The sequence below is a fragment of the Pedobacter sp. R20-19 genome (assembly GCF_000708265.2).
Classification (GTDB): Bacteria; Bacteroidota; Bacteroidia; order Sphingobacteriales; family Sphingobacteriaceae; genus Pedobacter.
Map to the genome: position 1 here is coordinate 346,030 of NZ_JCKI01000001.1, position 230,686 is coordinate 576,715.

The 230,686-nt window shown below is 36.6% G+C and carries 197 protein-coding genes, 1 tRNA gene and 1 riboswitch (2 of these 199 running past the window's edge); of the genes, 99 read left to right on the forward strand and 99 right to left on the reverse strand.

What is annotated here, in order from left to right; genetic code table 11:
* Positions 1-1,916: the 5' portion of a M14 metallopeptidase family protein gene (locus AN34_RS01535; RefSeq protein WP_029281568.1), read on the reverse strand. 778 nt of this gene lie to the left of the window's left edge; the window shows 1,916 of its 2,694 coding nt (coding positions 1-1,916); the start codon lies at positions 1,914-1,916; the stop codon falls past the left edge of the window.
* Positions 1,917-2,123: 207 nt separating this feature from the next.
* Positions 2,124-2,330, forward strand: a riboswitch (cobalamin riboswitch).
* 198 nt (positions 2,331-2,528) lie between these two features.
* Between AN34_RS01535 and metE the strand changes: the two genes are divergently transcribed.
* Complete coding sequence (gene metE / locus AN34_RS01540; protein WP_029281570.1) at positions 2,529-4,862, forward strand: 5-methyltetrahydropteroyltriglutamate--homocysteine S-methyltransferase; 2,334 nt, start codon at positions 2,529-2,531, stop codon at positions 4,860-4,862.
* A 95-nt stretch (positions 4,863-4,957) separates the two neighbouring features.
* Positions 4,958-5,344, forward strand: coding sequence for an acyl-CoA thioesterase (locus tag AN34_RS01545; RefSeq protein WP_029281572.1), 387 nt, complete (start codon positions 4,958-4,960; stop codon positions 5,342-5,344).
* Between the two features lie 98 nt (positions 5,345-5,442).
* Here the strand turns inward: AN34_RS01545 and AN34_RS01550 are convergent, their stop codons facing one another.
* Genes AN34_RS01550 through AN34_RS01560 form a run of 3 tightly spaced genes read right to left on the reverse strand, consistent with a single transcriptional unit; the run spans position 5,443 to position 7,414 of the window.
* Entirely contained in the window at positions 5,443-6,252 is an 810-nt protein-coding gene (locus AN34_RS01550) for a phosphatidate cytidylyltransferase (RefSeq protein WP_029281573.1), read from the reverse strand.
* A gap of 48 nt (positions 6,253-6,300) precedes the next feature.
* Positions 6,301-6,507: a putative signal transducing protein gene (locus AN34_RS01555; RefSeq protein WP_029281574.1), complete on the reverse strand. Its 207-nt coding sequence runs from the start codon at positions 6,505-6,507 to the stop codon at positions 6,301-6,303.
* A complete protein-coding gene (locus AN34_RS01560) occupies positions 6,488-7,414 on the reverse strand; it encodes a CPBP family intramembrane glutamic endopeptidase (RefSeq protein WP_029281575.1) in 927 nt (308 codons plus the stop codon). The genes AN34_RS01555 and AN34_RS01560 overlap by 20 nt, the downstream gene beginning before the upstream one ends.
* A gap of 43 nt (positions 7,415-7,457) precedes the next feature.
* Here AN34_RS01560 and dusB point away from each other — a divergent pair, with 43 nt between their 5' ends.
* Positions 7,458-8,465 carry a tRNA dihydrouridine synthase DusB gene (gene dusB / locus AN34_RS01565; RefSeq protein WP_029281576.1) on the forward strand — a complete coding sequence of 336 codons (1,008 nt, stop codon included), beginning with the start codon at positions 7,458-7,460 and terminating at the stop codon, positions 8,463-8,465.
* Positions 8,466-8,498: 33 nt separating this feature from the next.
* Positions 8,499-8,885 carry a Co2+/Mg2+ efflux protein ApaG gene (gene apaG, locus AN34_RS01570; protein ID WP_029281577.1) on the forward strand — a complete coding sequence of 129 codons (387 nt, stop codon included), beginning with the start codon at positions 8,499-8,501 and terminating at the stop codon, positions 8,883-8,885.
* Between the two features lie 115 nt (positions 8,886-9,000).
* On the opposite strand, the gene AN34_RS01575 is transcribed toward apaG, so the two are convergent.
* Positions 9,001-9,696: a zinc metallopeptidase gene (locus AN34_RS01575; RefSeq protein WP_029281579.1), complete on the reverse strand. Its 696-nt coding sequence runs from the start codon at positions 9,694-9,696 to the stop codon at positions 9,001-9,003.
* A 527-nt stretch (positions 9,697-10,223) separates the two neighbouring features.
* Positions 10,224-11,063: a formyltetrahydrofolate deformylase gene (gene purU, locus AN34_RS01580; RefSeq protein WP_029281581.1), complete on the reverse strand. Its 840-nt coding sequence runs from the start codon at positions 11,061-11,063 to the stop codon at positions 10,224-10,226.
* A 359-nt stretch (positions 11,064-11,422) separates the two neighbouring features.
* Between purU and AN34_RS01585 the strand changes: the two genes are divergently transcribed.
* Complete coding sequence (locus tag AN34_RS01585; protein WP_029281583.1) at positions 11,423-12,793, forward strand: DNA recombination protein RmuC; 1,371 nt, start codon at positions 11,423-11,425, stop codon at positions 12,791-12,793.
* Between the two features lie 61 nt (positions 12,794-12,854).
* Here the strand turns inward: AN34_RS01585 and AN34_RS01590 are convergent, their stop codons facing one another.
* The 4 genes from AN34_RS01590 to nadA all read right to left on the reverse strand — a co-directional run bounded on the left by AN34_RS01590 (position 12,855) and on the right by nadA (position 17,110).
* On the reverse strand, positions 12,855-13,535 hold the full coding sequence (locus AN34_RS01590; RefSeq protein WP_029281586.1) for a GNAT family N-acetyltransferase: 681 nt from the start codon (positions 13,533-13,535) through the stop codon (positions 12,855-12,857).
* 96 nt (positions 13,536-13,631) lie between these two features.
* Positions 13,632-14,672, reverse strand: a complete 1,041-nt coding sequence (gene thiL, locus AN34_RS01595) for a thiamine-phosphate kinase (protein ID WP_029281588.1) — start codon at positions 14,670-14,672, stop codon at positions 13,632-13,634.
* 74 nt (positions 14,673-14,746) lie between these two features.
* Positions 14,747-15,991: a dicarboxylate/amino acid:cation symporter gene (locus AN34_RS01600; RefSeq protein WP_029281590.1), complete on the reverse strand. Its 1,245-nt coding sequence runs from the start codon at positions 15,989-15,991 to the stop codon at positions 14,747-14,749.
* Between the two features lie 78 nt (positions 15,992-16,069).
* Positions 16,070-17,110: a quinolinate synthase NadA gene (gene nadA / locus AN34_RS01605; RefSeq protein ID WP_369818076.1), complete on the reverse strand. Its 1,041-nt coding sequence runs from the start codon at positions 17,108-17,110 to the stop codon at positions 16,070-16,072.
* 406 nt (positions 17,111-17,516) lie between these two features.
* On the opposite strand from nadA, the gene nadB reads away from it, so the two are divergent.
* Positions 17,517-19,103, forward strand: coding sequence for an L-aspartate oxidase (nadB, locus tag AN34_RS01610; RefSeq protein WP_029281596.1), 1,587 nt, complete (start codon positions 17,517-17,519; stop codon positions 19,101-19,103).
* A 131-nt stretch (positions 19,104-19,234) separates the two neighbouring features.
* Positions 19,235-19,750, forward strand: a complete 516-nt coding sequence (locus tag AN34_RS01615) for a gamma carbonic anhydrase family protein (RefSeq protein WP_029281599.1) — start codon at positions 19,235-19,237, stop codon at positions 19,748-19,750.
* Here the strand turns inward: AN34_RS01615 and AN34_RS01620 are convergent, their stop codons facing one another.
* From AN34_RS01620 to AN34_RS01630, 3 genes are all read right to left on the reverse strand, one after another.
* Positions 19,751-21,394, reverse strand: coding sequence for an Ig-like domain-containing protein (locus AN34_RS01620; RefSeq protein WP_029281602.1), 1,644 nt, complete (start codon positions 21,392-21,394; stop codon positions 19,751-19,753).
* A 121-nt stretch (positions 21,395-21,515) separates the two neighbouring features.
* A complete protein-coding gene (gene mnmG / locus AN34_RS01625; RefSeq protein ID WP_029281604.1) occupies positions 21,516-23,378 on the reverse strand; it encodes a tRNA uridine-5-carboxymethylaminomethyl(34) synthesis enzyme MnmG in 1,863 nt (620 codons plus the stop codon).
* 137 nt (positions 23,379-23,515) lie between these two features.
* Positions 23,516-25,378: an ABC-F family ATP-binding cassette domain-containing protein gene (locus AN34_RS01630; protein WP_029281606.1), complete on the reverse strand. Its 1,863-nt coding sequence runs from the start codon at positions 25,376-25,378 to the stop codon at positions 23,516-23,518.
* Positions 25,379-25,851: 473 nt separating this feature from the next.
* Here AN34_RS01630 and AN34_RS01635 point away from each other — a divergent pair, with 473 nt between their 5' ends.
* Positions 25,852-27,039, forward strand: a complete 1,188-nt coding sequence (locus tag AN34_RS01635; RefSeq protein ID WP_029281608.1) for a low specificity L-threonine aldolase — start codon at positions 25,852-25,854, stop codon at positions 27,037-27,039.
* Here the strand turns inward: AN34_RS01635 and ybeY are convergent, their stop codons facing one another.
* The 4 genes from ybeY to AN34_RS01655 form a co-directional block, all read right to left on the reverse strand.
* The gene (gene ybeY / locus AN34_RS01640) at positions 27,040-27,480 is read right to left on the reverse strand and encodes an rRNA maturation RNase YbeY (RefSeq protein WP_029281609.1); all 441 of its coding nucleotides are present in this window, start codon (positions 27,478-27,480) and stop codon (positions 27,040-27,042) included.
* Between the two features lie 67 nt (positions 27,481-27,547).
* Positions 27,548-27,940 carry a type II toxin-antitoxin system VapC family toxin gene (locus AN34_RS01645; RefSeq protein WP_029281611.1) on the reverse strand — a complete coding sequence of 131 codons (393 nt, stop codon included), beginning with the start codon at positions 27,938-27,940 and terminating at the stop codon, positions 27,548-27,550.
* Complete coding sequence (locus AN34_RS01650) at positions 27,931-28,143, reverse strand: hypothetical protein (protein ID WP_029281613.1); 213 nt, start codon at positions 28,141-28,143, stop codon at positions 27,931-27,933. The genes AN34_RS01645 and AN34_RS01650 overlap by 10 nt, the downstream gene beginning before the upstream one ends.
* A 44-nt stretch (positions 28,144-28,187) precedes the next feature.
* Complete coding sequence (locus AN34_RS01655; protein ID WP_029281615.1) at positions 28,188-31,502, reverse strand: DUF4175 family protein; 3,315 nt, start codon at positions 31,500-31,502, stop codon at positions 28,188-28,190.
* Between the two features lie 164 nt (positions 31,503-31,666).
* Here AN34_RS01655 and AN34_RS01660 point away from each other — a divergent pair, with 164 nt between their 5' ends.
* Complete coding sequence (locus AN34_RS01660) at positions 31,667-33,169, forward strand: family 16 glycosylhydrolase (protein WP_029281617.1); 1,503 nt, start codon at positions 31,667-31,669, stop codon at positions 33,167-33,169.
* 41 nt (positions 33,170-33,210) lie between these two features.
* Positions 33,211-35,583, forward strand: a complete 2,373-nt coding sequence (locus AN34_RS01665; protein WP_029281619.1) for a phosphocholine-specific phospholipase C — start codon at positions 33,211-33,213, stop codon at positions 35,581-35,583.
* A gap of 149 nt (positions 35,584-35,732) precedes the next feature.
* On the opposite strand, the gene AN34_RS01670 is transcribed toward AN34_RS01665, so the two are convergent.
* Both AN34_RS01670 and AN34_RS01675 read right to left on the reverse strand, forming a co-directional pair.
* Entirely contained in the window at positions 35,733-36,302 is a 570-nt protein-coding gene (locus AN34_RS01670) for a DUF2911 domain-containing protein (protein WP_029281621.1), read from the reverse strand.
* A gap of 46 nt (positions 36,303-36,348) precedes the next feature.
* Positions 36,349-36,534, reverse strand: a complete 186-nt coding sequence (locus AN34_RS01675; RefSeq protein ID WP_029281623.1) for a hypothetical protein — start codon at positions 36,532-36,534, stop codon at positions 36,349-36,351.
* 345 nt (positions 36,535-36,879) lie between these two features.
* Between AN34_RS01675 and AN34_RS01680 the strand changes: the two genes are divergently transcribed.
* The 5 genes from AN34_RS01680 (at position 36,880) to AN34_RS01700 (ending at position 44,424) form a co-directional block, all read left to right on the forward strand.
* The gene (locus tag AN34_RS01680; protein WP_029281625.1) at positions 36,880-37,506 is read left to right on the forward strand and encodes a TetR/AcrR family transcriptional regulator; all 627 of its coding nucleotides are present in this window, start codon (positions 36,880-36,882) and stop codon (positions 37,504-37,506) included.
* A complete protein-coding gene (locus AN34_RS01685; protein WP_029281627.1) occupies positions 37,503-38,822 on the forward strand; it encodes a TolC family protein in 1,320 nt (439 codons plus the stop codon). Before AN34_RS01680 ends, AN34_RS01685 begins: the two co-directional genes overlap by 4 nt.
* An 8-nt stretch (positions 38,823-38,830) precedes the next feature.
* Positions 38,831-39,868, forward strand: a complete 1,038-nt coding sequence (locus AN34_RS01690) for an HlyD family secretion protein (protein ID WP_029281629.1) — start codon at positions 38,831-38,833, stop codon at positions 39,866-39,868.
* Positions 39,869-39,875: 7 nt separating this feature from the next.
* Positions 39,876-41,423 (forward strand): DHA2 family efflux MFS transporter permease subunit, encoded by a 1,548-nt coding sequence (locus AN34_RS01695; protein ID WP_029281631.1) that lies wholly within the window; start codon positions 39,876-39,878, stop codon positions 41,421-41,423.
* 415 nt (positions 41,424-41,838) lie between these two features.
* Complete coding sequence (locus tag AN34_RS01700; RefSeq protein WP_029281633.1) at positions 41,839-44,424, forward strand: phosphoenolpyruvate carboxylase; 2,586 nt, start codon at positions 41,839-41,841, stop codon at positions 44,422-44,424.
* A gap of 205 nt (positions 44,425-44,629) precedes the next feature.
* On the opposite strand, the gene AN34_RS01705 is transcribed toward AN34_RS01700, so the two are convergent.
* The 5 genes from AN34_RS01705 to AN34_RS01725 all read right to left on the reverse strand — a co-directional run bounded on the left by AN34_RS01705 (position 44,630) and on the right by AN34_RS01725 (position 49,880).
* On the reverse strand, positions 44,630-44,878 hold the full coding sequence (locus AN34_RS01705) for a hypothetical protein (RefSeq protein WP_029281635.1): 249 nt from the start codon (positions 44,876-44,878) through the stop codon (positions 44,630-44,632).
* On the reverse strand, positions 44,878-45,186 hold the full coding sequence (locus AN34_RS01710) for a co-chaperone YbbN (protein WP_010599335.1): 309 nt from the start codon (positions 45,184-45,186) through the stop codon (positions 44,878-44,880). The genes AN34_RS01705 and AN34_RS01710 overlap by 1 nt, the downstream gene beginning before the upstream one ends.
* Positions 45,187-45,199: 13 nt before the next feature.
* The gene (locus AN34_RS01715) at positions 45,200-45,832 is read right to left on the reverse strand and encodes a peroxiredoxin (RefSeq protein ID WP_029281637.1); all 633 of its coding nucleotides are present in this window, start codon (positions 45,830-45,832) and stop codon (positions 45,200-45,202) included.
* Between the two features lie 280 nt (positions 45,833-46,112).
* Positions 46,113-48,497: a prolyl oligopeptidase family serine peptidase gene (locus AN34_RS01720; protein ID WP_029281639.1), complete on the reverse strand. Its 2,385-nt coding sequence runs from the start codon at positions 48,495-48,497 to the stop codon at positions 46,113-46,115.
* 198 nt (positions 48,498-48,695) lie between these two features.
* Positions 48,696-49,880, reverse strand: coding sequence for a hypothetical protein (locus AN34_RS01725; RefSeq protein WP_029281641.1), 1,185 nt, complete (start codon positions 49,878-49,880; stop codon positions 48,696-48,698).
* A gap of 113 nt (positions 49,881-49,993) precedes the next feature.
* On the opposite strand from AN34_RS01725, the gene AN34_RS01730 reads away from it, so the two are divergent.
* Entirely contained in the window at positions 49,994-50,539 is a 546-nt protein-coding gene (locus AN34_RS01730; protein WP_029281643.1) for a YfiT family bacillithiol transferase, read from the forward strand.
* A gap of 149 nt (positions 50,540-50,688) precedes the next feature.
* Here AN34_RS01730 and AN34_RS01735 read toward each other — a convergent pair whose 3' ends face one another.
* From AN34_RS01735 to AN34_RS01770, 8 genes are all read right to left on the reverse strand, one after another.
* Complete coding sequence (locus AN34_RS01735; RefSeq protein ID WP_029281646.1) at positions 50,689-51,408, reverse strand: heavy-metal-associated domain-containing protein; 720 nt, start codon at positions 51,406-51,408, stop codon at positions 50,689-50,691.
* 266 nt (positions 51,409-51,674) lie between these two features.
* Positions 51,675-52,499, reverse strand: a complete 825-nt coding sequence (gene ygiD, locus AN34_RS01740; RefSeq protein ID WP_029281648.1) for a 4,5-DOPA dioxygenase extradiol — start codon at positions 52,497-52,499, stop codon at positions 51,675-51,677.
* A 107-nt stretch (positions 52,500-52,606) separates the two neighbouring features.
* On the reverse strand, positions 52,607-53,179 hold the full coding sequence (locus AN34_RS01745) for a YceI family protein (RefSeq protein ID WP_029281650.1): 573 nt from the start codon (positions 53,177-53,179) through the stop codon (positions 52,607-52,609).
* 142 nt (positions 53,180-53,321) lie between these two features.
* Positions 53,322-53,882, reverse strand: a complete 561-nt coding sequence (locus tag AN34_RS01750; protein WP_029281652.1) for an AraC family transcriptional regulator — start codon at positions 53,880-53,882, stop codon at positions 53,322-53,324.
* Positions 53,882-54,385, reverse strand: coding sequence for a DUF3347 domain-containing protein (locus AN34_RS01755; RefSeq protein ID WP_029281654.1), 504 nt, complete (start codon positions 54,383-54,385; stop codon positions 53,882-53,884). Before AN34_RS01755 ends, AN34_RS01750 begins: the two co-directional genes overlap by 1 nt.
* A 71-nt stretch (positions 54,386-54,456) precedes the next feature.
* Positions 54,457-55,269, reverse strand: coding sequence for a hypothetical protein (locus AN34_RS01760; RefSeq protein ID WP_029281656.1), 813 nt, complete (start codon positions 55,267-55,269; stop codon positions 54,457-54,459).
* The gene (locus tag AN34_RS01765) at positions 55,270-55,806 is read right to left on the reverse strand and encodes a heavy-metal-associated domain-containing protein (RefSeq protein ID WP_051666154.1); all 537 of its coding nucleotides are present in this window, start codon (positions 55,804-55,806) and stop codon (positions 55,270-55,272) included.
* 85 nt (positions 55,807-55,891) lie between these two features.
* Positions 55,892-56,296 carry a hypothetical protein gene (locus AN34_RS01770; RefSeq protein WP_029281660.1) on the reverse strand — a complete coding sequence of 135 codons (405 nt, stop codon included), beginning with the start codon at positions 56,294-56,296 and terminating at the stop codon, positions 55,892-55,894.
* 94 nt (positions 56,297-56,390) lie between these two features.
* On the opposite strand from AN34_RS01770, the gene AN34_RS01775 reads away from it, so the two are divergent.
* A complete protein-coding gene (locus AN34_RS01775) occupies positions 56,391-57,083 on the forward strand; it encodes a peptidylprolyl isomerase (RefSeq protein ID WP_029281662.1) in 693 nt (230 codons plus the stop codon).
* 4 nt (positions 57,084-57,087) lie between these two features.
* Here AN34_RS01775 and AN34_RS01780 read toward each other — a convergent pair whose 3' ends face one another.
* Positions 57,088-57,378, reverse strand: a complete 291-nt coding sequence (locus AN34_RS01780) for a type II toxin-antitoxin system RelE/ParE family toxin (RefSeq protein ID WP_029281665.1) — start codon at positions 57,376-57,378, stop codon at positions 57,088-57,090.
* Positions 57,375-57,602: a hypothetical protein gene (locus AN34_RS01785; protein WP_029281667.1), complete on the reverse strand. Its 228-nt coding sequence runs from the start codon at positions 57,600-57,602 to the stop codon at positions 57,375-57,377. The genes AN34_RS01780 and AN34_RS01785 overlap by 4 nt, the downstream gene beginning before the upstream one ends.
* Positions 57,603-57,690: 88 nt before the next feature.
* On the opposite strand from AN34_RS01785, the gene AN34_RS01790 reads away from it, so the two are divergent.
* On the forward strand, positions 57,691-58,458 hold the full coding sequence (locus AN34_RS01790) for an exodeoxyribonuclease III (protein ID WP_029281669.1): 768 nt from the start codon (positions 57,691-57,693) through the stop codon (positions 58,456-58,458).
* 49 nt (positions 58,459-58,507) lie between these two features.
* On the opposite strand, the gene AN34_RS21545 is transcribed toward AN34_RS01790, so the two are convergent.
* The 10 genes from AN34_RS21545 to AN34_RS01835 form a co-directional block, all read right to left on the reverse strand.
* Positions 58,508-58,666, reverse strand: coding sequence for a hypothetical protein (locus AN34_RS21545; RefSeq protein WP_157263157.1), 159 nt, complete (start codon positions 58,664-58,666; stop codon positions 58,508-58,510).
* An 11-nt stretch (positions 58,667-58,677) separates the two neighbouring features.
* A complete protein-coding gene (locus tag AN34_RS01795) occupies positions 58,678-59,238 on the reverse strand; it encodes a 5-formyltetrahydrofolate cyclo-ligase (protein WP_029281671.1) in 561 nt (186 codons plus the stop codon).
* Between the two features lie 116 nt (positions 59,239-59,354).
* On the reverse strand, positions 59,355-59,915 hold the full coding sequence (efp, locus tag AN34_RS01800; RefSeq protein WP_029281673.1) for an elongation factor P: 561 nt from the start codon (positions 59,913-59,915) through the stop codon (positions 59,355-59,357).
* A gap of 119 nt (positions 59,916-60,034) precedes the next feature.
* Positions 60,035-60,595 (reverse strand): elongation factor P, encoded by a 561-nt coding sequence (gene efp, locus AN34_RS01805; RefSeq protein ID WP_029281675.1) that lies wholly within the window; start codon positions 60,593-60,595, stop codon positions 60,035-60,037.
* A 429-nt stretch (positions 60,596-61,024) separates the two neighbouring features.
* The gene (locus AN34_RS01810; RefSeq protein WP_029281677.1) at positions 61,025-61,639 is read right to left on the reverse strand and encodes an ABC transporter ATP-binding protein; all 615 of its coding nucleotides are present in this window, start codon (positions 61,637-61,639) and stop codon (positions 61,025-61,027) included.
* Entirely contained in the window at positions 61,639-62,118 is a 480-nt protein-coding gene (locus AN34_RS01815) for a GNAT family N-acetyltransferase (protein WP_029281680.1), read from the reverse strand. Before AN34_RS01815 ends, AN34_RS01810 begins: the two co-directional genes overlap by 1 nt.
* 131 nt (positions 62,119-62,249) lie before the next feature.
* Positions 62,250-63,035 (reverse strand): acyl-ACP--UDP-N-acetylglucosamine O-acyltransferase, encoded by a 786-nt coding sequence (gene lpxA / locus AN34_RS01820; protein ID WP_010599175.1) that lies wholly within the window; start codon positions 63,033-63,035, stop codon positions 62,250-62,252.
* Positions 63,032-64,447 (reverse strand): bifunctional UDP-3-O-[3-hydroxymyristoyl] N-acetylglucosamine deacetylase/3-hydroxyacyl-ACP dehydratase, encoded by a 1,416-nt coding sequence (locus AN34_RS01825; protein ID WP_029281682.1) that lies wholly within the window; start codon positions 64,445-64,447, stop codon positions 63,032-63,034. Before AN34_RS01825 ends, lpxA begins: the two co-directional genes overlap by 4 nt.
* A complete protein-coding gene (gene lpxD / locus AN34_RS01830) occupies positions 64,437-65,513 on the reverse strand; it encodes a UDP-3-O-(3-hydroxymyristoyl)glucosamine N-acyltransferase (RefSeq protein WP_029281684.1) in 1,077 nt (358 codons plus the stop codon). Before lpxD ends, AN34_RS01825 begins: the two co-directional genes overlap by 11 nt.
* 122 nt (positions 65,514-65,635) lie before the next feature.
* The gene (locus AN34_RS01835) at positions 65,636-66,859 is read right to left on the reverse strand and encodes an HD domain-containing protein (protein ID WP_029281686.1); all 1,224 of its coding nucleotides are present in this window, start codon (positions 66,857-66,859) and stop codon (positions 65,636-65,638) included.
* Positions 66,860-66,970: 111 nt separating this feature from the next.
* Between AN34_RS01835 and AN34_RS01840 the strand changes: the two genes are divergently transcribed.
* The 4 genes from AN34_RS01840 to AN34_RS01855 all read left to right on the forward strand — a co-directional run bounded on the left by AN34_RS01840 (position 66,971) and on the right by AN34_RS01855 (position 71,310).
* Positions 66,971-68,524: a PglZ domain-containing protein gene (locus tag AN34_RS01840; protein WP_029281688.1), complete on the forward strand. Its 1,554-nt coding sequence runs from the start codon at positions 66,971-66,973 to the stop codon at positions 68,522-68,524.
* Positions 68,525-68,758: 234 nt separating this feature from the next.
* Positions 68,759-69,175, forward strand: coding sequence for a tRNA (adenosine(37)-N6)-threonylcarbamoyltransferase complex ATPase subunit type 1 TsaE (tsaE, locus tag AN34_RS01845; RefSeq protein WP_036676332.1), 417 nt, complete (start codon positions 68,759-68,761; stop codon positions 69,173-69,175).
* Positions 69,176-69,247: 72 nt separating this feature from the next.
* Entirely contained in the window at positions 69,248-70,474 is a 1,227-nt protein-coding gene (locus tag AN34_RS01850) for an alanine dehydrogenase (RefSeq protein WP_029281693.1), read from the forward strand.
* Between the two features lie 152 nt (positions 70,475-70,626).
* Entirely contained in the window at positions 70,627-71,310 is a 684-nt protein-coding gene (locus AN34_RS01855; RefSeq protein WP_029281695.1) for a M15 family metallopeptidase, read from the forward strand.
* Positions 71,311-71,386: 76 nt separating this feature from the next.
* Here AN34_RS01855 and AN34_RS01860 read toward each other — a convergent pair whose 3' ends face one another.
* The 3 genes from AN34_RS01860 to AN34_RS01870 are packed head-to-tail and all read right to left on the reverse strand — an operon-like array spanning position 71,387 to position 74,349.
* Positions 71,387-71,887, reverse strand: a complete 501-nt coding sequence (locus AN34_RS01860) for a histidine phosphatase family protein (RefSeq protein WP_029281697.1) — start codon at positions 71,885-71,887, stop codon at positions 71,387-71,389.
* Positions 71,888-71,913: 26 nt separating this feature from the next.
* Complete coding sequence (locus AN34_RS01865; protein WP_029281700.1) at positions 71,914-72,963, reverse strand: aminotransferase class I/II-fold pyridoxal phosphate-dependent enzyme; 1,050 nt, start codon at positions 72,961-72,963, stop codon at positions 71,914-71,916.
* A 54-nt stretch (positions 72,964-73,017) separates the two neighbouring features.
* Positions 73,018-74,349, reverse strand: coding sequence for a D-alanyl-D-alanine carboxypeptidase (locus AN34_RS01870; protein ID WP_231625468.1), 1,332 nt, complete (start codon positions 74,347-74,349; stop codon positions 73,018-73,020).
* 47 nt (positions 74,350-74,396) lie between these two features.
* Between AN34_RS01870 and AN34_RS01875 the strand changes: the two genes are divergently transcribed.
* The 6 genes from AN34_RS01875 (at position 74,397) to AN34_RS01900 (ending at position 81,189) form a co-directional block, all read left to right on the forward strand.
* On the forward strand, positions 74,397-75,644 hold the full coding sequence (locus AN34_RS01875; RefSeq protein WP_029281704.1) for an aspartyl protease family protein: 1,248 nt from the start codon (positions 74,397-74,399) through the stop codon (positions 75,642-75,644).
* An 86-nt stretch (positions 75,645-75,730) separates the two neighbouring features.
* Positions 75,731-78,247 (forward strand): zinc-dependent metalloprotease, encoded by a 2,517-nt coding sequence (locus tag AN34_RS01880; protein ID WP_029281706.1) that lies wholly within the window; start codon positions 75,731-75,733, stop codon positions 78,245-78,247.
* Between the two features lie 197 nt (positions 78,248-78,444).
* Positions 78,445-79,311 (forward strand): phosphodiester glycosidase family protein, encoded by an 867-nt coding sequence (locus tag AN34_RS01885; RefSeq protein ID WP_029281708.1) that lies wholly within the window; start codon positions 78,445-78,447, stop codon positions 79,309-79,311.
* A gap of 14 nt (positions 79,312-79,325) precedes the next feature.
* Entirely contained in the window at positions 79,326-80,252 is a 927-nt protein-coding gene (locus AN34_RS01890) for a hypothetical protein (protein WP_029281711.1), read from the forward strand.
* A gap of 104 nt (positions 80,253-80,356) precedes the next feature.
* Positions 80,357-80,548 (forward strand): cold-shock protein, encoded by a 192-nt coding sequence (locus tag AN34_RS01895; RefSeq protein ID WP_025141747.1) that lies wholly within the window; start codon positions 80,357-80,359, stop codon positions 80,546-80,548.
* A 113-nt stretch (positions 80,549-80,661) separates the two neighbouring features.
* Positions 80,662-81,189, forward strand: a complete 528-nt coding sequence (locus AN34_RS01900) for an alpha/beta hydrolase (RefSeq protein WP_029281713.1) — start codon at positions 80,662-80,664, stop codon at positions 81,187-81,189.
* Between the two features lie 66 nt (positions 81,190-81,255).
* On the opposite strand, the gene AN34_RS01905 is transcribed toward AN34_RS01900, so the two are convergent.
* From AN34_RS01905 to AN34_RS01920, 4 genes are all read right to left on the reverse strand, one after another.
* Positions 81,256-81,738: a hypothetical protein gene (locus AN34_RS01905; RefSeq protein WP_029281715.1), complete on the reverse strand. Its 483-nt coding sequence runs from the start codon at positions 81,736-81,738 to the stop codon at positions 81,256-81,258.
* Positions 81,735-82,316, reverse strand: coding sequence for an RNA polymerase sigma factor (locus AN34_RS01910; protein ID WP_029281717.1), 582 nt, complete (start codon positions 82,314-82,316; stop codon positions 81,735-81,737). Before AN34_RS01910 ends, AN34_RS01905 begins: the two co-directional genes overlap by 4 nt.
* Positions 82,317-82,505: 189 nt before the next feature.
* A complete protein-coding gene (locus AN34_RS01915) occupies positions 82,506-82,826 on the reverse strand; it encodes a multidrug efflux SMR transporter (protein WP_029281719.1) in 321 nt (106 codons plus the stop codon).
* A 68-nt stretch (positions 82,827-82,894) separates the two neighbouring features.
* Positions 82,895-83,458: a Crp/Fnr family transcriptional regulator gene (locus tag AN34_RS01920; RefSeq protein WP_029281722.1), complete on the reverse strand. Its 564-nt coding sequence runs from the start codon at positions 83,456-83,458 to the stop codon at positions 82,895-82,897.
* A 123-nt stretch (positions 83,459-83,581) separates the two neighbouring features.
* Between AN34_RS01920 and AN34_RS01925 the strand changes: the two genes are divergently transcribed.
* On the forward strand, positions 83,582-83,947 hold the full coding sequence (locus tag AN34_RS01925) for a DUF6249 domain-containing protein (protein ID WP_029281724.1): 366 nt from the start codon (positions 83,582-83,584) through the stop codon (positions 83,945-83,947).
* Between the two features lie 49 nt (positions 83,948-83,996).
* On the opposite strand, the gene AN34_RS01930 is transcribed toward AN34_RS01925, so the two are convergent.
* From AN34_RS01930 to AN34_RS01940, 3 genes are read right to left on the reverse strand one after another with little or no spacing between them, the layout of a single operon-like run.
* Positions 83,997-84,419: a hotdog fold thioesterase gene (locus AN34_RS01930; protein WP_029281726.1), complete on the reverse strand. Its 423-nt coding sequence runs from the start codon at positions 84,417-84,419 to the stop codon at positions 83,997-83,999.
* The gene (locus AN34_RS01935) at positions 84,409-84,918 is read right to left on the reverse strand and encodes a DinB family protein (protein ID WP_029281728.1); all 510 of its coding nucleotides are present in this window, start codon (positions 84,916-84,918) and stop codon (positions 84,409-84,411) included. The genes AN34_RS01930 and AN34_RS01935 overlap by 11 nt, the downstream gene beginning before the upstream one ends.
* Complete coding sequence (locus AN34_RS01940; protein WP_029281730.1) at positions 84,899-86,104, reverse strand: HAMP domain-containing sensor histidine kinase; 1,206 nt, start codon at positions 86,102-86,104, stop codon at positions 84,899-84,901. Before AN34_RS01940 ends, AN34_RS01935 begins: the two co-directional genes overlap by 20 nt.
* A gap of 215 nt (positions 86,105-86,319) precedes the next feature.
* On the opposite strand from AN34_RS01940, the gene gltX reads away from it, so the two are divergent.
* From gltX to AN34_RS01980, 8 genes are all read left to right on the forward strand, one after another.
* A complete protein-coding gene (gltX, locus tag AN34_RS01945; RefSeq protein ID WP_029281733.1) occupies positions 86,320-87,828 on the forward strand; it encodes a glutamate--tRNA ligase in 1,509 nt (502 codons plus the stop codon).
* Between the two features lie 152 nt (positions 87,829-87,980).
* Positions 87,981-88,823: a neutral zinc metallopeptidase gene (locus tag AN34_RS01950; protein ID WP_029281735.1), complete on the forward strand. Its 843-nt coding sequence runs from the start codon at positions 87,981-87,983 to the stop codon at positions 88,821-88,823.
* A gap of 104 nt (positions 88,824-88,927) precedes the next feature.
* Positions 88,928-90,061, forward strand: a complete 1,134-nt coding sequence (locus tag AN34_RS01955) for a cell wall metabolism sensor histidine kinase WalK (RefSeq protein ID WP_029281737.1) — start codon at positions 88,928-88,930, stop codon at positions 90,059-90,061.
* An 18-nt stretch (positions 90,062-90,079) separates the two neighbouring features.
* Entirely contained in the window at positions 90,080-93,667 is a 3,588-nt protein-coding gene (locus tag AN34_RS01960) for a response regulator (protein WP_029281740.1), read from the forward strand.
* Between the two features lie 14 nt (positions 93,668-93,681).
* Positions 93,682-94,053 carry a response regulator gene (locus AN34_RS01965; protein ID WP_029281742.1) on the forward strand — a complete coding sequence of 124 codons (372 nt, stop codon included), beginning with the start codon at positions 93,682-93,684 and terminating at the stop codon, positions 94,051-94,053.
* A gap of 37 nt (positions 94,054-94,090) precedes the next feature.
* On the forward strand, positions 94,091-94,873 hold the full coding sequence (locus AN34_RS01970; RefSeq protein ID WP_051666203.1) for a protein-glutamate O-methyltransferase CheR: 783 nt from the start codon (positions 94,091-94,093) through the stop codon (positions 94,871-94,873).
* A complete protein-coding gene (locus AN34_RS01975) occupies positions 94,858-95,445 on the forward strand; it encodes a chemotaxis protein CheB (protein ID WP_029281747.1) in 588 nt (195 codons plus the stop codon). The genes AN34_RS01970 and AN34_RS01975 overlap by 16 nt, the downstream gene beginning before the upstream one ends.
* Before the next feature lie 29 nt (positions 95,446-95,474).
* Positions 95,475-95,840: a response regulator gene (locus AN34_RS01980; RefSeq protein ID WP_029281748.1), complete on the forward strand. Its 366-nt coding sequence runs from the start codon at positions 95,475-95,477 to the stop codon at positions 95,838-95,840.
* On the opposite strand, the gene AN34_RS01985 is transcribed toward AN34_RS01980, so the two are convergent.
* The 4 genes from AN34_RS01985 to AN34_RS02000 all read right to left on the reverse strand — a co-directional run bounded on the left by AN34_RS01985 (position 95,841) and on the right by AN34_RS02000 (position 101,079).
* On the reverse strand, positions 95,841-96,797 hold the full coding sequence (locus AN34_RS01985; protein ID WP_029281750.1) for a DUF3137 domain-containing protein: 957 nt from the start codon (positions 96,795-96,797) through the stop codon (positions 95,841-95,843).
* A complete protein-coding gene (locus tag AN34_RS01990) occupies positions 96,797-97,351 on the reverse strand; it encodes a LemA family protein (RefSeq protein ID WP_029281752.1) in 555 nt (184 codons plus the stop codon). The genes AN34_RS01985 and AN34_RS01990 overlap by 1 nt, the downstream gene beginning before the upstream one ends.
* Before the next feature lie 55 nt (positions 97,352-97,406).
* Positions 97,407-99,227 carry a hypothetical protein gene (locus AN34_RS01995; RefSeq protein ID WP_029281754.1) on the reverse strand — a complete coding sequence of 607 codons (1,821 nt, stop codon included), beginning with the start codon at positions 99,225-99,227 and terminating at the stop codon, positions 97,407-97,409.
* A 64-nt stretch (positions 99,228-99,291) separates the two neighbouring features.
* Positions 99,292-101,079, reverse strand: a complete 1,788-nt coding sequence (locus AN34_RS02000) for a hypothetical protein (protein WP_029281755.1) — start codon at positions 101,077-101,079, stop codon at positions 99,292-99,294.
* A 241-nt stretch (positions 101,080-101,320) separates the two neighbouring features.
* Between AN34_RS02000 and AN34_RS02005 the strand changes: the two genes are divergently transcribed.
* Together AN34_RS02005 and AN34_RS02010 are read left to right on the forward strand one after the other, a co-directional pair.
* The gene (locus AN34_RS02005) at positions 101,321-101,962 is read left to right on the forward strand and encodes a DUF47 domain-containing protein (RefSeq protein WP_029281757.1); all 642 of its coding nucleotides are present in this window, start codon (positions 101,321-101,323) and stop codon (positions 101,960-101,962) included.
* Between the two features lie 12 nt (positions 101,963-101,974).
* Positions 101,975-102,985 (forward strand): inorganic phosphate transporter, encoded by a 1,011-nt coding sequence (locus AN34_RS02010; protein ID WP_029281759.1) that lies wholly within the window; start codon positions 101,975-101,977, stop codon positions 102,983-102,985.
* Positions 102,986-103,251: 266 nt separating this feature from the next.
* Here the strand turns inward: AN34_RS02010 and AN34_RS02015 are convergent, their stop codons facing one another.
* From AN34_RS02015 to AN34_RS02025, 3 genes are all read right to left on the reverse strand, one after another.
* Positions 103,252-103,866 (reverse strand): FMN-binding negative transcriptional regulator, encoded by a 615-nt coding sequence (locus AN34_RS02015; protein ID WP_029281761.1) that lies wholly within the window; start codon positions 103,864-103,866, stop codon positions 103,252-103,254.
* A 114-nt stretch (positions 103,867-103,980) separates the two neighbouring features.
* Positions 103,981-105,285, reverse strand: coding sequence for a carboxypeptidase-like regulatory domain-containing protein (locus AN34_RS02020; RefSeq protein WP_029281763.1), 1,305 nt, complete (start codon positions 105,283-105,285; stop codon positions 103,981-103,983).
* Complete coding sequence (locus AN34_RS02025) at positions 105,278-105,856, reverse strand: RNA polymerase sigma factor (protein WP_029281765.1); 579 nt, start codon at positions 105,854-105,856, stop codon at positions 105,278-105,280. Before AN34_RS02025 ends, AN34_RS02020 begins: the two co-directional genes overlap by 8 nt.
* A 219-nt stretch (positions 105,857-106,075) precedes the next feature.
* Here AN34_RS02025 and AN34_RS02030 point away from each other — a divergent pair, with 219 nt between their 5' ends.
* The 7 genes from AN34_RS02030 to AN34_RS02060 all read left to right on the forward strand — a co-directional run bounded on the left by AN34_RS02030 (position 106,076) and on the right by AN34_RS02060 (position 118,169).
* A complete protein-coding gene (locus AN34_RS02030) occupies positions 106,076-106,831 on the forward strand; it encodes a DUF4197 domain-containing protein (RefSeq protein WP_029281767.1) in 756 nt (251 codons plus the stop codon).
* Between the two features lie 169 nt (positions 106,832-107,000).
* Positions 107,001-107,936 (forward strand): PD40 domain-containing protein, encoded by a 936-nt coding sequence (locus tag AN34_RS02035; RefSeq protein ID WP_029281769.1) that lies wholly within the window; start codon positions 107,001-107,003, stop codon positions 107,934-107,936.
* Positions 107,937-108,203: 267 nt separating this feature from the next.
* Entirely contained in the window at positions 108,204-108,494 is a 291-nt protein-coding gene (groES, locus tag AN34_RS02040) for a co-chaperone GroES (protein WP_029281770.1), read from the forward strand.
* Positions 108,495-108,617: 123 nt separating this feature from the next.
* A complete protein-coding gene (gene groL / locus AN34_RS02045) occupies positions 108,618-110,252 on the forward strand; it encodes a chaperonin GroEL (RefSeq protein WP_029281772.1) in 1,635 nt (544 codons plus the stop codon).
* A 378-nt stretch (positions 110,253-110,630) separates the two neighbouring features.
* Complete coding sequence (locus AN34_RS02050) at positions 110,631-116,468, forward strand: PKD domain-containing protein (protein ID WP_051666156.1); 5,838 nt, start codon at positions 110,631-110,633, stop codon at positions 116,466-116,468.
* Positions 116,468-117,487 carry a PorP/SprF family type IX secretion system membrane protein gene (locus AN34_RS02055; protein WP_231625469.1) on the forward strand — a complete coding sequence of 340 codons (1,020 nt, stop codon included), beginning with the start codon at positions 116,468-116,470 and terminating at the stop codon, positions 117,485-117,487. Before AN34_RS02050 ends, AN34_RS02055 begins: the two co-directional genes overlap by 1 nt.
* Positions 117,488-117,509: 22 nt before the next feature.
* Positions 117,510-118,169: an MgtC/SapB family protein gene (locus AN34_RS02060; protein WP_051666159.1), complete on the forward strand. Its 660-nt coding sequence runs from the start codon at positions 117,510-117,512 to the stop codon at positions 118,167-118,169.
* Between the two features lie 84 nt (positions 118,170-118,253).
* Here AN34_RS02060 and AN34_RS02065 read toward each other — a convergent pair whose 3' ends face one another.
* Positions 118,254-119,255, reverse strand: coding sequence for an energy transducer TonB (locus tag AN34_RS02065; protein WP_029281780.1), 1,002 nt, complete (start codon positions 119,253-119,255; stop codon positions 118,254-118,256).
* A 115-nt stretch (positions 119,256-119,370) separates the two neighbouring features.
* On the opposite strand from AN34_RS02065, the gene AN34_RS02070 reads away from it, so the two are divergent.
* Entirely contained in the window at positions 119,371-120,798 is a 1,428-nt protein-coding gene (locus AN34_RS02070; protein WP_029281782.1) for an L-serine ammonia-lyase, read from the forward strand.
* A 196-nt stretch (positions 120,799-120,994) separates the two neighbouring features.
* On the opposite strand, the gene AN34_RS02075 is transcribed toward AN34_RS02070, so the two are convergent.
* The 15 genes from AN34_RS02075 to AN34_RS02145 all read right to left on the reverse strand — a co-directional run bounded on the left by AN34_RS02075 (position 120,995) and on the right by AN34_RS02145 (position 134,796).
* Positions 120,995-122,230 carry a DEAD/DEAH box helicase gene (locus tag AN34_RS02075; RefSeq protein WP_029281785.1) on the reverse strand — a complete coding sequence of 412 codons (1,236 nt, stop codon included), beginning with the start codon at positions 122,228-122,230 and terminating at the stop codon, positions 120,995-120,997.
* A gap of 289 nt (positions 122,231-122,519) precedes the next feature.
* Positions 122,520-122,858, reverse strand: a complete 339-nt coding sequence (locus AN34_RS02080; protein WP_029281786.1) for a hypothetical protein — start codon at positions 122,856-122,858, stop codon at positions 122,520-122,522.
* Between the two features lie 2 nt (positions 122,859-122,860).
* Complete coding sequence (locus tag AN34_RS02085; protein ID WP_029281788.1) at positions 122,861-123,424, reverse strand: RNA polymerase sigma factor; 564 nt, start codon at positions 123,422-123,424, stop codon at positions 122,861-122,863.
* 138 nt (positions 123,425-123,562) lie between these two features.
* A complete protein-coding gene (gene secG / locus AN34_RS02090; protein ID WP_029281790.1) occupies positions 123,563-123,913 on the reverse strand; it encodes a preprotein translocase subunit SecG in 351 nt (116 codons plus the stop codon).
* Between the two features lie 15 nt (positions 123,914-123,928).
* Positions 123,929-124,945, reverse strand: a complete 1,017-nt coding sequence (locus tag AN34_RS02095; protein ID WP_029281792.1) for a hypothetical protein — start codon at positions 124,943-124,945, stop codon at positions 123,929-123,931.
* A 76-nt stretch (positions 124,946-125,021) separates the two neighbouring features.
* On the reverse strand, positions 125,022-125,528 hold the full coding sequence (locus AN34_RS02100) for an LptE family protein (RefSeq protein ID WP_029281794.1): 507 nt from the start codon (positions 125,526-125,528) through the stop codon (positions 125,022-125,024).
* A gap of 59 nt (positions 125,529-125,587) precedes the next feature.
* The gene (locus AN34_RS02105) at positions 125,588-126,829 is read right to left on the reverse strand and encodes a sigma-54-dependent Fis family transcriptional regulator (protein WP_029281796.1); all 1,242 of its coding nucleotides are present in this window, start codon (positions 126,827-126,829) and stop codon (positions 125,588-125,590) included.
* Positions 126,830-126,994: 165 nt separating this feature from the next.
* Positions 126,995-128,410 carry a tRNA (N6-isopentenyl adenosine(37)-C2)-methylthiotransferase MiaB gene (gene miaB / locus AN34_RS02110; protein ID WP_029281798.1) on the reverse strand — a complete coding sequence of 472 codons (1,416 nt, stop codon included), beginning with the start codon at positions 128,408-128,410 and terminating at the stop codon, positions 126,995-126,997.
* A 129-nt stretch (positions 128,411-128,539) separates the two neighbouring features.
* Positions 128,540-129,565, reverse strand: a complete 1,026-nt coding sequence (locus tag AN34_RS02115) for a cell wall metabolism sensor histidine kinase WalK (protein WP_029281800.1) — start codon at positions 129,563-129,565, stop codon at positions 128,540-128,542.
* Positions 129,566-129,598: 33 nt separating this feature from the next.
* Positions 129,599-130,363, reverse strand: a complete 765-nt coding sequence (locus AN34_RS02120; protein ID WP_029281803.1) for a TIGR03915 family putative DNA repair protein — start codon at positions 130,361-130,363, stop codon at positions 129,599-129,601.
* A 15-nt stretch (positions 130,364-130,378) separates the two neighbouring features.
* A complete protein-coding gene (locus AN34_RS02125) occupies positions 130,379-131,635 on the reverse strand; it encodes a putative DNA modification/repair radical SAM protein (RefSeq protein ID WP_029281805.1) in 1,257 nt (418 codons plus the stop codon).
* 102 nt (positions 131,636-131,737) lie between these two features.
* Positions 131,738-132,382, reverse strand: a complete 645-nt coding sequence (locus tag AN34_RS02130) for an HD domain-containing protein (protein ID WP_029281807.1) — start codon at positions 132,380-132,382, stop codon at positions 131,738-131,740.
* Positions 132,383-132,455: 73 nt separating this feature from the next.
* Positions 132,456-132,737: a helix-turn-helix domain-containing protein gene (locus AN34_RS02135; protein WP_029281809.1), complete on the reverse strand. Its 282-nt coding sequence runs from the start codon at positions 132,735-132,737 to the stop codon at positions 132,456-132,458.
* A 325-nt stretch (positions 132,738-133,062) separates the two neighbouring features.
* A complete protein-coding gene (locus tag AN34_RS02140; protein WP_029281811.1) occupies positions 133,063-133,557 on the reverse strand; it encodes a hypothetical protein in 495 nt (164 codons plus the stop codon).
* A 48-nt stretch (positions 133,558-133,605) separates the two neighbouring features.
* Entirely contained in the window at positions 133,606-134,796 is a 1,191-nt protein-coding gene (locus AN34_RS02145) for a class I SAM-dependent RNA methyltransferase (protein WP_036676449.1), read from the reverse strand.
* A gap of 71 nt (positions 134,797-134,867) precedes the next feature.
* Between AN34_RS02145 and AN34_RS02150 the strand changes: the two genes are divergently transcribed.
* The 3 genes from AN34_RS02150 (at position 134,868) to AN34_RS02160 (ending at position 138,156) form a co-directional block, all read left to right on the forward strand.
* Positions 134,868-135,236: a DUF3127 domain-containing protein gene (locus AN34_RS02150; RefSeq protein WP_029281815.1), complete on the forward strand. Its 369-nt coding sequence runs from the start codon at positions 134,868-134,870 to the stop codon at positions 135,234-135,236.
* 221 nt (positions 135,237-135,457) lie between these two features.
* The gene (locus tag AN34_RS02155; protein WP_029281817.1) at positions 135,458-137,290 is read left to right on the forward strand and encodes a sensor histidine kinase KdpD; all 1,833 of its coding nucleotides are present in this window, start codon (positions 135,458-135,460) and stop codon (positions 137,288-137,290) included.
* A 170-nt stretch (positions 137,291-137,460) separates the two neighbouring features.
* Positions 137,461-138,156: a response regulator transcription factor gene (locus AN34_RS02160; RefSeq protein ID WP_029281818.1), complete on the forward strand. Its 696-nt coding sequence runs from the start codon at positions 137,461-137,463 to the stop codon at positions 138,154-138,156.
* Between the two features lie 187 nt (positions 138,157-138,343).
* On the opposite strand, the gene AN34_RS02165 is transcribed toward AN34_RS02160, so the two are convergent.
* Entirely contained in the window at positions 138,344-139,192 is an 849-nt protein-coding gene (locus AN34_RS02165; protein ID WP_029281821.1) for a menaquinone biosynthesis family protein, read from the reverse strand.
* Between the two features lie 41 nt (positions 139,193-139,233).
* Positions 139,234-139,857: a futalosine hydrolase gene (gene mqnB / locus AN34_RS02170; RefSeq protein WP_029281823.1), complete on the reverse strand. Its 624-nt coding sequence runs from the start codon at positions 139,855-139,857 to the stop codon at positions 139,234-139,236.
* 101 nt (positions 139,858-139,958) lie between these two features.
* Between mqnB and AN34_RS02175 the strand changes: the two genes are divergently transcribed.
* The 4 genes from AN34_RS02175 (at position 139,959) to AN34_RS02190 (ending at position 145,788) form a co-directional block, all read left to right on the forward strand.
* Positions 139,959-140,369 (forward strand): 6-carboxytetrahydropterin synthase, encoded by a 411-nt coding sequence (locus AN34_RS02175; RefSeq protein WP_029281824.1) that lies wholly within the window; start codon positions 139,959-139,961, stop codon positions 140,367-140,369.
* Positions 140,370-140,381: 12 nt separating this feature from the next.
* On the forward strand, positions 140,382-141,017 hold the full coding sequence (gene folE, locus AN34_RS02180) for a GTP cyclohydrolase I FolE (RefSeq protein WP_029281826.1): 636 nt from the start codon (positions 140,382-140,384) through the stop codon (positions 141,015-141,017).
* Between the two features lie 75 nt (positions 141,018-141,092).
* Complete coding sequence (fabD, locus tag AN34_RS02185; protein WP_029281828.1) at positions 141,093-141,971, forward strand: ACP S-malonyltransferase; 879 nt, start codon at positions 141,093-141,095, stop codon at positions 141,969-141,971.
* Positions 141,972-142,059: 88 nt separating this feature from the next.
* The gene (locus tag AN34_RS02190) at positions 142,060-145,788 is read left to right on the forward strand and encodes an ATP-binding protein (protein ID WP_029281830.1); all 3,729 of its coding nucleotides are present in this window, start codon (positions 142,060-142,062) and stop codon (positions 145,786-145,788) included.
* A 7-nt stretch (positions 145,789-145,795) separates the two neighbouring features.
* Here the strand turns inward: AN34_RS02190 and AN34_RS02195 are convergent, their stop codons facing one another.
* A complete protein-coding gene (locus AN34_RS02195) occupies positions 145,796-146,698 on the reverse strand; it encodes a hypothetical protein (RefSeq protein WP_029281832.1) in 903 nt (300 codons plus the stop codon).
* A gap of 198 nt (positions 146,699-146,896) precedes the next feature.
* Here AN34_RS02195 and AN34_RS02200 point away from each other — a divergent pair, with 198 nt between their 5' ends.
* The 6 genes from AN34_RS02200 to AN34_RS02225 all read left to right on the forward strand — a co-directional run bounded on the left by AN34_RS02200 (position 146,897) and on the right by AN34_RS02225 (position 156,306).
* Positions 146,897-148,441 carry a glycoside hydrolase family 10 protein gene (locus AN34_RS02200; protein ID WP_029281834.1) on the forward strand — a complete coding sequence of 515 codons (1,545 nt, stop codon included), beginning with the start codon at positions 146,897-146,899 and terminating at the stop codon, positions 148,439-148,441.
* A gap of 232 nt (positions 148,442-148,673) precedes the next feature.
* A complete protein-coding gene (locus tag AN34_RS02205) occupies positions 148,674-149,789 on the forward strand; it encodes an endo-1,4-beta-xylanase (protein WP_029281837.1) in 1,116 nt (371 codons plus the stop codon).
* Positions 149,790-149,793: 4 nt separating this feature from the next.
* Complete coding sequence (locus AN34_RS02210; protein ID WP_036676338.1) at positions 149,794-152,661, forward strand: glycosyl hydrolase 115 family protein; 2,868 nt, start codon at positions 149,794-149,796, stop codon at positions 152,659-152,661.
* 25 nt (positions 152,662-152,686) lie between these two features.
* A complete protein-coding gene (locus tag AN34_RS02215) occupies positions 152,687-153,790 on the forward strand; it encodes a glycoside hydrolase family 43 protein (protein WP_029281849.1) in 1,104 nt (367 codons plus the stop codon).
* A 260-nt stretch (positions 153,791-154,050) separates the two neighbouring features.
* Complete coding sequence (locus AN34_RS02220; protein ID WP_029281851.1) at positions 154,051-155,211, forward strand: acyltransferase family protein; 1,161 nt, start codon at positions 154,051-154,053, stop codon at positions 155,209-155,211.
* A 72-nt stretch (positions 155,212-155,283) separates the two neighbouring features.
* On the forward strand, positions 155,284-156,306 hold the full coding sequence (locus tag AN34_RS02225; RefSeq protein ID WP_029281853.1) for a LacI family DNA-binding transcriptional regulator: 1,023 nt from the start codon (positions 155,284-155,286) through the stop codon (positions 156,304-156,306).
* Between the two features lie 5 nt (positions 156,307-156,311).
* Here the strand turns inward: AN34_RS02225 and uxuA are convergent, their stop codons facing one another.
* Positions 156,312-157,478, reverse strand: a complete 1,167-nt coding sequence (gene uxuA / locus AN34_RS02230) for a mannonate dehydratase (protein ID WP_029281855.1) — start codon at positions 157,476-157,478, stop codon at positions 156,312-156,314.
* Positions 157,479-157,887: 409 nt separating this feature from the next.
* Positions 157,888-159,813, reverse strand: coding sequence for a glucosamine-6-phosphate deaminase (gene nagB / locus AN34_RS02235; RefSeq protein WP_029281857.1), 1,926 nt, complete (start codon positions 159,811-159,813; stop codon positions 157,888-157,890).
* A 155-nt stretch (positions 159,814-159,968) separates the two neighbouring features.
* Between nagB and AN34_RS02240 the strand changes: the two genes are divergently transcribed.
* From AN34_RS02240 to AN34_RS02250, 3 genes are all read left to right on the forward strand, one after another.
* Positions 159,969-161,165 carry an anhydro-N-acetylmuramic acid kinase gene (locus tag AN34_RS02240; protein WP_029281859.1) on the forward strand — a complete coding sequence of 399 codons (1,197 nt, stop codon included), beginning with the start codon at positions 159,969-159,971 and terminating at the stop codon, positions 161,163-161,165.
* Positions 161,166-161,752: 587 nt separating this feature from the next.
* Positions 161,753-164,902 (forward strand): SusC/RagA family TonB-linked outer membrane protein, encoded by a 3,150-nt coding sequence (locus tag AN34_RS02245; RefSeq protein WP_029281861.1) that lies wholly within the window; start codon positions 161,753-161,755, stop codon positions 164,900-164,902.
* Positions 164,903-164,920: 18 nt separating this feature from the next.
* Positions 164,921-166,216 carry a RagB/SusD family nutrient uptake outer membrane protein gene (locus AN34_RS02250; protein ID WP_029281863.1) on the forward strand — a complete coding sequence of 432 codons (1,296 nt, stop codon included), beginning with the start codon at positions 164,921-164,923 and terminating at the stop codon, positions 166,214-166,216.
* A gap of 37 nt (positions 166,217-166,253) precedes the next feature.
* Here AN34_RS02250 and AN34_RS02255 read toward each other — a convergent pair whose 3' ends face one another.
* The gene (locus tag AN34_RS02255; RefSeq protein ID WP_029281865.1) at positions 166,254-167,000 is read right to left on the reverse strand and encodes a DeoR/GlpR family DNA-binding transcription regulator; all 747 of its coding nucleotides are present in this window, start codon (positions 166,998-167,000) and stop codon (positions 166,254-166,256) included.
* A gap of 236 nt (positions 167,001-167,236) precedes the next feature.
* Here AN34_RS02255 and AN34_RS02260 point away from each other — a divergent pair, with 236 nt between their 5' ends.
* From AN34_RS02260 to AN34_RS02270, 3 genes are read left to right on the forward strand one after another with little or no spacing between them, the layout of a single operon-like run.
* Positions 167,237-170,317, forward strand: coding sequence for a SusC/RagA family TonB-linked outer membrane protein (locus AN34_RS02260; RefSeq protein WP_029281867.1), 3,081 nt, complete (start codon positions 167,237-167,239; stop codon positions 170,315-170,317).
* Positions 170,318-170,328: 11 nt separating this feature from the next.
* The gene (locus AN34_RS02265) at positions 170,329-171,879 is read left to right on the forward strand and encodes a SusD/RagB family nutrient-binding outer membrane lipoprotein (RefSeq protein ID WP_029281869.1); all 1,551 of its coding nucleotides are present in this window, start codon (positions 170,329-170,331) and stop codon (positions 171,877-171,879) included.
* A 12-nt stretch (positions 171,880-171,891) separates the two neighbouring features.
* Entirely contained in the window at positions 171,892-172,677 is a 786-nt protein-coding gene (locus AN34_RS02270) for a DUF4397 domain-containing protein (protein WP_029281871.1), read from the forward strand.
* 84 nt (positions 172,678-172,761) lie between these two features.
* On the opposite strand, the gene AN34_RS02275 is transcribed toward AN34_RS02270, so the two are convergent.
* Positions 172,762-173,364: a porin family protein gene (locus tag AN34_RS02275; RefSeq protein WP_029281873.1), complete on the reverse strand. Its 603-nt coding sequence runs from the start codon at positions 173,362-173,364 to the stop codon at positions 172,762-172,764.
* A 158-nt stretch (positions 173,365-173,522) separates the two neighbouring features.
* Between AN34_RS02275 and AN34_RS02280 the strand changes: the two genes are divergently transcribed.
* The 5 genes from AN34_RS02280 (at position 173,523) to AN34_RS02300 (ending at position 182,049) form a co-directional block, all read left to right on the forward strand.
* Positions 173,523-173,738, forward strand: a complete 216-nt coding sequence (locus tag AN34_RS02280; protein ID WP_029281875.1) for a hypothetical protein — start codon at positions 173,523-173,525, stop codon at positions 173,736-173,738.
* Positions 173,739-173,952: 214 nt separating this feature from the next.
* A complete protein-coding gene (locus tag AN34_RS02285; protein ID WP_029281877.1) occupies positions 173,953-175,644 on the forward strand; it encodes a S41 family peptidase in 1,692 nt (563 codons plus the stop codon).
* 22 nt (positions 175,645-175,666) lie between these two features.
* A complete protein-coding gene (locus AN34_RS02290; protein ID WP_029281879.1) occupies positions 175,667-176,995 on the forward strand; it encodes an alpha-L-fucosidase in 1,329 nt (442 codons plus the stop codon).
* A 113-nt stretch (positions 176,996-177,108) separates the two neighbouring features.
* The gene (locus AN34_RS02295) at positions 177,109-179,367 is read left to right on the forward strand and encodes a GH92 family glycosyl hydrolase (protein WP_036676343.1); all 2,259 of its coding nucleotides are present in this window, start codon (positions 177,109-177,111) and stop codon (positions 179,365-179,367) included.
* Between the two features lie 75 nt (positions 179,368-179,442).
* Positions 179,443-182,049, forward strand: coding sequence for a glycoside hydrolase family 2 TIM barrel-domain containing protein (locus tag AN34_RS02300; RefSeq protein ID WP_029281883.1), 2,607 nt, complete (start codon positions 179,443-179,445; stop codon positions 182,047-182,049).
* A gap of 323 nt (positions 182,050-182,372) precedes the next feature.
* On the opposite strand, the gene AN34_RS02305 is transcribed toward AN34_RS02300, so the two are convergent.
* The 3 genes from AN34_RS02305 to AN34_RS02315 all read right to left on the reverse strand — a co-directional run bounded on the left by AN34_RS02305 (position 182,373) and on the right by AN34_RS02315 (position 186,318).
* A complete protein-coding gene (locus AN34_RS02305; RefSeq protein WP_029281885.1) occupies positions 182,373-182,690 on the reverse strand; it encodes a 2Fe-2S iron-sulfur cluster-binding protein in 318 nt (105 codons plus the stop codon).
* Between the two features lie 68 nt (positions 182,691-182,758).
* Positions 182,759-183,769 carry an NAD(P)/FAD-dependent oxidoreductase gene (locus AN34_RS02310; protein WP_029281887.1) on the reverse strand — a complete coding sequence of 337 codons (1,011 nt, stop codon included), beginning with the start codon at positions 183,767-183,769 and terminating at the stop codon, positions 182,759-182,761.
* A gap of 422 nt (positions 183,770-184,191) precedes the next feature.
* A complete protein-coding gene (locus AN34_RS02315; RefSeq protein ID WP_029281889.1) occupies positions 184,192-186,318 on the reverse strand; it encodes a prolyl oligopeptidase family protein in 2,127 nt (708 codons plus the stop codon).
* Positions 186,319-186,466: 148 nt separating this feature from the next.
* Between AN34_RS02315 and AN34_RS02320 the strand changes: the two genes are divergently transcribed.
* From AN34_RS02320 to AN34_RS02370, 11 genes are all read left to right on the forward strand, one after another.
* A complete protein-coding gene (locus AN34_RS02320) occupies positions 186,467-187,216 on the forward strand; it encodes a UDP-2,3-diacylglucosamine diphosphatase (protein WP_029281891.1) in 750 nt (249 codons plus the stop codon).
* 133 nt (positions 187,217-187,349) lie between these two features.
* Entirely contained in the window at positions 187,350-188,423 is a 1,074-nt protein-coding gene (gene prfA, locus AN34_RS02325) for a peptide chain release factor 1 (RefSeq protein WP_029281893.1), read from the forward strand.
* Between the two features lie 105 nt (positions 188,424-188,528).
* Positions 188,529-188,602: transfer RNA gene (locus AN34_RS02330), tRNA-Asp, on the forward strand.
* 249 nt (positions 188,603-188,851) lie between these two features.
* Entirely contained in the window at positions 188,852-190,060 is a 1,209-nt protein-coding gene (locus AN34_RS02335; protein WP_029281895.1) for a site-specific integrase, read from the forward strand.
* Between the two features lie 343 nt (positions 190,061-190,403).
* Positions 190,404-192,044, forward strand: a complete 1,641-nt coding sequence (locus tag AN34_RS02340) for a hypothetical protein (protein WP_029281897.1) — start codon at positions 190,404-190,406, stop codon at positions 192,042-192,044.
* Between the two features lies 1 nt (position 192,045).
* A complete protein-coding gene (locus AN34_RS02345) occupies positions 192,046-194,655 on the forward strand; it encodes an AAA-like domain-containing protein (RefSeq protein WP_029281899.1) in 2,610 nt (869 codons plus the stop codon).
* Positions 194,656-194,976: 321 nt separating this feature from the next.
* Positions 194,977-195,726 (forward strand): hypothetical protein, encoded by a 750-nt coding sequence (locus AN34_RS02350; RefSeq protein ID WP_029281901.1) that lies wholly within the window; start codon positions 194,977-194,979, stop codon positions 195,724-195,726.
* Between the two features lie 103 nt (positions 195,727-195,829).
* The gene (locus AN34_RS02355) at positions 195,830-196,108 is read left to right on the forward strand and encodes a helix-turn-helix domain-containing protein (RefSeq protein ID WP_029281903.1); all 279 of its coding nucleotides are present in this window, start codon (positions 195,830-195,832) and stop codon (positions 196,106-196,108) included.
* A 438-nt stretch (positions 196,109-196,546) separates the two neighbouring features.
* A complete protein-coding gene (mobC, locus tag AN34_RS02360; protein WP_197285468.1) occupies positions 196,547-196,906 on the forward strand; it encodes a plasmid mobilization relaxosome protein MobC in 360 nt (119 codons plus the stop codon).
* Positions 196,903-197,847 carry a relaxase/mobilization nuclease domain-containing protein gene (locus tag AN34_RS02365; RefSeq protein WP_029281907.1) on the forward strand — a complete coding sequence of 315 codons (945 nt, stop codon included), beginning with the start codon at positions 196,903-196,905 and terminating at the stop codon, positions 197,845-197,847. Before mobC ends, AN34_RS02365 begins: the two co-directional genes overlap by 4 nt.
* Before the next feature lie 21 nt (positions 197,848-197,868).
* A complete protein-coding gene (locus AN34_RS02370; RefSeq protein WP_029281909.1) occupies positions 197,869-198,477 on the forward strand; it encodes a hypothetical protein in 609 nt (202 codons plus the stop codon).
* 128 nt (positions 198,478-198,605) lie between these two features.
* On the opposite strand, the gene AN34_RS02375 is transcribed toward AN34_RS02370, so the two are convergent.
* Together AN34_RS02375 and AN34_RS02380 are read right to left on the reverse strand one after the other, a co-directional pair.
* Complete coding sequence (locus tag AN34_RS02375) at positions 198,606-199,802, reverse strand: hypothetical protein (protein WP_157263159.1); 1,197 nt, start codon at positions 199,800-199,802, stop codon at positions 198,606-198,608.
* 88 nt (positions 199,803-199,890) lie between these two features.
* A complete protein-coding gene (locus tag AN34_RS02380; protein ID WP_029281913.1) occupies positions 199,891-200,772 on the reverse strand; it encodes a HEPN domain-containing protein in 882 nt (293 codons plus the stop codon).
* Between the two features lie 123 nt (positions 200,773-200,895).
* Here AN34_RS02380 and AN34_RS02385 point away from each other — a divergent pair, with 123 nt between their 5' ends.
* From AN34_RS02385 to AN34_RS02415, 7 genes are all read left to right on the forward strand, one after another.
* Entirely contained in the window at positions 200,896-201,306 is a 411-nt protein-coding gene (locus AN34_RS02385; protein WP_029281914.1) for a helix-turn-helix domain-containing protein, read from the forward strand.
* Between the two features lie 331 nt (positions 201,307-201,637).
* Positions 201,638-202,732 (forward strand): hypothetical protein, encoded by a 1,095-nt coding sequence (locus tag AN34_RS02390; protein ID WP_029281916.1) that lies wholly within the window; start codon positions 201,638-201,640, stop codon positions 202,730-202,732.
* A gap of 2 nt (positions 202,733-202,734) precedes the next feature.
* Positions 202,735-204,255 (forward strand): hypothetical protein, encoded by a 1,521-nt coding sequence (locus AN34_RS02395; RefSeq protein ID WP_029281919.1) that lies wholly within the window; start codon positions 202,735-202,737, stop codon positions 204,253-204,255.
* A 1-nt stretch (position 204,256) separates the two neighbouring features.
* On the forward strand, positions 204,257-205,939 hold the full coding sequence (locus tag AN34_RS02400) for a hypothetical protein (protein ID WP_036676346.1): 1,683 nt from the start codon (positions 204,257-204,259) through the stop codon (positions 205,937-205,939).
* Positions 205,927-206,970 carry a DNA adenine methylase gene (locus AN34_RS02405; protein ID WP_029281923.1) on the forward strand — a complete coding sequence of 348 codons (1,044 nt, stop codon included), beginning with the start codon at positions 205,927-205,929 and terminating at the stop codon, positions 206,968-206,970. Before AN34_RS02400 ends, AN34_RS02405 begins: the two co-directional genes overlap by 13 nt.
* 210 nt (positions 206,971-207,180) lie before the next feature.
* Positions 207,181-207,486, forward strand: a complete 306-nt coding sequence (locus AN34_RS02410; RefSeq protein WP_029281925.1) for a hypothetical protein — start codon at positions 207,181-207,183, stop codon at positions 207,484-207,486.
* Between the two features lie 34 nt (positions 207,487-207,520).
* Positions 207,521-207,796: a hypothetical protein gene (locus AN34_RS02415; RefSeq protein ID WP_036676348.1), complete on the forward strand. Its 276-nt coding sequence runs from the start codon at positions 207,521-207,523 to the stop codon at positions 207,794-207,796.
* Between the two features lie 74 nt (positions 207,797-207,870).
* On the opposite strand, the gene AN34_RS02420 is transcribed toward AN34_RS02415, so the two are convergent.
* A complete protein-coding gene (locus AN34_RS02420) occupies positions 207,871-209,541 on the reverse strand; it encodes an SIR2 family protein (RefSeq protein ID WP_029281929.1) in 1,671 nt (556 codons plus the stop codon).
* Between the two features lie 675 nt (positions 209,542-210,216).
* Here AN34_RS02420 and AN34_RS02425 point away from each other — a divergent pair.
* The 3 genes from AN34_RS02425 to AN34_RS02435 are packed head-to-tail and all read left to right on the forward strand — an operon-like array spanning position 210,217 to position 216,118.
* Positions 210,217-211,779, forward strand: coding sequence for a type I restriction-modification system subunit M (locus AN34_RS02425; RefSeq protein WP_029281931.1), 1,563 nt, complete (start codon positions 210,217-210,219; stop codon positions 211,777-211,779).
* Positions 211,776-212,945 (forward strand): restriction endonuclease subunit S, encoded by a 1,170-nt coding sequence (locus tag AN34_RS02430; protein WP_029281933.1) that lies wholly within the window; start codon positions 211,776-211,778, stop codon positions 212,943-212,945. The genes AN34_RS02425 and AN34_RS02430 overlap by 4 nt, the downstream gene beginning before the upstream one ends.
* A 14-nt stretch (positions 212,946-212,959) precedes the next feature.
* Positions 212,960-216,118 carry a type I restriction endonuclease subunit R gene (locus AN34_RS02435; RefSeq protein ID WP_036676351.1) on the forward strand — a complete coding sequence of 1,053 codons (3,159 nt, stop codon included), beginning with the start codon at positions 212,960-212,962 and terminating at the stop codon, positions 216,116-216,118.
* Between the two features lie 121 nt (positions 216,119-216,239).
* On the opposite strand, the gene AN34_RS02440 is transcribed toward AN34_RS02435, so the two are convergent.
* From AN34_RS02440 to AN34_RS02450, 3 genes are all read right to left on the reverse strand, one after another.
* Positions 216,240-216,626, reverse strand: coding sequence for a hypothetical protein (locus tag AN34_RS02440; RefSeq protein ID WP_029281937.1), 387 nt, complete (start codon positions 216,624-216,626; stop codon positions 216,240-216,242).
* Between the two features lie 475 nt (positions 216,627-217,101).
* On the reverse strand, positions 217,102-218,223 hold the full coding sequence (locus AN34_RS02445) for a TlpA disulfide reductase family protein (protein ID WP_029281939.1): 1,122 nt from the start codon (positions 218,221-218,223) through the stop codon (positions 217,102-217,104).
* Between the two features lie 404 nt (positions 218,224-218,627).
* Positions 218,628-219,512: a LysR family transcriptional regulator gene (locus tag AN34_RS02450; RefSeq protein ID WP_029281941.1), complete on the reverse strand. Its 885-nt coding sequence runs from the start codon at positions 219,510-219,512 to the stop codon at positions 218,628-218,630.
* A gap of 92 nt (positions 219,513-219,604) precedes the next feature.
* On the opposite strand from AN34_RS02450, the gene AN34_RS02455 reads away from it, so the two are divergent.
* Both AN34_RS02455 and AN34_RS02460 read left to right on the forward strand, forming a co-directional pair.
* Complete coding sequence (locus tag AN34_RS02455; RefSeq protein WP_029281943.1) at positions 219,605-220,234, forward strand: NAD(P)H-dependent oxidoreductase; 630 nt, start codon at positions 219,605-219,607, stop codon at positions 220,232-220,234.
* On the forward strand, positions 220,206-220,490 hold the full coding sequence (locus AN34_RS02460; RefSeq protein WP_029281945.1) for a putative quinol monooxygenase: 285 nt from the start codon (positions 220,206-220,208) through the stop codon (positions 220,488-220,490). The genes AN34_RS02455 and AN34_RS02460 overlap by 29 nt, the downstream gene beginning before the upstream one ends.
* Before the next feature lie 3 nt (positions 220,491-220,493).
* Here AN34_RS02460 and AN34_RS02465 read toward each other — a convergent pair whose 3' ends face one another.
* The 4 genes from AN34_RS02465 to AN34_RS02480 all read right to left on the reverse strand — a co-directional run bounded on the left by AN34_RS02465 (position 220,494) and on the right by AN34_RS02480 (position 224,521).
* Positions 220,494-220,925 (reverse strand): CAP domain-containing protein, encoded by a 432-nt coding sequence (locus AN34_RS02465; RefSeq protein WP_197285469.1) that lies wholly within the window; start codon positions 220,923-220,925, stop codon positions 220,494-220,496.
* Between the two features lie 161 nt (positions 220,926-221,086).
* Complete coding sequence (locus AN34_RS02470; protein ID WP_029281949.1) at positions 221,087-221,914, reverse strand: glycoside hydrolase; 828 nt, start codon at positions 221,912-221,914, stop codon at positions 221,087-221,089.
* Between the two features lie 555 nt (positions 221,915-222,469).
* Positions 222,470-223,609: a hypothetical protein gene (locus tag AN34_RS02475; RefSeq protein ID WP_029281951.1), complete on the reverse strand. Its 1,140-nt coding sequence runs from the start codon at positions 223,607-223,609 to the stop codon at positions 222,470-222,472.
* A gap of 18 nt (positions 223,610-223,627) precedes the next feature.
* Positions 223,628-224,521, reverse strand: a complete 894-nt coding sequence (locus tag AN34_RS02480; RefSeq protein ID WP_029281953.1) for a TssN family type VI secretion system protein — start codon at positions 224,519-224,521, stop codon at positions 223,628-223,630.
* A gap of 115 nt (positions 224,522-224,636) precedes the next feature.
* Here AN34_RS02480 and AN34_RS02485 point away from each other — a divergent pair, with 115 nt between their 5' ends.
* Entirely contained in the window at positions 224,637-225,575 is a 939-nt protein-coding gene (locus AN34_RS02485) for a type VI secretion system baseplate subunit TssG (protein ID WP_029281956.1), read from the forward strand.
* Positions 225,576-225,596: 21 nt separating this feature from the next.
* Here AN34_RS02485 and AN34_RS02490 read toward each other — a convergent pair whose 3' ends face one another.
* Both AN34_RS02490 and AN34_RS02495 read right to left on the reverse strand, forming a co-directional pair.
* The gene (locus AN34_RS02490) at positions 225,597-227,462 is read right to left on the reverse strand and encodes a type VI secretion system baseplate subunit TssF (RefSeq protein WP_029281958.1); all 1,866 of its coding nucleotides are present in this window, start codon (positions 227,460-227,462) and stop codon (positions 225,597-225,599) included.
* A 27-nt stretch (positions 227,463-227,489) separates the two neighbouring features.
* On the reverse strand, positions 227,490-227,924 hold the full coding sequence (locus AN34_RS02495) for a GPW/gp25 family protein (protein ID WP_029281960.1): 435 nt from the start codon (positions 227,922-227,924) through the stop codon (positions 227,490-227,492).
* 177 nt (positions 227,925-228,101) lie between these two features.
* On the opposite strand from AN34_RS02495, the gene tssO reads away from it, so the two are divergent.
* The 4 genes in view from tssO to tssR are tightly spaced (at most 38 nt apart) and all read left to right on the forward strand, a layout consistent with a single transcriptional unit that may run on beyond the window.
* Positions 228,102-228,623, forward strand: coding sequence for a type VI secretion system TssO (gene tssO / locus AN34_RS02500; RefSeq protein WP_029281962.1), 522 nt, complete (start codon positions 228,102-228,104; stop codon positions 228,621-228,623).
* 9 nt (positions 228,624-228,632) lie between these two features.
* Positions 228,633-229,118 carry a type VI secretion system transmembrane protein TssO gene (locus AN34_RS02505; protein ID WP_029281964.1) on the forward strand — a complete coding sequence of 162 codons (486 nt, stop codon included), beginning with the start codon at positions 228,633-228,635 and terminating at the stop codon, positions 229,116-229,118.
* A 34-nt stretch (positions 229,119-229,152) separates the two neighbouring features.
* Positions 229,153-230,136: a PKD domain-containing protein gene (locus AN34_RS02510; protein WP_051666167.1), complete on the forward strand. Its 984-nt coding sequence runs from the start codon at positions 229,153-229,155 to the stop codon at positions 230,134-230,136.
* A 38-nt stretch (positions 230,137-230,174) separates the two neighbouring features.
* Positions 230,175-230,686: the 5' end (the start) of a type VI secretion system protein TssR domain-containing protein gene (gene tssR, locus AN34_RS02515; RefSeq protein ID WP_029281969.1), read on the forward strand. 1,864 nt of this gene lie beyond the right edge of the window; 512 of the gene's 2,376 nt are visible here — the first part of the coding sequence; its start codon is at positions 230,175-230,177; its stop codon lies off the right edge, out of view.

Genomic DNA, 230,686 nt, shown 5'->3' on the forward strand with positions numbered 1-230,686 from the left:
TTCGTTTTATCTTTTGGAATGGTCGCAGATTTTAGTTTCACATTCGCCTTTTCCAAAACAGATTTTCCAGCAGAAGAAACATAAAAATCTCCGTTTTCCTTTGAGCGGTAAACCTCTATTTTATTTTTCAATAGATCATTAACAGCGGTATAAGAATCATTTTGTGCAGCACTTAATATATAACTTTTCCCAGTAAGCTTATTTTCAGGAACCAGTAGCTTACCATATGGATTTTTTTCAAAAGGACCGTTAAAGTCGTTCTGAATGCGATCGAATTTTACGTTCATTAAATAAGCCAATGTCCATCCGGCAGCATCATAGGGTGGTATAGGGGCACCACCTTCATATTTGAAATCATTCGGGTGATCTTGTGGCTCAAACATATCTAAAACATGTGGCCTAAAAGCCTGGTCAGTTTTAACAACATAACTCCCAGCAGGGTATTTTTTCCCGGCAACAGTAAATGAAGCCGTTGCCTTTTGTACGATAATCCCAGTTCTAATCAGCGCATTTAGAAATTTGATCGCCGTATTAAAATCAGCCTGATCAGCAGATAGGATATAACCTCTTGCATCTCTGTTTGCCGGTGCCTTCATCACGGTATCAAAATATTTTACATTCATCATTTGTCTGGAGCCGAAATCATAATCACCGCCATCTGCAGCATTCGATCCACCTTTTTTTGCTGCCGTATTAATGGCTTCAATTTTCTTTGGAGAAAAAGACCAGGTATCCTTCTTACCTTTTTCAATTGAATTTCTGCCCATTTGATAAATATTAAAAAGCAATTCGTCTGCATGTCGCTGCGCATAATTTAATACAGCGTAGTTCAGAGAAACAGAATAGTCAATTGAGTTTTTAAAATACCATTTCCGGGGCGTAACAGGGTTAGGTGAATCACTGTTTGGCAATAACCGGGAAGGCACTAATGGGATTTCTGATGGTGTTGGGCTACCAACAATCTCAGTTAGTAAACCAACCATGTTATGAAAATAAGTGGTTGTTCTTAATCCTCCGTTGTACCAGGTTGAAAATACTGAACCTCCACGTTGTGTATAACCAGGCTTTCCTTCTACATTTAATCTGGTATGCATGGCTGCCCCCACCGCATCTAAACTGGTTAAGAGCGTGGCATCGAAAACATAATTGAAAGGGTCGCGATAGGGTGGCCCAGCTACAACAGTTCCGGCAGGGCCAGCCTGATGATGGTTATACATAATCTGCGGAATCCATTCTACAAAAAGCTGTCTTCCAATATTTTGGCTTTCCTTTAAATTCAGCATAAAGAAATCCCGGTTATTATCGTGCCCTGCATATTTTTCATAAAGAACTGGCAGGCCAGATAATGCTCTCTTTGTCGAATCCTTTTCACGCATATACCAGTTACTCACTAATTCCTGTCCGTCAGGATTGGCATGAGTAAATAAAATAATTACATTTTCCAGAATTTTGATAGTTTCAGGATCTGTTTTTGAAGCAAATTCATAAGCAGTTTGAATCAGCTGATGCGCACCAACTGTTTCAGTTGCGTGTAAACCACCATCAATCCAAACCACTGCTTTTCCTTCCTGAGAAAGGGTTTTTGCTTGTTGAGGAGTAACTTCTGCATGGGCAAGCTGTTGCGAAATTTCTTTATAACGCTCTAGCTTTTGAAGGTTTTCTGGCGAAGATACAATCAGCATATACTGGCTTCTTCCTTCCTCTGTTTTACCGATATCAACCAGTTTCACACGTTTGGATGTTTCGGCTAATTTTTTAAAATAAGCTTCGGTTTGTGTATAGGTAGCAAGCTGATAATTATCGCCAATATCAAAACCAAAATGTGATTTAGGGGATGGTATTTCTTGTGCATTAACCACAGCAGAAGTGATCATTAAAAAAGCAAAAGAAAACTTCTTTAAGTAGTTTTTTATCATAGTCGGGATTGTTTTTGGATAATCAAATATAATAGAGAAAAGAGTGAGAAAACTGCTTGATGTAAATTTGTTACACGACAGCAATCGCCAAATATTTGCCTAGTTTATTAATATTTTTTTAATGAAAACAGAACAAAATTTGCCAACAGCTACAATTACTGCTTGGTAATCGATACATTTGCTTTTGATGTAAGTTCTTAACTTTATTTTTCATCAACCAATATAGGTTTTACTTAGCTGTAAATTAAAAGGGAATCGTGTGCAAATCACGAGCTGTCGCGCAACTGTAAATTCTGTCTTTTTAAATTAAAGACAACGGTTTTATCAATAAGGCCACTGTTCTGTTTTTTCAGGATGGGAAGGCGATAAAATCGGGAATAAGTCAGGAGACCTGCCATATATCGAATTGACGGTGCTTTCGCGTAAAAAAGCAACAGGTCAGGTCTGATAGGTTCACAATAAAATTAACCATTTTATTAAATTCGCTTTAAGCTTATGGCTGATGAGTGGCTTTTGTATGCCCCTGCCTTTCCTTTTCATTTTTTACAGAAATCATTATAGAATATTGCTTAAGGGCTTTTAAACGATTTATTTACTTAATCTTTAAAAGAAATGCTAACGCAAAATCTTGGCTATCCGCGAATAGGTAGTCACCGGGAATTAAAGAAAATCTGCGAAAATTACTGGGCAGATAAAACAGGCTACAAAAATGTACTTCAGGTGGGAAAAAACATTCGCCACGAAAACTGGAAACTTCAGCAGGAAACCGGAATCGACCTTATTCCATCAAATGATTTCTCTTTCTATGACCATGTTCTGGATCATTCCTTAACTTTTGGTGCAATCCCTAAAAGGTATAATGAAGTGATTCTGAAAAAAGGAAATTCAGAACTTGATTTATACTTTGCTATGGCAAGAGGTTATCAGAAAGATGGACTGGACGTTGTTGCTATGGAAATGACCAAATGGTTCGATACCAATTACCATTATATTGTTCCTGAATTTCAAAAAGACCAGCCTTTCAAACTTTTCTCTACTAAAATAATAGATGAGTTTTATGAAGCTAAACAATTGGGCATTACTACAAAGCCAGTTTTAATTGGTCCAATAACTTACCTTTTACTTGGGAAAGAAAAGGAGAGTGGTTTCGAAAAAATCGATCTAATCAAAAATCTGCTTCCTGTTTATCTGGAAATTTTAACTCGTTTAGATGCTTTAGGCGTTGAATATGTACAATTTGATGAACCATTTCTGACTTTAGATTTATCAGAAAAAGAACAAAAAGCTTATGAATATGCCTATAAGGAAATTCGTAAAGCCTTTCCAAGAATCAAATTGGTTCTTGCAACCTACTTTGAAGGTCTTGGTAATAACCTGACATTAACCACATCACTTCCGGTAAATGTTTTACACATTGATTTGGTAAGGGCTGAAAATCAGTTAGCTGATGTATTGGCTCAGCTTAAAGAAAATACCATACTTTCTTTAGGTATTGTAGACGGCAGAAACATCTGGAAAATTGATTTCGAACATGCTATTGCTACGATTAATCAAGCTGTAGAAAAGTTAAGTATAGACTGGATTTGGATTGCACCATCTTGCTCTTTAATCCATTCGCCTGTTAACTTAGAAAACGAAACCAATGAAGAAAATCTGACTGCTGAGGTAAAACAATGGCTTGCCTTTGCAAAACAGAAAATAGCTGAGATTGTTACCCTCAAAAGACTAATTACTAATGAAGGCCCTGCATCTACCCTCCAAAAACTAGAGGAAAACAAGAAGGCTTTAAGCAACAGGAAAACATCAAAGTCAATTCACAATATCGTAGTAAAAGAACGCGTTGCCAATTTAAAGGCCGAAGATTCTGAACGTAAAAGTCCCTTCTCTCTGAGAAAAATTAAACAGCAACAACTTAATCTACCAAAGTATTCCACTACAACAATTGGTTCATTTCCACAAACAGCAGAAGTAAGAAGCTGGAGGGCTAAGTTCAAAAATGGAATTTTTACGGAAGATGAATACAATACACTTATTGCCGAAGAGACAGCCAAAGCTGTAAAATGGCAGGAGGAAATAGACCTTGATGTTCTGGTGCACGGTGAATTTGAACGCAATGATATGGTTGAATATTTTGGCGAGCAGCTGGAAGGTTTTGCCTTCTCTAAGAATGGTTGGGTACAAAGCTATGGCTCCCGTTGCGTAAAACCACCTATCATTTATGGTGATATTTCACGCCCGCAGCCTATGACAGTAAAATGGACATCTTATGCGCAATCTTTAACATCTAAATACATGAAAGGGATGTTAACCGGACCAGTAACTATTTTACAATGGTCGTTTGTGCGTAATGATCAGCCACGATCAGAAACTTGTACACAAATTGCATTGGCCATCAGGGATGAGGTTGTCGACCTGGAAAATGCAGGAATTAAAATTATTCAGATTGATGAGCCTGCTATTAGAGAAGGTTTACCTTTAAGGAAGAAAGACTGGCAGACTTATTTGAACTGGGCTGTAAATGCTTTCAAAATTTCTGCAAGTGGGGTTGAAGATGAAACACAAATTCATACGCACATGTGCTACTCTGAATTTAATGACATTATTCAAAACATTGCGGATATGGATGCTGACGTAATTACTATTGAAACATCGAGATCTCAAATGGAGCTTTTGGATGCTTTTGCAGACTTCAAATATCCAAATGAGATTGGTCCTGGGGTATATGATATTCACTCACCACGTGTGCCTAAAAGGGAAGAAATGGTTTATTTACTTAAAAAAGCGAAGGCTGTTATTCCTGAAGATCAAATTTGGGTAAATCCAGATTGTGGATTAAAAACCCGTGGATGGGATGAAACCAAAAAAGCCCTGATCGAAATGGTGGAAGCGGCAAAAGAAATGCGTAAAAATGAAGCTGTTTTAACCCAGGAGGCGCAAATTAATTAATATTTTTGCCACGGATCCACAGTTAGCATTCATCTTATAGAAATAAGTTTCGTGTTATGCTATGTTTCCGTGGCTACATTTATATAAATTTTGGTATGACCCTCGAAGAAAGAATTAAAAACTCAACAACAAGCATTTTTAAAGCCGTATTTCCAAATACTACAAACCATTATGATACCCTTTTTGGAGGTACTGCCATGCATTTGATGGATGAAGTAGCCTTTATTACGGCTACACGCTTTAGCAGGCAAATTATGGTTACCGTAAGTAGTGACAGAATCGACTTTAAGAAACCTATTCCGGCAGGAACCATTATTGAGTTGGTAGGGAAAGTAAATCATGTTGGTAATACCAGTTTAAAGGTGAATGTAGAAATCTACATTGAGCAAATGTATGCCAGTGGAAGAGAGCTTGCCGTACACGGCGATTTTACTTTTGTGGCTATTGATGAGAATAAAAAACCAGTTCAGGTTATTAAATAAAGCTTAGTTTACCACCTAAGAAAGGTAAGTTTCATATAAGTGCTAAAGTAAAATCTATGCTATAAAAACTACAACCTTATATTTTCTCCTTAAATGATTTAATACAAAATCAGATACAAATAAGCATAAACCACTGGTGCAGCTAATAACAATCCATCAAAACGATCTAACAAACCACCATGACCTGGCAACAATCCACCACTATCTTTGGTGTCCAGACTACGTTTTAACATGGATTCTACCAAATCTCCAAGCGTACCAAAGCTGGCTATTAATATGGCCATTCCAGCCCAAACCCATGATGGATTTTCAAGAAATAAAAACGACAATCCGTATGCTACTAAAACGCTGGTAAACATCCCACCAAAAAAACCTTCCCAGCTTTTCTTTGGAGAATGACGCTCAAATAATTTGCGCTTACCATATTTTACACCGAAAAGATAGGCACCTGTATCATTGGCCCAAAGCATCAGTAAAAAAGCCAGCGGAAAATGAAAATTGTATTCACTCCAGTTTTTTAAAAACCCTAAAGCGTGGAAAAAACAAAAAGGAATGGTTACATATACAAACCCTACAAAAGTGTAAGAGATGTTGGCAAAAGGAATTTTATTCTTTTTATAAAGTTCTGAGATAAAAACAGAAAAAATTAGCGGAATACAGAGTAAAAGGTATTTAACATCATATTTAAGATAGTGCAAACCTGCTGCCATCAAAAATATTAATGCCCCGGCAATAAGGCCAATATTACGGTGTGGACGGATACCTGAATTTTTGATGAGCTTATAAAATTCAAAAAGCGATAAAATACTTAATACTAAATAAAAAACAGTAAAAGTATAACTCCCTAAAAAGATAGAGCCTAACATTACTATGGTAAAAAAGAAAGCTGTTATTGCCCTTGTTTTCATGCGGAAAAATTAATTTGGATAATGAAAAATGTGGATGTGATTAAGCTATTATTCAATTTCATTCTGAACAAGGTATTCAATCGCCTTATTAAAATCACCTTTGCTTACCAATACATGGATTTCACCTAAATGATAGGCAGATAATTGCTTATTTATGGTAACTGCCGGAATACCAGCCTCAGTTAATCCTTGCTTCAATACCTCTGCTGCAAATGCATCGGAAGTTGTATAAACCTTAATCCAGTTTTCGCTCACGTTCTGCTTTGTTTTTAAAAAAGTTAAACAAAGCTATGGTAATTATCGCACTAATTAAATAACCATACCAAGGAAATCCAATAGGTTCATCTGCTTTATCTAATGGCATATTGTGTTTTTGCATATAAAATGCCGCGCACACGGCATAAGCATTATTAATAAAATGTGCTAATATGGCATACCAGAGGCTTCCACTAAAATAATATAAATAACCAAATCCTGCACCCAAAAGCATCCGAGGGATAAACCCATAAAACTGAAGATGTATCGCACTGAAAATGATCGCAGAAAGCCATATCGCTACATGCGGATTATTAAAAGCCCTGTTTAACGATCTTTGTACGCCTCCTCGAAACATAAGTTCTTCTCCAACGGCAGGCAACACTGCAATCATCACCAGATTAACCAAGAAATCAAAATTATTGCGCATGGTTAGCAGTTTGATGGTGGTTTCCATTGCAGCATCTTCTTTCTCCTTCATCCAATGTTCAATTCCTTTTAAAAATTCTGGCAAGATCATCTTTTGGTTCCAGATTGCAGTCCATTCCATCAGTGGCATACTGGCGATCATAATTAGGAAAACCAAAGTAATTAAAGGAAATTTCGGTTTACCAAATCCATAAAATGTAGTCACCTTTTGTTTCTCAGTTAAAGCCAAAGCAATTCCCGGCACAATGAAGGTTCCGATTGAAGAAAAGATTTGCATGACTTTTAACCCATTAATATATGGTGGTTCACCTGCTAAAAGTCCAGCTACATTACTCATCAAATTTGTACCATACATTAAAAATGCAATCACTAATCCAATTAATGCAAAAACCAGTCCGCCCGCAATTCCGTAAAATAGAAGTAAAAGTAATTGTAAAAAGGGATTGATTTCTTCCTTATTAGGTGTTACAAAATTCATTATTTGTACTTTTGTATGTATTATTAATCGTTGAAGATAGAAAATGTCTGTTAAGATAGGAAATATAGATTTAGGTGAATTCCCATTATTGCTTGCCCCGATGGAGGACGTGAGTGATCCACCATTTCGTTATGTATGTAAAAAAAATGGTGCGGATTTAATGTATACTGAATTTATTTCTTCCGAAGGCTTAATTCGTGATGCTGCAAAAAGCAGGCAGAAATTAGACATTTTTGAGTATGAAAGGCCCATAGGGATCCAGATTTTCGGAGGTGACATTGACCATATGCGTGAAGCTTCGGAAATTGCATCAGCTGCAGGGCCAGATCTGGTTGATATTAATTATGGATGCCCGGTTAAAAATGTGGTTTGCAAAGGTGCAGGTTCCAGTTTGCTTCGAGATATTGATAAAATGGTTAAAATGACAGAAGCTGTTGTTAAAGCTTCACATTTACCGGTTACCGTAAAAACGCGCTTAGGCTGGGATGATGACAGTAAAAATGTTTATGAGGTAGCAGAGCGACTTCAGGACGTTGGTATTCAAGCTTTAACCATTCATGGCAGAACAAGGGCCCAACTCTATAAGGGAGAGGCAGATTGGTCATTGATCAGGGAAATTAAGCGTAATCCAAGAATTAAAATTCCTATTTTTGGTAACGGCGATGTAGATAGTCCTGAAAAGGCTGCTAACTGGCGCATGGAATATGAAGTAGATGGCATCATGATCGGCAGAGCTGCTATTGGTTACCCATGGATTTTTAGAGAGGTTAAACATTTTTTTAACACCGGAACACATTTACCAGGACCAACCATTGAGGAGCGCATAGAGGTTTGCAGAACTCACTTGGATAAATCCCTGGAATGGAAAGGTCCTAAAACAGGAATTTTTGAAATGCGCAGGCATTATGCCAATTATTTTAAAGGCTTGCCAGATTTTAAACCTTACCGCATGCGTTTGGTGGCAGAGCCCGATATCAACAACATTTACAGTATTTTAGAAGAAGTGGCAGAAAAATTTGCCAGCTATGACGCAACCAAAGTACTGGCTTGATTTTTGAAAAGTATTTTATACAGCAATATTATCATGGTTACAGCAATTACAGATGGAGTTAAAGTTTCAGTAGAAACAATTTATCAACCAGAATACTCAAATCCGGCGAACGAACATTTTATGTTTGCTTACCGCATAGAGATTGCAAATCTTTCTGATTATGCTGTTCAATTACTTCGCCGACAATGGTTTATTTTTGATTCCAATAGTAGCCGTAGAAAGGTTGAAGGGGAAGGGGTTGTTGGCTTGCAGCCAATAATTCAACCAGGTGAAACGCACGTATATGTTTCAGGATGTAATTTAAAAACTGAAATGGGTAGCATGAAAGGTACCTATTTAATGAAGCGTGATGTAGATGGTTCAGAATTTGAAGTTGATATTCCCGAATTTCAATTGGTTGCGCCTTATAAATTGAATTAATCTTTTCAATTATAAATAATTCTTATATCAGATAGTGATTGTATAAATCATCTATCCCTTAAATAAAAATGGCCAGGATAAATCCTAGCCATTTAATGTTTATAATAAAGTTAATCTAATCTCTACTTCTTCCAAATAACATAGATGCGTAATAGAGCAGATTTGCCAGCGCACCAATTGCTGCTACAACATAAGTCATAGCTGCCCACCAAAGCGCATCTTTAGCTTGCCTGTTTTCTTCTGCTGTTTGCATCACACCTTGATTATTTTTTAACCAAGCCAGCGCCCGGTTACTGGCATCAAACTCTACTGGTAGGGTTATGATACTAAATACTGTAACTAAAGCCAGGCCTAAAACACCAATGGCCAAAACAATTGGTGTAACATTAACAACCAATAGCATAACACCAATTAATAAAACCCATTGCAACAAATTAGACGAAATACTAACCAAAGGTACCATAGTACTTCTTAAGTTAAGCCATGAATATGATTTTGCATGCTGCACTGCATGTCCGCATTCATGTGCTGCTACTGCTGCAGCGGCAACACTTCGGCTATAATATACGTCTGTACTTAAATTTACTGTTCTATCTGATGGATTATAGTGATCCGTTAATTGTCCTTCGGTACTCATCACCTTCACATCGTAAATTCCATTATCATGCAGCATCCTTTCTGCTACCTCCTTGCCCGATAAACCAGAGCTAATTTGCATTTCGGCATATTGAGAAAATTTATTTCTAAATCGCCATTGTACAAACATGCTCAGCAATAATACCGGGATGATTAATATTAAATAAACTCCCATTTTCTTATGTATGTTTTTCGTTTAGCTTATATCAAAAAGCGTTCCCCATTTATTTAAAGGAATAAATACTAATGAGATAGCAGTACGGTAAAATCTTATTTTAATGCAATATGAAGCGCATTTTGGAGGTTTGAAGAGAATGATGTTAAACAGAACATGATGGATATATATTGCTTTAATTTATCCATTATTAGATTTATAAATCGAATAACTTCTTTTAAAATGAAGGCTTTCTGTCTAGCTAGCATATAAAAATGTGCTTTATTTTATCGAATGAGGCACTTTAGTCGTATTGCATTATAAATTTTATTTGCTTCAAAAACCTGGAAGTGATGTGAAAATGCCACTGAAACAGCTTATTGTAAAATGATAGAAATTCTAATGAAATGAAATTGATGACAAATGTCTAATTAATTGTAAAGTATATCATGTTTTAGCCTATCGGCTAATGAAAATTGGTGTATCAAAAATTGAACATTAAAATAAGGTGAAGCACTGATATCAGCTAATTAAAAGGGCCTTTAAATCTATTTAAAAACAATTGTTTTATTTCCACTCACAAAAACTCTATCCTCAAAGATTAACTCTAAGGCATCAAGAAGAACTTTTTTCTCGATTTCTTTGCCTGCACGAACCATTTCCTTTACGCCGAAATTATGATCTATATGGGTAGTATGTTGTGTGATAATCGGTCCTTCATCAAGGTTATTGGTCACAAAATGAGCTGTTGCACCGATAATTTTTACACCGCGTTCAAAAGCCCTCCTGTATGGATTTGCACCAATAAATGCTGGTAAAAATGAATGATGAATATTAATAATTTTTCCTGCATAATCCTTTACAAAATCAGCAGAAAGTATACGCATAAATTTTGCCAGCACTAAATAATCAATATCAAATTGATTGATTATTTCCTTGATCTCTGATTCAAATTGTTCTTTTTCTTTATGCTCATGGGAGACATGAAAATAAGGAATACCTAACTTTTCGGTGAAATTTCTGAGTGTTTCATAATTACCAATTACGCATTGAACATTTGCACCGAGGGTTTTAAATTGGTTTTTTATTAGAATTTCAGATAGGCAATGATATTCTTTAGTCACTAAAACAGCAACTTTTTTTTCCTGCTCCGTAATTAAATTTACATCAGCTGCATTCGGAAGGTTTTCAAGCAGCTTCACTCTTAACTTTTCGGTTTCCTCAAAATCACCCATACAGGCAATACGCGTAAAAAAAGTTTTGTTTTCTTCATCAACAAATTCACGCATGGCGACAATATTAAGTTGGTATGATGCCAATATGCGGGTAATATTGGTCACTAACCCTACTTGATCGGGACAAGATATGAGAATTGTTAATTTTTTCATGTGTAATATTTAAAGCTCAATGATAAGAAATTTGGTTACAGATTCACAGATTTAAATCTAAATTTTATTAAGTTAAAACTTCAGTTACATATATTTAAAGCTTAGAAAAAGCATCTTAAGAAAGTTTGGTTCTCTTAAACATATGACTTAAATCTTATATTTTAAAAAGATATCATTAAAATAATCTGCAAATTAAGAAGTGTCATTATTGAACGTAGGAAGCCCTGCTAAATAGATTGCCTTCATCCGATGAAAATTGGCTTCACAATGACGATTTCGTACGAAGTATCTAAACATTCTAGCGAAATATTTTGGTAAATCTGTTTTTAATATCGATTTTTACTAAAATTTTTATCATTATGGAATACGCTGCCATTGCACTTCTTATCATTATTTTAATCGTTTTAATTGCCCTATTCTTAAAAAAACCACAATCATCTGTACCGTTAATTTCTATTGAAGATTATGATAAAATAAAGTCTGAAAATGAGGTTTTAAAAATCACATTAGCTAAAGTTGAGGAACGGGTTTCCAACATCAGTTCGGAAAAGGAACGCATCACTGATTTTTTGAAACAGGAACAACAACGACTGATTGATGAATTGCAAAGTGAACGCGATCGATTAGCTGATGCCAATAGGGAGCTAGAAAGTACCCGATCATTTTATATGGCAGAAAAAGAAAAATTAGCAGAACAAAAAGTGAGTTATGAACAATCTCAGCAAAAATTAAATAAAGATTTCGAGCTGATTGCCAATAAAATTCTGGAAGAGAAATCGAGCAGGTTTGTTGAGCAAAATAAAACCAATTTAGATTTAATTCTCAATCCGTTAAAAGAAAATATCAAAGCTTTTGAAGATAAAGTTGAAAAGGTTTATAAAGCTGAATCTGACGAACGAAATATCCTGAAAGGTGTAATATCTGAATTGCAAATTCAAAGTAAGCTGATTCAGGAGGATGCCAATAATTTAACCAAAGCACTTAAAGGCGATAATAAAAAGCAAGGTAACTGGGGTGAAGTTATTTTGGAAAAGGTATTGGAAAGATCTGGTTTAGTACGAGATCAGGAATATCGCATCCAGGCTTCGCATCTATCTGCCGAAGGTGGTCGTTACCAACCCGATGTAGTGATTGATCTTCCAGATGATAAACATCTTATAATTGATGCTAAGGTGAGTTTAGTAGCTTATGAGCGTTCCGTATCAGCAGAGACAGATGAGGCCCGTGAAGGCTATGTAAAAGCGCATTTGGTTTCAATTAAGAATCACATTCAGGAATTATCTTCTAAAAATTATCAGGATTTATATAAAATCAATTCTCCAGACTTTGTACTACTCTTTGTTCCTATTGAATCATCTTTCAGTATTGCCGTTCAAAAAGATGCTGAACTATTTAATTTTGCATGGGACAGACGGGTGGTTATTGTAAGTCCATCTACACTATTGGCTACCTTACGCACCATTGCCAGCATCTGGAAACAGGAAAGACAGAATCGAAATGTAATGGAGATTGCCCGTTTAAGCGGCACCATGTATGATAAGTTTGTTGGTTTTGTGAATGATTTGGAAAACATTGGAAAACACATCAAAAATGGCCAGGATGCTTATGATAAGGCAATCAATAAACTTTCTGATGGTTCAGGAAATTTAGTGAATACTTCAGAAAAAATAAAAAAATTGGGTGCCAAAGCAACAAAGCAGATTGATATGAAGTATTTGGATCAGGAGTAAAATTTTTTCGGTTGGTAAGATACCAACCGATAGAAAAATATTTAAATGAAAAAGTTTAATTCTATATCTTCACTAAATTCCAAAAACTTATTTTTCTGCGGGTTTCAAACCCCAGTTTCTCATATAATTTAATGGCTCCGATATTGGTTTCAGCAACATGTAAATAAGGAACTTTTCCTTCTGAGAAGATATGATTTGCAGTAAATGCAATAAGTTGTTTAGCATAGCCTTTTCCGGTAAAATCATGATGGGTAACTACCGCACTTATTTCACTATAAGTATTCATTTTCATCCTTTCACCTGTAACCGCAACCAATTTATTATTTTTATAAATGCCATAATAATTGCCTAGTAATGGTGTTTTTACTTTGAAATAACCAGGCTGTACTAAATTCACCAGTTCTATTAAATCAGCTTTTTTATCTGTATTAAGTTGTACAATTTCTTCAGTTATTTCTGTTTGAATTTTATCTGGTAAAACCATTTGGTTGCAAATCAACTCTTTATTTAATCTCAAACCTTCAGTTAAAACTGGTTTTTCGCCAACAATATAAAAGTCTGCCGTTTCATTTGCATATTGATCTGTACCATCAGATATGTTTTCTCTATTTATTAAACCTCCAAAAGGACAATAATCTGGATGATAAAACTTTATATTTCCGTATTCGAGCGCAAATTTTTGGTGTGTTTCGGTCAATGAAAACCAAACTGGATTATCCAATTTCTCTTCTTCTCTAATCATTCGGCTTATAACGTCTAGTAGCTATTTAAAAAATATCTTAGTCATTCGATGACTATGCTAAAAGTAAGGAGCTCCTCCTCAATGGTAAAAGACTATTTACTTATTAAAAGCATTCCAACCTTGTGCTTTCAACTCATGCACATTATTTGATTTTGAAACCATTTTGCAACCAGAATTTTTATCAGTTACGTGACCAATCACCGTGATATCTACATCATGCTTTAATTTTTTATAATCTTCCTGACTAATGGTAAATAGCAATTCATAATCTTCGCCACCACTTAAAGCACAAACCGTTGGATCAATTCCCAACTCACGGGCGGTTTCATAAGTCATCGGATCTAAAGGAATTTTATCTTCGTAAATGGTAATGCCTTTATCACTTTCTGTAGCCAGGTGCAAAATTTCTGAAGCTAAGCCATCAGAAACATCGATCATTGAAGTGGGTTTTATATCCATATCTTCCAATAATGCTACAATATCCATCCGGGCTTCAGGTTTCAATTGCCGCTCAATAATATAATCCTTTCCTTCTAAATCTGGTTGAATTTGTGGGTTTTCCAGGTAAATCAATTTTTCCCTTTCAAGAATTTGAAGACCAACATAAGCGCCACCCAAATCGCCTGAAACACAAAGCAAATCATTTTCCTGTGCACCATTTCTGTAAGTCACTTTATCCGCATCAGCATAGCCAATACTCGTAATGCTAATCACCAGGCCTTGCTTACTGGCAGAAGTGTCTCCACCAATTAAATCAATATTAAACTTATTGCAGGCAAGCTCAATTCCTTTATAAATTTCTTCTACGGCTTCCAATGGAAATTTACTGGATAAGCCCAGTGAAACTGTAATCTGACTGGCTTTTCCATTCATAGCATAAATATCACTCAGGTTTACCTGAACAGCTTTATAGCCTAAATGCATCAAAGGCACATAAGCCAAATCAAAATGGATTCCTTCTAAAAGTAAATCAGTAGAAACTAGAGTTTGTTTTCCCTTTGCATCTAAAACGGCAGCATCATCACCAACACCTTTTACTGAAAAATCATTTCTGATTTTAAAATTTGTAGTCAGGTGTTTGATCAAACCAAATTCACCTAATTCATTAATATCTGTACGCTCTTTATTTTCAAACATAAATTATATTTTAATTATCGTCCTGCTGAACTTGTTTCAGCATCTTAATTATGATACAAGCACCTGAAAACAGTTCAGGATGTCGAATCGATTTTATTTATTTCCATCCAATTCTTTCCTTCTGTAAATCTGGCAATTAACATAGCTGCAACATTATCGCCGGTAGCATTTAATAATGTAGCCATCGGATCTACCAAAGTACCAATAATCATGGCTGGTGGAAGTGCTTCAGGTGGCAATTGATAAGCAGAAATCATTAATAACTCACCAATATAGCCTCCATTTGGAATCCCACCTTCTACAATACTGACTAAAACGGTAATACCCAAGGCTAAAATTATCGTATCAACATGAACTAAATCTTTACCAAAAATAGCAAAAACAACCGCTATTTTTATAATTGAACTGATGCTTGAACCATCCTTATGCAAGGTTGAACCGAGTGGAATCGTCACATTGGCAATATAAGCCGGAACGCCGATTCTTATTGTGCCCTCTAGATTTGCCGGAATAGTGGCAATGCTGCTGCAGGTACCAATTGAGGTTAGTGAAGGCACAATATTATTTTTCCAGAATATTTTTATGGCTTTAAAACCCCCGGCTATAAAAGCATATAGAGTAAAAAATACAATGAAATAAAATGCACCTACACCATAATATAAACCTAAAGCCTTTGCATAAGTTCCAAAAAGTTGAGGTCCAAAAACACCAACCTGATAAGCAAAATAGGCTCCTAAACCAATTGGACCTAATTTCATAATCAGGATAATCAATTTCTTCATCACTTCATTCCCTGAAACCAGGAAATTTTTAAATCCCTCGCCCTCTTTACCAGAATATAAGGTAGAAAAGCCCACCAATACAGAAAATATGATCATTGCAAGCATGTTCTTTCTGCTTCCAATTTCAAAAAATTCTCCAACGGTTAACAATTGAGTCATTTGTTCTCCAAAGGATTGAATCTTCTCTGTTTCAGTAGGTAGTGGATTATTTCCTAAGGCCTGATGAATGGGAAAAAGCCGTGTTGCTATCAGAGTTACTACTGCAGAAATCAATATGGTTGAAAGAAAAACCAGCACCATAATGGTTAATAACTTACCCAGTTTCTTTGTACGATCAATATTGGCAATGGCTGATGAAACGGCAAAAAATACCAATGGAATAACTGCAGTAAACAATAAGTTTAAAAATATATCACCAATTGGTTTAATACTTTCAACTTGTTTCCCAAAAATTAAGCCTACAATGCTCCCTGCAGTTATCCCTGCTAAAAGCCATAAAAGGTCAGCGTAATTTTTAAGAATGTTTTTTACTTTCATTTTTACCTTTACGTCATTGCGAGGTACGAAGCAATCTATTAATTGAGATTGCTTCGTACCTCGCAATGACGATTTTTTTTACAATCCCAACTCTGCAGAAATATCCAACATTCTTTGAATCGGTTTACGCGCTTTTTCTATAATATGCTCTGGAACAGTCACTTCAGGCGAAGCATTTTTTAAACATAAGTACAGTTTCTCCAAAGTATTTCTTTTCATGTATGGGCAATCATTACAAGCACAACTATTATTAGGTGGTGCCGGAATAAATGTTTTATACGGACAAGCTTTTTCCATTTGGTGAATAATGCCGCTTTCTGTAGCTACAATAAATTCAGTTGCCGGATTAGCAATGGCATATTTTAAAAGTCCGGTTGTAGAACCAATATAATCTGCCATTCTTAAAACAGGCTCTTCACACTCTGGATGGGCAATAAACTTTGCATTCGGATGGCGTTCTTTTAATTTGGTTATTTTTTCCTGAGAAAATATTTCATGCACCATACAAGCACCATTCCAAAGCACTAAATCCCTCCCTGTTTTTTTAGCTACATAAGCACCTAAATTTCTGTCCGGCCCGAAAATTATTTTCTGATCTTTAGGTAAACTTTCTACAATCTGAACGGCATTTGTAGAGGTACAAACAATATCACTTAGTGCCTTTAACTCTGCTGTGCAATTCACATAGGTTATCACTAAATGATCAGGATATTTCTCCTTAAATTTTTTGAATAAATGGGGAGGGCAGCTGTCGGCCAGTGAGCAACCTGCTTTAACATCAGGTAGTAAAACCTTTTTTGAGGGAGATAATATTTTGGCAGTTTCGGCCATAAAATGTACTCCAGCAAATACAATCACTTCTGCATCTGTTTTTGCAGCTTCCTGAGATAAACCCAAACTATCGCCAATATAATCTGCAATATCCTGTATATCAGGTTCTTGATAATAATGTGCTAATATAATTGCATTTTTCTCTTTCTTCAATTCTTCAATTTCAGCAAAAAGATCTAGCGTAGGATCAATTTCTTCTTCTACAAAACCTTTTTTGTTGATTTCTTCTAAGACATCTATGCTCATTTTTAAATTTTCCTTTTTTGAATTTTGACGTTGGTCAAAGATAAAGCTTTCCACGTCTCAATAATTAATAAGTTATTTTAAATAAATAAATCTTGTTTGTTTATTAGTGTGTTAGTATTGTTGGCAAGTTTAGAAAATTCATTCGTTAATGTAAGTTGTTAATCGTTTACTAACATTTAGATTACTTTTTTGTAATATGATAAGATTGATTTTCAGCACTATCGAAAAATGCGTTAAATGTTATCAATATTGGAATGTTAATTGTTTATAAGTGTGAAAAAGTTAATTACTTCTGTAAATGTGCTTAAAAATTGGGCAAAAGATTGTGGCAAATTGTCTTTTTAGAGTAGCTTTAAACATTCAAATTTATTTGTTAGCATTATTTATACATAAAGCTAACAGTTGTTCTATAGTTATCAACACAGTTGATAAAGTAAATGTTTTATAAATGAGAAAAGTAGATTTTCTGGTAATTGGTTCAGGTATAGCGGGTTTAAGTTTTGCACTTAAAGCTGCAAAATTTGGTAAGGTTTTAATCATAACTAAATCAAATGAGGATGAATCCAATACTAAATACGCTCAGGGTGGGGTAGCTGTAGTGGTAGATAAAGGTGATTCTTTTGACAAACATATCCAGGATACACTCATTGCTGGTGATGGTTTATGTGATGAAAAAATTGTGGAAATCGTTGTAAAAGAGGGGCCTCAGCGCATTCAGGAGATTATTGACTATGGGATAAATTTCGATAAAGACAACTCTGGTTTTTACGATTTAGCTAAAGAGGGTGGTCACTCCGAACACCGTGTTTTGCACTATAAAGATATCACCGGATATGAGATTGAGCGTGTGTTACTAAATGAAATACATGACAATTCCAATATAGAGATATTAACACATTACTTTGCATTGGAGTTAATTACTCAGCATCACTTAGGTGAGTTTGTGGATAAACGTACTGAAGATATTAACTGTTATGGCGTATATGCCTTTAACACAGAGCTTAACGATGTGGAAAAGATTGTGGCAAACGTTACGGTAATGGCATCTGGTGGTGCTGGTCATGTATATTCAGCAACCACTAATCCAGTAATTGCAACGGGTGATGGGATGGCGATGGTTTACCGGGCAAAAGGAAAAGTGAGGAATATGGAATTTATTCAGTTCCATCCAACCGCTTTATACCATCCTGGAGAGTATCCTTCATTTTTAATTTCTGAAGCAGTTCGTGGTTTTGGTGGTGTATTGCGACGTAAAAATGGTGAAGAATTTATGCATGAATATGACGAACGTAAATCATTAGCACCTCGTGATATTGTAGCCAGGGCAGTAGATAATGAAATGAAAAAATCTGGAGATGATTTTGTTTATTTAGACATTACCATGCGTAATAAGGCTGATATTTTAAAGCATTTTCCTAATATATATGCCAAGTGTTTATCTATTGGAATAGATATGACTAAAGATTATATCCCAGTTACACCAGCTTCTCATTATATGTGCGGTGGTATTTTGGTTGATGAATACGGACGCTCATCCATTAAAAATCTTTATGCCTGTGGTGAGTGTTCTTCTACTGGTTTACATGGTGCCAATAGGTTAGCATCTAACTCTTTATTAGAAGCTACAGTATTTGCACACCGCATTTTCCAGGATGCAATAGAGAATTTTAAAAATAACGTTATTCCCGAGCATATTCCAGAATGGGATTCAAAAGGTGTTACGCAAATTAATGAAGATATCCTGGTGACCCATAACCTTAGAGAGTTGCAGAAAATTATGGGTGATTATGTTGGTATTGTCCGTTCTGATTTTCGTCTAGAACGAGCACACCGTCGTTTATTCTTAATATATCAGGAAACTGAAGAATTTTATAAAAGAAATAAAGTTTCTGTTAAACTGTGTGAATTAAGAAATGTAATTCAAACCGCTTATATCGTTATTAAATCAGCTATGCAGCGAAAGGAGAGTAGGGGATTGCATTTTACCACCGATTATCCGAACCATGCTGATGAATTAGTGGATACTGTGTTTTAGTTTGTTAGCTTCTGCTTTTTTAGTTGTTTGCAAGCATAAAAGTCAATATATTTTATTGCACAAATGAAAAGCTTTAGGCTATTATTATAATTACCAAAAAACTAAACATCAAACTAACTAAAAATTAAACTATGCCTTTAATTCTTCCAGTAAAAGATAAATATCCGGTAATAGGACAAGATAATTTCATAGCAGAGAATGCAACCATTGTAGGTGATGTTGTGATTGGAGATCATTGTTCAGTATGGTTTAATGCCGTCATTAGAGGCGATGTAAATGCCATTACCATAGGCAATGAATCAAACATTCAGGACGGTGCTGTTATTCATGCTACTTTTTTAAAAGCTTCTACACATATTGGTAACCGCGTTTCTGTGGGACACAATGCCATTGTACATGGTTGTACTATTCAGGATCATGTATTAATAGGCATGGGGGCTATTGTAATGGATTATGCTATAGTAGAATCATATTGCATTATAGCGGCTGGTTCAGTGGTTTTAGAAAATACCATTTGTGAAGGTGGTTATCTCTATGCAGGAACACCTGTTAAAAAGATAAAGCCCATTACCGAAGAGCAAAGGGCTTTACTAAATAAATTACCTGATAACTATATCATGTATTCGAGTTGGTTTACCAATCCATAGCTATTCTTTAGGAGGGGGTGGGATGGTTAAGTTATCTACCCTTTCCCAATTTGCCCTGAGTGATTTTTCATCAGGGGAATACCAGATTTTTTCTGGTTGTGTACCAGCTTTTATATTTCCAGTATCCCAGATGCCGTTTTTATTCTCATCATAAACTACCCGGATAAAGTATTTTCCAGCCGGATAATTGGCAAAGTTAACGGTACTATTTTTTGAGACGATATAAGCCTTAATTATATTTTTCTTTTCATCAATAAATTCTACAATATAACTTTTTGTGGTATCAGGTACTGTAATATTTAAGGCTAAAGTTCCATAACTATCAATGGTTTCTAATTTGAAACTTTTATTGATTTCCTTATTCTTAGCATTAAATATAGCTGTAAAGGCACCAGGTGCAAACTTTATATCATAGGTTCGTTTGTTGCGCCAACTGTATTTGATATAGTATTTTAAAAAGTCTACACTATCTTTAATCAGTTCAAAATTTGTTCTTTTAACTGAATCCTCTAATAAGGTGATTTTAGAAGGATCTGCGCTATTAACAGGGAAATTAAATGTTAATGTATATCGTTGATAGGGATTAAGCTTTCCAGAAGTAATGTTATCTGTTATGGTTAAATCCCTAGTGTAATTATCTTTCTTTCCACGGTTAAAATTAACCATTTGAAGCACTTTTCCCTGATCTTGAATAGCCAGTTTAACAGAATCAAAGCTTAGATCTGTAAGCCAGATTTTAGCAGTATCATTCATTTTGCTGAACAATATTTTCTTTCCTACATCAACTGCAGTTGGTTCCATTACCGTTATTTTTGGAGCCTTTAACTGTTGATTAAAGATTAAGGATATACTTCCATCATTATTTAATTTTCTATCTAAAATTCTAAATTCAGGTGCAAGTTCCTTAAATACCTGGAGATTTACATTTTCTATATTTTTATCAATAACCAGTGGTTCTTTGATATAACCCACTTCATCAGAAAGTTGTTGATATATTTTATCCCCTCCACCTTCACTTTCTTTTAATGCATATACTTTATAAGTGCCTTTACGTAAGTTGTTCAATTTATAATTTCCGGAGCTATCCGTAAGTGTATAAATGGATGCTCTTTTTTTTCCAAATAAGGTATCTCGTTCAACAGGTAAAATAAAAACTACTGCATCTTTTTCTAAAACTCCTGTTAAGGCATTACTTACTTTGCCACTTAATGATAATGAATCTATTTCTGAACCGGTTGAAAAAACATAAGATAGATTTTTGATAATATTATTTTCATTGATATCCGCTACTGACTTTCCAAAATTTAAGGTATAAGTGGTATTTTTCTCTAATGAGTCCTGTAGCTCAACTTCGAGAATTCTTTTTCTTGCTTTTAAGATAGGTGGACGTTCCTGATCAGGAGAAATAGAAAATTCTTTAAACTCATTATTTAATTTAATAAATTCATCAAATTCAATTACAATTTTTTTAGCATTAAAATTTCTGGTCAAATCTTTAGGCGTCATGTTTAGAACCTTGGGAGGTTTCGTATCTTTTGGACCACCTTGTGGAGTTTGCATACTTGCACAGCCAAATAATAACAGCATGACCACTATAAGTATTATGTTTTTAATGTTCAAATATTGATCTTTTATATTTGGCATGTTTTAAGCGATATAACGTATTTAATGTTGTTTTTGAATATTATGATTAAAAATTCTTTTTAATTGCTTATATCCTTTAATTTTAAGTCAATTTTATTTTATTTAAAACGCTGATTATCAACTATTTATTAATATAAACCATTAAAACTGAGATATCTGAAGGTGAAACACCAGAAATTCGGGATGCCTGACCTAAAGTACGCGGTTTGATCTTAAATAATTTTTCGCGAGCTTCTTTTGAAATGGAAACTATTTTATTATAGTCGAAATCAGGTTTGATTTCTTTGTCTTCCATCTTCAACATTTTGGCTACTATTTCATTTTCTTTTTCAAAATAACTTTCATATTTAATTTTAATCTCAGCTTGTTCAATTGTTTCATTATCTAAATCCTTCGTATTTTCTGCAAGTGGTTTACTTACTTTTATTAAATCTTGTAAACCTACATGAGGCCTGCCAACCAAACTGTGAATTTTTACATTTTGGTTAAGCGAGCTAGATCCCAGACTTTCAAGCATTGGATTAGCATCAACCATTTCTATACCCTGGCTCTTTGTAAATTTTACTAATGCATCTGCAGCAGCAACTTTCTGATTAACTTTTTCAAAACGCTCATCGGAAATTAGTCCCAATTGATGGCCAATAGGAGAGAGGCGAATATCAGCATTATCTTGTCTTAGCAATAAACGATGTTCAGCTCTTGAAGTAAACATTCGATATGGTTCTTCTGTTCCTTTAGTAACCAAATCATCAATTAAAACACCAATATAACTATCCGATCTTTTCATGATCAATTCATGCTTATCATTAATTTTTTGATGTGCATTAATCCCGGCCATGAAACCCTGACATGCTGCTTCTTCATAACCAGTAGTTCCATTTATCTGTCCGGCTAGAAATAAGTTACCAATTAGCTTTGTTTCTAAAGTTAAAGACAATTGAGTAGGTGGGAAAAAATCATATTCAATGGCATAACCTGGTCTGAACATTTTAGCATTTTCAAAGCCAGGGATTAATCTAAGTGCTCGTTGTTGCACATCTTCAGGCAATGAAGTTGAAAAACCATTTACATAAATTTCACAGGTATTCCATCCCTCTGGCTCTACAAATATTTGGTGTCTGTCACGTTCAGCAAAGCGATTAATTTTATCTTCAATAGATGGACAATATCTCGGACCTAAGCCTTTAATTCTACCAGTAAACATGGGTGATCTTTCGAAACCTTCTTTTAAGGTTTCATGAACTTCACTATTAGTATAAGTGATCCAGCAGCATCTTTGATCTTTCGAAACTTCAGTGTCTGTGAAAGAAAATTTTCCTGGATTTTCATCGCCCCATTGTTCTTCCATTTTGGAATAATCCAGACTTCTTCCATCAACACGGGGTGGGGTACCAGTTTTCATTCTTCCAGCCTCCATACCTATTTCTACCAATTGCTCAGTGATTCCAGTTGATGCTCTTTCTGCTGTTCTACCTCCTCCAAATTTTTTCTCTCCGATGTGCATTACGCCATTAAGAAAAGTACCATTAGTTAATACAACAGCTTTACTTTCTATTTCAATACCTAATGAAGTTTTTATGCCATACACTGTATTATCATTAACCAAAAGACCCACCACATTATCTTGCCACATATCAACGTTTGGCGTTCTTTCTAATGCTAGTCTCCATTCCTCTGCAAAGCGCATTCTATCAATTTGCGCTCTTGGACTCCACATTGCAGGGCCTTTAGATTTATTTAGCATTCTAAATTGAATAGTAGATTTATCAGATATAATTCCTGAATATCCACCCATAGCATCTACCTCACGAACAATCTGTCCCTTTGCTACACCACCCATTGCAGGGTTACAACTCATCTGGGCAATAGTACCCATATTCATTGTAATTAATAAAACAGATGATCCTAAATTAGCAGCAGCGGCAGCGGCTTCACAGCCAGCATGTCCTGCTCCAACAACAATCAAATCGTATTTTGAAAACATTTTATTTGTATTTCTATAATTGTTCCACGTGAAACAATTTAATTTTAAACTTTAATAGGTGAATGAATATCCTATTAATAATATTGAATGTTCCACGTGAAACATTCTAGGTTGTATTTCAATGATAGCCATATAGTCTATTCTGAAAGTTCTAACCAACGCATGGTATAATCATCCAATAATAGTTTTAATTTTTCAATCTCCTCAGAGATTTCGTGAATCTTATTATAATCAGTTGCTTCTATCTTTAATAATTTATCAGTTAACTCTGCTATTTTATTCTCTGTGTTAGCCATTCCTTTTTCACTCTCATCAAGCTCTTTTTGCTCTTTAAAACTAAGCTTCTTTGAAGTTTTGATTGGAATCTGTTCTACGGCTGGAGCAATTGTTTTCTTCTGTTCTAATTTGACTTTTGGTTGATCTAAGCTTAAGCGGTATTCAGAATAATTACCATTATAAATCTTAACCACACCTTCACCTTCCATGATAAATAACTGGTCACTCATTTTATCTAGCAGATATCGATCATGAGAAACTAACATTAAGATGCCTGGAAAATTCTCTAAAAATTCTTCTAATACATTTAAGGTATCAATATCTAAATCATTTGTCGGCTCATCCAGAATTAAAAAGTTAGGATTTTGCATCAACACTTTCATAAGGTTTAAACGTTTCTTTTCACCTCCGCTTAACTTCTCTACCATGCCATGTTGTTTTTTTGGCGGGAAGAGGAAAAGCGTTAATAGGGCAGAAGCAGTGATGACAGAACCATCAGCCATCTTAATATATTCGGCATCGGATTTAACAATATCAATTACCCTTTCTTTTGGGTCGAAGGTTAAACCACCTTGTTTATAATAACCGAAAACTGTGGTTTCGCCAGTATCAACATTTCCAGCATCAGGGGTTAATTGACTGGTAATTATGTTTAGCAGGGTAGATTTTCCTGTTCCATTTTTACCGGCAAGACCAATTCTATCTCCTTTTTTAAAGGTATAACTAAAATCATTAATGATAGGTCTTCCATCAAATGATTTAGCGATATGATCTACCTCAATAATTTTCCCTCCTTGGCGAGACATCTTCATTTGCAAGTTAATACTCTGATTATCAGACTTTTTCTTCGATTTTTCTTCTAAATCGTAAAAAGCATTGATTCTGGCATTAGATTTCGTTCCACGAGCTTGTGGCATGCGTCTCATCCACTCCAATTCTTTCTTTAATAGCTGTTGGTTCTTGTGTAAAACAGTCGCGTCTAAAGCTTCTCTTTCAGATTTCTTCTCTAAAAAGTAAGCATAGTTTCCATTATAATTGAAAATCTTACCTCTATCCAGTTCAACAATTGTATTGCAAACATTATCTAGAAAGTATCGATCATGCGTTACTAATAAAATTGTTTTCTGCCCGGTTGTTAAAAGTTTCTCTAGCCATTCAATAGTATCAATATCCAAATGGTTGGTGGGCTCATCTAAAACTAATATCTCAGGATCCTCAATTAACAATTTAGCTAAAGCCAAACGTTTCTTCTGTCCGCCAGAAAGCGTCGCAATTTTCTGTTGCAAATGAGTGATTCCCATTCTGTTTAAAATGGTTTTGATCTCATGCTCATATTCCCAGGCATTGTGTTCACTGAGTTCTTCGTATAAGCGGTTCAGTGTCTTTTCATCAGGATTCGGATTTTCAATTAATTCTTCATATTCTTTGATCAACTGTTGTTGCTTATTTTCTAAGGAAAAAATATGATCACTGATGGAATAACCTTCTGTAAACTGAGGCTCCTGATCTAGGAAGCCAATTTTAACAGCTTTATTTTTTACTATTTTACCTTCGAGCGGAGGAAACCTTTCTGCTAGTAATTTTAAAAGTGTACTCTTACCAGCACCATTAATTCCAACCAACGCTACACGCTGGCCAGAGTTAATACCCAAGGTTAAATTTTTAAATAGCCATTCATCATGATAACCATGACCTAAGCCTTCTGCCGCAATTAGTGTGCTCAATTTTTTTGTATTTCGGATTTATAAAGGAAAATTAGTGCAAAAGTAAGGATAAAATAATTGGTAGGGTATAAAGATGTTTCAAAGTAGCTATGTATCAGTTAAAAATGGCAGAATATTGATATGTTGTTAAGCAGAGATCAGTAGATAATAAAATCTTATGAACGAAAACAGCGGCTGGACTCGCTCCGCCGCTGCTTCTATCATTAACTAAAACTAAACTATATTTTTATGATGAATGAACCGTATTTTCAAATCATCAGGATGTTTTTCTATCAATAAGACTAACGCATGCCCGAAAAGTTGCAGGCATAAATGCGCTATTATACCAGTATATATTAATCATCGACGAACGCCATTAAGTAATAGACGAACAGGTAAGAAAGAACGGGATTGACTTAATTGATTATTATAGAAGTTAACTATTGGATTTTAAAAAGAAAAAGCAGAAATTGATAAATTCCAATCAAAATGATATGTCTGAATTTAAGCGACGCGATTTCCTAAAGTTATCTACGCTGTCTACATTGCCATTGATTGCATCATCAATGTCTTTAGATGCATTCAGTAGAGAAACCAGTCAGGCTTCAAAAGATAGTGAAGCAGTATATTTCATCAATGATGGAATTTTTTATCGCCCTGAAGACTTTATACAAAAGCTTCAGGAAATAAATAAACTAAACGCGATAGAAAGAGATAGTTACGGAGAGGGTGCTACTTTAGAAAAGTTATTAAATAAGTTTAAAGATATAACCGGGAAAGAGTCGGCTGTTTATCTTCCAACTGGAACAATGGCCAATCAATTGGCTATAAGTGTTTTATGTGGACGCAATACGAAAGCTTTTGTTCAGGAAACAAGCCATGTTTATCGTGATGAAGCAGATGCTGCACAAACATTGTATAATAAAAGATTAATTCCGCTTGCTCCTGGCAAAACCTATTTTACTTTAGATGAATTGAAGGAATCAGTTAATTATCATAAAGAAAACGAAGCTTTTGTTGGTGCTGTTGGAGCGGTTTCAATAGAAACACCAGTAAGAAGAACATTTAATCAAGCTTTTCCTTTGAGTGAAATAAAGAGGATTTCAGCATGGTGTAAGGAGCAAGGCTATAAGATGCATTTAGATGGTGCCCGCTTGCATATGGCTACGGCTTTCGCCCATTCCACCGTTAAAGAATACGCTTCTTATTTTGATACGGTTTATATGTGCTTATATAAATATCTGGGCGCTACAGGTGGCGCCGTTTTATGTGGCGATAAAGCGGTTATTGATCAAATGTATCATCTGATTAAAATACATGGAGGAGGTATTTTTACCAATTGGCCAAGTGCAGCAATGGCATTACATCATTTAAACAGTATTGATGAAGTCATGAATAATGTAATGACTAAAGCAAGTGATTTTATGCTACAGATGAAGCAACTGAATGGGTTAACATTTATTCCGTTTGAAAATGGTACGAACCAGTTTAATGTTGCGGTAGATAAAGCCATTGATGCTCAAAAACTTAATGCTAGATTAAGAGCTGAACACAACATTATTTTCGGTCAGCCTCATGAGGATAGCTTTGTGAAGGTAAAAATGAACCCAACATTGTTGCGAAGAGATAATAAGAAGATTTTCGATGCATTTAAAGAAGCCTTGGCTTTCGCGAAAATTTAATTATAGTATAATTCCAGATTCGCTTCTGTAACTAAGGTATTCATCTTCTTTTTGTGTCATCAAGGTTTTAGCAACTTTACTTTTATCTTTGTAACCCAATAAATGCAATGTTCCGTGAATCATGATGCGGCATACCTCATCAAAATCATTTGTTTTAAAGGTTTTTGCATTTTCTTTAACCCGTTCTATGCTGATAAAAATGTCACTTACAATCTGTTTTTCTTCCTCCGAGTTATCAAAGGTGATAATATCTGTATAGGTATCGTGATTAAGATATTGCTGATTAATACCCAGCAAGTATTCATCGCTACAAAAAATGAAGTTGAGTTCTTGCAATTTAAAACCTTCCTTTTCAATAGTGGCTTTAATCCATTTTTTGATCTTCAGTTTTTGTGGTAAATTATAATGAATGGATTCTGTAAAGAATGATATTGCAGGCATTTTGAATTATTTAAGACTGCAAATTTAAGAAAATATTGTAGGAGTGAGGGGATGAAGAGTATTCTATTTAAAGTTCAAAAGGATTTGCAAATTTTAATCCTTTAATTCTATTAAAATCTTTAGCATTTCTACTCAGTAGCGTAAAGTTATTTACCATTGCTGTGGCGGCAATGATTGCATCAGGTAGTTTTATGGTATATTCTTTACGGATTTCTATCGTCTTACCTTTGACGTCATTATATAATTCATAAACAAAAGAGTCATTTATAAAATTATTTAAAACTAAAATATCGTTTTCTGTTGCAGATTTCCAGCAACGAAGTTCTATTTCTGTAATTGCAGAAATAGCTGGTCTTGAAATTGATAAAATTTCATCAATAAATTTTTCAGCAGGAAGCGATAATTGTTGTTGCAGATAATAAATAACAGTATTGGTGTCCCAAAGAAAATTTACTCCCATTCGTTTCGTAAATTATTTAACTGGTTATCAACCTCATCTTTACTTTGAGGAACCATACTACCTTTATATTTTTTTACTAAATCTTCGGAAGACAAATTTTCCTGCTGATTATCTCTTCGTAAACGGATAACCTTAAGTAGCTCTAAATCTTTTAATAAATTTAAAGCATTATCATCTAGAATATCTAAAGTTACTGTTCTCATTTAACAAATATAATAAAAAATAAGCTGTGAATTTGTGGCCAAATCTATTGTACCATATTCAATGATTTTAAATATTCAGTAATTTTATTTTTATAGTAGTAGTTCAAGCTTGGTGGCAGTTTTTGCAACATATCGCTTCCGTTTTGTTGTTGCTTTTTATATTGATCGAGCATTTTCTGGTAGGAAGGTGGAAACTCTTTTGCAGCTTTGCTTTCGCGTTTGGAATCCTCTTCCTGATCGCGTTCTGCTTTTTCTGCATTTAATAGCTTGGTTAACAGTTCTTTCTGCCTGTTCAGGGTTTCCTGTTGAAGGCGTTTATTAACCAGATCGCTTTCCGTTTGTTTCATTTCCTTAATGGCTTCATTAAGATTACCCATTTTACCAGAACCATCCTTATTTTCTTCGCGATTAATCTTTTCCAGTGCCTGGCGAATCATCTGTTGTTGTTGGGCCATTTTTCCAAATTCCTGGCTCATCTGTCCTTTGCCAACTGTGCCCTGGTTTCCGCCAGCCTTTTGCATCTGTTCCTTAGCTTTCTGCATGCTTTTGTTTAATTGTTCCTGCATCTGCGAAAGCTGTTTCATCCCTTGCTTTTGCTTTTTACCACTTCCACCTTTTGAATTTTTCTGCATATTCTGCAACTGATTCAAAGCTTCGCTCAACATCAAACTTAAATTATTGATAGAAGTCATGGTAAATTGCTGGTAACGGTTCGCTTCAGGTGTACTTCGTTCGCCCAAGCGCTCTAAACTTTTATCAAGGTTAAAATTAATCTTATTCATTTCCTCATTCACTGTCGATTCAATTTGAGGAACACGTTTGCTTAAGGCATATAAGCTATCTGCGATGGTTTTGAGATTGTCTTTGATGTTCCGTTGTTTCTGAACATTGGTGATGTAAGCTGGATCTGCCGCCGTCATTTTCTTCAACGTGAGCATTACCTTTTCCTGCTCGAAGGAGGTATTCAATAAATTTTCTAGTAATCGGCGTAACTCTTTAGCATTCAGGTTATTTTCTTGTTCTTCTCCCTGCTGCTGCATGTCGTTCATTTTTTTGGAAAGTTTTTCCATTTGCTCGCTGGCTTTTTGTTGCTTCTGACTGGCACTTTTTGAGTCTTTCTTTTCTAAAGCATCCTTGCTGTCCTGCTGTTCTTTTTGAATCTCCTGTACATCTTTCTCCGGGTTTTCGAAGGGATTTGGCTTTTCTAAACTTTGATTTTTTTCTTCCAGTTTTTTTAAGTCATCCTTTAAGTCCTTCATTTCCTTATTTAAGGCTTCCTGTTTTTGTTTCAGCGATTCCTGATCCTGTTTTTTATCTGCAGTTTGCTTCGCTAAGTCTTTTTGTTCTTTGGCCAGCTCATTTAAACGATCAATATCATTTTGAAGATTCTGTTCAAATTCCAGTTGTTTGTAGAGCTCCAGGATTCTATCCAATTCATTTTTGATGGTTTTATTGTCCAGCTGCATTTTCGAAAGTTCGTTTTGCGTTTGGTCTTTATTTTTCTCATTCATCAGGTTTTGCAGTTTCTGCAAAAGTTCTTTGGTTTTATCATCAAGCACATTATCAAATAAGTCTTTTATTTGTTTCTGCTTTTCCAGTAATTCTTCAGTTTGCTTTTGATCTTCCTGTTGCTGAATGTTTTGATCATTCTGGGCTTTAATCTCTTTTACGGCTTCATCCAGTTGTTTCTGTTTATCCAGTAAAGCTTCAATTTGCTTTTTATCTTCAAAGGAAATCTGTTTTTTATCAATCAGGCTTTCAGCAACCTTTTTACTCTCTTTTTCAATAGTGTTGGCTAAACGAATGGCCGATTGCATTTTTTGTTTCAAGGCATTGTTACTTGCATTAACCTGCTCTGCTGTTTCACCTTTTGTGGCTTGCTTGAAGGTTTTGATTTCAGAACGGGTTGTTTTTGCACCATTCACGCCATCATTATCAGCAACTTCAAAATAATATTCAATTTGTTGCCCTGGCTTGGCAGCAACTACTTTTAGATCCCAGAAATAGAAAAATGTATTTTCAGTGGTGTTCGCTTTTATCGCAATATTTTTGATTACTGTACTAATTATTTTATTGTTTTCTTTGATGTTGTATTTAAAACTTAAACGGCTAAATCCGTAATCATCAGTAACTTGACCGCTGAAATATAAAGCTTTATTACTGACCGAATCTGGTTTCTCTTCTACCTGAATAGCAGGTAATTGATCTTTCACTACAGTAATCTGATGAGAAAGTGAATCTTTTAAGGTAACAAATTCATTTGTTGGTGTGATGCTGTATCTGGCGTTATTTTTAAGGGTTGTTTGATAAATGGACAGGTTATTTTCAACTTTCAAAACATGCTCTGTATCATTCAATTTAAAGATCAGTGAATTGCTTTGTCCGGTTTTAAAGGCCCATGTTACACGCGTGCCTTCGGGAAGAAGTAAGTCGCCGACATTGGAGACCATCTCTGTTTTTTTGCCCAAATAGGAAGGGAAATTTAAAGTGGCTGTAGCATTTAGTAATTCGGGGCGGGGTTTCACGGTAATGGCAAATGCGGAGGAACTAAAACCACCACCCTTAAAAATTAGTTTTTTATCACTTTGTATATTTTTGATATTGTATTTGAATCTGGTGATATTGTCTTTTTCCAATTTATAAGTATTCTTGCCATCTTCCACATATACTTCGGCGGGCAACTCATCACCATCCAATTTTAAATCAATGGTCATGTCATCGCCCTGGGTAACGGTTAAATTACGGTTTAGAATGGTAAAGGTGAAGGGCGCTTTCGGAGCAATATATTCATCATATTTAAAAAAACTATTCGTGCCTTCACGGAGAATTGCAGGTGCAATAAGTCCAATCAGCAAAATGATTAATAAGGGAATGAAGAGGTATTTCAGGTATTTACGATTGTCATTTATTCTAACGGCAGTATAGAAAGGAACAGGTTTTAATTCCATAATTTTTTGATCTATACTGGCCATGATCAATCGATTATCTGGCAATTGCTCAGAGAGTTTATGAAGTTGTAAAGTGTTTAAAAGTTTATCGCTGATGTCATGAAAATGATCACCAATAATAATAGATGCTTCATCAAAAGAAAGATGCTTACCCAATTTAAGCATAGAAAGGATCGGTTTGATGATTAAAGAACCAATCAAAATCATACCGATGAACACGTATGCAAAAAACAAGAAAGTTTTAAAACCTGCAGAAGGATGGAGGTAATACAAACTCAAAAATAGCAGCAAATACAAGCCTAAAAGGATTGCCGTGGTATAGATGCTTCCCCGTAAAATCTTATTTAGGTAAAATTTATGGATAAACTCCTCTATCTTCTTCAGTAAATCGTTGTAGTTATTGCTCACCATATCAACGTAAATGTAAAAATTGTTCCCATCAATTTAATATAAACTTGCAAGGTTTTTAGCTCGTTACAGGTTTTGCCTACGATAGTTAATATAAAGGTTACATAGATTTTAAATGAGTGTAGAGGTAAAAATCTACTTTTGGATTTTGTATATTAAGCCTGGATATGAAGCGAATCATTATTTCAACAGTTATGGTATTGGTATTTACCACATCGTTTGCCCAAAAGTTTAACTGGAATAAAAACCAGGTCATCGCCCATCGTGGGGCCTGGAAGAAGAATAATTTTCCTCAAAATTCAATCGCCTCTTTAAATGAAGCCATTAAACTGGGTTGTTATGGTTCTGAATTTGATGTATGGATGACAGCGGATCATATTCTCGTGATTAATCATGATCCGGAGTTTCAAGGTCTCACGATTGAAAAGGTTAAATATGAGGAACTGCTCACCAAAGCTATGAGCAATGGTGAGAAAATCCCAACATTAGAAGATTACCTGAAAGCAGGGATGAAACAACGCAGAACGAAACTAATCCTCGAAATCAAACCTTCTTTAATTAGCAAAGACCGTGGTATCGATGTAACCAATAAATGTGTTGAAATGGTTAAAAAAGTTGGTGCTGTAGCATGGACTGAATACATCAGCTTTGATTACGATTATTGCAAACGTATTTTAGAACTAGTGCCAAATGCGAAGGTGGCCTACCTGAAAGGGGATGTCAGCGCAGCACAAATGAAAGCAGACCATTTAACTGGTGTAGATTATTATTACAGCATTTACCAGAAAGAGGGATGGATTGAAAATGCCCATCAGCTAGGCTTAACCGTAAATGCATGGACAGTAAATACGGCGCCTGAAATCCAATGGTTACTGGCCCATCAGGTTGATTATATTACCACAAACGAACCTGAATTAACTTTTGAGGAATTGAAGAAAACACCTTCTGCTTTAGGATGGACATTGAAATGGGCAGATGAATTTTACGAAACAGGTCTTCCGCTAAGTAAAAACTGGTCGTACGATGTAGGCGGAAAAGGCTGGGGTAATAATGAATTGCAGTACTATACCGAAGCCGACTCAACAAACGCACAGGTAAAGAAGGGAAACCTGAATATTACCGCTGTTAAAGCCGATAAAGAGGGCAATCACTATACTTCGGCAAGGCTGGTGAGTAAAAATAAATTCGATTTTAAATACGGAAGGGTAGAAGTAAGGGCAATGTTACCTAAGGGAAGAGGCTTATGGCCGGCAATCTGGGCATTGCCTACCGACTGGAAATACGGTGACTGGCCTAAAAGCGGTGAAATTGATATCATGGAACATGTAGGTTATGAACCTGATAGTATATATGGGACCGTTCATACAGCGAAATTTAACCATACGATTCATACGCAAGTGGGGAAGGGTGTTAAAATCAATCCTTATGATACTTATCATGTTTATGCTATTGAATGGTATAAAGACCGCATAGATTTTTTTGTGGATGACCAAAAATACCTGACCTTCAAAAACACAGGGAAGGGTGCGCCGGAATGGCCGTTTGATCAGAATTTTCACCTTATTTTAAATATGGCTATTGGTGGTAACTGGGGCGGTAAAAATGGTGTTGATGATTCAATTTTCCCGGCAACAATGAAAGTGGATTATGTAAGGGTTTACCAGAAATAATGTTAAGCCATCAACTGTAAACTGAACATGTGAACTAAATTATGGATTCACGGAGAGAATTTCTTAAAAAAGCTGCACTATTTGCAGGTGCAACAGGTGCAGCCCATACCTTCCCGGCAACGGTGCTAAAAGCGATGGCGATAGATCCAGAACTAGGCACTACTTTTCAGGATGCAGAGCACATCGTATTTCTGATGCAGGAAAACCGATCTTTCGACCACATGTTTGGCAAAATGAAGGGCGTACGGGGCTTCAATGACCCACATCCGCATATTCAGCCAGATGGGAATAAAGTTTGGCTTCAGAAGGATGGGCAAGGTTATACTTATGCACCTTTTCATGTTGATATTAACAAGACCAAAATTACCTGGCAGGGCGGATTACCGCATTCCTGGAATGATCAGGTTGCTGCCAGAAACGGTGGAAGATACGATAAATGGGTACCAGTAAAATCAGCCATGTCTTTAGCTTATTACGATCGGAATGATATTCCTTTTTATTACGCCCTGGCAGATGCTTTTACCATTTGTGACCAGCATTTTTGCTCATCATTAACCGGAACCACACCAAACAGGCTCTTCTTTTTCACCGGAACGGTGCGTGGGGAGAAAAGTGCAAATGAAATTGCAGTAGTCAATAACGACCAGGCCGAATCACAGAACAACGTTTTTGTAGACTGGCCTACCTTTCAGGAGACTCTGGAAGATAACGGCATTGATTGGCGTATTTACCAGAATGAATTGTGGACATCAAAATTGCCTGAAGGTGAAATTGATGACTGGTTGGGGAATTATGGTGATAATCCGGTTGAGTATGTTTCCCGTCACCAGGTTAAACTTTCTGCATATTTCAGAAAGAACGGGGATCATACCGTTAAGCCTCCTTTAAGTGCTAAAGAAGTTCAGGCAAAATATGATCAGTTATCCCAAAGGGAAAAGAACTTGATTGATAAGGCTTTTCAGACCAATATCAGTCAGAAAGATTATTTAGATCTGGCACCTTTTACCTTTACTAATGACGAGGGAAAATCAGAAACCATTAATATCCCAAAAGGAGATATTTTTCATCAGTTCAGACAAGATGTAGATCAGGGAAAATTACCTACAGTATCCTGGCTCGTGGCACCACAACGTTTTTCTGACCATACCAGTTCGCCGCTTTATGGAACCTGGTATGTGAGTGAAGCCCTGAATATTCTGACTAAAAATCCGGAAGTATGGAAGAAAACCATCTTCATTTTAACTTATGATGAAAATGATGGCTATTTTGATCATCAGCCGCCATTTGTGGTACCAAATCCAAATGATGCGTCTTCAGGAAAGGCATCTGCCGGAATCAATTATGCTACTGATTTTGAAGCAAGAAAGGGGAGTCCGATTGGTTTGGGCTATAGGGTACCCCTGGTGGTTGCATCGCCCTGGAGCAAGGGAGGTTTCGTAAATTCACAGGTATTTGATCATACATCATCATTGATGTTTATGGAGAAATGGCTGAGCAAGAAAACAGGGAAGAAGATTAAGAGCAATAACATCAGTGATTGGAGAAGAAATATTTGTGGTGATTTAATATCTGCTTTCAGGCCTTTCCATGGAGAAGAAATTAAAAAGCCGGAGCCTTTAAATCGCGAAAGCGTAGTCACCAATATCAATAATGCTAAGAACAAGCCACCTCAGGCTGGGCCGAGCGCATTAAATAAGATTGAGGTTGATAAAATAAATAGGTTTGAAGCATTCTCTCCTCAAACATCTGTACATGCTCCAAAACAGGAAAACGGAACTAAACCTGCCTGCGCATTACCCTATCAATTAATGGTTGATGCTCATGTTGTAAATAATGAAGTATACATTACTTTCCAATCTGAAAAAACACTTTTCGGAAGCGAAATTGAAACGGTAGGAGCTCCCTTCGCCATGAATACCAACTCAAAATTTAAAGGAGTTGTTGGGAAAACCTGGGCATATGCGGTAAAACCAGGCGATGCGCTTACGGAAAAGATTGGTATAGATGATTTTGATAATGAAATCTATGATTTCAGGATTACAGGACCAAATGGCTTTTACAGGCATTTTACAGGCAATAAAAAAAATCCGCAATTGTTGATACAGGCAAAGCCGGAACAAGTTGGTTTAGTGCGTAAGAAGCTTAGTGGAAATTTAATATTCTCCATTGAAAATAAGGGTACAGCTGCCATTACTATTCAAATTATTGACCATAAATATGGAGCAGCACCACGAAATCTGCAGTCAAAGCCTAAATCAATCAATAGCGTGGTACTGAGTTTATCTAAAAATGCAAATTGGTACGATTTCAGCATCATCCAAACAGGGAATGGAATATTTGAACACCGTTATGCGGGCAAAATAGAAACCGGAGCAGTAACCACAACTGATCCTTTTATGGGGAATGTAGTGTAGGAGTAATCGTTATAGGATGCTTCATACAAGACGAAGGGCCTTAGAACCCCTATCCGCCTATCTTCACCTTTCCCCTGAAAGGGAAAGGGCTAAGAAAAAGAGCGTAAAAAATCGCTAATTTGTTCTCCCAGCAAGGCAGTTCTTGCTAATTAAAAAGTAATTGGTAGTTCAACCTGTGTTCTATCCCAGGCAGCAACTAATGTAGCACCTTGTTGAAGTGGATTAAAAGTTAAGGAGAAATATTCGATTGGCTTGTTTAAGGTTTTAATTGGAACATCAATACGAACGATATCCATAGATTGATTATAGGTAAAAGCACCCCACTTATCGACTTGTTTATTGATGATGATGGTCCATTTATCTTTATTCGGTATAGCAAATAAACTATAAGTACCAGCCTTAATTTTTTTACCACCAACAGTTACTTTCTTAAAGAAATGAATTTCTGTACTTTCATTTGCGCCAAAACGCCAAACTTTACCATATTGCTCTAACACGCCAAAAATATCACGACCTTTTTTCTGCGGACGTGAATAAATTATTTTAATAACGGGTTTTAAGTTTTCTCCTTCTTTAGCTTTCGGCGTATTGATGGGAAAATAAAGAATATCTGCCGGACTTGGATCGGCGATAGGAAATTTTACCTCTTCAGGTAAATTTTCCTGAGCTTTTGCACTAAAGCACAACAAAGCGAAAACAATAACAAAAATATTTCTCATTTGCTTTGAGTTCATTTTAATTCAAAAGGGTGATGAAGATTTAGTATTAGTATTTTCTTCCTTTAACAATGGCATTTAAAAATAATCCGGCTGTTAATAAACCTAAAACGCCACCTAATAACGCGAAGATGTAATTTTGAGTAATGATCGCGCCAGTTAAAACTCCGAAGATTAAACCTAGTGCGTAATATAACCAGTTGAAATTATTGCTGCTGTTTTCTTGTAAGCTCATGTTTTAAATATTTGGAGGCAAAGTTAGTATTTATTTTAAATTATAATTTGTGATTAGCTTTCAATTTTTTAATAAAGGATTCAAATTTTCATTCGAAGGCAACATATATGAAACATTTTAAATTGATGTATACCCAATTTAATTATGGAAGCTAAAATTTAAGGCGTTTGTATAAAGCACTAACAATTTTATATACCATCAGGTTCTATCTTGAACAATAAATTTCTCAATGAATACAATACCCTTTTAACATTAAAATAAGTTTTTATCAGACTAATGTAAAAGAAGTACAAAAACATTTGCATATTAATCAAACGATTGATTAATTTTGCGGCAGAATAAGAAATGAAAGCAGAAAAAATAGATAAAAAACAGGCCATTCTGGATGCCGCTGAAAAGCTGTTTTGCGAAACAGGTTATGAGGGTACTTCCACCCGCCAGATTTCAAAGGAATCGGGTGCCAATATGGCGATGATTAATTATTATTTCGGTTCTAAAGAGGGTGTTTTTATTGAGATTATGAATGGCAGAATAGCCAGTTTTGGATCTCAGTTAAAAATCATTAACGAAGATAAAATATCATCACTTGAAAAGTTGCATAAAATAATTGAGGGTTATGTAAACAGGATTTTAAGTAATCCTGCCTTTCATAAAATGATGCACAGAGAATTGTCACTAACGCAGCGACCTGAAATGTATGATAAAATTAAAGATGCCATGAGCCAGAATATGCAAATCATGGATCGCATTATCGCCGATGGAATCGAAGATGGTAGTTTTAATCAGGTTGATGCAAGAATGGTTATAGCAACCATTATGGGTACGATTACAAACATTGTGATATCTCCACATAAAGTTATGCCATGCTCCACCTTTGATTTAAATAATCCGAAGGATAAAAAAAATATTAAAGAACGTACCATCACTTACTTACAAGATCTCTTAACCGTTTATTTAACAACAAAAAAATGATACCCAAATCCCTTAAATTACTGCTTGCGGCATCATTAATTCCAGTGGCTTTATTTGCACAAAGTACAAAGGAATTAAACATCAATCAGGCAATTGAACTTGGCATAGCCAATAGTAAAAACTTAAAATTATCTCAAAATAAAATAGATCAGGCTGTAGCACAGCTTGAAGTGGTTAAAGATAACGCGCTACCATCGGCAAATGTGAACTTCATCTATAATCACGCCGAAATTCCTACTACAACTTTTACCTTGCCTGGTGGTGGGTCTTCTTTGCACTTACCTAGCAGAGCTGATGCCTTTGTTGGAACTGCAGCCGTACAGGAATTGGTATATGGTGGGGGTAAGCTTAAATACGCAAAAGAATCAACAAAATTACTGGCTGATGTAGCCCGCTTAGATGCCGATAAAAATAAGGAGGAAATTACTTATGCGGTAATCAATACCTATTATGCATTATACAAAGTAGCACAAAGTAAAAAAGTTATTGATCAGAATTTAGAGTCGATTGCGGCGCAAATTAAACAAGCACAACGTTTTTTTGAGCAAGGTATCGTAACTAAAAATGATGTACTGCGTTTCCAGTTGCAACAGGCTAACGTAACCCTTAACCAAATGGATATAGAAAGCAATCGCAAAATCATCAATTATAACCTGGATATTCTTCTTGGTTTACCTGAAGATACTCAAATTAATATTGCAGATCCGAGCTTAGGCTTGAAATCTGTTGGTTCTTTAAATGAATATATTGCTCAGGCAATGACAAATCGCCAGGAGTTAAAACAACTTGATGTGCAAAACAAGGTTGCTGACTATAATATCAAAACGGTTAAAGCCAATACTTTACCTACGGTAGCGGTTGGAGCAAACTTATATTATATTAATCCAAGTGGTAGTTTTATTCCTCCGGTTAACCAATATTTAATGCCGGTAACTGTTGGTGCTACTGTTTCATGGAATATTGGCAGCCTTTGGACAAATAAAAATAAAGTGAGTGAGGCTAAAATTGAACAAAGTGCCATTACTGTTCAAAAGGACATTCTAACAGATCAGGTTAAAACAGATATTAATAAAAACTTTCAAACTTATCAGGTTGCTGTAAATAAAATTCAGGTTTTGGAAACTTCCATCGCTCAGGCTACAGAAAACGACAAGTTACTGGCATCAAAATATAAAAACAATGTAGCCTCTGTTACGGATAGGATTGATGCGGAAACACTTTTATATCAGGCAAAGATCAATTTAGAAATCGCTAAAGCTGATGCAGGTTTGGCTTACTACACATTATTAAAATCAACTGGAAAAATAACGCAATAAATACAGCAATGACAACTGAAAAGAAAAAAAAGAATATAGTAGTACCGATCATTTTAGGGGTTTTACTAGTAATAGGTATCATTTTTGGTATCGTAGAATGGAATTATTATAGCAAACACGTAGATACGGATGATGCGCAGATTGATGGTGATATCAGCCCGGTTGTTGCTCGGGTAGGTGGTTATGTGAAGGATATTAATTTCGAAGAAAATACACATGTAACCGAAGGACAGGTTTTAGTAAAGCTTGATGATAACGATTATAAAGTAAAGTTAGAGCAGGCACAATCTGGTCAAAAAGGTGCAAGTGCGGGCGTTGGTGTTGCACAATCTCAAATTGTCGCTACTCAGGCTAATACTAGTACGGCAAAGGCCAATGTAGCGGCTGCAAGAGTAAAATTGAACCTGGCGAATAAAGATTATGCCCGTTATGCAAACTTAATCAAAGATGGTTCGATCACGCAACAAGCATTTGATCAGGCAAAGGCATCTAAAGAGTCAGCAGAAGCTGCTTTTCAGGCTGCTCAAGATCAATATAATGCTGCGGTTAAACAAGTAGGTACAACTCAATCTCAATTGGCGGTAAGTAGCAATGTAATTAATCAGCGTCAAAGTGATATCGATTTTGCTAAACTACAATTATCATATACTGATATTAAAGCACCTGCAACAGGTATTGTTTCTAAAAAGAATGTTCAAAAAGGACAACTGGTTCAGGCCGGTCAGTCGTTATTTTCTATTGTAAATGATGGCAGTATTTACGTAACAGCTAACTTTAAAGAAACGCAGTTAGAAAAAATCAAATCAGGTTCTAAAGTAGAAATTGAAGTGGATGCTTATCCTGATGAAAAAATTCAGGGTGAAGTATATAATTTCTCACCGATAACTGGTGCCAAAGGTTCATTATTACCTCCAGATAACGCTACAGGTAACTTTGTAAAGGTTGTTCAACGTATTCCTGTAAAAATTAAAATTCATCCATCAAAAGAAATGTTGGCAAAGTTACGCCCCGGAATGAGCGTTAAGGCTTCAGTTTCTACTAAATAAATTTAAAATGGCCGAAGTAGGTTTAAAAAAATGGATTATTACGTTTACGGTAATCACGGCTTCTTTACTGGAGTTGATTGATACGACCATTGTAAACGTAGCAATCCCTCAAATACAGGGAAACCTAGGCGCTACCCTAGAGGATATCGCGTGGTTATCTACTGGTTACGCCGTTGCGAATGTGATCATCCTGCCCATGTCAGGTTGGTTGGGTAGTCGTTTCGGGCGTAAAAATTATTTCTTAACCTCTATTATCGTTTTTACATTGGTTTCATTTTTATGTGGTAATGCCACTTCTTTAAATGAACTGATTCTGTTTAGGATCTTACAAGGCGTAGCTGGTGGTGGATTGATTTCTACAGCACAAGCCATTCTAATTGAAACCTGGCCACGTGAAGATGTGGGTATCGCTACAGCTTTATTTGGTTTAGGTGCCGTTGTTGGGCCTACTGTTGGTCCTACTATTGGTGGTTATATTTTAGAAGTAGCCGATTGGCCATGGATTTTCTATGTAAATATTCCCGTCGGGATACTCGCGGCCTACTGTACCTATACCTTTATTCGAGAGACGCCAAAAGATGGAAAAGGAAAGCCTGTGGATTGGTGGGGAATTGCTTTATTGGCCATAGCTGTGGGTAGTTTACAAACCGTTTTAGAAAAAGGAGAAAGCGAAGACTGGTTTTCAACGCCATATATTACTGCATTAGCTGTAATATCTGTTTTTGGGTTGCTGCTTTTCATCTGGAGGGAAACTGCTACTGAATTTCCTATTGTAAATCTTCGGATTATGAAAAAAAGAAGCTTTTCTATCGGAATGTTTACTTCTTTTATTTTAGGATTCGGACTTTATGGTTCAGTATTCGTTTTTCCTGTATTTGCACAGAATTTGTTGGGATTTACGCCATTACAAACTGGTAAGCTATTTATTGCCGGGGGTATTTGTACCATTGCCATGATGCCATTTATTGGTATTATGCTTAAAAAGGGAGTTCCGGCACAGTTTATGGCTACGGGAGGAATGTTTCTATTCTTTGTTTTTTGTTGGATGTTAAGTAATTCAACATTGGCTTCCGGAACAGGTGATTTCTTTTGGCCATTGGTGATTAGGGGTTTTGGTATGGCTTTATTGTTCGTGCCTTTAACTACGCTGGCGATGCAAGATTTATCCGGTGCGGAGATTGGTCAGGGTTCGGGCTTAAATAACATGAGCAGACAGTTAGGGGGGTCATTTGGAATTGCAGCATTAACAACGTTAATTCACGTTCGTGCTGGTTTTCATAGAAATAACCTGCTAACCAACATCAATGAATATAACCCGGCTTTTACGCAAAAGTTAAATGCTTTAACCAGTGGTTTTATGGCTAAAGGGACTTCCTTTATAGATGCAAAATTGATGGCGATGAAAGCAATTGAAGGTACTGTAATTAAACAAACCATGTTGCTTACCTATAGTGATGCTTATTGGGTTGCGGGATTGATTATGTTATTTTCTATTCCACTTTTATATCTGCAGAAATTTAAGAAAAACGCAAATATTGTTACAGATGCGCACTAAACAGCCTTTTTTTATAAAGACAGCTACCACGATTAAGTGGTGTGCCAAACTTAGTGAAAGAGGAATTTAGCTGGGTGTCGCATTCATAATATCAACTGCGGTATAGCAATTTAGCGAAGCTATCCATCATAGAAATTCATATACTTCTACTTAAAGTCTCCCTTTTTGGGGGGATTTAGGTAGGGCTAAACAAAAACAGCCGGTGTATTTTGTACATCGGCTGTTTTAACCCAAAAAATTAACAATCAATGCAATGCCCTTAAACATTGCAAATATTCTTACTTCGCTAGCTAGTAACCAAATAAGATTTTAAAATTAAAATTTATTCTACAATTTTCCAAATTGTAAGCGCTAGAATTTTAATACCTTATGCATTTTTTGTAGTATTACCCTATACAAAACTATTGCTTAAGCTATGCCAAAACTCCGTTTGACTACACAGCGAGAATCTATCTTTAACAACGAGGTTATCTCAAAATTTGAGCTCTTCAACAGTCTTTTCTTAACCCTTCCATTTTATAAAATAAAAGATACAGGAACGTTATTGCCCTTGTTTTTTAAAAGTTGCGAAGAAGGAATATCCAATGGTCAGAAGCCAGCTCAGGTAATTGAAGAGTTTTTTGCCAAGTATACTCATTATACTGATCGTAAAGATATTATTGATTTACTGTTCCGTTTCATCCAATATATTGAGCGGCAGGTGGTACTTTTTGATGCTGTTGAAGATGCCTCATTTACAAAACTAAATACAACTGATGAGCAAAGTACACTTGCTTTTATCTTAAAAAAGAATGCTGATAACAAGCCCATGCTTTCTAAAATTGAGAAGCTGATTGATGAGTTATCATTGCGTTTAGTTTTAACGGCACATCCAACTCAGTTTTATCCAGGAAACGTTTTAGCAATCATTACAGATTTAACTCACGCCATTCGCGAGAATAATATCACCTCAATGAATTCGCTTCTACAGCAGCTTGGTAAAACGCCATTTTTTAATAAGAAATCGCCAACGCCTGTAGATGAGGCTTTAAATTTAGCCTGGTTTTTAGAAAACACCTTTTACTTTGCTGCGGCAAATATTCAGGCAGAGATTGATCAGAATCTGGATGAATATAACCTCGAAACCAAAAAGATTTTAGAATTGGGTTTTTGGCCTGGAGGCGATCGGGATGGTAATCCGAACATCCATGCAGATACCACATTAGAGGTGTCTAAAATGTTGCGTCAGATTTTATTCCGCTGTTATTACCGAGATTTCCGGGTAATCAAGCGCCGGATTACCTTTAGGGGTGTTGAAGAAAATATCGCTATTCTGCATGATGTACTTTATAAAAATGCCTTCGATCAGGCCTGTGAATTACATGATATTTCTGACGAATTGAGAGATAACCTGAATAAAATTAAAGAGACACTGCTTAAAGAGCATGAGGGTTTATTTGTTGAACTGGTTAATGATTTAATCAGGAAGATTGATTTATATGGCAATTACTTCGCATCATTGGATATCCGCCAGGACAGCCGTGTGTTAAGAAGTGTTCATGCATACTGCCGTCAAAACAAACCCATTTCTTCGTTATACCCTGAAAATTATGATCAGCTTTCTGAAGCAGAAAAACTTAAACTGATTTCGTTTAAAGAAGCTACACCAGTTTATGCCACTGATGGAGATGACCTGATTAAAGATACCATTCAAACCATAAGAGAAATCAAAGGCATTCAAAAACGCAATGGCGAAAAAGCCTGTCACCGATTTATTATCAGTAATTGTCAACAAGCTAGTGATATTCTTCAACTGATTGAACTATTCCTTTGGAATGGTTGGAGCAAAGATGCATTAACCATAGATTTCGTGCCACTTTTTGAAACGGTAACAGATTTAAAAGGTGCTGCTGATATTATGGATACTTTATATAGCAACCCTTCTTACAAGGCACATTTAGCAAGCAGAGGTAATAAACAAGACATTATGCTTGGCTATTCGGACAGTACAAAAGATGGAGGATATTTAATGGCCAATTGGTCTATTTTTAATGGTAAAACTTCATTAACCGCCGTTGCTAAAAAGCACAATATCCAGCTGGCGTTTTTTGATGGACGTGGTGGACCTCCTGCTCGTGGCGGCGGTAAAACACATCGTTTCTATGCTTCAATGGGGAAAGAAATTGCCAATAAAAATATGCAATTAACCGTTCAGGGACAAACCATCAGTTCGCAGTATGGCTCTGTGGAAAGTGCTGAGTTTAACATTGAACAGTTAATCAATGCCGGAATTTCATCTGGTTTAAAAGAGAAGCATAATGTACTTTTAGATCCTGAAAATAAAGCATTGCTTGATGAAATGGCTGATGATGCTTACAAAGCTTTTGTTGATTTGCGTGAACATCCATTGTTCGTTAGCTACCTTGAAAAATTATCACCACTTAAATTATTGTCTCAGGCAAATATTAGTAGCCGACCGGTGAAAAGAAATGGTGGCGGTGAAATGAAGCTGGAAGACTTAAGAGCAATCAGTTTCGTAACGGCCTGGAGCATGTTAAAGCAAAATGTTCCAGGTTTCTATGGAATGGGAACGGCGTTAAGTAATCAGGAGAAAGCCGGGAACTGGGATAAAGTTATTAGGGCCTATGAAGATTCTGACTATTTAAAAACGATTGTTGATAATTGTATGATGAGCATGAGTAAGTCAGACTTCGCTATAACGGCTCATTTAGCCACAGACAAAGAGTTTGGTGCTTTCTGGACACAATTACATGAAGAGTTTGAATTAACTAAAGAGATGCTCTTAAAGCTTTCCGGACAGGAAACACTAATGGCAAATTATCCGGTAGATAAGAGATCAATTGCTACACGCGAACGTATTATTTTACCATTGGTTTTAATTCAACATTTTGCGCTGGAAAAACTGCAGCATGATCATAATGAAAGTGATCAAACGGCTTTAGAAAAGTTGGCGGTGAGAACAGTATTTGGTATCGTAAATGCCGGAAGGAACTTGGCTTAAAGGTTAATTAGTCAAAAGAATGATCGTCATTGCTAGGCACGAAGCAATCTTAATTCGATATGTTGCGAATGTAGTGGGATTGCTTCGTTTCTCGCAATAACGTTATACCTAAAAAATAAACCCTTGCAGATTTTATCTACAAGGGTTTATTCTTTTAAGTCTGCAAACCTGTAAGGTTTTTAAAATCTTACAGGTTTAAGTTAGACTATCGATCAATTGATCCCATTACTTTCTGTCCAAAAGCATTTAATGCATCTTTCTCAGCTGCACCATCGCTTACCATTTGGTGTACCTCTAAAGCACCACAAATATTGGTAATCATCTCACCTGCAACATCAACTTCATGCTCACTAACGCCCCTGAATTCACAGAAAGCCTCTAACACCTCTAAAGTAGTTTCCAATTGAGCAGGCGTAGTGTTTTGAAACAATTGTCTTATAACCGGAATCTTCATTATTTTATTTTATTAAAAAGTTCAATCAAACCTTCAGCTTTATTGGTCTGCACCTGATCAACCAAATTTCCACCTTCAAAAGCTGCGAAAGTTGGTAAATTATCAACATTTGCAAATTTACGTGAGTTCGGAAGTTTTTCGGCATCCACAATTAAGAAAGCTACGTCTTCATTTTCTGCAGCCAGCTTTTTAAATTTCGGTTTCATGATTCTACAGTTACCACACCATGATGCAGCATACTGAACCATTACTTTTGAGTTGTCTGCTAAATATTGTTGAAGATTATCCTCAGTTAATTCTAAAAACATAATGTTTATTTAATTAGTTAGCGGCTAAATATTCAGCAACGCCATCTCTGTTTGCGTTCATTGCTTCTTTTCCTTCTTCCCAGTTTGCAGGGCAAACCTCGCCATGTTTCTGAACGTGAGTATAAGCATCAATTAAACGTAAATATTCTTTAACATTTCTACCCAATGGCATATCGTTTACACTTTCGTGGAAAACTTTACCAGTTTCGTCAATTAAGTATGTGGCTCTGAAAGTAACGTTTGAACCAGAGAAAGATTCATTTCCCTCTTCGTCGTAGTTAACTTCTTGATCTAAAATATCTAAAATTCCAGATAATTGTCTGTGGGTATCAGCTAAAATCGGGTAAGTAACACCTTCAATACCACCATTGTCTTTTGGCGTATTTAACCAGGCAAAGTGAACTTCGTTTGTATCACAAGATGCGCCGATTACGATGGTATTTCTTTGTTCAAATTCAGGTAAAGCCGCTTGGAAAGCATGTAATTCTGTAGGGCAAACAAATGTAAAATCTTTTGGATACCAGAATAATAATACTTTGCTATTTTTATTTACAGCTTCTTCAAATACATTGATTTTCAAGTCATCACCCATGTCTGACATTGCATCAATACTAACACTTGGGAATTTTTTACCTACTATTGCCATAATATTTTGTCTTTAATTTTGTGCCACAAAGGTAAGGCTAAAAGAGGAGTCAATCAACCCCGAACTACTAATAGTTAATTGTATTTATTGATAACGATATAGATGAAAGCTATATTGTTTGTATGAAGTATAGTGGAGTTCTATTTCTTTCCTTTGCTGTCATGCTGAGGTACGAAGCATCTATTTCATCGGTTGCAGATGCGTCGTACCTCAGCATGACAGTAAATTCAGGGTTGCTGCAAATAAAACCCTTCCTGGTTTTAATAGAAATGATTTTTATCTACTTCTTCAACGTATTTTCATACAGTTTAAATATCCTCTTATACTCATCCGTCCAACTGCTCGGCTCTACAAAACCATGGTCTTCAACCGGATAAACTGCCAGCTCCCAATTGTCTTTTCCAAGTTCAATAAAACGTTGTGTTAAACGAACAATATCCTGGAAATGAACATTCACATCCACCATTCCATGTGCCATAAGTAAATTTCCTTTTAATTTGTCAGCAAAATAAATCGGCGAACTTCTTTTATAGGCAATTGGATCATTGAATGGTTCATTTAGAATGTTTGAGGTATATCCATGATTATAATGTGCCCAATCGGTAACTGAACGTAAGGCAGCACCGCTGGTAAAAACATCAGCTTCATTAAACATTGCCATTAAAGTAATAAAGCCGCCGTAAGATCCACCATATAAACCTACATGTTTAGGATTTACGCCATATTTCTCGACCAGAAATTTTACTCCATCAGCTTGATCAGTTAAGTCTTTACCACCCATGTGGCGATAAATACCGGTGCGGTGATCGCGACCATAACCAGAACTTCCGGTATAATCAATGTCAATTACGGTGTAACCATTATCGGCCAGTAAATTATTAAACATAAACTCCCGGAAGTACGTGCTCCAGCCAAAGTGAACATTTTGCAAATAACCAGCACCATGTACAAAAACTACTGCAGGATGATTAGGATGTGGCTTTTCAGATTTATAAACCCTGGCATAAACATCAGCACCATAACGGTTTTTAAAACTCACCAGATCTGGTTCACGCCATGGGTAAGACTTAAATTCAGCTGATGTAGATTCAGTAACTTTTGTAGCTTTTGCACCAACTTGATTGGGTTGAATATATAACTCACCAGGTTTGTTCATGTACGAATAATTGATGGCCACATATTTTTCATCAGGTGAAAGGATAATTTCATTTAAGCCTTTCATCATTGTGATTTGAATAGGCTGACCGCCACTAACGCTGATCTTAAAGAAATTTGTAATGCCGGGATGTTCCTTATTGGCTTTAAAATAAAAGGTTTTTTTATCTTTAGAAAGCTGTACAGACTGAACCTCCCATTTGCCTGATGTAAGCTGCTTTTTCTCACCAGTTGAAACATTGGTTACATAAAGGTGTGAATAACCTGTTGCTTCACTTTGGTAATAGAAGTGATTATTATCTACCCAGCCTGTGTTTCCCTGATAAAACCCGCTAATGCCAGGTCCACCAATCCAAGCCTCATCACGCTGACGATCAATTAAAGAAAACTGACCTGTAGAAGCGTCTAATTTTAAAATCCAGCGGTCTTTGTTATCTTGCGATGTGGCGATAACAATTCCTGAAGTTCCGGTTTCATTCCATAACGGACCAAAAAAATTAACCGGCCGATCTACATTTTTCTTTTTCAGGGTATCAAGCGCTTTCGGATAATCTTTTAAATAATCAGGCAGATCCTTTATCCCTGGAATGGTTGATGGCTGAAACGCGTATACAGAATCTCTTTGCCTGTCATAAATAAAACCACGAGATACATTTTCATTTTCACCAACCTTCGTTCTTCCTGGAATATCTTCAGTATATCCTGATGCAGTAACGTAATTAGGGATGATGGTGTTATGGTTATTTTGTGCAGGCGTGGTGAGTTTGTAAGTAACATAACGGCCGTCAGGGCTGATCACGACTTCATTCAGAAATTGATCTTCAGTATATAATTCTTTTAATGATTTTGTATCGGCAGGAGGAGAGCCAAAACGACCTCTGCCTGAGCGGTTGCTACCCTTTGTTTCTGAATTTCTTTTTTTGATGATATCAAACAATGTTGTTTGTTCTGCTTTCAGCCATTGATCTTGTTCCGTTCCCGGCTGCGATTTTGCTTTTCCAGCTTTTTTACCTTTAACAAAATTAGTGAGCTGTTTGGTTTCCGCAGACTTTAAATCAACTTCAAAAAGATTATCTCCTAATTGATAAACAACATTTCCATTAACCAGGAAAATCGGATTACTTTCACGCTCTAAAGTATTCGTCAGGCGGGTTTCTTTATTGGATTTAGTTTGTAGAAGGTAAATGTCTCCACTTTTCTCCACTAAACCAAGTGAGCGATTTTGATTATAAACATAGTTTAAACTTAACAGTTTTTCATCTTCTTTATCGGCAGATTTAATAGGTTTAGGAGATGAAGTGGTAACTTTGTAAAGTTCTTCTTTAACCTTATTTTCAGGGTTCCAGTTAAAGTAAAGTGTTTTACTATCGGCTGTCCAGCGGAAATTAGTTGGCGAAGTTCCCATCCATTTAGGGTCTCGCATAATTTTTTCGACTGTTAAGGGGGCAATTTGTTGTGCAAAAGTATATTCGCCCGTACAGAGCAAAAGGAAAAATAAATATTTTTTCATGAATTTGGATTGGATGCTGCAATTTAGATATTGCATAAGCCAATTCATCAAGGAAATGGAAATGTTACAACTAAATTTAACCATAGATTTAGGTTACATTGATTTAGCTGGTAGTATATTCTCCAGATTAATTTGCTAAATGCTCAATGTCCATAAACAAATAATCTGCGTATCTGCGGCAAAGTTCTTCAAAGGTAATTATCTGATTACCCTTCCCATTTTATCCACATTAACCTGATCAAAAGGTTTTAAATATTCATTAATAATTACCGAAAATTCTCTTCGGTTTAATACTTTTTTCAAATCATATTTAGATGAAAATTTATAGCTGCTATTCCATTTTTTTTGCAGTTCCATTTTGGTGGCGTCAACAGCTTTATTGCCAACATATGAAACCAGTAAGATGGTATTTTCTAAATTAACTGGCACATCTTTGTGGTCGTCGAACCAGATTTGAGCTTTATAATAGTAATCTTTTATCGGCTGTTTAATTTCTTCATTAGTAACTTCCTTTTCCGGGTTAAAGAAAGCCTTTTCATTTTTAATCTCTGCTTTTAAGATTCCGGTGATCCCAATTTTCTGGATGGCAAGCCAGTTCGAATCTGTGACTTTCACATCGAGAAAAGGGATCAAAGGAAGTTTATAGGTTAAGAGTTCTCCTTGAATCGTTTTTAAGTTAGATAAGCTGGTTTTCGTTTTAAAAAAGGCTGCATAGGCTGCGGTAGCTCCGGCTGCCTGACCAATCTCTATGCTATTGGAGTTAACGTATAATAAATTTTCCTGATCAGGAATCAACAAGTGATATAAAGATAAAAAGTTTGGAGTACCAGTAATACCGGAAATGGTTGTGCGATATAGGTTTTCGGTATAATTTAAAGCGCTCAGGTGCACTGGTTTTAAACTGGCAATATTTAATTTAGAAAGAAGCTGATCATTGTTGTCTGCCACAACCAGGACTTTAGCTTTTATGCTTTTACTTTTACTGATTTTGGCCTCCCATCCACTACCAGAACGTTCAATAGCGACAATAGGTGTGTCATTAATAATTTTAAACAATTTAATGCTGTCTACTTTATCTTTTCTTGTATTTTTCTTTTTTGTTTGGGTTGATTTTTCTTCTAAATCTTTGATATATGCAATTCCCCTCAGCTTTACATTTTCATAAATTTTATAGACTTCTGCTGATTTCGTCTCTTTAATTTTATCCAGACTAAAAGGATTGCCTTGAGTTAAAATGACCACACTGGCGCCAGAGCGTGAAACCTGTAGACCTGAAGAATAGGCGGCATCAGCATTTCCTAATATTAATACATCCGTTTTAATAGTTTGTGCGAAAATGAGTGTAGGAATCAAACAAGCGAAAACAAAAAATAACTTCTTCATCTGTGGATTTTAAATTCATTGCAATATGCTTTAAAAGCATGAATTTTTTATGATCAAGCGTATTCATTTTAATTAAATGGCAAAATGCAACGTAAAAAACATATTTTGGTGCTATGGATTTAGAACAACTAAAGTACCCGATTGGACTATTTATCATGCCTGAAGTTTTCGATAAATACCAGACAGATGTCTGGATCGCAGAAATTGAAGCGCTTCCGGCTCAAATTAAACTAGCCACAGCACATTTAAGTGAAGAAGAATTGAACCAAAGTTATCGTCCGGGCGGCTGGACATTGCGACAGGTTGTACATCATCTTCCGGATAGTCATATGAATGCATATATTCGTTTCAAGCAGGCTCTTACTGAAGATGTGCCTATCATCAGGCCTTATTATGAGGAAAGGTGGGCAGAAACAGAAGAGGCAAAAAATGGTGATATTAACATGTCAATCGCCTTATTAACGGCATTACATCAACGGCTGGTGTCTTTTTTAAAGACTTTAAAACTAGATGATTATCAAAGAAAATACATACATCCTGCGCAAGGAAAAGAATTAAGTCTGGCAAATATGTTGGGGATGTATGCCTGGCATGGAAAGCATCACCTGGCTCATATTGAGCATACGATGAAAGGTAATTTGAACACAGCTATACAATAAGATAATCTTATATGCCTTACATGGTTAAATCAAATGTAGTTAGCTTATTTCACTTTAAAATTCGAGTATAACAAGTTTGTAATTTTACGATGTAAGGTACATAAGCGCAATAAAGCTGAAATAGTAATAAATAATCATTTAATATTTAATTACATCAATATCAACATCATTGCGCTCATGCCTATCATTATGGCATCTTCAACAATCGTTACCGTACTCATGGGTAAATTAAAAACAGCGCCAAGGCAGGCACATTGAATCTTTTTCTTGTTGATTACGCTTTCTAAAACACCCAAAATACTTACAGTCATTACAATTAGTGTAACCCAGTTTACAATAACAGGGGATAAGTTCAGTGCGAAACTTAAGCCTAATCCCAATTCAATAAAAGCATAAATGTATCCCCAAGGACTAAATTTTTTTGCTACGATATCATACATGGCATAACTTTCAGCAAAAGCTTTTAGGTTCAGCATTTTGAAAAACGAAAAGGTGAGGAAGAAGCCTGCCATGAAAACCCGCATAAATACCATAATATCTATCGGGCTATTCTGTAATGAAACGATCAAGGAAATAGCTGTAACATAGCCAAAAATTAATAAAATGGGTTTGTAGGTCGCTGCCCAGGATTTCGTTTCTTCAACCACTTCATTAGGTGTTGCATCAGAAATTTGATATTTACTTTCCTGACCGCCCAAAGCTTGTTGTAAAGCATCTAAACTAATGTGTTTATCCATGCTAATTGTTGCTGAGCTGGCCTCTTTAGAAACTTCAACCGAAGAAACATCAGGTAAAATTAAAAGGTTATTTTTTACTTTATTTTCGCAACCACTACAGGTCATGCCTGTGAGTTGATAGGTATGTGTCATGATAAAATGTTTATGCAAATTTACCTATCGTACAGGTGATAACCGTTACAGAATAATCATAAAGTTTTATAAAATTTTAGGTTATGGTTATCTGGAGAAGAATGGTAGATTGGAGTTGGAAATTTTAAGTTTCTTTTCATCATTAACGGTTATTGGATTTTGACCATTAAGAAGGTTAAGATTGAAATTGATTTATACCGAAAACAGTCTTCTGTTTATTTGTTTACCCTAAACCCTAAACCCTAAACCCTAAACCCTAAACCCTGTTACCCCACTAAAACAGAAGTCATGGTCAGCGAACCGCCAACTGCTTTGTCATTAAAGAAAGAAATCTCTTCCCGATCGTTTTTTAAGCCTAAAGTGTAGATCAATGGTAGATAATGTTCCGGTGTTGGAATAGCCAGCATCGCATCCGACCCAAGATTACGATAATTAATTAATGGCTGATGATCGCCATTTGCAATGAGATTTTTGAACTTATCATTCATTTCATTTGCCCAATCGTATCCGCCACCATTAATCATTTCCCAGCTTATCATTCGGAGATTATGTACCATGTTTCCGCTGCCGATAACTAAAACACCTTTTTTTCGAAGTGCATAAATCTCTTTCGCAATTTCATAATGATCTGCCGGTGATTTGGTATAGTCAATACTCAACTGAAGAACAGGAATATTTGCATCAGGATACATGTGCCTTACAATAGTCCAGGTACCGTGGTCTAATCCCCAGTCGTGATCCATACCCACAGACACTGATTGAATCAGGGTAGAAATCTCTTTGGCCAGTTTCGTATCGCCGGGAGCCGGATATTGAACGTCAAAAAGCGCTTGTGGAAAGCCACCAAAATCATGAATGGTTGAAGGGAAATCCATCGCTGTAACGAAAGTTCCATGGGTATACCAGTGTGCCGAAACAACCAGAACAGCTTTAGGTACTGGGATTTTTTTGGACAGATCTGCCCAACTCTCACTAAATTCATTATGCTCAATGCCATTCATAGGTGACCCATGACCGATAAAGATCGTAGGCATAAGATCCGTCTGAGGCAAGCGTTGAGTAAAATTTCTAAATTGAGATAAAGTGGACATAGCACGTATTTTTAAAACGTCATTTCGACTGAAGTGGAGAAATCTTTGAAACTAATTGAAAGATTTCTCGATTTTTCTGGACTTCAATTGAAATGACGGTCTAATTATTATTTTGCCTGAACGAATTCTAAGTTCAATTTAATGGTTACATCTTTAGCAACACCAGCACCGGTTGGATCATATTTAATGTTATAATCTAAACGGTTGATTGTGGTGGTAGCGCCAAAACCAGCTTTGGTATTCCCTTGCTGATCTTTTGCAGTTCCGCCGTATACCACCGCAAATTTTACATCCTTGGTTACATCACGAATGGTTAATTTACCGCTTAATTCATAATTGTTACCGCTTAATTTTTTGAAAGATGTGCTTTCAAATTTCATTGTTGGAAATTTCTCAGCATTAAAAAAGTCATCTGTTTTTAAATGGCCATCACGCATATCAACACCAGTGGTAATACTATTTACATCAACTGTAAAAGAGATTTTAGCATCAGTTAAATCTGGTTTAGCCGCGGTAACTGTACCATCAAATTTCTTAAATGATCCATCAACGAATGAAATGCCCATGTGTTTAACGGAAAAGTTAACAAATGAGTGCATTGGATCTATTTTCCAGCTGGTTTGTGCAAATGAAGAGATGCTAATAGAAGCCGCTACTAAGAATAAGAATAATTTTTTCATGTCTTGTTTTTCTTACAAATGTATGCTTACATCTTAAGCGATAGTGTTGATGTATGATAAGAAAAATTAAACTACCTGTAATTCGCTCTGCTGTAATAACTTAGGTTTTAGATGTCATCAAATCAAATTCATTAGGTAGGAATTATATTTTATCCAATGTCTTCCGCAGATCAGTTGTAAGGGTTTTATATACTGTGGGCGTTAATGACGTAACTTTTTTAAATTGAGCAGAAAGATGAGCCACACTACTATAATTTAATTGATAGGCAATTTCACCTAATGTTAACTCGCCATAGGTAAGCATTTCTTTAGCTTTCTCAATTTTCTGAGCGATAAAATATTTCTCTATAGTTTGATTTTCAACCTCAGAAAATATTACACTAAGTTGGGGGTATTCAATGTGGATCTGCTCACTCAAATGCGTTGACAAGTTAATTTTAAGCGGCTCTTTTGAATAGTGAATCAGATTAATGATGCAGGTTTTGATCTGTTCAGCAAGTTGAGTTTTTTTATCTACCAATAATTCAAAGCCAAAATGGCTTAAACTTTCCGCAATTTTAAGTTCATCGCTTGCCGGGGTGTTTTCTGCCAATACAACTTTACCTAATTCAACCGAAACAGGGTTAAGGCCAAGCTTTTCAAGCTCAGCCTTAACCACCATTTTACAACGGTCGCATACCATATTTTTGATATGCAAAATCATTATTTGGATTTTATGGTTTCAGAAATGTCTCCACAATCAAACATCATACTACCATAATATGGATTCTCAATGTTCTCTTTTTCGTTTAACCAACTGGCTTTTGCCATTGGGCAATGCTGTATGTAAACCGTAGCATTATTAAAATTCACTGTTCTAATCGTTTTGATCATTGCAGATGAGATGCTTTCAAAAGATTTTCTTTGTGCTTTAATGTCTTTTGCAACCGCTAACTCGCTCGCTTTTGCCTTGATCATTTTAGCTTGTTCCATCCATAGGGTATGTTGCGCTGAAGGTAAATTTTGATGCGGAATGGCATCAACTTTAGCTGATAAAACTTTGGCTTTTTCTGTTGCCATGTCTTTTTTATCTGTTGCTAAAGCATTCTTTAAATCGTAATAAGCTGTTAGCAATTGGTTAAAAGCTACATCTGTTTTGCTTTGTGCAAAGGTTAGTTTAGTTGTTGCTATGGCAATGATGGCCATTAGGATTATAGTTTTTTTCATTGTGATTTATATTATGTAGTGATAATGAATTTTATGCAAGTGCTAAACACCGTCAAGATTCATTGTGAATTTTATTTTAAAACGTTAAAAAAGTTAAACTCTGCCCTTAACAGATACATGTTTTTGGTATAACGGTCAGTCATGTTTCCAACGGCCTGAAAGCGATAGCCGAAATCTATCCTGGTTGTACTATTTAAAATTACCTGAATGGCGGGAGCCAGATCCAGATAACTTTGACCTGTACCTGGATCAGTTTTACCTAGCACTTCAAAATATACATTAAAATTGGGTTCTTTGTAATTTTTATAAACCATTGGTAAAACTAAATAGCCAGATGATAAACTGTATGAAAGCATATTATTTGGTCTCGGCATTCCTAAAATTTGTCTCTCGTTATCTTTAAAAGCATGAGCATAACCTAATGTTGCAGATAGGGCTAATTTGTGTAACAACTGGGTAAACACGAAACCACCCTGGGCACCACTGTTATCGCCCTCTAAATTAATATCTCTGGTGTAGGTTGGCCGTTTACTGGTGCTGATTCTTCCGAAGGCTGCAGCCCTGAAATGACTATGTGCTTCATCAATAGAAAGAAAGCGGTACTTCGCATATAAACTGCCGCCTTCTAAACGATATTTTCCATCCATATCAGAAAGAAAAGCCTGCGCATGTGCCATCAGGTTTTTATTAAAACCAAACATTACTTCTGGAATTGTCCTACTCACAAAACCTGGATTATTAAACATACCCTCGTTGGTTAAACGAACACCAATAGATTTGGTAGGCATATTACTTGCAGGCTCTGTGAACACATATAATTCCTGACTAAAAGCAAATTGCATCGTGCTGATGATAACCAGCACGATAATAATCAGTCGTCTCATTTAGGAAAGAATAAGGTGATAAACACGCGTTTTCTTTCCATTTACAATAGCTGTTCCACTTGCATAAGCATCAGATGATACTGCATTGGCTTGCTTTTTAAATGCAGAACCAGAAATAAAATTCTTATCTACAATTGATGCCTTTACCGTTCCATTTAGGGTTTTGCTTTTTGCATTTACGAAACGATAAACATTTCCGTCTACAATGGCCTGACCTTTATCGTCTATCTTAACTTGGTTAAAGGTGAAATCTGCAGTTAAACCACCTACAGAAAAGCCAGCATCCTGCACTTTTTTACGTACCATATCCAGGCTAATGTCAGCACCTTTTTTAAAAGTAAGTACAAAGATGTTTTTGTTTAAATCAGGCTTCACGGATGTGATAAAGCTTAAGGTTTCAAGTGATTTTTGTGTTGCATTTGAACACATAGAACAGGTTAAACCAGTAACTTGTAAATCTGCAGTTGATATTTGTTGAGCCGAAACTTTAACGGCAAAAAGAAGCATAATAATGCTAAATAATTTTATTGTTTTCATGATTTTTTGAATTAGAAATTAAAGAAAATATCACATTTAGCCTTTCGAAATGCTATTGCTAACATTGAGAGACTAACGATTAATCCTAATTTCTAAAAATGCAATTGAAAACATGCAAGGCTACCCGGGTGGACAGTGGGGGTGCTTTGTTGCTGATTTTGCTTAAAAAAGCTGGGGTAAGGTTAGATAAAAATTCTAAAACTGGTGGATGAAGAAATAGTTGAATAGCAAATAATTTTGGCATTTGTATTTGCGCCTCCGTTTGATGACTATCCTTAACTTTTACAGTTACCTGTGTGTTTTTGCAGCAACCATCATCTTTTTTCTTTTCAGCAGGGATATCCTTACAGAATTTACAAGAAATCTCATTGCTGAACAGTTTTACGTTCTCTAATTTACCACCGCAGAAATGCAAGCTTAAAGCCAAACCCATAACACTAACCGCATAGAATACGGCCAAAGAAAGTGCTATTTTTTGTTTTAACTTCATTAATACAAAGATATGTTAAAAAAAACTGAATAATAAACTCCATTATTTATTGAATTTCATTTTTTAACTTAATTTAGCCTCAAACACCACTCAAATGAAGAAATTTTTATTGTTCATCTGCACGTTTTCAATGCTTTCTGCTTTTGCAGCAAAACCCAAAAATCAATACGTCCGAATCAAAACTGAGTTTGGGGAATGTATCATTAAACTTTATAATGAAACACCATTGCACCGGGATAATTTTTTAAAACTTATAAAAAAGGATTATTATAATGGAACCTTATTTCATAGAGTAATTAAAGATTTTATGATTCAGGGGGGTGACCCTGATTCCAGAAATGCCAAACCCGATTCCTTATTAGGTGATGGTGGACCAAAGTATACTATTCCCGCAGAATTTAGAGATAGTTTGTTTCATAAAAAGGGCGTATTGGCTGCAGCCCGAGAAGGAGATATTGTTAATCCATCTAAGGCATCCAGCGGAAGTCAGTTTTATTTGGTGCAGGGGAAAGTTTTTACAGATGAGCAGTTAAATGCTTTAGAAGAAAAGCGCTTGAAATTCAAAATTCCTGAATGGCAAAGACAGGTTTACAAAACCGTTGGGGGTGTACCACATTTAGACCGTAATTACACCGTTTATGGTGAAATTGTAATGGGTTTAGAGCTGGTAGATAAAATTGCTACGATGAAAACAGATAAAAACGACCGGCCTAAACAAGACGTAAAAATGGAGATTACCGTTTTGAAAAGAAGAGAGGCAAGGAGGCTGGAAAAGAGGTTACCCTAAAAGGTTAGTAAAGAATGAATGGTTCTTGACGATTATCCCAAAAAAATAAAAGATGTATTTGATTGTCTTGAATTTCGTAGAAGATAGATGTTTGGTTTGTAATCCTTCCTTTTCTAAATCGATTGGAAGAAATAGCTTCGAAAATTTCAGGCTGAAATTTTATGATAGATATAGCCTTATTCGTTTGCTTTAAAAATTTTCTGGCTGATTTTTCTCCAAATTGATTTAAAATAAACCAAAAAAGTGCATCGAATGTTTCTTTTGCCTCATCACTCCAAAAAACGGGTAAACTCATAAATACTTACTGTATAATTTCATTACCTCATCATGTGGAGTTAGCTTACCTTCTTCTGCTTGTTTTAAACCTCTTTGAATTCCCTCTTGAACATGCTTAGGCAAATCTTCTAAAACAACTTTTTCGTTGCTGTTTAAAAGGATATCTAATTCAGAGAGCAGATTTTCATCGTTGATCTCGAAGACTTTTTTAGCGATTTCAATTTTTAATTCTTCAATGCTCATAAACAAATTTAACGAAAGCGAATCTCAATTGCTAAGCATTTACTTAATTAATTTATAAATTTACGGCTACGACAATTGAATCTAGTGAATGAAAATCATCTCTTATAACGTTAATGGTATTCGTGCGGCGAGCACCAAAAATTTTTTCGGCTGGTTGCAGGCCAGCAATGCAGACATGGTTTGTTTACAAGAAGTAAAGGCTTTGCCCGAACAAATTACCGAAATTATTGCTTTAGTGGAGCAGCTAGGCTATCACCATTATTGGTTTCCGGCACAAAAAAAGGGTTACAGCGGTGTAGCCATTCTTACTAAAATTAAACCAAATCATGTTGTGTTTGGTTGTGGAGAAGAATGGATTGATCAGGAAGGCAGAATTTTACGTGCTGATTTTGACGATTTTTCATTAATGAGTTTATATATGCCTTCAGGTTCGAGCGGAGATGAAAGGCAGGTTAAAAAGTACGCTTTCATGAAGTTTTTCGATAGTTATATTGAGAACCTTCGAAACGAAATATCCCATCTCATTGTAAGTGGTGATTACAACATTTGCCATACTGCGATTGATATTCATAACCCAAAATCGAATGCCAATTCTTCAGGATTTTTACCAGAGGAACGCGAATGGATGCAGCTGTTTTTAGATAACGGTTTTATTGATGCTTTTCGCTATTTTAATAAAGACCCACATCATTACACCTGGTGGAGTTATAGGGCTGGTTCAAGAGGAAAAAACCTGGGTTGGCGAATTGATTATCACCTCGTAACCAAACCAATGGAAAGCAGATTACGTAATGTAAGAATTTTACCAGATGCCATTCACTCTGATCATTGTCCGGTTTTGCTAGAAATAGAGTGAAAGTAGTAAGAGAAGGTTAATTGCGTAATTATTGGTAGTTTGTGTAGACTTAAAGATGATCTGCTTCGTACTTTTCGCCTGCTTTTAACATCAGTTCAATTTGCTTTAAATCATCTGCTGTTAATTCTTCTTTTTCCTGCAGTTCAAATACCGCAATCATGTTGTCTTCGTATTGTTTTTCGGTTTTGATCACGATTTCCTGTGGCATGATGATTCAGCTTAAAATTTGATTGTATCAGTTGGTGTAATGCAAAAATCTAAACGGATGTCATGTTCATTTACATCATCGATTTTATCAATTGCAGGTAACAAAGATAAGCCTATTTTTTGAGCATTTATATTTTCGAGAAAACGATCATAAAAGCCTTTGCCATAACCTACACGATAGCCATTTTTATCAAAAGCTAAAAGCGGAATTATAACCAGGTCTATTTCACCACTATAAATGGTTCCCTTTTGCGGTTCGAAAATATTATAAAGATTTTTTTGTAAATCATGTACACCTAAATATTCGTGATTGGTCATTAAAGCCGTTTCAAAATCAGCTTTTGGTACAATGATTTTAATTTGTGGATGGTGCTCCGTTATCCATTTAATTAACGAAAAAGTATTTGGTTCTTTTTTTTCTATTATGGGTAGAAAGATATGGAGTGTTTTAATGTTGCTAAAATCGCGGGAAGTAAATTGATTATGTAAACCTTCGCTTAGCGTTTCATATTCTTTATCGCTAATTGCTAATCTATTTTTTAAAGCTTTTTTTCTGATTTCGGCTTTTAGCATAATAACAAAGTTAAAGATTATAACCCAAACCCGTAAGGTTTTTAAAAGCACTACAGGTTCAAATAAAAAAGCCCCCGAAGTATTTACTTCAGAGGCTTTCCGTTATTAATTAAATATTATTTTACACGTTCAACATATTCTCCAGTGCGAGTATCAATTTTAATTTTATCGCCTTGGTTAACAAACATTGGTACTTTAACTTCAACACCATTTTCAAGTGTTGCTGCTTTTAACGCGTTTGTAGAAGTATCACCTTTTACGGCTGGTTCTGAATAGGTAATTTCAAATTCGGCGAAATTTGGCAACTGACCCATAATCGCTTCATCACTTTCCATTGAAACGATTACACTCATACCTTCTTTTAAAAATTTGATTGCTGAACCAAACAAAGATTTTTCTACATTATACTGTTCATAGGTATTATTATCCATTACCACCAAATAATCACCATCTTCATATAGGTATTGATAATCACTGGTTTCTACACGGCAAATTTCTACAGCCTCATCTGTATTCATACGAGCCTCTACAATTCTACCTGATTTAATGTTACGAAATTTACCGGTGTAAAATGCACCACCTTTACCTGGTGTACGGTGATTCCATTCGTCAACAGTAACCAATTCACCGTTTACACGAAGGATGTTACCATTTTTAATTTCTGATGCTTTAGCCATATTGTTTGATCCTTAATTGGATTTATATTTCAGTTTTTTGTGATCGCAAAGGTAAAATTATTTTATTTAAAACCTATAAAGCTTTAAGGGATAAGGCTTAGGGTTGGGTAACATTAAAACTATTTTACCCGTTCCATATAGTCGCCACTTTTGGTATCAATTTTCACTTTATCTCCCTGATTAATAAATAAAGGTACCCTGATTTCAGCTCCTGTTTCTAGTGTTGCATATTTTTGTGCACTGGTAGAAGTATCACCCTTTACGGCTGGCTCGGTATAGGTAATTTCGAGCTCTACGCTATTTGGAAGCTGTGCTACAATCGGTTCATCACTTTCAAACGCGATGGTAACATTCATGCCCTCTTTTAAAAACTTAATTGAACTGCCAAAAAGTAGCTTAGGAATATTGTATTGTTCGAATGTGTTATTATCCATCACAACCAGATAGTCACCATCTTCATACAAATATTGATAGTCGTTTGTTTCTACACGGCAAATGGTTACTTCTTCATCTGTACGGAAACGATATTCAACAATTTTACCCGTTTTAACGTTTCTCATTCTTGCCTGATAAAACGCACGTAAATTTCCTGGCGTACGATGAATATATTCTTCTACACTAACCAACTCCCCGTTAAAACGTAAAACGTTTCCGCTTTTTACTTCTGATGCTTTAGCCATTTGATATTAAAATATTTTAAGAACATCAAAGTTAAAAAATGGTTTCTGATTTAGAAAGCAAAAATAGTGGTTCAATGGTTCAATTGTCATTCTTTTATTAGGCTGAGATTACAGTCTTTCATTAGCTTTTTTAAGTTAAAAATCATCATATAAAAGAAATGCCTTTGGGAACCACTCCAAAGGCATAATCAACCTAAACCTCAAACTAAACTATGAAAAACTCTTTGCCTTTAATGGCTATATTTGTATTCTGTAAAACAGAAATTATGATCATTTCCTGAAAGAGAATAGTTAATGATTTGTTTCTCTTTTTGGTGGTGCAAAGGTACTAACTATTTATTAATTACAAAATATTTTATTAAAAATAATTTTATAATACAAATAAATGACAAAATGGGTATAATGCAGAGGGATGTTAACTAAATTATACTACTTATAATCAGCGATTTGGATCTCCATATTGCAAAACTCATATTCTCGAGATTGATTGGAACCAATGATAGTCAACCTATCTTTAGTGAAGTTTTTAATTAACTCCCTATACCAATCTTCACCTTGAACATCTAAATTACTGGTTGGTTCATCTAAAAATAGGATAGGAGAATCAGAACAACAAGCCAAGGCTAGCTTGGTTCTTTGCTTCATTCCTGAAGAAAAATATTTAATTTCTTTGTTAGCAGATTTTTCCAGGCCAAGGATGGATATGAGGGTTTTGCGATCAATGCCTGGTGCAAAACTTTTAAACTTAAAATGAAAATCAATAATTTCAGTTAAGGTAAAAGTCTCTACCAATTCTAAATAAGGTGCAGCTAAACTGATCTGCTGGTAAATATTTTCAACAGGGATGTCTTTTTTTTCCGAAAAAGATATTTCACCTTCTGATGGAGACAAACTTCCGGTTAGTACACTTAGCAAGGTAGATTTACCTGAACCATTTGGACCTAGAATGGCATAACTGTTTCCTGACGTAAATTCCGCAGTTAAATTCCTGAAAATCCATTCCTTATTAAACCTTCTGCCAACATTGTTTAATGTGATCTTCATTAAGCGTTGTGCGTTGGATTAGTGTTGAATAGTTTTGCCATGCAAACACTGTTATCTACACCAATGTACTGGCCATAATTTGGCGTAATCTGATAACCAACTTTTTGGTAGAGTGCAATTGCTTCAGGTTGCATTTTGCCAGTTTCCAGCACGCACTCACCATATCCAAGTTCCAACGCCCATTCTTCCAGCACTTTAAGCATTTTAGCAGCTATACCTTGATTTCTATAATCAGAATGAACAAACATGCGTTTAATTTCTACAGCAATATCTGAGAATGGTTTTATGGCGCCGCAGCCTACAGGAATTTCATTTTGGTAAGCGACAACTACTTCTTTAATCGCATCAATTTTATTAAACTGAGAATAAAAAGCATGATCATCACCATCTCTAACGGCCAAATCTTTATCTAGTAAAGTAACCAACTGCCTGAAATCGGCATTTTCTGAATTGGTTTTGATTAACGTTAAATTATTCATACTCTTAATGTATTCACCACCTTAGCAACTTTAGATTAAAAAAGATAGAAATAGTTCAGGGTTAATGTAAATATTAGTCTTATTTAAGAAATTCTAAAACGACTATTGATGGAATAAATTTAGCCTAAAGCCTAGCTCCCCATTCCAAAACCCTTCATCACGCCACGGTTAGAATTACGGATGAAATCTACAATCTCATCACGAATCTCTGTAGGCTTAAATTCAGCCTCAATCATGTCCAGGGCTTTGGTTACATTATTATGCTTTACAAAAAGCACACGGTAAATTTCCTGAATTTCGTCAATCTGTTCATTGGTAAAACCTCTTCGGCGTAAACCTACAGAATTAATTCCGGCATAAGAAAGGGGCTCACGGGCAGCCTTAACATATGGAGGCACGTCTTTACGAACCAATGATCCACCAGTTACAAACGCATAGGAACCTACTTTGACAAATTGATGAATAGCTACTAAGCCGGCCAAAACAACATTATTTCCGATGGTGATGTGTCCTGCTAAGGTCGTACTGTTTGAAAAAATACAGTTATTACCCACTTCACAATCGTGCGCAATATGAGAATAGGCCTGAATTAAGCAATTACTACCGATAACGGTTTTCCATTTATCTTTTGTGCCACGATTAATGGTCACACATTCACGAATGGTAGTATTATCACCAATTTCTGCTGTGGTTACTTCTCCGGCAAATTTTAAATCCTGAGGTTCTCCGGAAATTACTGCTCCGGGAAAAATGCGGCAGTTTTTACCAATTCTGGCACCATCCATGATGGTTACATTTGAACCAATCCATGTTCCTTCGCCAATTACAACATCCTTATGTATCACTACAAAGGGTTCAATCACTACGTTTTCGGCAATTTTTGCCTGCGGGTGTATGTATGCTAAAGGTTGTATCATGATTCGGCTGGTTCTGCTTGTTTAACTTTTGAAATTTGTGCCATCATCTCGGCTTCGACAACAATTTTCTCGCCTACCATGCCCACGCCTTTCATTTGAGCAATACCTCTTCTGATCGGTTCAAGCAAGTCGCAACGGAAAACAATTGTATCGCCGGGAAGAACCTGAGCCCTAAAGCGAACGTTATCTATTTTTAAAAAATAAGTAAGATAATTTCTTGGATCTGGTACGGTACTTAACACCAGGATACCACCTACCTGAGCCATGGCTTCAATTTGAATTACACCCGGAAAAACTGGTGCACCAGGAAAGTGACCTTTGAAAAACTCCTCATTCATGGTTACGTTTTTAACGCCAACCACATGATTTTTAGAAAGTTCTAAAATTTTATCTACAAATAAAAATGGCTGACGGTGAGGCAAAATGTCCATCACTTGGTTGATGTCATATAATGGTTTTGCACTTGGATCGTACACCTTTTGAATTTTTTTGTTTTTCTCTTTTTTAATAGCGGCTTTAATTTTCTTTGCAAAGGCAACGTTTGCAGCATGACCCGGGCGGGCTGCCATGATATGGCCTTTTAAATGCATGCCTACCAGAGCTAAATCGCCAATCATATCTAATAATTTATGGCGGGCAGGCTCATTTTGGTAGCGTAATTCCATGTTATTTAAAATTCCCTGTGGAGCCACATCAATATCTGCACGGTTAAAGAGTTTGGCCAGATGGCTTAATTCATCTTTTGTTACCTCTTTATCTACTATGACTATGGCATTATTTAAATCACCGCCTTTAATTAAATTGTGCGATAATTGATATTCTAATTCATGTAAAAAACAGAAAGTACGGCAGGAAGCAATTTCCTTTTTAAACTCTGCAATGGTATTAATTCCGGCATGTTGACTGCCCAAAACTGGTGAATTATAGTCGATCATACAGGTAAAACGGTAATCATCCAGCGGCATGGCCACAATTTCTACCTTTCTATCTTCTTCTGTATAAGTGATGTTATGGGGAATAGTGAAATATTCACGATCTGCATTTTGCTCAACCGTTCCAACTTGTTCCAGTATATCAATAAACTGAATCGAGCTACCATCCATGATAGGTGTTTCAGGACCATCTAGTTTGATCAGGATGTTGTCTAAATCCATACCAACCAATGATGCCATCACGTGTTCTACAGTACTTACGCTGGCCCCATTCTGTGTAATGGTCGTTCCTCGGGAAGTGTCTGTTACATTATCTGCATCCGCATCAATAATAGGATGACCATCTAAATCAATACGTTGAAATTTAAACCCATGATTTTCAGGTGCGGGGCAAAATGTTAAAGTCACATTAGCACCTGTGTGTAAACCAACACCAGATGCAGATACTTCTTGTTTAATCGTTTTTTGTCTAACGTTCATTGTGTATTGTATTCTTTTCCAGTTCAGCCGTAAGCCTTTTCAATTCTACTTCGAGTATATTTATTCTTTTTTCAACATCTGGCAGGTGTTTAAAAATTACAGATGCCCGCATCCAGTTCCGTAAAGGTTGCGCAGGGCTACCATGCCATTGTTTATTTTCTTCTGTGATGTTAAAGTTAATTCCGGCTTGTGCACCAATTTGAGTGCCTTTTGCTAAAGTTAGATGACCAGCAATGCCTACCTGTCCGCCTACCACACTATTTGGGCCAACTTTCGTGCTGCCAGATATCCCTGATTGGGCTGCTAAAACGGTGTTTTCACCAATTTCAACATTGTGCGCAATTTGGATAAGGTTATCAATTTTTGCACCTTTTTTAATGATCGTAGAACCCATTGTTGCACGGTCTACCGTAGTATTTGCGCCAATTTCCACATCATCTTCAATAATAACATTCCCTATTTGAGGAATCTTATTGTATGTTCCATCTTTTTGTGGGGCAAAGCCAAAGCCATCACTACCAATTACGGTATTGGCATGAATGGTTACCCTGCTTCCAATCAAAGCATTATGATAGATTTTAACACCGGGGAAAAAAATGCTGTTCTCGCCAATCTTAGTATTGGCGCCTACAAAGGTTTGGGCATTGAGCCTGCAACCATTGCCAATCACTACATTTTCAGCAACATAGGCAAAGGCATCAATAAATACATTTGATCCTATCTTTGCCGTTGGATGAACGAAGGCTAGTTTATCTATTCCAGATAAAGCAGCTTGTGCATTCATGGCTTCATTATATTTATCCAATAAAATGGTAAATGAACTATATGGATTATCCACACGGATCAATGTACTGGTGAAAGGTTGGTTTGGTATAAAGTCTTTTGAAACGATTACCACTGATGCCTGCGTGGAATACAAAAAGTTCTCGTATTTGGGGTTAGAAAGAAAAGACAATGAGCCTTCTTTCCCGTCTTCTATTTTAGAAAGTTCAGTAATGGCTACATCTGGGTTGCCATCAATGGAACCTTCTAAAAACTCGCTTATCTGCTTTGCAGTAAATTGCATCGTACAAAGGTATATGTTAAATTGATATGAACAAAAAAACCTGTAAGGGTTAAGCCGTGTATATTTTACACAATAGTAAGACTTAAAACGGCAGTAAAAGTCAAATATTTTGTTAATTAATCTTAAATCCCTCGTGGGTAGCAGAGAACGTACTTCTCGACGGTTTTTTGTAGCGACTCCAGGTTTGATAAATCTGATGCCTTTGCAATATCAACAATATCGTTATTTTTCATTAAAATTTTGATATTTCCAACACCCGCATTATAGGCCCGGTTTTGGATGGCACTGGTAAAAACAAAGTATCGTGCCTCCTCAGGGGTTATCCCTAAAAAGTGTACGGCTGCGTCTTTTAAAGATGCAACCCGATCTGCATCTGCCATTGCATTACCCATTTCAACTTTATAAAGGTTTCTGGAAGTAAGCATTTGGCAAAGGGTAGACAATATTTTATCTGGATGTTTTACCCAAACTTTTACAGCAGCATAAATATCCTGATCATCCAGATTGGTAAAATGCTCCAGATTGATGTGGTTAGAAAAGAAATTACGTTCGTTTATGTTTTGCTTTAAAAAGTGATTTAATGATGGTGATGCAAAAAGGTTTTCGCCAGCTGCAGAAAGTTCTTTTGCCCTTTCCAGCAATTTTACCAGAATCATTTCGCCAGAAATTACTGTTTTATGCAAGTAAACCTGCCAATACATTAACCGCCGGGCAATCAGGAATTTTTCTATAGAGTAAATCCCTTTTTCTTCAATCACCAGGTTATCATCAAAGATATTGAACATTTTAATGATGCGGTCAAAACTAATCACACCTTCGCTTACGCCTGTAAAAAAGCTGTCACGGTTTAAATAGTCCATTCTATCTAAATCCAGTTGACCAGAAATCAATTGATAAAGAAACTTTTTAGGATAGGTTCCGTTAAAAACCTCAATGGCGTGTGTTAACTTTCCATTAAAATGATGATTCAGATCGTCCATCAACTTCGCTGATATATCTTCATGCCTGATGCCCGTAACCAATGAATGTTCTAAAGCATGAGAAAAAGGACCATGACCAATATCGTGTAGTAAAATAGCCAAAGTTGCGGCTTCCTCTTCACCTTCCGTAATTACATGTCCTTTGCTTCTTAAAACTTCAATAGCCAGCGCCATTAAATGCATGGCACCTAAGGCATGATGAAAACGGGTATGTAAAGCACCCGGATAAACCAGATGGGTCATGCCAAGTTGCTTAATGTAGCGTAACCGCTGGAAATAGGGATGCGAAATGACATCGTAAACCAATTCAGATGGAATACTAATGAAGCCGTAAACGGGATCATTTATGATTTTCTTTTTATTCAATCGTTAAAAATAGTTAAATAGATAGATACGGTACAAAAATTGCTATTTTTATTTATAGTTTGATTTACCCGCCAAAATTAAAAGGCAATAGATATTTATTTTTACAAAAACATGCAAGAAACTAAAATATTGTGGGCCGATGATGAAATCGACTTACTAAAACCCCATATATTATTATTGAACGATAAAGGTTATAATGTAACCACATTTACCAATGGAAATGATGCTTTAGAAGCTTTTGGAAAAGTACATTTCGATCTTGTTTTTCTAGATGAAAATATGCCGGGCATGAGCGGAATAGAGACGCTTTCGGCGATTAAGAATTTAAATCCTGATGTTCCGGTGGTATTAATTACCAAAAGTGAAGAAGAAAACCTGATGGAAGATGCCATTGGGAGTAAAATTGATGACTATCTGATTAAACCTGTTAATCCAAAACAGGTGTTATTAACCATTAAAAAGCTGATTGATAACAAACGCCTGGTGAGTGAAAAAACATCCATGGCTTATCAGCAGGATTTTCGTCGTTTAGGCATGACCCTGGGTGATCGTTTAAATTACGAAGAATGGATTGATGTTTACAAGAAAATTGTTTTCTGGGAATTGGAACTGGAAAAATTAGATGACCCACAAATGCATGAGATCTTAACCATGCAAAAACAGGAAGCCAATACACAGTTTACAAAGTTTATTGAGGAAAACTACCTGGACTGGATTAAAAATAAAGATTCTGCCCCTCTATTATCCAATGAGCTACTTAAGAAGAAAGCTTTTCCACATATTAATGATACCACGCCAGTATTTTTCATTTTAATTGATAACCTGCGTTATGATCAGTGGAAAATTATCAATCCGTTAATTTCCGAATATTTCCGAATAGATGAGGAAGATATGTATACCAGTATTCTTCCAACAGCAACGCAATATGCAAGGAATGCGATATTCTCTGGTTTAATGCCTTTGGAAATGGAAAAGCGCTTCCCTCAATTGTGGCAGAATGATGATGATGAAGGTGGAAAAAACATGCATGAAGAGGCTTTCTTAGCAGATAATATTAAACGTAACCTTCGCAAGGATTGTAAGTTTAGCTATAATAAAATTTTAACTTTTGAGCAGGGTAAGGATCTGGTTGATCAAACCAATAACTTATTACAAAATGATTTCAATGCCATTGTTTTCAATTTTGTGGATATGCTGAGCCATGCCCGTACAGATATGCAAATGATTCGTGAACTGGCTAATGACGATGCAGCTTATCGATCACTAACATTATCTTGGTTTGAACACTCACCACTTTGGGATTTACTGAAAAAAATATCTCAAAAACAGGTTAAGGTGGTTATTACAACGGATCATGGAACGATTAGGGTGAAAAAGCCAGTTAAAGTGATTGGAGATCGTGCTACCAATACTAATTTGAGGTATAAGCAAGGACGGAATTTAAACTTCAATGCGAAAGAGGTTTTTTTAATTAAAAACCCTCATGATGCCCTATTGCCAAAAATCAATATCAGCAGCAGTTATATTTTTGCTCGCGAAGACAGTTACTTTGTTTACCCGAATAACTACAATCAGTTTGTAAATTATTATAATGAAACCTTCCAGCATGGTGGAATTTCTTTAGAAGAAATGATCATTCCGGTAGTAACGTATTCACCGAGGTAAAAGGATTTATTTCACGTCATTTCGAGCGAAGCCGAGAAATCCCTGAACTTAATAATCAAGTTCCAAAGATTTCTCCATTACGCTCCGCTTCAGTCGAAAAGACGAGTATTCTTTGAATCTGTCCTGGTAATATTATGGTACAAACATTTAGATACTGAAACAAGTTCAGCATGAGAATGACTAAAAGGCAAAAGCGATGCAATTATGTATTACTTTTGCCTTTATTTATTTAAGATGGAAATAGCCGTTAACAATTTATCAGATTTACCAGCTGTAGCAGCACAGCTTTTGGCTTTTGCAGGCGAAGACAGAATTTTCATTTTTGATGGTGATATGGGGGCAGGTAAAACCACATTTATCAAAATTTTTTGTCAGGTTTTAGGGGTACATGATGTTGTATCGAGTCCAACTTATTCTATCGTAAATGAATATGATAGTGCTAATGGACCTGTGTACCACTTCGACTTTTACCGCATTAAGGATATTCAGGAAGCATTTGATTTAGGCTATGAAGAATATTTTTATGGTGGTGGAATTTGTTTGATTGAATGGCCGGAAAGGGTAACCGAATTATTGCCTGATCATTTTATTAAAACAGCAATTACTATTGTGGATGAAAACCGGAGGGTGTTCAATTTCAGTAAGGTATAACATTTGATCTGAATTAATTACCAGAATTTCCGTACCTTGAACAACCTTAAACAGAAACATTTTTAAAGCAGCATGGCTACAGGAATACGCGAAGGAATGGCCGATATCGCTCGTCAGGGTTTATTGCAAACACAAGAAGCGACACTAGAAACCAGAAACAGGAAGAACAGCCTGAACATTGGAATACCCAAAGAAATCTCATTTCAGGAAAATAGAATTGCCTTAACGCCACTATCCGTTGCCTTATTGGTTAATAATGGTCATCAGGTTATTTTAGAAAGTGGTGCGGGTATTGCTGCTAATTTTTCTGACTCTGAATATGCCGAACAAGGTGCTAAGATTGCTTACGATAAAAAGGAAGTTTTTGATTCTGATATTATTGTGAAAATTGCACCGCCCATGCTGGAGGAAATTGCAATGATGCACAAAGGGCAAACATTAATTTCTTCACTTCAAACGGGCACGTTAAAGCAAGATTATTTAAAGGCGTTAATGCATAAGAAAATAAATGCTTTGTGCTTTGAAAACCTGCGTGATGAAGGAAATGTACTCAGTGTAGTTCGGGCCATGAGCGAAATTGTAGGTTCTACTTCCATTTTAATTGCTGCAGAGTATTTAAGTAATGTAACCGGAGGAAAGGGTTTAATGCTGGGCGGCTTTACAGGAGTTCCGCCTACCGAAATCGTAATTTTAGGTGCCGGAACCGTTGGAGAATATGCGGCCAGAACAGCATTGGCTCTTGGAGCTGAAGTAAAGGTTTTTGATAGCTCTATTTACCGTTTGCGGCGATTGCAAAATAATTTGGGAAGCCGGGTTTTTACCTCTGTAATGCAGCCCATTGTGCTTAATAAAGCTATTGTAACCTGCGATGTGGTGATTGGCGCCATTCGGGCTAGCCATGGGCGTAGTCCTTGTATTGTAATGGAAGAAACTGTAGCCAGAATGAAACCCCACTCTGTTATTATAGATATTAGCATAGATCAGGGAGGATGTTTTGAAACTTCTGAAGTAACCAATCATACCAATCCAACTTTTAGAAAACATGGTGTAATTCATTATTGCGTACCCAATATCGCATCAAGAGTTCCACGAACGGCCTCTTATGCCCTCACCAATATTTTTGCACCAATTTTATTGGATATTGGTGAATTTGGTGGCTTAATGAATATGGTATGGAATAATCCAGGTATTCGTGAATCGCTTTACATGTATCAGGGAAATTGTACCAATAAAGATCTGGCGGATATGTTCAACCTTCCTTTTAAAGATCTTGAACTTTTAGTGGTTTCGAATCAGTAAAACAACCTTTCTAGTCATTGCGAGGTACAAAGCAATCTATTTAGAAAGGAACCGATAGAAATAAGAAAATAAATAAGAGTAGAGTTGTCAACTTTAATAGCAATATGGTTAGAAAGTTGACAACTCTTTGCCATTGATTTAAACCAGTCTTTATGAAAATCAAATTCTTAATATTTTTTCTTCTTATTTCTTTTTCTGACTTTGCGCAAAAAAAGGCAGTATCTGCAAAGAAACTGGTGGTTGTAAATTCTTATAACCAATACCTGGCGTCAGTAAAAACCAATCCTAATTATGAATTGGTTGAAATCAAAAAGGCCATTCCAAACATTACGCTGGATATTCGTTATGCAACGAAGAATAACTTTATGAAGCAGGTGATGTACAAGCAAGCTAGGGCATTTGCCCGTAAACCTGTTGTTGCTTCATTGAAGAAAATTCAAATGGAATTAAATAAGAAAGGCTATGGATTAAAAATTTTTGATGGCTATCGGCCTTATATTGTCACTGTAGCGTTTTATAAAAAAGCAAATGATAAAAACTTCGTAGCCAATCCTGCTAAAGGTTCCAAACATAACCGGGGTTGTGCGGTCGACCTTACATTGATCAACTTAAAAACAGGTAAAGAGCTTGTGATGCCAACCTCTTATGACAGTTTTTCTGCAGCCGCTGCGGCAAATTATGAACCCGTTACGGCAGAGGTGAGAAAGAACCGTAAATTCCTGATGACTATCATGAAAAAATATGGCTTAAATGTACTGGAAAACGAATGGTGGCACTATGACTTTGCAGGCTGGCAAAACTATCCGATCATGGATATTCCTTTTGAAAAACTTTAAGTTTGTTGAATAGTCATTGGTCATTAGTTCATTTGTTTGGGTGTTTAAAACTCCATTCCCAGCTCTCAACTCCATACTACAAATGATGTGGCCTTCCAAACTGATCCATCTTCACTTTAGCCTTGTCATCCTTTATTATTAAGCGAAAAATATAATCGTAATCATCTTCAGTGAACATTTCCTTTGGTCTTTTGCCACCAAAAGCTTCAATAATTTCTAGAACCGTATTGGAATGGCCAGCCACTATAACCGTTTTGCCCACATAGTTTTTCTTAACGGAATCAACCAATGATTTAGGATCATTATAATTAATCACTTTGGGGATGATGAGTGAATCTAAAGTTTGATGTGTTCTTTTGTAAGGTGTAGAAAAGGCCACATCAAACTTTGTTTTTTTAAGAAAAGTGGCCAGATCACCAGCCCTGATTTTGCCTTCATCTGATAGGTTAGGATCCTTATCTTCAGGATTTGTTTTATCTTTTTCAGCATGTCGCACAACCCATACTTCAGTAGTTTGTGCGAAGTTAACTTTAGAAAATATTAAACATAAGAAGAAAAATAGGAAGAGTTTTTTCATTTTATAAAGATTGAAAAATTTATCAGTTAAGAAAATTTTTTTATGGTATTCACCAGATGGTCTATATCTGAAGATTGGTGCCAGCTACATAATATGACCCGATTGATAGGCATGCTATTTTGGTTAGGGTAAGGAAAGGAGGATATTAAAATTTGATGATTCAAAAGGTGCTGATCAATTTCCTGGAGATGTGTTAAAAATGCCGGGAAGCCAGGTTCAAAATTCCACTGGTGATTGAGGTGGTTTGTGAATCGATTAATATTATCCTGAAGTTTAGCCCACTCGCTTTGGTAAATGGGTTGCGCATGAATGAAAGCAAACATACCTGCGGCAGTTGGGGGTGAGGCTCCAACAAATATATTGGTTCTTTTTAACTCTGAAATAATTTTTGCAGTACCCAACACTAATCCGGCATCTACACCCAAAGCTTTAGCCATTGAAGCAACAACAACGCTACTGATGTTTTTCTTTTTTGGTAAGGCAGATAGCGCACTTAAACCCTGATGATTTATCCCAATGCCATGAGAATCATCAATAATTAAAATGATATTATTCTCCTGGTCAATATGATTTAGAAAGTTAAAATCATAAATTTCCGGAATCAGGTTATTCATCGCATTACTAATTAACACCCAGTTTTTTTCAGCTGAAGTATTGATGAACTGAAGGGTTTCTCTGCTCCAGTTGGTGAAAGTACCGTAAGCTTCGGGTTGTTCATTTATCCAAAGGGAAGGATGTGTATTTGGGGCATAAATTACCTGGCCAAAGGCAGAAAGTTTTTTAACGGTTAATTGAGCGGCTAAGTAACCACTTGAAGTGATCAATGCGTCCTGAGCCATGTAACGCTCTGCAGCAACTTTTTCAGCCTCCTGATAGATGCCCAATTGAATATTATTGCTGCGGCTGGTGCCATTATTTAAACCAAATCTTTTCAGTCCTTCAAGATATAAATCGCTAAAAGCCTGATGTTGTGGAATCCCCAGATAGGCTGTTCCGCCGAAGTACAAATATTTCTCACCACAGATCGTCATTTCGTTCGAAAAGGCTTGATTGAGCATTCTTAATTTCTGGTTCATGACCTGATATTGATTTCGTTAAGGCGCATCATTTGAGACATCATAATTAATATGCTAAAACTCATCATGAATATAGGTCATTATCCTCACCATTTCAGCCCTCACTTCAGCTGTTGGCCTAACGAAATTATTGTTCATGAATGAATAAATATAAGTTTTGCCTTTTTTGGTTAATACATATCCACTTTGATTATGTACACCGCCTAATGATCCGGTTTTGCCATAAATAAACGGTTGATCGGTTTTTGGATATGCACTTTTCAAGGTGCCGGATTTACCACCAGCAGGGAGCATATTAAAAAGCTTCTCCCGGTTATTCACCAGTTTATAGATCGAGTCTAGCAGGTAAACGTTATCACGGGGTGTAAACAAGTTTTGGCGGGACAAACCAGAACCATCCGCCCACTGTACTTTATCTGGCAAAAAGGATAAGTATTTTTTGGTCACATACTGAATAGCCTTGGTCGTGCTAAGTGTATCTCCGATCTGATTAGAACAAAGCAATAGCAGGTGTTCAGCTATAAAATTATCGCTAGGTAACATCATGTGTTTCAATACTGAATCCCTTGCTGCACCAAGTAGTGTTTGCGCATCAGCAGGAATTTTCATTTTCATCACCCCAACTGGTTTATGCAAAGTATCAGCCAATACCTCAACGGTGGTTTGTATACTGGTTTTATAAGGGTTTTGTTGGTTATAGCCAGGTTTTATAGCTACAGCCGGATAACTGAAATGGTTCACTAAAAAATCTCTGGTTACCTGAAAATTTCCACTGGTTTTTGTAGAATCAACTTCAAAACAGGACGCAAAAACTTTAGGCACGATATTGATTTTGTTTGAATTGATATAGGTTGAGGTAACCATATTATCCATGATGGGCATTTCGGTAATCTCTGGCTGATAATAATAATCGTAATCATCCCAACTCCAGCCATTGCCAAAAAAAGATCCTGAATATCTGCCCGGAGCAAAAAAGAGCTTTTTGTTACTCTGCTGAAGAAAATGATATGCGGATTGATCCTTTATCGCAAATTGTAAAAATGAGGGGTCTCCCGTTCCCCAGAAAATCAGGGAATCGTTTCGTTCCACATACTTTAAGGCAGGCATCCGTTCAGGCAACATTTGTAAGCTCGCATAAAAAGTGTAAAGTTTGGTGTTGGATGCGGGTGTGAAATATTTATCAGCATCTTTCTGAAAGATCATTTTTTTGTCTTCCATATTGTACAAAGCAAAACCCACCTCATATTGCTTAATTACCTCAGAATTTTTAAATGTTTTAGCTACTTTTTTTGCAATCATCTGGTCTGTAGAACAGCCAATTAAGCCTGATGTGATAAAAATTATAACTACTAAAGATAAATAATGGACTTTGGGAATAAACATCATGCTGGATTAGAGTGACAATTGCCAACTAATTTATTAAATTTAATTTAATGTTAACCAAATATGCCATTGTAACCTTTTCAGGATGTCGCAAACTAATCATTTGCCTGATCTGCCTTTTGGCTTTTATTAAGGGTTACGGGCAGGAATTTGCATTTCCAAAGCATAAATTAAAGCAATCCGTTTCGTTTAAGTGCATTAAAAATCTCATTATTATTCCATTGATGGTGAATGGAAAAGGGCCTTATGATTTTGTTCTGGATACAGGGGTTGGGCCTTTAATTATCACAGAACCAGCTATTATTGATTCGCTTGACTTTAGTGCCATGCGTAAGATCAAGTTATCCGGCCTTGGTGTAGAAAGTGTTGATGCTTATGTTTCGCAAAACGTATCTGCCCAATTAGGGAAAGCAAAAATTAAATACATTCCAACCGCTGTTTTAAAAGAAGATTTATTTAATTTATCAGGCCATTTAGGAATTAAAATTTATGGCTTGATCGGCTTTGACTTCTTCAATAGCTTTATTGTAGACGTTCGGTATAGCCATAACAAACTTATTTTTTATGATACAAAGAGTAGAGTAAAATACCGTGGATCAAAAATTCCAATCCTGATTGAAAAACAAAAGCCATACATTGAAGCACAAGTGTTGATTGATGATACCGTAAAGGTAAAGACCAGGTTGATTATTGATACCGGTGCAAGCCATGCTTTATCTATGGAAATGTTAGATAAAGGTGCTTTCCCTGCACCATCTAAAAAGGTAAAAGCAAATTTAGGGATGAGTTTAAGTGGAGAAATCAAAGGTTATGTTGGTCGCATTTCGAAGTTTTATATCGGCAATTATACATTTGATCAGGTTGTTGCGGGTTTTCCGGATTTTGAATACATATCAAAAAGAATTGACCTGAGTAAACGGAATGGAAATTTAGGCGGTGAGATTCTGCGGAAATTTGATATCCAATTCAATTATCAGCAAGGTTTTATATCTGTGAAGCCAAATTCCAATCGAAAAAAGCCGTTTCAACACGATATGGTAGGCATGGTCGTTTACCTGGAGCAGAATGAATTTAAAAGGGTATTAATTGGCGAAGTGGATGAAGGCTCACCCGCCGAAAGGGCTGGCTTTATGCCTCATGATGAAATTATAGGGATAGATTTTAAACCCATCGAATTCTATACTTTAAATGACATTAATGAACTTTTTAAATCATTGCCAGGCAGAAGACTCCTTTTCGAAATCTATCGTGATAACCATACTTTATTCAAATTTGTTCAACTGGAAAAAAGAATCTGATTTGACCCGTAATTTTCTAGTTACACGTTGGATTATGCTGTAACAAGCCTCTAACTTCGGGCTCTATTATATCATATCACACATCAATGAAAAAACAACTTAGCGTACTTGCTTTTGCGGGTATGGTTGCACTTGGTTTGGCAGGATCAAATTCAGTATACGCACAAAAGAAAAACAAAAAAGGCACCACTAGCCCTGCCGTTCCGGCAACAGCTACTTCGGCAGCAATACCAAAAAAAGATGGCATCAAACCATTTGCTGAAATTATTACGGCTAAAGCCATAACCACCAATGGTTTATTTAAAACATACAAGGTTGAGGATAAGTGGTATTTTGAAATTCCTGATAGTTTAATTAACCGGGAAATGCTGGTGGTTACCCGTTTGGCAAAGTCACCAGTAGGTGTAAAAGTTGGCAATCAGCAATATGGCGGGGAAGAATTAAACGAACAGGTTTGGAAATGGGAGCGTAAAGGCAAACAGGTTTATATCCGTGTGCCAAGCTATGCTACAAAAGCAGATCCAAATAGTGATATGTATGAGTCGGTTAAAAATTCAAACCTGGATCAGATTTTGGCTGGATTTGAAATTAAAGCCTTAAATAAGGATACTACAGGTGTGGTAATTGATGTGACCGATTTTTATAATGGTGATATTATGGCGATTGGTGCTACAGACCAAATCCGTAAGGCATATAAAGTTATTGCATATGATGCAACCCGTTCTTACATTGATACCGTTAAAACTTTTCCGATTAATATTGAAGTTAAAACGGCTAAAACTTATAAGGCTGCAGAATCACCAACAGATAACAGTAATGGTGCGGTAACATTTGAATTTAATACTTCGATGTTATTATTGCCTAAAACTCCCGTAAAAGCCAGAATTATGGATAGCCGTGTGGGTTACTTTGGGCAATCACAGCTTGATTACGGAACTGATGCACAGAAGGCAGAGCGAACAGCTTATATTCACCGCTGGAATTTAGTTCCAAAAGATACTGCTGCGTACATGAGGGGCGAGTTGGTTGAGCCGGTAAAACCGATTATTATTTACATTGACCCTGCTACACCAAAAAAATGGGTACCCTACTTAATTCAAGGCATTAATGACTGGCAGGCCGGCTTTGAAGCTGCGGGCTTCAAAAATGCGATTATTGGTAAGCAAGCGCCAACCCCACAAGAAGATCCGCAGTTTAGCGTAGAAGATTCACGGTATTCTGTTGTACGTTATTTCGCATCTGATATTGCAAATGCTTATGGGCCTCATGTGAGCGATCCGAGAACCGGGCAGATTTTGGAAACCCACATTGGTTGGTATCATAATGTGATGAACCTGTTGCGCAACTGGTATTTTGTACAAACTGCAGCAATAAACCCTGATGTACGTAAGGCCAAGTTTTCTGATGCACAAATGGGCGAATTGATTCGTTTTGTATCATCGCACGAAATTGGTCATACCTTAGGTTTGCCACATAATTTTGGATCGAGTTATGCTTATCCGGTAGATTCATTGCGATCAAAAACCTTTACAGATAAACATGGAACCGCACCTTCAATTATGGATTATGCCCGTTTCAACTATATTGCCCAACCGGGTGATGGCGTAACAAAATTACACCCACAAATTGGTGAGTATGACAAGTGGGCCATTAAATGGGGGTATTCATGGATTCCAGGAAATAAAACAGCCGAGCAGGAAAAGGAAATTTTAAACCAATGGGTGTTAAAAAATGCAGGCAATCCATTATACTTTTACGGCCGCCAGGGAACAAGCTTAGATCCGCGTTTACAAAGCGAAGATCTGGGCGATAATGCCATGAAAGCCAGTACTTATGGTATTGCCAACCTGAAACGTATTTTGCCAAATGTAGAAAAATGGACTTACCAGAAAGGAAAGGATTACAGCGATTTAAAAGAAATCTACAATGAAATTATTGGTCAGTTTAATCGCTACATGGGGCATGTAACAACAAATGTTGGTGGCTTAAGTGAAAACTTTAAAACGTATGATCAATCAGGTCCTGTTTATGCCTATCTGCCAAAAGCAAAGCAAAAAGAAGCGGTTACTTTTTTCAATCAGCAATTGTTTACTACCCCTTTATGGCTAATCAGCAATGAACAATTAAATAAATTTGATAATGGCGTATTGTTAAACCGCATTAAAGCGGTTCAGACTAATACCTTAGGAAATCTTTTATCTGCGCCACGCCTGGCCCGTTTGCTGGATAATGAAACAAAAAACGGACCTGCGAAGGCCTACACTATGCCACAATTATTTACCGATTTAAGAACTTCTGTATTTGCCACAGGCAGAGCCGATGCATTTAAACGGAATTTGCAGCGTGCATATGTAGATCAATTGGAAAACCTGATGACCAAAGAAGCTGAGCTTCCGGTAGGATTACCAGTTGATTATGCTGCGGGATATGGCTTAACACCAGTTAATGTAGGTTTATCTGATATCAGGCCATTGGTTAGGGCAGAACTGAAATTATTATTAGCCACTACAAAAGCCAGATCAGCTGCAGGTGATGCGATATCAAAAGCACATTATGAAGATTTGAATATCAGAATCAAAGATATTTTAGATCCAAAAAAATAAATGATTGAATTATTGAATTGGGATGTTACTTTGCCAATCATTCTATAATTCACTAATTCAGTCATTCCATCATTCAGAAAGCGGAGTCAATCACTAAGTTGGTTACTCCGTTTTTTAGGTTAATAAGTTATTATAGAATTATTAATGCCTTAATCTGAGTTTTAACACAATTCATACTTTTACGAAAATTGAATCGTATGTTGAAAAAATCATCCCTTGCCATCGTTTTATTGCTTTTTGGATTATATAGTATAGCTCAGGAAACAGATTCACTAACAGTAGTTAAAACCAAATGGCAGAAAACCAGGATTGCCAGACAAGTAAAATTATTCAGGCATCATTTTAACCATCAAAATCTTTTCGGATCAAATGAAAATATTTCTTTTGTCGAGATCAAGAATTCAGGCAGAAAAATAGTTTTTGCATTAGGTGCTGAGGAGAAAGAATTAATTACCACCAGCGATTTTGGTGTAAGAGACACCGCAATAGTTGCCATAAACGGTAATTTTTTTGATGTGAAAGATGGTGGGTCGGTTGATTATGTTCGCCTTAATGGGAAGATTATTAACACCAACAGGTTAGATAAGAAGGGTAACCGGGCAAAGCATCAACAAGCAGGTGTGGTAATTGATCATGGAATACTGGCCATTAAAAAGTGGGATGGTTCTGAAGATTGGGAAACAAAATTAACAGCGCAAAATGTTTTGCTAAATGGTCCGTTATTAAGGTATAATAACCAAAATGAAGTGTTGGACACCACTTCTTTCACTCGCCTTCGCCATCCGAGAACCTGCCTGGGAATTAAACCAAATGGCCGTGTAATTTTGTTAACAGTTGATGGTAGAAATGAAAATTCGGCAGGTATGAGTTTAATGGAGTTAACAAGTTTTATGAAATGGCTGGGTTGCACCGATGCTATTAATTTTGATGGTGGCGGCTCCACGACCCTATGGGTTGATGGAATGCCAGATTATGGTGTGGTTAACTATCCATCAGATAATAAAAAATGGGACCATGAAGGGCAGCGTAAAGTAGCTAATGTGGTGTTGGTTAAAAAGAAATAATTATTTTAGCGCCAATGATTCAAAATATTCTAAAACTCTTTTTCATCGTATTGATCTTATCCGCATGCAATTCGCGGTCTAAAAAAAATGATGCGACTTTAAGAGACTTCAGTTTTGCGCCTGTGAAAGGAATCCGGTTTGAAGAAGTAAAACGTCGATTTAGCGATAACCTGTCTTTCAATAAAGAAGGTTTTATGCAGGAACCCTCATGGATTATTGAGGTGGCGGCAGAAGATACCATGATGGCCTGGAGTCCACAGAAGCAAAAAATGCAGAAATTTTATCTACAATATGATCATGGTAACGTTTATAATTTTGCTGAAGAGTTTTTTAAGGTGAAACACATCAGTAAAGATAGCCTGGTTTTCCAACGCATTCAGGTAGATGGGCGGGTAATTGCCGATGATATCCGTTCGGATGTAAACATGACATTTTATGCGCAGACCTACATCAAAAATAAATTGAAAACAACAGCATCAGCCTTGCGGAAACCATCAAAAGCCGACACCTTGTTTATTAAAAAACGATCAGACGAGGTTAATCGTACGGGTACAGCAGCCTTTGCTGCCAGGGTGCCTGTTCAGTTTATACCGAAGAGCAAGATTGTGAAAGTTGAAAAGTTTAGTACGGTAGATAAACTACAGAAAAGAACAGCGGCTTACGATTATATGTTCCCTCAATATCGAATCGAAATTCAACGCGCTTATAAGGATTTTGCCTATGAATGTTTGGCTGTTGTAGACTACACCGGAACAATGAGAATTGTTAATGTAAATGGTGTTTTGCCTGATGCAGTAGAAGGGAAAAAAAGAATGATGCAGGGCGTAGCAGATATTTATATTAGAAACCTTTTTAATGTTATTCCTGGAACTACCCTTGGAATTCCACATAATAGTGAAATTACGGTTATGATTGTGGGTAAGGCAATTAAAAAGCCTTAGTAATCTGGTGTTTACAAAATTTTAACGTTAAAAAAATGTTAAAATTTATTTTGATTTTAAAAATTAAAACTTACCTTGCAGACTTAATTTTAATATTTAATACAATGCAAGAAGGCACAGTAAAATTCTTCAATGTAACTAAAGGTTTTGGCTTTATCGTACCTGCTAACGGCGATAGCGAAATTTTTGTTCATTCAACAGGTCTTATCGACGAAATCCGTGAAAACGACAAAGTACAGTACGAAGTTGCTAACGGTAAAAAAGGCTTAAATGCCGTTAATGTGAAAGTAATTTAATTTATTATCATATTTACAAAAAAGCCTCGATCTCAGTCGAGGCTTTTTTTTGTTCCAAACCATTTTAATAAAAGCACTTCGTTTAAAAGAAGGGCCTATAACTGCTATTTTATATGACGAATTACTTTATTATTCCTGGTTTGGGCAATTCAGGCCCTGATCATTGGCAAACACACTTCGAAAACTCAGGCAAAAATTTCATTAGAATTGAGCAGACGGATTGGGAAACACCCACATCAAGTGATTGGATTACAAACATAGAGGAAGCATTATCTGGGTATGATTTATCTACAGTTGTTTTAATTGGCCATAGCCTTGGCTGTACAGCCATTGCCAATTGGGCCAAACACTATCAAAAGAAAATTAAAGGCGCTCTATTAGTAGCGCCAAGTGATTTGGAAGCACCGAAATATACCTTCGATACTATTGGCTTTGACCATGTAACGTTGGATAAAATTAATTTTAAAACCATCGTAGTCGCCAGTACAAATGATGAATGGGTAAGCATAGAAAGGGCTGCATTTTTTGCTGAAAAATGGGGTAGCGAATTTATTAATATTGGTAATGTAGGGCATATTAATGCTGATGCCGGTTTTGGTACTTGGCCAAAAGGACTGGAAATTTTAAAAACTCTAGGTTAAATTTATCTTGCTGAGCTCCAGCAGATTTCGGGCATCATTTTGATCTGCTGGAGCTATTAAGCTTTCTTACTTTTGACTTGTTTTTTTCCTTAACAACTGATCAAGGAAAATTAGTCCAATAACCAGATCCGCAAATAAGAAGCTATAAACCATGGTAGGTGTGATGTATTTATCTAAATTGAAGCTGAAATTAATTTTCTGATCAAAACTAGGCATGGTTAGATTTGAGTTATAAAGTACGTAGCCAAATAATATTAGTACAGAGAGTACGAAAAAGCTACCAATACTATAAATAATCCTTTTATCAACCTTTGTTTTCATCGCTATTGGCTCAGGTTCAAACGCAATGTTTTCCATCACATTTCTGGTGAAAGACATGGAGGGTTCTTCGAGTTCTATTTTATCAAAAGTGAGGTTAAAGCGTACCAATTCTTCATACTGATTTTTAACTTCAGCATCAGTATCTATTTTTTCCTTGATGGCACTTGCTTGAGTTTCATCTAAATTTCCATCAATGTAATCCCAAAGTTGTTGTTCTATTGTATTCATAATAGTTCCTTTACTTCATCCTTTAACAAATATTGTAATTTTTCCTTTAACCGCTGTCTGGCCCGGTGCAGCTTTACTTTTATGGTATTTGAAGCCATACCTAAGGTTATACCAATTTCTTCCAGACTTTGTTCGCCCTGGTAAAATAGAGTTATAATTGCTGCATCGTCTGTAGCCAATTGTGTAATCGCCTGGTTTAAGAATTTATAACTATCTATTTTCTCATATCCATTAGCCATAAACCCAGAAGTATGATTTTCCAGTTGGATAAATGTTTGATCATCACTTATTGATAAGGTATCCAACTGTTTTTTTCTTAAAAAGGTCATGGCTGTAGTATAAGTAATGGTATATAGCCAAGTACTAAATTTTGAGGTCTGCTTAAAAGTGCCAAGTGCTTTATAGGCTTTAATGAAACAATCTTGTGCAATCTCTTCTGAATCTTCTCTATTTTTTGCGAAACGGAGGGCAAGTGTAAATACAAATCGCTGATGGCGTTTAACCAACAAGGAGTATTGATCGGTTTGCCCGTTCAATATCTTTTCGATCAGCATTAAGTCTGTAATTTCCTGCGTCATTCTTTTGGTAAGACTACCATAATGATGATGAGGTTACAGAGGATTTTTATATTTACACGTCGCCGACTTCTGGCTTCGCGATGATATGCTTAGCTAATCTGCGGAGTCTCCGAAATCAGCGGGATAATTTCAAACGTTTTCTCCAGCAGATTTGGTAGAAAAGGTTCGCAGATTTAAAATGAGATGAAGTTAATGGGCCGCAAAAAACTTTAACCCGGCAATAGAGCCAATTAAAGTACAAATAAAAAATATTCGCCAGAATGTCGCCGGTTCATTAAAATAGATAATCCCTACGATTACCGTTCCAACGGCACCAATACCCGTCCATACGGCATAAGCTGTACCCATTGGAAGCATTAGAGTTGCCTTATTCAGCAAAAGAAAGCTCAGGCCAATGCAGATTATAAATGCTGCGGTCCACTTTATATTCGTAAAATTATTAGATAGCTGTAGGCAAGTGGTAAAGCCAACTTCGAAAAGTCCGGCTACAATTAAAATGATCCAGTTCATGTAAAATGTGTTTTAACAAAGGTACCAGCCACATTTTAAGCATCCTTTTACATTTGTTAAAAAACGAATTATTTTCCTGCTCTTATTCTACTCAATGTAACTTGAGTAACACCTAAATAAGAAGCGATATGCTTTAAGGCAACGCGTTTAAGTAGTGCTGGTGATTGTTTTACAAAATCCTGATAACGCTCTGCTGCACCTTTAAAAGATCGGTCTATTAACCGTCTTTCTGTAGCAATCAATTCCTGTTCGGCTATTTTTCTGCCCCAGTTTGCTATTTCTGTGTTACCGTTATAGAGACTAAATAAATCAGCTAGTTTAATTTGAATCAATCTGCAATCTTCCAATAATTCGATGTTTTCGTAACCCGGTTTATTGTTAATGTAACTATTAAAAGAAAAGAGCACATTGCCGCTTTCGCCAAACCAGAAAGTGATTTGCTGGTTTTCGCCGTCTGAATAAGCCCTGGCGATGCCACTTTGCAGCACATAAAAATGTGGCTCTACCCGGTCAGCACGAATTAATATCGTTCCTTTTGGGTAATTAACATCTTGAGCATGTTTCGCAAACTCATGTAGGGAATCATCACTTAATGAATTAAAAATTTCTATATTTTTTAGTTGCTGATACAAGATTTATAAAGCTATTATTTTTTTATGCAATGGTGTAACCTGATTTAAAAGTGTGTTGTCATATAATACAGAACACGGTTCAAAATAAAAGAAACTTAATTAACATATAAAAAAAATATTATTATGGAAGCAGTATTAGTCCCAATGTCAATATTCCTAGGCACATTCGCAATGGTTTTTGGAATCCGCTATTTATCAAATAAAGAAAAAATGGCTATGATCGAACGTGGCATTCATCCTGGTGTTTCAAAATCTGCACCAAAGCCTTACCTAAGTTTAAAGTTCGGTTTATTAATGGTTGGTTTAGGAATCGGACTTTTAGTAGCACTATTTACGGTAAAAGGTGTTTTTGGTCCGGATATGACCCATGCTGAAGAAGGCCAGGCAGTTGCCATTTACTTTGGCTTTTTAGGTATTTTTGGAGGCCTTGGATTAATCACATCCTTCATTATTGAAAAGAAAGCAATAGATCACCAGCCTGTTAAATAAGCTGTTTAAACAAAAAGTTTTTGGAATGTAAAATGCAATCCGAAAACTTTTATTGTGGTTTATTAATAATCGCAACCGTTAAGCGGCTGATGCAATTCATTTTACCTCGATCATCATAAAGTTTGATATCCCAGATGTGGGTTTTAGCCCCACGATGAATAATTTTGCATATCCCGGTTACCAATCCACTTTTTACAGGCCTAAGGTGATTTGCATTTACTTCCAATCCCACTGCTACATGTTTTTCCGGGTCGATACACATATAGGAAGCAATGCTCCCTAAAGTTTCTGCTAAAACCACAGAGGCACCACCATGTAAAATACCGGCTGGTTGGTGAGTGCGTTCATCAACAGGCATGGTGCCGATGATGAAATCTGCACCAATTTCTGTAAATTTAATGTCGAGCAAGCCGCCAATGTGATTTTTAGGGCGATTGTTCAAATCCTCCACTGTAAATTCTTTAAACCACATAATAACGTTCTTTTAGGATTTCAACATGGTGTATAATATGTCCGCCTGTAACAAACAATATCGATTTTACATTAATTTCCCTGCCTGATGCCAACCCTGACCGATGAAGTTTTTCATCATTTAAATTTCGAAACAAGTAAAGATTTGCTTTTCGGAGTACAGCAAACTCTTCAATAAGATCTTCATAATTGCGCTCATTAAAGCGGGCATTAGCAACATAGTCATTTTCATCAAACCCTGGCAAAGGCTGCTTTTCATTTCGGGCGAAACAGGTAATGCGGAAAGCAAAAATACGTTCGCAATCGATGATATGGCCAAGCATTTCTTTCAATGTCCACTTATTTTCAGCATAAGCATAGTTTTCTTTTTCCTTATTTCTTCTAAATAAATCCGGAATGCTAATCGCCTGTTCTTCTAACAGTTGAAAAATATCCTGGTTAACTTTGTTAATGTAAGCTTCGGCCCAGATCGGGTATTCATTAGGCTGTGGTCGGTTCATATCTTAAGCTGCTTTTTAATATTATTCTAAAAGTTGTCCCTTTACCCACTTCAGAGTCTTTTACGAAGATTTCTCCGCTGTGGTAATTTTCCACAATTCTTTTGGTTAACGAAAGACCTAATCCCCAGCCACGCTTTCTGGTGGTGTAGCCAGGTTGGAACACGGCATCAAATTTAGATCGAGGAATACCTTTTCCAGTATCAGTCACATCGATAAAAACCTGTTCTTTAGCTAAATTTTCAATGATGTTGATGGAGATAGATCCTTCATTTTCAATTGCATTCGCTGCATTTTTAAGTAGGTTTTCAATCACCCAGTCAAATAAGGGAATATTTAACAAGGCCCGAACCTGTTCATCTCCTGAAATACTAAATTTAACCTTATCTGATGTTCTTACTTTAAAGTACCTGATAAAATCACTTACTACAATATATACCGTATGATCTTCCAGAATGGGTTTAGAGCCAATCTTAGAAAAACGGTCGGCAATAATTTCCAGGCGCTTAATATCATTTTCCATTTCGGCAATTAATGGATCTTCCTCGGCATCAAATTTAGATTTCATGAGTTCGGTCCATGCCATTAGGGATGATATGGGGGTGCCTAACTGGTGTGCGGTCTCTTTGGCCAGTCCTACCCAAACATGATCTTGTTCATCCCTTCTTGCTGAGCTAAATGCCGCATAAGCAGTAAGCAGGAACAGGAAAATAACCGCCATTTGAATATAAGGGAAATAGCGGAGCTGTGTTAATATGAACGAGTCTTTATAATAAGCCTGATAACTACTGCCTAGAATATTCATGTTTAAAGGCCTGTGTTGGCGACTCATTTGCCTTAACTGATGAACGAAATACAAACTATCATAAGCAAGTGTAGTATCCGTTGCATAATTCGTTTTGGTAGAATCTAAACCAAAATAAGTAGTGATGTTTTGAGAAGAGTCTACCACGATAACAGGTGTTTTGGTGTTTTTTCTAACACTCTCCACCACCTCACGAAAGTTATCATTATCCATTAACAACATGGATCTTTCCTGAACCTTTACCCAAAGTTGAAATTGATTGGCCTCCTCACGTTCCATTTTTTTTACAAAAGAATCGGTGTAAAACACTGATGCAATGCCAATTAGGATTGCGAATATGAGAAGGAAAAACTTCCAGCGGCGTTTCTTTTGATAAGGGTTCATGCTTTGGGTAGCCAAATTACAATAACAAAACGAAAAAAACAGAAAACCATTATGCTTTTTCATAAATGTAAAGGCAATTATGATAGATTCATCACAGATGAAATCATATAAAATGGATGAAAAACATATCTTTGCATCGAGCATAGTGTATATGCGCTTAGAGTAAGGAGTGCACCATGCTCTAAGCGCATATACACTATGCTCGATGCTTAATTATGGATAAGAAAGTTAGAGTAAGATTTGCCCCAAGTCCAACAGGTGGCCTGCATTTAGGCGGTGTTCGCACGGCTTTATTCAATTATTTGTTTGCCAGAAAAAACAATGGAACTTTTGTACTGCGTGTGGAAGATACCGATCAAAATCGTTTTGTAGAAGGTGCAGAAGAATATATTGTAAACTGTTTAAACTGGTGTGGCATTACACCAGATGAAAGCCCTGCAAATCCAGGTAATTACGGCCCATATCGCCAGAGCGAACGTAAACCAAGCTATAGAAAATTTGCAGAACAATTAATTAGTGATGGTTATGCCTATTATGCCTTTGATACTCCTGAAGAGTTGGATGCAAAACGGAAAGACACTCCTAATTTTCAGTATGGTCAGTCTACAAGGATGGAAATGCGCAACTCTTTAACATTAACCATTAGTGAAGTAGAAGATTTGTTGGCAGCAAAAACACCACATGTAATTCGCATCAAAGTACCTGAAAATGAAATTGTGCATTTTAACGATTTAATTCGTGGTGATGTTAGTTTCGAAACTTCATTGGTTGATGACAAGGTTTTGTTAAAAGCAGATGGCATGCCTACCTATCATTTAGCCGTTGTGGTTGATGATAAGGCCATGGAAATTACTCATGCTTTCCGAGGAGAAGAATGGTTACCTTCAGCGCCAACACATATTTTATTGTGGAAATATTTGGGATGGGAGAGTGATATGCCCGCCTGGGCACATTTACCTTTGATTCTAAAACCCGATGGTCATGGTAAACTCAGCAAACGCGATGGAGATCGTTTAGGTTTTCCGGTGTATGCCATGAACTGGACGGATCCTAAAACTGGAGACACTACTAATGGATTTAAAGAAATGGGATTTCTTCCTGAAGCTTTCGTAAACATGCTGGCCTTGTTAGGATGGAATGACGGAACTGATCAGGAATTATTTTCATTAAAAGAATTGGAAGAAAAATTCTCTATCGATAGAATCAGTAAAGCCGGGGCAAAGTTCGATTTTGAAAAATCCAAATGGTATAATCATGAGTGGATTAAAACACAAAGTGCTGAACTTTTATCGCCAGGCGTAAGAGCTGAATTGCAAAAAGCTGGCATTGAAGTGAGTGATGATAAATTCTTAAATACCATAATCGACTTGATAAAAGACCGTTGCAATTTGCTGCCAGATTTTGTAGCACAAAGCGGATATTTTTTTACAAATCCGAAAGAATATGATGTAGCATCTGTTAAACCAAAATGGACGCCAGAAAAAGCTGAATTTTTTAATACATTTTCTGAAACTTTTTCCCTTAATGATGCCGTTTCAGCAGAAGAGTCTTTCAAAGCTTTGGCGGCAGAAAAGGGATTTAAGCCCGGCGAATTGATGTTGCCTTTCCGGATTATGTTGGTAGGTGGAAAATTTGGGCCGGGTGTTTTTGATATTGCTGTTTTATTGGGTGTGGAAGAAACAAAAAACAGAATTTCAAAAGCAATTGAAGTTTTTAATCATTAATTTTTGATGTGAATGTTAGCAGAGCCATACTCATTCAGTGTGGCTCTTTTTGTATCTAATTTGTTAGCCAAAGATTTTGCCTAAAAAATTTTCTACTTTAGCGTAACAAATATGTGAATACAAGGTTATTCATATAAATAAAAAATAAAATTATGCAGTGGTTTGGTAAAGGCAGTAACAATGTTGAAGATGGAAGAAGTGGGGGTGGAGGTAAAACTATTCTCGGTGGAGGAATAGGTATTGTAATCGTTGTACTCGGTTTAATATTTGGAAAAGACCTTTCAGGCGTTGTGAGTCAGATTCCTGCATCTGCAGGAACAGAGGAAGTAAAGCAAGGCGTACCGGCAGATGATGCACAAGGAAAATTTGTATCTGGTGTTCTGGAATCTACCGAACAAGTTTGGGATAAACAGTTTCAGGAAATGGGTAAGCAATATGAATATCCAAAATTAAGACTGTTTAGAGAAGGTGTTCAAACAGCTTGTGGAAATGCAAGTGCAGATGTAGGTCCGTTTTACTGCCCGGGAGATCATAAAGTTTATATCGATTTATCATTTTATGATGATTTAAAAAACCGTTTTGGTGCTGCTGGTGATTTTGCTCAGGCATATGTGATTGCACATGAAGTAGGTCATCACGTTCAGAACCTATTAGGGATTTCTGAAAAACTAGATCAGGCTCGTGGCAATGTAAGTGAGAAAGAATATAACAGGTTATCTGTAAAATTGGAATTGCAGGCTGATTTTTTTGCCGGTCTTTGGGCACACAACGCTCAGAATTTGAAAGATTTTAAACTGGAAGAAGGAGACATCGAGGAAGCTTTAACTGCAGCAAACGCTATTGGCGATGATAAATTACAAAAGCAGGCCACAGGAGATGTGCAGCCTGATTCCTTTACACACGGTACTTCGGCACAACGCATGTTCTGGTTTAAAAAGGGTTTTGAAACAGGCGATATTAAACAAGGTGATACCTTTAATTCAAGTAATTTATAAATAAGTAAAACATTTCTTGGTGAATGATTGTTCGTATACATTTTAAGATCTTTTGTATCTGAACCAAACATAATTATTTCATGCTTTCATTTGTATAATATAAAATGATCCTTATCGTTGATGACAGGCCTGAAAACCTGATTTCGTTACAAAAAGTACTCCAGGCACATAATTTTGAGGTTGATACCGCATCATCAGGTGAAGATGCACTAAAAAAAGTTTTAAAAAATAACTACGTCCTGATTATTCTGGATGTGCAGATGCCTGATATGGATGGTTTTGAGGTTGCAGAAGCCATTTCTGGTTTCAGCAAAGCAAAAGACACGGCCATTATTTTCCTTTCAGCTGTTAATACCGAACTTAAATTTATTACAAAAGGCTATCTGAGCGGCGGATTAGATTATATCACTAAACCTGTTGATATTAATGTACTGCTACTTAAAATCAAAACATTTTATCGCATTTATGAGCAAAGCAGAAAGCTCAATGAGGTGCAGGAAAAACTTCTTGAAGAAATCGAATTTCGTAAGCAGGCAGAAAACAAAAAAGACGAATTTATCAGTATTGCCAGCCATGAGCTTAAAACACCTTTAACCAGTGTAAAAGGATACATTCAGCTGCTGCAGCGTAGCTTAAATAAGGATGATAAAACCATGGCGCAAAGCCATCTGGCAAAAGCTAGTGTTCAGCTGGAGAAATTAAATGAGTTGATCGTTGATTTACTTGATATATCGAAGATTGAAAGTGGTAAAATGAAGTTTAACATGCAGCATTTTTGTGCTGATAATATGGTGAGTAATGCCATAGAAATGCTGCAGCAATCAAACCCAGGTTTCACAATAAACAAACTTGGGAAAACCAATGAAGATGTTTACGGAGATGAAATGCGGCTGGAGCAAGTTGTAATTAATTTCATAACCAATGCCATTAAATATGCCCCGGGAACCAATCAGGTAAATGTTACCATTAATATCAAAGATGGTAGTCTTTATCTGGCCGTAAAAGATTTCGGAATAGGGATTTCTAAAGAACAGCAGGCCAAGATTTTCGACAAATTTTATCGGGTAGAAGAACATAGCAACCGCTTTAATGGCTTAGGTATTGGCTTGTATATTTGTTCAGAAATTATTAGCAGGCATGGCGGCAAAATTGGCGTGAACAGCGTGCCGGATGAAGGTTCTGAATTTTATTTTATCATCCCCATTACTGAAGAAACCGCGAGTAACAATCAAATCTAAGATCTCTAAAATATATTAATGAAAACCACCCTGAAAAATAATCTACGTTTAGGCTTAGGCTTGTCGCTTATTATTCTTTTTATCAGTTCACTCGCTTCATATGTGAGCATTCGTAACCTCATCAGGAGCACTGAACTAGTGAAACATAGTGATCAGGTTATCTTAAACCTGGAAGGCGTTATCTCTACCCTTAAAGATGCTGAAACCGGGCAAAGGGGTTACCTGCTCACTGGTAACAAATTATTTCTGGAGCCTTATAATGGTTCTCGTGACCTTGCCGCTAGAACCCTCGATACTATTGCCGGTGCTACTAAAGATAATCCTGCACAGCAGAAAACCATTGCAGAACTTAGAGAAATACTCATTAAACGTTTAAATATTATTACCTCCACAATAGAAATTAAATCTCTTGGTGGTAAAATAGATCCTACGGTTCTTCTTCAGGGCAAAACCTATATGGATCAAGCCCGTTCTGCTGTAAATAGAATGGTTAGAGAAGAAAGAAGGTTGTTGAATGAACGTACTGAAGAGCTTAATAAGTTAACTTCCTATACACCTGTGTTAATTATGGTCGCTGCTTTTCTGGCCATATTAATTACTTTATTCTTTTACAGAAAAGTATCAGTTGATTTTGATGAGCGTGTTAAGCTTCAGCAAGAAATTGAAGACAAGAAAAATGAAATGGAAAGGCGTATTATCGCCATTAAAGAGATTGCACATCAAATCTCTGGAGGTAATTATGGCGTTTTACTAGACGCTCAATCCAGTGATGACATTGGTGAACTTTCCGGATCATTAAATGCAATGTCTTCATCACTAAAAAAATCTTTTGATACGCTCGCAGAAAACGAATGGCTACAAACCGGAGTGGCCAATCTAAATGTAAAAATGGTTGGTGAGAAAGATGTTTTTCACCTGGCAGATGATATTATTGAGTTTTTGGTTACCTATACTAAAAGTCAGATTGGAGCTGTTTATTTATTTAAAGATGATGGATATTTACATTTAAAGGGTAAATATGCGCTGGAAGGACAAAATCTTTTACCTGTTATTGAATTAGGGCAAGGCTTAATTGGACAGGCTGTAAAATCTGGCAAGTCCATTATTATAGATGATGTTCCACAAAGCGAGTTAACCATCACCCATGCAACAGGAAATATAAAACCAGCACAGTTGATTGTATTACCAATTATCCGAAACGGAATTTCCATTGGAGGTTTGGAACTGGGCACAGTTAAGCCCCTTTCGGATCTACAGCTGCATTTCTTAAATCTGATTTTATCAGACATTGGATCTGCATTATTAGGTGCACAAAATAGGCAAAAGCTACAACAATTATTAGAAGAAACCCAAGCACAATCTGAAGAATTACAGGTACAGCACAATGAGTTGGAAGGCATGAATGCTGAACTTGAGGCCCAGGCACAAAAGCTGCAGGCCTCTGAAGAAGAGTTGCGGGTGCAACAGGAAGAGTTATTACAAAGCAATCAGGAACTTGAGGAGCGAAGCAGTTTACTTGAAGAGAAAAATGAGCTGATTGAGGTTAGAAATGCAGAGATACAGCAAAAAGCTGAGGCACTGGAATTAAGTACCAGGTATAAATCGGAATTTTTAGCGAACATGTCACATGAGCTGCGTACACCATTAAACTCCATATTGTTGTTGTCGAGGTTAATGGCAGAAAATGAAGAGATGGATAAGGAGCACCAGGAATATGCTGAGGTAATTCAGAGTTCAGGACAAGGCTTATTAAGTTTGATTGATGAAATTCTGGATTTATCTAAAATTGAGGCTGGTAAAATGGAGCTTGACCGGACCAATGTTAAAGTGAGCGATGTTGCGTTGAATATGCGTTCATTATTTAATCCATTGGCAAAAGAAAAATCTCTTGAGTTGATCATTAGCAGTGCAGAAGATGTTCCTGAATATTTTCATACAGATAAAATGCGCCTGGAGCAGATTATTAAAAATTTACTATCAAACGCAATTAAATTTACATCTGCTGGTTCTGTCAAATTTAACATCACGAAGAATGAAAAACTAAATGCCCTCATTTTTGAAGTAACCGATACAGGTGTAGGGATTCCGCAAGATAAACAGGCCATGGTTTTTGAGGCTTTTCAACAAGCTGATGGATCTACCCGCCGCAAATTTGGCGGAACAGGTTTAGGCTTATCCATCAGCAGAGAACTTGCGAAACTTTTAGGCGGCTTTATTGATTTAAAAAGTAAAGAGAATGAAGGCAGCGTATTTACCCTAACATTGCCGATAGATAAAAATAAAGGCTTTGAAGGTGCTGTTCAGCCTGTTGAAAAAACCTATATTCCGCCAGTAGAGGCACCTGTTGCAAAAGTAAATTACTTAACGGTAAATAACATTCCTCAGGAAATTGAAGATGACCGGGATAGTATTGTGGTGGGTGATAAAGTGATTTTGATTGTAGAGGATGATACGCCTTTTGCTAAAATGCTGCTGGATTTTACCCGAAAAAGAAATTATAAGGGTCTGGTTGCGGTACGTGGAGACGTAGGTATTGAGATGGCTAAGGCCTACAAGCCTATTGCCATATTGCTTGATATTCAGTTGCCTGTAAAAGATGGCTGGCAGGTGATGGAAGAATTAAAATCTGACCCGGAAACGCGACCGATTCCTGTTCACATTATGTCATCCTTACAGGTAAAAAAAGAAAGCTTGTTAAAAGGTGCAGTAGATTTTATCAACAAGCCATTTGCCTTTGAGCACATGCAGGAAATCTTTTCAAAACTGGAGCATGCACTGAGTCGCCACCCTAAAAAAGTTTTAATTGTGGAGGAAAATGAACAACATGCTAAAGCGCTGAGCTATTTCTTAAGTAATTTCAATATTCAAACTGAGATTGTTAATCAGGTAGGAGAAAGTGTTTCTGCCTTGCATAAACCAGATGTAAACTGTGTTATTCTGGATATGGGTATCCCGGATAAACATGCTTATGAAACACTCGAAGTGGTAAAGAAAACACCCGGTTTAGAAAACCTTCCGATTATTATTTTTACTGGTAAGAATTTATCAAAGGGTGAAGAAAACAGGATTAAGCAGTATGCAGATTCCATTGTGGTTAAAACTGCACATTCTTACCAGAGAATATTGGATGAAGCGGGTTTATTCCTTCATTTGATAGAAGAAAAAAACAAGGAACAACGAAAAGTACCTCAAAAATTTTCTGAACTACAGGATGTATTGAAAGGGAAAACAGTTCTGGTAGCGGATGATGATGTTAGAAATATTTTCTCTCTAACTAAAATTTTAGAGCAACATCAAATGAATGTAGTGGCCGCAATAGATGGTAAGGAAGCCCTGAAGTTATTAGATGAAAACTCAAATATTGATGTAGTTTTAATGGACATGATGATGCCTGAACTGGATGGTTATGAAACCACTTCAGCAATTAGACAAAATCAGAAATATAGAAATCTGCCTATTTTAGCCGTAACTGCAAAAGCCATGATGGGTGATCGCGAAAAGTGCATTGCCGCTGGTGCTTCAGATTACATTAGCAAACCTGTAGATATGGATCAACTGGTTTCACTTTTACGCGTATGGTTATACGAAAATCATTATAAATCTTAGTACGTTTACCTCATATGCCTCGAAAAGTAATCCTGATAATTGATGATGACAACCGAAACATTTTCGCCCTAAAAGCTGTTTTAAAGGCCAAAGGATATGAATGCTTATCGGCAATTAGCGCAAAAGATGGTTTTTCCATCATAGAAGAAAAAGAAAGTATTTCTGTTGTTTTAATGGATATGATGATGCCGGATATGGATGGTTATCAAGCCATGGCTACGATGAAAAAATCGCCAAAAATGCAAAATATCCCAGTACTGGCAGTTACTGCACAGGCCATGGTGGGCGATAAAGAACGTTGTTTAAGCGCGGGTGCTGCTGGGTATGTTTCCAAGCCGATTGATGTAGATGAATTATTAGAACAGATTGAAGAAGTAACGAAATAAAGTGATAATCGACGCGATAGATAATGAGCAGGTAGAAATGCTGCTGAATGATGTATTAGAAGCTCATGGATATGATTTCCTGGAATATTCTCATGCATCAATCAAAAGGCGGATTACCCGCTTGTATTCGCTGGATAGCTTTGTAAGTTTTGCAGAATTCAGGTATGCAGTAAAAACAGATAAACAATATTTTAAAAGATTTTTAGAGGAAATTACCGTAAATGTTACTGAAATGTTTCGTGATCCTACTTTCTATAAATCACTTAGAAATGATGTATTGCCGGTTTTAGGTACTTACCCCTTTATCCGGATTTGGGTAGCTGGCTGTTCAACCGGAGAAGAAGCCTATTCTTTAGCTATTTTATTAAGAGAACTTAATCTGCTTAATAAATCACTGATTTATGCCACTGATATTAATCCATCAGTCTTGGAGAAGGCAAAAAAGGGAATGTTCCCATTAAATTATCTGAAAGGGTATTCTGAAAACTATGTCCAATCTGGTGGATTGAAAGATTTCTCCTCCTATTATACTGCGAATTATTCACTCGTGAAATTCGACGAATCTTTAAGTAGTAAAATGATTTTTTCTACACATAATCTCGTTTCAGATCATTCATTCAATGAGTTTCAGCTTATTTTATGTAGAAATGTATTAATCTATTTTGATAAGGATTTACAACACAAGGTTTTTCATTTGTTTGATAATAGCCTCGAAAAATTAGGTTACCTGGCTTTAGGAAGTAAAGAAAGTCTAGATTTTTGGGCGAACGCAAAAGACTATAAGCGCATAAAAAATGAAAAAATATGGCGGAAACTTTAGCTCAGGGCAAATGTAGCGCCTTGGTTATTGGAGGCTCTGCAGGGAGTTTAGATGTACTGCTTGAAATTTTTCCAAGCCTGAGTATAAACATTAACTTTCCCATTATTTTAGTTACCCATCGTAAGGCCGGTAACGATTCTCTCCTCACGGAGTTATTGAAAAACCGAACCAGCTTAATGGTAAAAGAAGCCGAAGAAAAGGAAAAACTATTGCCTGGTTATGTTTATATCGCTCCTGCTGATTATCATTTGCTGGTAGAGCATAATCATACCATTTCACTTGATTATTCAGAAAAGGTAAACTATTCCCGTCCATCAATCGACGTGACTTTTCAGTCTGCGGCAGAGGTTTTTAAAAATGAAGTGGTGTGCATTTTATTGTCAGGATCCAACTCAGATGGGGTTGAAGGTTTGAAAACAGTAAACAAGTACGGTGGCCTTGTACTTATACAGAATCCTGAAACAGCAAGTATGGCCTACATGCCGCAGCAGGCTGTAAATGAGGTAAAACCCCACCTAATTTTAGATAGCTTTAAAATGGCAGGCTATATTAACGGATTAATTCATAAATAGTAATTAAATTTGCTTCAGGAAAAAGACTTATGGCTGATACGAAAAAAGTATTTGTTTTTGATGATAACAGGGATATACTGGATCTGTGTACATTCATTTTGGAAGATGCAGGATATGAAATCAAAACATCTGAAAGTGCGAATGACATTGAGAGACAAGTATCGGCTTTTATGCCAGATCTTATTTTTATGGATAACTGGCTGCCAGATTTAGGCGGCATACAGGCAACAAGAGCTATTAAAAGCAATCCAGATTTAAAACACATTCCTGTAATTTACTTTTCTGCCAATAATGATATTTCTTCACTTGCAGATGAAGCTGGTGCGGATAGCTATTTATCAAAACCTTTTGATATAGCAGCATTGGAAGACATTGTTAAAAAGCACTTAAGCTAATTATTCCTTTCCCCAAATTCTGGTATTTAAATCAAGCTCCTTCACAATATCATACATAAAACGAATGGTGTTGATGTCTATATTGAGCGTAGTAGGATTAAGTAAGGATTCGAAAATCGGGGCTTCAAAGCAATTTCTATCTAAAGGAAAAGCAATGTACATTCTTGATGCTATAAAAGATAAGGAGATGGTTGCTTCTGAATTGGCATTCAGGTACAATATCCGCTCCATCATAGAAGGCGTTAAGATGTATCGTGATTCTATCTGATTATTCCCATAAGTAACAAAGGCTCGACTAAAATCAGGATTTTCCAACTGTATCACATCCCGATCACTAAAAGAAAAAACATTTTTGGAGAACCAGGAGCCAATAGCATTTCCAAGGTCTTTGGGCTTTACAATAGTAACGCTGCTTAAGTGTTTATTAAAGTCGGCTACGAAAATAATGCCTTTAAAAATATCACTCCAGCTGGTTTCGGTTCCTTTATCAGTTTGCCTTTCTGTCATATGTTCTGCATGAACTTCTGCAAAGTAAAAACTTGTTTTATCTGCTTTGCCACTAACCAAGTCTTCTGTTTTATACCGATCAATAGATTTATTAAAAAGCTGAGTATATCTAAATTCATCAGATGAGATACCTTCTTTTGGGTTTATGGTTAAACTTGGATCTAAAAATTTTAAAGCTTCGCCAATAATATTTTGTTTATAAGCTTGTTTATAGGCTTTTAATGCATCATTAATCCGATATAGGATAATGCAGCCATACACCACCGGAACCAGGCCTGCAAGCACAGCCCAGAAAAGCAATCCAAATAAAAGACCAATGATAGCAATTCCAATCCCTATTCCAATAAAAGTAAAGCCCTTGGTTTGCTCGGTAGCCACCTTCTTTCGCTCTACTTCCATAGTGGCTATTGTGTTTTGCAAAGCCACATTATCGTTTAAATAATTTTGCATTAACGATTAAAAAGGTCTTTAGCGCTGATGTTTTTTCGTTCCTCTTCAGTAGTGGTTAATACGGTAACCGGATAGAAGTTAAACAAGCCTGCAAATAAATTTCCAGGAAACATCATAATTGAATTGTTATAATCGGTAACAGCAGCATTATACGTTCTTCTGGCTGCGGCAATTTGTTCTTCACTTTCTGTCCAGGTGCTTTGAAGGTTAATAAAGTTTGTATTCGCCTTTAAATCAGGATAATTTTCTACATTAACCATTAAGCCTTTCATACTGCTGCTTAATTCTGCATCTATAGAAGCTTTCTCGGCTACTGGAATATTGCCTGAAGTGGCTTTTGATCTTAATTCAACAATCTTACTCAAAGTATCCTGCTCGTAAGTAGTATATTGTTTTACCACTTCAACCAGATTTGGGATCAAATCGAAACGTTTTTTCAGCATCACATCAATAGCAGAAAAAGCATTGGTTACCTGGTTTTTCTTTCCAATGATATTGTTATAAAAGAAAAAGCCAAAAAGTAAGAGCACTAAGAGAATAATTACAAGGATCATGATTATCGTTTTTAGATTAGATTTTAAATATAATAAAAGGTTACAGAATTTAAAGCTATCTACTTTCATTCAACTTTCGCAACTTTTCTCTTTGCTGTCTGCGTTTTAATCGGTTTCGCTTTCTAATTTCATGGTTTGCACGCATTTCCTTAAAATTTGCAATGTGCTGCTTAATTTCATTCTGCTTCTCCTCCGTAATCCCGATACTGTTTTTAATGCCTGTATATAAACTTCGCCAAATCAAGCTGAAAAAAGATGAACTATCCGGTTTCTTATAATTTACGTCAGATGAAATAAACTGATTATGCCGGTTTGGGTTTTCTGAGTTGATAATAAGCGCATTGGCAAGAATAGAAATCAATCCCCGGGTTACTAAATGATCTTTGGATGGATCATTACGCATCAGCGCGACAGACAAATCATAATAATAAAAATCTACCTTTCCTTGTGCACCCGTGTTATCCGCTTTAAAATCAAATTGTAACTTATCTACAATGCCTCTGTTTATTCTAACCAGGCCTAAAGGTTTTGTAATCTGATTTAAGATTCGGGCATTAAAATTATGCAGTATGCCTTTATATTCGAAATATCCTTTAGGAGCGTTCAAATCAAATTTAAAGTTTAAATCCAAACTGGCCTGCCCTAATAGATAGGTATTAAGACTCACTTCCATTTTGGGGTTTATGGCCTTAATTTTAGGTAAGTTGGTTACATTTTTAAATATCCCTGATGTATTTTCAAAGGAGATTCTGCCACGCTGCTTACTCTCATCATTGTAAATGGTATAGCTGATATTAACATCTTTAAGTTTAATTTTCTGGATCAACACAGGAGGAGCAAATTTCTGCAGAAGCTGATGTGGAAACCGGCCTTTTTTAATTTCGCCTTCCAGTTTTTGAGTACTGCCATCGTTAAAAACGGATACGAAGCCATTAGTAATACCCATCTCTTTTGCCCGCAACTCCTGCTTACTAATATAAACAGGTAAATCAATGCCATTCATTAATATATCACTCATCTGGATATGAAACCGATCTGTGGAATGCCCCGCAATTTTAGCAAATTTCATTTCATCGTAGCGTGGCTCCAGTTCAAACTTATTTACCCTTAGCTTTCCTGTAGATGCCCTGAAATCAAGCTTATTTAGCTTTATATTATACAGTTTATTTGGCGTGGTATATTGATAATCATTCAGGTTGATGATCACATCTTTCAATAAATAAAATCTTGTTGGGTCTTCGGCAGAAGTAGAATCAACCAATAAATCTGTTAAGGTAATATTAAGGTCATCTATGGCAAAAACATTTAATTGATTAACATTTTTGTTGATGTATTTGAAGCTGGCATCCTGAAAGCGAATGGCATTGATGCGAAATTCTTCCAGGTTTTTAGAAATAAACGAATAGGGTGACTTAATAGGGCGAGGTGGTCTGTTCTCATTAAAATCAAACTGTCTGTTCATCATCAATACCTCTGGCTTATCAAAAATGACCTCTTCAATCTGAAGTTTTTTTTGTCTGTAAAGTGTTATTGGATGAAAATGTTTTACTACGAGTTTTTTTAAAATTACCGTGTAAAGATTGTTCGGGGCTCTTTTTAAACGAATTAATTCTTTAAACCTAACGGTATCTGCAGTGATTTTAACATTCTGCAAAGTTGCGCTTCCTGTTAGTACATTAGTAGAAACATTAGAGAAACTAATGGTATATAAACTATCTGTTGATTTATAGAGCAATGTTTTGATCTGCTCGGTTAGCAAGGGGCGAGATTTAACATTTAAAAACCAGGCTGTGGCAGCTAAAAGACCAAAAGCGATGAGTATTGTCGCTGCGGTCCATTTTATAAGTTTATATTGATGTCTCTTTGTTTCTGGCATTTAAAGAATGGACTGGATTTAACAGCAATATACGTTTATAAACGTATTTCTTAAATGCCCACCCTTAATTTTTCTCTCGTTTCGCTTTTCTGGCTTCGCGTCTGTCAGCCCTTTTCTGCTTCCTGATTTTTTTAGCGATTTCTTTTTGCTGTTTTACCGGATTTTTCTCAGGCACTATACCCACACCAACAATATCCTTTATCCCTACGAAAACGGTTTTCCACATCAGGTTAAAAAAGGAGCCAGAATTTAATCTCGTACTGCTCATAATTGCCCTGCGTGGTGCTTCTCCTTTGCTTGGATTAGCATCCTTAATTAAAATGGCATTGGCTAAAAGGGATAAGAAACCCTTCTCTTTTGTGCCTTCGCCATCAATATTGTCAGATAATAACTTTACTTTCAAATTGCTGTAAAGCATATCCATCGAGCCTGAAGCGGTACGAAGATTTCCATTGGCTTTAAAATTCAGTTGTTGAATATTTCCGCTTTCTATTTCCACGAGTCCTAAAGCTATCGCTAAAGGATTCAGATTTTTCATGTTAAATGCATTTAGGTTTCCGCTATAACTAAATGAACCATTTCTATCGGTGAGGTTAAAATTTATTTTAATGTTCATTTTTCCGCTACCCATTAATAATGTATTAAGATTAGCCAGGGCATGGTTATTTTTGGTCAACCTTAAACTATCGTTGGTTACATTTATAATAGTGCCCTTAAGGGATTTAAAATTTACTGAGCCCGTTTTCTTACTCGCCGGGTTATACTCTGAATATTTAACATCAACCTGATTAAGTTTTACCGTATCAATGATGATTGGCGTGTTTAACTTTTTAAGTGCAAGGTGAGGATAATTTTGCCCCTTATCTAGCCCCGGGGGTGGGGGAGATTCCCGACTCATAAAAACCTCTACCTGAGCCGGACCAATGGTGACCGCCCTGGCATGAATTTTTTCATCGGTATTGAAGCCAGCGAAATCCATTCCCTCAAATTCAATATCATTAAAATTCAGGTTATAACGATCTTTCTGGACATTGTATTTTCGAGAAAAAGCAAGTTCATCGTACAAAGGAATAAGCTTTAAACCTTTAATGGATACCTTTTTTGATGACGTTGATCCTTTTATCGTGTCAACCTTCATACTATACATTTTATCTTTGGTGGCCGATTTGTAACCGGCAATCTCAAATGAAATATCTTTTGTATAATAAAATCTCGAAGTATCATTTCCTGAAAGAGAATCCAGCAGGAAATCTTTTACATTAATATCCAGGTGTTTAATCACATTTCGGGTTTTCTTTGGCGCACCAGTTTTAACATAGGTAAAATCGGCATCTATAATTTTGATGGCATGAACCCTGGCCGATTTAAAAGTTTTAGAAATTTGCTCATAAAGCGATTTTTCTTCTCTGCTGTCTTTAATAGGCTTCGGTACCTGATTAAAGGCTACATTAATAGAAGGTCGATCAAGTATAATGGCATTGATATCTAAACGTTTTTTAAAGTATGCCGTTAATATGCTGGCTCTTGTAATCTGTAATTTTTTGAGCTTAATGTCAAAAACATGAGCCGGGGCAAGGCTTTTCTTTTTTAAACTATCATAAACTGATGGGTTGGCTTTTAGTGTTACCTCTCTTAATGCTAAACTTCCAGTGATGACATTTAAGTTAATACTTTTAAAATCTATGGTGTAAAGGTGGCTAGAGCCATTGTATACGCCCTCTTTAATTTTCTCACTCAGTATGGGTTTCCACCTTGCGCTTAGAAACATGGCGCCAAATGAAAGGACTAAAATTAAAACACCGAAAATACTTCCGATCCAAATCCAAAGCTTATTTCTGTTTTGAGCTGTCATGATTATGGCTTATCGCTGTTAAACAATTCTATGTTGGAAAGGTTTTTTTCCGATTAGTCTCACCATTAATAATCCTGTGTGATTATATACTAGTTAGAAAGAAAGCTTGATTAAATTAATTATGCAGTAAGCTCAGAATAACAGAAACTTAGCTTATTTCAATCTAGTCCTTAATAATAATATGTAAATTAACATTAACTTAACATTGGGCTTGTAGATTTGTGCCATATTAAGAATTAACATGAACAATATTTTTAAGTTCTTTACCCCTCAAGATAGAAAATTCCATCCTCTTTTTGAGCAAGCTGGCAGTAACGCTTTAAAAATTGCAGAATCTCTTTTAGAGATGGTTAGCACGGCTGATGCTGAAAGCAGAAAAACTATTTTTAAAGAAATTGAACGCCTGGAGCATGTAGGTGATGATATTACGCACTCCATCTTCCTGGAATTAAGCAGAAACTTTATTACGCCATTTGATCGTGAAGATATCCACCAGTTGGCGACAGCTGTTGATGATGTTGCAGATTATATTTATGGCACTGCAAATCGTATGCAGATGTACAATATGAATACCATTAATGAACCAATTGTTAAGATTGCTGAACTTTTGGTAGAAATGTGTACCGACATTGATAAGGCGATTAAAGAATTACGCAGCTTTAAAAATATTCGCGTAATTGCAGATGCCTGTATCCGTATTAACAGTGGTGAAAACCAGGCCGACTATGTGTTTACGTTAGCGGTTGCGCGTTTGTTTGAATATGAAACCAATGCAATTGAATTAATTAAACAAAAAGAGGTTTTACAAACGATAGAAAAAGCGACAGATAAGTGTGAAGATGTAGCGAATGTGCTTGAAACTATCCTGGTTAAAAACGCTTAATAAAAAACAAACATGGTAACTACCTTATTGGTTGTTGTTGTAATTCTGGCCATTGCTTTCGATTACATTAACGGCTTTCACGATGCCGCTAATTCGATTGCAACGGTTGTTTCTACAAAAGTTCTTACGCCTTTTCAGGCGGTTTTGTGGGCTGCACTTTTTAATTTCGCCGCTTACTTTTATTTTACCGATCATAAGGTGGCCAATACGGTTGCTAAAACGGTAATCGAAAATTATATTACTTTAGAAGTTATTCTGGCAGGTCTTGTTGCCGCAATTATCTGGAACCTTTTAACCTGGTGGTATGGTATTCCATCCAGTTCATCACATACGCTTATTGGTGGTTTCGCTGGTGCAGGTATGACACATGCTTTACTTACAGGCGCTAGTCCGCTAGATGCGGTAAATATGAGCTATGTTGTAAAAATTGTTTCATTTATTGTATTGGCACCGATTATCGGTATGGTGATTTCAGTAGTCATCACCTTAATTATTATCAACATTTGTCGTTATGCAAAACCCTCTACTGCAGAAAAATGGTTTAAGCGGTTACAATTACTTTCATCTGCAGCTTTAAGTTTCTTCCACGGTGGTAACGATGCACAGAAAGTAATGGGGATTATTGCCACTGCTTTAATTGCATCAAAGGTAATTCCTGATTTTGAAGCATTACCAACATGGGTTCCGATTGCCTGTTATTCGGCAATATCTTTGGGAACAATGAGTGGTGGCTGGAAAATTGTGAAAACAATGGGTTCTAAAATCACGAAAGTAACAGCGCTTGAAGGTGTTGCTGCTGAAACGGCAGGTGCGGTAACCTTAGGGATTACAGAACATTTCGCGATTCCGGTTTCTACTACACATACGATAACAGGTTCAATTGTAGGTGTAGGTTTGGTGAAAAGTGTATCCGCAGTACGTTGGGGTGTAACCATTAACCTGATTTGGGCTTGGGTATTAACCATTCCGGTATCAGCAACACTGGCAGCGATTATTTATGCTGGTATTTATTACTTCAAATAATTGATCATATTTTAAAAATATAGAAAGACCAAAGCTTTAGCTCTGGTCTTTTTTTATGATCAAAGTGGTCGTTTGTAACCGCAAAGGTTGCTAAGTTTTTCGCAGAGAGCGGAAAGCGCATGTAGGATTAAAAATAAAGTCGGAATAGCATACACGCTAAATTTCTCCCCCGCTGATTGCACAAATTTTCGCAGCGATTTTAGAAAATCATTGTAATGCAGCCAAAACTATTAAACACATGGGATTAATTGTGACACTATAAATGCCTAGAGAATTTTTCTCATTTCCTTTGCCACTTCATGAGATAGTGCATCACCACTGTTTTCCAAATTGGATATAATATTTTCTTTGTTTTTAACGGAGTGATTCTGGCTTAATTTGAATACATGGTCAATCTGAGTAACTAATATTTCAAATCCTGTAATTGCTTTTAAATTTTTCTGAAGATAATCCTCGTTCATTTTATGAAACGCGGCAGGACTTTTCTCCGGATCTTCATACTGATCGGTTAACCGTTTAATTGTATGATAAGTATCATTAGGATTTAAGAGTTTGATGGTTCCTTTTACCTGAACGGTTTTATAATTCCATGTTGAAACGGATTGAGGATTTTCATATACCGCCGCACTGATGTAAGCATGGGAACCAGTAAACATTACGAGTACATTTGGATGCTTTTCAAAAGCCCTACAATGATCAGTTTTGTTCATAACGTGGCCAAATAGTTGGATAGAATCTTGATTAATGACCAACGTAATAGGAACTTGGGTGGCAACAGGGAATTCTCCATCAAAACCAATTAAAGTAACAAAGGAATTTTGATTCATAAAATCAAGAACCTCATTCTGATTTTCAGTTATAAAAGCAGCAGATTTATACATGGCAATTTACTTATGGAAGGATTATAAATGCGAAGGTTATTAAGTTTTTCGCAGTGTAAATTAAAGTTTTTCCCGAAGGGATTTGCGATTAAATCATTAACACCAATGAAATGATTAAAACTTTACACTCATTTCCACCAGATCAGTCCCTTGTTTTGGTAGTACCCAATCCGGACCAGTTTCGATCAGTCGTTTGGCTTCCGCATCAGCCTTTTTATTTAATGATTTTACAATCTTAATATTGGTTGGCCTCCCGTTCTTTTTAACTTTAAAACTTAAAATGACAAATTGGGCAGGTCCTTTAGCGTTATAAAGCTTATTGCCATTTTCTAAATACCGGGTATAATCAACAGTAGAAACCGGAATAGGTTTATTGATTTCTCCAATAGCCTTTCCATCAAGATTTTGCTGAGCTCGCAGTACGATTTTAGGAGCAGGTATATTTTCTTTTTTTCTACCATTTGATCCGGTAATTAAGGCGATCTCATTAATTGATTTGTTTCCGCTTAAAGCTTCACGAATCATATTAGGATCCTGAGTGCCTGAAACAGGAGTTTCTTTGTAGCCTAAGGCATTAATCACTAATTCTTTATCTTTAGCATTGCTATCTGCAGGTAAAGCAAAATAACCATTGGCATTGGTTGCTGTAATTTTATCTGAGCCAGCAATTTTTACGACTGCTCCTTGAACGGGTAGTCCATTTCTTTGGTCGACGACATTGCCACTAAAAATAATTTTGTCAGCCGCAACAGATGGTGCAGCAGATGCCATCGCAGTACTTTGCGGCTCGGGCATGGTTTCCATTTGGCGTGCAGCAGAGAGCGGCGCCTGTTTAGTTTTACTAAGCCTTTCATATTGACCGGCTAACTGCGATGTAGAAGCAGCCCTTTCTGCAGCCTTAACGATTGGAGCAGATTTTATGTTTTTGGCTAAATCTCCTGTTTTAGCTTTAGCAATCGCCTGATCAATTAAAGTTGATTTAGTTTGGTTAGCAGATTTTGATGCCGTATCTTTTGATTTTGAAGTTTCAGCAATTGAAGTGTTGGTGTCTAAATTTACAATAACACCATTTGCCCTCCGGGCGGCAGTTTCAGCATTTCTACGGTTAGTTTCACGCATAAAGAAAAGAATGCTTACCGCAATAAAAGCAACAGTGGCCGTAGCCGCAATACTCAATCTTTGCGTAGTAACCCCCCAAAGCTTGCGTTTAACTGGTTTTTGCGAAACGCGATCATGAAGTTGTTTTTGTAGAATAGAAAGTGTTTGTTTACGTTTTGGTGATTGCTTCAAACCTTCTAGTGCATCAGCTACAAAAGGATCTTCCAAAGCCTGCCTTTCTACAAAGTGCATAGCTTTAGCATCAAGTTTACCATCCAGGTAATCCTCCAGCACATCAATATCTAACCAATCGTTATTCACCACTATTTTTTTCTATACAAATCTTCAGATTGCGCTTACCATTTTGAATATAACTTTTTACCTTCAGCATATCATAGCCTGTAATATCGGCCACCTCTTTATAGCATTTCTCTTGTAAATAAAATAAATCTACACTTTTTCGCTGTTCTTCGGGCAAGGTTTCCATGCACTTTTCCATAATGGTAAGCTGCGTTTCTTTTGTGTTGTCGATATCTAGATGCACCAATTCGCTATTTTCCACAAAAGTATCATCAATAGAAACGTTATTTTGCTTCGCAGATTTCCGTAAGGCCATTAAACAATGGTTTCGGGTTAAAACATGAAGCCAGCTTTTGAAGTTCTGCACCTCATGCACTTTCAGCTTGGTTACTAATTCTTCAAAGATTTGCATCACCGCATCTTTGCTTTGCTCTTCATCTTTAAAATAATTTAAGCAAACCCCAAAAACCAAATGCATGTATTTATTATAAAGCGTACCCAATGCATCTAAATTGCCAGTGTTTTTATACTCGGCAATTAATTTAGCATCGTCTTGCTGCTGGTTTCCAGCTGTGTTTTTTATAAACTTCAAAAAATTGGGTCGCTATATCAAATAATCTTTCAAGTATAAAAAATATTTTTGAGTGATATGGAATAAACTCTTGATTTAAGGAATTGCCTAAGCTTTTTAAAAACCTTCTTGCGATTAAAATTTAACATTTATCAGGCCGTCAAAGTGTTATCTTTGAAAAACAAATTCAAAATTTAGTTTATGGCAGTGCTTTTGCTCATGAAGGATTAAACACACAAAATGAAAAAAATTATTTTATCTGCATCCCTTGCATTTATTTTATTGACTAACCTGAAAGCAGGTGCTCAAATTAAGTTGAGCGACATCTTTAAAAAGGTTACCGAAAAACAAAGCACTACTTCTACAACCGGAACGCCCAGTAGTCTGGAGATTGGCCAGGGAATTAAGGAAGCCTTACAACTTGGTGTTTCAGCTGGCGCAGATCGGTTATCGGCAAAGGATGGATTTCTTGGTAATTTAGCTGTTAAAATTTTAATGCCTCCTGAAGCTCAGAAAGTAGAAAAAACGTTGCGTAGCCTTGGTTTAAACAGTCTTTGTGATAATGTGATTGTGAGCTTAAACCGTGCTGCTGAAGATGCCGCCAAAGAAGCGAAGCCTATTTTTATTTCTGCAATTAAGCAAATGACCTTAGCTGATGCCAGCAATATTTTGCTAGGAAATAATGACGCTGCAACTTCTTATTTTAAACGTGTAACTACTGCGCAATTGCTTCAGAAATTTAGTCCTATCGTAAGTAACAGTTTGAGTAAAGTAAATGCCAGTAAATACTATTCAGATTTGACTACACAATATAATCGCTTGCCATTGGTTAAACCGGTGAGTACAGATTTAACTGGTTATGTTACACAAAAAGCAATAGATGGTTTGTTTATAGAGGTAGCAAAAGAAGAACTTAAAATCAGAGGAAATATTAATTCACGTAGTACAACATTACTTCAAAAAGTATTTGGTTACGCAGATAAGAAAAAAGGTTAAAATGAGCCCCCTGGTCTGGTGGCTCACCAAGCGGTTTGGGTTTTGTATTTCTTAATGGCTGGTGAGCCATCAGCCATAGAGTTGTCTTATTAAAATCATAAAGGTTAGAAGATTAATGTTTCGAAAGGGCATGGATCTTTTTTGCTTAAAACAATTTGTAAAATTGTAAATGATTAAATTCAATTTGCATCTGGCTATGGTAGTTGTTCCTAGCCTAATATTATTTTCGGCTTGTAATTCTGGCAATAATGATCAATCGAAATCCACTGCGGTTTTAGATACTGTTTCTTTAAGTAATAAGCGTTTTGCATTGGCCTATCAGGATGGCGACAAAATTGTAGCCACGAGTATTGATACCATGAAGCAAATTTCATTCGGTGGTGCAAATCATCCGGCAATTTCTCCTGATGGTAATAAACTTGCCTACACGGTGAAAGATAGTGTTGGGAATAATAGTATCTGGGTGGCGGATATGGAAAGTAAAAGCCAGTTGCATTTACAGGTTAACAGCAAAAATTATGATGATGCGGTGTGGTCACCAAATGGCGGAACCATTGCCTTTAATTTCTTGAATGATCAGAAAATATGGAAAGTGGGTATCATCAAAGCTGATAATACAGGTTTTTTAGTGCTTGATAGCAAATCAGCAATTGCTGTTTCTTCACCTGTTTGGAAAACTGAAACTGAGCTGATGGCACATGACCTGAAGAATATCTACACTTTTAATCTTAATGGAAAACTGATGGAGACAAATTCCATTGCGGATCTGTTAGGTGCAGCATACCATATTTCTGCAAGCGATCGGTTCTTTTATGCCCAAAATGGAAAAATACTCGTTTTTAATTCCAAATATGGGAAAGCCATAACTGAATTAAATGATATGGCCAACGCCGTTTTTACTTTAGATTTAAATAGCCGAAAGATTAAAAGAATTTCTCCAGAGGGCATGAACACATCAGCTGTTTTCGTTACTGCTGATGATAGGATATTCTATAGCGGAGCTGAAAATCCCTATACACAAAGCAAAATTTATGTTTCAGATTTAGAGGGCAATGTTAAATTGTTAGTGAACAAGGGCATGAATCCTACTGCCACACTGAAATAGTTTTATCATGATTCACTTAAAGATATTCTTATTTGAGATCAGGTAAAACCATTTAGCCATTTTGATGAAAAATAATCAATGCGTTATACTTATCCTCAATCAAAAGGAAACATCTTAGCCTTTCTGCCAAGCTGACACCTTATATTCTCCGTTCGTTTATATTTTGACAGTACAGGTGTAAATTTGTCCCCCAAAACCTCTTGGCATAAAAAGTGTACTTGCATCTGCAGATAAAAAACTCAAATCAAAATAAAAATAATAAAAGTTATGGCGTTAAACCTAAAACCAATTGCTGGCAGTTCGAACAGAGTAATTGTTGAACCAGCTGCGGCGGAAGAAAAAACTGCATCGGGTTTGTATATCCCTGATACTGCTAAAGAGAAACCATCTAAAGGTACTGTTGTTTCTGTTTCTGAAGAAGATGCTGACGGTAAAAAAGCGAGCGTAAAAGTTGGCGATGTTGTAATTTATGGTAAATATGGTGGTACTGAATTTCCATATGAAGGTAAAGACTACCTTATTATGCGTGAAACAGATATTTACGCAGTTGTTGGATAAGTAATGATTGAATAGTTGAATCTCGATTGAATGAGTTCAGCATAAATCAAAGAAGTAATTATAAAACAGGAAGGATAAACATTTAAATCATTCCTTCATACAATCATTCAAAATTTTAAAGAAATGTCAAAACAAGTAAAATATAACGTGGAAGCACGTGACGCCCTGAAACGTGGTGTTGATATCTTAGCGAATGCAGTAAAAGTAACTTTAGGCCCTAAGGGACGTAATGTAATCATTGATAAAAAATTCGGTTCTCCTGCAATTACCAAAGATGGTGTTACCGTTGCAAAAGAGATCGAATTGAAAGATGCGGTTGAAAACATGGGCGCACAAATGGTTAAAGAAGTGGCATCTAAAACAGCTGATATTGCTGGTGATGGTACAACTACTGCAACTGTATTGGCTCAGGCAATTATTACAACTGGTATTAAAAACGTTGCTGCAGGTGCAAATCCAATGGATTTAAAACGCGGTATTGATAAAGCTGTTGCAGCTGTTGTAGCTAACTTAAAAGAGCAATCTCAAACTGTTGGTGAAGACAATAATAAAATTAAACAAGTTGCATCTATTTCTGCAAACAACGACGAGGTGATCGGCGCTTTAATTGCTGAAGCCATGAGTAAAGTGGGTAAAGATGGTGTAATTACTGTTGAAGAAGCTAAAGGTACTGAAACTGAAGTAAAAACAGTAGAAGGTATGCAGTTTGACAGAGGTTACTTATCTCCTTACTTTGTTACCAACGCAGATAAAATGGAAGCTGAATTAGATAGCCCATACATTTTAATCTACGACAAAAAAATCAGCAATATGAAAGAATTGTTGCCTGTTTTAGAAAAAACTGTTCAAACAGGTAAACCATTAGTAATCATTTCTGAAGATTTAGATGGCGAAGCTTTAGCTACATTAGTAGTGAATAAAATTCGTGGTTCATTGAAAGTAGTTGCTGTAAAAGCACCAGGTTTCGGCGACAGAAGAAAAGCAATGTTAGAAGATATAGCAATTTTGACTGGCGGTATTGTAGTATCAGAAGAAAGAGGTTATAAATTAGAAAATGCTGATTTAACTTATTTAGGTTCTGCTGAGAAAGTTGTGGTTGATAAAGACAATACAACTGTGATCAACGGTGCTGGTAATTCAGAAGATATCAAATCTCGCGTAAGTCAAATTAAATCGCAGATTGAAACCACTACATCTGATTACGATAAAGAAAAATTACAAGAGCGTTTAGCTAAATTGGCTGGCGGTGTTGCAGTTCTTTATGTAGGTGCAGCAAGCGAAGTTGAAATGAAAGAGAAAAAAGACCGTGTTGATGATGCTTTACATGCTACTCGTGCAGCAGTAGAAGAAGGTATTGTTGCTGGTGGTGGTGTAGCTTTTATCCGTGCGGTAGCTTCATTAGCTGATTTAAAAGGGGTTAATGAAGATGAAAACACAGGTATTCAGATCATCCGTCGTGCGATTGAAGAGCCTTTACGTCAAATTTGCGAAAATGCAGGTATTGAGGGTTCTATCGTCGTTCAGAAAGTTAAAGAAGGTACAGCTGATTATGGTTATAATGCACGTACTAACGTTTACGAAAATTTAATTGGTGCAGGTGTAATCGATCCAACTAAAGTAAGCCGTGTAGCCTTAGAAAATGCAGCATCTATTGCGGCAATGTTATTAACTACAGAAGTTGTTTTAGCAGACGAGCCTGAAGAAGGTGGTGCTCCAATGCCGCCTATGGGTGGTGGTGGTATGGGTGGTATGATGTAATATCACTTATAGCAAAATCATTTCGTGTAAAATTATGCCCGGAAGCTTTATAGCTTCCGGGTTTTTTTATGTCTTATTAACTATTTAAATGCGGTTTAAGTGTGATTTGTGGTTATTCATTTTGTTCGTATCATGTAAAAAATTGTAATTTATAAGTATAAATAGCGTATTTTACAGTCGTATTTTTGAAAATTATCTATTTAATATTGAATAGGTTTATCAAGTAATACAAATTGCCTGCTTTTTTTGAATAAACATAATTAATCACGCCCCCTACATGTTGAGATTATGAAGACCTGTTTGAAACGGAAATGGCCGATTTCTGCCCTATTCTTGGGTTTGTTTTTGATAACGTCGGTCTGTTTCTCACAGATTAATATGGGTACCATTAATACAGGTCCGTTTACACCCGGAAGTACAATAGCGGTTCCATTCGGTATTGCCAACGGCTGTACTGAACAGGGGAATACCTTTCAACTTTATTTATCTGATCAAAATGGTGATTTCAGTGCTGAAAGGTTAATCGGGACTTATACAGGCTTTTATAGTACCTATGTAAACGGGATTATCCCAACTACAGGAATTGTTCCCGGGGCGGGGTATAAAGTTAGGGTAAAAACCACACAACCCGTTTCGGTTAGCGCTGCATCTGCTGCCTTTGAAATTAAAGCCGGGCCATCGGTACAAGCCAGGTTGGTTGCATCTTATCTTAATCCTTCCAATAATGAAACCTTTGGCACCTGTACAAGCAGGCCTAATAACTCATTTATTATTAGCAATGAATCTACTGCAGCGGCAGCAGTTACCGCATCCATTAAAAATGAATCAGGCGGAAGTACTTCAACCCTTACTTTTTCAACGCCTAACCAAAGCTTCACGGCCGATCAAACGCACTATACCATTGTGGCTACAGCTACAATGCCTGATGGAACTGTAGGAACCAAAGCTTATTTGCTGGTGAATAACAGAACCATTACAGCATTTGGCACATCAGGGAATAACATTGTATGCTTGCCACTTGGGGCATTGGAGTTCAATGTCGATTATACCTCTCCTGCAGGTATCCAGAATAACTTTCCAGGTAACCGTTATACCATTAGCTGGGGAGATGGAAGCCAAACGGTCTATACCCTCTGTGATATCATTAATAATTTAGGAAAAGTAACACACCCCTACACCAGATCATCATGCGGTAGCAATTCGGTAACCAGCGCAGGTACCATTTACAATGCATTTCCTGTTACTATAAATGTATCAAATGATTTTTGTGGTACCGTTGGAACACCGGTTTCTTCATCGGCAAAAGTAGTGGTTAAACCTATGAATGCGTTTACCTTTCAAACACCATCCTGTACCAATACAGATGTTACATTTTACAACACATCCATTTTAGGCGAAAACCCGGATACCAATACACCAGCCTGTGCACCAAATAATGTTACTTACAACTGGTTTGTTGATGGGGTAATTGAACAAGCTAACAAGCCACGTTCATACAATCTCGTCACCAAATTTTTAACACATGGCGTGCATACCATTCGCCTGGAATCGAATAGTTCAGGTGCCTGTAACGCCGATCCTGTAGAGATGCAGATTTGTATTCAGGACCCGCCAAAACCTGAGTTTTCGTTACCACAAACCACCATTTGCGCAGGCGCTACATTAACCCCTACCGATTTATCTGTACTGGATAATATCTGTGAAGCAGCCAATACTTATTCATGGAGTGTTTCTCCAGCTGTAACATATTCAAATGGAACCAGTGCATCAAGTAAGGAGCCTACTTTTGTTTTTACCAACCCTGGTATTTACACCATCATTTTAAACATTTCTACTCCTTCATGTGGTTTGGTTGCTTCAGCACCGCAAACTGTTATTGTTAACGAGTTACCAACAGCCTCACTTTCTCCAGATATTACCCTTTGTAATCTAACAACGTATGATTTTAATAATACTACCACAGGGCCAACCCGTACACTAATTTCAGGAACTTATCAGGATCTCGCAGATACTTATAGCTGGACAGTTATACCTACCGGATCTGGAACATATAGCTTTACCAATGGAACAACAGCAAATTCCAAATACCCTTCCATAAAATTTGATAGTTATGATGAGTACAATATTACTGTTACCCACAAGAATAACTGCGGAACAGTATCAAAAACACAAAAACTAACCTTTAGTACTGCACCGGTAATTAATGCAGGTGCAGATCAAAGTTTATGTTTTATGGGCACCAGTTTTAATTTGGCTGGAACCATTACGGGTACCGTAAGTACCCAGACATGGATAGGTGGTTTAGGCACATTTACACCAAGCCGAAATGACTTAAATGCAGTTTATACCCCAACGGCAGGAGAGAAAGCCAATGGCACCGTAAACTTAATCTTAAGAGCAACGACTACACTGGCACCACCTTGTAACCAGATAGATGATGAAATCATATTAACCATAAAACCTGATATTAGCGTAACAAGTGCAGCAAGGAAATCTATCTGTACAGGAAATAATGTTGATTACACCCCAACAGGATTAGTTAGTGGTACAACCTTTAACTGGACTGCTACCGGGTCTGCTAACGTAACCGGAGTTACGGCATCCGGAACAGGTATGATCAATGATGTACTGGTGAATAATGATCCAGTTTCTAATGGAACAGTAACTTATACCATTACACCCCAAAAGGATGGTTGTGATGGCGCTCCTTTTAATTTTGTGGTTACCGTTACACCAAACCCTGATGTGGTTGCTACAGCTGCAAATCAAATCATTTGTAGTAGTACCTCGTCTGCTATTACCTTAACTTCAGCATTAACCAATGTTAATTATACTTATACCAGCACGGCAACAGGTACCATTACAGGAAACAGCAATCGCACAGTTGCCACTGCAGCCAATCAAATTAATGATGTTTTAATTAATACCGGAACAACTTCTGGAACTGTAACCTATACCATTGTTCCGGTTTCTGCGGGTGGTTGTACAGGAGCATCAACATCCATTACCATTACTGTTTTACCAAATGCGACTTTAGCCAGTGCCGGACCTGATGAATCTATTTGTAATGCTTCAACCTATACTTTAAAAGGAAACATTCCGGTAGTTGGATCAGGGAAATGGACAGTAGTTTCTGCACCAACTCCCATTACCTTTGATGACGATACCAAAAACAACGCAGTGATATCTGATTTAGTTGGCGGAAACAGTTATGCCTTACGCTGGACCATCAGTGATCAGAATTGCAGCAATAGCAGCGATGACGTTGTGATCACTGTAAATCTTCCAAGTATTGGTGGCACAACCGGTAATGACTTAACATTGTGTGCCGGAACGAATAATGGCGCCATTACTTTAACAGGTCAGGTTGGCGATATTTTAAGATGGGAAATGTCTATAGATGATGGCTTAACTTGGGCTGGTTTGAGTTCTAGGTCAAACCCATATGTTTTTTCAAATCTTACAGTAACCACCAAATTCAGGGCTATTGTGCAGAGTTTTCCTTGTTCAGAAGCCCAATCAACTGTAACTACCATTACCATTAATCCAGCCACGGTAGTTTCAAATGCCGGGCCAAACCAAAATTTATGCAGTGGCAATACGGTTAACCTAAGTGGAAATAATCCTGCTCCCAACACTGGTTTATGGACTTTAGTTTCCGGGCAAAGTGATGTGATTATTGCAGACCCAACTTTGTTTAATACCACTGTAACAGGATTAGTGCCGGGACAAACTTATCGCTTCAGATGGACAATTAGTGGATTTCAAGGTTGTCCGCCATCCGCATCAGAGATGACCGTTACTTATTTTCTACCTGTAACCAATAATGTGTCCACATCAGCCATACCAGTTTGCTTTGGCCAGAGTACAACGATTACAGGTAGTGTGCCTACAGGTGGAAATGGTACCTATAATTATCAGTGGCAAAGCAGTACTGACGGGAATGTATGGTCTAATATTCCCAACGCTACAAATAAAGATTTAACATTAAATGTTACGGCATCTGCCTTTTACAGAAGATTGGTTAATAGTAATGTTTGTACATCAGAAAGCAACAGCGTTGAGGTTATTGTTTTACCTGCGTTAACCAATAATACCATTACAGCAGATCAAACCATTTGTATAGGTTCTGCAGCAGCTCCGTTAACAGGTTCTGCGCCGGGTGGCGGAAATGGGATTTATGCTTACCAATGGCAAACCAGTTTAAATGGAACCACCTGGACAGATGTACCAGGCGCAACTGACATCAATTACGTGCCTCCTATACCTACTGCAACCATTTATTACAGGCGATCAGTGGCCAGCGGTTCATGTGCTGCAACCATCAGTAATCAAATTAAAATCACGGTAAATCTACCAGCTAAGGCAGAATATACTTATAGCATCGATAAAGGCTGTGTTCCTTTTAACTTAAGAACAGCCAACATCACGGCGGTTGCTTATCCGGATCGGAATGCTACCTATACCTGGTTTGCCAATAATGTGCAGATTGGTACGGGTATAAATTTTCCGGGTTACACCATTCCCGGTGAAAATCAATCTGTAATTATTAAATTAATTGTCACCAGTAGTTTAGGTTGTAATAGTGATGAGTTTTCTCACACCTTTTCAACCCAGCAAGATGTTACAGCAGCTTATACGCAAAGTACTTTAGAAGGTTGTGGACCTCTTAACGTGCGGTTTACCAATACTTCAAATTCATTAACTGCAGCAACTTTTAAATGGGATTTCGGTAACGGAACCACTTCTAATCTGGCTCAACCAGCAGATGTAGTTTATCCTGCAAATTTAAATGGTAGGGATATCACTTATACGGTAACATTGGAAGCAACCACACCTTGTGGCGTGAGCAGACAAACCTCTACAGTTTTAGTTAAAGCAGCTCCAATATCAGTCTTTTCTCCCGATAAAACAGCTGGGTGTTCACCGTTTACGGTCACTTTCAGTAATACTTCATTAGGAAACAACAGTACCTATACCTATGATTTTGGTGATGGAACAACGCTTACAAAAACAGATAGGAGTAATGTATCACATACCTACAATACCCTGGTGGTAACCAACTATGTGGTGAAAATGACTGCTACCAATGAATGTGGTATGAATGAATCTTCCTATAACATTAATGTAGCGCCAAATGATATTACAGCAGAACTGGTGGTTAATAGTAATCAGCTGCGAGGCTGTGCGCCTTTAAAAGTAGATTTCTTCAATAATACCAAAGGTGCCAAGACCTTTGTTTATGACTTTGGTGATGGAAGTACGGTGGTGAGAAATGTTGCGCCTGAAGTCGTTTCCCATACCTTTACCAAAGCGGGAAAATATACAGTTACACTTTATGCCTCAAATGATTGTTCAAGTGCTTTAACGGTTGAAGAAATAGAGGTTTTAGCCCAGCCTGAGTTGAGTTTTACAGCTGATAAAACCAGCGGGTGCGATGGGCTAATCGTAAACTTTAAAAATAATAGTAAAAATGCCATCGGCTACCTTTGGGATTTTGGCGATGGAACAACATCAACCGCTTTTGAGCCTACCCACACTTTTACTGGTGCAGGCAAAAATTTTATTGTAAGCTTAACCGCCACCAATACGTTGGGCTGTACCAATACCATCACACTTAATTCGCCAATTAGTGTGGTACCACCTCCGATAGCCAGTTTTGCGGTTACACCAGGTAATGAAATCTCCATCCCTAATTATTCCTTTAGCTTTAAAGATATCAGTACTGGGTCTGCGAGCTGGGAATGGACATTTGGAGATGGCGCTGTTTCAACCCTCCAAAACCCAAATCATACTTACGGAAATGAGGGTACCTATACCGTTACCTTAAAAGTGCTTAATAAAGAGGGCTGTAGTTCTACTACCTTTCAAACGGTTAGGATTATTGGTGTACCGGGATATTTGAATGTGCCTAATTCGTTTATGCCGGCAAGTGCTAAAAATGAAATCAGGGTTTTTAAAGCAAAGGGCCGGGGCATTCAAGAATGGACAATGTCTGTGTTTAATAAATGGGGACAGCTTTTATGGGAAAGCTCGAAACTGGATGATGGCGCACCGTTGGAAGGATGGGACGGAACATATAATGGAAAAGAACAGCCTCAGGGTGTTTATTACTGGAAGATAGCGGTTAAATTTATAAATGGTAGTGAATGGAAAGGAATGACATATGATTCATCACCTCCAAGAAAAACGGGTGTAATATATTTAATAAGATAATGATGAGGAGGATGATATTATGGGTGATGGTTTGGGCGCTGCCACAAATTTCAATGGGGCAGGATCACATTTACTCGCAGTTTTACAATGCACCAATCTACTTAAATCCGGCACTTACCGGTCAGTTTGAAGGTGATGTGAGGTTTAATGCGCTTTATAGAAACCAATGGACAGGTTTGGCCAGCGATTTTTCTTACATGAGTGCGTCGGCAGATTTAAATTTGCACCAGATTAATAGTGGTATTGGGCTTATTTTTAACAGAAGTAGCGAAGGAACAGCTTATCTGGTTAAAAATAATGTTGCAGCTAGTTATTCGTATATTATTGGTGGTGACGATTTTACTCTTTCATTTGGGCTACAGGCCGGTGTAACCAATCAAAAATTAAACTGGGATAAACTGGTTTTTGGTGATCAGATTGATATTAATTCAGGTTATATCCCCGGAAGTGTTTCTGGTGCAGAAAGACCGGCTATTGATAGCCGCTATTATCTGGATGCCAATGCAGGTACCAATTTAGTGTATGGTAAGTTTATGGTTGGTGTAGCTGCACATCATTTAAATCGACCTGACGAATCACTCTCAGGTTTTCAGGCAAAATTACCCATGCGCATTTCTGCTAATTTAAGTTATAAACTCAGCCTCATTCCTGATCAGTATGATAGGGATGGAAGCTACCTGATCCCATCGGTGGTGGTTTATAGACAAGGAAATGTGAACTCTTTCAGCATTGGTACACAATACAAATATGCGGGCGTAAATGCTGGTATCTGGTACAGGAATGATGGAAATTCAAATGGAAATGACGCCATTGTTTTTTCAGTCATTTTCGATATTTTTAACAGAAGAACCAATGGCGAAAAGTTTAGGTTAGGAATCAGTCACGATGCAACTACTTCTAAAATCAATTATTCCAATACCGGCGGAACATCTGAAATAGGTGTGGGATATGAAAAATATTTTCCAAATAGTTCTAGTGGTGGCCGTGCCAATGGCTTAAGATGTTATGATTTTTATTAATTTGCTTTCATAATTTAGGGCAATGAATGAAATTTTAGATAACAGCCATTTTATTACGCAAAGTGAGATTAATAAATTTCTGCTGGCCACATTGCTTTGCGGTTTAATTGGTGCGGAACGTGAATATAGAAGCAAATCCGCAGGTTTAAAAACCATGATGATGATTGGTTTGGGTGCTACATTATTTACTATTTTATCTATTAAAATTGGGCCTGCCAGTCAGGATCGCATTGCATCTAATATTGTAACGGGTATTGGTTTTCTAGGTGCAGGCGTAATTTTTAAAGAAGAAAACAGGGTTAAAGGTTTAACAACGGCCTGTATCATTTGGATTGTTGCCGCTATTGGCATGGCTGTTGGTTCCGGATATTACGAGCAGGCCATTGGTGTTACTGGTGTAGTTCTTTTAGCCTTAATTATTTTTCCTTTTGTAGAAGAAGTAGGTGACCGTCGTTTCACGAAGAGGGTCTATCGCATTGTGAAAAAACAGCATGCTCAAGGAGATTTAGAAAGCTACGAAGAGGTTTTTAAAGAAAATAAACTAAAGCCACAACGTGGCAAACATCAATTGGCTAATAATATCATTACTGGCAATTGGACTGCCACCGGCACACCTCAAAACCACCAGAAGTTTGTAGAGCAGATGTTAAAGGATAAGGAAATTTTGGAGTTTGATTATTAGTTAATAGGAGCATTTGATTACTGATAATTAATTCTATTTATCTTTTCGTCTTTCCCGATTGCTTATGAAAAGTTAAATGTCGGCCTAAAAATCAAAATTAAAACTTTGATTATATTTTACCCTAACCGGAATGCCTCTTTCTCTTCCAGGTTCCCATTTGAAAGCGTATCTTAAAACTCTTTTAGCTTCCTCATCTAATAGTGGATCTATAGATTTTTCAACCTTAATATCTACAACCTTTCCTGTACTATCTACAACAAAACTCGTTTTGACAGTTCCCCTAATCCGATTTTTAAGTGCTTCGGCAGGATATTTTGTCGTTGATGCAATAAAACGATTCCATGCATTTATTCCACCTTTATACTCAGGTGGTTGCATGGAGGCTGTATATTTATAAGTTACACCATTCTTGATACTCTCACCTGAAACTAATTTATTCGCTTCATAATTTTCTTTGAAAGTATAATTTGCTTTAGTATCATAACCAGTCCATAAACCTATTTTCATTCCATCTAGATAATCTCCTTCTTCAACCTTTTCGAATTCTTTGTATTTAATTACTTCCTTAAAATGTCCTTTCCCATTTTCAATATTTACTTTTCCAGAAGAATCAGCATCAAATATTAATTTAGAGTTCGTGTTTAAGATAAAGTTTGTCAGAGAAGAATTGGTTCCTATCATTTGGTTTATAGATGGGTTAGTTGGAACATATTCTATCTGTCTTTTTATTTTCCCATTTGGATGATAATACGTAGAAGTACCAAATGGAATCCCATTTTGATAAGAAGTTGTTTCAGACCTTTTACCTAATGAATCGTAACCAATAACAATACCATCATAAACTAATTTTGGATCAAAAGAAGTCAAATAACCTAGTGTTTTTCTTTTGTCATTATTATAAAATTCAAAAAGTTTGAAGCGAGTATCACCAGAATCCGGCTCTTCAATAATTCTTATGAAATCAGCTTTAGCCTTTGTTTCAACCTGGTCCCCATTGTTTTTAAGGAAATAAATATTTTGAGACTTCTGGGCATGTGCCGATGCAACAATTAATAAGCTAAACAATATTAAAAAGCGTAATTTCATAGATCAAAGTTAATAAGATTAAGAAATAAAATATAGAGGTTAGTTTAGATTAATGACTTTTATTTCATCGCAGTTTTAACAAAACAATCATAGCTTTGTATAACTAACTTTTTTCATGATAAAAGAGCAAATCTCCGTTTTCGATATTTTTAAGATAGGCATTGGTCCGTCAAGTTCACATACACTTGGGCCATGGCGTGCTGCGCAACAATTTACAGCATCGCTAAACCAACAAGATCTAATCGATCGTGTGGAGACGATTAAAATACTCCTTTATGGGTCACTGGCTAAAACAGGTAAAGGCCATGGAACGGATGTGGCAATCTTACTCGGATTATCAGGTGCTGATCCAGTTACTTTTGACGTTGATGCGGTTACACCAACATTTGAAGCCATTCAAAAAGATAAAAAGCTTAAGCTTGCCGGAGATTTAGAAATTGATTTCGACTATGAAAATGATCTGCTTTTTCTTTTTGCAGAAAGTCTTCCCTTTCACCCTAATGCAGTTACCTTTCAGGCATTTTTATCAACTGGAAAAGCTTTTTCCGAGACTTATTATTCTATTGGTGGCGGTTTTGTAGTTAAGGAAGGCGAAGATAATAGTCAGAAAGCACAGGTTGATTTACCCTTTCCAATAGAAAAAGCTAAGGAACTTTTACACTGGTGTTTATCTACCGGGTTAAAAGTAAGTGAAATTGTGCTGGAAAATGAACTTGCCTGGAGACCTGAAGCTGAAACCAAAATGCGGATTCTTCAACACTTCGCTGTGATGAGAGATTGCATTTACCGGGGTTGCCATACTACAGGATTTTTACCTGGAGGGTTGGATGTTGCCCGCAGGGCATTCCCGCTAAATAAGCGGCTGATTGGTAAAAGCGAGTATCAGGACTATACCTCATGGGTAGAAGCGATTAGAAAGGGTGGGAACGGCTTTAATTATATTTTAGATTGGGTAAGTTGTTTTGCATTGGCCGTAAATGAAGAAAACGCCTCTTTCGGGCGTGTGGTAACGGCACCTACAAATGGGGCTGCAGGTGTAATTCCTGCTGTACTTCAATATTTTATTACCTTTTGCGATGGTTATGCAGAAGATAAGATTATTCAGTTTATTGCCTGTGCATCAGAAATAGGCAGTATTTTTAAAAAAGGCGCCACCATTTCAGCAGCAATGGGTGGCTGTCAGGCCGAAATTGGAGTTTCGTCTGCTATGGCTGCCGCGGCATTAACAGAGTGTTTAGGTGGCTCTCAGCGTCAGGTTCTAATGGCCGCAGAAATAGCCATGGAGCATCACTTAGGTTTAACCTGCGATCCTATTGGTGGCTTGGTTCAAATTCCATGTATTGAAAGAAACACCATGGGCGCTATCAAAGCAATTACCGCAAGTCAGCTGGCTTTGCAAAGTAATCCTGATAAGGCAAAAGTTAGTTTGGATGCTGTGGTAAATACCATGTGGGAAACCGCTTTGGATATGAATGCAAAGTATAAAGAAACATCAGACGGAGGGTTAGCAACAAATATTCCCATCAGCTTACCGGAATGTTAGTTTTTAGTCTGAAGTCTGGAATCGATGGTTGAAAGATATAAGGCTTATTTTTCTCTGTGTTGATCTATTCTGTGTGCACTTTGGTTTTAATTTCGTAAGCACTTTCCGTTCTTTGCGAATAAACTTAGTGACCTTTGCGGTTACCATCTTCATCACAAAAAACGCCAATAGAATATCTATCAGCGTTTAATCTTATTTAAGCTTGTGCATCAGGCTTAGGTTTCTTTTTATGCCATACCTTTTTCTTTGCATTGTTATTTCTGGCATGTTGCGGTTTCTTCTCCTCTACGTGCGTAATTTCCATTGCAGCAATATGCTCTGGTAGGGGCATTCTTGGAACTGCTTTTTCAATCAGTTTTTCAATGTTGTCGAACTTGCGCTTATCACGGCCGTTTACCAGTGTTATTGCTGTACCTTTAGTTGCGGCCCTGGCTGTTCTACCGATTCTGTGTACATAATCTGCCGGATCACCAGGGACATCATAATTGATCACCAAATCTACACCCTCCACATCAATTCCACGAGACAAAACATCCGTGCCGATAATGATCGGAAGCCTTCTGTTTTTAAAGGCTAATAAAATATCCTCACGCTCTTTCTGGCCTAAATCAGAATGAAACGCTTCTGCTTTAATGCTTAAGCTTTTGAATGTTTTATATAAGGCTTTAACCTTCTCTTTGGTAGATGCAAAAATAATGGCACTCTTGTATTTTCCGTCTTTGAAAAGATCAGTTAATAAAGCCTGCTTCTGCTGATCGTGAATATTATAGGCCTGCTGGTCAATTCCCTCTGCAGGTTTTGCAATAGAAATGGTAATTTGCTGAGGTTCATTCAGGATACTTCCCGCCATCTTCCTGATCTTCGGCGCCATGGTAGCCGAAAATAAAAGGGTTTGTCTTTTCTTAGGCAGGTAACTTACAATGCGCATAATATCATCATAAAAACCCATGTCTAACATTCGATCTGCCTCATCTAATATTAAATGCTGCAAATGTTCAAGTTTCAAAATACCTGAAGATAAATGAGCCATTAAGCGCCCAGGTGTTGCAATAATGATATCTACACCTTCCACCATAGAACGCTTTTGCTGCTCATATGCAATGCCATCGCCACCACCGTATACGGCTAGTGAGCTAATATTGGTGAAATAAGCCAAAGCCTCAACCTGCAAATCAATTTGTTGTGCAAGCTCGCGGGTAGGGGCTAAAATTAAGGTATTATTATGTCTGTTAGCAGCACGGCTAATTTTATCCATCACTGGCAATAAATAACTGGCTGTTTTTCCAGTTCCGGTTTGGGCACAGGCAATCAGATCATGATTATCTAAAATTACCGGAATAGCTTGCTCTTGTATTGGTGTGGCGCTTTTATACCCCATCGCCATTAGACCCTCATATAAATCAGGGCCAAAGTTAAAATCGTTAAAATTCAATCTGTTGTATTTATTTCTTTTAACAAAAGTACCTCAAATAAAGGCGAATAGCAAACCAGATTTAATATCAGATGAGATTGGGTTTCTAAAACAACTATCGCGATTTCATTTTGATGGCCAAGCCTGTGCTGTACATATGTTTTGAAGAGGATTAGAGATCCCGACTAACCTTGAAATCCTAACTAATGGAAAAATTAAGCTAGATAAATATTTTGAAGGATGTTAAAGGAGGATTAGAAATCCTCAGGAAAGACAGCCGGGATTGGAGATCCCGACTAGCGATTTTTTCTTATTCTTTGTTTCTGTTTCTCCAGCTGCTACACCTGTTTTTATATTCCTCTTTAAATTGGGCCCGTTCTTCTTCATTCATACTCTGCCATTTTGAACGCATTTTAACTGCTTTTTCACGGAAACCACCGCCTCCCTTATTAAAATTACCAAAAAGCAATCTGCACAAGACTAAAAGGCCTAAGGCTTGCCAGAAATTTAACCGGCCAGTATGTGCAACTTCTGGTAAAATCCAGTTCCATAATGACATAATTGTAAAGCCCAATAGGGTTGCAATGAGTGCAACAACAGGTAAAAAGAAAATAAATTTCGTGGCTTTACTGAATTTTCTATTTCTCATCGTTAATAGTTTATAAATTCCTGATATAAATTTTGTAAACGGCCCCGTAAATGTTTTACAGCATAGCCTTTTCTGGATATAAGTGTTTTAATGTTTTCTCCACTTTCATCGGCCAGTTCTCGAAAACTACGTTCTTCCAGTTCATTCTGAACAAATACATACCGCTGGTTTTTAGGTAGCTCATCGAGTGCGATGAATAATTGATCCCAAAAAAGTTTTTTTAATCCTTCTTCTTCAGGCGAGTAAGATTCTGCAAGCAAAATCTCTCTGATGTTAAAACCACCATCTTCGCTTTCAACAATAAAGTCATCAAGCGACTCTTCTTTTTGTTTGCGATATCGATCGGTAATCTTATTTCTGGCCACACGGTAAAGCCAGCCACTAATCTGTTCAATTGCACCAACCTCAGGCTGGTTACTAAGCTGATACCAAACATCCTGCAAAATATCTTCAGCATCTTCATCTGTATTTACCCTTCCACGGATAAAGCTGAACAGGCGTTTGCCATAATAAGCTACTGTAGAAATAATATTTTGAGGTTCGTTATTCGGCACTACCAATTGCATTATAAACCAGTAAACGGATGAGATTCAGAATTACTTTAAATTTATTTAGTTTTTAGCTTAAGTGATGCATCAAAACAGGCTAAACAAAAAAAGCTTTCCTTTTTGAGGAAAGCTTTAGCAGACAACATAAAGTCTGGTTTATTTTTTGGTCGTATCTGCAGGTTTTGCAGGCGCGGTATTGTTAAGGTTTCCACCAATAGGAGATGGAGTAGGTGTTTTATCTAAACGTTCCTGAATTGCTGAATTTCCTACAGCAGTAGCACCACCACCACTTTTTGCGATAGTGGTTATCGCTAATGTTAAAACTACGATGGCTGCCAACAAAACCCATGATCCTTTTTCAAGAACATCGCCAGTACGTTGTACACCAAACATATTGCTTGTGCCACCACCAGTTGCTAAACCACCACCCTTAGGATTTTGTATCAAAACAAATAAACCTAGCGCTACACACACAATAATTAATAAAATGATTAAAAAGGTTACCATGGTAAATATTATATTTTAAAATTTCTTTTCTATAGATTGGATAAGGTCGGCAAAGTAACCACTTTTTTCTGGATATTTCAAACTTAATTTTTTATAAGTATCTATGGCTTTGTGGTAAAGCATTTGTTCGATGTAAATTTTAGCTAAAGTTTCTGAAACCAGGTCGTAATGATCTTCAGCGCTCTTCTTTGCCTTATTTTCATTATCAATCTGCTCTGGCTTTGGCGGTTTTATGGTAGGGTCTTCTTTTAAGAAACGCTCTATAATTTCAGCACCTTTTGCATCTTTTATATCAGCAGACGGATATTCAGCCAAATGATCTGCAACTTCGAATGGTGTTTGAATGTGGAAAATATGTTCAACATATTGTTGTTGAAACTCTGCAGAATCTTTTTGTTGAACAGTTTGTTTAACAACGGCAGGTTTTGGCTGAACATATGGTTGAAAAATTTGTTCATGCTCTTTACGGGTTTTAGAAAGCCACCATAAAAAAGTATAGGGCAATTGATCATCATCGTATTTAGAAACGAAATTGACTTCATGACTATCTGGAACAACCGTTTCTATTTCCGGAGCAGACTGAACAACATCTGTACTTAATTTTTGTTCAAAAGCAAAGAAGTCAGTAGTTGCAATGTTTTCAATAAACAATTCATCCTCAACTGGCCAATCCGAAAGATTTGCAGAGGTTTCTGCCTCTGCTATTTCATCATTTTCGTTTGAAATTTCTGCAATGGTTTCATTTGCCTGTTCAGCACCGGGTTGTGGTATTGTTGTCTCTTCTTCTGGTTGTATTTCTTCGTTTAAGTTTTCATCCTGAACTGAAACTATATTTAAAACATGAAATAGTGCATTTCCATGGCTGTATAAAGCCGCCTTTGGAATGAAAGATGGATCAGCCTTTGCCAAAAGCAAATGAATCGGCTGTGCATATGGAAATTGTACCGCCAATTCCTGAAGCATGGGTATATGCTCCGGGCCAACCTTTCCGGGTTGAGCAAGTAAATTTACCAATAGCTGCTGATGATCCATTATAAGGGTTTGTCGCTAAGTTAAAAAATGTAAGCGGTTTTTAGAAAGTTTTATGCGTGAACAGATTTAAATCGAATTACCATTGTGCAAATGCACGGTTAAAAATATCCTCTGTTAGCTGTTTATTAATATTCTCTATCGCTGCTGGTAATGCAGCTTGAATGGAGGCTCCGTTAAGCGGGAAATCAAAGTATTTGGTAAAACTTTCTTCAAAGCTTTCCTTTTCTTTTCCGGCAGTATTATTGGTGTATTTAACTGCTACTGTAATGGTTAGCCTGTTTGCGCCTGCCGTAGGCGTTGAACTGGATTGCAATGCGACTGGTTTGATGTCATACCCAGTAATTCTACCTTCAAATACAGCGTCTCCTTCAGTTGTGGATATACTTAAACTGGTTTGATTACGGATTCTCGTCTTTAATGCCTCCGTAAATTGATTACTTAGTGTAGGTACGACCAAAGGCGCATTATTTTCAAAAACCTTCACTACAACAGTTTTTAAACCTACTGTAGATGCCCCATTGAATTTGTAAGCACATGCCGAAAGTACGGCAATTAAAAGAAGTGCAAATATTTTAATTTTCATTTAAGTTGGAATGATTTAATGCTTGCGGTTAATGTCTGACTAATTCAGGGTTTGATGACTTATAAACTCAGTTCTTTGATTTTTCGGTAAAGTGTCCGTTCTGAAATACCCAATTCCTGGGCAGCAAATTTCCGTTTACCTTTATGCTTTTTCAATGCCTTTTTAATCAGATCAGATTCTTTATCGATTAATGACAGTGATTCTTCAATCTCTTCTGCATCATGGGCATAGTAATCTGCATTATTGGCATTACTGCCATTGCTTGCATTAGGCTGCTGAATAGTAAAAGTATGTTCGTGTCCTCCTGGTAATTCTACATCTCTGTATAATTGATTGATATATTGAGGGTTATCTGCCAGAACACTGGCCGTATTACCTCCATGCTGTATAATTTCGGCAACCAGTTTTTTCAATTCTACCATGTCCTTTTTCATATCAAATAAAACCTTATAAAGAATATCTCTTTCTGTAAAGTCTTCCTTTGATTGAGAATTTATGGCCATTGGCAAATTGCTGCCAGACTCATTCGGAATGTAATTCAGGATAGCGGGACCAGTAACATTTCTATCCTTTTCCAGTACACAGATCTGTTCGGCAATATTTTTAAGCTGGCGAACATTACCCGGCCAGCTGTAATTGGTTAAAATCTGTATGGCATCAGGCTCCAGGTGAAGCGATGGACTACGATATTTATCACTAAAATCTGCTGAGAATTTTCTGAAAAGTAAATAAATGTCTTCTTTTCGTTCTTGTAAAGCAGGAATTCGTAATGGAACAGTGTTTAGCCTGTAATATAAATCTTCCCGAAACTTCCCGTTTTTTACCCGATTATAAACATCAACATTTGTTGCCGCAATGATACGAACATCTGTCTTTTGAACTTTAGATGAACCCACACGTAAATATTCGCCACTTTCCAATATCCGAAGCAAACGTGCCTGGGTTCCAAGCGGTAATTCAGCTACTTCATCCAAAAAGATGGTTCCGCCATTAGCCACTTCAAAATAACCTTTTCTAGCCTCATGTGCACCCGTAAATGAACCTTTTTCATGTCCAAAAAGTTCAGAATCAATGGTTCCTTCAGGAATAGCACCGCAGTTTACCGCAATAAATGATCCGTGCTTACGTGCACTCATCTGATGGATAATCTGTGAAAAAACCTCCTTACCACTTCCGCTTTCACCGGTAATTAAAACCGACATGTCTGTTGGTGCAACCTGGCTGGCAATATCTATGGCACGATTAAGTAGAGGCGAATTGCCAATAATCCCGAATCGTTGTTTAATATTTTGTGTATCCATTCTTTAATGGTTGAAAGTTAAAGGTCAAAAGTTGAAGGTCATGCTTTCTAACATGTTTCTTATGATTTAATCTTTAACTTTTATTGTAATATGTGTGATCAGCTTCGACGTATTGGGATTTGGCATTCAGCCATATAACCTGCAACCGATAACTTATAACTATTATTAAACTATTTTTCCAATCAAGGTAGCTGATGTACATTTCTCAATAAATACATTCGCATATTCACCTGGTTTTACACCTTCAATTGCCGGAAAAATTGCCATTGCGCCACTATCGCCACGCCCGCAATAATCCTGATCAGATTTTTTTGAAGTGCCTTCAATTAAAACCCGAACGGTTTTTCCTACCCATTCTTGTAAACGCATTAAAGAATGTGCTTGTTGCTTCGCCAGAATTTCTGCTAATCGGCGTTTTTTAACTTCTTCAGGAATGTCATCTGCCAGTTTTCTCGCAGCAAGTGTTCCTGGTCTTTCAGAATAAGTAAAATTATAAGCAAAATCATACTCCACGTAATCCATGATGCTTAGCGTTTCCTGGTGTTCTTCTTCCGTTTCGGTACAGAAGCCGGCAATAATATCTGTAGAAATTGCACAACCTGGAATAATTCTTCTAATGGCATCAATACGATTAATGTACCACTCCCGGGTGTAGGTTCGGTTCATTAATTCTAAAATGCGGCTATTACCAGATTGAACTGGTAAATGGATATAGTTACAGATATTATCGTATTTGGCAATGGTTTCTAAAACCTCATCGGTGATGTCTTTAGGGTGAGAGGTAGAAAAACGTACCCTTAAATCAGGATGAACTAAGGCTGTTTGTGCTAAAAGCTGTGCAAAATTCACCGTTTCTATTCCATCTTCTGAGGTCCAGGTGTAAGAGTCAACGTTTTGTCCTAAAAGTGTAACCTCCCGATAGCCTGATTCGAACAATGATTGGGCCTCCTGAATAATGGAATGCGCATCCCGGCTCCGCTCACGCCCACGTGTAAAAGGTACTACGCAGAAAGAGCACATATTGTTACAGCCTCGTGTAATAGAGATAAAAGCGGTAATTCCGTTACTATTTAAACGAACAGGACTAATATCTGCATAAGTTTCCTCACGAGACAATAATACATTTACAGCCTTGTGGCCACTTTCTACCTGTTCAATCAGGTTTGGCAAATCTCTATAGGCATCAGGGCCTACCACCACATCTACTAATTTTTCTTCTTCCAGAAATTTAGATTTAAGGCGTTCGGCCATACAACCTAAAACGCCTACAATTAATTTAGGATTGCGACGTTTTTCTACTCCGAATTGCGATAGCCGATTTCGTACCCTGGTTTCTGCATTTTCACGGATAGAACAAGTGTTGATGAAAATCACATCTGCCTGATGATAATCTCCGGTGGTCTCAAATCCTGTTTCTGAAAGAATAGAAGCAACAATTTCACTATCGGCAAAATTCATGGCGCAACCATAACTTTCAATATATAATTTACGTGCGTCGGCTTTAACTGGTGTATCTAAAATTAGGGCTTCACCTTGTCTGGCCTCATCATGCGTTTTATCCTGTACTTGTAAATCAATCATTCTTTAAAAAGATTTTGGGATTGCAAAAATACACAAAATAAATTAAAAGTGACAAATTGGCACGTTTTGTTACAACCTTAGGATTATAATCTGGTGATATTTGCCACGAAGATTAGGAAATGAATGAATTTAGCTGACTTTTTGAAGCGTAAATGCGAAAGTAGTTCCTATTCCGGGAGTGCTTCTCACAGAGATTGTTTGTTGATGGGCTTCCAGAATGTGCTTAACTATGGCTAGCCCTAAACCGGTTCCACCAACTTCTCTTGCACGGTGGGTATCAATCCGATAAAAACGTTCGAAAAGTCTTGCAAGATGTTTTTCCTCAATGCCCATACCATTATCAGTCACTTCAATTAGAAACTGATCGTGAAGTTCAAAGATCTTAATTGCCGTTTCACCGTTTTCAATTCCGTATTTAATGCTGTTTACAATCAGGTTAATTAATACCTGACGGATTTTTTCCCGATCTGCATTAACAAAAGTAACTGCGGTATATTTATCTTTAAAAAAAAGCTTGATGTGTTTAGATTTTGCCCTGTCATCCAGGTTTTCCATTACCTCTTTGGCCAGTGTTACAAAGTCAAATTTTTGATAATTAATCGGCGATTCTCCAGTTTCCAATTTAGCAATGGCATCCAGGTCATTAATCAGATAACTAAGCCTTTCTACATTATTTTCTGCTTTTTTAAGGAATTTCATGGCCATTTCAGGATCATCAGTAATGCAATCCTGAAGCGTTTCTATATAACCTTGAATAGCAAAAAGGGGCGTTTTAAATTCGTGCGAAACATTTGATAAAAATTCCCGGCGAAACTGCTCTTGTTTTTTTAATAAATCAATCTCTTTTTTCTTAGCGCCTGCCCATTCCTTAACTTCATGTTCCACATCGTTTATAGGGTCTGAACTTACATATTCGCCCAGTGCATCTTTTAAGTCTTTTCCGAGTTTTAAATTATGGATCAGTTTATAAATGAGCTTTATTTTGTTATAGATGTATTTTTCTAACAGGTAATAAAAAACAAGAAAGCTACTGAGAAATGAAACACCAAAAGAAATTCCGAAGAAATACCAGCTGCGTTCAAAATAAAAATTGACCATGCCAATGGAAAGCGCAACAGCAAGTGCTGTAATTAAAACCAGTACACTTAATTTCATGGTGCAATTTAGTGGTTTTATATTAAATGGATGTTAAGCCAGTTGCTTTTCAGTCAAATACTTCCAATATCTTTTTGGTACATGTTGCAGATGAAGTTTGGTGTTTTTTCTGGCTACAATATTGGCGCTTTTAAAATAATCCTTCCACAACATAGCATAAAGTTCTTCTTTTTCATCCATTAGGGCCGGGGAAGGATTCGAGCTTTTTGCACCATCAGAAAAATCGATGGTTACTTCTTCCACAGCATTTAAATCGTAATAAAGGCCATACTTGCGTTTCAAATCATAAATAATCCATTGCTGATCTGCATAACGGTTTTTAAAATGATTTGAAATTAATGGCAACACATTAAATTCAGGATCTATTGACGTATAAAATAGGCCATCGCCGGTTTTTTGAAACCTGATGAATGCTTCCATCCGGTGTTTTTCCCTTTCCACACTTTTGGCATATTTGGATAAGGCAATCACATGATCGTTGCCATAGTTAGCGGCAGCGCCTATTTCACTTTTAAAAATATAAATAGCAAATTGAAAGAGATGATTGTAAGCTTCAGGAATTTCAGATAAATAGCTGCAATAGAAAGTTCTTTGCCAATCTTTCTTCAGTTTTTTTTGAAGACCTTTCCACACGCGATCTGCTTTCTCTTCATTGGTGATCACCTCAAAAGATTCCGTAAAGGCATCGGGTTGAAAAATACCAGTCAATTGTAAGTGAGTACGTCCGGGCTTTCGCTCAAACCATTCGAAAACTGCAGTTAACAAACCCGTAAGTGAGCCATCAAAAGTATAAATCATAACCTGTTTAATAACCTAAAATAAAATGAGCTGGTTATTGTCCGTTTTTAAATATTTACTTTGACTATCGGCCATAATAAAAGCCTTAATCTGTGTGCCTTGATAGTCTTTTATCTGATAGGGACTATCTGCACACGTGATAAAATGCTTAGCTCTGTTATACGCTACACCAATTTTCTTTAGTTGGTCAATTCTTAATCTTCCAAATTTTCTGGCCTGAACAATCTTTTTTGCGGACATTACACCAATACCTGGAATCCGGAGAATCATTTTATAATCTGCCTTATTAATATCTACCGGGAAATGCTGCATATTTCTAATGGCCCAGCTCAGCTTTGGGTCAATATCTACATCCAGATTCGGATTGGCATCATTTAAAATTTCCTGAACTTTAAAACCATAAAACCGCATTAACCAATCGGTTTGATATAATCTGTTTTCTCTAAGTAAAGGAGGTTGAGTGCCTAAAATTGGCATTCTGCTATCATTGCTAATGGGTACATAGCCAGAATAATAAACCCTTTTCAAAGAGAAATTTTTGTAAAAAGCATTAGCGGTGTACATAATGTCTTTATCACTTTCAGGGGTAGCACCAATCACCATTTGCGTGCTTTGACCTGCCGGAACAAATTTTGGTACGTGCTTGATTAACTTTTTATCTTCAGCAAACTGAACAATGTTTTGCTGAACAAATCCCAGAGGTTTAATTACATCGGCATGGCTTTTTTCTGGTGCCAAAAGCTTTAGTCCTGCTTCGGTAGGCATTTCTAGATTGATACTCATGCGATCGGCATATAAACCGGCTTCCTTAATCAATTCATCACTGGCACCCGGAATGGTTTTTAAATGAATATAGCCGTTGTAACGTTGCTCTAATCGAAGTTTTTTGCAAACCAGCAGTAACCGTTCCATGGTAAAATCTGCATTTTTAAAAATGCCCGAACTTAAAAATAAGCCTTCAATATAATTCCTTCGATAAAAGTTCATGGTTAAATCCACCACCTCATCTACGGTAAAAGCAGCACGCTTAATATCGTTGCTCTTTCTCGAAACACAAAATAAACAATCATAAATACAGTGATTGGTTAAAAGAATTTTTAAAAGAGAAACGCAACGCCCATCTTCAGTATAGGTATGGCAGATGCCAGAGGTATGGCTATCACCTATACCTTTGTTATCATTTTTACGAGTGCCGCCGCTTGATGAACATGAAACATCATATTTCGCAGCATCGGCAAGGATATTTAACTTTTCACGAATTCGGTCAGACATAGCGATTGATTTACTAACAAATATAGCTATAAAGCTAAAATTATTAGTAATCAAGCCCGTAAAACTTACTCTGATACGGAATAAAGATTATTAAAGCCTGGATTAGTTACCTTCCCATTCGCTGTAAAATTGATCCAGGTAATCTACCATGACCTGATGTCTTTTTGCTGCGATCTTTTTTCCAGCTGATGTGTTCATCATATCTTTTAAAAGCAAAAGCTTTTCATAAAAATGATTGATTGTTGGCGCCGTAGTATTTTTATAACTTTCTTTCGAAAGATGTTCTTCTGGTTTTATTGCAGGATCGTATAGCACCCTGTTTTTAAAACCACCATAAGTAAAAGCACGTGCAATACCAATGGCTCCAATGGCGTCTAAACGATCGGCATCTTGCACGATCTGCATTTCTTTTGAAGTAAAACTGTTTTCATCAAAACTGTTTTTAAAAGACATGTGCTGGATAATCATTTTTACATGATTCACTATTTCTTCCTCTACTGCTATAGACTGTAAAAAGGATTGTGCCATTTTAGGGCCTAAAGTTTCATCACCATTGTTGAATTTAGGATCAGCAATATCATGCAAAAGTGCTGCCAGCGCAATCACCAGTTCATTTCCTTTTTCCTCCTGATTAATGTTCAACGCGGTTTTAAAAACACGCTCTATATGAAACCAATCGTGGCCGGCTTCTGCATTTTCTAAGGTTTGTTTAACAAACGAAATTGTTTTTTGAATGGGATCCTGCATCATTAAAATTTACAACAAAGATATTGCAAAATAGATGCATAAAATAAGAATGATATCAACAGCGGTAAGTTAATTAACTTGCCGCCGCTGCTCTATGCTCATCATCAGCAATAATTTTGATTAAATCATTAGGGTTTAACGTGAGTAAATGCGTAACCTCTACTTCTAAAATTTCTGAAACCTGGAATAACCGATCAATTGTTAATTTGCTATAACCTAGCTCAATCTTACTGTAGGCATTTTGTGAAATTTTTAATTTTGCCGCTAAATAATCTTGAGTATAATCTCTGTATTCTCTAATTTTTCTAATATTCCCGGCAACGTTTTTGGTTTTTAAAGCTAATACATCTTCCATAAAAAGGATTGTTTTTTAATTTTTTCAATATATACGAGCCTTTTATCCATGCAGTTTTTCCAAATTATAATTTTTAGCACTATAAGGAATTACGCGGAGGGGTAAATGAACAGTATAATATAAACAGATCCGGGGGGTAAAAGTTTAAGATATTCCGTTTATCTACTTTTACTCAGTAAATTACATTTATTGGTTGGTGAAATTAAACAGCATTTTTCGAGCGATAAGAATCAAATTGTTGGGGTATTGCCATAAAGTATGATCGCTTAATTACTAATATTTTACTATTCAACTAAGTTATCATTTGCTAAAAAGTTAACAGGCTTTAATATAGCCCCCATTCATCTTCATGGTCATCTTTTTCGAAATTTTTTACCCAGTCTATAAATAGCAGGCGAAATTTCTCGATTTCATCCAGAACAATATTTTTATAATCAGCATTACAAATGCCAAATAGATCTGCGGCTTTAATCTGGGTTTCGAGCTCCCTGCAATTTGTACGGATAATCGATGCATTTTCCATTCTTAACAGATATAAATCTGCACCCTCTGCGCCAATAATTTTTGGACAAAGCATCATTGCATTTTGCATAATTAAGCCTGAAGTCATTTCTGCCATCTCACCCTTTAAGGTTTCACAGAAAACCGCAGCGTATTTATAAATTGCCCTGGCCTGGTTGTATAAAAGCTTTGCCCGGTTAACTTTTAGTCTTACCTTTTCAGCATCGTATGGTGATAGATTTTCTTCATCCTCATCGTTTCTGCCGAACCGGCTAAAATGTTCCCATTCAGGCATGTGGTTCATGTCATCAAATTCCATATTTTATTTATTTTACGTATGGTACGTAGAGAGCGTACACATTTAAATTTACGAAGTAACTTCTTGTTCGGTTTGCGGAGCCCGGCGTGAGCCATCATATAATTCGTATTCAAGCAAACGGCAATCCAGCTTGCCATTATAAAATTCCAATTTCTTGGAAGCCTTTAAACCTATTTTTTTAGCAAGATCGGGATTGCCGGTAAAAATATATCCTGAATAACCTTTGCAATGGGTTTTCATATAATCGCCCATGCGTTTGTAAGTAAGTTCTAATTTACTGTGAACACCTAAACGCTCGCCATATTCCGGGTTAAAAACAACAGTTCCTTTTCCGTCTTCAGGCACGGGAGTAAGTTCGAAATCACATACCTCAAACTCAATTAAAGTATCAACCCCAGCGGTTTTTGCGTTTCTGCGGGTAACCTCTACGGCATCTTCAGAAAGATCGGAAGCAATAATTTTCAGATCTGTATTTTTAATTACCTGGTCTTTTAAAATTCTTCGTTCTGCAAAAAAGGCTTCTTCTTCATAACCTAAGATATGCATAAAACCATAATTCATTCGGTATAAACCAGGCGCACGATTGGTCGCAATCAATGCGGCTTCAATAGCCAGCGTTCCAGAACCACACATTGGGTTAATAAAAGGTGATTTCCGGTCCCACTTGGTTGCATAAATCACACCTGAAGCCAAGGCTTCTAGCATAGGTGCTTTTCCTGGAATTTTTCGGTAACCATGTTTTGCCAGTGTTTCACCAGAGGTATCCATAAATACATCTGCATCTGCGTCTTTCCAGTATAAATGGACTACAGCCTTATTTGCATCCGAACCAGAGTTAGGGCGGATACCTTTTTTCTCTTTCATTCGATCTACAATCGCATCTTTTACCTTTAGGTTGGCAAATAGTGGTGTAGTAATGTTAGGATTATCTACATTAGAAGTCACTGAAAAATATCCGGAAAAATCAATTAATTCTTCCCATTCAATAGCTGCTATTTCATTGTATAGATCATCAGGAGTGATGGCCTTAAAACTTTTAATTGAGTATAAAATCTGACTGGCGCAACGCAGGTTTAAATTTAGCTTAATACACTCTGTAAGGGTGATATTGAGCTCAACGCCGGTTTGAAAAACCCTTTCTATGGTATAGCCTAAGGCTGTAACTTCATCTTGTAAATAAGGAGAAAGACGTTTATTGCAGGTGATAATTACCCTGCTTTTATTGTGGAAAACTTGCATCATAATATATGCGAAGTTATCAATAAAATTATAGAGATTTGGCTTTTATACGTACATTATTAGTATTAGTTATGGAAATTAAAGGAAAAGTACACGAAGTAGGTGCAACGCAGCAAGTGAGTGAAACGTTTAAAAAACGTGATTTAATAGTAGAATACGCAGAAAATCCAACATACCCAGAATATATTCGTTTTGAGGCTTTACAAGATAAAACTGCATTATTAGATACATTTAAAGCGGGTGATGAGGTTGAGGTTTTCTTTAATTTACGTGGTCGCCCATGGACAGACAAAACAGGTAAAACATCTTATTTCAATAGTCTGGTAATCTGGAGAATCAATGCTGTTGCAGCAGGTGCTCCATCAGCAGCGGCCCCAGCTTATGCAGCTCCGGTTGATGTGAGCAATGCGCCAGGAGAAGATGATGATTTGCCTTTCTAAATAAAGAATCTTTTTTAAGCAAACAATTTTGAACCATGCCGGGGCTTTTGCTCCGGCATTTTTTTTGAGAATTATTTTCTTAAATCTTCATTTTCAACGCCGTAGCCCTTGTTAAAATATGTTAAAAACAATCTTCTCATTTCACTAATCACTATTTTTGGTATCTGATTAATTAAAAATCCCTTTCTGTTACCTCTTTTAATTAATGCAATACCAGGTTAATGAAAAAAAGAAGCTTTTGGTTTATAACTGTTTTAATGACTGTGGCGCTACTAGGCGTTTTCGTGATGCAGTTATATTACATCAGGGAAGCTTACTATTTGAAATCTCAGCTTTTTGATGAACAGGTAAATCAGACTTTAGCCAATGTGGTTAAAAAAGTAGAACGCTTAAATGTAGCCGATCACCTCAATAAAAAAGATGCTGAAAATAAATTGAGGCGTTTACAGGATTCCAGACAAAGAGCGCTTGATATTAAAGATTTAAGGCAGCAATATGCGCAGGAATCTGAACTGAGGCAGGCTGAGCGGGAGATCCAGATTGAAAATTACCTGAACCAGCAGGATAGCATAATCAGGGCTTCGTATCGTGGGCCAAAGCTGATTTCTGAAAAAGAATTTAAATCACTTTCGGCACCAAAGGCTTCTATTACGGGTACCCGTTTGGATGTAGAAGTTGATGCGTTGGTCGACTTAAATAGCTTAAATCTGAAGGGTTACAGCATGAGAACGAAACTGATTTCTCCTGATTCAAAAACTTTTAATTTCAGAACGCCTCAAAACCTACCAGATACCATCAGGTATTTAGTGGCCGATCCAATGACGGGAAATCCTTTACTGGTTGGATTACCTAAAATTTCTGATGATCTGGAGAAAAAATTTAAACGGCAGGATGAAATTGCCAAAAAAAGGCTTGAACTCAAAATCGCATCTCTTGGAAAAGATACCTTCTCTTATACCCGTTTAAGTATGGTAGAAGATGTTTCTAAAGAGTTACAGGAAGTAAATGTTCCTTTATATCAACGGATTAATTTTGATGTACTCGGTGCCCTTCTGAAAGAAGAATTACTCACCCATAACATTAATCAGAAACCTTCTTTTAAAATTTCACTGGCGAAAAAAGATTCGGTTTTATACATGGAAGCCTCTAATATTAAAAAAGAATTTCTACCGGAGAATACGTACAAAATTCCACTTTTTGGTAATGATTTATTTCGTGATCCCGGAACTTTAATTGTAAGTTTCCCAAATAAAAATTCTGCCATTGTATCCAATCTAAGTGCAACCCTTGCTTCATCTGTTGGTTTACTGCTGGTGTTGGTCTTCATCTTTTCTTATACCCTTTATGCTATTCTAAAGCAGAAGAAAATATCAGAAATGAAAACCGATTTTATCAATAACATGACCCATGAGTTTAAAACACCGGTGGCCACCATTATGATTGCCAGTGAAGCACTTAAAGATCCGGAAGTTACCGAAGATAAAAGCAGGCTAAGCAGGCTTGCCAATATTATTTATGATGAAAATGTTCGTTTAGGAAGTCATATAGAACGGGTTTTAAGTATCGCCAGACTGGAAAAAGGAGAGCTTAAAATGGAAAACACTGAGGTGGATATGAATGACCTGATCATTATTGTTTTAGACAGCATGGAACTGCAGTTACAGAAACGTAATGCCATCATTAACCTTCATACCGATGCTACAAATGCAGTTATTTATGGCGATGAGCTTCACCTCTCCAACGTACTTTATAACCTGATTGATAATGCAAATAAGTATAGTGCAGAAGTGCCTGAAATTACAATTTCTACCAGAAATACCAATAAACACCTGATTATCGAAATCTCTGATCGGGGAATTGGGATGACAAAGGAACAATCAAAAAGAATTTTTGACCAGTTTTACCGTGTTCCTACCGGAAATTTGCATGATGTAAAAGGTTTCGGCCTGGGCCTAAATTATGTTCAGGATATTATAAAAAAGTTAAACGGCACTATAAAAGTAAATAGCGAAAAAGATAAAGGAACAACTTTTGAAATATCTTTACATTTATAAATCAAGTAAATATCGGCAAATAAGTATGATTGGTCGATACATTGGTTTTTTACAAGGAGATTTTACCTAACATCGTGGTATTAATCATCTGCAATAATTAAACCACCATGCATATTCAGAATCAAACATTTGGTGTAGCCAATGCTACATATGTGAATAAAATTAAGAAAATGAAAAAAATACTTCTGGTTGAGGACGATCCAAATTTAGGTTTATTGCTACAAGATTATTTGCAGTTAAAAGGTAAGTTTGATGTGGTGCTATGCAATGATGGAGAAGAAGGTTTAAAGGCCTTTAATAAACAAAATTTTGATCTTTGTATTTTTGATGTGATGATGCCTAAAAAGGATGGATTCACACTGGGTAAGGATGTTAGGAAAGTAAATGCACAGGTTCCTATTATATTTGCCACTGCGAAAACCATGCTTGAAGATAAATCTGCTGCGTATGATTTAGGAGGTGATGATTACATTACCAAGCCCTTTCGTATTGAAGAACTTTTGCTTAGAATTAATGCGATGTTTAAACGTGTGGCAAGCAAAGGTGATCAAGCTGAAGAAGCCCCGGAAACGCAATTTGCGATAGGCGAATATAATTTTGATTATACCACTCAGATTATCACCCATCATGATCAGCAACAAAAGCTTTCAACAAAAGAAGCAGAATTGTTGCGCTTGTTATGCTTAAAGAAAAATACAGTTTTAACCAGAGAAGAAGCCCTTTTAAGTATCTGGCATGATGATAATTATTTCAACGGACGAAGCATGGATGTATTTTTAAGTAAACTACGAAAATACTTAAGAGGAGATTCGAATGTAGAGATTATTAACGTTCACGGTAAGGGATACAAGTTGTTGGTAAGTTAAGTATAGTGTTCAAATGTTGTAAAGTTGATATGTTTTGGGCGACGAAATCAACCTCCTAGCATTTAGCCTTCCGGATTTCAATCTCTTTAAACATAGCATTTATTGGCGTTCAAACGTGAAGATGTTGTAAAGTTGAAGTGTTTTAGGTAACGAAATCAATTTTCCAACATTTAAACTTTCAATCCTTTTAAATGTACAGATGCTCTTGAATAGCAGGAATAATATTCCTTTCCTGAGCAAGATTAAATAATGTGTCTACCGCTTTTCGGCCTTCTTCGCCCAGGTTAATGCTGTACTTATTTACGTAAAGTTCAATGTGTTTATACATTACAGCTTCATCCATAGCCTGTGCATGTTCACGAATAAAATCAATTCCAGATTTTGGATGGGCAAATGCGTATTCTACAGATTCACGGATGAGTCGGTTTACTTTTAGTTGCACCTCACGATCTAAGTTCCTGTTGATCACAATTCCGCCTAAAGGAATGGCACAACCCGTTAATTTCTCCCAATAATCGCCAAGGTCTACAATTTTGGTTAAGCCCTTATCTTTATAGGTAAATCTGTTTTCGTGGATAATTAAGCCTAAATCTATCTGATCTTCCAGCAAAGCTGTTTCAATTTCAGAGAAAACCAATTCCTGTTTGTTTTGAAGCTCAGGATAGGCAATGCCTAATAAAAAGTTGGCTGTAGTGTATTTCCCTGGAATTCCGACACGAAGACTGCCAGGATCACTTTTTATTCTTTCTGCTAATGTTTCCTGGTCAAGTTTATGACTAATCAACAATGGGCCAACGCCAAACCCTAAAGCGCTACCTGCATCAAGAAGTGCATATTGACTGGCAGCGTAAGCAAAGGCATGAAAACTAAGTTTGGTAATGTCCAGCTGGCCTTTCATCGCTTTCTGATTTAAGGTTTCAACATCATCATAAGTCACCTCGAATGTTAATCCGTCGGTATCTATTTTATGGTGAATGAGTGCATCAAATATAAAAGTGTCGTTAGGGCATGGTGAAAAACCGAGTGTAAGTTTCATAATATCAAAATTAAGGCTTGCGATAAACTAAAACGTCATAATCAATTCATTTCTGCAATAAAGGCTATTGCCCACTCATTCAGGTTTTTAATTGCCAGACCGATTTTCCAGTTATCTTTATTCCTTGGCTCAACATAATTGGAAATACTACGGATTTGAATACAATCAATATTTGCCTGTTTACAGGCATAAAAAACTGCTGCACCTTCCATGCTTTCGGTAGTGGGGCTGAATCTTTTCTTTAGATTTTTAATGCTTTGTTCACTTCCGGTTACGCAATTTACGGTTATGCCTGTCACGGATGGCAAATCAATATTTATTTTGCTTCTCGATATAAAATGATTTTCTCCGAAACCTAGATCCTTTATGGTTAGAAATTCATCTCCGTTTTCTGCCCCTAGTTCAGCAAAATTATCTTCAGTAATATTTAATAAAGTGCCCAATTCAATCTCACGATCAAAACAGCCAGCAATTCCGAAATTAATAACCAGGTCATAAGGTTTGGTTAAATATTGACCAAGAGCAAAGGCTGTTGCCACCATGCCCACGCCAGTAATCAGTAAATCGAAATGCTTACTCTCTACAAAATCATATTCCTGAAGGTGATAATGCTGGTAAAAAAAAGCAAGTTCAGCTCTTGTGGCGGCAACAATTAAAGTTTTCATAAGGTAAAATTAGCGGATTGTTTCATTAAACTCTTGTTTCTTTATGCTTTGATGTTTAGGCTTAAGGCATTATCATTATATTTGCGGTTTATTCAATAGTAATGATTTATATAACGAGAAAAGCATCATTTAATGCGGCCCACAAGTTGGCAAGAACCGATTGGGATGATGACAAAAATAATGAAGTTTATGGCAAGTGCGCAAATCCAAACTGGCACGGCCATAATTATTGGTTATATGTTACAGTGAAAGGTGAAGTTAATCCTGAAACCGGTTTTCTGGTAGATTTAAAGTGGCTAAAAGATGTAATGAATAATTATGTTGTAGATAAAGTTGACCATAAAAACCTAAATCTGGATGTAGACTTTATGAAAGGCAAGCTGGCTTCAACAGAAAATTTAGCTATCGAAATCTGGAATCAGCTACTGGTACCGATTACGGAAGGAGGCGCCTTGCTTCACAGTGTTAAAATCTACGAAACTGAAAATAACTATGTTGAATATTTTGGTTAAAACCCTATATTAATGAGTACTAAAGAGGCATTAAATGGCGAATCGAGAGATGGCTATGTTAAAATAGATCGCTACAACGATGAAAAAATTGAGGCAGTAGCCGCCCATTACAAGGATATTTTAAGTCAGTTAGGTGAAGATCCTGAACGCGAAGGTTTGGTGAAAACCCCTGAACGTGTAGCAAAGGCGCTCCAATATTTAACCCATGGTTATGATATTAAGCCAGACGAGATTTTAAAATCTGCGATGTTTAAGGAAGATTACAGCCAGATGGTTGTAGTGAAAGATATTGAAGTTTACTCCATGTGTGAGCACCATATGTTGCCGTTTTTTGGTAAAGCACACATTGCCTATATTCCTAACGGACATATTGTTGGCCTCAGCAAAATACCTCGGGTAGTAGATGCCTTTTCCCGCCGTTTACAAGTACAGGAACGTTTAACCAACGAAATCAGAGATTGTATTCAAAATACCTTAAGTCCTATGGGCGTTGCGGTAGTAATGGAGTGCAAGCATTTATGCATGTCTATGCGAGGTGTTCAAAAACAGAACTCCGTTACCACAACTTCAGCTTTTACAGGTACATTTTTAAGTAATGATAAAACAAGAGCTGAATTTTTAAGGTTAATTACAGCAAGTTTGGATTAACCAGTGAGAATATCAAGTAGAAAGTACTAAGTTTCAAGGTTGAGCGCTAACCGCAATACGCCAAACAAAATTATAATGAGAGCATATATTTTTCCTGGACAAGGAGCACAATTTGTAGGTATGGGTAAAGATCTTTATGAAAACCCCAAAGCTGCAGAATTATTTGAAATCGCAAATCAAATTATTGGTTTCCGCATTAGTGATATTATGTTCAGCGGAACAGATGAGGAGCTTAAACAAACCAATGTAACACAGCCTGCAATCTTTTTGCATTCTGTTATTTTAGCAAAGGTTTTAGAAGATTTTAAGCCTGATATGGTTGCAGGACACTCATTGGGAGAGTTTTCTGCACTTGTTGCCGCAAATGCTTTATCATTTGAAGACGGATTTAAGTTGGTTATTGCACGTGCAAACGCGATGCAAAAGGCATGTGAGGCACAACCCTCTACTATGGCTGCAATTTTAGGCTTAGCTGATGATGTAGTTGAAAAAATCTGTGCAGAAATTGATGCAGTGGTTGTTCCGGCAAATTACAACTGCCCAGGCCAGTTGGTTATTTCCGGCAGTATTGAAGGAATAGACCTGGCTTGTGCTAAATTAACCGAGGCTGGTGCCAAAAGGGCACTAAAATTAAACGTGGGTGGGGCATTTCACTCGCCTTTAATGGAGCCTGCTAAAATTGAGCTACAAGCTGCAATTGAAGCCACAAATATTTCTGCTCCGGTTTGCCCGGTTTATCAGAATGTTGATGCAAAGCCATATACAGATCCTGCACAAATAAAGGAAAACCTGATTAAGCAATTAACCGGAGCCGTACGGTGGACACAAACCGTTGAAAATATGTTGGCAAATCAAGCCAATGAATTTGTTGAAGTAGGACCAGGTAATGTTTTACAGGGCTTAGTAAAAAAAGTAAGCAGAGAAGTACAAACCAGTAGCGCAACTATTGCCTGATCTTTTTATGCAGTAAAATAATTACACAGCGCCATAAACACACCGTTTGTGGCGCTGTTTTTGTCTATATTTATCATTATCAAAATTAATGACATTGAGCTTTGGTGTAAAACTTAGATTTCTGCTGTTTGTATTGGCCTGTTGTCTGATCACAACCTCTATCACTTTAAGCAAATTTACCACCAAATCTGAGCTGCTGGAAAGATATGCGAGAGAGGTTCAAACCAATCTCCTGATCAAGGAAAAGATTGTAGCAGATTTTCTATCTAATAAGAAAGAAGTACAAAAAGCAAAACAATTGCATCAGAACCCTAAAGATGCAATTGATTTTTTAACCAATTACAGGCAAAATAAAGGGATTAATCTCTTAACTTTTCACCATAATCAACTAAAATTCTGGAGTACTTACAAAGTAACGGATATTGATCTGTCTACAATAAGGGAAGGAAAATCGGTGCTTTTTTTTTACAACGGATGGTATGAAGTCATTAAGCGTACAGATGGCGATTTTAGTTTTGTATTCCTGATTGGCATCCAATCCCAATATCCGTTTAAAGAAACCCAATATTTTAAAAATGATTTAGATCCATTTCTAACCAATTCTAAAATATTAACGCTAGCCTCTTTCACTGATAAGGATGTTTATGCTATAAAAAGTCTGGATGACAAATTTTTGTTTGGCTTAAAAATAAAACCAGGATACACCAACGATTATTATTCGATTACACAGCTTTGGCTCTTTATTGGGGGCATGCTTTGTATCTGCATGTTTTTCAATTCGTTAAGTGCACTCATCGCTAAGAAAGGTTACCTCGTTTCAGGTACGTTTCTTTTACTGGGTTTTTTTGCATTGTTTCGGTTCTCCGATTTATATTATGGCTGGTTCAACCATCATTTTTCCCTATCACTTTTTGATCCAAGAATTTACGGAGATAGTTTTTTTATGCCATCTCTGGGCGATTTCTTACTGAATGTGTTTTCCTTAACCTGGTTTTTACTGTTTGTTTATAATCATAAAGAAGAGTATCAGTTTCCCGCATGGATTAAAAGGAGCAAGGTTCTCGGCATCTTCATTCATGCGGTTTTATTGGTCTTCATCGGTATTGTAGCCTATTTTAGTGACGAGGTATTCTTCGGACTGATTTATAATTCCAGAATTAACTTTGAAATTATTAACATCTTAAAACTGAGTGGTTCCAGTTGGGTGAGTATCGTGATACTTTGTTTGGTCTGGTTTCAAATCTATCTGATTACTGTTATCGCTGCCACAATCAGCCTTCCGCTTAAGGTTACCAATAAAGAAAGACTGATTATCTTTTTAACAGGTTTCGCCGCATTATTTTTATATAAGGTATTAACAGATTTTACCGCATTTTTTATTGTCTTTGCGCTTATATTGTTTATCATCGCAAGGGGCATTTATGTAGAGGGAATAAGATTTTCTGTAGGGTTATTTGCTATAGTTTTCTTTTGTCTGGCATTTAACACCTCTATCAAATACATCAAATACAAAGATATTAAAGAACGTAGCTTACGCGAACCGCTTGCACGTAAAATACAGTCTTCCGAAGATCCTAACGCTATTATTTCATTAGGTGTACTTGAATCACAATTGCTCAATGATGAGTTTTTAGTTCGCTATTTTAAGCAAGGCGCAGAAACCAATTATCCGGTTTTAAAGAACCATATTAAAAGCTATATGGACGGGTATTTATCAAGATATGATTATCAGATTTATCCCTATAATAAAGATGGCTTAAGCATTAATAATATTAGAAGCCAGGCATTCTCCAAATATAAAGAACTGGTAGAATCTGGATCTGTAAAGATAAATGGGGGCAACTATTTTTATCAGGTGAACAACACGTTTGGGTACCAGGATTATTTTGGAATTATATCTGTTATTGATCAAGGTTCATTATTAGGTACGCTGGTGATCGAGCTTAGATCAAAACCTTATAATTATAATAATAGATTGCCTGATCTGCTTGGTGATCAAAAGTTAATCAGGGATGAAGATTTCAGAGGATATTCCATTGCGTTCTACAACAATAATCGCCTGTTAAATCAATCTGGAAATTATACCTATCCTTTAGATGGAAGAAATTTCAAAGGGAAAAAGGATGATTTTGTAACCAGTAGTGATAAAACACTTCAATACAGCCACCTGATTTATAAGCCATCAGATAATAAAATGGTGATCATCAGTAAAGAAAAAGTTGGTTATGTAGAACGTTTAGCCGCTTTATCATTTTTCTTTCTGGTTTTTATCATCTTCTCTATACTCCTTTATGGATTGGTGTGGTTAATTAAAAACCTGGATGATGAACGGGTAGGCTGGTTTAGCATTAATCGCTCACTCATGATTAACGCAAACAAAATATTATACAAAACACGTATTCAGGTTTCTATTGTGCTTTCTGTTGTGGCTACTTTACTTATTGTAGGCTGGGTAACTTATTATTATATGGATAATGAATACCGCGGACAGCAGAATGCCGCCATTAAAGATAAGATTAGAAAAGTACAACAGAATTTTGAGAAACAGGTGTTCAGCGGCGGCATCAAGGATGATGAGAATGCAGTTGCAGATTTTAACAACTTTGCAGATATCAATAATGCAGATCTGAATCTTTATGATACCCAAGGCAATTTGATTATGACAACCTATCCAAAGTTGTATAGTTACAAAGTAATTGGTAGAAAGATGGGACCACTGGCCTATACTTATCTTACACAATTAAAGCGATCTGAATATATTAATCCGGAGGAGAAGGTGGGTAACCTGACTTATGCAGCAGCGTATGCACCCATTCGGAATGCACAGAATGAAACCATTGCCTATATTGGTTTGCCTAATTACTCTAATGAAGAAGAATACTCTGATAAGATTGCGCTTTTTGTAAGTAACCTGATTAATATCTATGCTTTGGTATTTGTTGCAGTAGGTGTCTTGGCCGTATTCCTGGCCAATCAAATTACAAGCCCGTTAACATTTATTCAGCAAAGCATTAGCAGAACCAGAATTGGACAACGCAATGAGCCTATTGTGTGGCGCAGACACGATGAAATCGGATCCTTAATTAAGGAATACAATAGTATGATTGCGGCCTTAGAGGCAAGTGCAGTTAAACTTGCCCGTTCTGAAAGGGAAAGTGCCTGGCGGGAGATGGCGAAACAGGTAGCGCATGAAATTAAAAACCCATTAACACCATTAAAATTAGGTGTACAGCTGCTGGAGAAATCGTGGAGAGAAAATGATCCCAATTTTGAAGTTAAGTTTAAAAAGTTCAGTAAATCATTTATAGAACAGATAGATAGCCTTTCAAAAATCGCATCCGAATTTTCGAATTTTGCTAAAATGCCTGACACTAAATTAGAGCGGATAGAAATTCTACCTGTTTTAGAGCAAGCTAGAGAAGTTTACAAAAATACCGGTGATGTAGAAATAAACTTGCTGGATAAATCAAGTCAGCAGATTCATATACTGGCAGATCATGATCAGCTGCTCAGAACTTTCAATAACCTGTTTAAGAACGCGATTGAGGCAATTGAAGGGCATGATCAGTGTTGTGTAAGCGTTATTTTATATAATGATAAATCGCACGCCTTTGTAGAAATTAAAGATAATGGAAAGGGGATACCGCTGGTATTACACGATAAAATTTTTGTGCCAAACTTTACCACTAAAACCTCAGGAACGGGGCTCGGCTTAGCTTTTGTTAAACAGGCAGTAGAAAATGCAGGTGGAGATGTCAGTTTTACTTCAGTTCCGAATGTAGGTACCACCTTCTATCTTACATTCCCTTTGGTATAAATTAAGATTATTTTAATTCAATCTGGGCTTTACCCAACGTGTTTCCATTGGTGTATAAAATAACGGTGTAAATGCCTTTCATAAACGATTTAGGGTTTTTCCAATCGATTACATAAGAACTGTTATCGTTATTGTAATCAATATAGATAGAGTGGCTGAATTGCATTTCCTGGCCATCAGCTTCAAAACGATCGTCATCATCGGCAAGTAAATTTCCGGCCGGATCAAAAACTCTTAAGTAAATATTGTGGTGGCCTTTTTCGGCAAGATCGTTTGGAATGATGTTAAAGCGAACACTTAATTTTTCTGCAGCGGAAGATTTAGTGACCTGAATTTTTTTACCGCTTGATTTTGTTCTGAAAGCAATGATTTCGGCATTCTGGAGCTTTAATGACGCTGCGGTTTTAACCTTGGCATTGAGGTTTGCATTTTCATCCTCCAGGCTGGAGGCCTTACTGCTCATGTTTTTTAGGGTGTTTTCTAAGCTGTCGCGGCTGTTTTTAAGAAAAATATTATCTTTCTGAAGCTGGATAATCTGATCATTATAATTCTTTACAAAAACCTTGAGATCACTAATCTGTTTATTGGCTTTATCTAACTCCAATTGCGTGAGCTCTCCCTTTTCCAGGGCAACTTTCAGTTCTTCAATTTTTGCTCTGGCCAGTTTCTGCTCCTCAACAAGTTTATCATTTAAATTAAGATTCAATGCATTTACTTTATCCAGTTCTACCTCAATTTTTTCTACTTCCAAACGAAGTTTATCTTTTTCTGTGCTTACGGTTACAAACTTTTTGCTTTGTTGTTTGTCTTTAAAAAATAAGTAAGCGTTTGTTCCAACAAGTGCGGCTATAACTATGATCAGAAAGTAAATTTTATTCCTATCTCCCTTATTAATCTTTTGTGGTTCCATTTAAATAATGCTGTATCTTCTCAAATTAATATACTTTTGTTTTCCCATAGGTATTTGGGGTACAATTAATTTAGCAAGGCGCAAAATAGAATTAATAATAAAATTTATAAGAGTTTTTAAAAAAAATCGTTTAATTGCTAACATCCATTTGTATTATACTCACAAATAAACATCCCGAATAAAAAACAAGACAGAATAATGCTTAAAAACTTTCTATACGCACTTTTAATTGTAATTATACTTCCATATATATCAAATGCTCAACCATCAACAAAAATTGCACCAAAAAGAGAATTTAGGGGCGTTTGGGTAGCTACAGTAACGAATATCGACTGGCCATCAAGACCAGGTTTAAGTGTTGATCAGCAAAAACAAGAGCTCATTGGCATTCTTGAACGTCATAAAGCACAAGGTATGAATGCTATCCTTTTGCAAGTGAGGCCGGCAGGTGATGCTTTCTATGCCAAATCTCGCGAGCCCTGGAGCCAGTGGTTAATGGGGCGACAAGGCTTAGCGCCTGCTCCGGGATATGATCCTTTAGCTTTTGCCATTAAAGAATCTCATAGCAGGGGAATGGAATTGCATGCCTGGTTTAATCCTTATCGGGCCAGTATGAGTAGCAGTACTGTTTTTAGTGAAAATCATGCCATAAAAAAACACCCTGACTGGTTTTTTACTTATGGTGGTAAAAAGCATTTTGATCCGGGTATACCTGATGTAAGAACCTATATCGTTCAGGTTATTTTAGATGTAGTTAAAGAATATGATGTGGACGGTATTCACTTTGATGATTATTTTTATCCTTATAAACTCGAAGGACAAACAATTAATGATTCGGAAACATTTAATAAATACAAGGAAGACTTTACTGATATCAGAGACTGGAGAAGGAATAATGTTAACCTCTTAATTAAAGAAGTTGATGACAGTATTCACCATTATAAAAAATGGGTAAAATTTGGTGTTAGCCCTTTTGGAATCTGGCGAAATAAAAACGAAGATCCGGAAGGATCGGCCACGGCAGGCTTATCAAATTATGCAGAGCTGTTTGCCGATAGCCGCAAATGGGTGAAAGAAGGATGGGTAGATTATATTAACCCGCAGATTTACTTTTCTTTTACCAGACGGGTGGCGCCTTTTGGTACATTGGTAGATTGGTGGAGTAACAACAGCTATGGCAGACATGTGTACATCGGACAAGCTGCTTATCTGATCAATTCACGTGCTGAGCTGGCCTGGCGTAATCCTGGCGAAATTCCAAATCAAATTAGATACTTAAGAGAAAACAACCGCATTCAGGGCAGTGTATATTTCAGTTCTAAATCATTGAATACGGTAGGAAGGTCTTTAGCAGACTCACTCAAAAATGATTTTTATAAATACCCGGCTTTGCCTCCACAAATGCCTTGGCTGGATGAAGTACCACCCAATCAGCCACAACAATTATCAGCTGATGCACTAAAAGACGGTGTTCATTTAAAGTGGGAGAAACCATTAAAGGCTAAAGATGGTGAAACAGCATCCGGATATGTGATTTATCGTTTCTCTGAGGGGGAAAAAATTTCCATACTTGATCCAAAAAATATCATTAGAATTAGTTTTGAAGATTATGTTTCTTTTATAGATACCAGTATAGAAAATGGCAAACGATACAGTTATTTGGTTACAGCATTAGACCGGCTTAAAAACGAAAGTGAGCCAACCGGTCCAATTGGTGTAGAAGTTCCACTAGCCAAAGAATAAGATTCAACAAAATCCTGCTTTCACAAGCGGGATTTTTTATTTAACAGGGTCTTTTTTATACCATTATGAGCAAGAAAACAAAATTGTAAAATTTTTATGCAACCGATTGCAGATTTATAAAATTAGTTCTACTTTTAGTTATTCTAAATAGGATAGGTATATCGTAGAACCAAAAGAACAGGAAAATCCTTAACATGATTTTGTAAGGCTTGCCCTGATTAACCAAATATAAATGAGCAGTGCCCCAAAGTTGTTAAGATTGACCAGGTCGTTATGGATTTGTTTTGCGTTGATGATTTATATTCATTCAAGCAGTGCGCAGCAGGTCATGAATCCCAAAGCAAAGGGATTAAAAGATTACTATCAAAAATATTTCCCAATTGGTGTGGCCGTAGCAGTAAAGAATCTGCAAGGCGATGAGGCTCAATTGATCAAAAAACAATTTAATAGCATTACTGCAGAAAATGCCATGAAAATGGCTTCCATTCAGCCTAAAGAAGGAGTTTTCTATTGGAAGGATGCTGATTCCATCGTGAGCTTTGCACAAAGAAACGACATAAAAGTTCGGGGTCATAATTTATGCTGGCACGAGCAAACACCTGATTGGTTTTTTAAAGATAACGATGGTAAAGAGGTAACCAAAGCGGTATTGTTGCAGCGGTTAAAAACACATATTACAGCAATAGTAAGTCGGTATAAAGGAAAAATTTATGCATGGGATGTGATTAATGAAGCCATTGATGATGATCCAAACAAATACTTAAGAAATTCTAAATGGTACCAGATCTGCGGTGAAGATTTTATTTCAAAAGCCTTTGAATATGCACATGAGGCAGATCCGGATGTTAAGTTGTTTTACAACGATTATAATACGGAAAGACCTGAAAAGTGGGAACACATTTATAAACTTCTAAAAAGCCTGAAAGATAAAGGCGTACCAATTGATGGGGTGGGCTTGCAGGCTCACTGGTCTGTAGTGGAACCGACAGAAGTTGAACTCCGATCTGCAATAGAGCGGTATTCATCACTAGGGCTGAAAATTCAGTTTACCGAGCTGGATATTTCCATTTACCCATGGGAAAAAATGAAACGTGCCCGCAGGCCTGATGAATCTGATGCATTTACACCCGAATTGGAAAAAGCACAAATGGAAAAATATGCTATGGTTTTTAAAGTTTTTCGAGCATATAAAAATGTAATCACCAATGTCACTTTCTGGAATATCTCCGATCGCTATTCCTGGCTTGACAATTATCCTGTAACTGGAAGAAAAAATTATCCGCTGCTTTTTGATCAGCACCTTCAACCTAAAAAAGCCTACTGGGAAGTCATCAATTTTAAAAAATAATGATATGAAGAAACTAATCCTGGTAATGATAATGTTGGGTTTAACAACTATTGGTATGGCTGCTGGAGCAGATCCATTCATATCAAAAGGCTACGTTAAAGGAAGTTTTGCCATAGCAAATAAAGGAGCTGTATCTGCTGTTTTAGTGAGTGGAGATGAATGGCCTGGTGTAATAATGGCAGCCAACAATCTTCAAACTGATATAGAAAAAGTTACTGGTTTAAAACCAGCTTTTTTCAAAGATAAAACTACAGGAGCGGCAATTATCATCGGTACAATAGGGAAGAGTACCGTCATAGATCAATTAATCAGCACAGGTAAAATTAATGTAGCAGGCGTTGCTGGTAAGTGGGAAAGTACCTTAATAGAAGTAATTAAAAATCCGTTACCAGGTATAGATTCAGCACTGGTAATTGCAGGTAGTGATAAGCGTGGAACCATTTACGGCATATACGAGCTATCCAGTCAAATTGGTGTTTCGCCATGGTATTACTGGGCAGATGTACCGGTTAAAAAAAGCGAAATGCTTTTTGCCACTTCTGGCAAACACCTCATTGCTTCGCCTGCTGTAAAATATCGCGGTATTTTTCTAAATGATGAAGCACCGGCACTTTCGGGTTGGAGTAAAAAGGAATTTGGTGGATTTAACAGCAAGTTTTATAGTAAAGTGTTTGAATTGATTCTTCGTTTAAAAGGCAATTACCTGTGGCCAGCCATGTGGGGAAGTGCTTTTAATGATGATGATCCAATGAATCCGGTTTTGGCTGATGAATATGGTGTTGTTATTGGAACTTCGCACCATGAACCATTAGCCCGGGCGCATGATGAATGGAAAAGATATAAAGGTGGCAAATGGAATTATGATCAGAATCCCGAGCAATTGAGGGCTTTTTGGGAAAGTGGTTTAAAACGTGTTGCAGATAAAGAGCAAATCATTACGGTTGGCATGCGCGGTGATGGAGATGAACCAATGACGGAGGGAACGGCTACAGCCTTGCTGGAAAAGATTGTGAAAGACCAGCGTGAAATCATTGAAAAGGTAACGAAAAAAACAGCCTCAGAAACTCCTCAACTATGGGCGCTCTATAAAGAGGTGCAGGCATATTATGATAAAGGGATGCGGGTTCCGGATGATATTACTTTACTACTTTGCGATGATAACTGGGGCAACATCAGAAAACTTCCAAAGCTGAATGAAGCACCACGAAAGGGTGGTTATGGTATTTATTATCACTTCGATTATGTTGGTGACCCTAGAAATTATAAATGGATTAATACCAATCCGATCCAAAAAATCTGGGAGCAGATGAATCTCGCTTACGAATACAACGCCAATCAGATCTGGATTGTAAATGTTGGCGACTTAAAGCCTATGGAATTTCCCATCTCATTTTTCCTTGATTATGCCTGGGCTCCGGATGCTATTCCTGCAGAGCAGTTAAAACAATATACCATCAATTGGTCTGAGAAACAATTTGGTGCAACTTATGCTGTAGAAATAGCTGAAATATTTGATCTATATACCAAATATAATGGTCGGGTTAAGCCAGAGTTGTTGAATGACCGTACTTACAGTTTAACCAATTATAACGAATTTGAAAATGTAGTTGCCGATTACAGAAAACTGGAGCAGAAGGCTAAATTCATCTATAATAATATCCCTACAGATCAAAAGGATGCTTTCTATCAATTGGTGATGCATCCGGTAGAGGCCAGTGCTAACCTTTATGATCTTTATTATCACGTAGCCAAGAATAAACTTTATGCCAAACAAGGTCGTATAGGTACAAATGCAATGGCAGATAAAGTTGCAGAATTGTATAAACGTGATGAAGAAATTACGCAATATTATAATAAAACCATGGCCAACGGGAAGTGGGATCATATGATGGATCAAACGCATATCGGCTATACATCCTGGCAACAACCAGAAATGAATGCTATTCCGAAAACGATCAACCAAGCTTTAAATTCAGTGCAAACGAAAGCCCAGATGGGCTTGGCTATTGAAGGAAGTGATTCTTCCTGGGTCAGCAATGAAAAAGTAAAGGTTGCCCTTCCAGCTTTTGACGATGGTAGCAATCCATCACATTATATTGAATTATTTAACAAGGGTTATGGTTCTATAAACTATCAGATCAAAGCTCCGGCTTATGTTAAATTAAGTACGGCAAAAGGAATATTAAATGATGAAATAAGGATCTGGATCAGAATCGATTGGAACAGTGCGCCAAAGGGAAAAATACAGACTAATCTCCAGGTTTCCGGGAGCGATGGTACTAAGCTATTGGTTCCTTTATTATTGGATCGTTCAAAATCTGCCAATCAGCAGAATAATACTTTCGTTGCCAGTAATGGGTATATTTCGATTGAGGCACCAAATTACAGCAGAGAGATCAATAGCCGACCGATATTTTGGAAAACCATTCCAAACTATGGAAAGACAACAGGTGGAGTGCTTCCGGTTCCGGTTACTTCAGCAGTTAAAAACCTGGATGTGAATACGCCACATCTGGAATATGATATTGATTTAAACACTACAGGTACATTTAATCTGAATACCTATATCTCACCAACCATCGATTTTACCAATAGTGATGGATTAAAATTTGCCGTTTCTATTGATAATGAAGCACCAGTTATCATTAATATCAGTGCGGATTACAAAACAGATGGTGCCTGGAGGAAATCTGTTGCCAATAATATTAAGATTTTTAAAACAGCACTAAAGTTCGAAAGTAGTGGTAAACATACCCTCAAATATTGGATGATTACCCCAGGAGTAGTATTGCAAAAATTAGTGCTGGACCTCGGCGGATTAAAGCCTAGTTATCTTGGCCCACCGGAAACTTTTGTAAGCAAATTAAAATAATCGTAACCATTTATAAATTTTAAAGATGATGAAAAACATTAAAAAAGTATCTGGCCTGGCTTTACTTGTAACGCTTGCTGTGACCAGTTCTTGCCAGCAAAATGCCAAAAAAACAAGCACTGCTGAAATGGCTGATACCAGTAAAAAGGCGAAGTATCTTTCGCAGCCTTTAATTAGTGAAATATATACAGCAGATCCATCTGCTCATGTTTTTAATGGAAAGATATACATTTATCCATCGCATGATATTGATTCTGGTATACCCGAAAATGACAACGGAGATCATTTTGCAATGAAAGATTACCACATTTTGAGTATGGATAGTATTAATGGAAAGGTAAGCGATCATGGAGTGGCTTTAAGTGTAAAAGATATTCCATGGGCGGGGCGCCAACTCTGGGCACCCGATGCGGCGTTTAAAAATGGAACTTACTATTTATACTTTCCGGTAAAAGATAAACAAGATGTGTTCCGTATTGGGGTGGCTACAGCTAAAGATCCTGCTGGTCCGTTTAAAGCAGAACCAAAGCCAATAGAAGGAAGTTATAGTATCGATCCGGCTGTATTTACTGATGCAGATGGCTCCAAGTACATGTACTTTGGAGGCATCTGGGGTGGTCAATTACAACGTTGGAACAATGGTAAGTATGATGCAAATGGTTCAAAAACAGATTCTCAAAAAGAAAATGAACCTGCATTAACAGCTAAAGTTGCAAAGCTGAGCAAAGATATGTTAACATTTGATGGTGCAGTGAAAGATGTGGTTATATTAGATCAAAACGGCAAACCATTACTTACTAAAGACCATGACAAACGTTTCTTTGAGGGCGCATGGATGCATAAATATAATGGTAAATACTATTTTACGTATTCTACTGGCGATACGCACTTTTTAGCTTCGGCAATTGGCGATAGTCCTTTTGGCCCCTTTAAGTATCAGGGTACATTTATGAATCCAGTGCAGGGGTGGACAACGCATCATTCTATTGTTGAGGTTAAAGGCAAATGGTATATTTTTTATCATGATACCCAGCTTTCTGGCAAAACTCATCTAAGGAATGTGAAAGTTACGGAGTTGACCCATAATGCTGATGGAACAATTGCTTTGATTGAGCCAATAAAGAAGTAATTAATTAAACCGTAAGACCACAAAATTTCCGATTGCGCTCTATCCCTTTAAGCTTCGTAGGTTGGATTTTCAACTTGCGAAGTCTTGAAGGGTTTATGTAGGAAAGACTTAGCCAGTTTAAAGATGGTTTGGTTTGCTTTTTAATACTGACAAGGTTTGAAGTTTCACCAAAGCTTTTAAAACTTTTTAGCACGATAATAATTTATTTCGCTATATAAAAGCAAAGTTTTAAATTGGGTAGCTAAACCAAGCCCTAAATCATGACCGAGCCTAAACAACGCCTGCTTTCTCTGGATTTCTTTAGAGGATTAACCGTCGCCGCAATGATTTTAGTGAATAATCCAGGCAGCTGGAGTCATATTTATGCGCCTTTAGAGCACGCTGAGTGGAATGGCTGTACACCAACAGATTTAATTTTCCCATTTTTTCTGTGGATTGTTGGTGTTTCAATTGCATTTGCGATGAGCAGTAGTAAGGCAGATCCATCTACACATCAAAAAACAATCATTAAAGCCATTAAAAGAGGAATTATCCTTTATTCACTTGGCTTTTTCCTGGCCATCTTCGGTAAAATTATGGCCGTTATCATTGACGGCAAAAGTCTGCTCGAAGCATTTCAAACTGTAAGGTTGTTAGGGGTTTTACAGCGTATAGGAATTGTATTTATTATAAGTAGCATCATTTTTCTGCGTGTTTCTAACAAAGGAATATTTAAACTATTTGTCGCTATTTTAGCCATTTACTGGGCCCTTATGACTTTTGTGCCCGTGCCTGGCATAGGTTATGCAAATCTAGAGAAGGAAACCAATCTGGCCGCTTGGATAGATAGAGGGATTTTAACGGAAGCACATATTTGGGCATCATCAAAAACCTGGGATCCAGAAGGGGTATTGAGTACATTACCAGCCATAGCGACTTGCTTATTTGGCATTCTGGTAGGAGTATGGCTGCGCAACAAAGAAGTAGATCAACCTACAAAAGTAGCCTGGTTGTTTACTTCAGGTGTGGCTGCTGTTATTTTGGGTTTACTTTGGGATTTGCAGTTTCACATTAATAAAGCCTTGTGGACCAGTTCTTATGTATTGTATGCTGGCGGTTTATCGTCTATCGGACTTGCACTTTGTTACTGGCTGATTGATGTTCAGGGTTATAAAAGGATTACCACACCTTTTGTGGTTTATGGGATAAATGCCATCACTGTTTTTTTTCTGGCTGGGCTGATGCCACGCGTTTTGAACCTGATTAAACTACCCAATGCAGATGGTACAAAATCGGCTCTGCTGGAAAAATTTTATACTACGTGCTATACCCCCTTCTTTTCTCCAATAAACGCATCTTTAATTTGGGCCATCACTTATGTGCTTGGTTTTTATGTGCTATTGTATTTCATGTACAAAAAGAATATCATCATTAAGGTTTAATTGTTAAATTGGCCAACAATCAGTTGAAATAAAAAAAATCAAAGAAAAGGGTCGCCAACATTACATCAAAAATTGAGTAAAAAAACAACTATATACGATATTGCTAAAGCGCTGAATATTACGGTTTCAACTGTTTCAAGAGCATTAAGTGGTTTTCCTGCAATAAGTGAGACAACCCGTAAGGCTGTGGTCGAAATGGCGGAAACATTGAATTACAGTCCGAATAGATTGGCTTCAGCACTTAAATCTGGCAAAACACATATTATAGGGGTAATTGTGCCGAGTGTACAGGCTCATTTTTTTGCCTCCATTATTCATTGTATCGAAGATGGGTTGAAGGATAGTGGTTACCGGGTAATCATTTATCAATCAAATGAATCGGTTGAGAATGAAATCAACGGGGTGAAAACTTTGCTAGAGGCACAGGTAGATGGCATTATGGCTTCATTATCTTTAGAAACACAGGATGTATCACATTTTCAGGAGATCATAAAGCAAAATAAGCCACTTATTCTTTTCGATCGGGTTAATGAAGAACTAGCAGTACCAACCATCACGCTTGATGATTTTAAGGCTGGCTATATGGCCACCCAGCATTTAATTGATCAGGGATACAGTAATATTGCGTTCATTACTACCATTCATCAGATCAAAATTTTCAATGACAGGCTTAAGGGCTATAAAGCAGCATTACAGGATAACCATTTGCCTGTTTTAGAGGAATACATTCACTTTGGTGGATTATCGATTAAGGATGGGCGATTTGGCGCCGGAAAGTTAATGAGGCTTCAAAATAAACCAGATGCCATTGTAGCTGGAGACGATTTTACGGCATTAGGTGTAATTAAAAAGCTAAAGGAAATTAATCAAATGCCACCGGATGTTGGGGTAATCGGTTTTGCCAACGAAGCCTTTTCAGCCTACATTACGCCGAACTTATCTACGATTGATCAGCATGCATCGCAAATGGGAAAAGAATGTGCAAAAATGTTTCTAAAGATGATTCATCAGGAAAATCCTTATCAAAATACTGAGCACATTGTATTAAATCCAACAGTAGTAGAAAGGCAATCTAGTACTAAATTGCCTTCCTGATTTTATTAAAATAAACTTTTTCTGATACCCATTTCCAGACCTCTGATTTCGGCCAGCCCCTTTAACCTTCCAATCGCAGAATACCCAGGAAAAGGATTTTTAACTAAATCATCAAGCATTTGGTGGCCGTGATCAGGACGCATAGGGATGGTTCTATTTTCAGCATGCATCAGCTTTACCGCCTCGCGAACTACCGAAAACATATCGGCATTGCCCTCCAGGTGATTGGCTTCGTAAAAGTTGCCTTCCTCATCTCTTTGTGTACTTCTTAAGTGCAGGAAGTGAATTCTTGAACCTAATCTTTTAATCATTCCCGGAAGATCATTATCGGGTCTGGCGCCAAATGAACCACTGCAGAAACAAAGGCCATTTGATTTAGCCGGTACCTGATCGATAATGTATTGCGCATCTTTTTCCGTACTCATGATTCTTGGTAAACCTAAAATTGGATAAGGGGGGTCATCGGGGTGAATGGCCATCTGCATGCCATGTTCATCTGCAACCGGAGTAATCTCTTTAAGGAAATGTACAAGATTTTGTTTTAAGATATCGGAGGTAATTCCTTTAAAGCCATCTAATAATGCTAAAACTTGTTCAGGTGTAAAATGATCTTTGCTGCCTGGTAAGCCTTGCAAACAATTTCCTGTTAGTTCATTTTTTTGTGTATCTGTTAACTTTTCGAAATAATGGGTTGCCTTTGTTATTTCATCTTCCGTATAATCGGCAGCTGCATTTGGTCTTTTTAACAAAAATAAATCGAATGCTATAAATGCTGATTTTTCAAATCGAAGTGCCAAAGCGCCACTTTCAGTTTCATATTTCAGGTTGGTACGCATCCAATCTAGCACAGGCATGAAATTATAGGTAATCACCTTTATTCCGCAAGAAGCAAGATTTTCGAGACTTATTTTATAATTTTCTATCCAGGTTTGGTATGCACCACCTCTTTTTTTAATATCTTCATGTACTGGTAAGCTTTCTACAACACTCCATATCATACCAGCCTTTTCAATTTCTTCTTTTCTTTTTTGAATCTCTTCAACAGTCCAGATTTCTCCAACAGGAATGTGATGCAGTGCGGTCACTACCCCGCTGCAGCCAGCCTGTTTAATGTCTGTTAAACTCACAATGTCATCTGGTCCATACCAGCGCATGGTTTCAATCATTTTCATTTTTATATAGTCTTGTTTTTGGTTTAATGCAATTAGTTCTGGTCAAAGATAAAACTTAAAGTTATTTAAAATATTGGTTAACAACCGAGAATCAAGTTAAAATTTATTGAGATTGATTTGACTGACGAAGTTTCGGTGGGATTGAGTGATGGAAAACTTCATCAGTCTTTCAGGAGTTTCTGTTTAAACTGTCGAAGTCTTGCTGCGCACCGGCCTTTAAGACTTAGCAAGTTGATTTGACTTACGAAGTTTTGGTGGATAGAGCGATGGAAAAACTTCGTCAGTCTTTTAAGGTTTTTCGTTTAAACTGTCTAATTCTTGTTGGGCTATTGGCCTTTGAGACTTCGCAAGTTGATTAAACAAAAAAATCCCCACATTCTTCAATGTGAGGATTTAAATCTTAATTTATTTAATCTTGAAACTTCCATCTTACGAAAGCTTCCATCGCTTCGTATTCTGCCAGCCCGAGTTCATCATAGGCTTTAGCCGTTTCACGGTTACGGTCTTCTGCCCGTTGCCAAAATTCCCTTGAATCATCTCCAGGAAAAACAGCTCTGTCCTTTTGACTCTGGTGCTTGAAAATTGCATTTCTTTTGCGCTCCAATTCCTGAGGAGAAATGGGTACAGCCATTTCAATTTCATGGGTTTCAAATTCATGCCATGCACCACGGTACATCCATAACCAGCAATCCTTAGCCCAATCTTCCGTTTTACGGAGGCGGGTTAAAGCCGCAAGGATAATGTTAAAACACACAATGTGCGTTCCATGCGGATCTTCAAAATCGCCGGCAGCAAAAACTTGTTGCGGTTTTACTTTTTGTAAAAGTTCAATAGTTAAATCTATATCGGCATCTGTAACCGGGTTTTTTTGATTTTTTCCACTTTCATAAAAAGGAAGTGCCTGAAAATGAATATGGTCATCTTCCAAACCACAATATCTTGCGCCCGCAATTGCCTCACCTTTTCTAATCAATCCTTTTACGGTTTGAATTTCCGGTGTATCTACCTGGTTAGGTTGTTTATCCTCAATGAAAGTTCTCATTTTATGATAAAGTTCTTTCAAGTGAGTGTTATCCATGCCCATTTTCTCTGTAAAATCTACATTAAATTCTACAAAACGTAAGGCATCATCATCCCAAACGGCAGTATTTCCTGAGGTTTGATAAGCCACATGCACATCATGTTTCTGGTCAACTAAACGGATGAAGGTACCGCCCATAGAAATTACATCGTCATCAGGATGTGGTGAAAATATAATTACCCTTTTCTTGGCTGGTTCAGCTCTTTCCGGACGTTGAGAATCATCAGCATTAGGTTTTCCGCCTGGCCAGCCTGTAATGGTATGTTGTAATTTGTTGAAGATATGGATGTTAATGTTGTAAACCGGGCCTTTTTCAGTAGCCAGTTGTGCCATCCCGTTATTGTTGTAATCATCTTCTGTTAACTTCAATACCGGTTTTCCTAAGCTATTGGCTAACCAGATTACAGCCTTGCGGATAAGGGCATCAGTCCATACACAATCTTTAACCAGCCATGGTGTATCAAAGCGGGTCAGTTCTGAGGCTGCAGGTGTATCTAAAATAAACTCTACATGATCAGATAATTGAAGGTACGTTGCCGGAACCTCCCCAGAGATTTCGCCTTCTACTGCTTTTTTGATGATGGATGCTTTTTTTCGGCTCCATGCCATTAAGATAATCTCTCTAGCTTTGAAAATGGTGCCAATACCCATGGTAATGGCTTTGGTAGGCACAAAGGTTTTTCCGCCGAAATCACGGGCAGCATCTCTACGTGTTAAATCATCCAGTGTTACTAATCGTGTACCAGAGTTTGGTGCCGATCCGGGTTCGTTAAACCCGATGTGCCCGGTACGACCAATCCCCAGAATCTGAATATCTAAGCCACCTAAATCACCGATTTTCTTTTCGTAATCCAGGCAAAAAGCCGGAATATCTTCCAGTGCCAGTGTACCATCAGGAATATGAACATTGTTCTTGTCGATGTCAATGTGATCGAAAAGATTGTCGTTCATAAAAGTGACATAACTCTGGGCTGCGGTTGGCGCCATTGGATAATACTCATCCAGGTTAAAAGTAATCACATTTTTAAAACTTAAACCCTCTTCTTGATGCAGTCTAACCAGTTCGGCATAAACTGCAATTGGGGTAACACCTGTTGCTAAGCCCAGTACTGCAGGTGTGTTGCTTGCTTGTTTGGATTTAATGAGATTGGCGATTCGGTGCGCCACATTAATCGAAGCAATTTTTGGATTTTCGAACACGCTTACGGGTAGTTTCTCGAAACGTGTCTCCTCCAGTAGATTTAATCTAGCCATTTTTTTTATATGGTTTTTAATGTACGGAGCAGTAAAGATAGCGAGTTATGTGCAGTTTTTAATAAAGGTTATTTACTTTTATTGTTTAAATGGAAGAGAAAAATATCTGATGTACAGAAACAACCTTCAACAAATTTTATAAATCAATCCAAATAATGAATAAGCAAATCCAAAATCTCTATTTAAGGGCTAATAAATCTGAACGGTTAATTATAGGTTTAATGAGCGGAACATCTATGGATGGTTTGGATATTGCACTTTGCAAGGTGAAGGGGAGTGGTGCAGATACGGATATTGAGGTACTGGAGTTTAAAACCGGAGATTTTACAGCTGATTTCCGCTCAAAGATAAAGGCCGTCTTCTCTAAAAAAGAAGTTGATTTGCAATTGGTTTGCCTGATGAATGAGCTTATTGCCAATACCCATGCCCAATTAATTAATGAAGCACTGAAAGAATGGGGTTATCAAAATGAGGAGATTGATTTCATTGCCAGTCACGGACAAACGATTTTTCATGCCCCAAAATCATTGCACCAAATGGAAGATTATCCTGATGGAACGCTTCAAATTGGCGATGGCGATCATATCGCCGTAAAAACCGGAATTATTACCTTATCTGATTTCCGCCAGAAGCATTTAGCGGCAGGTGGTGAAGGTGCTCCTTTGGCTGTATATGGCGATTATCTTATTTTTTCGAAAGCGGGTGAAGACCGTATCATGCTAAATATCGGAGGCATTGCCAATTTTACATACCTCCCGGGAAGCTTGAATGCAGATGAAATTTTTTCTACGGATGTAGGGCCGGGAAATACTTTAATGGATCAGTTCATGCAGCAACATTTTAATCAATTCTATGATCGAAATGCTGCAATAGGTTTGTCAGGAAATTTAAATCAGGATTTATTATCTGCCTTACTAAAAAATGATTTTTTTGGTGCAAATTTCCCTAAAACCACAGGGCCGGAGTTGTTTAATCTGAATTATTTAGGCGCTGCTCAAAAAGTTTCAGGTACAGCAGATCTTAAAAAAGAAGATGTAGTGGCTACTTTATGTCATTTCTCTGCACAAATTATAGTCGATGCGATACAGAGATGCTTCGGCATGCAAGCAAAGGTGAGGATTTTTATGAGTGGCGGTGGGATGCATAATCCTTTATTAGTAAGTCTGTTAAAGGAAAAGTTGCCGCAATCCAGCTTCGTAACTACCAATGAGTTAAATATCAACCCTGATGCGAAGGAAGCTGTGTTATTTGCTGTTCTGGCAAATGAAACATTATGTGGTGCACCAATTGATTTTGGAAGTAGAAAGGGGATCCCTTCGGTATGTATGGGGAAGATTAGCTTGCCGGAGTAGGGTACCTCTCCCCTTCATCCCCTCTCCTGAAAGAGAGGGGGCTAGGAGCCGAAAAAGACAAAGCGTTTAAACTATAGCTTTAAACTTATGCTTTTTGTTTCCTATTTTCTCTCTTTAAGAATAGGTACAATACTAAACAGCTTAAATTAATAAATAGGTTATGAGCAATATACAATAAACACCGGGTTTAAACCACCCACCGGCATTTCCATCTCTTTAAGGAGAGGAACAGCAAAAATTACAACAATTACTTCCTTTGATAGGGAGAGGTTATTAGCAATATACAATTAGCACAAGGTTTAAACCACCCATCATTATTCCCCATCTTTGAGGAGAGGGATAGCATAAAATTACATCAATTACTTCCTTATAATGGGGAGAGGTTATTAGCAATATACAATCAGCACAGGGTTTAAACCACCCACCATTATTCCCTCTCTTTGAAGAGAGGAGCAGCACAAATTACAACAATTACTTCCTTTGATAGGGATAGGTTCTTTTATTTTGTGCACTCTGCTTTACAAAGAATAAAAATTGGCGTTGTAAGTGATTTTATTATTTTTGTTTAAAATCCTAACCCTAATTTTATGGAAAAAATTTACCTTCAATGGTTATCCAAGTTATTTATGACTTTGATGATCCCATTTCTCCTGCTCTTATTTACAATGCAGGTTCATGCCCAAAACAAACGGTACACCATTAGTGGAAAAGTAACCGATGGGGCCAATAACACGCCCATTCCGGGAGTGGTCGTTAAAATACAAAATACCAATCTGGCCACAAGTACAAATGGGAGCGGAGCCTATACTTTTTCAGTAGACCTGGCACCAGGAAGTTATCAGCTATCCTTCTCATTTGTTGGTTATAAATCTACGGTACAAACCATTTCGCTTGGAGAAAATACAGCCGTGACATTAAATGGCGTTTTAAACGGCGATGCGGTTGGTTTAGATGAGGTTATTGTAACGGGTACATCTGCCGGAACAACCAGAAAAGAACTGGGCAGTTATGTAAGTACAGTAAAAGGTGATGACTTAAACAAAGCGCCAAGTGGGAATGTACTGTCTTCTTTACAAGGGAAAGCCGCAGGTGCACAAATCAGTCAGAATTCAGGAGACCCTGCTGGTGGCATGTCCGTAAGGTTAAGGGGAATTAGTTCAGTAAACTCATCTTCAGAACCACTATACATTATTGATGGTGTAATCGTGAACAACTCCACCACCAGAGTCACCAATACTTCATCAAATTATGATGGCGGAAACGTGGTAGGAAGCATAGGTCAAAATAGAATGGTTGATATTAATCCAGCTGATATTGATCGGATTGAAGTTTTAAACGGTGCTGCTGCTGCTGCAATTTATGGTTCAAGAGCCAACTCAGGCGTAATTCAGATTTTCACCAAAAGGGGTGCCAGCGGTAAGGCGCAGGTTACTTTTAATACCAGTCTAACCATGAGTGAATTGCGGAAACAGATTGAGGTCAATCAGTCGCCGGTTAAATTTGGTGGTTCAGTAAATTCATTCACGCAAGATGTGATTCAAATGGTGGTTACTCCTCCAGCTACTACGGCGGCCTTATTAACCAATACCACTCCAGTTACGCGATACAATTATCAGGATTATATTTTCCAAACCGGATATGGTACGGATAATACGGTTTCTATTAGCGGAGGGACAGACAATACGAAGTTTTATACTTCAGCAAGTTATTTCACTAATCAGGGGATTATTAAAAACACCGATTTTTCAAGGTACAACCTGCGGGCAAACGTAGATCAGAAGATTACCGATTGGGCATCGTTAAGTGTAGGTATGAATTACATCAGGAGTGCGGCCAATGAGAAACCAGATGGTAACTCCTTTTTTTCGCCGATGAATTCGGTCACCATTATTGGGAACTTCCATGATATTTTTGCAAGAGATGCGAATGGCAATCTACTGGCAGTTGGAGAGCGTGGCCGGGTGAATCCAGTTTCTGTGATTGAAGACATTAAGCAACGCCAGGAAACCAACCGAATCATTTCAAGTGCCAATCTGAAACTTAATCCAGTAAAAAACCTGACTTTAAACTTCTTGGTTGGTGTAGACAACTCTGGTTCAAATGGGTATACTTATATTCCGCCGTTTGCTTATAACGTAAACCCTGATTTTTATGGGGGCGGCGCAACATTGGATGGTACACTAAATGGTTATGCCAGTGCGGCCAGTAACAATGCCTTTCAGTTTAACAATGATATCAATGCTACTTATCAGGCACAAATCAGTGATAAAATTGCTTCAACCACGCAATTGGGATATTCTTTTCAGTATGAGCAAACGCGATATCAATTGGTAAATGGTAGGGGTTTAGCTCCTTTAATTGAAACGGTTAATGCTGCGGCTACTCAACTTCCTAGTTTGGATGGCAGAACCCAGCTTTCGGTAACCGGAGGATATTTACAGCAGACCTTTAAATATAGAGACCACTTTTTTTTAACAGGAGCCGTTCGTGTTGATCAATCTACTGTATTTGGTGCCGATAACCGGACACAAACCTATTTCAAAGGTAACGCAAGTTATGTGTTGTCATCAGCTGATTACTGGAAAAATCTAGGTGTTTCATCATGGTGGGATACTTTTAAAATCCGGGCTGCCTATGGAGAATCGGGTAATTTAACAGGTATTGGTGCTTACGATCGGATCAATGCTTATTCAACACAATCTTTTTTAGGTCGGGCATCGTTGTTCTCAAGCGCGACTTTGGCTAATGAAAATGTTAAACCAGAGCGTCAGCGTGAATTGGAACTGGGTACAGACTTATCTTTCTTTAAAAATAGATTGGGCTTGCAGTTTAACTGGTACAATAAAAAGGTAAGTGATTTATTAATTGCCAGTGTTACCGCACCTTCGACCGGATTCTCTAGTTTTCTGGATAACATCGGATCGCTGAGAAATAAGGGAATTGAACTGGTGTTGAATGGAACGCCAATAAAATCAAAAGATTTTAGCTGGAATACCACCATAGTTTTTAATAGAAATAGAAACCAGGCACTTAACGTTGGTGGTTTAAGGTTGTTCGCAACCAATCCTGGTGCGCCGGTAGCCATTATTGATGGTGAAGCAATTGGTGTGTTTTATGGAACTTTCTTCGCCCGGAATCCAGATGGCAGTTTGTTAACCAATGCTGCCGGAATTCCACAGCTGGAGCGTGGCATACAGAATTCGGCAACCACCTATACACCGCAGCGTGGTGCAGATGGTTTACCTACCGGAACAACCTTGCGTAAAGTGCTGGGTAACCCGAATCCTGATTATACGGCTTCCTTTGTGAATGATTTCTCTTATAAAAAGTTTAACCTTCATGTGCAGTTAGATGCTGTTCAAGGTGGTGACGTTTGGAATGCCGACTGGAGAACCCGCCAGGGCGTGGGTAGTGGGAAAGTTGCAGAAGCAGAACAACTAGGCCAGCTGCCGAGAGGTTATGTTGCTGGCGTTTACGCTACTGAAGAATGGCGGATTGATGATGGATCTTTTGTAAAGTTAAGAGAGGTTTCTTTAAGCTATAATGTAGGTAAAGTTAAATACCTGCGCGATCTGACCATTACTTTAAGTGGAAGAAATCTGGTTTCATGGGATCATTATAAGGGATATGATCCTGAAGTGAACTCAGGCGGTCAGTCTACCATTTTAAGGAACATCGATTTCGGATCAGTTCCAATTCCAAGAACCTTTAGTTTAGGTTTACAAGTTAAATTTTAATCGATAAAGGAAAAATTTATGAAAAGTTTAAGAAATACAACTTCAAAATATATCACCTGTATTGCTATTGTCTGGGCATTCTGTTTAGCCTCATGCACAAAAGAATATCAGGATCCATCCAGGGCGAAAACAGATGTTGCCTTAACCACTCAACAAGGTTTAACTGCGGTTGCCATTGGGCTACAAAGGGTTTATACATTAAACAGAACGGGTGTAATGTTTAATTCTGTTGCTGCCAATGGTTTCGTTACCAACGAATTCTCTTTGCTAAATTCAGGAAATATTCCTGAATTGCAGTTAAGTACAGGTGGAGCAGCTGTTGATGGTACCAATACCATTTTATTTAACCTGTGGACAAGCGCTAATAAGATTATTTATGATGCAGATTTAGTCATCACGAATGCGGGTAATCTTGGAGATAAAGGTTATGCATCCGGCCTAATTGCCTATTCGAGCCTTTTTAAGGCGCTTGCTATTGGCAATCTATCTCAATATTGGGAAAAAATACCCGATGGAACAGGGAAAAATGTTGCATTTATTACAAGGGCAGCTGGTTTCTCTAAAGCAATTGCTGTAATTGATAATGCTTTAAGCACCATAACGGCTAATCCAATTTCAAGCGGCTTTAATTCAAATGTACCTAACATCAATATCGTAAATACCTTGCATGCCTTAAAGGCAAGATATGCCTTATTTTCTGGTAATTATTCACTGGCCTTAACAGAAGCTAATGCGGTAGATTTAACCAGGGCATCTTCTTTTAATTTTGATGCCACATCACCCAATATCCTATTTACCATTATTTCATCTAACAATGTTTTTCAGCCATCTAATGTAAATTTGGGCCTGACAGGCACCTATGTTCCTGATGCTGGAGATAAAAGAATCCCGTTCTATACCATTTTTGCAGGAAGTCCGGTGGCAACCATTCGCATGAGCGGCTTTGCAGCAAGTACCACAACGCCTTTTCCAATTTATTTACCAGGAGAAATGACATTAATAAAAGCAGAGGTATACGCACGTCAGCCAGATTTAACCAATGCCTTAACCGAATTAAATAGAGTTGTTACAAAAACGACTGATGTTTATGGTGTAACAGCCGCATTGCCTGCACTAACCGGGACTTACACTCAGCAACAGTTACTGGATTTGATTTACAAACACCGTTCTATTGAATTGTATGCTTCTGGTTTAAAAATTGAAGATATGAGGAGATTTAACCAGCCAGTAACCGGCCGGAAACGTAACTTTTTTCCTTACCCTTTCCAGGAAAGAGATAATAATCCGAATACACCTGCAGATCCAAGTTTTTAAAACACAAATGAGGCTCCGAATCTTCGAAGCCTCATTTCTATAAAATATTAACCTCTTTGTCCCGGTATCCGGTTAATGATTCATGATCCTGGTCGAGCTCGGTAATGAGGTAGCTGATGCTTCCAATCGGACAAACCCTTAATCGCAGTGCAATATCCAGTTTTTCTGAAATACACAATACGGCAGTTTTTTTCGAGGCCGCTAACATCGCTTTTTTTAATTGATTAATTTCCCAGTAAGTATCGGTAAGCCCTTCTTCCGGATGAATGGCGCTCGTACCCATCAGGCATAAATCTGCTTTGAGTTCTGCAAGCTGGGTAATCACCTGCCCGCCATAGGTAACTTGCGAATTTTTAGAAAATAAACCACCAATCAGTATTACCTCTATGTTGCTGTATTTCGCCAGTTCAACGGCCACTAAAGGGCTAATGGTAAAAAAAGTGGCTTCAATATTTTTAGGCAATTGTTTTACAAATTCTAAAATAGTGGTACCACCTCCGGTTAAAACCACCATTCCGTCTGTAATTAAATTGGTTGCTTTTTTGGCAATGACGATTTTACTATCTCTGGCATAAACCGTACTGTCATCGAAAGAACTGTGGTAAGATTTAGATAATGCACCACCATGAACTTTAAAAAGTAAACCTTCATCTGCGAGCTCCTGTAAGTCTCTTCTAATGGTATCTTCAGATACGGTGAGTAGTTGAACCAGATCAGAAGTGAGTACACGGTTGTGTAGATTGATCTGGCGCATAATAAAATCGTGGCGTTCTTTTTTAAGCATACTGGGAATGTTTTTCGAAAGTAAATATAGGATTTATTTGTATTGCGTGTTTTTGCGTTTTATTGCAATAATATATTGGGGTAAGAATGTTAAAATCTTGACTATTTGTTTTTTAAATCAAAAACATTTATGATATTAGCTAAATATTGGAAAAATATGCGTGATTATGCGTGTTTTAAAAATATTGGCAAACAACTATATCAACTAAACTCATTTCATTTCAAACCAGGCAGTTTATGAAAAAAAAACTACTACTCACTTTTATGGGTACTTTTTTGTTGCTGGCACATGCCATTGCGCAACAAATTACCATCACGGGTAAAGTCTCTTCCACAGATGGTCCAATTCCCGGGGTTTCCATCCGTGTAAAAGGAACTACCACCGTTGCACAAACCAACGGCGACGGAAATTACACGATTAAAGCATTAAAAACGGATGTCCTTCAATTTACCTACATTGGTTTCAGAACGCAGGAAAACACAGTGGGCAACAACACATCATTGAATATCGTACTTGCAGCTGATGCAAGCAATCTTGATGATGTGATTGTGACTGCTCAGGGGATTGAAAGATCTTCCCGATCTTTAGGCTACTCCACGCAAACCATCAAAGGCGGCGAGGTGGCTCAAACCCAGCGTGATAACTTTTTAAACGCTTTACAAGGTAGGGTTGCAGGTGCAACCATTACACCTACAAATGGTACTCCAGGTGCTTCAGCCACCATGATTATTCGTGGCGGGGTTTCGCTTGATGGAGATAATCAGCCCTTATTCGTAATTGATGGTTTACCGATTTCAAACCGCACATTCAGCGAATACAATTTAGTTGGGCAGGGAACCTTTAACCGCCAGAATGATTATGGTAACCGTGCCATGGATATTAATCCGGAAGAGATTGAGACCATTACCATTTTAAAAGGCCCGGAAGCTGCGGCACTTTATGGTACACAAGGGGCATCAGGAGCAGTAGTGATCACCACTAAAAAAGCGAAATCAGGAACGGCGAGAGTCACCTATAATAATTCGTTCAGAGTAGAAACTGCTTACCGCTTTCCAGATGTTCAATCTGTGTATGGTGGTGGAGCTGGTGGTTTTTTTGATGATGAAGTACGTACCAGAACTTATTTTGGCGCCAAAATTCCAGGTAACAGAACCATTTATGATAATGTAGGGAACTTCTATAAAACCGGTTTCACGCAAAAACACAATGCCTCTGTAGAAGGGGGGAGCGAAAAACTCTCTGTTAGAACGTCATTGGGTTATACCAACCAAACGGGTGTTGTACCAGGAACGGATTTTAACACATTGAATGGAAAATTGAGCGTTACATCCACCATTAGTGATAAGTTGAAAATGAATGGATCAATCAATTTCATTAATTCTAAAACCAACAAAACCTATAAAGGTGCAAGTAGTCCAATGTTAAGTTCGTTAACATGGCCACTGGTTGATGATATGAGAAATTATTTAACGGCTACCGGAGATCGAAGAACCATTACCGGAAGTTTAAGCGCCGAACTTGACAACCCATACTGGGCCGTTGAAAAGAACCCAAACTGGGAAAAAAGTAACCGGATGCTTGCTAACTTTGGAATGGATTATGTGCCAACAAAGTGGTTAAGCATTACAGCACGTGGAGGTGCTGATATTAATGCAGGGCAAGGGCTCTCCGCTTACCATCCGCAATCTTACGAGGCAAATAAGACGAGCACAACCTACCTGGGTGGGGGTATAAATACCTATAATACCAATGAACGTTTATACAATGCCACCTTAATTGCTACCATTAAAAAGGATTTTGGAAAGTTTAAACCTGTATTTCGTATCGGTGGAGATTTAACAGATGCTTCATACCAAACCAATGCACAGTTTGGAACCAGGTTTTATCAGCATAATTTCTACAGCATGAACAATACTGATCCAACTACGCAACGCGTAGCGTATGCTGATGAATTAAAACGAAAAGTAGGTGCATTAGCAGTTGCAGAATTAGGTTATGATGACTTATTGTATTTAACACTAACTGGAAGACAAGATTTTTCTTCTACATTACCCATTAAAAACTACAGTTTCTTTTATCCGGCAAGTTCATTAAGTTTTGTGTTTTCAGACCTTGCTCCACTTAAAAAATTAAGCTGGTTATCGTTTGGTAAATTAAGGGCTTCATACGGTCAGTCAGGTAAAGATGCCAGAAATGCTTACGTTACCAAAACAAAATTGGTTGCACAAACTACAACAGGTGGTGGCTTTGCTACTGATGTAACTGCGGGTAATCCAGATCTGGAAGCCGAATTTAGTACTATGGCTGAAGGTGGTTTAGAGCTCGGTTTCTTCAATAACCGTTTATCATTTGATTTCTCTTACTACAACACGGTTTCAAATAAGCAAATTACGGCACCAAGGTTGAGTTATGCAACAGGAGCAGTCTTAGGTTATATCAACAGTGGAAAAATCCGCAAACGTGGTTTTGAATTATTAGTGAAAGGTAATCCGATTAAAACGACAAACTTTAGCTGGGATATTTCAGCCAATTTTGCCAGAGACCGTGGAAATATTCTCGAATTGCCAGCTGGTCAGGATGTATTTTATGTATCTGATAGCTGGTTGTATGACAATGTGAGGGCACAGTATACGGTTGGTCAGTCACTGTCTGCATTTGCAGGGATAGATTATTTAAGGAATAATGCTGGCGACGTATTGATAAACCCTCAAAATGGGATGCCCATTAAAGGTACCAACTTCACACCTATTGGCGATAGAGCTCCCGATATTTCTGTGGGTTTAACCAATAGCTTCACTTACAAAAACTTCAATTTATCCTTCTTATTGGATATGAGAAAAGGAGGCGACATCTACAATGCGACCGAATTTTACCTGTATTCTAGAGGAATGTCAACATTAACCTTGGATCGTGAGGTTCCGCGTGTGATTACTGGAGTACTGAAAGATGGTTTGGAAAACAGCAGTAACCCGACTAAAAATAATATCCTCGTTACGCCTTACATCACCACCTCTTATTATTCGACATTTTACAACACCAGAGATTTCTTGCAAGAGGACGTAAACTGGATCAGGTTAAAAGACATCACCTTATCTTATAATTTACCGAAGAGCGTATTTGCCAAAAGCAATGTATTCAAAAGCGCAAGTGTGTTTTTTACCGGAACTGATTTATTATTGATTACAAACTATAAAGGTGTAGATCCACAGGTGAATGGTTTGAGTGCTGCCGCTGGTGGATTGGGAGGAACAGGAATTGACTTCGGATCTTTTGGACAGCCAAGAGGTTATAACTTTGGTTTAAGAGTAGGTTTTTAATGATTAGAAAGATGAAAAAGATATATACAGTAATCGTGGTAATGGCCGTGTTTCTATCTGCAGGCTGCAAAAAATATCTGGATGTGAATACCGATCCGGCTACACCACAAACACCTGAAAACAGAACTTTAACGCCGCCACTATTTGCACAAATGGAAAGGGGCATTCAATTCGATGCGAGGTACCTGGGTGGCGTCATTCAATACTTTGGAGTAGCTGTGAACGTAGGGGAAATTCATGGCTGGATTCCTGGAAGTGATAATATGGGCGAAATCTGGCGGACTAATTATTATGGCTTAGGTGCCAATCTAAACCTCATTATTGAAGATTCTCAGGCCAAGCAAGAATACAATTTTATAGGCTTGGCGCAAGCTTTGAAAGCCTGGAGCTGGCAAACTACTACTGATTATCATGGCGAGATTATCTTAAAACAAGCCTATGAACCAAATCGCTTTGTATTTGATTACGATAAGCAGGAAGATGTATACGCAGAAGTGGTGAAATTGGCTAATGAATCAATTGCAAATTTTTCCCGTACAGATGGAACAGGAAGCGTAGCGAAAATGAGTGCTGCCGATTTAGTTTATGCAGGAGATAATGCCAAATGGATCAAATTTAATTATGGCATATTAGCCAGAAACGCCAATAACCTGGTAAACAAAGCCAGCTACAATCCGTCCAAAGTTATAGAATATGTAGATAAGGCCTTATCCGGCAATGGGGATAACTTTATTGTGCCCAATACAGGTTCTACATCTGCAAATGGAAATTTTTTCGGTCCCCTCAGGGCAAACCTGGCTGCTTATCGTCAAACCAGAATGATTGTTGGGTTATTAGATGGAACTTATTTTACGGGTACCACGGGAGCAGTTATTGATCCCAGAATCTCGACAATGATCACGCCATCTGCCGATAATGTTTACAGAGGAACGATACCAGGTTTCAGTGATCCGGGCACTGTTGCTTTGAAAAACCAAATTCCAAATCCATGGGGCGTGTTGGCATCAGCCAACCCAGGTGCAGGTTTTGGTAAGTACCTTTTTAAAGATAATGTTGGGTTCCCAATCATGACCTACTCCGAAATGCAGTTTATCAAAGCAGAAGCAGCATTTAGAAAAGGTGACTTATCTATAGCCTACACGGCATACCTGAACGGAATAACATCAAGTATAGATTTTGTAAGCACCCTGGGCACAGCTATAACCACTACTCAAAAAAATACTTACATGACCAGCGCCGCTGTAAAACAAAGTGCTTCAGCATTAACCCTGAGGGATATTATGTTGCAAAAGTACCTGGCTTTATATGGTTATGGCTTTGTAGAGACCTGGTGTGATCTACGTAAGTACAACTATAACGAAGGAGATGTGAAAGGGAACAATCCTTACGCAGGGGTTTTTGTATTTCCCAATTCATTTTATGCAGATAATGGCGGCAAGCCAGCTCAACGTTATCGCCCACGTTATAACTCAGAATACTTATGGAATGTAGCTGCTTTAAAAGTGATTGGTGCTGATCAACCTGATTATCATACTTACAAAATGTGGTTTTCTCAACCTTAATTAGATATTATTATGAAAAAAATATGCTATATATTCTTCGCTGTTGCTATTGCATTTACAGCATGCAAAAAAGGCGATTTAGTAGAAAGTACACCTTATACCAAGATCAATGTTGGCGATCCGGCTTACTCGTTTCTGCGATTCATTAACATTACGCCAGGTAGTCCGAACATTAACTTCTACCTAAACGATGTTAGAATTACAGGAGCCTATAATGCCCTAAGCGGGGAAACAGGTTTTGGGTACAATACCATTTTTCCTAATCTATCGGGTCAATACCTGCCGATTACACCAGGCACGAACAAAATAGATGCAAAAATTGTATCCTCTGCAACGGTAGATAAAGGTTTAAATGTTTTAAATACCAACATCAATACCAATGGAGGTCGGTATTATACCTTATTTACCACAGGATCTTATAACACAACAGATAAAAAGATTCCATCATCGTACCTGTTGGAAGAAGTGAAACCTGTTTTAGATACCACAAAGGTATTTGTGAGAATGGTAAATTTATACACGGGTGCCCCTACAAATATAGATTTGGTTCAAAAAGCAACAGGTCAGGTAATCATCTCAAATATTGCTTTTAATGCTGCATCAGGTTTTGTTGAAATCCCTTTGCCGGGCCAGGCGAATATTTATCAGTTTAATAGCGCTGGTACTACTACCCCTATATCAACCACAAATTTAACCGCTACACTAACAAAAGGCCAGGCTTATACCTTTATCCTGAGGGGAATAGCTGGCTCTACAGCCACGCCTTTTGGTATAAGTTATTATACCTCATTTTACTAGTCCATTTTTTACGATTATAAAAAAAGACAAGGTTTTGCCTTGTCTTTTTTATTTTAAAGGCATTTGCCTTGCTAAAATATATGATTACAAGATCTTAAATCCTAAACTCAACTGAAATAAGTTCGGCTTCTGGCTGTATTTTTCGCTTTTACTAATGTTGGAAAGACCAGCCTCATAACGTAAATCAACAGAGATTGCCCCTACGTCTACACCAGCACCAGCCTGTAAGCCCAGGGCTTGGTTTTTGTAATTGTCAAAATCAGTAGCTTGTTGATAAGCAGAACTAAAACTCGAATTTTCATCCAGGATAAAGGAAATTACAGGTCCGGCCATTACCCTGAAATTTAAGTTTTTAGCGCCAAATTTAGTTCCAATTAAAACTGGTACATCAAGTGTAGTAAACCTCACCTTACCTTCGGCAGCAACCTCATTATTATTGTTATTGGTAAAACTGATGAATTTATTGCCTTTGCTACCAATATAGGCTTCGGGCTGTACATAGAAACTTGCACCGCCAATTCTGGCCCAGGCACCAACCTGATAGCCCAGGCGATTTTCTTCGCTGGCAAAATCTGAATTGAGTTTAGCTAAATTTACACCTGCTTTAACCCCAAGATTAAATGTTTGCGCTTGAGATGTTGCCCAGCCTAAGGCCAGGAAAACAATAGGGAGAATAAGTTTTTTCATTTTCTTAATTTTTGCGTGTTTTTATAGGATAGATAACGTCGTTTTAACAAAATTATCATGTATGGTATTCCAACTATCTCTATTTTTTCGCCTCAACAGATAAAAAAGATGTTATTGTGCGCAAATATTTTTTACTTTTGCATCAAACAAAATCTGCTATGGCTAATTTTCAACTTACTGCTGAAACCGCATTTAAAGTAAAAACTAAATTCTTAAGGAAATACCGCGACTTAGCAAATGAGCCATTGGAATTTACGCCAGGTAAAGAAGATGAACTGGTGCAGGATTTAATGCGATTGGTAAAACGCGACCGCACTTACATTGAGTTTACCATTCAGAAAGCCCTTGCTGATACCAAAGGAAACAGATTGTAATCCTAAATTCTCCAAAAATTTACCTTTCTTTTCGTAACGCTTTATTTACGCTGTACCTGAATAAGTATTTTTAATATTTATCTCTTTTTGTACATTTACACCTATACCATCGTGAATTAATTCGTGGTTAATGCTTTATGATGCAGTATCATCATATTGCCTAAAATCATTCACTTAAATTTCTATTCATGATGACCATTAAATATAACTAAGGATGAAAAATTTAAGATATGCTTTTTTAGCTGCAGGATGTTGCGTTGCAATTTTATCTTTTTCATTTAAGGAAGACTTATTTCTGGTTTCCAAAAACCTGGATATTTTTGCCTCTCTCTATAAGGAAATCAATATCAATTATGTTGATGATACCAATGCACCTCAGTTGATGAAAACAGGTATTGATGCCATGTTGGATAGCCTGGATCCTTATACTGAATATGTACCCGAATCGGAAATTGAAGATTATAAGCTTAAATATGTAAGTACCCAGTATGGTGGCATTGGTGCCAGTACAGTTTTAATTGATGGTAAGCTTTTTATAAATGAAGTAAGCGAAGGTTACCCTGCTTATAAGGATGAAGTTAAGGCTGGCGACCAGATCATCAAAATTAACGGCATTGAAATTAAGGGAAAAGAACGGGCCCAGATTAGCCAGTTGTTACGTGGGCCAAAAGGTACACCTGTAGATCTCGTTTTTATCAGAGAAGGTAAAGAGCTTACCAAGAAAATCATTCGTGATGAGATTAAGCAGCCAAATGTATCCTATTCCGGTATGGTTGGTGATGGTATTGGTTATATCAAACTGGATAAGTTTTTAGAAAACTCTGGTCAGGAGGTAAAAGATGCCTTATTAAACATCAATAAACAAAATCCAAAAGGAATTATTCTTGATCTACGGAACAATGGTGGTGGTATTTTGCAGGAAGCGGTAAAAATCGTTAACCTGTTTGTTAATAAAGATCAGCTGATTGTTACCCAAAAAGGTAAAAATGTAGAAAAAACAATTGCTTATAAAACTCAATATCCACCTGTTTCAATTGATTTGCCTTTGGTTGTACTGGTAAACGCAAATTCAGCATCAGCCTCAGAAATTGTGGCTGGTTCTCTGCAGGATCTTGATCGGGCGGTTGTGGTTGGGCAACGGAGCTACGGAAAAGGTTTGGTTCAGCAAACTTTTAACCTACCCTACAATAGCATGGTGAAAGTAACCGTTGCGAAATATTATACGCCGTCAGGTAGGTGCATTCAAAAATTGGATTATGCCCATAAAAATGCAGATGGAATTGCCGAACGATTTGCAGATTCTACCATGTTGATGTTTCAAACCAAGGCTGGCCGGAATGTATATAGCGGCAATGGCGTATATCCCGATGTGGTAATTAATGCCGATAAATTAAGTCCGGTAACCATCAATATGATTAACAAGAGCTTGTTTTTTAACTATGCCAATCAGTACAGAAAAAACAATTCAAAGCTTGAATCTGCCAAAACCTTTCAGCTTTCTGATGCGGATTACGCTGCTTTTGTAAATACCCTGGCTGATAAGGACCTGACTTACCAAAGCAAAACAGAAAGATTACTTTCTGACTTACGCATTGAAGCAGAAAAAGAAAATAAATCAGCAGAAGTTAAAGCCGATCTGGAAAATTTGAAATACAAGCTAACTGTATCTAAAAAGACAGATATGGCGGTACACAAATCGGAAATTAAAAGAGTTTTGGAAACACAAATCATCAGCCGATATTTTTATGAAAAAGGCAGAATTGAACAAAGCTTTCAATACGATAAAGAGTTAATGGGGGCTAAAGCTTTATTTGGTAATCAGCCTCAAATGTTGGCTATTTTAAAGGGCGAAGGAAATTATAAGGTAATTGGTAAGCCAATGAAGGAAACAGCCTCCGTAGATTAAAAAACCTAACCCAGATCTCCAAATGAAAAAAATAATAATAGCTACACTTTGTTTGTTACTAAGCTTGAGTTTGAAGGCTCAGAATTATACACCTACGGCAGATAACTTGAAACAAAGAACTTGGTTTAGTGATGCCCGGTTTGGTTTGTTTATTCATTGGGGGCCTTTTAGTATACCCGGCAGTGGCGAATGGGTGATGAACGATAGAAAGCTTACTGTACACAATTATACTAATCTAAAAGATTTTTTCAATCCAATTGATTTTAATGCCGAGCAATGGGTAACCATGGCAAAATCGGCAGGCATGAAATATATTACGCTGATTACCCGGCACCATGATGGTTTTAGTATGTGGGACACTAAATATTCAGATTTCAATATTATGCATACCCCGTACAAAAAAGATATTGTGAAAATGATGGCGGATGAGTGCCACAAGCAAGGAATAAAGTTATACCTGTATTATTCTCTGTTGGATTGGCGAAGAGAAGATTACCCACACGAAACTGGTCGCACAGGGCAATTTTCGGGTAGAAAAGGTAAAGGCGATTACGCCAGTTATTTGCAATTTATGAAAAACCAATTAACCGAATTGTTAACCAATTATGGTGAGATTGGAGGCATTTGGTTTGACGGCCACTGGGACCAGACTGCACCGGAAGGATCGAGCGACAGAACATCACGGATTGATTGGAAATACGATGAAATTTATGGTTTGATTCATCAGCTTCAGCCTCAATGTATGATTGGCAACAACCATCATTTAATGCCTTTCGCAGGAGAAGATTTTCAAATGTTTGAACGTGATCTTCCCGGTGAAAATAAGTCAGGTTTGAGTTTTCAGCAGGCCTCCGAAAAGTTGCCTTTAGAAACCTGCGAAACCATTTCAAATTCATGGGGATATAATTTAAGCGATACGCTTTATAAATCGAAAAAAGAACTTGTGCATATGTTGGTTAAGGCAGCAAGTTTAGGCTCAAATCTTTTGTTAAATATTGGCCCAATGCCCAATGGTAAAATTCAGCCCGAATTTCAGGATCGTTTAAAGGGCTTGGGCGATTGGCTTAAAATTTATGGCGAAAGTATTTACAATACCCATGGCGGATACATAAAACCGCAGGATTGGGGCAGCATTACACAAAGCGATCAAAAAATTTATATCCATATTTTAGATGGAAAAACAACAACACTTCGGCTAGATAATTTTCCTGCAAAGAAAATTAGAAAGGCTTATTCGCTTAAATATCATAGCAAAGTGAATTATACCTTCAAAAATTCGAATTTGGAAATTAAGACAACTTTAAATGATTCAGAACCAGATCAGGTGATTGTTTTAGAAGTTAATAATTAACAACGAATTACTTTTTAATGGTTTGTGGTTAAATCTTTTTCACTTATGCTTGAAATTTACGTAAAACGTTTTACTTTTAGGCTTTTAAATCTATTGTAGGAAATTATAAGCACATGCAATTCAGAAAAATCTCATCTATTCTATTATTAACATCCGCTCTGTTTAACGTCAACGCCTTTTCTCAAAAGAAAAACAGTTTAACTCAGTTTGTTGATCCAATTATTGGCTCCGCTAAACACGGTCACGTTTTTGTAGGTGCCAATGTTCCTTTTGGAGCGGTACAGTTAGGGCCCGACAATGTTTTTGAAGGTTGGGACTGGTGCAGTGGCTATAACTACGTGAGTAATACCATCACTGGTTTTTCGCATACCCATTTAAGTGGTACCGGAATTGGAGATCTTGGAGACATCTCTATTATGCCAGCCTCAGGAGAAACCATTCTACAAAAAGGTAAAAAGGGTGATGAAGATAATGGATACCTTTCCAGGTTTTCGCATGATAATGAAGTAGCGAAAGCAGGTTATTACAGCGTATTGCTGGATAAATATAAAGTTAAGGCTGAGTTAACCGCCACCGAACGTGTTGGTTTTCATCAATATACTTTCCCGAAAAAGGCGGAAACCCCTCATGTCATTATTGATTTGATTGAAGGAATTGGATGGGATAAGCCTGTTAATGCATCATTTAAACAGCTGGATGCCACCACAATTGTAGGGCATAGAAACTCTAAAGGCTGGGCCAACGATCAGCGATTGTATTTTGTGATTAAGCTTTCTCAACCTTTACAGAAGTTTTCTATCTATAGCGATGATAAACTAGCAAAAGGTAATGATGTAAGTGGTGAAAAAATTAAGGCAGTAATTGATTTTGCATCAGTTAACCAAAATAAATTACAGATTAAAGTAGCCTTATCGCCAGTGAGTACCGAGAATGCGCTATTAAATTTAAAAACTGAACTACCAGGATGGGATTTTGCATCTACAGTTAAAGCCGCCAATGCGAAGTGGGAAAAAGAACTATCAAAAGTAAAAATTGATGCTTCCGCAACCACCAAAAAGGTTTTTTACACTGCACTTTATCATACCATGATTGCGCCATCTTTATTTAATGATGTGAATAAAGATTATTTAGGTACAGATAAGAAAATATACCGTGCAGCTAGTTTTAACAACCTAACTACTTTTTCTCTTTGGGATACTTATCGTGCAGCTAATCCACTCTATACTATTCTTCATCAGGATAAAGTGAATGATGTAGTGAACACCATGCTGGCGATTTACAAAGAGCAGGGAAAGTTGCCAGTGTGGCATTTAATGGGCAATGAAACCAATACGATGGTGGGTTATCATGCGGTACCCGTAGTAGTTGATGCTTATTTAAAAGGTTACCGTGGTTTTGATGCCCAGTTGGCATATGAAGCCGTTAAACAATCTGCCATGCAGAAAACGGATGGTATTGATTACATTCAGAAATTGAAATATATTCCGGCAGATAAAGTAAATGAATCTGTTGCTAAAGCACTGGAATACGCTATTGATGATTATTGTATTGCTATGTTTGCAAAGGAGTTGGGCAAAACAGAAGATTATCAGTATTTCAGCAAAAGAGCTGGTTTGTATGCTCAATACTTTGATCAGGATGTACAGTTTATGAGGGGTAAGTTGGCTGATGGAAAATGGAGATCACCATTTAGTCCTGTCGCCGCTAAACACCGTGAAGATGACTATACAGAAGGAAATGCATGGCAATATACCTGGTTGGTGCCACAAGATGTAGAAGGTTTAATTTATCTTTTTGGCGGTGATAAGCCGTTTGTAAATAAATTAGACTCCCTATTTATTGTTCCTGCTGATTTAGGTAAGGAAAGCTCGCCAGATATTTCTGGATTGATTGGCAATTATGCACAAGGTAATGAGCCTGGGCATCATATTCCATATTTATATGCTTATGCTGGTCAACCTTGGAAAACTGCAGATTTAATCCGTAAAATTGATCATGACTTCTATACCTCTAAACCAGATGGATTATGTGGAAATGAAGATGTTGGCCAAATGAGTGCCTGGTATGTATTTTCAGCATTAGGATTTTATCCGGTAAATCCGGCAAATGGTGCCTATGTTTTTGGTACTCCTTTGGTTAAGAATGCTACGATTAATTTACCAAACAAGAAAACATTTGATATTAACGTCATTGATAATAGTGCTGAGAACAAATACATTCAAAGAATACTATTAAACGGGAAGCCTTATACCAAATCATTTATTCTACACAAAACCATTGTAGATGGTGGTTATATGACAATTTACATGGGAAATCAACCCTCTAAATTATGGGGTATATCGGCGAGTGACAGACCCGTTTCAGGAAAATAAACTTAATTATAGGATGAATATAGCCACATGCGATATTCATCCGATCCATTCAAAATATTCAATAGTATCCGTGATATGAAAAAAGTACTTTTATTTTTTTTGTTTGTTGCCAATGTTTGTGCTCAGGCACAACAACGCTACGAATTAAATACTGGTTGGTTGTGCAATAACATTAAAGAAGTTAAAGTAAATGGTCAGCAATTGTCATCCACAAATTTTTCGCTTAACAACTGGATGCCGGCAACTGTTCCTGGAACGGTACTGACTACTTTATTAAATAACAAGAAAGTGCCCGATCCATTTTATGGCATGAACAATGAAAAAATAGAAGATGTTTATAAAACCGGAAATGATCATTACACGTATTGGTTTGTTAAAGATTTTTCGGAAAAGGCGGTGGCTAATGAACAAGTGTGGCTGCAGTTTCGAGGAATAAATTATAAGGCGGAGTTTTATCTGAACGGTAAAAAACTAAACCCTAAAACACACGAGGGGATGCACATCCGGGCAGAATATAACATCACAAAATTCTTATCGCCAACAGGAAAAAACAGATTAGCAGTGGTGGTTTATCCGCCTGATTTTCCTGGTAATCCTAACGGCGGACAAGGTGGTGATGGTACCATTGCAAAAGGATTAACGACACAGTACACCGCAGGATGGGATTGGATTCAACCTATTCGCGATAGGAATACCGGAATTTGGGATAAGGTTACCATCGAAAAAACGAAAGCCATTAATGTTAAAAACCCTCATGTAGTTACTTTGGTTCCGGGTAAAAGATTGCCAACAGGTGCACAAAAACCAGCAACATTGAAAGTCTCGGTAGAGGTAGAGAACCCGACTAATACAGTGGTTACCGGCATTTTGCAATATCAGATTGCTGGTAAAACCATTAGCAAATCCATTTCATTGCCTGCTAGTAAAAATACAACAGTAAACTTTGCAGATCTTTCTATAGAAAACCCGAAGCTCTGGTGGCCAAGTGGTTATGGCGCACAAAATCTTTACGATCTTAAAATTCAGTTCCTTTCAGCAAACCAGGTGTATGACCAGGAAAGTTTAAAGGTAGGAATCAGGCAGATTGATAACATTTGGAATGCACATACCAAAAGTATGGGTGCCTATGTAAATGGCCAGAAAATTTTCATTAAAGGCGGCAACTGGATTATTTCTGATGCCATGCTTCGTTTCAGCGATGCCCGTTATGATGCCGAAATCAGGTACCATAAAGATATGAATCTGAATCTGATTCGGATTTGGGGAGGTGCAATCTTGGAACGACCAGAGTTTTATAATGCATGTGATAAATATGGCTTGCTCGTTTTTCAGGATTTCTGGTTTAGCGGCGATTGTAATGGCCGTTGGGTTGATCCGATGAAAAAAGAAGATCAGTGGACTCGGAGAAACTATCCGGATAACCATCCATTGGTTTTAGATGCGATTGAAGATCAGGTAAAAATGATTCGGAACCATGCTTCCCTGGCTTTTTGGTGTGGGGGAAATGAAATCACACCGCCAGAAGATATTTTAAACCCGATTAAAAATGATATTTTACCTCGTTTAGATGGCACCCGCCTGTTTTTCGATTTTTCTAACAGTGATGAAATGTCGTTTAATGATCTCGGTGGCAACGGCGATGGGCCATATGGTATCCAGGATCCTAAAAGCTTTTGGAACACTAAAACATTTCCATATAATTCTGAAGTAGGATCAGTTGGTGTAGGTGATTATGAATCATTAGAAAGGTTTATCCCTGCTAAAAATATGGTTGCTCCTCAGTTTAAGGAAAAGCCAGATTCGGTTTGGGATTACCATAAATACATTGCTTACGAACAATACATCAATCCATATGGAAAGGCTAAAGATGTAAAAGATTTTGCTATGAAAGCACAGTTGGTTAATTACGATCAATACCGTGCTTTAATGGAAGGCTTTTCCAATAAAATGTGGGATTGGTATACCGGGTCAATTATCTGGAAAACGCAAAATCCGTGGACAGCGCTTCGTGGTCAGATGTATGATTATTACCTGGACCCAAATGCCTGTTTATATGGCTTAAGGAAAGGCAGTGAGCCTTTACATGTAATGATGAATCCCATTGATAGCATGGTTACCGTAATAAATAATGGCTTTACAGGTTTAAATAATCTGATGGTTCAGGCAAAAGCATACGATATGGATGGAAAAGAGCATTTCATCACACAAGCTTTTAACAGTATTGGTGCTTCTTCAGTCCGCAGGTTTTTCCCTATCAATGATTTCTTAAAAAAACTGGATCAGAAAGAAGGTGTATTTATATCGCTTCGGATTTTGGATCAGAAGCAGCATATCCTGAGTGAAAATGTTTACTGGCTGGCAGACAAAAATGGTGAATACAGTGGCTTGCAAAAGTTAAAATCAGCACCATTAAAAGTTACAGCGACCAAGAAACAAGTTGGTAAGGTAGAAGTGATGCTCAGTAATAAAGAAGGTAATCCAGTAGCATTTTTTAACCGCATCGCTTTAATTGATAATCAAACGGGTAAGCGAATTCTTCCTGCATTTTATGATGACAACTACATTAGCATCCTTCCGGGAGAAAATAAAACCATCACGGTTGAATATACTGGAACGCCAGAAAATTTAGCTGTTGAAGTATACGGTTGGAATGTAGATCGAATGAAAGTTCAGGTTCAATAAGAGATAGGGTTGCGGATTTAAGTTCGGCAATCAGAAGGTGGCAAGATTGTGTTAGTCAGGATTTTCTATCCCGGCTAACCTAATTACGGATTTTTAATCCGTGTTAGATAAATTTATAGATCCTACACAATTGTCCTTATTATCATTACTTGTGGCTTTTTTAGTGCTATTTGATTTGAATAGCAAATTAGAAATCTGCAGTTGTATAGATCGGGATAGAAAATCCCGACCAACTTATAACCCGTAATTAGTTAAATTGAAACAATAAAGGCGATACATTCGTATCGCCTTTATTGTTATTGTCTTTTTGTGAAATCTTAAACCTAATGAAGCTTCACTTTTAAACCATTCATGTTGTTGTTTAATTGCAGCTGACAGGCTAAACGGGAATTAGGCAATAAATCTGGTAAGGTATCCAGCATTGCATATTCGTCATCAGTCATTTCGTTAAGTTTTTCTTCACCTTCCAGTACATCTACACAACAGGTAGCACATAAAGCCATGCCACCACAAGTTGCCAGAATATCATATTCTGAGGCTTTCAAAAATTCCATTAAACTTAAGCCCATGTCAGTCGGTGCTTCATGTTCAGTAACAGAGCCATCCGTCTCCTGCATGTATATTGTTATGTTGTTTTCCATTTCGCTCACTTATTAACGCAAACTTAACTAAAACTACAGAGCATTTATAAACACAAATTAAAAAATCCTTAAAATTCTGAAACCCCGTTTACAGTGGTGTATTTCATGGTATATTTTACGCCGGGATTCATGTACGAATAAGCGCTGTGGCTCATTAATGCAGCCTCATGGAAACCACTAAGGATTAATTTTAATTTGTTGGTGTAAGTGTTAATATCGCCAATGGCATAAATACCTGGAATGTTGGTAGAGTAATCATCAACATTTACTTCAATAGCACTTTTGCTGATGTTTAAGTTCCATCCTTCAATAGGGCCTAATTTCGGACTTAAACCAAACAATGGAATTAAATGGTCAGCTGCTACAACTGTTTTTTCCATCGTGCGGTTCTGAACGATTTCAACCTGCTCCAGTTTATCAGTTCCTTGTACAGCCTGTAAATTACTGTTCAGAATTAGGTTAATTTTTCCACTTTCAGCTAGCGACATTACTTTAGCTACCGAATCTGGTGCGCCACGGAAACTTTCACTTCTATGAACCAAAGTAAGTTCTGAGCAAACTTCAGCCAGATAAATGGTCCAGTCCAGAGCAGAATCACCACCGCCGGCAATCACCATTTTTTGGTTGCGGTATTTCTCCGGATCAAGGATCATATAATTAACGCCTTTACCATTTTCGAAATTCTCTAAATTTTCTACAGCTGGTTTGCGGGGTTCAAAACAACCTAAACCTCCGGCAATAACCACTACTTTAGCTTCGATAATGGTACCCATATTAGTGGTTAAAACGAAATCGGCTTCGCCACGTTTTTCTAAACCTTCTATACGTTCGCCCAGTGTAAAAGTAGGGTGGAAGGGTTTAGCCTGTTCCATCAAATTATCAATTAATTCCTGTGCCAGAACCGACGGATAACCTGGAATATCGTAAATTGGTTTCTTCGGATAAATTTCAGAAAGCTGACCACCAACCTGTGGTAGGTAATCAATTAAGTGGCAACGCATTTTTAATAAACCGGCTTCAAAAATGGCAAATAAACCAACCGGACCAGCGCCAATTATGGCTATATCAGTAGAGATCATTCAAAAAAAATTTATGCAAAGTTACAAAATAAACTTTTATGATTGTCTCTATTTAGAAATATTCTAGATAATTCTGTAAGCTTATTGTATTCAGTATTTTATATGCTTTAAGCTAATTAAAAACAAAAGTTAAAGGTTTTATTCATTTTAAAGCAAATTATAATTGGTCTATGGGTTTAGTGGGAGATCAATTTACTGATTAGTTTAAATGCTTTAAATCGAGAAAAGCAAATCAACTTGCGAAGTCTCAAAGGCCAGGAGTGCAGAAAGACTTCGACAGTTTAATAAAGTGATTCAAAACTTCAATAGACTGACGAAGTTCCTCCGATACACATAGGCCAACTAATCTTCGTAAGTCGAATCAAACACTTATATTATGAAATCATCTAATTTAAGAATTATCAACAATGACAGTCAAAAAATTACCAGCTCATGCCTAAATTCTGAAACACAAAGCTCCAAACATCAGCAGCTTCCTCAATCAACTTAGTGGTTGGTTTTCCTGCACCGTGCCCGGCCTTTGTTTCAATCCTGATGAGTATTGGGTTTTCACCTTTATATTTTTCCTGCAAGGTTGCTGCAAATTTAAATGAATGCGCAGGAACAACCCGGTCATCGTGATCAGCCGTAGTGATGAGCGTTGACGGGTAGTTTACATCGGATTTCACATTGTGCAGTGGTGAATACTTAATCAGGTAATCAAAATCTTCTTTTTTATCGCTGGTGCCGTATTCTACCGCCCATCCCCAACCCACAGTGAATTTATGATAACGAAGCATATCTAAAACACCAACAGCAGGTAAAGCAACTCTGAAAAGTTCTGGTCTTTGTGTCATGCAGGCTCCAACCAACAAGCCACCGTTCGAACCGCCGGAAATCGCTATTTTAGCTGGATTGGTATATTTTTCTTTCACCAGATATTCTGCTGCAGCAATAAAATCGTCAAATACATTTTGCTTTTTTTCTAACATGCCCCCTTTATGCCAGGCCTCTCCGTATTCACTTCCACCGCGCAAACTGGGTTGTACGTAAATCCCGCCTTTCTCTAAAAACAACATCCTGGATAAGCTGAAAGATGGCGTTAAACTCACTTGAAAACCACCATAAGCATACAGGTATACCGGGTTATTGCCATCAAGCTTAATCCCTTTCTTATGAACAATAAACATCGGAACTTTAGTGCCATCTTTAGAAGGATAGAAAACCTGACTGGTTTCGTAATGATCTGTATTTAATTTCAATTCTGATTTTTTGTAAAGTGCAGATTTTGCTTTTACAATATCATAATGATAAATGGTTCCTGGGGTGGTGAAGTTGGTGAAAGTGTAAAAGAATTCTTTATCCTCTTTATAGCCACTAAAGCCAACAGCCGTGCCAATTTCCGGAAGTTTAACCTCTCCAATTTTAGCGCCGTTTAAAGCAAACTGAACAATATTGGTACTGGCATCTTTCAGGTAGGAAGCCCAAAGGAAACCACCGCCGCTTGATACAGCCTCTAGCGGAAGTTCCGACTCAGGAATGATTTTTTTCCAGTTTTTAGGGGCTGGATTTTTAGGGTCGATTAAAACCACCCGTTTATGTTCTGCATCCAAATCCGTATAGAGCAATAGCTGATCATCGTTATTGTCAATAATATCATGGTTATGGTCATAGCCTTTTACCAATGGAGATATTTTGCTGTTTACTTCTTTTAAATTCTGATAGTATAGTGCGTTTCCGGATGTTCCGGCACCTGCAGAGATAATTAAGAAACGTTCATCTTCTGTTACATCAGCACCGAAGTATAAATTTGGATTGGTTTTGTCTTCAAAAATTAACTGATCATTTTTTTGTGGTTCGCCTAATTTATGGTAGTAAATCTTTTGAAACTTATTGGTTGCAGATAAATCTGTCCCTTTTGCCGGAGCATCAAACCGGCTATAATAAAATCCATCGCCTTTCCAGGCCGCACCAGAAAATTTAGTCCATTTTAACTCATCGCTTAATTTGGTTTTGGTCGCAATATCCATTACATAAATACTGCTCCAGTCTGAACCCGCCTGAGCTACGGAATAGGCAACATATTTTTTATCATGAGAAAATCCAAGCAGCGAAACGGCAGCGGTACCATCTGCAGTAAGTTGGTTAGGATCGAGAAAAACCTCCTCTTTTCCTTCAATGCCTTTTTTGATATACCAGACACTTTGATTTTGTAAGCCATTGTTTTTGCCAAAGAAATAATACTCACCAATTTTAATCGGTGCACTTTCTTTTGGATAATTCCAGATTTCGGTAAGTCGCTTCTTAATGTCAGCACGATAGGGGATTTGACCCAGGTAATTCTGGGTTACTTTATTTTCTGCAACTACCCAGGCTTTGGTTTCTGCAGATGTATCATTTTCAAGCCATCGATAAGGATCGGCAATGGTTTTGCCAAAGTATTGATCTGTTGTGCTATCTTTTCTGGTATCAGGATATTTCATTCGTGTTATTTTATCTATGGGTTTTTTACCTTGATTACAAGCCAAAAGGCTTAGCGCAAATAAGCCTAATAAAAGTTTATTTTTCATAGTAGAAACAATTTATTTACTAATATATGTTTTTAATGAATAGATGATTTCACAGAAGATGTAATTGTCATGTTTTTTTACTTTGGTCTTTTAGCTTTCCCCTTTAGTGTTTCTGCTTTAGCCTTTTTCCTTTACCTTTGAGTAATACATGAATAAAAAAATTTATTTCGCATCTGATTTTCATTTAGGCACTCCTAATTATGCCGATAGCCGTGCCCGGGAAGCGCGTATTGTGAACTGGTTAAATTTTATTGAGCCTAACTGCAGCGAACTGTTTTTAATGGGCGATATTTTTGATTTTTGGTTTGAATATGCAAAGGTGATTCCAAAAGGATTTATCCGCCTTCAGGGAAAACTGGCTGCAATGGCAGATGCGGGAATTAAAATTTATTTCTTTAAGGGTAATCATGATATGTGGGTTAGAGATTATTTCATAAAGGAAATTGGGATGGAAATTATTAGTGATGAGTTAGTGATTGAAAGAAATGAAAAAAAGTTTTATCTACATCATGGTGATGGTTTAGGCCCGGGAGATACGAAATATAAATTTTTAAGAAAGATCTTCAGAAGCCAGCTTTGCCAATGGTTGTTTGCCCGCTTACATCCGAATTTGGGTATTGGTATTGCCAGTGCATGGAGCCAGGGCAGTAGGGCAGCGCAAACCGAGAAAGAAGTTTTTATAGGCGAAGACAATGAATGGTTAGCCATTTATGCCAAAGAACAGTTACAGAAAGAACACTTCGATTATTTTGTTTTTGGCCACAGGCATTTACCACTGGATTTAGATCTGGGAAACGGAAGTCGTTATGTAAATATTGGCGAGTGGATTAACTATAATTCTTACGCTGTTTTTGATGGGATAGACCTTAAGCTTGAATATTTTACAGGTAAACCATAAGAATCTAAATTTTGAAAACCTTTAATTGAGGTGAAGCATTAGGTTTCAAGACTAATTCAGCTTTTTTCCTTATTTTTGTATTTCCGAATTTTGGCTGATACCGATTTTTGGAAAATCAATTCGAATAAATAATATGTTAGATAAATTAGAAGCTATAAAGCTGCGTTGGGAAGACGTAGAAGAATCGTTAAGTAATCCGGATGTTATTCAGGATATGAAACGTTTTGCAGCTTTAAATAAAGAATATAAAGACTTAGGCAAAATTGTAGATGAATACAAAATCTACAAAAATGTGATGAGTAATATTGATGCCAACAAAGAGATCTTATCAGTGGAGAAGGATGCCGAAATGCGTGAAATGGCGAAGGAAGAGTTGGATATGTTGTTAAAACAGCAGGAAGAAATGGAAAGCAATATCCGTTTAATGCTAATTCCTAAAGATCCTGAAGATGCTAAAAACGCAGTATTTGAAATCCGTGGTGGTACAGGTGGAGATGAAGCTGCGCTTTTTGCAGGCGATTTATACCGGATGTATACCCGCTATTTTGAAACCAAAGGCTGGAAGGTAGAAACTGTTGATGTAACTGAAGGTACAGCTGGTGGTTATAAAGAGGTGATTTTGAAGGTAAACGGAGATGACGTATATGGTCAGTTAAAATATGAAAGCGGTGTACATCGTGTGCAACGTGTCCCTGATACGGAAACACAAGGCCGTGTACATACTTCTGCTGCATCTGTTGCCGTTTTGCCTGAAGCAGAAGAGATTGATTTGTACATTAATCCTGCTGATATCGAATTGCAAACCTCTCGCTCGGGTGGTGCAGGTGGACAGAATGTGAATAAGGTAGAAACCAAGGTTCAATTAACCCATAAGCCATCAGGTCTTGTAGTAGTTTGTCAGCAAGAGCGTTCGCAGTTAGGTAACCGTGTAATTGCGATGGAGATGCTTAGAAGTAAGTTGTACGACATTGAGTTGCAGAAAAAGAACGGAGATATTGCTGCGAAACGTAAAACAATGGTTTCAACTGGTGACCGTTCTGCTAAAATCAGAACATACAATTATCCTCAGGGTAGAGTAACTGAACACCGGATTGGTTTAACCATGTATAACCTGCCTTCCATTATGGATGGAGACATTCAGGAAATCATCGATGCATTGCAATTTGCGGAGAACGCAGAAAAGATGCAGGAAGGTGCTGTAGGTTAGTCGATTACGATTATTTTAAAATAAAGTTTGTAAATAAGGATTTTGTCTCTATATTTGCAACCTCGAAAGGGGAAAGAGGTTTAAACTTTTAAAAAGTAAACAAAAGGAGTGGTAGTTCAGCTGGTTAGAATGCCTGCCTGTCACGCAGGAGGTCGCGGGTTCGAGTCCCGTCCATTCCGCTAAGTGACATTACAAAATGTATCAAAAGCCTCTAGAATGTATTTCTAGAGGCTTTTTTGCTTTTACAGCATCCCAAAAAAATCAGACTTTCTTAAAATATAGGTGGACAAATCGAGCGCACTTTGTTGTTTGAAAATTTGGCGCACCAAATACTATAGAAGGGTCTGTTAATCAAGTTGTTCGAATACCGAACATCTTGATTGTAAAGAACAACAATCTTAATTTTATAACTTTTAAATTATTTTAAAATGAGTGCAAAATTTAGTTTGTTATTCTTCCTTAAAAGAAGAGGGGGATATGTTGAAGGTGACCTTCCAGTTTATTTGAGAATTACAGTTGATGGAAAGAGGGCCGAATTAGCCATTCAAAGGAAATGTAATCCTGAGAAATGGAATACAAAGAAAGGTTGTATGGTTGGTACAAAGGATTCGGTAAAAGAGTTTAATTCTTTTCTTTTGGCGTTTCAAACTAAGGTCTACGAAATTCAAAGATCTTTACTTATGGACGGCAACCCTGTTGACCCAGAAATAATAAAGAGAAATCTTACCGGTAAAGATAGATCTGAGAAAATGTTTCTGGAAGTTTTTGAGGAACATAACGAAAATATGAGAAAGCTTGTCGGTAAGGATTATTCTATGGCAACGCTCACTAAATATTCTACTTGTCTTAAATCATTAACTTTGTTTGTACAATTTCATTATAAGACTAGCGACATCAATATTCGTTTAATGGATTTTGCGTTCCTTACATCGCTTGAAATGTATTTAAAAACACAAAGGGGAGTTGGACACAATACAGCGATGGGCTATGTGAAAAAGGTAAAAAAAATAATCCATTTCTGTGTCGCCAATAAATGGCTTACCTCCGATCCCTTTATGGCATATAAAGTGTCGATAAATAAAACATCGAGAACCTTTCTGAGTGAGGCGGAGATGAAAAGTTTAACAAACAAGGAATTCGAAATCCAGCGATTGGCAGAAGTCCGGGATATGTTCCTATTTAGTTGTTATACTGGACTTGCGTATGTTGATGTAGCAAAGCTCACAAAAAGTGCGATCATAGAGGATGGTAGTGCAACCACATGGATTGTGATGGACAGAACGAAAACGGGGGTAATGGCAAATATTCCGCTTTTGCCTCAAGCGGAAAAAATTATTTATAAATATAGGGACCATCCAAAAGTATTGGTTACCGGTAAACTGCTGCCAATGATTAGTAATCAGAAAGTAAATGCCTATTTAAAGGAAATATCAGTCCTCTGTGGCATTACAAAAGAACTCTCTCATCATTGTGCGCGCCACACATTTGCAACTACAGTCACCTTGTCAAATGGGGTTCCGATTGAATCAGTTTCAAAAATGCTTGGTCATTCCAGTCTTAAGTCTACCCAGCATTATGCGAAGGTTTTAGATAAAAAAGTTGCTAAAGACATGCAGAAACTAAGTGGTATTTTGTAATCTCTTGATATCTGAAAACTGTCTAATTAAATTTCAATTCTATACTTTCATTTCTCCAAATAAAGTATAAAAAATCTTTTGTACTTGAATCAATCAAGGTTTTTAAGATTGGCCTAACTGTACAAGTGAATTTTCATTTGTTTAAGTATGGGTTTTGAATGATTTTCACTACTTTTAATTTTCAATGTCATAGTACTTAAATCCTGTGATGTCTTATTTGTGAATTTGGAATATTTATTTTCCTTATTCACAAATTACAATTTAAATTAACGTAAAATGTATTGCTCAGAACTAAAAAGAATCACCATCATTTCAAACTCTGAACTCATAATAAGAGTTTTAAATGAGTAATGAAATTTATAAAGAAATCGCTAGCGATTACATTCGTAACTTGTTAAGAGGTGATTTGATCTTAATTGTAACTGCCACTGATACAGAAACTTCTGAATTACATAAAGCACTTTTGCCATTACAGAAGGAAGAAAAGATCTTAAAATTATTTGAGGGGGCTTATACTTATTACTTTGGAGTTTTTGGAAAATATAGAATTTGCCACGTGCAATGCTCTATGGGATCCATTTCCAGGTCGAGTTCTATTACCACTATTTCGTCCGCATTGCTTTTCTTAAAATCACGGGTCGTTGTAATGATTGGTATTGCTTTTGGTGTAAATGAAGAGAAGCAGCAAATAGGAGATGTATTGATTTCAGAATCGATAATACCATATAATTCCAAACGAGTTGGCGAGAAAGCTACTGTCCAAAGAGGCATTGAAGCACCTTCAAGTCAGGTTTTACTCAGCAGATTCAAAGCGGCAATAATTACTTGGGAATATTTTTTATCAGACGATGTGCTTGCGTCGCTCATTCCGACAAGAATTTTATCTGGCGAAGAATTAGTAGATAACAAAAGGCACCGTAACAAATTAGTTAAGGAGAATCCCGATTCAAAAGGTGGTGAGATGGAGGGAGCTGGACTATACTCTGCCTGCGATGGTCGTGCAGATTGGATTTTAATAAAGGGTATTTGTGATTTTGCTGATGGTGCTAAAGGAGTTGAAAAAGAAAAAAGACAAAGAAAGGCAATGGGATCTGCAATTAATGCATGCATGGAGGTATTTTCATCTCCAGGGTCCTTCCAATATTTTAACATTGAAATTGAGCAAATTGTAGCTAACTCTTCAGGAGACAATAAGAAAGCTAGCGAAACATTATTTGATCTTTATGATGGGGGCAAAGAGAAATATTATGTAGAAAGAGATAATGATTTATTATTCAATCAGAAATTGTCACAATACGGGGTTTGGGTTTGGGGTCCGAGTGGATGTGGAAAGTCTAATTTAATACTAAGAAATCTTCAACAGAAACATCCAACATTTATTCAGGTCAATCTAGCATATTGTGGAGAAGTAAATGTCGACGAATATTTTAATGAATTAGTGTATGAGTTATCTTCAAGAACTGAGAAAACATCCAATTGGCAAAATCCCAAAGACTTTAAGGATTGCATTAAAACTTTGCTTGCATTATTCTCTAAGCATTATAAAGATAAGAAATTGATAATTTTCATAGAAGAAATACCAATCAGTAATGATCAAACATATAAGGAATTTACTGAACGTTTTTTTTCATTGCTAATAATGAAAGGATTAATAAGTGGATTAGATCAAATCAAGTTTGTTTTATCGTCAATTAATGATCCCAAGATAGATATCGCTGGACATCAACAAAAAATTCATCAGCAACTGAGTTTTATCGAATTTGATTATTGGATTCTGCCAGATTCGAATAAACTGATAGATTTAATTGAAGAAAATTTGGCAATTAGATTGGAGACTTCCCTTAGAACTGAGTTAATCTCAAAATCTATGGGATCTCCGAGGTTCATCAAAAAGTTTTTTAGGAGTGTTGTTGCATTGAATCGATTTGATAGTGATAGCCTAAGTAAAATTTTAATAGAAACAGAAAGGGAGCTGAATTATTAATATGCCAAAAATATTAAAGCCATATACTATTATTCCTTTAGATCTATATGTTCAAAGAGATGCTGATAGGCAAGTCAGAAATATTATTAATGATATGGGCCGTCCCGGTTACGTATTAGTGTCAAGACAAATGGGAAAGACCAATCTCTTGCTAAACGCTAAGCGTAACTTGGAGAACGAGTTGACGGTATTCGTATATGTTGATCTATCTAATGCCTATTTTGATGCAAGAAGTTGCTTTGAAAACATTGTGAATACTGCAGTCGATTCAAATCTGGTAAAGTTTGAGAAAGCTGCAAAGATAATTGGGGAGAATAGAAGTGCCTACAAAGATCTTCCACCACATAAGCAGTACACAAATGAATTACGAATTCTTCTTCAACAACTTGATGGTGGGAAGCTGGTAATTATCTTAGACGAAATTGATGCCTTAACTAAAACTACATACTCTGATCAAATTTTTTCACAGATTAGGAGTAGTTATTTTGCAGAAAGGGTTAATTATAAGGAATTTTATCAATTAACATACCTTTTATCAGGAGTCGTTGAGCCAAATGAAATCATTAAAGACTCTAAAATATCACCATTCAACATCGGACAGAAGATTTATTTAAATGATTTCTCTCGGGCTGAATTTGAAAAATTTCTCCAACTTGCACATTTAAACCTATCTATCTCTTGTATTGACAGAATATATTTCTGGACAAATGGTAATCCAAGAATGACATGGGATTTATGCTCTGAAGTTGAAAATCAAGTCAAACTGAATGATCTAACTGTCGAGATGTTAGACAAAATTGCAGTCGAGATGTACTTGACATCTTATGATAAACCGCCTATTGATAATATCCGAGAACTTGTTAAAAATGATAAGGATATCAGGTCTGCACTGATTCAGATCTATGAGGGAGCCGGCTCAAAGATATCCTCAAAGATTAAAAGCAAACTTTATCTCGCTGGTATTACCAACTATACTGATAACGATGTTGTAATAAAAAATGAAATCATTCGACGGTCATTGTCATTAGACTGGATAAAATCACTAGAAAAAGATGAGAAGGGACTGTTAGTTCAAGCAATGGACTACTATGAGAAAGCAAATTACTCAGAGGCCTTAAATGCATTTTATGAGTATCTCGAGCATGATGATTTTCCAGAAAATAGCAGAGATATTTGTTACTATTATTTAGCATACCTCGAGTATTCTGAATCGAATTTTAAGTTAGCCCTCAAACATGTTGAAACTGCGGAATTTGATGAAGAAGATGTGCCAAAATTTTATTTTGCGTCTCTTACATTAAGAGGTTTAATAATGAAAGGTTTAACCGATTTTGAAGAATGTGAGAAAGATTGGAAGTATGTGATAGACAATTCTAGAAAAGACGAAAATTTCCTGCGAGCTTACACAAATTTAGCAAATTTATACATGTCTACATTGACTGAAAGGGTTGATGAGGCAATTTTAATGTATAATAATTTAGTTGATAACAAGTTTGAACTTAGTAAAAGGGTAAGTGAGGAAGATAGAAAATATTACAGATGTATCTCTTTTTACCAATTGGCGGTAATTTTCAAAGATAAAGAAGAGTTAGCTAAAGCAATGGAATGCATTTCCTCATCATTAGAACTTGCAACCGAGAATTCCAAGCCGGCATTATTATTTCTGATGGCTGAAATCGCAGATTCAGATAGCACCAAACTTGAGATTTTGGATTCCATTTTAGCAATTATAGCAACCAGTGGAATTGATAACTCCGAGCCTACTCTGGATCGGCCAATGGGAATCGATGAAATTCAGTTGATGGACATTCTAGTTGAGATTTATAAAGTCAGTAAAGAAGCTTTCGAAACGAGAGTTAAGCAATTTTCGAAAACAAATAAAGAGAAAGACTTTATAGCATTATATTTTGAAGTTGCTCTACAAGCTTACAATAAATCTGACAGTTGGCAGGTTGGAATAAAAATTCTCAACGATCTAAACGACATAATTAATACTGAAAGTTATCAAGTTGATTTTGAACTTCACTATGAGGTTCTGAAAAGTTTAGCCTATGTTAATAATTATAAAGAATCGAATGATATCCCACTTAAATATGTGGAATTATTTCGCAGATCTGCTGACAAAATTGTTGAGTTGAGAGATCTTTCGATTTTTGCAGATTTGATTCATTCTTATACAGAAAAGCAACTCTACGAAAAAGCCTTAGGATATGTAGAGTTTATAAAAAGTCAAAGAAATAACGTTCCCGCTGAACAAATTGGGAACTACCTGCTTATTGAGCATTTAGAGCTCAATATTTATTCTTATACTAATGAAAGGCAAAAAGCATTATATCAAGCTAGGCATATTATCGACCTTATTGATTCAATGGAGTTTCCGCACCAAAAAAGTTTATTAGGTGAGACCGGCCTTGATATTATAAGAGAAAATGCTGAATCGGTAATTCGTCCACGAACTGTTATTCGAAAACCATTTACGAAAGCTAAAATCTACGGCAGGAATGATAGAGTTAAAGTTAGATATCAAGATGGATCTGTGGTGGAAGTAAAGTTTAAAAAGGTAGAGCATGATATAAATTCTGGCGCTTGTTTTATATTAAACGAATTATAACGTAAACCAGCGCGAAACACCGGCGTTGCAAAACGTTATATTTCCCTTAAGGCAGAAGCCGTCTTACTGTTATTTAAATTATTCCGTAGGCAACAGTTCTATTACAGTGCTGACATTACCATGTTTACTTATAGCATTATGTATCCAATCAGTTTAGTGTGTAGAGCAATATGATTTTGATGCAATTATCTGGACTTTGTCTGCAAATAAGCATTCAAACTTGAATAAGCTTAAGATCTAAAGATTAATGTTAAATTTTTTTTCACACATTAACTATGTTTAATGCAAATGTTTAATTTGTTATAATTAGCAGAATTATTTATGAAAGAATATTTCAAATTCCGTGATCCATTTGATACGACCCCCCATAGGTTTGAGATCGGTAATCCAATTAAGTTTGACCGGAAAAAGGGAGATAATTTTTTCTTTAAAAAATTCTTCAGTCTTGAATTTGAAGAATATGCAGAATACTATCAGTTCCACCTTGATTGGTTTGTTTCTAATAACAATTCGAATACTGAAGAGGAATTCTTTAAGCATGTTTTGGATAAAATTGAAGATCAAATTGTGCATTACCATAAAAAAAGTATAACGTCATTAGATACGATCAAAAGCCTCAAAGCCTTAAGGAAATTTAAGGATGTTCTTGTGCGGTTCGATAAATGGCATCTTAAAAAAAGCTTAGAAATAGTTGTTTCTGAACAGGAAATCGAGATATTAAGACTTAAGCAAGAAATTCTACTATTAAAGGATCAAATTAAATCACTGAACCGGTACGAGTCGGATCAAAAAATAAGACTTCTGGACGGTAATTTACCACAGTTAATAGATTTGGTTAAGCAGATTCAGGATCTTGAACTGCCTGACGGAAAAAAGTTAGCTCGCTCACAATCCCAAAGCCCTTGGTATAAGATGATTGCCAGATACTTTCAACATGGAGAAAGCGAGATTTCTCTTGAGACCCTTCGAAATTATTTTCCTGCAAACAAGACAGGCAAGCTGATAAAGGGCTCTGATATACCAGAATCCATCAAACTCTTCAAAATCCTACCAATCAAATCCGAGCTCTAAAACAAAACCTTTTTGTTTTGACCAAACCATACGAGTGGTCATATAAAATGGTATTTTCTGATTCAATATTGTATTGGCAATGTAGCCAAACTAATTGAATTTTATGTCTATAGAAATTATGACCAAATCTGATTTGATGGATTTCAAATCAGATCTATTTAAAGAACTTAAAGCTTTTCTAGCTCCAGAAAAACCGACAGATAAAAAATGGCTTCGTAGTAGCGAGGTCAGAAAATTATTAGGCATATCCGGAGGAACCCTTCAAACCCTTAGAAATAATGGAACGCTCAGTTTTACCAAAATTGGCGGTACCATGTACTATAGTATGGAGGAGATCAACAAAGTTTTGCAGTTTCCAAAAGCATCAAGTAATCTGAGATGAAAATGGCCACACCCCTAACGGTCTTCCTCTGCAAGGCAGCGGAAGACCAGGTGATCTCGCCCATACATATCAGTCTCTTCACATCAATCGTTCAGTGCTGGGCAAGTGGTGGCCGGATGAATCCGATTGTTGTCACAAGGAAAAAGCTAATGAGGATTTCAAAGATCAGATCAACCAGCACTTACCATAAGTGTATTAAGGATTTATGCCGGTCCGGATATATTAATTATCTGCCGTCTTTCAATCCAACTGGGAGTCTGATTTTTTTAAACAAATAATGTTGTATGAACCTATGGTCTGAGACGGGTTTTCTAAAAACTTTGAGGGAGCAAGTTTGTGTTTTTGCTATACAAAAACCTTTTTCGCTTCAGCGAAAAAGAACTTGCCTTTTTACTCACGATGGTCGCAAAAAGTAGGTCAAGAAAAATTAAAAGCCTGATGGAAGAACGATTAAATGCCGCAAAGTCCAAGGGAGGCAGGCCGGTAAAGAAGATAAAACGAGAAAAAATTATTATGGTGAGATTGAGCAAAACGGATCATTTTATTATCGAGGGAAAGGCCAATAAAGCTGGAATTAAAATCAGTGATTGGTTTCGCCAGGCCGCTAAAGCTGGAAAGGTTTCACCAAGAATAAGTCCTGAGGATTTGAAAGTATTCAGGATGCTCGCGGGAATGGCAAACAACCTGAACCAACTTACAAAACTTTCACATGAACAGGGTCTATTGGTGTTCCAGAAAAAGTGCAGGGAGTTGATGGGTAAAATACATAAATTGATTAATAACTACTTCGAGAAATGATAGGAAAGATTGCAATTGGCAAAAGCTTTGGTGGGTGTGTTCGTTATGTGGTAAACAAAAAGGATGCAGAAATTCTTTATGGCGATGGAATCCGATTAAATAATACATCCCTCATTGTAAGGGATTTTGATTTGCAAAGAAAGATGAATCCTGAGCTTTCAAAAGCGGTAGCCCATATTTCTCTTAGCTGGAGTGAAGTTGATAGAGATAAATTGCGTAACGAAAATATGTTGGCAATGGCAATGGAGTATTTGAAACTCATAAACATAAAGAATACGCAGTTGCTTATTGTCCGGCATAACGATAACCATCACCCCCATTTACACATAATTTACAATCGGGTGGATAATAATGGAAAGACGATCTCCGATCAGTTCCAGTTTAAAAAAAACGCTGCGGCTTGCAAAGAAATAACCATAAAGCATGGGTTATTTATGGCAAAGGATAGAGACAAAGTTAACAGAAAAGCGCTTAAAGGAAGCGATAAGATCCGGTACCTGCTTTTTGACCAAATCAAATCAGCACAAAAAAGTAGTAGAAACTGGGAGAGCTTTGGAAATAAACTATCCAGCGCCGGCATTGAAATGGTTTTCAAATATAAAAACGGTAGCAACGAAATACAGGGCGTTTCATTCAAGAGCGGAGAATATACTTTTAAAGGTTCGGAAATCGACAGGTCGCTAAGTTATGGTAAACTCAATGCCTTTTTTCAGGATACATCTGTTCAACAGGATTTTACCAAAATAAACATACCAGAAAGGGAATTTAGTGAAAGCTCTCCTGGCAAGAAGACGTTTAGCGAATCCTCTAAACTGACTGAAATATTGGAAATTCTGTTTGCGCCTACGTTCTCGCCGCTTCATGCTGAACCCGAGCCTAGAAAAAAGAAAAAGAAAGGAACCGGTTATGATGAAGAGCAAAGTCAGGGAAGAGGCAGGTAATTACAAATTAAAGGCAATCTTATGGAAAACATAAATGAAAAGTTGGAAAATATAGAAGAGATCATGGATCTGCTTATCGGTCAGCTGAAATTCCAGGATGAAAAGTTATCGGCTATTATTGAGCATCAGAATTCGCAGGCGGATGAGGCGATTGCAATTGCTACGCCTGATGGAGGAATCATGCCTTCTATTGATGAGCTTAATAGATTTGCAGTTTCGATGAATGAGTTAAGGAAAAAAATAGAGCAGTTACCTGAAGCATTTAAGGTAAAGCACCAACATCACTATGAGATAAAATCAAAGTTCTATTTTGTTGGTGCAATAATTATTTTTCTTGTTGTTGCAATTTCCTTAGGAAGTTCCATCTCTTTAATCTTAAGGAACAGCGAGCTCAAAACCGAATCAGATAAATTTAAGGTCATACGCGGTACCTACCCTGAGCTATCCATTGAAATTGACGGGCATTACCTGAAAGACAAAGATAACCTGATGAAAAACGCTGATCTCCAAATCCATCAGCAGCAGGTATTAATCGAGGCAAGCTTAAAGGAAGCCAAGGCAAAAAAAGATTATGAAATGGCACGGAAATCAAAAAAGAATTTAAAGGATAAGCAGAAAAAAGCTAATTGATAATTACCCACCACGCATTTGTGGCCTGCAAACCCTGCCACTCAACCCGCCTCAGGTTTGCGTTTTACATCTACGAAAAAATCCTGCCCATTCTAAAATTCCAGAATGGACAGGCATTTGGTGTAGGACTATCTTTTTTTTAAGCCATAGGTTTGTACAATCTGTTGAACGAAGGGCTCCAAGTGGGTATCATAATGTTTCTTTAGTACAGGCAACCGAAAACTTATTTTCGAGAAATAAGATACGACTTCAGCATCAGCGATCGAGCCTAACAAGTAAAACTTCATCGGCTTCTTTTCTGCAGCAGCAAAAAAGAACATGTTAAAAATTGGCGCAAAATTGGAGAGCTTGCCATTAACCATAAATTTTAGGTCAAGGAAATAGTATTCTCCTTTGTCAATAAGAAGAAATTTCAGTTGAGGTATATCACTCGCAACCTGGCAGAAACAAATATCTTTTTTTGTCGGCTTTCCTTTTATGTATCTCAAGCCATAAATCCATTGATAGCACATGAACCGTTCATACACAAGTTGTGGAAGTGCACTTTTCCAAAGATCAAACTGTAATTTTTTCCTTTCGGAAAAAGTTCTGCTATAATTTTCGTCCTTATGGTTTTTCATTTGAAAATAGAAAGAGTTCTCCCACATTTCTTCACAAATGTCGTTCAAATTAAGCTGCTCTGAATTGAGCTCCAGATCGTCTGATATCGTTTTACTGTTTAAGTATGTCAATAATGATTTAAAATTTCTTTTGTCATTATTTAGGGTTGCCGTAAAAGGAATAAGTAAGGTTAATTCTTTTTCTTCATTGTATCTCTCGTGTAGGTTTAAGGGGTCTAAAATACAATATGCGATAACTGGTGTATCATTTTCTAATGAATCCGATAATTGTGGTTCAAGAAAAATATTTCTTCTTGCCTCATTTTTTAGCGGAATAATGGGAAGCGAGACGCTTGGTTTAAAAAGATTTCTAAATGGCTCTTTCAATTTAATGGTTAGCCCCTTGCTATTACTCGCGATTTTCAGGTATTTCGAAGTTCCATTATCCGCATCAAAGAAATCCGGATAGTAATAGTCCTCAAAGCTTTTTTCATGATAAAACCATAAATATTTACTTAAAAAAAAGTAGGCATATCTGCTTAGATAAAATTCATCTGTATCCATGCTGCAACTGATAAGTAAATGATCCTGCGTTACTTTCAGGTATATCATTTCGACATCTTCATTTTCGATGCTGATCGAGGCGGTAAGTATTTCGTTGACAAAACGCAAATGTTTAACGCTAACTGAAAGATAGCCGCGTTTTGGAGGCCTGAATTCTGACAAAGAATCTAGGGTTTTTCTTTCCAGCAACCGGGTTCCGTTTTTGAAAGGGAGTTTAAAAAACCTGTAAAAAGGTATATCGAGAGTTAAATTATTCAAAACCTACCCCCATTTCTATTTGCATCTCGTTTTGCAATTTAAAATCAGCTATTTTACTGGTGCAAATCTCTTTAGTAAGTTCAAAGAATGCATATGCCTTTGATACAAGCTTATCTGCGGCGTCTGAATCAACTTTAAAAGTGTCCTTATATCTTGCCTGAGAATAGCTTTTTAGTAAAATTTCAAATAATAAAAGATCATCTTTATTAGATCTAAAAAGATTGGAAGGTTCTTCTGAAAAGCAACAGCAGAGATCGAGTTGACGGCCTAAATGGTGAATATCTGACCTGTAAGCGAGATTTACCCTGATCAATGCAATGGTGCATTGTTCGATGACTTGGTGAGTCAAAAAAACAGCAATGGCATAATGTTGATTGGCATAACTATCTGCTGCCGCATCCAAAAAACCTTGAGCCAATTTTATTCGATGTTCAAAATGCTTTTTAGCCTTTTCAAAGTTTTGGCTGGGCTCAAATTTGATTTCGTTGTCTTGCGCCAGCATTCCAGTACTATTATAGAGTAGACTTCCTTGGTTTAATATTGTAATGAAAAACCTGTTGTTTTTTTGGATAGACTCCTTAATCGTTTCGACTCCATGTGAAAGAATAGTGATTTTACCTTCACTATAATGCGATCTGCAAAAATCCTGAACTTCGTGCTCATTCCGGGTTGAGCTTTCCATTATAATTAACAGAAAGTAGTGTGGCTCATTTTTGTCTAGGCTAGTCGTAAAGCAACCTAAACGATTATTGGATTTTATGATCCTGCAAAAAGAATAAATTTTCAGAGGCTCAAATTTCTTTGCCAATATTTCAATAAATATATTTAATCCATTCGAAACGGATTTTACAGAGCTTAAGTTTGTTACTTTCATGGCATTTTCGATTTATTTCTTCTAATTTCCGAATCAACATCGCCGTACCGAACCACAGCCGATTGTATAATACAATAGCTAAGTTGTTTCTTACCAAAAGAAAATTTTAGATATATTTGGAATATGGAAACCTCAGAAAAAAACACTCGCACGCATATAGGACGAAAAGTTTCACGTATCCGTGAATTAAGAGGTATGAAGCAGGAAGCTCTTGCAGCGGAATTAGGGATAAGCCAGCAAGCAGTCAGTAAAATTGAGCAGAGTGAAGAGATTGAGGATTCTACATTAGATAAAATCGCTCAAATTTTAGGTGTTAGTTCTGAGGGAATAAAAAGCTTCAACGAAGAAACTATATTAAATATAATCTCTAATACTTTTACTAGTAATGATAGCTCGACAATAAATGCCATTAATGTTCAGCCAAACTTTAATCCGATAGATAAGGTTGTGGAATTATTCGAAGAGAACAAAAAACTTTATGAGAGGTTACTGGCAAGTGAGAAAGAAAAAATTGAATTATTGAAGTCAAAGTGATTATATATAAATTGTTTAGGGTATGCCCAATATTTATCAGCTAAAGAAGATCAAGCCGAAGCTAAAAAGCAAAGCAGAATCATTAGTGTTTCAACAAAAAACTTGAACGAGCAACAAGTGACCATCAGAAGACTTTAGATGAACTCGCCAATTCCTATAAAATAAATGCCGATCAGGAAAAGGGATTTCGATTAAATTTAACTGGCGCAATAACACGCCCCATTTAGATATATTGATCATTTATTTAAAATGTCGAAATAAAATGAATTTAAAGCTCAAAGGTTCACTTTTAAGGAATATGAAGCTTAAGTTTGCCTAATATCTAAATGCAATGAACGTTAAAATTCCATTTATTATTAGTTTACATAGGCCACTCAGTCAACCCTTAAAAGCAGTTAAGTGGGTATGTCAATTTATTAACCATAGTCGAAACATTAAACCGTCACAAACAAATCTTGAATTTTATCTGTACCTGGTTACCGAACTTTATAAAAAATATAAAGCTAATGATTTACAGGACTACAATGGAATCCCAAGTAAATTTGCGATCCATGAAGTCTATCTAGCAATTTATAGTCTCAAAAAAGAAGAAAAGATTCTAATGATTCAAAATGCGATCAGCCAAGCTGAGAAAACTGCTTTGCAAAAGCAAATCTTTTCAACTTATAAAGCAGCTTCTTATTTTGTCAACATGACCAAAGATAAATTAGGACTAATTGATGCAAATAATGAGTTAACTGAAGATGCCTACAAACTTTTAATGCTGAAGAGTAGTTTTTTTAAACTTTCTAAAGGAGAAAAGGAATTCTTTAAGGTGAAGCTATTGGAAAAAGACTTTTTAATGCTAGTATCTCTTTGCTTATTTCAGAGACTAGCACATGTGAAAAAAATTAAAAATATTGTCGAGATCCATTATGATTTTCTTGATAAATATTATGGCATTAGAAACTTCCATTTTGTTTCAGAAAGTTTGAGTAACTATAATACAGTTAGAACTTATTGGATAAGCAGTTTGAATTTATTGAATAAAAACTATATCCCAAGCCCTAGCTTTAAAAAAACAATACAATCTAACAGCCAATTCGAAGATTGGTATAACGTTTTAAATAATAGATTTGAACAATATTTAGACCTAACCTTTAAGAAAAATTCTTCCTTCTTAATAAGAAAGGAACGCTTTGAAAGTAATTATAAGTTTTTATTAAGTAAAAGTTTAGATGAGCTTGGCTTCGTTAATATTCACGATTTAAGAGAAGCAATGAAAATGTCTATGCCAAACTTTGAAGCTTTTCTTAATGAATACTACGAAACTGAAAAGTCAAAAAAGCATATTTTTTTAAGTAATATTGTGAGTTCAATAGACAGACGTAAAAGATTTAAAGTACGAAGTACGCCAGTGATAAAAATAAGGATTAAAGGAATTTAAATATGAATATTGATAATATTTGGGAAAAATTAAATCCTAATGAACAATCTCTCGAAACATTACGTAGAGATCTGTCTGAAGGTAAAGTTCCGAACCTACCGTATTTTGTAGTAAATCAACAAATAGTTAAGAAAGTCATAGCAAAAAACATTTCTGATATAGATGGAGATAGAATGCAGACCAACTTGATAATTGCTCAATATGGGAATGGAAAAACGAATCTCCTGAAATATCTGCAACTTTTCTTTGAATCGAATAAGTTTGGGATAGATGTAGTTTACTCACGCGCAGACAGAGAGCAGCCAGATTTGGTAATTTTTTTACTAAAACTTATCCAAGATAAATATTCACTTAATCTTATATCATATATTAAATCCTTACGTAATCGTCAAGGAATTGCAGAGGAGCTTGCGGATAACTTCAAAGCCAATTTCTCGGGTATAAAAGAGTTTACAATTCAATTATTTAATCCGTCTAGAACCGATGAGCAAATTCAAAAATTGATATTTCTGGGTACTGGTCGATTATATACCAAAGGCCATTTTAAGGAGTTTGATCTTCCGCAATTGATGGATTTCGATAGAAGAGAAGTACTTGTTGTTTTCTTAAACATTTTAGCCAAATCAAATCACTACATAATATTTGGCATCGATGAAATTGAAAAGATTCAAGAAAAGTCGAAGCTTAGATTAAATCATTTCCTAACGTCTTATCGAGAGTTAATCGATCTGTTTAATAAAATTAAAGGACACTATATTCTAACATGTTTTACAGATGCAACTGGAGCTTTCGAAATTCAATCTGCTAACGAAGCATTGTATACCCGGATTCGCACAAGTCTTTTAACATTACCACCGATTTCGAATCGAGATGATTTTTCTGAATTGATGAGGTATCTAAATGAGTTATTTGATACGAATCGTAATGAGTCAGATCTTGACAACATCATAGGTCAATTGATGAAAGCTAACCATCAAAGAAATAGAGACATTTTACAACATTCAATAGAGCTTTTAAGAGATCAGGTAGTACGGCTAAGTATTAGTGAGATGCTGATTGAAGAAGGTCTGGAAAAACTTTTTATCAATATAAAGACGAAACTTCAATTGGATGGAGCATTCAAATCACTGAATCAGAAGTTTTTTGATCCACTCAAATATTACTTGGAAGACAATTACCTTATCACAGATGATGGTGATTTAAGTCGAAGGTATCAATATTTTATTGATCACAAAGGAAAGAAAACACATTACTTTTTATTCAATGATTTTGTAGATAAATCTGAAATGAATATGAGGTTAAATAACATCCCTGCCCCTATAGACTATAACTTTGTTATTTATGCACCTGAAAAATTAGAACTTAGTAATAGTGATGTTGAAATTAATAATGCTGCTGAGTATAAAATCTTAGATTATTCACCCGATGACATGTTTGTTTTATTGAATATGTATCGTGACAATTTTGAGTATACAGCTGCAATAGCAAAGATTATTGTTAACTATACGGAGAAAAATCTATAATATGTTCGACAATACAAGTAAAGTTAACTTAATCGACTACGATATAGATCTCAGTAACCCAATAGGTTTTTATTGTAATTTGATAAATGATATTGCTAAGATTAGCAACCCAGATTTTTCAATTACATCATTATACTCAGCTGACTTCCTACGAGAGATGGGGATAAGGTTAGATTCTGAGTCCACAGTCGATGATCTAGCGTCAAAAGTTGCCACTTTTTATAATTCAACTATATTGGATGATATTGACTTCAGTGTCACCGATTTATATATAGTTGATAAAAGAAGAAAAATTTTAATAGTTGATGGTGCCAACTCAGAAGTACGTGACATAAAAAACAATTTAAATGAATATATAAAACAAAAGAAAATATTTCTACACCTCACTGAGTCAATCCAAGATCAAGAAATCCAGGCAAACGTTAAAAAACTTACTAAAGTAGGGTTTGATGATCTATTTAAATCTGTAGTAACATTAACGAGCAAAAGAAAAAATTGGATTCCCTACATTCCAAGCTTATATTTCCAGGCTGATTCAATTACAACATCTGAAATCGATCAGAAAGATTTATTGATTAATAATCAAAAGCTGTCGCAAGATTTTGGATTGACATTTGGAGCCGAGAATGAAGTTAATCAAATTTTTACACAAAACGAGGAGGGGGAGTACGATGAAATTGGAATTACATATAAAAGTCTATTTTTTCCTCTCGTAAACTCTGATCTGGGTAGGTTTATATCGGCAGACAATTATATTAATTATGTCTGGCTAATGTTCAAGGAAGTTTTTAAAAAACCCGTTGGACGAGGAAATGATTTCGAAACAGACCTACAAAAGAGTTTCAGGGTAAAAGTGAAAGAAGATGCTCTAAGCAACTTACTATCTAACCTTGAAAAGAATCTACATTTACCGATAGAGCTACAAAATCAATTAGGTGAATATGAGTTGTTTTTTGAATGTGTAACCCAAATAACCAAGCTAGAAGAATTTGCAGATTTGGAGTTTTATGTAACGAGTGAACAAGGCAAAACTTCGCTAGGAATTTATACTAATCAGAAAATTGGAAAAAAATATAATTTGCTTCATTGGATAAAGGGCAATGATAATAGTGTTTCACAGGATTATTATAGGGATGCAAAAGCCCCTATCTCAAAGAGTAACTCCATGAAGCTAACCTTGAAGCCTGAGGTTGCATTTTATTTTCTAAGCAACTTTTTTGAAGACTTTTTAGAACAAGCAATACTTGCACATACATCACAGTATATAAAAAACTTTGAGCTCTATACGAATAATAGCAATGTTGGAGAATTTGATTTCTTGATCAAGACGCCGAAGAAATTGTGTTTCATTGAAGCTAAAACAAAACTGACTGATGAATATATAGAAAGTTATATAGTGAAGTGTAGTAAACTCTTAAGACAGTTGGATAGCATATCGGAAAGGCTAAATATTGAATTTTATTTGATTTCTGCATTTAGTGATAAAACTTGCCAAAGGAAGAAATATTTCATCGATCAATCCCCAACAGATGGAGGATATAATACACGGCGAGATAACCTGTCTACTATACCTTATAATTTTCAAGTACCAATTCCACAATTTGCAAACAGACAATTAAACTGTATTTCGGAACCCAACTTTGAGAATTTAAAAAATTTGATTGAGGTCATATGTCAAGAATAAAGCTTCCGGTAACAAGATATTATGGCTCCAAAAGAAAATTAATAACGCAGATCTGGGATGAATTTGAAAAGCTCGGGATAGAATTTACATCAACACTGGACGTGTTTGGTGGCTCAGGAATATTCTCATATTTCTCCAAAACGAAAGGTAAATCCGTAATTTATAACGATATTTTCAAGTTTAATTGTATTAATGCTCATGCATTAATTGGAAATTGTTTTAATCACCTTAGCAAAGATGAGGCTCTTGATCTACTTGAACCTAAAGCGGGTAGAACCTATAAAAGTTTTGTAGCAGAACATTATAAGGGAATTTATTTTCCGGAAATAGAAAACAACATCATTGACATAGCGGTACAAAACATTCAACACATGAATGATTTAGGCAAACGTAACGCTGCTTTCTATCTTCTAATACAATCATGTTTAATCAAAAGGCCATACAACTTATTTCACAGAAAAAACCTGAACCTAAGAACTAACTTTACGGGTGGTAATTTTGGTAACAAAACAACCTGGGAAAGATCTTTCAGTGAATTATTTGAGAGGTTCAATAAAGAGTTAGATGAATTTTGCATTAAAGGTGTTCAATTACCAATAATTCTAAATTCTTCTGCGTTGGAATGTAAGGCTTCTGCAGACTTAGTTTACATAGACCCACCGTACTTTAGAAAAAATGGCCATGTATCTTATCATTCAAGATATCATTTCTTAGAGGGATTAGTGAATTATGATGAAATCGAAGTAAAGATAAATTTCAATAAAAATCACCATGAAATTATAATAAACAAGTCCTCGGAATTCGAAAATAAAGATAGAATTATCAATGATTTTGATAACCTATTGAAAATGCATAGTTCCTCTATAATTGTAATTTCATACCGTAATACTGGTATTCCATCTATTGAGGAACTCGGTAATTTAGTAAGAAAGTATAAAAATAATGTTAGGTTGATTAGTTTAGGAGATTATACTTATGCGCTTAGCCATAATAAAGTACAGAATGTTGAATTCCTTATCATTGGATATTAAAAATTGGCGGATTTTTGATAGACCAAGGATTCGATATTAAAATTTTGCCTCAATAAACGAACATTGACTTGGTGGCGGTTAACAGCTGCCTCTAATTACATTCGAAAGGAACTTGGTTAAGCAGTAATGTCCGGAGCGAATTAAAAATCTCAATAAACGATAGTAATTTTCATTGTTAGATAAAAGATAATCTCCTAAAATTTTATTATAATGGATTCATACAAACCAATAATACTACTGTTAGCCGAAGCATTAGCGTTGGCTTTAGTCATAGGTTTATCAATATACTTTTCCCTGAAAGGTGTCTTTGGTGCAAATGTAAAATGGTACAAAGTGTTTCTTGTGGTATGGGTACTTCTTACAATTCTCATTGGTGCTTTGAAGCCAAGCAAAATTGAACAATACCAAACAAGTACTTCAATCTTTGCTAGCGTTGTTATACTTGGTTTGTTTGGCTTAATTAGGATTCTAGTTCGCGTGAATAAAAATAGAAATAAAGCACCAGATACTTTATAGGTAAAATTTTCAATATGACCTTTCCAACAATCCCATGATGAGCGCATTCGAGAATTCAGATGTGAAATTCATATCCGACTATCTTCAATACTACATGTATAAAAATAATATAGATGAAATGACCCCAGACGAGTGCGCAGACTTATTAGCGCAAGGTAAAGTTTTGTCAAATAAAATTGGGCCTAAACCAGGCTTCAATTTTAGACAAATGCTAAGAGACGGAAGGGATAAGAAAATCGATCTGGTATTAGGTGCACAACAGAATTATCCAAGAACTAAGTGGACAATAAAAAGAATAAAATCTTATTAAATGATCTATGTTATGAATTGATCTGAGATTCCTTTCTTAAATTTAAAAGACAAAATTGCCTGATTAGCTTACTATTACAATATGTCCATTAGCTCAATAATATTGTTTATTTGATCGATAATTTTTTTTGACTGTGATTTCGTAATGTTACGTTCTGAAGTGTGAACCAATCTGTTCCTAATTGAAATCCAATCGCGCATATACATCATCTCTTGGGCTGTTATGATATTTTCTTGTTGTGCATTCTTCAGTAGTTCGTTTAGCAGAGCAGGACGATGTGAATCATCTTGTTTGTACCTATTTCTTAATGCATCTTCCAATAAGGTAACTGAGGATACCACAGCGGCGGCATACTCGTTCTTTCTAAATAGTCTATCGGGCTCATCTTTAATACTTGAAACTTTACCACGAGTTTCCATTTTAAAGCCTTCTTCAAAATTTTCCTCAAAATCCTCAGGCTTTTCAATAAAATCTTTTGGTTTGATTATAAATCTTACACCCGCACGCTGCTCTATTGAAAGCTCTACATCGACATGTTCCAGGCCATTGTATTGTTGATTGATAATAGCAATGATAGTATTTCGTCTACGCTTACTATTAAAGATGATCCCAACCTCATTACTATTCTCACTTGAAGATACGTCAACAACTATAAAAGCCGATCTCTCAACTAAAGTTATAATTGCTGCTAGTCTATTGCTTATAGTTGGTCCATAATCTTCGATAGTGACTGGAACATAATTTAAATTCTCTATTATTGGAAAAATGTAACGCTTATAGTAGGAAATGTCCGTTCTTGAGATAGCGAAATACACCAGTCTTGAATTTTGATCCTCATTTAGGGATAGCTGGATTTTTGAACCTTCCTCAGTAACCATATTATGATTTGGAAGCTGTCTCATCCAGAAATCACGCATTTCTTCAAACAACGTTTGTAAAATTTCGTCAAAGGTTTTGCCTGGTGTTTTAGGCAGATTAATAACCTTTACATGGCGCCTTTCAAATTTTGCTACCAGTTGAGGGGTCGTTCCAATTCCTATAACAAAAGCATGTCGTCTCAACTTTCCAAGTCTGTCTTTGATTAGTTGCCAGATCTGACGAAAGTCAGGATCACTTAGGCTATAGCCTATAAATAGGCACGTTTTTGTGATCAAAATATTCGCTAAAAAAGTTGCGAGCAACGGGTAAGTAATCAAGAATCTGTCATAGTCTTCCTCTGAAATGATCATACGTCTTGGATGATTCAGATCTCCGTGAAGTTTCAATAACGCGACTTCATCATTTTGGTTGTGATTAATTGCTAAGTGTTCTTCATCAATTAGTGGGCGACAATAAAACATTCCGGTCATCTCATACGCCTTTTCTATTAAAAAATCAAAATTCGTCGTACCGACCAATCTGAACGGCACCTCGGAAAAGGCCAAATGAGCCTTGCCTGGCTTTACTCTGCTAGTCAGCAAAAGACCATTAACCTTTTCAATCAATTTTGCTCTCCCGAATTCATGCTCATACGCAGAAATGGCATCAACCGGATCACTAAAGTCGTAATCTGAACCAAGATCGGTGGCAATAAGCTTCCCCAGGGTGAACCAATCTGGCATTGCTTTACCTTTTGGTGTAACCGCATTTAATGAAAATCCTGCACCTATGAAGGGAATAACTTGACCGTTTAATAGATCTTCTAGGAACGGGATAGGGAAAAATTTCAAATATTTATACTGTTTTAACTTTTTAGCGTCAATCATAAAACATGGTTTAGCACCTTTGACTAAGGTAATGATTTTGAAGCCATAATCATATTGAACCTAATTGACATTAATATCATGCTATAAATATTTTAACAATGTTTCCCAAGGACTAAAAAGGATTAGTTACGCCCTGGGAGCTAGTAGGTCTTACATCTGTAGGTGATAAAACCTAAGGTTTTCAAGTAAATTTGTAACATATTAGAAGCTTCAGTTCATTGAATTGAACCCACCTAAAATTAGTAATATTTTGTAAGGATAAAGTTAAGGCGGTTGTACAACATCAACATATGCCCCACTCCGATGTGGTAAAGATAGCCAAAAAAAAACAAATTTTGCTGGTTGCGTATGTTGATAGTATTCGACCCTATTGGATTTCGTTGTACTTATAAAGTGCTTTAATTGCGACTAACAAAAAGTAGCTGTCTCAAAAACGAAAGTTTTCTGAACCAACAATAGCAAAATGGAAAAGATTTCACAAAATGAATAGACAAACCTATGTCTATTTTGCGTTACCAAATTTTTTGTATTTAAAATTAAATAAATAGCATTTAACTCTCAACAAGTTATATGATAATTTCAGGTAAACGAATGGAATAATTCAATATGTGATACTTCTTGTGAAATGCTTTTTATGTAATTTCAGCAAATACTTTTTAAATATAATTAAGATTAATGACTAGAGAGCAGGAACGCGACGAGTTACACCGTGCGATATGGCAGATTGCCAACGATTTAAGAGGAAGTGTAGATGGATGGGATTTTAAATCTTATGTTTTGGGAATCTTGTTTTACCGATTTATCTCGGAGAATCTTCAGGCACATATAAATAAAGCAGAATGGGAAACAGGAAATACTGATTTCGATTATGCAAAGCTTTCTGATGAAGAGGCTGAATTTGGTCGTAAAGACACCGTAAACGAAAAAGGTTTTTACATTTTACCATCAGAACTTTTTTTCAATATCCAGATTAACGCGGAGAAGAATTCAAATTTGAATGTAGACTTACATCGAATATTTAAAGATATTGAATCCTCAGCTAACGGAACAGACAGTGAAGATGATTTGAAAGGATTATTTGATGACGTGGATGTGAACAGTAACAAACTCGGTGGAACTGTTGAACAGCGAAATGCCCGACTGGGAAAAATTTTAAAGGCAATCGCTGGACTTAAGTTAGGCGATTATCAGGACAATAATATTGATGCTTTTGGTGATGCCTACGAATATTTGATGACGATGTATGCTAGTAATGCAGGAAAGTCCGGAGGAGAATTCTTTACGCCTCAGGAAGTTTCTGAATTGTTAGCTGAAATTACAGTGGTGGGAAAAACTTCTGTAAACAAAGTATATGATCCTGCATGTGGTTCCGGTTCACTTCTATTGAAATTTGCTAAAGTTCTAGGAAAGGAAAATGTTCGACAAGGCTTTTACGGTCAGGAGGTAAACATCACAACTTATAACCTATGTCGTATCAATATGTTTTTGCACGATATTAATTTTGAGAAATTTAATATTGGCCACGGTGATACTTTGATGGATCCTATGCATTGGGATGATGAGCCATTTGATGCTATTGTTTCTAATCCTCCTTATTCTATTAGATGGGAAGGCGATGCCAATCCTTTGTTGATTAATGATCCCCGTTTTTCTCCGGCAGGTGTTTTAGCACCAAAGTCTAAAGCTGATTTAGCATTTACCATGCACATGCTGTCTTGGTTGGCTACTTCAGGAACAGCTGCAATTGTAGAATTTCCTGGTGTGTTGTACCGTGGTGGTGCAGAACAGAAAATTCGTAAGTATTTGATAGATAATAATTATGTTGATGCTGTCATCCAGTTGCCTCCAGATTTATTCTTTGGAACTTCTATTGCGACCTGTATTATTGTTTTAAAGAAAAGTAAAAAAGACAATGCTACTCTATTTATAGATGCGTCTGCCGAATTTACACGTGGTGGAAATAAAAATAAATTATCCAACACACAACGGAGAAAGATTCTAGACGCTTTTGTAGCAAGAGAAGACGTTGATCATTTTGCAAAACTGGTGGACAATAAAGAAATTGAGGTGAATGATTATAACATTGCTGTAAGCAATTACATCGAACAGGAAAATACAACAGTCGCCACAGACATTATAATGCTAAACCAGCACATTGCCGAGATTGTGGCAAGACAAACGGAGTTGCGTAATTCAATTGATGCTATTGTTAATGATTTGGAAAATGTTGTGGTATGAGTAAAATAGATGAATTGATTTTACAATATTGTCCTAATGGAATTGAATTTAAACAAATAGGAGAAATTACAAAAGTTCTACGAGGACGAAGGTTAACAAAAAGTTTACTTTCAGAAGACGAAAAGTATCCGGTTTTTCATGGTGGTCTAGAACCTCTTGGAAAATATCAACAATCAAACAGACAAGCAAATACTGTAATGATAATTAACGTAGGTGCTTCAGCCGGAACTGTTGGATTTAGTACAGTAGATTTCTGGTCATCTGACGGATGTTACTGTTTGGAGAATAATGAAAGTTTTTTAAGTAGATTTATTTATCATTATCTTTTAACGGAAGAACATATTTTACGTTCAAAAGTGAGAAGAGCTGGAATACCTACGTTGGATGCTATCGTTATAGAGAAAATCTACGTCCCAATCCCGCCACTTCCAATCCAAGAAGAAATTGTAAAAATTCTCGACAAATTCACATCGCTGGAGGCGGAGCTGGAGGCGGAGCTGGAGGCGCGAAAGCGCCAATATGAATATTATAGAAACCAATTGCTTGCTTTTGAAGGGAAAGAAGTGGAATGGAAAACTTTGAGAGAAGTTGGAGAATTTATCAGAGGTAGTGGTTTACAAAAAAGTGATTTTGCAGAATCAGGGGTTGGTTGCATTCATTATGGACAGATTTATACCTTTTATGGAACTTATGCTACGAAAACTAAATCATTTGTTTCTGAAGAATTAGCAAAAAAACTTAGAAAAGCAAAAAGAGGAGATCTAATAATTGCAGGAGTAAGCGAAAATATTGAAGATGTTTGTAAAGCAGTTGTATGGCTTGGCGAAGAAGATATTTGCATAAGTGGAGATTCTTCAGCATTTCGTCACAATCAAAATCCAAAGTTTATTGGTTATTTATTGCAAACAGACAGTTTTTTTCAATTTAAAAAGAAATATGCTCAGGGTGCCAAAGTTACAAGATTAAGAAGTGGTAGTTTACCTACATTCCGTGTCCCCGTTCCAGCAATCGAAGAACAAGAACGTATCGTTAAGATTTTAGACCAGTTTGATGCTTTGGTCAATGATGTTTCGATTGGGTTACCTGCGGTAATCAAAGCACGAAGAGAACAATACGAATATTACCGAGGAAAACTGTTGACCTTTCAATCACTGGTAAATTCTTAAAAACGCTAAAAACTATGGCCCATTATAAACTCATTTCCGAAAATACAGAATCTACGGTTGTTGCAAAATATCAATCAGAGTACAAAAAAGAAGCTTCCTACCAATCTGAAGCAGAATTGGAGAAAGTTTTTATTGAGCTTTTAGAAAAACAGGCTTATACTTTTTTGAACATTAGAACAGACAAAGATTTAGTCAATAATCTACGTTTGCAATTAGAAAAGCTTAACAATTATCAATTCACAAAAAAAGAGTGGAAGTATTTCTTTGAAAGTAAAATAGCGAATCCCAACAGTAATATTGAAGACAAAACACGTCTCATTCAGGAAGATTATATTCAGGCTTTAACCTGTGAAGATGGTTCGCTTCTTAATATTTATTTGATTGATAAAAAAAACATTCACAACAATCAGCTTCAGGTTATCAATCAATATGAAACAGAAGAAGGTAAACGTGCTACCCGTTATGATGTAACCATATTGATCAATGGTTTACCATTGGTTCATGTTGAACTTAAAAAGCGTGGCGTAAGTCTGCAGGAAGCATTTAATCAAATTGATAGATACACCAGAGAATCATTTTGGGCAGACAGTGGTTTGTACGAATACATTCAGCTATTTGTTATTTCCAACGGTACTTTAACGAAGTATTATAGCAATACAACACGTTACACACATATTAAAGAAAAGGAAAAGCAGGGAACCAAGAAATCAAAAACGAGCAACAGCTACGAATTTACCTCTTGGTGGGCAGATGGAAGTAATAAACCAATTTTAGATTTAATGGATTTTGGGAAGACCTTTTTTGCCAAACATTCTATTCTTAATATCCTCACAAAGTATTGCGTTTTTACTTCAGACAAACTCTTGTTGGTAATGCGTCCGTATCAGATTGTTGCTACTGAAAGAATTTTACAGAAAATCAATGTTTCCAACAATTACAAAAAGTACGGAAATATTGATGCAGGTGGTTTTGTATGGCATACAACAGGAAGTGGTAAAACCTTAACATCTTTTAAAACTGCACAGCTCTCCAGCAAGCTTGATTTTATAGAAAAGGTAATCTTCGTGGTCGATCGGAAAGATCTGGATTATCAAACCATGAAGGAATATGATAAATTTGAGAAAGGTGCTGCCAACAGCAATACCAACACCGCAGTTCTGAAAAAACAGTTGGATGATCCTAATGCTAAGATTATTATCACGACCATTCAAAAGTTATCTATTCTCATCAAAAAACAAAAAAGCCACGCAGCATATAACAAACCGATTGTTTTCATTTTTGACGAATGTCATCGTTCGCAATTTGGCGACATGCACGAGGCAATTACCAGTACATTCAAGAAGTATTTCTTATTCGGATTTACAGGAACTCCAATTTTTGCAAAAAATTCGATCAGTGGTGGCAAAGCACATTTGAAAACAACCGTTCAGGCATTTGGTTGCTACGTTCATGGTGATCCCACAAACTGTCCTCAAGAAAATCATCAATCCGCAATTCATACTTACACAGTTGTAGATGCAATAGCAGATAAAAACGTTCTTCCTTTCCGTGTAGATTACATCCGCACGATGAAAGAAAAAGAAAACATTACAGAACAGCAGGTTCGGGATATAGACAGAGAGCGAGCACTTCTTTCTCCGGTTCGCCTTACCAATACAGTGGCTTATATTCTAAATCATTTCGATCAGAAAACCATGCGGAATTCAAAACCGTATTACATGACTACATTAGCAAATGTTCATGAAGTTGCTTCAGCGAGAGATCGAAACAAAATAGAGGAAATTAAAGAAAAAATAAGACGAAGCGGTTTCAATTCTATCTTCGCTGTATCTTCAATTGATGCTGCTAAGTTGTATTATGAAGAATTTAAACGCCAGCAAAAAGATGTTCCTGAGCTGAGAAAACTCAAAATTGCTACCATCTTTAGTTTCGGACAAAATGATCCGGAAGACGATGGTGTAGAAGATGAAAATTCAGAATCCACCGAGGATTTGAGTGCAAGTCACAGAGATTTTCTGGACAATGCTATACGGGATTATAATATAGATTTTAAAACAACATATGATACTTCACCAGAGAAATTTCAAAACTATTATAAAGATGTTTCTCTAAGGATGAAAAATCGTGAGATTGATCTTCTGATTGTGGTGAATATGTTTTTAACAGGTTTTGATGCAACAACCTTAAACACGCTTTGGGTGGATAAAAATCTGAAAATGCATGGTTTGTTACAGGCATACTCCAGAACTAACCGAATTTTAAATTCTATTAAAACCTTTGGAAATATCGTTTGTTTTCGAAACTTGGAAGAAGCTACAAACCAAAGTTTGGCGCTGTTTGGAAACAAAGAAGCTGGGGGAATTGTACTCTTAAAAACCTTTGATGAATATTATTACGGATATAATGACGGCAAGAAGGATGTTGTAGGTTACTACGATTTGGTAAATGAACTGCTGGACAAATTCCCAATTGGAACTGCTGTAACAGGTGAAGAGGATAAGAAAGACTTCATTCGTTTGTATGGCGCCATTCTAAAACTGATGAATATTCTAAAATCTTTTGACGAATTTGAGGGCAATGAAGTTCTCAGCGACAGGGATTTCCAAGACTACCACGGAATGTATATCCATTTATACAACGAGTTTAGAACACAAGGCGGTGATGATCGTGAAAACGTAAATGACGACATTGAATTTGAGATGGAATTGATCAAGCAAGTTGAAATCAATATTGATTACATCCTGATGCTCATCCGCAAGTACCACGAGAGTCATTTAGAGGACAAAGAAATTGTTGTCAACATCAGCAAAGCCATTGATTCAAGTGTTGATTTGCGAAATAAAAAAGAACTCATTGAAAAGTTTGTCGCTTCCCTTACGCCAACGTCTAATGTAGACGACGAATGGACTAGTTATGTTGAAGAAGAGAAAAAAGCAGAACTTGAAAAAATCGTCATTGAGGAAAAACTAAAAGAAGAAGAAACGAAAACTTTTATCAGTAACTCTTTCAAGAACGGTGAGATCCAGTCCGCTGGAACTGCCTTCGCAAAAATCTTACCGCCCGTTTCCCGATTTTCTCCCACAGGCGACTTGATGAAGAAGAAAGAAACTGTTTTGGAAAAGCTGAAGGCTTACTTCGATAGGTTTTTTGATATAAGCAGAACAGACGTATAGGTCAATTCAACATTAACATGAAGGTTTAACAGTAATCTGTTTTAAGTAAGCAAATTAGGAATTATATATAATAGTGGCTAATGAAGCAGTCTCAAAAAAAGGAAAGTATATCACTAGATAATTAATCGCCAGTAACAATCTTTTGAAGATGTTCTTGTAATTCACTGTCTGATTTAAAACCACCATTGATTTCAGGGCCTGCAATCTGAAAAATTACATCTTTAATTAGCTCATTTTGATATTCTATTCTATCGCCTAAAGTAAAACAATCGCATATATAGGCTAATACTTGAGGAGACAAATTTCCATTTATGACTTCGCCTAATAGTTTAACAATCGCAAGCCTATCAAAATAGATTGTTTCATCCTCTGAAAAATATAGGTTTAAGGTAGAACCTATTTTTGCCATTGATTCACAATATTCAGCTACCTCTTTTTCAATTGTCTTATGTAACTCAATACCAGACAACCCGTTTTCTATATATAAATTTATGATTGAGGACTTCATTATTGCAGCAATTTTGACTGTTTAAGATAAACCATAATCTTTGATAAAAGAAATGTAATTTCATAAAACGAATGATTTTTGAAACGAAAAGAGTTTTTAAAAAGTCTAGCAAACAGAGGGCAAGAAATGGTTTTACTAAATTATTTATATATTTGAATATAAAATTGTTGTTCTTGAATAGATTTATTGGTGTGCATTTAGAGCGCATTATATTTTGTAATTTTTAACTTATTGTTAAATAGATATTTACGTCGGATAGTTCGAGTCCCGTCCATTCCGCAACAAAAGCCTTAACTTGAAAAAGTTGAGGCTTTTTTGTTTCAAAGAAATTAGTATTTTTAAAGGATCAAGCGGAAAAGTTGGGATCAAGCGGAAAAGTTGGGGGGGCTGATGATCTATGCATAAATTTTAGATAGTCTAAAAAGGAAGAATTTTATATCTCTTACGCCGCTTGATCCTTTTTAAGTTGAAATTGTTATAATCTTTCACCTAAAAAGTGATTCAATTCAGCAGGAGAAAGATCTGTTGCTATTATTTCTCCTTTTTGATTTATCAACAAATTTGAAGGATATATTCTGATATTAAAACTATGTGCTACAATACCGTTTAGGTCAAGATATTGTGGCCATGGTAATTCGTATTTTACTATTGCACTTTTCCAATCTGCTATGTATTTTTCTTTGTCAGTTGAAATAGCCAAAATCTCAAACCCTTTGTCTGAAAATTGTTTATAAATATTTTTCATATCACTAAATTGAGCGATACACGGCGCACAGTGGCTATACCAAAGATCAATAAGAATAAACTTCTTTTTAGAGTAGGCCTTAATGTCAAATATTGCTCCAGATTGATCTTTAACAATAAGAACTGGCAGTTTAGAACCTACGGAAATCTGTTTAGCTATAGCTATTTTTTCTAACAGAAGTTCTCCATATATGGAATTTTTAAGGCGGCTTGAGAAGCTATCGTAAACTTTTCCCAAAGTTTGATTGTACCCGAAATCGACCAGATGATAAAGTTTCAGTATACCGTAATATGAATTTGGATTAGCCTTTACGAATTGAAGCAACGCTGTGTCGTTTACTGCATAGGATTCTTTCAATTCAATCCTATTTAAATATTCAATTTGTTCAGGGAATTTTTCATGATAAATATTCTTTAGACTGTCATAATGATTTCTATATAGCTGTGTTTTTAACAAAGCATTTTTCATAAAATCATTATATTTCTTTTCATCTAACATTACTAAATTATTATTTTCAGGCTTATTGTTGTTGGAATCTACATTTAGTGAGATTCTCTGTTTTCCTGGCATGATCGCTGTGCCCTTGGAGGTATACCGAGCGCCAACACGAAAGGATAGCCATATGGGATATTTAGTTTTGCCAAAGGCGATGAACTTTCCGTCTTTAATTTTTACAACAAAATTTTGAGAATCATTAGGGTAAAGAGCTTTGTTTTCATCCATTTCAATATTTACAGTCCCTGTGTCCATGTTTATCTTACCCTCGATCTGAAAATCAAAAACATCTGCATTTTGTGCGTTTCCTATAAATGGAATCAGTCCTAAGAATGTGAAAACAATTTTTTTTATCATTTTTAAATGTAATAATATTAAGTGGCTTTGAAGTCACTCAATATTAACTAGGATTTTATATTAGCATTTTTCGCCGTCTCTCGAAACACAAACGCCATAAGTATCACAGCACCAGCTATAGCTATCTGCTTGACAAACAACCTTATCGCATGGCATTGCACTATCTTCAAGTCCACCCATCAAATTTTTCATGTCGGCACGGCTTAATACAATTGCACCAGTTGCATTTTCTTTGTTGAAATTTATGCCAACTTTCTTCGCAAGTCAGCTTAGCAGCCCCTGTGACGCGGGTGCTCCGTAGGATATACAGTTTGCAACCTGTTAACTATCCTGTTTTTACAATTTCTAATTTTATTCCCGTCCATTTTTTGTTTCAAAGCGTTTTTTTAAACACTCACCATCACTTATTTAAACAACTTTTTGATTAAGTCAATTTCTGTAGTGTACTGGTTTTTCTTTCTGGTGCCAAAATACAGGATGTTTTTAAGCTTTTCCTTTCCTTCCCAAACCACTTTAATTTTACCTTCCTCTATTTCTTTTTTGCAAAGAAAATCTGGAATAATGGCCAGGCCCTTTCCCCCAGATAAACATCTTAGAATGGAATTTAAGTTTGGTACAATATAATTGGGTCTAAAGTCAGCATGTTTACCAAAGTTTAATTGCCAAAAACGCAACAAATGCTCCATGTCGCCTGCGGTACCATACCACTTTTGCTCCTTAAGCCAAATTTCTATTGCTGACAAATCATTCTTTTTAATTACTGCATTAAACTGATCATCATCAGTATTCGCTCCGCCAACCAATACAATGGTTTCAGATGAAAAAGCTTCATGCATGATATTAGGTGAATTTCCTTTCTGTGGAGTAATAATTAAATCCAGGATGCCTTTATCTAACTGATCAAGCATCTCAGGATATTCGCCAAACCGGATAATCACGTTAAAAGGTAAAGTAGAGATGTATTGCTCTAGGGTAATTTGAAAAGTTTCAAAACACATCCCCACGCTTATTGTAGGCGTATGCTTCTCAGTACTTTTTTGAAAGTGTTTTTCGGCATCCTCTAATTTTGATAATGGTTCTACGACGAAATTGTAAAGTATTTTTCCTTTTTCTGTAGGAACCATTTTTCTTCCGGTTCTTTCAAACAACTTATATCCAACATAGCTTTCAAGTGAACTTAAGTGCAGACTTACGCCCGGCTGTGAAATAAATAAACTTTCTGCCGCACCAGTCAGTGTTCCTGTTTTGTAAATCGCTTTAAAACTTCTGTACCATTCCAGATTAACCATAGTATTATAATTCTGATACAAAGCTATGAATTAACTTGTTTTAATAATAGAAGAGTCTGTGGTAATTTTGGGCATCAAAAGAGATAAAAAAAATGACAAAAATATTTATCATTAACGGAGGTCAGAAATTTGGCCATTCAGGTGGGAAATTTAATGAAACCCTAGCAGCAGCAACAGCTGATTTCTTTACAGAGTTTCCTGATTTTGAAGTTAAAACAACCGATATAAACGAAAGCTATAACCCGAAAAAAGAAGTGGCTAAATATGTTTGGGCTGATGTGGTAATTTATCACACACCCATCTGGTGGTTTCAGCTGCCTCATGGATTTAAACAATATATCGATGTGGTTTTTACAGAAGGGCACAAAACTGGGATCTATATAAGTGATGGCCGTAAAGCAGAGAACCCGACCAGGAATTACGGTACAGGTGGTATGTTGCATGGAAGAAAATATATGGTAACTTCATCATGGAATGCTCCTGTAGAAGCTTTTACTTTACCTGGAGAATTTTTCATGCAAACCAGTGTGGATGATGGTCCGTTATTCGGCTTTCACCGGATGAATGCTTTTACCGGAATGGAGCGTTTAAATGGCATACATTTTCATGATGTTGAAAAAAATATAAACGTTGTTAGGGATTTAGCACTTTACAAATTACATTTAAAAGAAACATTTTTAAACACAGAAATATATGAGCATTTATCTGACAGCAATCGTTAAGAGTAAGCCAGAAGCAAAAGAAGAATTGAGTAAAATCTTGCTCAACATGGTTGTACAATCCAGAAAAGAGAAAGCTTGTATTCAGTATGATTTACATGAAGATACCAGTCTTGATCTATTTATTTTTCATGAAGAGTGGGCCGATCAGGCCGGTTTGGATCTCCATAATCAACAAGAATATCTTTTAAATTTTGTGGCCAAATCAAGTGAACTAACAACAGAAATTGTAATTCATCAAACAAACAAAATAGCTTAAATATTATAATGAAACTCCAAATGATATCGCCCAGTAATTCTGGCTGAAGCCAATACCAGCTTCATTACTATTGGCATCCATCATCGCTTTGCAATGGCTTACACTGTTTTTCCAGGCGTTAATTACCTCGTCTGAATGAAGATATCCTTTGCCTAAATTTTCACCTTTAACAATGCCTTTATAGCCAGCTCTTATCGCCCGCTCTTCAGGGTTGGTACCTTCAGGTGATATATGAGCAAAATAATTACGCAGATCCATATCTTTTGCGTGTGCCATTGCAGCATTTTCTAATTGGACGTTTAAAGATAATGGTGCTACAGGCGGCATGTAATCGGTTCCGCAGTTACAGCCAGACTGCCTCAATGAATTAATTTTTTCCAGTAACAGATGAAAATCTTGCTGCGGCGGCATCATTTCATCTTTCTTACATCTCATCAATAAAACACAGGAAAGAATGCACGTAATGATGAGTTTCATTTCTGGAAGCCTTTTCGTTTATATAAATTGGAGGTAGTCCTAACACTACCTCCATATCATTTCATTTTAAATCTAGATTACTTCAATTCCTTTAGAGGGAGCCTGCTAATTAAACTTGGTTAAAAGGCTCTATCTCTACCCATATATACATTTTTGATGTGATATAATGTATTCCCATTTGGGCCCGGAGAACCACTATCGCGTTCCATTTGCATATTAATAATGAGCCACATAGGTTTGTTAACAGAATTGCTCATCACATGCCTCGCTACCCAGGTATTATCAATATAATAATGGCATTCTACATCAGTTGCGTTGATTTTGTTATACCAACATTTGTAATTATGGTAGGAGCCCGCATTGGCAACATTCGTTAATTTATTTTCCCAGCCACCATCGTAAGTGTTTTGCCAGTTGGTAGCACTTCCTTTAAATTCCATAATGTCACTTTCAGGTGGCCATGAATTAACACCAGTGATCCAGAATGCAGGCCAGGTTCCTCTTGATGTGGGTACAGCAAAATCTCCGGAAATGGTATAGCTTGGAAATTGATCATTAATTAGTACCTGTTGCTTGGCATAACAAGCGCCTGAATTATACCAAATGGCTACATTGGTAAAACCATTTGCTGTGCTGTTTCCTGGCGAACTGGCCAATCTGGTGGCTGTGATGGTCATTTCACTTCCACTTAATGAAATCTGGTTGTGATTGGTAGCGCTTCCAACCATACGTGCTGATCCATTATGATCAGTACCCCATGGATAATTATAATTCCATTTTGCTTCGAAGTTACCATAACTGGCAAAAGAATCGCCGTCGATTAAAGTCTCCCAGGCTTTTACGCTTCCTGTTTCTGTCTCAATTTCTTTTTCCTTTTTGCATGATAAAAATGCCATAGATAAGCAAACCAATAATGCCATTGATTTGAATGTTTTTTGATTACTCATTTCTTTGTTTTTAGGTTGATATTTGGTTAATTTTTAAGGTAATAATTTTTGCTATTGTCTGTATCCTCCTTCCTCTAAGTTTGAATATTATTAATTGTAAATAAGCTGTTTATTTGTTTTCATAAAGCTTGTGTAGAAATTTTAAAATACTCAAAAACGGATTGCAAAATTTGCCATGGCAAGCCATTGCTGAGATCCACAAAAAAATAGTTAGATAATGATCTCAATAAATAATTACATGTAAAAGATATTTAATCAGCTTATCTTGTAATCAAATATACATATATTTAAGTCTGATTAACGGGGGTAAATGGTAAAAATGGAAGGGTGAAATGATTTTTTAAAGCGATACTCATTTTGTGGAAACAAATAAATAATACGCATTGAAGAGGAAGATTAGGAATAGGCTTCCAACATAGGGATAGGTCAGGCAGACAAAATGATACTGAACTAAAAAACCGATCAATATTAAGCGTATTAAGAGTAATTTAAGTTTAACCAAATTTTCTCATTACTGTAATATTGATCGGTATCTGCTTTCTTTTGCTGCTTGCCTTAATCTAAAAGTGTCCAGGTTTTTCTGGCCTGCACCTGTTGTACAACCTGTTGTTCAGCAACCACAATGTTTTCCTTGCGCTGACCAATGTATTCCAGTCCGCTAAGTTTATTCCAAAGTGCAACCAATACACTTAAAAAATCATAGATAGTTACCATAGATTGGTTAATCTGTTTATGGTCGTAAACTATTTCTATTGTTTTAGCCAATAACTCTTCAAAATTACCTGGAGTTACGTCTTTCCATTCATAGAAATACTTTAATAATTCTTCTCTTTCTTTTGAATCTATTAATTTAATGGCCGTAAAAAAGATGTGAGCCAGGCTGGAAAAATACCCCACTAAAACAGTTGGCGATTCTTTGTAGGCAACATTTCTATATTCGTAAAAAATCCTGGCAATAAAATCGACGATCTTTTCAGAAATCAACCTGATGTTTTTACCTAAAGGTGTGATGTTATCCCTTCCTCCGGTTTTATCAATAATCTTAAAAGAGGCCAGCTGTAAATCATTAAGTAAACTGTTAAAATTTTCGTAATAACGGATTAATGCCGGGTGACTGGTAATGGTAGAACTCGGTGGGATATAGTTTTTATTGATGGTAATTCTTCCGTTTTCATGGTAAACCTGTCCGATGGTTAAAAAGTAATTGTCTGGTAACTGGCTTGCAATTTCATTTTCAGGAAGAACTACAATACTGTAAGCTTTAGCCAGTTCAGGGTAGCGTAAAGGGCTCTCTTCAGGATCTGGTGTGCCAGCAGGGACTCTGTTAAAAGGATTTACAACTAATAAAATATAATAATTGCGTGGTTCTGATTGGCCGAAATAATGGCTATGTGTCAGGTTATCCATACTATCATTTTGTAAGATATCAATATGGCAACCCTCTGGCGTGATGGCATTACAATATCTTACTTTTACTTCGATATGATTGGTTGCCTTTTCAACGATTTCAATATCATGAGAATTATTGTATCCAACTACAGGAGGTAAGAAACCATAGTTAGCATTATGGATATTAAGCGATATGGCATCCCTTACAAAATCCTGTAAATAAAGATCATTAGCAGTAAAATGATTACTGGATAGTTTCATTCCATTAACCCAGTTGATCGATTTATATTTTAGCGGCTTAATCATAGTAAATGTTTTTAGAGGTTAGATAAAGATAGCACTTTCTCCTACTTCGTTAGGTTTATTAACGTTTTCAGATACACGTTTGGCATAAATAGTCATTTTTTCTGAGATGCCATTTTCTGTGATATCTAAATCAGGATCTATAAAAATATTCCGTTTAAAAAATGATGTTTTAATAAAGAAAATCCATCTGTAACCGTCCTGGTCTTCATCTCTGAATTCTACCGGGTTTTTGGCAAATTTTAGGTTGTAATCATCAATAAATTTATGGAACCAGATACCAAAATTCATGTTTTCAGGGGCTTTAACTTTTACCTTTAGTGGCTCTGGGTCACTGCTTTTTTTATAAAGTTCCAGTTCCAAAACCAAAAGCTTATTAAAATCTACATGGTCCATGTTAATATCTAAAGGTGTTGCAGGGTATTTCCAGATCTTATAAATTTCTGAAGGGATGCTGAGCAATGCCACATAAGCCCACCAAAACATAAGCGGTACAAAAAACCAGGCAATACTGCCGGCGCCCCACCAGCCAAAATGAACATTACTTAACCAATTAAAAGCCAGTTGAAACAAATAAACTGATAACAGCGCCGAAATTAAAGTGGCAAAAAAGATAAATACTTTACGCTCCAATAGTTCTGTAGCGTAATGTTTGGTGAGCAGGTATACAAAAACAGACCCGGTTAAAAGGTAGTAAATACAACAAATGATGTAGCCCCATGGCATAAAATTAAAATTTAAAAATCCTAAAAATCCTGGGATGGCTAAAATAATTCCAATCAGCAGAACACTTATAATAAGTCTTTTGTTGTTAAGAAACTGGTTCTTTTTATTGATGATGGAAAGTACACTTGCTGATACAATAAAGATCAGCGGAAATAAAAGATAGCGAATAAAAAATGATTGAACGTCCATTAATTTTTTTAGATGTGATGTGTTACAAATATAGTATCTTTAGTATTTGATTGTTATCCTATTTTTTTCTATAATATAAATTTAACCTTAACAAATAATCAAGCTTAAAGTTTAGATGAAAAAAGAAACCTTGGTTCATAACGAACTCTTTACAGATTATAAAGCAATAGCACATGCTGCTGATTTAATAGAAAGAAACATCATTGATGCCGATCAAATTGAAATCATTCCAAACGGACCAGATAAACGTGCCTTTGCTAAAGATATAGAAAGTAGTGAAATCTATTACTCTGAAAGAAGGAGGCAAAAACGTATCCGGATCAGTACCAATCGTGAGAGTTTATACGACATGCTACCGGAAGGGCTGTTTCATCGGCCACCAACCGGAAGTGCAGGGATGGATGAAGAATCCATGATTAAAGATATTAAGGATAGGAGAGAGGAAGAAAAAAATGCCCGGTTATTTTTTACACCCTTTGATGCAGAAATTAATCATGTAAGGATAATGACTGAGCTTTATGAAAATAAGCTTGATAAAAAAACCACTTACGCTGATTTAAGTCAGATCTTCGAATTTGGCTGGGATGAATTTAACCTGTTGAATAAAGAGCAAAGCATCATCTGGATGCATCTGTTACCAGAAATTCAGCAAAAAAGAAACGATATAGACTTTGTTTCAAAAGTACTCACCGCCCTGTTTAACTTGCCTATTTTGTTGGTAAATACTACGGTGAATGTGAGTCCTGTAAAAATTGCCGACGATATGCAGATGCAGTTAGGTGGCAGCGCTTTGGGCATTGATACCATCATTGGAGATAGTTTTATCCCTGATAATGAAGCCTATCATATTAATATAGGGCCAACCACGCCACAGGAGTTAATTAAATTTATTCCCGGCCAGCCAAACAGGGCAATTTTAGATATGGCCATTAGCTACCTCATGCCTTTGGATGCCGAAATTAGTGTTGAATTACTTACCGCAACAGACTTTCAGGAAACCTTATTAACAGATGGTGGCGAAAGTGCCTATCTGGGTTATACCGTTTATATTTAGTTTTTTATTTCAGTAAGGCTATTATACCACTTTGTAAACAGATGGTTTTAAAAACATCCGGTAATGGATGTTCATGGTACTTCTAAGTTTTAATTTGGCCAGGGTTAAACTCAATAATTCTTCCCAATCCTCCACAGTTAGTTTTAAATTTTCTGCCGGCTCAATAATAATATCGGTTGTTTTAATAAAACCTGCATTTGGTTTATTATCCATCATAACCCCTTTGGCCAAAGTAATGCCGTTCAGCTTCTGCCCTAATTCGTAACGGCAAAAGTTAAGCACATCTGCTTTGGTAATAATCCGGTCTGCTGTAGTTAAACCATATTTATACGCCTGTACCCTATTGGTGGCGTTAAGTTTCGTACGCCCCCCTTTTGTTTGGCTCAAAAAAAAGATACTTTCAGGATTAACTTTATTGTTTTCATAAACCACTAATTTGCTACCAGCATTTATATGGTTGGCTTCTTCGGCTTGTGTAACCCAAATATCTACAAATAAAATATCGGCATCATCAATCGGTTTTAATAGAATATAACTTGGCAGTTCTTTAATATCTTTTAACGCTGATCGGCTTTTTTGCTCTATAAGTGCAATGTTTTGCTCTAGGTTTTTAAGTATAGTGCTTAAAAAATCGGGGCCATAGGCAGAGAAAGCCGCTTTTTCATCCCTCAGTAATTCAAAAAGATAGTCCACCAATTCTTTCGCATTTCTCGTATCAAAACGCTCAGTACCCCCATATCTGATTGAAAAGGAACCATCACCTTTCTCATTCTCGTTGGTAAAAGGAATTTCATTATAACTATGTCCATGATTATCCTTTAGGTTTTCTACCGCAAGCATTTGATCCAGAGCTTCTGTTTTAATTGGGATAATGTTATTCATGGTTTTAAGCCGGTGTTTAATCTGGCTTAATCTTTTATTAACCACAGGGAAGGCATTGATGTAAACATGAAGTTCGTTAAGCATTTCCTGGTTAATCGCCGCTGGAAAAACTACTTTCAGCCATTTAATATTTTTACTTATCTGATTTAAACCAGCAGGCTGGAAAATGTTAGCCAAACCTTCAGGTAATTCCTGCTGATCATCAATATTGAAATCGTTTAAATCCCCTAACGTTAGAAATCTGTTGCTGTAAAACTGTAAAACATCAGCCTTAATCAGGTTAAGCAGTTGCTTGTGATGGAAAGGAGCTTCAATTTTACCAGTTAAAGGTTCATCCATAAACCTTTCCGTATAAGCTGCAAGTTCATTATCCTTATAGAACCATTTTCCAAGTGAGAGCAAGTCGTACGTGTTTTCAGGCACTGAATAATTCTTCCAGTCGAAGAATAAATTCAGCTTATTAAAATCCATCCAGTTTCTGATTCCGCTAAAACCTATATACATCGTATTCTTTTCCACATAAAATCCTGGAAGCGTATTTAAAACAGGTTGTTTGCTGCTTTCTTCAATATTAAACAGTGTATTGCCGGTTGCAATATATTTGATTGCGGCATTATGAACCTTTACATTGTGCAAAGGGCTGAAGAAAATATCTGTTTTTTTTGCTTTATCATTTTCTTGCTGAATACTCTTTTTAAAGGCAAATTCAGTATATGGTGAAAGGTAATCTTCCTCTTCAATAGGTCTGGCATGCATAATTGCATGAGCAGGTAAGGATGATGTAAGGTGATCAGGAGCCAATATCCTGCTGATTTTGTCGAAAATTCTGTTTTCTAAATTTTTAACATCGTTGGCAACATTAAAAAGTTCGTTGCTTAAGGCTTCAATAATTAATTTTACCAGCGGATCAAAATCATTACTGTCTTTAATATTCCAGAAATCTTCTGCGTTCTTAAATATTCTATTTCGGATTTCATCTTTTGATGAATAAAAAACTGGTTTCATGTGTAGGATAAATGAGTCGTTTTTAGATTAGGTTGAAAGTGGGCTGAGAAATAAAGCCGTATTAAAAAAATATTTCTCTCCAGTGGTTTTTATTTGTGCCCTAACAGTGATATCTACCTTTTTTTTGATCTCGGTTATTTTGCGTAAAGGGTACACATTTTCTACCTCAGTGATGCGTACTTCTACTGCAATATGATCGATTCTAAATTCATAATCGGTGATCGATTTTAGCAATGATTTGCGGAATTTTTCCTCCCAGAGGCTTTCACTAACAATTAACTCAAAATCAAGGTCCCATATTTCACATCCAAAATCATTACGGAAACGGTGTTCTCCATAACGTGTAAAAATAATCAATTCGATGTGGTTCGATATAGATTTACCAAGATCAGTGGATTGAAAACCACTACCTAGAAATAGGGAGTTAAATCTGAAGGGTTTATTGAAAAAAAATTCAGACATATAAAATTGGCTTAAAGTTTGTTAAAAGTAATTTAAAATAATCGTTTTTATAATCAAACACAAAATATAAAAAATTGTTATTTGCAAAGTTAGTTTGAAGAAGCTTGTGTGATTTTAGGTGATGTTGATTGTCAGATTAATTATTGTGCCCTATACTAAGTGATACATTAAAGCTATATGAAGCCCATTAACGCCATCGAAATCAGGAATTCTTATATGAAATTTATCCTGAGTTTTTTGTTTCTAACCATTTTCTCCATTTTCTGTATTTTCCTTTTTTTTGCAGCTTCTGATTATGAATATGCTTTGCTGGATAAAAAAGTAAAGGAAACTGAAAAACTATCTTATTTAAGAAAAGACATTAATACCAATTTCGACCTGATTTTGGTTCGTTTTAAAGAACTTGCTCAATACCGTGAATACAATGCCAATGAAATGAGTAAGCAAGCTATTCTGTTGGGAGACATTCAAACAGCCAATAACCGGATTAAAGACCTGATTTCCAGAAAGAGTGAACAAAGCCCGAGTTTTGATTTGTATGGAAAACTAAACAACAATGTAGGCGCAATGGCTGATTTGCAGGATTCACTTATTCAATCACGTGGTGATATACAACGTTATAAGGAGCAAATAAACGAATGCCAGCTGGCCAACAAGTCTGCAGCAAATAAAATCAGAAACGGGCGATACGGCCGATAATTTATACCGATGATAAAATTAAGCATAAAAGAAAGGCGTGAACAGTTTTTGTTCTTTACAGCATTGTTTGTTTTTACCGTAGGACTTTTAAGTTTTGGGATTTTCTATAGCAACAAATCAAGATATGAGATTTCAAAAGAAGAACTCGAAGTTAAAATCAGTGAAAATGAAGTGTTTGAAAATATGGTAAAAGAAACCAAACCAACCATTGATACCACTTTCAAACAAATTACACGCTATAACCCTAATGTTCAGGCTGTTTTCTTAAAGAATGATATTCAATTATCATTAGGGTCTATTAAATCGGCATTTGACCGAAAGGCTTCAGATTCCAGATATAAAATTTTTGTTCAAACGGCACAATTATACGACAGGCTTTTTTATGACCGACAAGAACAAAATAGAAATATATCAGATATTGAATTACATAAAAGACAATTAGACGACTGCATAACTAACAGACGCCAATTGCAACAAACCATTTCAGCAAGATAAAAACCTCTAAACCTCCAAAAAAACAACGCTACCTATGTCTGACTCAAACACCAAGCAAGTTAATTCAAATTCGCAGGGCTATGTTATTTTATACATCTTATTAGCTGTATTGCTCTTAACAGGCCTTATCTTTTTATTTAAGAGTTCATTGTTCGAAAAACGAACCATTGATGCGAGAATTTTAAAAGATGAGATTTATTTAAATGAAGATTTAGTTTTTACCGATAATACGCCCAAAGCAAAAAAGTGGTTATGGGAATTTGGTAATGGCGAAAGAGCCACTACAAAAACTGGATCATATCATTACACAAAACCTGATACTTACATCGTACGCCTAACAGTAGATGGAGAGCTGCGCCAGGAATTTCCAATTACAGTAAGAGACACTGTAAAAGCTGCGGTAGTAGATAGTGTGCTCACCATTAGCGGGCCAACAGCTGGTTTGGTTAATGAAGAAATCAGATTAGAAGGAGATGGAGAAGGAAAAGATTTCGAGTGGTCTTTCGGAGAAACCGGAAGGGTAGATGTTAAAGGCAAAACAGCTTTGTACACTTACCGTGCTCCAGGAAAATATGTAGTTCGCTTACGGTCAGATAAAGCCCGTAAACCGGCTTATTTAACCATATTAATTACTGATCCCAATGCAGAAATTGTTGATGATTTTGTAGCACCAGGAGATGGTGAACGTAAAACTATTGATGATATCAGGGCTCGTTTGCAGGCCATAGCCAATGGTGCAGATTTTAATTCCAACTATTATTATCTGATCAACAAATACATGTGCAATAATGAAAAGGTAACGGTTAATGTTGAAATGAATGGAAAGAAGAAACAGACTGATATTTATTCATATTGTATGGGCCTCACCTTTGGGGGTGAAATTGCAGTAGATGAAGCACAATTAACCATTAAGCCAAACTCTACCTGTGCCAGTTTATTAAATATTAAGCAACATTCAGGAACCGTTCAACCAGCAGCTACAGCTACAACTGATGCCGCTACTGATAAAACCAAATAGATTAACATCTTAACCTCTAAAGCTCATCTACATCAATTATGAAAAAATATTATGCCTTATCCATCCTTTTATTAGGAATATCATTTGCTCAGGCGCAATCTCCGGCGGCGTTTGGCAAAAGAGTAAAATACATGCCCAAAGCATATGAAAGACCTGCAGAAACCATTAACGTAAACGAAAATACAAGCAGCAGTAGTTTACCCTGGATTGTTTTTTCTGATCGGGAAGATAATTATACCACTACTGCTCCAGGCGGTAGCCTGATTATGAAAAAAATAGGTTTTATGGAACCATTTTATGTTTCAAAAGAAGAAAATGGTTATTTGAAGCTAATTAAGTATAAGGCGGGCATGATCAGGGGTAGGAAAATTAACGATAAAAAAAGTGCCATCAGTTACGGTTGGATTGCAAAGTCTAAATTGCTTTTATGGCAACGGGCATTCTCGAACCAGAAAACAGGTTATGCAGAAAAAGCAATTGGTATTGTAAATGGTAAGAATGCCTTAACAGAACCAAAATTCTACTTTGATACCACTGATTCTATTTTAGT

What these genes read in the sequence shown, in the direction of transcription:
- folE (WP_029281826.1), top strand. Translation starts at nt 140,382, where the DNA reads ATGAGTACTAAAGAGGCATTAAATGGCGAATCGAGAGATGGCTATGTT.
- AN34_RS01775 (WP_029281662.1), top strand. Translation starts at nt 56,391, where the DNA reads ATGAAGAAATTTTTATTGTTCATCTGCACGTTTTCAATGCTTTCTGCT.
- AN34_RS01915 (WP_029281719.1), bottom strand. Translation starts at nt 82,826, where the DNA reads ATGAACTGGATCATTTTAATTGTAGCCGGACTTTTCGAAGTTGGCTTT.
- AN34_RS01695 (WP_029281631.1), top strand. Translation starts at nt 39,876, where the DNA reads ATGGCCGAAGTAGGTTTAAAAAAATGGATTATTACGTTTACGGTAATC.
- AN34_RS02290 (WP_029281879.1), top strand. Translation starts at nt 175,667, where the DNA reads ATGAAAAAAATAATAATAGCTACACTTTGTTTGTTACTAAGCTTGAGT.
- AN34_RS02210 (WP_036676338.1), top strand. Translation starts at nt 149,794, where the DNA reads ATGAAGAAACTAATCCTGGTAATGATAATGTTGGGTTTAACAACTATT.
- AN34_RS01865 (WP_029281700.1), bottom strand. Translation starts at nt 72,963, where the DNA reads ATGAACCAGAAATTAAGAATGCTCAATCAAGCCTTTTCGAACGAAATG.
- AN34_RS02425 (WP_029281931.1), top strand. Translation starts at nt 210,217, where the DNA reads ATGACTAGAGAGCAGGAACGCGACGAGTTACACCGTGCGATATGGCAG.
- AN34_RS01545 (WP_029281572.1), top strand. Translation starts at nt 4,958, where the DNA reads ATGACCCTCGAAGAAAGAATTAAAAACTCAACAACAAGCATTTTTAAA.
- AN34_RS02095 (WP_029281792.1), bottom strand. Translation starts at nt 124,945, where the DNA reads ATGGATCATCAGCAGCTATTGGTAAATTTACTTGCTCAACCCGGAAAG.
- AN34_RS01965 (WP_029281742.1), top strand. Translation starts at nt 93,682, where the DNA reads ATGCCTCGAAAAGTAATCCTGATAATTGATGATGACAACCGAAACATT.
- efp (WP_029281675.1), bottom strand. Translation starts at nt 60,595, where the DNA reads ATGGCTAAAGCATCAGAAGTAAAAAGCGGAAACGTTTTACGTTTTAAC.
- AN34_RS01615 (WP_029281599.1), top strand. Translation starts at nt 19,235, where the DNA reads ATGCCTTTAATTCTTCCAGTAAAAGATAAATATCCGGTAATAGGACAA.
- AN34_RS02485 (WP_029281956.1), top strand. Translation starts at nt 224,637, where the DNA reads ATGAAAAAAGAAACCTTGGTTCATAACGAACTCTTTACAGATTATAAA.
- AN34_RS02270 (WP_029281871.1), top strand. Translation starts at nt 171,892, where the DNA reads ATGAAAAAAATATGCTATATATTCTTCGCTGTTGCTATTGCATTTACA.
- AN34_RS02030 (WP_029281767.1), top strand. Translation starts at nt 106,076, where the DNA reads ATGAAAAAAATTATTTTATCTGCATCCCTTGCATTTATTTTATTGACT.
- AN34_RS02160 (WP_029281818.1), top strand. Translation starts at nt 137,461, where the DNA reads ATGAAAAAAATACTTCTGGTTGAGGACGATCCAAATTTAGGTTTATTG.
- AN34_RS02310 (WP_029281887.1), bottom strand. Translation starts at nt 183,769, where the DNA reads ATGATCTCTACTGATATAGCCATAATTGGCGCTGGTCCGGTTGGTTTA.
- AN34_RS02470 (WP_029281949.1), bottom strand. Translation starts at nt 221,914, where the DNA reads ATGAGTAATCAAAAAACATTCAAATCAATGGCATTATTGGTTTGCTTA.
- AN34_RS02115 (WP_029281800.1), bottom strand. Translation starts at nt 129,565, where the DNA reads ATGAAATTAAGTGTACTGGTTTTAATTACAGCACTTGCTGTTGCGCTT.
- AN34_RS02145 (WP_036676449.1), bottom strand. Translation starts at nt 134,796, where the DNA reads ATGCAAGTTTTCCACAATAAAAGCAGGGTAATTATCACCTGCAATAAA.
- AN34_RS02365 (WP_029281907.1), top strand. Translation starts at nt 196,903, where the DNA reads ATGATAGGAAAGATTGCAATTGGCAAAAGCTTTGGTGGGTGTGTTCGT.
- AN34_RS01745 (WP_029281650.1), bottom strand. Translation starts at nt 53,179, where the DNA reads ATGAAAAAATTATTCTTATTCTTAGTAGCGGCTTCTATTAGCATCTCT.
- AN34_RS02065 (WP_029281780.1), bottom strand. Translation starts at nt 119,255, where the DNA reads ATGAAATTACGCTTTTTAATATTGTTTAGCTTATTAATTGTTGCATCG.
- AN34_RS01660 (WP_029281617.1), top strand. Translation starts at nt 31,667, where the DNA reads ATGAAGCGAATCATTATTTCAACAGTTATGGTATTGGTATTTACCACA.
- AN34_RS02120 (WP_029281803.1), bottom strand. Translation starts at nt 130,363, where the DNA reads ATGATTTATACTTTTGATGGCTCACTTACGGGTTTGTTAACTGCAGTT.
- thiL (WP_029281588.1), bottom strand. Translation starts at nt 14,672, where the DNA reads ATGTTTGAAAATAAAGAGCGTACAGATATTAATGAATTAGGTGAATTT.
- AN34_RS02165 (WP_029281821.1), bottom strand. Translation starts at nt 139,192, where the DNA reads ATGAAACTTACACTCGGTTTTTCACCATGCCCTAACGACACTTTTATA.
- AN34_RS02395 (WP_029281919.1), top strand. Translation starts at nt 202,735, where the DNA reads ATGAATATTGATAATATTTGGGAAAAATTAAATCCTAATGAACAATCT.
- AN34_RS01955 (WP_029281737.1), top strand. Translation starts at nt 88,928, where the DNA reads ATGATCCTTATCGTTGATGACAGGCCTGAAAACCTGATTTCGTTACAA.
- AN34_RS01760 (WP_029281656.1), bottom strand. Translation starts at nt 55,269, where the DNA reads ATGAGACGACTGATTATTATCGTGCTGGTTATCATCAGCACGATGCAA.
- tsaE (WP_036676332.1), top strand. Translation starts at nt 68,759, where the DNA reads ATGGAAATAGCCGTTAACAATTTATCAGATTTACCAGCTGTAGCAGCA.
- AN34_RS02130 (WP_029281807.1), bottom strand. Translation starts at nt 132,382, where the DNA reads ATGCAGGATCCCATTCAAAAAACAATTTCGTTTGTTAAACAAACCTTA.
- AN34_RS01790 (WP_029281669.1), top strand. Translation starts at nt 57,691, where the DNA reads ATGAAAATCATCTCTTATAACGTTAATGGTATTCGTGCGGCGAGCACC.
- AN34_RS01680 (WP_029281625.1), top strand. Translation starts at nt 36,880, where the DNA reads ATGAAAGCAGAAAAAATAGATAAAAAACAGGCCATTCTGGATGCCGCT.
- AN34_RS02435 (WP_036676351.1), top strand. Translation starts at nt 212,960, where the DNA reads ATGGCCCATTATAAACTCATTTCCGAAAATACAGAATCTACGGTTGTT.
- AN34_RS01585 (WP_029281583.1), top strand. Translation starts at nt 11,423, where the DNA reads ATGGAATACGCTGCCATTGCACTTCTTATCATTATTTTAATCGTTTTA.
- lpxA (WP_010599175.1), bottom strand. Translation starts at nt 63,035, where the DNA reads ATGATACAACCTTTAGCATACATACACCCGCAGGCAAAAATTGCCGAA.
- AN34_RS01890 (WP_029281711.1), top strand. Translation starts at nt 79,326, where the DNA reads ATGATTCAAAATATTCTAAAACTCTTTTTCATCGTATTGATCTTATCC.
- AN34_RS01980 (WP_029281748.1), top strand. Translation starts at nt 95,475, where the DNA reads ATGGCTGATACGAAAAAAGTATTTGTTTTTGATGATAACAGGGATATA.
- AN34_RS01840 (WP_029281688.1), top strand. Translation starts at nt 66,971, where the DNA reads ATGCAAGAAACTAAAATATTGTGGGCCGATGATGAAATCGACTTACTA.
- AN34_RS01930 (WP_029281726.1), bottom strand. Translation starts at nt 84,419, where the DNA reads ATGTGGTTTAAAGAATTTACAGTGGAGGATTTGAACAATCGCCCTAAA.
- AN34_RS01735 (WP_029281646.1), bottom strand. Translation starts at nt 51,408, where the DNA reads ATGACACATACCTATCAACTCACAGGCATGACCTGTAGTGGTTGCGAA.
- AN34_RS02475 (WP_029281951.1), bottom strand. Translation starts at nt 223,609, where the DNA reads ATGATTAAGCCGCTAAAATATAAATCGATCAACTGGGTTAATGGAATG.
- AN34_RS01940 (WP_029281730.1), bottom strand. Translation starts at nt 86,104, where the DNA reads ATGAACCCTTATCAAAAGAAACGCCGCTGGAAGTTTTTCCTTCTCATA.
- fabD (WP_029281828.1), top strand. Translation starts at nt 141,093, where the DNA reads ATGAGAGCATATATTTTTCCTGGACAAGGAGCACAATTTGTAGGTATG.
- AN34_RS02195 (WP_029281832.1), bottom strand. Translation starts at nt 146,698, where the DNA reads ATGGAACCACAAAAGATTAATAAGGGAGATAGGAATAAAATTTACTTT.
- AN34_RS01905 (WP_029281715.1), bottom strand. Translation starts at nt 81,738, where the DNA reads ATGAATACAATAGAACAACAACTTTGGGATTACATTGATGGAAATTTA.
- AN34_RS02105 (WP_029281796.1), bottom strand. Translation starts at nt 126,829, where the DNA reads ATGGATACACAAAATATTAAACAACGATTCGGGATTATTGGCAATTCG.
- AN34_RS02265 (WP_029281869.1), top strand. Translation starts at nt 170,329, where the DNA reads ATGAAAAAGATATATACAGTAATCGTGGTAATGGCCGTGTTTCTATCT.
- AN34_RS02205 (WP_029281837.1), top strand. Translation starts at nt 148,674, where the DNA reads ATGAGCAGTGCCCCAAAGTTGTTAAGATTGACCAGGTCGTTATGGATT.
- AN34_RS01795 (WP_029281671.1), bottom strand. Translation starts at nt 59,238, where the DNA reads ATGCTAAAAGCCGAAATCAGAAAAAAAGCTTTAAAAAATAGATTAGCA.
- AN34_RS01925 (WP_029281724.1), top strand. Translation starts at nt 83,582, where the DNA reads ATGGAAGCAGTATTAGTCCCAATGTCAATATTCCTAGGCACATTCGCA.
- AN34_RS02215 (WP_029281849.1), top strand. Translation starts at nt 152,687, where the DNA reads ATGATGAAAAACATTAAAAAAGTATCTGGCCTGGCTTTACTTGTAACG.
- AN34_RS02260 (WP_029281867.1), top strand. Translation starts at nt 167,237, where the DNA reads ATGAAAAAAAAACTACTACTCACTTTTATGGGTACTTTTTTGTTGCTG.
- AN34_RS01850 (WP_029281693.1), top strand. Translation starts at nt 69,248, where the DNA reads ATGGCTACAGGAATACGCGAAGGAATGGCCGATATCGCTCGTCAGGGT.
- AN34_RS02505 (WP_029281964.1), top strand. Translation starts at nt 228,633, where the DNA reads ATGATAAAATTAAGCATAAAAGAAAGGCGTGAACAGTTTTTGTTCTTT.
- AN34_RS01705 (WP_029281635.1), bottom strand. Translation starts at nt 44,878, where the DNA reads ATGAAGATTCCGGTTATAAGACAATTGTTTCAAAACACTACGCCTGCT.
- AN34_RS02245 (WP_029281861.1), top strand. Translation starts at nt 161,753, where the DNA reads ATGGAAAAAATTTACCTTCAATGGTTATCCAAGTTATTTATGACTTTG.
- AN34_RS01620 (WP_029281602.1), bottom strand. Translation starts at nt 21,394, where the DNA reads ATGCCAAATATAAAAGATCAATATTTGAACATTAAAAACATAATACTT.
- mnmG (WP_029281604.1), bottom strand. Translation starts at nt 23,378, where the DNA reads ATGTTTTCAAAATACGATTTGATTGTTGTTGGAGCAGGACATGCTGGC.
- AN34_RS02080 (WP_029281786.1), bottom strand. Translation starts at nt 122,858, where the DNA reads ATGAGAAATAGAAAATTCAGTAAAGCCACGAAATTTATTTTCTTTTTA.
- efp (WP_029281673.1), bottom strand. Translation starts at nt 59,915, where the DNA reads ATGGCTAAAGCATCAGAAATTAAAAATGGTAACATCCTTCGTGTAAAC.
- AN34_RS01910 (WP_029281717.1), bottom strand. Translation starts at nt 82,316, where the DNA reads ATGACGCAGGAAATTACAGACTTAATGCTGATCGAAAAGATATTGAAC.
- ybeY (WP_029281609.1), bottom strand. Translation starts at nt 27,480, where the DNA reads ATGCCTGCAATATCATTCTTTACAGAATCCATTCATTATAATTTACCA.
- AN34_RS01960 (WP_029281740.1), top strand. Translation starts at nt 90,080, where the DNA reads ATGAAAACCACCCTGAAAAATAATCTACGTTTAGGCTTAGGCTTGTCG.
- AN34_RS02355 (WP_029281903.1), top strand. Translation starts at nt 195,830, where the DNA reads ATGTCTATAGAAATTATGACCAAATCTGATTTGATGGATTTCAAATCA.
- AN34_RS02445 (WP_029281939.1), bottom strand. Translation starts at nt 218,223, where the DNA reads ATGATAAAAAAAATTGTTTTCACATTCTTAGGACTGATTCCATTTATA.
- AN34_RS01825 (WP_029281682.1), bottom strand. Translation starts at nt 64,447, where the DNA reads ATGAACGTTAGACAAAAAACGATTAAACAAGAAGTATCTGCATCTGGT.
- AN34_RS01710 (WP_010599335.1), bottom strand. Translation starts at nt 45,186, where the DNA reads ATGTTTTTAGAATTAACTGAGGATAATCTTCAACAATATTTAGCAGAC.
- AN34_RS02405 (WP_029281923.1), top strand. Translation starts at nt 205,927, where the DNA reads ATGTCAAGAATAAAGCTTCCGGTAACAAGATATTATGGCTCCAAAAGA.
- AN34_RS01655 (WP_029281615.1), bottom strand. Translation starts at nt 31,502, where the DNA reads ATGGTGAGCAATAACTACAACGATTTACTGAAGAAGATAGAGGAGTTT.
- AN34_RS02200 (WP_029281834.1), top strand. Translation starts at nt 146,897, where the DNA reads ATGCTTAAAAACTTTCTATACGCACTTTTAATTGTAATTATACTTCCA.
- AN34_RS02155 (WP_029281817.1), top strand. Translation starts at nt 135,458, where the DNA reads ATGAAAAAAAGAAGCTTTTGGTTTATAACTGTTTTAATGACTGTGGCG.
- AN34_RS02480 (WP_029281953.1), bottom strand. Translation starts at nt 224,521, where the DNA reads ATGGACGTTCAATCATTTTTTATTCGCTATCTTTTATTTCCGCTGATC.
- AN34_RS01810 (WP_029281677.1), bottom strand. Translation starts at nt 61,639, where the DNA reads ATGAAGATCACATTAAACAATGTTGGCAGAAGGTTTAATAAGGAATGG.
- AN34_RS02150 (WP_029281815.1), top strand. Translation starts at nt 134,868, where the DNA reads ATGGAAATTAAAGGAAAAGTACACGAAGTAGGTGCAACGCAGCAAGTG.
- AN34_RS02420 (WP_029281929.1), bottom strand. Translation starts at nt 209,541, where the DNA reads ATGATTGACGCTAAAAAGTTAAAACAGTATAAATATTTGAAATTTTTC.
- AN34_RS02240 (WP_029281859.1), top strand. Translation starts at nt 159,969, where the DNA reads ATGAATAAGCAAATCCAAAATCTCTATTTAAGGGCTAATAAATCTGAA.
- AN34_RS01750 (WP_029281652.1), bottom strand. Translation starts at nt 53,882, where the DNA reads ATGATTTTGCATATCAAAAATATGGTATGCGACCGTTGTAAAATGGTG.
- AN34_RS02450 (WP_029281941.1), bottom strand. Translation starts at nt 219,512, where the DNA reads ATGGTTAATCTGGAATGGTACAGAAGTTTTAAAGCGATTTACAAAACA.
- AN34_RS02125 (WP_029281805.1), bottom strand. Translation starts at nt 131,635, where the DNA reads ATGTCTGACCGAATTCGTGAAAAGTTAAATATCCTTGCCGATGCTGCG.
- AN34_RS02315 (WP_029281889.1), bottom strand. Translation starts at nt 186,318, where the DNA reads ATGAAAAATAAACTTTTATTAGGCTTATTTGCGCTAAGCCTTTTGGCT.
- AN34_RS02285 (WP_029281877.1), top strand. Translation starts at nt 173,953, where the DNA reads ATGAAAAATTTAAGATATGCTTTTTTAGCTGCAGGATGTTGCGTTGCA.
- AN34_RS02350 (WP_029281901.1), top strand. Translation starts at nt 194,977, where the DNA reads ATGAAAGAATATTTCAAATTCCGTGATCCATTTGATACGACCCCCCAT.
- AN34_RS02220 (WP_029281851.1), top strand. Translation starts at nt 154,051, where the DNA reads ATGACCGAGCCTAAACAACGCCTGCTTTCTCTGGATTTCTTTAGAGGA.
- AN34_RS01855 (WP_029281695.1), top strand. Translation starts at nt 70,627, where the DNA reads ATGAAAATCAAATTCTTAATATTTTTTCTTCTTATTTCTTTTTCTGAC.
- AN34_RS01970 (WP_051666203.1), top strand. Translation starts at nt 94,091, where the DNA reads ATGCTGCTGAATGATGTATTAGAAGCTCATGGATATGATTTCCTGGAA.
- AN34_RS02295 (WP_036676343.1), top strand. Translation starts at nt 177,109, where the DNA reads ATGCAATTCAGAAAAATCTCATCTATTCTATTATTAACATCCGCTCTG.
- AN34_RS02190 (WP_029281830.1), top strand. Translation starts at nt 142,060, where the DNA reads ATGACATTGAGCTTTGGTGTAAAACTTAGATTTCTGCTGTTTGTATTG.
- mobC (WP_197285468.1), top strand. Translation starts at nt 196,547, where the DNA reads ATGGAAGAACGATTAAATGCCGCAAAGTCCAAGGGAGGCAGGCCGGTA.
- prfA (WP_029281893.1), top strand. Translation starts at nt 187,350, where the DNA reads ATGTTAGATAAATTAGAAGCTATAAAGCTGCGTTGGGAAGACGTAGAA.
- AN34_RS02255 (WP_029281865.1), bottom strand. Translation starts at nt 167,000, where the DNA reads ATGCTTAAAAAAGAACGCCACGATTTTATTATGCGCCAGATCAATCTA.
- AN34_RS02070 (WP_029281782.1), top strand. Translation starts at nt 119,371, where the DNA reads ATGATAAAAGAGCAAATCTCCGTTTTCGATATTTTTAAGATAGGCATT.
- AN34_RS01560 (WP_029281575.1), bottom strand. Translation starts at nt 7,414, where the DNA reads ATGAATTTTGTAACACCTAATAAGGAAGAAATCAATCCCTTTTTACAA.
- AN34_RS02410 (WP_029281925.1), top strand. Translation starts at nt 207,181, where the DNA reads ATGGATTCATACAAACCAATAATACTACTGTTAGCCGAAGCATTAGCG.
- AN34_RS01780 (WP_029281665.1), bottom strand. Translation starts at nt 57,378, where the DNA reads ATGAGTTTACCCGTTTTTTGGAGTGATGAGGCAAAAGAAACATTCGAT.
- AN34_RS02050 (WP_051666156.1), top strand. Translation starts at nt 110,631, where the DNA reads ATGGGTACCATTAATACAGGTCCGTTTACACCCGGAAGTACAATAGCG.
- metE (WP_029281570.1), top strand. Translation starts at nt 2,529, where the DNA reads ATGCTAACGCAAAATCTTGGCTATCCGCGAATAGGTAGTCACCGGGAA.
- AN34_RS02340 (WP_029281897.1), top strand. Translation starts at nt 190,404, where the DNA reads ATGAGTAATGAAATTTATAAAGAAATCGCTAGCGATTACATTCGTAAC.
- purU (WP_029281581.1), bottom strand. Translation starts at nt 11,063, where the DNA reads ATGAAAAAATTAACAATTCTCATATCTTGTCCCGATCAAGTAGGGTTA.
- AN34_RS01725 (WP_029281641.1), bottom strand. Translation starts at nt 49,880, where the DNA reads ATGAAGAAGTTATTTTTTGTTTTCGCTTGTTTGATTCCTACACTCATT.
- AN34_RS01575 (WP_029281579.1), bottom strand. Translation starts at nt 9,696, where the DNA reads ATGGGAGTTTATTTAATATTAATCATCCCGGTATTATTGCTGAGCATG.
- AN34_RS02320 (WP_029281891.1), top strand. Translation starts at nt 186,467, where the DNA reads ATGAATAAAAAAATTTATTTCGCATCTGATTTTCATTTAGGCACTCCT.
- groES (WP_029281770.1), top strand. Translation starts at nt 108,204, where the DNA reads ATGGCGTTAAACCTAAAACCAATTGCTGGCAGTTCGAACAGAGTAATT.
- AN34_RS02345 (WP_029281899.1), top strand. Translation starts at nt 192,046, where the DNA reads ATGCCAAAAATATTAAAGCCATATACTATTATTCCTTTAGATCTATAT.
- AN34_RS01885 (WP_029281708.1), top strand. Translation starts at nt 78,445, where the DNA reads ATGTTGAAAAAATCATCCCTTGCCATCGTTTTATTGCTTTTTGGATTA.
- AN34_RS02380 (WP_029281913.1), bottom strand. Translation starts at nt 200,772, where the DNA reads ATGAAAGTAACAAACTTAAGCTCTGTAAAATCCGTTTCGAATGGATTA.
- AN34_RS01650 (WP_029281613.1), bottom strand. Translation starts at nt 28,143, where the DNA reads ATGAGAACAGTAACTTTAGATATTCTAGATGATAATGCTTTAAATTTA.
- AN34_RS02440 (WP_029281937.1), bottom strand. Translation starts at nt 216,626, where the DNA reads ATGAAGTCCTCAATCATAAATTTATATATAGAAAACGGGTTGTCTGGT.
- tssO (WP_029281962.1), top strand. Translation starts at nt 228,102, where the DNA reads ATGAAGCCCATTAACGCCATCGAAATCAGGAATTCTTATATGAAATTT.
- AN34_RS01690 (WP_029281629.1), top strand. Translation starts at nt 38,831, where the DNA reads ATGACAACTGAAAAGAAAAAAAAGAATATAGTAGTACCGATCATTTTA.
- AN34_RS01675 (WP_029281623.1), bottom strand. Translation starts at nt 36,534, where the DNA reads ATGAGCTTACAAGAAAACAGCAGCAATAATTTCAACTGGTTATATTAC.
- AN34_RS01765 (WP_051666154.1), bottom strand. Translation starts at nt 55,806, where the DNA reads ATGAAAACAATAAAATTATTTAGCATTATTATGCTTCTTTTTGCCGTT.
- AN34_RS01755 (WP_029281654.1), bottom strand. Translation starts at nt 54,385, where the DNA reads ATGAAAAAAACTATAATCCTAATGGCCATCATTGCCATAGCAACAACT.
- AN34_RS02100 (WP_029281794.1), bottom strand. Translation starts at nt 125,528, where the DNA reads ATGAAAATTAAAATATTTGCACTTCTTTTAATTGCCGTACTTTCGGCA.
- AN34_RS02385 (WP_029281914.1), top strand. Translation starts at nt 200,896, where the DNA reads ATGGAAACCTCAGAAAAAAACACTCGCACGCATATAGGACGAAAAGTT.
- AN34_RS02280 (WP_029281875.1), top strand. Translation starts at nt 173,523, where the DNA reads ATGGCTAATTTTCAACTTACTGCTGAAACCGCATTTAAAGTAAAAACT.
- AN34_RS02370 (WP_029281909.1), top strand. Translation starts at nt 197,869, where the DNA reads ATGGAAAACATAAATGAAAAGTTGGAAAATATAGAAGAGATCATGGAT.
- AN34_RS02335 (WP_029281895.1), top strand. Translation starts at nt 188,852, where the DNA reads ATGAGTGCAAAATTTAGTTTGTTATTCTTCCTTAAAAGAAGAGGGGGA.
- AN34_RS01990 (WP_029281752.1), bottom strand. Translation starts at nt 97,351, where the DNA reads ATGATCCTTGTAATTATTCTCTTAGTGCTCTTACTTTTTGGCTTTTTC.
- mqnB (WP_029281823.1), bottom strand. Translation starts at nt 139,857, where the DNA reads ATGAAAACTTTAATTGTTGCCGCCACAAGAGCTGAACTTGCTTTTTTT.
- AN34_RS01720 (WP_029281639.1), bottom strand. Translation starts at nt 48,497, where the DNA reads ATGAAAAAATATTTATTTTTCCTTTTGCTCTGTACGGGCGAATATACT.
- AN34_RS02135 (WP_029281809.1), bottom strand. Translation starts at nt 132,737, where the DNA reads ATGGAAGATGTATTAGCTTTAAAAACCAAAAACGTTGCCGGGAATATT.
- AN34_RS01685 (WP_029281627.1), top strand. Translation starts at nt 37,503, where the DNA reads ATGATACCCAAATCCCTTAAATTACTGCTTGCGGCATCATTAATTCCA.
- AN34_RS02305 (WP_029281885.1), bottom strand. Translation starts at nt 182,690, where the DNA reads ATGGAAAACAACATAACAATATACATGCAGGAGACGGATGGCTCTGTT.
- dusB (WP_029281576.1), top strand. Translation starts at nt 7,458, where the DNA reads ATGTCTGTTAAGATAGGAAATATAGATTTAGGTGAATTCCCATTATTG.
- AN34_RS01715 (WP_029281637.1), bottom strand. Translation starts at nt 45,832, where the DNA reads ATGGCAATAGTAGGTAAAAAATTCCCAAGTGTTAGTATTGATGCAATG.
- AN34_RS21545 (WP_157263157.1), bottom strand. Translation starts at nt 58,666, where the DNA reads ATGCCACAGGAAATCGTGATCAAAACCGAAAAACAATACGAAGACAAC.
- AN34_RS02510 (WP_051666167.1), top strand. Translation starts at nt 229,153, where the DNA reads ATGTCTGACTCAAACACCAAGCAAGTTAATTCAAATTCGCAGGGCTAT.
- AN34_RS01785 (WP_029281667.1), bottom strand. Translation starts at nt 57,602, where the DNA reads ATGAGCATTGAAGAATTAAAAATTGAAATCGCTAAAAAAGTCTTCGAG.
- AN34_RS02390 (WP_029281916.1), top strand. Translation starts at nt 201,638, where the DNA reads ATGAACGTTAAAATTCCATTTATTATTAGTTTACATAGGCCACTCAGT.
- AN34_RS02460 (WP_029281945.1), top strand. Translation starts at nt 220,206, where the DNA reads ATGAGCATTTATCTGACAGCAATCGTTAAGAGTAAGCCAGAAGCAAAA.
- ygiD (WP_029281648.1), bottom strand. Translation starts at nt 52,499, where the DNA reads ATGTCCACTTTATCTCAATTTAGAAATTTTACTCAACGCTTGCCTCAG.
- AN34_RS02005 (WP_029281757.1), top strand. Translation starts at nt 101,321, where the DNA reads ATGAACAATATTTTTAAGTTCTTTACCCCTCAAGATAGAAAATTCCAT.
- AN34_RS02455 (WP_029281943.1), top strand. Translation starts at nt 219,605, where the DNA reads ATGACAAAAATATTTATCATTAACGGAGGTCAGAAATTTGGCCATTCA.
- AN34_RS02495 (WP_029281960.1), bottom strand. Translation starts at nt 227,924, where the DNA reads ATGTCTGAATTTTTTTTCAATAAACCCTTCAGATTTAACTCCCTATTT.
- AN34_RS01730 (WP_029281643.1), top strand. Translation starts at nt 49,994, where the DNA reads ATGGATTTAGAACAACTAAAGTACCCGATTGGACTATTTATCATGCCT.
- AN34_RS01875 (WP_029281704.1), top strand. Translation starts at nt 74,397, where the DNA reads ATGTTAACCAAATATGCCATTGTAACCTTTTCAGGATGTCGCAAACTA.
- AN34_RS01600 (WP_029281590.1), bottom strand. Translation starts at nt 15,991, where the DNA reads ATGAAAGTAAAAAACATTCTTAAAAATTACGCTGACCTTTTATGGCTT.
- AN34_RS02175 (WP_029281824.1), top strand. Translation starts at nt 139,959, where the DNA reads ATGATTTATATAACGAGAAAAGCATCATTTAATGCGGCCCACAAGTTG.
- AN34_RS02085 (WP_029281788.1), bottom strand. Translation starts at nt 123,424, where the DNA reads ATGCAATTGGTAGTGCCGAATAACGAACCTCAAAATATTATTTCTACA.
- AN34_RS01860 (WP_029281697.1), bottom strand. Translation starts at nt 71,887, where the DNA reads ATGAAAAAACTCTTCCTATTTTTCTTCTTATGTTTAATATTTTCTAAA.
- AN34_RS01935 (WP_029281728.1), bottom strand. Translation starts at nt 84,918, where the DNA reads ATGAACCGACCACAGCCTAATGAATACCCGATCTGGGCCGAAGCTTAC.
- AN34_RS02250 (WP_029281863.1), top strand. Translation starts at nt 164,921, where the DNA reads ATGAAAAGTTTAAGAAATACAACTTCAAAATATATCACCTGTATTGCT.
- nagB (WP_029281857.1), bottom strand. Translation starts at nt 159,813, where the DNA reads ATGGCTAGATTAAATCTACTGGAGGAGACACGTTTCGAGAAACTACCC.
- nadB (WP_029281596.1), top strand. Translation starts at nt 17,517, where the DNA reads ATGAGAAAAGTAGATTTTCTGGTAATTGGTTCAGGTATAGCGGGTTTA.
- AN34_RS02035 (WP_029281769.1), top strand. Translation starts at nt 107,001, where the DNA reads ATGATTAAATTCAATTTGCATCTGGCTATGGTAGTTGTTCCTAGCCTA.
- AN34_RS01985 (WP_029281750.1), bottom strand. Translation starts at nt 96,797, where the DNA reads ATGCAAAATTATTTAAACGATAATGTGGCTTTGCAAAACACAATAGCC.
- AN34_RS01550 (WP_029281573.1), bottom strand. Translation starts at nt 6,252, where the DNA reads ATGAAAACAAGGGCAATAACAGCTTTCTTTTTTACCATAGTAATGTTA.
- AN34_RS01880 (WP_029281706.1), top strand. Translation starts at nt 75,731, where the DNA reads ATGAAAAAACAACTTAGCGTACTTGCTTTTGCGGGTATGGTTGCACTT.
- miaB (WP_029281798.1), bottom strand. Translation starts at nt 128,410, where the DNA reads ATGATTGATTTACAAGTACAGGATAAAACGCATGATGAGGCCAGACAA.
- AN34_RS01665 (WP_029281619.1), top strand. Translation starts at nt 33,211, where the DNA reads ATGGATTCACGGAGAGAATTTCTTAAAAAAGCTGCACTATTTGCAGGT.
- AN34_RS01870 (WP_231625468.1), bottom strand. Translation starts at nt 74,349, where the DNA reads ATGATGTTTATTCCCAAAGTCCATTATTTATCTTTAGTAGTTATAATT.
- AN34_RS02055 (WP_231625469.1), top strand. Translation starts at nt 116,468, where the DNA reads ATGATGAGGAGGATGATATTATGGGTGATGGTTTGGGCGCTGCCACAA.
- secG (WP_029281790.1), bottom strand. Translation starts at nt 123,913, where the DNA reads ATGGTAACCTTTTTAATCATTTTATTAATTATTGTGTGTGTAGCGCTA.
- AN34_RS01770 (WP_029281660.1), bottom strand. Translation starts at nt 56,296, where the DNA reads ATGAAGTTAAAACAAAAAATAGCACTTTCTTTGGCCGTATTCTATGCG.
- groL (WP_029281772.1), top strand. Translation starts at nt 108,618, where the DNA reads ATGTCAAAACAAGTAAAATATAACGTGGAAGCACGTGACGCCCTGAAA.
- lpxD (WP_029281684.1), bottom strand. Translation starts at nt 65,513, where the DNA reads ATGCAATTTACTGCAAAGCAGATAAGCGAGTTTTTAGAAGGTTCCATT.
- AN34_RS02140 (WP_029281811.1), bottom strand. Translation starts at nt 133,557, where the DNA reads ATGGAATTTGATGACATGAACCACATGCCTGAATGGGAACATTTTAGC.
- AN34_RS01700 (WP_029281633.1), top strand. Translation starts at nt 41,839, where the DNA reads ATGCCAAAACTCCGTTTGACTACACAGCGAGAATCTATCTTTAACAAC.
- AN34_RS01635 (WP_029281608.1), top strand. Translation starts at nt 25,852, where the DNA reads ATGTCTGAATTTAAGCGACGCGATTTCCTAAAGTTATCTACGCTGTCT.
- AN34_RS01895 (WP_025141747.1), top strand. Translation starts at nt 80,357, where the DNA reads ATGCAAGAAGGCACAGTAAAATTCTTCAATGTAACTAAAGGTTTTGGC.
- AN34_RS02010 (WP_029281759.1), top strand. Translation starts at nt 101,975, where the DNA reads ATGGTAACTACCTTATTGGTTGTTGTTGTAATTCTGGCCATTGCTTTC.
- AN34_RS02275 (WP_029281873.1), bottom strand. Translation starts at nt 173,364, where the DNA reads ATGAAAAAACTTATTCTCCCTATTGTTTTCCTGGCCTTAGGCTGGGCA.
- AN34_RS02060 (WP_051666159.1), top strand. Translation starts at nt 117,510, where the DNA reads ATGAATGAAATTTTAGATAACAGCCATTTTATTACGCAAAGTGAGATT.
- AN34_RS01670 (WP_029281621.1), bottom strand. Translation starts at nt 36,302, where the DNA reads ATGAGAAATATTTTTGTTATTGTTTTCGCTTTGTTGTGCTTTAGTGCA.
- apaG (WP_029281577.1), top strand. Translation starts at nt 8,499, where the DNA reads ATGGTTACAGCAATTACAGATGGAGTTAAAGTTTCAGTAGAAACAATT.
- gltX (WP_029281733.1), top strand. Translation starts at nt 86,320, where the DNA reads ATGGATAAGAAAGTTAGAGTAAGATTTGCCCCAAGTCCAACAGGTGGC.
- AN34_RS02490 (WP_029281958.1), bottom strand. Translation starts at nt 227,462, where the DNA reads ATGAAACCAGTTTTTTATTCATCAAAAGATGAAATCCGAAATAGAATA.
- AN34_RS02415 (WP_036676348.1), top strand. Translation starts at nt 207,521, where the DNA reads ATGATGAGCGCATTCGAGAATTCAGATGTGAAATTCATATCCGACTAT.
- AN34_RS01645 (WP_029281611.1), bottom strand. Translation starts at nt 27,940, where the DNA reads ATGGGAGTAAATTTTCTTTGGGACACCAATACTGTTATTTATTATCTG.
- uxuA (WP_029281855.1), bottom strand. Translation starts at nt 157,478, where the DNA reads ATGAAAATGATTGAAACCATGCGCTGGTATGGACCAGATGACATTGTG.
- AN34_RS02430 (WP_029281933.1), top strand. Translation starts at nt 211,776, where the DNA reads ATGAGTAAAATAGATGAATTGATTTTACAATATTGTCCTAATGGAATT.
- AN34_RS01975 (WP_029281747.1), top strand. Translation starts at nt 94,858, where the DNA reads ATGGCGGAAACTTTAGCTCAGGGCAAATGTAGCGCCTTGGTTATTGGA.
- AN34_RS01995 (WP_029281754.1), bottom strand. Translation starts at nt 99,227, where the DNA reads ATGCCAGAAACAAAGAGACATCAATATAAACTTATAAAATGGACCGCA.
- AN34_RS02400 (WP_036676346.1), top strand. Translation starts at nt 204,257, where the DNA reads ATGTTCGACAATACAAGTAAAGTTAACTTAATCGACTACGATATAGAT.
- AN34_RS01815 (WP_029281680.1), bottom strand. Translation starts at nt 62,118, where the DNA reads ATGAATAATTTAACGTTAATCAAAACCAATTCAGAAAATGCCGATTTC.
- AN34_RS02015 (WP_029281761.1), bottom strand. Translation starts at nt 103,866, where the DNA reads ATGTATAAATCTGCTGCTTTTATAACTGAAAATCAGAATGAGGTTCTT.
- AN34_RS01900 (WP_029281713.1), top strand. Translation starts at nt 80,662, where the DNA reads ATGACGAATTACTTTATTATTCCTGGTTTGGGCAATTCAGGCCCTGAT.
- AN34_RS01590 (WP_029281586.1), bottom strand. Translation starts at nt 13,535, where the DNA reads ATGATTAGAGAAGAAGAGAAATTGGATAATCCAGTTTGGTTTTCATTG.
- AN34_RS02300 (WP_029281883.1), top strand. Translation starts at nt 179,443, where the DNA reads ATGAAAAAAGTACTTTTATTTTTTTTGTTTGTTGCCAATGTTTGTGCT.
- AN34_RS02000 (WP_029281755.1), bottom strand. Translation starts at nt 101,079, where the DNA reads ATGACAGCTCAAAACAGAAATAAGCTTTGGATTTGGATCGGAAGTATT.
- AN34_RS02465 (WP_197285469.1), bottom strand. Translation starts at nt 220,925, where the DNA reads ATGAGATGTAAGAAAGATGAAATGATGCCGCCGCAGCAAGATTTTCAT.
- AN34_RS01950 (WP_029281735.1), top strand. Translation starts at nt 87,981, where the DNA reads ATGCAGTGGTTTGGTAAAGGCAGTAACAATGTTGAAGATGGAAGAAGT.